This is a genomic window from Thiobacillus sp. SCUT-2 (assembly GCF_035621355.1).
Taxonomy (GTDB): Bacteria; Pseudomonadota; Gammaproteobacteria; order Burkholderiales; family Thiobacillaceae; genus Thiobacillus; species Thiobacillus sedimenti.
Window position 1 is genome coordinate 2,755,640 of the sequence record NZ_CP141769.1, and the last position, 223,542, is coordinate 2,979,181.

213 protein-coding genes, 2 tRNA genes, 1 other RNA gene, 2 pseudogenes and 2 riboswitches (2 of these 220 only partly in view) are annotated in these 223,542 nt (G+C 66.7%); of the genes and pseudogenes, 129 read left to right on the forward strand and 89 right to left on the reverse strand.

Features of this window, described 5'->3' with window-relative positions:
- Both mpl and VA613_RS13705 read left to right on the forward strand, forming a co-directional pair.
- Positions 1-196 carry the final stretch of a UDP-N-acetylmuramate:L-alanyl-gamma-D-glutamyl-meso-diaminopimelate ligase gene (mpl, locus tag VA613_RS13700; RefSeq protein ID WP_324779578.1) on the forward strand. 1,205 nt of this gene lie to the left of the window's left edge, so the window shows 196 of its 1,401 coding nt (coding positions 1,206-1,401); its start codon lies beyond the left edge, outside the window; the stop codon is at positions 194-196.
- Between the two features lie 354 nt (positions 197-550).
- Positions 551-1,168, forward strand: coding sequence for a hypothetical protein (locus VA613_RS13705; RefSeq protein WP_324779579.1), 618 nt, complete (start codon positions 551-553; stop codon positions 1,166-1,168).
- 487 nt (positions 1,169-1,655) lie between these two features.
- Here VA613_RS13705 and VA613_RS13710 read toward each other — a convergent pair whose 3' ends face one another.
- Entirely contained in the window at positions 1,656-2,552 is an 897-nt protein-coding gene (locus VA613_RS13710; RefSeq protein ID WP_324779580.1) for a LysR family transcriptional regulator, read from the reverse strand.
- 112 nt (positions 2,553-2,664) lie between these two features.
- On the opposite strand from VA613_RS13710, the gene VA613_RS13715 reads away from it, so the two are divergent.
- From VA613_RS13715 to VA613_RS13740, 6 genes are all read left to right on the forward strand, one after another.
- Positions 2,665-3,606: a DMT family transporter gene (locus VA613_RS13715; RefSeq protein ID WP_324779581.1), complete on the forward strand. Its 942-nt coding sequence runs from the start codon at positions 2,665-2,667 to the stop codon at positions 3,604-3,606.
- Between the two features lie 60 nt (positions 3,607-3,666).
- Positions 3,667-4,221 (forward strand): YqiA/YcfP family alpha/beta fold hydrolase, encoded by a 555-nt coding sequence (locus VA613_RS13720; protein ID WP_324779582.1) that lies wholly within the window; start codon positions 3,667-3,669, stop codon positions 4,219-4,221.
- Complete coding sequence (locus tag VA613_RS13725; protein ID WP_324779583.1) at positions 4,221-6,089, forward strand: ribonuclease catalytic domain-containing protein; 1,869 nt, start codon at positions 4,221-4,223, stop codon at positions 6,087-6,089. The genes VA613_RS13720 and VA613_RS13725 overlap by 1 nt, the downstream gene beginning before the upstream one ends.
- 27 nt (positions 6,090-6,116) lie before the next feature.
- Positions 6,117-7,007 carry an energy transducer TonB gene (locus VA613_RS13730; protein ID WP_324779584.1) on the forward strand — a complete coding sequence of 297 codons (891 nt, stop codon included), beginning with the start codon at positions 6,117-6,119 and terminating at the stop codon, positions 7,005-7,007.
- 216 nt (positions 7,008-7,223) lie between these two features.
- Positions 7,224-7,922 (forward strand): hypothetical protein, encoded by a 699-nt coding sequence (locus VA613_RS13735; RefSeq protein ID WP_324779585.1) that lies wholly within the window; start codon positions 7,224-7,226, stop codon positions 7,920-7,922.
- A gap of 157 nt (positions 7,923-8,079) precedes the next feature.
- Positions 8,080-9,093 carry a class 1 fructose-bisphosphatase gene (locus tag VA613_RS13740; protein WP_324779586.1) on the forward strand — a complete coding sequence of 338 codons (1,014 nt, stop codon included), beginning with the start codon at positions 8,080-8,082 and terminating at the stop codon, positions 9,091-9,093.
- 57 nt (positions 9,094-9,150) lie between these two features.
- Here VA613_RS13740 and VA613_RS13745 read toward each other — a convergent pair whose 3' ends face one another.
- The gene (locus VA613_RS13745) at positions 9,151-11,265 is read right to left on the reverse strand and encodes a putative bifunctional diguanylate cyclase/phosphodiesterase (protein ID WP_324779587.1); all 2,115 of its coding nucleotides are present in this window, start codon (positions 11,263-11,265) and stop codon (positions 9,151-9,153) included.
- A gap of 177 nt (positions 11,266-11,442) precedes the next feature.
- Positions 11,443-12,873: a cryptochrome/photolyase family protein gene (locus VA613_RS13750; protein WP_324779588.1), complete on the reverse strand. Its 1,431-nt coding sequence runs from the start codon at positions 12,871-12,873 to the stop codon at positions 11,443-11,445.
- An 87-nt stretch (positions 12,874-12,960) separates the two neighbouring features.
- On the opposite strand from VA613_RS13750, the gene VA613_RS13755 reads away from it, so the two are divergent.
- The 6 genes from VA613_RS13755 to lnt are packed head-to-tail and all read left to right on the forward strand — an operon-like array spanning position 12,961 to position 18,293.
- Complete coding sequence (locus tag VA613_RS13755; protein WP_324779589.1) at positions 12,961-13,518, forward strand: YqgE/AlgH family protein; 558 nt, start codon at positions 12,961-12,963, stop codon at positions 13,516-13,518.
- Positions 13,515-13,952 (forward strand): Holliday junction resolvase RuvX, encoded by a 438-nt coding sequence (ruvX, locus tag VA613_RS13760; RefSeq protein ID WP_324779590.1) that lies wholly within the window; start codon positions 13,515-13,517, stop codon positions 13,950-13,952. The genes VA613_RS13755 and ruvX overlap by 4 nt, the downstream gene beginning before the upstream one ends.
- A complete protein-coding gene (gene pyrR / locus VA613_RS13765; protein ID WP_324779591.1) occupies positions 13,933-14,427 on the forward strand; it encodes a bifunctional pyr operon transcriptional regulator/uracil phosphoribosyltransferase PyrR in 495 nt (164 codons plus the stop codon). The genes ruvX and pyrR overlap by 20 nt, the downstream gene beginning before the upstream one ends.
- Positions 14,424-15,374: an aspartate carbamoyltransferase catalytic subunit gene (locus VA613_RS13770; protein WP_324779592.1), complete on the forward strand. Its 951-nt coding sequence runs from the start codon at positions 14,424-14,426 to the stop codon at positions 15,372-15,374. Before pyrR ends, VA613_RS13770 begins: the two co-directional genes overlap by 4 nt.
- Positions 15,375-15,423: 49 nt before the next feature.
- Positions 15,424-16,704, forward strand: coding sequence for a dihydroorotase (locus tag VA613_RS13775; RefSeq protein WP_324779593.1), 1,281 nt, complete (start codon positions 15,424-15,426; stop codon positions 16,702-16,704).
- 47 nt (positions 16,705-16,751) lie between these two features.
- The gene (gene lnt, locus VA613_RS13780; RefSeq protein WP_324779594.1) at positions 16,752-18,293 is read left to right on the forward strand and encodes an apolipoprotein N-acyltransferase; all 1,542 of its coding nucleotides are present in this window, start codon (positions 16,752-16,754) and stop codon (positions 18,291-18,293) included.
- On the opposite strand, the gene VA613_RS13785 is transcribed toward lnt, so the two are convergent.
- The 3 genes from VA613_RS13785 to coaBC all read right to left on the reverse strand — a co-directional run bounded on the left by VA613_RS13785 (position 18,277) and on the right by coaBC (position 21,553).
- A complete protein-coding gene (locus VA613_RS13785) occupies positions 18,277-19,716 on the reverse strand; it encodes a GGDEF domain-containing protein (RefSeq protein WP_324779595.1) in 1,440 nt (479 codons plus the stop codon). The genes lnt and VA613_RS13785 overlap by 17 nt on opposite strands.
- 177 nt (positions 19,717-19,893) lie before the next feature.
- The gene (dut, locus tag VA613_RS13790) at positions 19,894-20,334 is read right to left on the reverse strand and encodes a dUTP diphosphatase (protein ID WP_324779596.1); all 441 of its coding nucleotides are present in this window, start codon (positions 20,332-20,334) and stop codon (positions 19,894-19,896) included.
- Positions 20,335-20,356: 22 nt separating this feature from the next.
- A complete protein-coding gene (coaBC, locus tag VA613_RS13795; protein WP_324779597.1) occupies positions 20,357-21,553 on the reverse strand; it encodes a bifunctional phosphopantothenoylcysteine decarboxylase/phosphopantothenate--cysteine ligase CoaBC in 1,197 nt (398 codons plus the stop codon).
- Positions 21,554-21,593: 40 nt separating this feature from the next.
- On the opposite strand from coaBC, the gene radC reads away from it, so the two are divergent.
- From radC to rpmG, 3 genes are all read left to right on the forward strand, one after another.
- Complete coding sequence (radC, locus tag VA613_RS13800; RefSeq protein WP_324779598.1) at positions 21,594-22,268, forward strand: RadC family protein; 675 nt, start codon at positions 21,594-21,596, stop codon at positions 22,266-22,268.
- Positions 22,269-22,373: 105 nt separating this feature from the next.
- The gene (rpmB, locus tag VA613_RS13805) at positions 22,374-22,610 is read left to right on the forward strand and encodes a 50S ribosomal protein L28 (RefSeq protein WP_324779599.1); all 237 of its coding nucleotides are present in this window, start codon (positions 22,374-22,376) and stop codon (positions 22,608-22,610) included.
- Between the two features lie 11 nt (positions 22,611-22,621).
- Positions 22,622-22,789, forward strand: a complete 168-nt coding sequence (rpmG, locus tag VA613_RS13810) for a 50S ribosomal protein L33 (protein ID WP_011313102.1) — start codon at positions 22,622-22,624, stop codon at positions 22,787-22,789.
- Between the two features lie 121 nt (positions 22,790-22,910).
- On the opposite strand, the gene VA613_RS13815 is transcribed toward rpmG, so the two are convergent.
- The 9 genes from VA613_RS13815 to htpX form a co-directional block, all read right to left on the reverse strand.
- Positions 22,911-24,083: a DesA family fatty acid desaturase gene (locus VA613_RS13815; RefSeq protein ID WP_324779600.1), complete on the reverse strand. Its 1,173-nt coding sequence runs from the start codon at positions 24,081-24,083 to the stop codon at positions 22,911-22,913.
- A 63-nt stretch (positions 24,084-24,146) separates the two neighbouring features.
- Positions 24,147-25,442, reverse strand: coding sequence for a mechanosensitive ion channel family protein (locus VA613_RS13820; protein WP_324779601.1), 1,296 nt, complete (start codon positions 25,440-25,442; stop codon positions 24,147-24,149).
- A gap of 7 nt (positions 25,443-25,449) precedes the next feature.
- Positions 25,450-26,694 carry an OmpP1/FadL family transporter gene (locus VA613_RS13825; protein ID WP_324779602.1) on the reverse strand — a complete coding sequence of 415 codons (1,245 nt, stop codon included), beginning with the start codon at positions 26,692-26,694 and terminating at the stop codon, positions 25,450-25,452.
- A 28-nt stretch (positions 26,695-26,722) separates the two neighbouring features.
- Positions 26,723-28,576, reverse strand: coding sequence for an AMP-dependent synthetase/ligase (locus VA613_RS13830; RefSeq protein ID WP_324779603.1), 1,854 nt, complete (start codon positions 28,574-28,576; stop codon positions 26,723-26,725).
- Positions 28,577-28,640: 64 nt separating this feature from the next.
- Positions 28,641-29,888: an RsmB/NOP family class I SAM-dependent RNA methyltransferase gene (locus tag VA613_RS13835; RefSeq protein WP_324781257.1), complete on the reverse strand. Its 1,248-nt coding sequence runs from the start codon at positions 29,886-29,888 to the stop codon at positions 28,641-28,643.
- 100 nt (positions 29,889-29,988) lie between these two features.
- The gene (locus VA613_RS13840; protein ID WP_324779604.1) at positions 29,989-30,417 is read right to left on the reverse strand and encodes a phosphate-starvation-inducible protein PsiE; all 429 of its coding nucleotides are present in this window, start codon (positions 30,415-30,417) and stop codon (positions 29,989-29,991) included.
- Between the two features lie 33 nt (positions 30,418-30,450).
- Entirely contained in the window at positions 30,451-31,512 is a 1,062-nt protein-coding gene (locus VA613_RS13845; RefSeq protein ID WP_324779605.1) for an AI-2E family transporter, read from the reverse strand.
- 51 nt (positions 31,513-31,563) lie between these two features.
- On the reverse strand, positions 31,564-32,532 hold the full coding sequence (locus VA613_RS13850) for a TerC family protein (protein ID WP_324779606.1): 969 nt from the start codon (positions 32,530-32,532) through the stop codon (positions 31,564-31,566).
- A 41-nt stretch (positions 32,533-32,573) separates the two neighbouring features.
- A complete protein-coding gene (htpX, locus tag VA613_RS13855; protein WP_324779607.1) occupies positions 32,574-33,449 on the reverse strand; it encodes a protease HtpX in 876 nt (291 codons plus the stop codon).
- A 135-nt stretch (positions 33,450-33,584) separates the two neighbouring features.
- On the opposite strand from htpX, the gene nhaR reads away from it, so the two are divergent.
- Positions 33,585-34,490, forward strand: coding sequence for a transcriptional activator NhaR (gene nhaR, locus VA613_RS13860; protein WP_324779608.1), 906 nt, complete (start codon positions 33,585-33,587; stop codon positions 34,488-34,490).
- Positions 34,491-34,501: 11 nt separating this feature from the next.
- Here the strand turns inward: nhaR and VA613_RS13865 are convergent, their stop codons facing one another.
- Both VA613_RS13865 and VA613_RS13870 read right to left on the reverse strand, forming a co-directional pair.
- Entirely contained in the window at positions 34,502-34,939 is a 438-nt protein-coding gene (locus VA613_RS13865; RefSeq protein ID WP_324779609.1) for a putative toxin-antitoxin system toxin component, PIN family, read from the reverse strand.
- On the reverse strand, positions 34,932-35,300 hold the full coding sequence (locus tag VA613_RS13870) for a thioredoxin family protein (RefSeq protein ID WP_324779610.1): 369 nt from the start codon (positions 35,298-35,300) through the stop codon (positions 34,932-34,934). The genes VA613_RS13865 and VA613_RS13870 overlap by 8 nt, the downstream gene beginning before the upstream one ends.
- 113 nt (positions 35,301-35,413) lie before the next feature.
- On the opposite strand from VA613_RS13870, the gene VA613_RS13875 reads away from it, so the two are divergent.
- Positions 35,414-35,842, forward strand: a complete 429-nt coding sequence (locus VA613_RS13875; protein ID WP_324779611.1) for a hypothetical protein — start codon at positions 35,414-35,416, stop codon at positions 35,840-35,842.
- Between the two features lie 18 nt (positions 35,843-35,860).
- On the opposite strand, the gene VA613_RS13880 is transcribed toward VA613_RS13875, so the two are convergent.
- Positions 35,861-37,132 carry an NAD(P)/FAD-dependent oxidoreductase gene (locus tag VA613_RS13880; RefSeq protein WP_324779612.1) on the reverse strand — a complete coding sequence of 424 codons (1,272 nt, stop codon included), beginning with the start codon at positions 37,130-37,132 and terminating at the stop codon, positions 35,861-35,863.
- A gap of 181 nt (positions 37,133-37,313) precedes the next feature.
- Here VA613_RS13880 and VA613_RS13885 point away from each other — a divergent pair, with 181 nt between their 5' ends.
- The 3 genes from VA613_RS13885 (at position 37,314) to VA613_RS13895 (ending at position 42,807) form a co-directional block, all read left to right on the forward strand.
- Entirely contained in the window at positions 37,314-37,847 is a 534-nt protein-coding gene (locus tag VA613_RS13885; protein WP_324779613.1) for an LbetaH domain-containing protein, read from the forward strand.
- Between the two features lie 8 nt (positions 37,848-37,855).
- The gene (locus VA613_RS13890) at positions 37,856-39,493 is read left to right on the forward strand and encodes a SulP family inorganic anion transporter (protein ID WP_324779614.1); all 1,638 of its coding nucleotides are present in this window, start codon (positions 37,856-37,858) and stop codon (positions 39,491-39,493) included.
- 269 nt (positions 39,494-39,762) lie between these two features.
- On the forward strand, positions 39,763-42,807 hold the full coding sequence (locus VA613_RS13895) for an EAL domain-containing protein (protein WP_324779615.1): 3,045 nt from the start codon (positions 39,763-39,765) through the stop codon (positions 42,805-42,807).
- Positions 42,808-42,860: 53 nt separating this feature from the next.
- Here VA613_RS13895 and VA613_RS13900 read toward each other — a convergent pair whose 3' ends face one another.
- The 5 genes from VA613_RS13900 to VA613_RS13920 form a co-directional block, all read right to left on the reverse strand.
- On the reverse strand, positions 42,861-43,154 hold the full coding sequence (locus VA613_RS13900; protein WP_324779616.1) for a hypothetical protein: 294 nt from the start codon (positions 43,152-43,154) through the stop codon (positions 42,861-42,863).
- A gap of 53 nt (positions 43,155-43,207) precedes the next feature.
- Complete coding sequence (locus tag VA613_RS13905) at positions 43,208-45,565, reverse strand: nitric oxide reductase activation protein NorD (protein ID WP_324779617.1); 2,358 nt, start codon at positions 45,563-45,565, stop codon at positions 43,208-43,210.
- 94 nt (positions 45,566-45,659) lie between these two features.
- Positions 45,660-46,463 (reverse strand): CbbQ/NirQ/NorQ/GpvN family protein, encoded by an 804-nt coding sequence (locus tag VA613_RS13910; RefSeq protein ID WP_324779618.1) that lies wholly within the window; start codon positions 46,461-46,463, stop codon positions 45,660-45,662.
- Positions 46,464-46,684: 221 nt separating this feature from the next.
- Positions 46,685-47,041: a ribulose bisphosphate carboxylase small subunit gene (locus tag VA613_RS13915; protein ID WP_324779619.1), complete on the reverse strand. Its 357-nt coding sequence runs from the start codon at positions 47,039-47,041 to the stop codon at positions 46,685-46,687.
- A gap of 108 nt (positions 47,042-47,149) precedes the next feature.
- The gene (locus tag VA613_RS13920) at positions 47,150-48,571 is read right to left on the reverse strand and encodes a form I ribulose bisphosphate carboxylase large subunit (protein ID WP_324779620.1); all 1,422 of its coding nucleotides are present in this window, start codon (positions 48,569-48,571) and stop codon (positions 47,150-47,152) included.
- 161 nt (positions 48,572-48,732) lie between these two features.
- Between VA613_RS13920 and VA613_RS13925 the strand changes: the two genes are divergently transcribed.
- From VA613_RS13925 to VA613_RS13945, 5 genes are all read left to right on the forward strand, one after another.
- Entirely contained in the window at positions 48,733-49,671 is a 939-nt protein-coding gene (locus tag VA613_RS13925) for a LysR family transcriptional regulator (RefSeq protein WP_324779621.1), read from the forward strand.
- Positions 49,672-50,177: 506 nt separating this feature from the next.
- The gene (locus VA613_RS13930) at positions 50,178-51,857 is read left to right on the forward strand and encodes an NADH-quinone oxidoreductase subunit 5 family protein (protein WP_324779622.1); all 1,680 of its coding nucleotides are present in this window, start codon (positions 50,178-50,180) and stop codon (positions 51,855-51,857) included.
- A 1-nt stretch (position 51,858) separates the two neighbouring features.
- On the forward strand, positions 51,859-52,602 hold the full coding sequence (locus tag VA613_RS13935; RefSeq protein ID WP_324779623.1) for a hypothetical protein: 744 nt from the start codon (positions 51,859-51,861) through the stop codon (positions 52,600-52,602).
- Positions 52,599-55,730: a DUF2309 domain-containing protein gene (locus VA613_RS13940; protein WP_324779624.1), complete on the forward strand. Its 3,132-nt coding sequence runs from the start codon at positions 52,599-52,601 to the stop codon at positions 55,728-55,730. Before VA613_RS13935 ends, VA613_RS13940 begins: the two co-directional genes overlap by 4 nt.
- On the forward strand, positions 55,727-56,053 hold the full coding sequence (locus VA613_RS13945) for a P-II family nitrogen regulator (RefSeq protein WP_324779625.1): 327 nt from the start codon (positions 55,727-55,729) through the stop codon (positions 56,051-56,053). Before VA613_RS13940 ends, VA613_RS13945 begins: the two co-directional genes overlap by 4 nt.
- A gap of 83 nt (positions 56,054-56,136) precedes the next feature.
- Here the strand turns inward: VA613_RS13945 and VA613_RS13950 are convergent, their stop codons facing one another.
- Positions 56,137-57,042 (reverse strand): LysR family transcriptional regulator, encoded by a 906-nt coding sequence (locus VA613_RS13950; RefSeq protein WP_324781258.1) that lies wholly within the window; start codon positions 57,040-57,042, stop codon positions 56,137-56,139.
- Positions 57,043-57,189: 147 nt separating this feature from the next.
- Here VA613_RS13950 and VA613_RS13955 point away from each other — a divergent pair, with 147 nt between their 5' ends.
- From VA613_RS13955 to VA613_RS13970, 4 genes are all read left to right on the forward strand, one after another.
- A complete protein-coding gene (locus VA613_RS13955; protein WP_324779626.1) occupies positions 57,190-58,815 on the forward strand; it encodes an NADH-quinone oxidoreductase subunit L in 1,626 nt (541 codons plus the stop codon).
- A 2-nt stretch (positions 58,816-58,817) separates the two neighbouring features.
- Positions 58,818-61,298, forward strand: coding sequence for a YbcC family protein (locus VA613_RS13960; protein WP_324779627.1), 2,481 nt, complete (start codon positions 58,818-58,820; stop codon positions 61,296-61,298).
- A gap of 11 nt (positions 61,299-61,309) precedes the next feature.
- Entirely contained in the window at positions 61,310-62,164 is an 855-nt protein-coding gene (locus VA613_RS13965) for a DUF6671 family protein (RefSeq protein WP_324779628.1), read from the forward strand.
- 62 nt (positions 62,165-62,226) lie between these two features.
- Positions 62,227-63,198: a PDC sensor domain-containing protein gene (locus tag VA613_RS13970; protein ID WP_324779629.1), complete on the forward strand. Its 972-nt coding sequence runs from the start codon at positions 62,227-62,229 to the stop codon at positions 63,196-63,198.
- 29 nt (positions 63,199-63,227) lie between these two features.
- Here VA613_RS13970 and VA613_RS13975 read toward each other — a convergent pair whose 3' ends face one another.
- A complete protein-coding gene (locus VA613_RS13975; protein WP_324779630.1) occupies positions 63,228-64,178 on the reverse strand; it encodes a LysR family transcriptional regulator in 951 nt (316 codons plus the stop codon).
- A 172-nt stretch (positions 64,179-64,350) separates the two neighbouring features.
- Here VA613_RS13975 and VA613_RS13980 point away from each other — a divergent pair, with 172 nt between their 5' ends.
- From VA613_RS13980 to VA613_RS14045, 14 genes are all read left to right on the forward strand, one after another.
- Positions 64,351-66,348, forward strand: a complete 1,998-nt coding sequence (locus tag VA613_RS13980) for a CsoS2 family carboxysome shell protein (protein ID WP_324779631.1) — start codon at positions 64,351-64,353, stop codon at positions 66,346-66,348.
- Positions 66,349-66,373: 25 nt separating this feature from the next.
- Positions 66,374-67,948, forward strand: a complete 1,575-nt coding sequence (locus VA613_RS13985) for a carboxysome shell carbonic anhydrase (protein ID WP_324779632.1) — start codon at positions 66,374-66,376, stop codon at positions 67,946-67,948.
- A gap of 8 nt (positions 67,949-67,956) precedes the next feature.
- Positions 67,957-68,211, forward strand: a complete 255-nt coding sequence (locus VA613_RS13990; protein WP_324779633.1) for a carboxysome peptide A — start codon at positions 67,957-67,959, stop codon at positions 68,209-68,211.
- 1 nt (position 68,212) lies between these two features.
- Positions 68,213-68,503, forward strand: a complete 291-nt coding sequence (locus VA613_RS13995) for a carboxysome peptide B (protein ID WP_324779634.1) — start codon at positions 68,213-68,215, stop codon at positions 68,501-68,503.
- A gap of 12 nt (positions 68,504-68,515) precedes the next feature.
- Positions 68,516-68,815, forward strand: coding sequence for a BMC domain-containing protein (locus VA613_RS14000; RefSeq protein ID WP_011313158.1), 300 nt, complete (start codon positions 68,516-68,518; stop codon positions 68,813-68,815).
- 49 nt (positions 68,816-68,864) lie between these two features.
- A complete protein-coding gene (locus VA613_RS14005; protein WP_456129305.1) occupies positions 68,865-69,152 on the forward strand; it encodes a BMC domain-containing protein in 288 nt (95 codons plus the stop codon).
- 12 nt (positions 69,153-69,164) lie between these two features.
- A complete protein-coding gene (locus VA613_RS14010) occupies positions 69,165-69,548 on the forward strand; it encodes a BMC domain-containing protein (RefSeq protein WP_324779636.1) in 384 nt (127 codons plus the stop codon).
- A 14-nt stretch (positions 69,549-69,562) separates the two neighbouring features.
- Positions 69,563-70,012 carry a ferritin-like domain-containing protein gene (locus tag VA613_RS14015; protein ID WP_324779637.1) on the forward strand — a complete coding sequence of 150 codons (450 nt, stop codon included), beginning with the start codon at positions 69,563-69,565 and terminating at the stop codon, positions 70,010-70,012.
- Positions 70,005-70,274: a 4a-hydroxytetrahydrobiopterin dehydratase gene (locus tag VA613_RS14020; protein WP_324779638.1), complete on the forward strand. Its 270-nt coding sequence runs from the start codon at positions 70,005-70,007 to the stop codon at positions 70,272-70,274. The genes VA613_RS14015 and VA613_RS14020 overlap by 8 nt, the downstream gene beginning before the upstream one ends.
- A gap of 6 nt (positions 70,275-70,280) precedes the next feature.
- Entirely contained in the window at positions 70,281-70,919 is a 639-nt protein-coding gene (gene parA / locus VA613_RS14025) for a ParA family partition ATPase (protein WP_324779639.1), read from the forward strand.
- The gene (locus tag VA613_RS14030) at positions 70,916-71,071 is read left to right on the forward strand and encodes a hypothetical protein (RefSeq protein WP_324779640.1); all 156 of its coding nucleotides are present in this window, start codon (positions 70,916-70,918) and stop codon (positions 71,069-71,071) included. Before parA ends, VA613_RS14030 begins: the two co-directional genes overlap by 4 nt.
- A 291-nt stretch (positions 71,072-71,362) precedes the next feature.
- Positions 71,363-72,088, forward strand: coding sequence for a type IV pili methyl-accepting chemotaxis transducer N-terminal domain-containing protein (locus tag VA613_RS14035; protein ID WP_324779641.1), 726 nt, complete (start codon positions 71,363-71,365; stop codon positions 72,086-72,088).
- A 34-nt stretch (positions 72,089-72,122) separates the two neighbouring features.
- A complete protein-coding gene (locus VA613_RS14040) occupies positions 72,123-72,788 on the forward strand; it encodes a glutathione S-transferase family protein (RefSeq protein ID WP_324779642.1) in 666 nt (221 codons plus the stop codon).
- Positions 72,788-73,114, forward strand: a complete 327-nt coding sequence (locus tag VA613_RS14045) for a hypothetical protein (protein WP_324779643.1) — start codon at positions 72,788-72,790, stop codon at positions 73,112-73,114. The genes VA613_RS14040 and VA613_RS14045 overlap by 1 nt, the downstream gene beginning before the upstream one ends.
- A 23-nt stretch (positions 73,115-73,137) precedes the next feature.
- On the opposite strand, the gene VA613_RS14050 is transcribed toward VA613_RS14045, so the two are convergent.
- Positions 73,138-74,013, reverse strand: a complete 876-nt coding sequence (locus VA613_RS14050) for a patatin-like phospholipase family protein (protein ID WP_324779644.1) — start codon at positions 74,011-74,013, stop codon at positions 73,138-73,140.
- A 396-nt stretch (positions 74,014-74,409) separates the two neighbouring features.
- Here VA613_RS14050 and VA613_RS14055 point away from each other — a divergent pair, with 396 nt between their 5' ends.
- The 3 genes from VA613_RS14055 (at position 74,410) to VA613_RS14065 (ending at position 76,435) form a co-directional block, all read left to right on the forward strand.
- Entirely contained in the window at positions 74,410-75,552 is a 1,143-nt protein-coding gene (locus tag VA613_RS14055) for a diguanylate cyclase (protein WP_324779645.1), read from the forward strand.
- A 70-nt stretch (positions 75,553-75,622) separates the two neighbouring features.
- The gene (locus VA613_RS14060) at positions 75,623-75,952 is read left to right on the forward strand and encodes a hypothetical protein (RefSeq protein ID WP_324779646.1); all 330 of its coding nucleotides are present in this window, start codon (positions 75,623-75,625) and stop codon (positions 75,950-75,952) included.
- A 42-nt stretch (positions 75,953-75,994) separates the two neighbouring features.
- The gene (locus tag VA613_RS14065) at positions 75,995-76,435 is read left to right on the forward strand and encodes an NUDIX domain-containing protein (protein ID WP_324779647.1); all 441 of its coding nucleotides are present in this window, start codon (positions 75,995-75,997) and stop codon (positions 76,433-76,435) included.
- Between the two features lie 11 nt (positions 76,436-76,446).
- On the opposite strand, the gene VA613_RS14070 is transcribed toward VA613_RS14065, so the two are convergent.
- From VA613_RS14070 to VA613_RS14085, 4 genes are all read right to left on the reverse strand, one after another.
- Positions 76,447-79,140, reverse strand: a complete 2,694-nt coding sequence (locus VA613_RS14070; protein WP_324779648.1) for a sensor domain-containing protein — start codon at positions 79,138-79,140, stop codon at positions 76,447-76,449.
- A 199-nt stretch (positions 79,141-79,339) separates the two neighbouring features.
- Positions 79,340-81,727, reverse strand: coding sequence for a nitric oxide reductase activation protein NorD (locus VA613_RS14075; RefSeq protein ID WP_324779649.1), 2,388 nt, complete (start codon positions 81,725-81,727; stop codon positions 79,340-79,342).
- Positions 81,728-81,785: 58 nt separating this feature from the next.
- Positions 81,786-82,589 (reverse strand): CbbQ/NirQ/NorQ/GpvN family protein, encoded by an 804-nt coding sequence (locus VA613_RS14080; protein WP_324779650.1) that lies wholly within the window; start codon positions 82,587-82,589, stop codon positions 81,786-81,788.
- A gap of 124 nt (positions 82,590-82,713) precedes the next feature.
- Positions 82,714-84,093: a ribulose-bisphosphate carboxylase gene (locus tag VA613_RS14085; protein ID WP_324779651.1), complete on the reverse strand. Its 1,380-nt coding sequence runs from the start codon at positions 84,091-84,093 to the stop codon at positions 82,714-82,716.
- Positions 84,094-84,231: 138 nt separating this feature from the next.
- On the opposite strand from VA613_RS14085, the gene VA613_RS14090 reads away from it, so the two are divergent.
- The 3 genes from VA613_RS14090 to VA613_RS14100 all read left to right on the forward strand — a co-directional run bounded on the left by VA613_RS14090 (position 84,232) and on the right by VA613_RS14100 (position 86,267).
- Positions 84,232-85,146 carry a LysR family transcriptional regulator gene (locus VA613_RS14090; RefSeq protein ID WP_324779652.1) on the forward strand — a complete coding sequence of 305 codons (915 nt, stop codon included), beginning with the start codon at positions 84,232-84,234 and terminating at the stop codon, positions 85,144-85,146.
- A gap of 84 nt (positions 85,147-85,230) precedes the next feature.
- A complete protein-coding gene (locus VA613_RS14095; protein WP_324779653.1) occupies positions 85,231-85,605 on the forward strand; it encodes a rhodanese-like domain-containing protein in 375 nt (124 codons plus the stop codon).
- A 329-nt stretch (positions 85,606-85,934) separates the two neighbouring features.
- Positions 85,935-86,267 carry a TusE/DsrC/DsvC family sulfur relay protein gene (locus VA613_RS14100; RefSeq protein WP_324779654.1) on the forward strand — a complete coding sequence of 111 codons (333 nt, stop codon included), beginning with the start codon at positions 85,935-85,937 and terminating at the stop codon, positions 86,265-86,267.
- Between the two features lie 210 nt (positions 86,268-86,477).
- Here VA613_RS14100 and VA613_RS14105 read toward each other — a convergent pair whose 3' ends face one another.
- Positions 86,478-87,713, reverse strand: a complete 1,236-nt coding sequence (locus tag VA613_RS14105; RefSeq protein ID WP_324779655.1) for an anion transporter — start codon at positions 87,711-87,713, stop codon at positions 86,478-86,480.
- A gap of 288 nt (positions 87,714-88,001) precedes the next feature.
- Here VA613_RS14105 and purE point away from each other — a divergent pair, with 288 nt between their 5' ends.
- Genes purE through VA613_RS14120 form a run of 3 tightly spaced genes read left to right on the forward strand, consistent with a single transcriptional unit; the run spans position 88,002 to position 90,049 of the window.
- On the forward strand, positions 88,002-88,499 hold the full coding sequence (gene purE, locus VA613_RS14110; protein ID WP_324779656.1) for a 5-(carboxyamino)imidazole ribonucleotide mutase: 498 nt from the start codon (positions 88,002-88,004) through the stop codon (positions 88,497-88,499).
- Entirely contained in the window at positions 88,489-89,622 is a 1,134-nt protein-coding gene (locus VA613_RS14115) for a 5-(carboxyamino)imidazole ribonucleotide synthase (protein ID WP_324779657.1), read from the forward strand. The genes purE and VA613_RS14115 overlap by 11 nt, the downstream gene beginning before the upstream one ends.
- Positions 89,612-90,049: a DUF192 domain-containing protein gene (locus tag VA613_RS14120; protein ID WP_324779658.1), complete on the forward strand. Its 438-nt coding sequence runs from the start codon at positions 89,612-89,614 to the stop codon at positions 90,047-90,049. The genes VA613_RS14115 and VA613_RS14120 overlap by 11 nt, the downstream gene beginning before the upstream one ends.
- Before the next feature lie 137 nt (positions 90,050-90,186).
- On the opposite strand, the gene VA613_RS14125 is transcribed toward VA613_RS14120, so the two are convergent.
- The 4 genes from VA613_RS14125 to purM are packed head-to-tail and all read right to left on the reverse strand — an operon-like array spanning position 90,187 to position 93,551.
- Positions 90,187-91,191: a DUF3108 domain-containing protein gene (locus VA613_RS14125; protein WP_324779659.1), complete on the reverse strand. Its 1,005-nt coding sequence runs from the start codon at positions 91,189-91,191 to the stop codon at positions 90,187-90,189.
- Between the two features lie 4 nt (positions 91,192-91,195).
- Positions 91,196-91,894 carry a DUF3108 domain-containing protein gene (locus tag VA613_RS14130; RefSeq protein WP_324779660.1) on the reverse strand — a complete coding sequence of 233 codons (699 nt, stop codon included), beginning with the start codon at positions 91,892-91,894 and terminating at the stop codon, positions 91,196-91,198.
- A 2-nt stretch (positions 91,895-91,896) separates the two neighbouring features.
- Positions 91,897-92,526 carry a phosphoribosylglycinamide formyltransferase gene (gene purN, locus VA613_RS14135; protein ID WP_324779661.1) on the reverse strand — a complete coding sequence of 210 codons (630 nt, stop codon included), beginning with the start codon at positions 92,524-92,526 and terminating at the stop codon, positions 91,897-91,899.
- Entirely contained in the window at positions 92,523-93,551 is a 1,029-nt protein-coding gene (gene purM / locus VA613_RS14140) for a phosphoribosylformylglycinamidine cyclo-ligase (protein ID WP_324779662.1), read from the reverse strand. The genes purN and purM overlap by 4 nt, the downstream gene beginning before the upstream one ends.
- 41 nt (positions 93,552-93,592) lie before the next feature.
- On the opposite strand from purM, the pseudogene VA613_RS14145 reads away from it, so the two are divergent.
- Together VA613_RS14145 and VA613_RS14150 are read left to right on the forward strand one after the other, a co-directional pair.
- A pseudogene (locus tag VA613_RS14145) lies at positions 93,593-94,594 on the forward strand (AI-2E family transporter); the annotation flags it as partial.
- Positions 94,595-94,681: 87 nt separating this feature from the next.
- Positions 94,682-95,578, forward strand: coding sequence for a phosphoribosylaminoimidazolesuccinocarboxamide synthase (locus tag VA613_RS14150; protein WP_324781259.1), 897 nt, complete (start codon positions 94,682-94,684; stop codon positions 95,576-95,578).
- A gap of 7 nt (positions 95,579-95,585) precedes the next feature.
- Here the strand turns inward: VA613_RS14150 and VA613_RS14155 are convergent, their stop codons facing one another.
- On the reverse strand, positions 95,586-96,335 hold the full coding sequence (locus VA613_RS14155; protein ID WP_324779663.1) for a DUF3530 family protein: 750 nt from the start codon (positions 96,333-96,335) through the stop codon (positions 95,586-95,588).
- Positions 96,336-96,425: 90 nt separating this feature from the next.
- Here VA613_RS14155 and VA613_RS14160 point away from each other — a divergent pair, with 90 nt between their 5' ends.
- On the forward strand, positions 96,426-97,547 hold the full coding sequence (locus VA613_RS14160; protein ID WP_324779664.1) for an HD domain-containing phosphohydrolase: 1,122 nt from the start codon (positions 96,426-96,428) through the stop codon (positions 97,545-97,547).
- A gap of 7 nt (positions 97,548-97,554) precedes the next feature.
- Entirely contained in the window at positions 97,555-100,089 is a 2,535-nt protein-coding gene (locus tag VA613_RS14165; RefSeq protein ID WP_324779665.1) for an ATP-binding protein, read from the forward strand.
- On the opposite strand, the gene VA613_RS14170 is transcribed toward VA613_RS14165, so the two are convergent.
- From VA613_RS14170 to VA613_RS14185, 4 genes are all read right to left on the reverse strand, one after another.
- A complete protein-coding gene (locus tag VA613_RS14170) occupies positions 100,069-100,977 on the reverse strand; it encodes a crotonase/enoyl-CoA hydratase family protein (protein ID WP_324779666.1) in 909 nt (302 codons plus the stop codon). The two genes, VA613_RS14165 and VA613_RS14170, sit on opposite strands and share 21 nt — an antisense overlap.
- A 173-nt stretch (positions 100,978-101,150) precedes the next feature.
- Entirely contained in the window at positions 101,151-101,951 is an 801-nt protein-coding gene (locus VA613_RS14175; RefSeq protein WP_324779667.1) for a sulfite exporter TauE/SafE family protein, read from the reverse strand.
- Positions 101,951-102,406, reverse strand: coding sequence for an EVE domain-containing protein (locus tag VA613_RS14180; protein ID WP_324779668.1), 456 nt, complete (start codon positions 102,404-102,406; stop codon positions 101,951-101,953). The genes VA613_RS14175 and VA613_RS14180 overlap by 1 nt, the downstream gene beginning before the upstream one ends.
- 56 nt (positions 102,407-102,462) lie before the next feature.
- Positions 102,463-103,125: a phosphatase PAP2 family protein gene (locus tag VA613_RS14185; protein WP_324779669.1), complete on the reverse strand. Its 663-nt coding sequence runs from the start codon at positions 103,123-103,125 to the stop codon at positions 102,463-102,465.
- 105 nt (positions 103,126-103,230) lie between these two features.
- Here VA613_RS14185 and VA613_RS14190 point away from each other — a divergent pair, with 105 nt between their 5' ends.
- From VA613_RS14190 to fabG, 14 genes are all read left to right on the forward strand, one after another.
- On the forward strand, positions 103,231-103,470 hold the full coding sequence (locus tag VA613_RS14190; RefSeq protein ID WP_324779670.1) for an acyl carrier protein: 240 nt from the start codon (positions 103,231-103,233) through the stop codon (positions 103,468-103,470).
- Positions 103,471-103,473: 3 nt separating this feature from the next.
- Complete coding sequence (locus VA613_RS14195) at positions 103,474-104,730, forward strand: beta-ketoacyl-[acyl-carrier-protein] synthase family protein (RefSeq protein ID WP_324779671.1); 1,257 nt, start codon at positions 103,474-103,476, stop codon at positions 104,728-104,730.
- Between the two features lie 18 nt (positions 104,731-104,748).
- The gene (locus tag VA613_RS14200; RefSeq protein ID WP_324779672.1) at positions 104,749-105,033 is read left to right on the forward strand and encodes a phosphopantetheine-binding protein; all 285 of its coding nucleotides are present in this window, start codon (positions 104,749-104,751) and stop codon (positions 105,031-105,033) included.
- Entirely contained in the window at positions 105,030-105,680 is a 651-nt protein-coding gene (locus tag VA613_RS14205) for a COG4648 family protein (RefSeq protein ID WP_324779673.1), read from the forward strand. The genes VA613_RS14200 and VA613_RS14205 overlap by 4 nt, the downstream gene beginning before the upstream one ends.
- Positions 105,677-107,020 carry an AMP-binding protein gene (locus VA613_RS14210; protein WP_324779674.1) on the forward strand — a complete coding sequence of 448 codons (1,344 nt, stop codon included), beginning with the start codon at positions 105,677-105,679 and terminating at the stop codon, positions 107,018-107,020. The genes VA613_RS14205 and VA613_RS14210 overlap by 4 nt, the downstream gene beginning before the upstream one ends.
- On the forward strand, positions 107,007-107,312 hold the full coding sequence (locus VA613_RS14215) for a hypothetical protein (protein WP_324779675.1): 306 nt from the start codon (positions 107,007-107,009) through the stop codon (positions 107,310-107,312). The genes VA613_RS14210 and VA613_RS14215 overlap by 14 nt, the downstream gene beginning before the upstream one ends.
- Complete coding sequence (locus VA613_RS14220; RefSeq protein WP_324779676.1) at positions 107,309-108,214, forward strand: LpxL/LpxP family acyltransferase; 906 nt, start codon at positions 107,309-107,311, stop codon at positions 108,212-108,214. The genes VA613_RS14215 and VA613_RS14220 overlap by 4 nt, the downstream gene beginning before the upstream one ends.
- Entirely contained in the window at positions 108,211-108,780 is a 570-nt protein-coding gene (locus VA613_RS14225) for a LolA-related protein (RefSeq protein ID WP_324779678.1), read from the forward strand. Before VA613_RS14220 ends, VA613_RS14225 begins: the two co-directional genes overlap by 4 nt.
- Positions 108,777-111,104 carry an MMPL family transporter gene (locus VA613_RS14230; RefSeq protein ID WP_324779680.1) on the forward strand — a complete coding sequence of 776 codons (2,328 nt, stop codon included), beginning with the start codon at positions 108,777-108,779 and terminating at the stop codon, positions 111,102-111,104. Before VA613_RS14225 ends, VA613_RS14230 begins: the two co-directional genes overlap by 4 nt.
- Before the next feature lie 3 nt (positions 111,105-111,107).
- A complete protein-coding gene (locus VA613_RS14235; RefSeq protein WP_324779681.1) occupies positions 111,108-111,905 on the forward strand; it encodes a polysaccharide deacetylase family protein in 798 nt (265 codons plus the stop codon).
- Positions 111,906-111,973: 68 nt separating this feature from the next.
- Positions 111,974-113,164 carry a beta-ketoacyl-[acyl-carrier-protein] synthase family protein gene (locus VA613_RS14240; RefSeq protein ID WP_324779682.1) on the forward strand — a complete coding sequence of 397 codons (1,191 nt, stop codon included), beginning with the start codon at positions 111,974-111,976 and terminating at the stop codon, positions 113,162-113,164.
- A complete protein-coding gene (locus VA613_RS14245) occupies positions 113,161-113,964 on the forward strand; it encodes a beta-ketoacyl synthase chain length factor (protein ID WP_324779683.1) in 804 nt (267 codons plus the stop codon). The genes VA613_RS14240 and VA613_RS14245 overlap by 4 nt, the downstream gene beginning before the upstream one ends.
- Positions 113,958-114,392, forward strand: coding sequence for a hotdog family protein (locus VA613_RS14250; RefSeq protein ID WP_324779684.1), 435 nt, complete (start codon positions 113,958-113,960; stop codon positions 114,390-114,392). Before VA613_RS14245 ends, VA613_RS14250 begins: the two co-directional genes overlap by 7 nt.
- A 30-nt stretch (positions 114,393-114,422) precedes the next feature.
- Complete coding sequence (gene fabG / locus VA613_RS14255; RefSeq protein ID WP_324779685.1) at positions 114,423-115,142, forward strand: 3-oxoacyl-ACP reductase FabG; 720 nt, start codon at positions 114,423-114,425, stop codon at positions 115,140-115,142.
- Between the two features lie 6 nt (positions 115,143-115,148).
- On the opposite strand, the gene VA613_RS14260 is transcribed toward fabG, so the two are convergent.
- The 10 genes from VA613_RS14260 to VA613_RS14305 all read right to left on the reverse strand — a co-directional run bounded on the left by VA613_RS14260 (position 115,149) and on the right by VA613_RS14305 (position 126,367).
- Entirely contained in the window at positions 115,149-116,348 is a 1,200-nt protein-coding gene (locus VA613_RS14260; protein WP_324779686.1) for a cation:proton antiporter, read from the reverse strand.
- A complete protein-coding gene (locus VA613_RS14265; protein ID WP_324779687.1) occupies positions 116,345-117,103 on the reverse strand; it encodes a class I SAM-dependent methyltransferase in 759 nt (252 codons plus the stop codon). The genes VA613_RS14260 and VA613_RS14265 overlap by 4 nt, the downstream gene beginning before the upstream one ends.
- Entirely contained in the window at positions 117,100-117,867 is a 768-nt protein-coding gene (locus VA613_RS14270) for a glycosyltransferase family 2 protein (RefSeq protein ID WP_324779688.1), read from the reverse strand. The genes VA613_RS14265 and VA613_RS14270 overlap by 4 nt, the downstream gene beginning before the upstream one ends.
- Before the next feature lie 3 nt (positions 117,868-117,870).
- Positions 117,871-118,644, reverse strand: coding sequence for a lysophospholipid acyltransferase family protein (locus tag VA613_RS14275; protein ID WP_324779689.1), 774 nt, complete (start codon positions 118,642-118,644; stop codon positions 117,871-117,873).
- Complete coding sequence (locus VA613_RS14280; protein WP_324779690.1) at positions 118,637-119,473, reverse strand: MipA/OmpV family protein; 837 nt, start codon at positions 119,471-119,473, stop codon at positions 118,637-118,639. The genes VA613_RS14275 and VA613_RS14280 overlap by 8 nt, the downstream gene beginning before the upstream one ends.
- A complete protein-coding gene (locus VA613_RS14285; RefSeq protein ID WP_324779691.1) occupies positions 119,473-120,474 on the reverse strand; it encodes a chorismate transformation enzyme, FkbO/Hyg5 family in 1,002 nt (333 codons plus the stop codon). The genes VA613_RS14280 and VA613_RS14285 overlap by 1 nt, the downstream gene beginning before the upstream one ends.
- Positions 120,474-121,808 carry an NAD(P)/FAD-dependent oxidoreductase gene (locus VA613_RS14290; RefSeq protein ID WP_324779692.1) on the reverse strand — a complete coding sequence of 445 codons (1,335 nt, stop codon included), beginning with the start codon at positions 121,806-121,808 and terminating at the stop codon, positions 120,474-120,476. The genes VA613_RS14285 and VA613_RS14290 overlap by 1 nt, the downstream gene beginning before the upstream one ends.
- A 114-nt stretch (positions 121,809-121,922) precedes the next feature.
- The gene (locus tag VA613_RS14295) at positions 121,923-124,859 is read right to left on the reverse strand and encodes a bifunctional diguanylate cyclase/phosphodiesterase (protein WP_324779693.1); all 2,937 of its coding nucleotides are present in this window, start codon (positions 124,857-124,859) and stop codon (positions 121,923-121,925) included.
- An 86-nt stretch (positions 124,860-124,945) separates the two neighbouring features.
- Positions 124,946-125,830 carry an acetylglutamate kinase gene (gene argB / locus VA613_RS14300; RefSeq protein WP_324779694.1) on the reverse strand — a complete coding sequence of 295 codons (885 nt, stop codon included), beginning with the start codon at positions 125,828-125,830 and terminating at the stop codon, positions 124,946-124,948.
- 81 nt (positions 125,831-125,911) lie between these two features.
- The gene (locus VA613_RS14305; RefSeq protein ID WP_324779695.1) at positions 125,912-126,367 is read right to left on the reverse strand and encodes a copper chaperone PCu(A)C; all 456 of its coding nucleotides are present in this window, start codon (positions 126,365-126,367) and stop codon (positions 125,912-125,914) included.
- A 224-nt stretch (positions 126,368-126,591) separates the two neighbouring features.
- On the opposite strand from VA613_RS14305, the gene VA613_RS14310 reads away from it, so the two are divergent.
- From VA613_RS14310 to VA613_RS14320, 3 genes are all read left to right on the forward strand, one after another.
- Positions 126,592-128,865 carry a TonB-dependent receptor gene (locus VA613_RS14310; protein WP_324779696.1) on the forward strand — a complete coding sequence of 758 codons (2,274 nt, stop codon included), beginning with the start codon at positions 126,592-126,594 and terminating at the stop codon, positions 128,863-128,865.
- Positions 128,866-129,080: 215 nt separating this feature from the next.
- Positions 129,081-130,337, forward strand: a complete 1,257-nt coding sequence (locus VA613_RS14315; protein ID WP_324779697.1) for an ATP-binding protein — start codon at positions 129,081-129,083, stop codon at positions 130,335-130,337.
- Positions 130,338-130,354: 17 nt separating this feature from the next.
- Entirely contained in the window at positions 130,355-130,882 is a 528-nt protein-coding gene (locus tag VA613_RS14320; protein WP_324779698.1) for a response regulator transcription factor, read from the forward strand.
- A 15-nt stretch (positions 130,883-130,897) separates the two neighbouring features.
- On the opposite strand, the gene VA613_RS14325 is transcribed toward VA613_RS14320, so the two are convergent.
- From VA613_RS14325 to thiC, 3 genes are all read right to left on the reverse strand, one after another.
- Complete coding sequence (locus tag VA613_RS14325; RefSeq protein ID WP_324779699.1) at positions 130,898-131,728, reverse strand: undecaprenyl-diphosphate phosphatase; 831 nt, start codon at positions 131,726-131,728, stop codon at positions 130,898-130,900.
- Positions 131,729-131,793: 65 nt separating this feature from the next.
- Positions 131,794-133,488, reverse strand: a complete 1,695-nt coding sequence (locus tag VA613_RS14330; RefSeq protein WP_324779700.1) for a sensor domain-containing diguanylate cyclase — start codon at positions 133,486-133,488, stop codon at positions 131,794-131,796.
- 76 nt (positions 133,489-133,564) lie between these two features.
- A complete protein-coding gene (gene thiC, locus VA613_RS14335; RefSeq protein WP_324779701.1) occupies positions 133,565-135,508 on the reverse strand; it encodes a phosphomethylpyrimidine synthase ThiC in 1,944 nt (647 codons plus the stop codon).
- A 66-nt stretch (positions 135,509-135,574) separates the two neighbouring features.
- Positions 135,575-135,681, reverse strand: a riboswitch (TPP riboswitch).
- A 72-nt stretch (positions 135,682-135,753) separates the two neighbouring features.
- Between thiC and VA613_RS14340 the strand changes: the two genes are divergently transcribed.
- Genes VA613_RS14340 through VA613_RS14350 form a run of 3 tightly spaced genes read left to right on the forward strand, consistent with a single transcriptional unit; the run spans position 135,754 to position 138,069 of the window.
- Positions 135,754-136,407 (forward strand): protein-L-isoaspartate O-methyltransferase family protein, encoded by a 654-nt coding sequence (locus VA613_RS14340; RefSeq protein WP_324779702.1) that lies wholly within the window; start codon positions 135,754-135,756, stop codon positions 136,405-136,407.
- Positions 136,407-136,724: a rhodanese-like domain-containing protein gene (locus VA613_RS14345; protein WP_324779703.1), complete on the forward strand. Its 318-nt coding sequence runs from the start codon at positions 136,407-136,409 to the stop codon at positions 136,722-136,724. The genes VA613_RS14340 and VA613_RS14345 overlap by 1 nt, the downstream gene beginning before the upstream one ends.
- 25 nt (positions 136,725-136,749) lie before the next feature.
- Positions 136,750-138,069, forward strand: a complete 1,320-nt coding sequence (locus VA613_RS14350) for a TolC family outer membrane protein (RefSeq protein WP_324779704.1) — start codon at positions 136,750-136,752, stop codon at positions 138,067-138,069.
- Here VA613_RS14350 and waaA read toward each other — a convergent pair.
- Complete coding sequence (gene waaA / locus VA613_RS14355; protein ID WP_324779705.1) at positions 138,066-139,346, reverse strand: lipid IV(A) 3-deoxy-D-manno-octulosonic acid transferase; 1,281 nt, start codon at positions 139,344-139,346, stop codon at positions 138,066-138,068. The genes VA613_RS14350 and waaA overlap by 4 nt on opposite strands.
- A gap of 100 nt (positions 139,347-139,446) precedes the next feature.
- Between waaA and VA613_RS14360 the strand changes: the two genes are divergently transcribed.
- Positions 139,447-140,457, forward strand: a complete 1,011-nt coding sequence (locus VA613_RS14360) for an NAD-dependent epimerase (protein WP_324779706.1) — start codon at positions 139,447-139,449, stop codon at positions 140,455-140,457.
- Between the two features lie 76 nt (positions 140,458-140,533).
- On the opposite strand, the gene VA613_RS14365 is transcribed toward VA613_RS14360, so the two are convergent.
- Positions 140,534-140,989, reverse strand: coding sequence for a ligand-binding protein SH3 (locus tag VA613_RS14365; protein WP_324779707.1), 456 nt, complete (start codon positions 140,987-140,989; stop codon positions 140,534-140,536).
- Positions 140,990-141,407: 418 nt separating this feature from the next.
- Between VA613_RS14365 and VA613_RS14370 the strand changes: the two genes are divergently transcribed.
- Complete coding sequence (locus VA613_RS14370) at positions 141,408-142,010, forward strand: bactofilin family protein (RefSeq protein ID WP_324779709.1); 603 nt, start codon at positions 141,408-141,410, stop codon at positions 142,008-142,010.
- 207 nt (positions 142,011-142,217) lie between these two features.
- On the opposite strand, the gene VA613_RS14375 is transcribed toward VA613_RS14370, so the two are convergent.
- A complete protein-coding gene (locus tag VA613_RS14375) occupies positions 142,218-142,958 on the reverse strand; it encodes a pteridine reductase (RefSeq protein WP_324779710.1) in 741 nt (246 codons plus the stop codon).
- A 52-nt stretch (positions 142,959-143,010) separates the two neighbouring features.
- Here VA613_RS14375 and VA613_RS14380 point away from each other — a divergent pair, with 52 nt between their 5' ends.
- Entirely contained in the window at positions 143,011-144,156 is a 1,146-nt protein-coding gene (locus tag VA613_RS14380) for a class I SAM-dependent methyltransferase (protein ID WP_324779711.1), read from the forward strand.
- 3 nt (positions 144,157-144,159) lie between these two features.
- On the opposite strand, the gene VA613_RS14385 is transcribed toward VA613_RS14380, so the two are convergent.
- From VA613_RS14385 to cobO, 8 genes are all read right to left on the reverse strand, one after another.
- The gene (locus VA613_RS14385) at positions 144,160-145,020 is read right to left on the reverse strand and encodes an HlyC/CorC family transporter (RefSeq protein ID WP_324779712.1); all 861 of its coding nucleotides are present in this window, start codon (positions 145,018-145,020) and stop codon (positions 144,160-144,162) included.
- A 6-nt stretch (positions 145,021-145,026) separates the two neighbouring features.
- Entirely contained in the window at positions 145,027-145,488 is a 462-nt protein-coding gene (gene ybeY, locus VA613_RS14390) for an rRNA maturation RNase YbeY (protein WP_324779713.1), read from the reverse strand.
- A gap of 68 nt (positions 145,489-145,556) precedes the next feature.
- Positions 145,557-146,513 carry a PhoH family protein gene (locus VA613_RS14395; protein ID WP_324779714.1) on the reverse strand — a complete coding sequence of 319 codons (957 nt, stop codon included), beginning with the start codon at positions 146,511-146,513 and terminating at the stop codon, positions 145,557-145,559.
- A complete protein-coding gene (gene miaB, locus VA613_RS14400) occupies positions 146,510-147,850 on the reverse strand; it encodes a tRNA (N6-isopentenyl adenosine(37)-C2)-methylthiotransferase MiaB (protein WP_324779715.1) in 1,341 nt (446 codons plus the stop codon). The genes VA613_RS14395 and miaB overlap by 4 nt, the downstream gene beginning before the upstream one ends.
- A 69-nt stretch (positions 147,851-147,919) precedes the next feature.
- Positions 147,920-147,996 (reverse strand) — tRNA-Met (locus VA613_RS14405).
- 78 nt (positions 147,997-148,074) lie between these two features.
- Positions 148,075-148,629 (reverse strand): hypothetical protein, encoded by a 555-nt coding sequence (locus VA613_RS14410; RefSeq protein ID WP_324779716.1) that lies wholly within the window; start codon positions 148,627-148,629, stop codon positions 148,075-148,077.
- 52 nt (positions 148,630-148,681) lie between these two features.
- The gene (gluQRS, locus tag VA613_RS14415) at positions 148,682-149,587 is read right to left on the reverse strand and encodes a tRNA glutamyl-Q(34) synthetase GluQRS (protein WP_324779717.1); all 906 of its coding nucleotides are present in this window, start codon (positions 149,585-149,587) and stop codon (positions 148,682-148,684) included.
- Between the two features lie 23 nt (positions 149,588-149,610).
- The gene (gene cobO, locus VA613_RS14420; RefSeq protein ID WP_324779718.1) at positions 149,611-150,216 is read right to left on the reverse strand and encodes a cob(I)yrinic acid a,c-diamide adenosyltransferase; all 606 of its coding nucleotides are present in this window, start codon (positions 150,214-150,216) and stop codon (positions 149,611-149,613) included.
- A 78-nt stretch (positions 150,217-150,294) separates the two neighbouring features.
- On the opposite strand from cobO, the gene VA613_RS14425 reads away from it, so the two are divergent.
- Complete coding sequence (locus VA613_RS14425; RefSeq protein ID WP_324779719.1) at positions 150,295-150,765, forward strand: hypothetical protein; 471 nt, start codon at positions 150,295-150,297, stop codon at positions 150,763-150,765.
- 30 nt (positions 150,766-150,795) lie between these two features.
- Here VA613_RS14425 and VA613_RS14430 read toward each other — a convergent pair whose 3' ends face one another.
- The gene (locus tag VA613_RS14430; protein WP_324779720.1) at positions 150,796-152,856 is read right to left on the reverse strand and encodes a TonB-dependent receptor; all 2,061 of its coding nucleotides are present in this window, start codon (positions 152,854-152,856) and stop codon (positions 150,796-150,798) included.
- Positions 152,857-152,921: 65 nt separating this feature from the next.
- A riboswitch (cobalamin riboswitch) is annotated at positions 152,922-153,125 on the reverse strand.
- An 84-nt stretch (positions 153,126-153,209) separates the two neighbouring features.
- Here VA613_RS14430 and VA613_RS14435 point away from each other — a divergent pair.
- The 4 genes from VA613_RS14435 (at position 153,210) to VA613_RS14450 (ending at position 154,525) form a co-directional block, all read left to right on the forward strand.
- Positions 153,210-153,407, forward strand: a complete 198-nt coding sequence (locus tag VA613_RS14435; protein WP_324779721.1) for a hypothetical protein — start codon at positions 153,210-153,212, stop codon at positions 153,405-153,407.
- Positions 153,407-153,709: a cell division protein ZapA gene (locus tag VA613_RS14440; protein WP_324779722.1), complete on the forward strand. Its 303-nt coding sequence runs from the start codon at positions 153,407-153,409 to the stop codon at positions 153,707-153,709. The genes VA613_RS14435 and VA613_RS14440 overlap by 1 nt, the downstream gene beginning before the upstream one ends.
- A gap of 9 nt (positions 153,710-153,718) precedes the next feature.
- Positions 153,719-153,903, forward strand: a non-coding RNA gene (gene ssrS / locus VA613_RS14445) — 6S RNA.
- A gap of 10 nt (positions 153,904-153,913) precedes the next feature.
- Positions 153,914-154,525, forward strand: coding sequence for a 5-formyltetrahydrofolate cyclo-ligase (locus VA613_RS14450; protein WP_324779723.1), 612 nt, complete (start codon positions 153,914-153,916; stop codon positions 154,523-154,525).
- On the opposite strand, the gene VA613_RS14455 is transcribed toward VA613_RS14450, so the two are convergent.
- From VA613_RS14455 to VA613_RS14490, 8 genes are all read right to left on the reverse strand, one after another.
- Positions 154,510-155,223, reverse strand: coding sequence for an ABC transporter ATP-binding protein (locus VA613_RS14455; protein WP_407702852.1), 714 nt, complete (start codon positions 155,221-155,223; stop codon positions 154,510-154,512). The genes VA613_RS14450 and VA613_RS14455 overlap by 16 nt on opposite strands.
- Positions 155,224-155,371: 148 nt before the next feature.
- Positions 155,372-156,139: an ABC transporter ATP-binding protein gene (locus VA613_RS14460; protein ID WP_324779724.1), complete on the reverse strand. Its 768-nt coding sequence runs from the start codon at positions 156,137-156,139 to the stop codon at positions 155,372-155,374.
- Positions 156,136-157,194 carry an ABC transporter permease subunit gene (locus VA613_RS14465; RefSeq protein ID WP_407702853.1) on the reverse strand — a complete coding sequence of 353 codons (1,059 nt, stop codon included), beginning with the start codon at positions 157,192-157,194 and terminating at the stop codon, positions 156,136-156,138. The genes VA613_RS14460 and VA613_RS14465 overlap by 4 nt, the downstream gene beginning before the upstream one ends.
- Positions 157,178-158,107: a branched-chain amino acid ABC transporter permease gene (locus VA613_RS14470; RefSeq protein WP_324779725.1), complete on the reverse strand. Its 930-nt coding sequence runs from the start codon at positions 158,105-158,107 to the stop codon at positions 157,178-157,180. The genes VA613_RS14465 and VA613_RS14470 overlap by 17 nt, the downstream gene beginning before the upstream one ends.
- Positions 158,108-158,147: 40 nt before the next feature.
- A complete protein-coding gene (locus VA613_RS14475; protein ID WP_324779726.1) occupies positions 158,148-159,299 on the reverse strand; it encodes a branched-chain amino acid ABC transporter substrate-binding protein in 1,152 nt (383 codons plus the stop codon).
- A gap of 131 nt (positions 159,300-159,430) precedes the next feature.
- Positions 159,431-159,760 carry a c-type cytochrome gene (locus VA613_RS14480; protein ID WP_324779727.1) on the reverse strand — a complete coding sequence of 110 codons (330 nt, stop codon included), beginning with the start codon at positions 159,758-159,760 and terminating at the stop codon, positions 159,431-159,433.
- Positions 159,761-159,898: 138 nt separating this feature from the next.
- A complete protein-coding gene (locus VA613_RS14485; RefSeq protein WP_324779728.1) occupies positions 159,899-160,696 on the reverse strand; it encodes a DUF2189 domain-containing protein in 798 nt (265 codons plus the stop codon).
- A gap of 195 nt (positions 160,697-160,891) precedes the next feature.
- Entirely contained in the window at positions 160,892-162,907 is a 2,016-nt protein-coding gene (locus VA613_RS14490; RefSeq protein ID WP_324781262.1) for a thioredoxin domain-containing protein, read from the reverse strand.
- Between the two features lie 74 nt (positions 162,908-162,981).
- Between VA613_RS14490 and VA613_RS14495 the strand changes: the two genes are divergently transcribed.
- Positions 162,982-163,560, forward strand: coding sequence for an ankyrin repeat domain-containing protein (locus VA613_RS14495; protein ID WP_324779729.1), 579 nt, complete (start codon positions 162,982-162,984; stop codon positions 163,558-163,560).
- 68 nt (positions 163,561-163,628) lie between these two features.
- Here VA613_RS14495 and VA613_RS14500 read toward each other — a convergent pair whose 3' ends face one another.
- Together VA613_RS14500 and ilvD are read right to left on the reverse strand one after the other, a co-directional pair.
- A complete protein-coding gene (locus tag VA613_RS14500; RefSeq protein WP_324779730.1) occupies positions 163,629-164,234 on the reverse strand; it encodes a ParA family protein in 606 nt (201 codons plus the stop codon).
- Positions 164,235-164,251: 17 nt separating this feature from the next.
- The gene (gene ilvD / locus VA613_RS14505; protein WP_324781263.1) at positions 164,252-167,029 is read right to left on the reverse strand and encodes a dihydroxy-acid dehydratase; all 2,778 of its coding nucleotides are present in this window, start codon (positions 167,027-167,029) and stop codon (positions 164,252-164,254) included.
- A gap of 93 nt (positions 167,030-167,122) precedes the next feature.
- Here ilvD and lgt point away from each other — a divergent pair, with 93 nt between their 5' ends.
- From lgt to VA613_RS14525, 4 genes are all read left to right on the forward strand, one after another.
- Positions 167,123-167,905, forward strand: coding sequence for a prolipoprotein diacylglyceryl transferase (lgt, locus tag VA613_RS14510; RefSeq protein WP_324779731.1), 783 nt, complete (start codon positions 167,123-167,125; stop codon positions 167,903-167,905).
- Positions 167,902-168,264, forward strand: a complete 363-nt coding sequence (locus VA613_RS14515; protein WP_324779732.1) for a VanZ family protein — start codon at positions 167,902-167,904, stop codon at positions 168,262-168,264. Before lgt ends, VA613_RS14515 begins: the two co-directional genes overlap by 4 nt.
- 25 nt (positions 168,265-168,289) lie before the next feature.
- Positions 168,290-168,365: transfer RNA gene (locus VA613_RS14520), tRNA-Ala, on the forward strand.
- A 235-nt stretch (positions 168,366-168,600) separates the two neighbouring features.
- Complete coding sequence (locus tag VA613_RS14525; protein WP_324779733.1) at positions 168,601-169,170, forward strand: hypothetical protein; 570 nt, start codon at positions 168,601-168,603, stop codon at positions 169,168-169,170.
- Between the two features lie 25 nt (positions 169,171-169,195).
- On the opposite strand, the gene VA613_RS14530 is transcribed toward VA613_RS14525, so the two are convergent.
- On the reverse strand, positions 169,196-170,044 hold the full coding sequence (locus VA613_RS14530; protein ID WP_324779734.1) for an endonuclease/exonuclease/phosphatase family protein: 849 nt from the start codon (positions 170,042-170,044) through the stop codon (positions 169,196-169,198).
- Between the two features lie 224 nt (positions 170,045-170,268).
- Between VA613_RS14530 and gltB the strand changes: the two genes are divergently transcribed.
- The 8 genes from gltB (at position 170,269) to VA613_RS14570 (ending at position 181,018) form a co-directional block, all read left to right on the forward strand.
- Positions 170,269-174,753, forward strand: a complete 4,485-nt coding sequence (gltB, locus tag VA613_RS14535) for a glutamate synthase large subunit (RefSeq protein WP_324779735.1) — start codon at positions 170,269-170,271, stop codon at positions 174,751-174,753.
- Positions 174,754-174,755: 2 nt separating this feature from the next.
- A complete protein-coding gene (locus VA613_RS14540; protein ID WP_324779736.1) occupies positions 174,756-176,204 on the forward strand; it encodes a glutamate synthase subunit beta in 1,449 nt (482 codons plus the stop codon).
- 77 nt (positions 176,205-176,281) lie between these two features.
- Complete coding sequence (locus VA613_RS14545) at positions 176,282-177,721, forward strand: HAMP domain-containing sensor histidine kinase (protein ID WP_324779737.1); 1,440 nt, start codon at positions 176,282-176,284, stop codon at positions 177,719-177,721.
- Positions 177,718-178,185: a hypothetical protein gene (locus VA613_RS14550; protein WP_324779738.1), complete on the forward strand. Its 468-nt coding sequence runs from the start codon at positions 177,718-177,720 to the stop codon at positions 178,183-178,185. Before VA613_RS14545 ends, VA613_RS14550 begins: the two co-directional genes overlap by 4 nt.
- Entirely contained in the window at positions 178,182-179,534 is a 1,353-nt protein-coding gene (locus VA613_RS14555; protein ID WP_324779739.1) for a sigma 54-interacting transcriptional regulator, read from the forward strand. Before VA613_RS14550 ends, VA613_RS14555 begins: the two co-directional genes overlap by 4 nt.
- Positions 179,535-179,694: 160 nt before the next feature.
- Positions 179,695-179,862: a DUF1328 domain-containing protein gene (locus VA613_RS14560; RefSeq protein WP_324779740.1), complete on the forward strand. Its 168-nt coding sequence runs from the start codon at positions 179,695-179,697 to the stop codon at positions 179,860-179,862.
- Between the two features lie 254 nt (positions 179,863-180,116).
- Positions 180,117-180,602, forward strand: coding sequence for a BON domain-containing protein (locus VA613_RS14565; RefSeq protein WP_324779741.1), 486 nt, complete (start codon positions 180,117-180,119; stop codon positions 180,600-180,602).
- A 68-nt stretch (positions 180,603-180,670) separates the two neighbouring features.
- A complete protein-coding gene (locus tag VA613_RS14570) occupies positions 180,671-181,018 on the forward strand; it encodes a hypothetical protein (RefSeq protein ID WP_324779742.1) in 348 nt (115 codons plus the stop codon).
- 90 nt (positions 181,019-181,108) lie between these two features.
- On the opposite strand, the gene VA613_RS14575 is transcribed toward VA613_RS14570, so the two are convergent.
- On the reverse strand, positions 181,109-182,254 hold the full coding sequence (locus tag VA613_RS14575; protein WP_324779743.1) for an OmpP1/FadL family transporter: 1,146 nt from the start codon (positions 182,252-182,254) through the stop codon (positions 181,109-181,111).
- Between the two features lie 312 nt (positions 182,255-182,566).
- Between VA613_RS14575 and VA613_RS14580 the strand changes: the two genes are divergently transcribed.
- From VA613_RS14580 to VA613_RS14625, 10 genes are all read left to right on the forward strand, one after another.
- Positions 182,567-182,971, forward strand: a complete 405-nt coding sequence (locus VA613_RS14580; RefSeq protein WP_324779744.1) for a hypothetical protein — start codon at positions 182,567-182,569, stop codon at positions 182,969-182,971.
- A 49-nt stretch (positions 182,972-183,020) separates the two neighbouring features.
- A complete protein-coding gene (locus VA613_RS14585) occupies positions 183,021-183,584 on the forward strand; it encodes a glycine zipper 2TM domain-containing protein (RefSeq protein ID WP_324779745.1) in 564 nt (187 codons plus the stop codon).
- An 82-nt stretch (positions 183,585-183,666) separates the two neighbouring features.
- Positions 183,667-184,743, forward strand: a complete 1,077-nt coding sequence (gene hemE / locus VA613_RS14590; protein ID WP_324779746.1) for a uroporphyrinogen decarboxylase — start codon at positions 183,667-183,669, stop codon at positions 184,741-184,743.
- 115 nt (positions 184,744-184,858) lie between these two features.
- Complete coding sequence (locus tag VA613_RS14595) at positions 184,859-185,689, forward strand: Tim44 domain-containing protein (protein WP_324779747.1); 831 nt, start codon at positions 184,859-184,861, stop codon at positions 185,687-185,689.
- A 330-nt stretch (positions 185,690-186,019) separates the two neighbouring features.
- Positions 186,020-188,176 carry a primosomal protein N' gene (locus VA613_RS14600; RefSeq protein ID WP_324779748.1) on the forward strand — a complete coding sequence of 719 codons (2,157 nt, stop codon included), beginning with the start codon at positions 186,020-186,022 and terminating at the stop codon, positions 188,174-188,176.
- Between the two features lie 107 nt (positions 188,177-188,283).
- Positions 188,284-189,957 (forward strand): arginine--tRNA ligase, encoded by a 1,674-nt coding sequence (argS, locus tag VA613_RS14605; protein ID WP_324779749.1) that lies wholly within the window; start codon positions 188,284-188,286, stop codon positions 189,955-189,957.
- Positions 189,958-189,960: 3 nt separating this feature from the next.
- Positions 189,961-190,542: an SPOR domain-containing protein gene (locus VA613_RS14610; protein ID WP_324779750.1), complete on the forward strand. Its 582-nt coding sequence runs from the start codon at positions 189,961-189,963 to the stop codon at positions 190,540-190,542.
- Positions 190,542-191,192, forward strand: coding sequence for a thiol:disulfide interchange protein DsbA/DsbL (locus tag VA613_RS14615; protein ID WP_324779751.1), 651 nt, complete (start codon positions 190,542-190,544; stop codon positions 191,190-191,192). The genes VA613_RS14610 and VA613_RS14615 overlap by 1 nt, the downstream gene beginning before the upstream one ends.
- 30 nt (positions 191,193-191,222) lie before the next feature.
- Positions 191,223-191,984, forward strand: coding sequence for an SDR family oxidoreductase (locus VA613_RS14620; protein WP_324779752.1), 762 nt, complete (start codon positions 191,223-191,225; stop codon positions 191,982-191,984).
- Positions 191,985-192,027: 43 nt separating this feature from the next.
- On the forward strand, positions 192,028-192,660 hold the full coding sequence (locus VA613_RS14625) for a response regulator transcription factor (RefSeq protein ID WP_324779753.1): 633 nt from the start codon (positions 192,028-192,030) through the stop codon (positions 192,658-192,660).
- A 386-nt stretch (positions 192,661-193,046) separates the two neighbouring features.
- Here VA613_RS14625 and VA613_RS14630 read toward each other — a convergent pair whose 3' ends face one another.
- Positions 193,047-193,487, reverse strand: coding sequence for a helix-turn-helix domain-containing protein (locus tag VA613_RS14630; RefSeq protein WP_324779754.1), 441 nt, complete (start codon positions 193,485-193,487; stop codon positions 193,047-193,049).
- A 419-nt stretch (positions 193,488-193,906) separates the two neighbouring features.
- Between VA613_RS14630 and VA613_RS14635 the strand changes: the two genes are divergently transcribed.
- The 4 genes from VA613_RS14635 (at position 193,907) to VA613_RS14650 (ending at position 198,604) form a co-directional block, all read left to right on the forward strand.
- On the forward strand, positions 193,907-194,977 hold the full coding sequence (locus tag VA613_RS14635) for a type IIL restriction-modification enzyme MmeI (RefSeq protein WP_324779755.1): 1,071 nt from the start codon (positions 193,907-193,909) through the stop codon (positions 194,975-194,977).
- Positions 194,955-195,266: a helix-turn-helix transcriptional regulator gene (locus VA613_RS14640; RefSeq protein WP_324779756.1), complete on the forward strand. Its 312-nt coding sequence runs from the start codon at positions 194,955-194,957 to the stop codon at positions 195,264-195,266. The genes VA613_RS14635 and VA613_RS14640 overlap by 23 nt, the downstream gene beginning before the upstream one ends.
- A gap of 733 nt (positions 195,267-195,999) precedes the next feature.
- The gene (locus VA613_RS14645) at positions 196,000-198,108 is read left to right on the forward strand and encodes a sensor domain-containing protein (RefSeq protein WP_324779757.1); all 2,109 of its coding nucleotides are present in this window, start codon (positions 196,000-196,002) and stop codon (positions 198,106-198,108) included.
- Between the two features lie 55 nt (positions 198,109-198,163).
- Complete coding sequence (locus tag VA613_RS14650; protein WP_324779758.1) at positions 198,164-198,604, forward strand: helix-turn-helix domain-containing protein; 441 nt, start codon at positions 198,164-198,166, stop codon at positions 198,602-198,604.
- 171 nt (positions 198,605-198,775) lie between these two features.
- On the opposite strand, the gene VA613_RS14655 is transcribed toward VA613_RS14650, so the two are convergent.
- Entirely contained in the window at positions 198,776-199,159 is a 384-nt protein-coding gene (locus VA613_RS14655; protein WP_324779759.1) for a helix-turn-helix domain-containing protein, read from the reverse strand.
- Between the two features lie 90 nt (positions 199,160-199,249).
- Here VA613_RS14655 and VA613_RS14660 point away from each other — a divergent pair.
- The 4 genes and pseudogenes from VA613_RS14660 to kdpE form a co-directional block, all read left to right on the forward strand.
- Positions 199,250-199,552: pseudogene (locus VA613_RS14660) on the forward strand (potassium-transporting ATPase subunit B); the annotation flags it as partial.
- 14 nt (positions 199,553-199,566) lie between these two features.
- Positions 199,567-200,145 carry a potassium-transporting ATPase subunit KdpC gene (gene kdpC, locus VA613_RS14665; RefSeq protein ID WP_324779760.1) on the forward strand — a complete coding sequence of 193 codons (579 nt, stop codon included), beginning with the start codon at positions 199,567-199,569 and terminating at the stop codon, positions 200,143-200,145.
- Between the two features lie 9 nt (positions 200,146-200,154).
- Entirely contained in the window at positions 200,155-200,757 is a 603-nt protein-coding gene (locus tag VA613_RS14670; RefSeq protein WP_324779761.1) for an ATP-binding protein, read from the forward strand.
- A 6-nt stretch (positions 200,758-200,763) separates the two neighbouring features.
- A complete protein-coding gene (gene kdpE, locus VA613_RS14675; RefSeq protein WP_324779762.1) occupies positions 200,764-201,468 on the forward strand; it encodes a two-component system response regulator KdpE in 705 nt (234 codons plus the stop codon).
- Between the two features lie 416 nt (positions 201,469-201,884).
- Here kdpE and VA613_RS14680 read toward each other — a convergent pair whose 3' ends face one another.
- Positions 201,885-202,934 carry a DMT family transporter gene (locus VA613_RS14680; protein WP_324779763.1) on the reverse strand — a complete coding sequence of 350 codons (1,050 nt, stop codon included), beginning with the start codon at positions 202,932-202,934 and terminating at the stop codon, positions 201,885-201,887.
- A gap of 130 nt (positions 202,935-203,064) precedes the next feature.
- Here VA613_RS14680 and VA613_RS14685 point away from each other — a divergent pair, with 130 nt between their 5' ends.
- From VA613_RS14685 to VA613_RS14710, 6 genes are all read left to right on the forward strand, one after another.
- Entirely contained in the window at positions 203,065-204,006 is a 942-nt protein-coding gene (locus VA613_RS14685) for a chromate resistance protein ChrB domain-containing protein (protein WP_324779764.1), read from the forward strand.
- A 16-nt stretch (positions 204,007-204,022) separates the two neighbouring features.
- Positions 204,023-205,360, forward strand: coding sequence for a chromate efflux transporter (chrA, locus tag VA613_RS14690; protein WP_324779765.1), 1,338 nt, complete (start codon positions 204,023-204,025; stop codon positions 205,358-205,360).
- A gap of 10 nt (positions 205,361-205,370) precedes the next feature.
- Complete coding sequence (locus VA613_RS14695) at positions 205,371-205,964, forward strand: superoxide dismutase (RefSeq protein WP_324779766.1); 594 nt, start codon at positions 205,371-205,373, stop codon at positions 205,962-205,964.
- Positions 205,965-205,968: 4 nt separating this feature from the next.
- Positions 205,969-206,283 carry a rhodanese-like domain-containing protein gene (locus tag VA613_RS14700; RefSeq protein WP_324779767.1) on the forward strand — a complete coding sequence of 105 codons (315 nt, stop codon included), beginning with the start codon at positions 205,969-205,971 and terminating at the stop codon, positions 206,281-206,283.
- A complete protein-coding gene (locus VA613_RS14705; RefSeq protein WP_324779768.1) occupies positions 206,280-206,714 on the forward strand; it encodes a chromate resistance protein ChrB domain-containing protein in 435 nt (144 codons plus the stop codon). The genes VA613_RS14700 and VA613_RS14705 overlap by 4 nt, the downstream gene beginning before the upstream one ends.
- A gap of 136 nt (positions 206,715-206,850) precedes the next feature.
- Positions 206,851-207,639, forward strand: a complete 789-nt coding sequence (locus VA613_RS14710; protein ID WP_324779769.1) for an energy transducer TonB family protein — start codon at positions 206,851-206,853, stop codon at positions 207,637-207,639.
- A gap of 144 nt (positions 207,640-207,783) precedes the next feature.
- On the opposite strand, the gene VA613_RS14715 is transcribed toward VA613_RS14710, so the two are convergent.
- From VA613_RS14715 to VA613_RS14735, 5 genes are all read right to left on the reverse strand, one after another.
- Entirely contained in the window at positions 207,784-208,200 is a 417-nt protein-coding gene (locus VA613_RS14715) for a DUF2442 domain-containing protein (protein ID WP_324779770.1), read from the reverse strand.
- Positions 208,201-208,261: 61 nt separating this feature from the next.
- Positions 208,262-208,462 carry an antitoxin Xre/MbcA/ParS toxin-binding domain-containing protein gene (locus VA613_RS14720; RefSeq protein ID WP_324779771.1) on the reverse strand — a complete coding sequence of 67 codons (201 nt, stop codon included), beginning with the start codon at positions 208,460-208,462 and terminating at the stop codon, positions 208,262-208,264.
- A gap of 78 nt (positions 208,463-208,540) precedes the next feature.
- Positions 208,541-208,951, reverse strand: a complete 411-nt coding sequence (locus tag VA613_RS14725) for a hypothetical protein (protein ID WP_324779772.1) — start codon at positions 208,949-208,951, stop codon at positions 208,541-208,543.
- Positions 208,952-209,111: 160 nt separating this feature from the next.
- Positions 209,112-209,561, reverse strand: a complete 450-nt coding sequence (gene parS, locus VA613_RS14730; protein ID WP_324779773.1) for a type II RES/Xre toxin-antitoxin system antitoxin — start codon at positions 209,559-209,561, stop codon at positions 209,112-209,114.
- Entirely contained in the window at positions 209,558-209,839 is a 282-nt protein-coding gene (locus VA613_RS14735; protein WP_324779774.1) for an STAS-like domain-containing protein, read from the reverse strand. Before VA613_RS14735 ends, parS begins: the two co-directional genes overlap by 4 nt.
- A gap of 142 nt (positions 209,840-209,981) precedes the next feature.
- Here VA613_RS14735 and VA613_RS14740 point away from each other — a divergent pair, with 142 nt between their 5' ends.
- Complete coding sequence (locus tag VA613_RS14740) at positions 209,982-210,410, forward strand: plasmid partitioning protein RepB C-terminal domain-containing protein (RefSeq protein WP_324779775.1); 429 nt, start codon at positions 209,982-209,984, stop codon at positions 210,408-210,410.
- Between the two features lie 132 nt (positions 210,411-210,542).
- Here the strand turns inward: VA613_RS14740 and VA613_RS14745 are convergent, their stop codons facing one another.
- A complete protein-coding gene (locus VA613_RS14745; RefSeq protein ID WP_324779776.1) occupies positions 210,543-212,309 on the reverse strand; it encodes a TnsD family Tn7-like transposition protein in 1,767 nt (588 codons plus the stop codon).
- 558 nt (positions 212,310-212,867) lie between these two features.
- Between VA613_RS14745 and VA613_RS14750 the strand changes: the two genes are divergently transcribed.
- The 5 genes from VA613_RS14750 to VA613_RS15005 all read left to right on the forward strand — a co-directional run bounded on the left by VA613_RS14750 (position 212,868) and on the right by VA613_RS15005 (position 219,633).
- On the forward strand, positions 212,868-213,251 hold the full coding sequence (locus VA613_RS14750; RefSeq protein WP_324779777.1) for a recombinase family protein: 384 nt from the start codon (positions 212,868-212,870) through the stop codon (positions 213,249-213,251).
- 635 nt (positions 213,252-213,886) lie between these two features.
- Positions 213,887-214,666, forward strand: coding sequence for a PDDEXK family nuclease (locus VA613_RS14755; RefSeq protein WP_324779778.1), 780 nt, complete (start codon positions 213,887-213,889; stop codon positions 214,664-214,666).
- A complete protein-coding gene (locus VA613_RS14760) occupies positions 214,663-216,762 on the forward strand; it encodes a hypothetical protein (RefSeq protein WP_324779779.1) in 2,100 nt (699 codons plus the stop codon). The genes VA613_RS14755 and VA613_RS14760 overlap by 4 nt, the downstream gene beginning before the upstream one ends.
- Entirely contained in the window at positions 216,759-218,138 is a 1,380-nt protein-coding gene (locus VA613_RS14765; RefSeq protein ID WP_324779780.1) for a hypothetical protein, read from the forward strand. Before VA613_RS14760 ends, VA613_RS14765 begins: the two co-directional genes overlap by 4 nt.
- A 568-nt stretch (positions 218,139-218,706) precedes the next feature.
- Positions 218,707-219,633 carry a TniQ family protein gene (locus VA613_RS15005; protein WP_407702889.1) on the forward strand — a complete coding sequence of 309 codons (927 nt, stop codon included), beginning with the start codon at positions 218,707-218,709 and terminating at the stop codon, positions 219,631-219,633.
- Positions 219,634-219,784: 151 nt separating this feature from the next.
- Here VA613_RS15005 and glmS read toward each other — a convergent pair whose 3' ends face one another.
- From glmS to VA613_RS14785, 3 genes are all read right to left on the reverse strand, one after another.
- Entirely contained in the window at positions 219,785-221,614 is a 1,830-nt protein-coding gene (gene glmS, locus VA613_RS14775) for a glutamine--fructose-6-phosphate transaminase (isomerizing) (RefSeq protein ID WP_324779782.1), read from the reverse strand.
- A gap of 2 nt (positions 221,615-221,616) precedes the next feature.
- Entirely contained in the window at positions 221,617-222,984 is a 1,368-nt protein-coding gene (glmU, locus tag VA613_RS14780; RefSeq protein ID WP_324779783.1) for a bifunctional UDP-N-acetylglucosamine diphosphorylase/glucosamine-1-phosphate N-acetyltransferase GlmU, read from the reverse strand.
- Positions 222,985-223,132: 148 nt separating this feature from the next.
- A protein-coding gene (locus VA613_RS14785) for an OmpA family protein (protein WP_324779784.1) crosses the window boundary here: on the reverse strand, positions 223,133-223,542 show its 3' portion. 241 nt of this gene lie beyond the right edge of the window; only the last 410 of its 651 coding nucleotides appear in the window; its start codon lies beyond the right edge, outside the window; the stop codon is at positions 223,133-223,135.

Genomic DNA, 223,542 nt, shown 5'->3' on the forward strand with positions numbered 1-223,542 from the left:
CAAGGCACGCGTGTACGACAACCTGGACAAACTGGTCGCCCAGCTCGTCGAAGACGGCCGCCCCGGCGACCACGTGCTGATGATGAGTAACGGCGGGTTCGGCGGCATCCACGCCAAGCTGCTGGATGCGCTGCACCACCACTATCACGAGGAGATCGTGCTGACGCCTATGCATCGGTATGGGGGGTATGCGTAAGGGGATCGAGGTGGTTGCGGTGCGTTTGCCCCAACCACCGTTCGCGCTGAGCTTGTCGAAGCGCTGTTGGAAGTAGTGAAGGATTTCGCAGGACTGCTGACCACCGGCCGGGGGTAGCCCGGCGGCTAGTCACTCTTCTTGTCTCGCCAAGAAAAGTAACCAAAAGAAGGCGACCCCGACATCCCCGAAACCCCGAAGCTCAAGCGGGCCGGGTGGGCGGCAAAGAACTCGCCCCGCTTTTGCTGGGTTGATTTAATTTTTGTGAGCGGGGCTCAAACACCTTTGCCGCTGATCCGCCCGACACCCTTGATCTTCGGCGGGGCTGTGAGGGAGGTAAGTCAAATCCAGGGGGTGATGACTGTTTGGCTGCCGATAATTCTGAGGTTCAAACATTCCGCGCATTACCCTCTGGGTAATACACGTTCCATTCGCAGAGAGAAAAGAAATATGGAGTGGCAGACGATAACTGGTATATCAAGCGTAGTCATTGCCCTTTGCGCTCTAGTATTTTCCTTTTGGCAAGGAGCCCAAACAAAGAAACACAACAGGCTTTCCGTCAGGCCTCATCTCACGACATGGACGCACAGCAATTCAGATAAAGGATTCTACGCAGTAGAGCTAGTGAACAACGGCATTGGCCCCGCGATCATCGAGGACTTCGTTTTAAAGATTGATGGAAAGCAAATTTCCGGCAATGGAACCGAACCGATTGAGAAAGCTTTGAAAATCCTTTTCCCGAACTTCTCATATCACTCAAACCATTCTTACTTAGCAAAGAACTATTCGATAGTGCCAAAGGAGCGATGCATAGTTGTATCAGTGCAGTTTCTAGGTCCACAGTTTCCAGCACCTGAAGTCGTAGAGCATGCCCTGAATAGGGGTGATCTAGAAATTTCTTACAAATCCTTCTACGAGGAGAACTTTCATTTCTCCTCATGGGAAGAAAAATCCAACAAGCCTGATAGGTCGTAATGGCCGAAGGGCTGCGTCTCATCACAAGCACACAAACCACCCAGTCATCACCACCCTGATTTTGACGTTCCTCCCCTCACAGCCCCGCCGGAAATCGAGCCTGCCGGACGGATCAGCGGCGAAGGTGTTTGAGCCCCGCCCACAAAAAACAAATTAAGAACAGCAAGGCGGGGCAAGTTCTTCGCCGCCCGTCCGGCAGGTTCGATTTTCGGGAATTCGGGGCTGTCGGGGTGCCCTTCTTTTGGTTACTTTTCTTGGGCAAGCAAGAAAAGTAACTTGCCGCCGGGCAACCCCCGGCCAACGGTCAGTGGTTTGCTAAGTCTCCAACTACAACAACCAGCCCTTCGACAGCACCCGCAAGGGGTACGCCGGTGTGTCCCCGCCGCTGCGCGGCGACCCTTCCGCTGGCTCAGGGCGAACGGGGCGGGGGGCAGCGCACTATGCATTCAGCACCTGTGGCAAGCGCAGGCTGGATTCCTGCGCAGCACTAAGTCTCCGCCAACGCCTCCACCAGATAATCAATGAACACCCGCACCTTCGGACTCAGATGCCGATTCGACGGATACACCGCATAAATCCGCGCATCCTGCCCGGGCAGAAAATCAGCCAGTATCTCCACCAGCCGCCCCGCCCGGATATCCGGCTCCAGCCGGTAACTCGAACCCAGGATGATCCCCAGACCCGCCAGCGCAGCGCGCCGCAGGGCATCGATGTTGTTGGTGGCAAAGTTGCCGCTCGCCGGCACGTTGAGGGGACGGCCCTCGGACACGAATGACCAGCGCGCGTCACCCGTATCGTCGCTGCGCAGGTAGCGCAGGCAATTGTGGTCCGCGAGTTCTTCCGGCCGCTGCGGCGTGCCGTGGCGCTCGAGATAGGCGGGTGCGGCGCAGAGCACCTGCCGCACGGCGGTCAATGCGCGCGCCACCAGCAACGCCCCCGGCTGGGCGGTGAGACGCAGGGCGAGGTCGTAGCCGCCATCGACCAGGTCCACCACGCGGTCGTCGCACACCAGTTCCACGCTCACCTCGGGGTAGCGCGCCAGGAAGCCCGGCAGCAGCGGCGCGATGCGCAGGCTGCCGAAGCCGACGGTCGCGCTGACGCGCAGATGGCCGCGCGGCGCCTCATGTAGCCGGCTCACCGCGCGTTCGGCGGCATCGGCCTCTTCGAGCATGCGCAGGCAGTGCGCGTAGAACGCCGTGCCGGCTTCGGTCAGGCCGAGGCGGCGCGTGGTGCGCTGCAGCAGACGTGCGCCCAGCGACTTTTCCAGCCGCGCCACCTGCTTGCTGATGACCGGCGCCGACACGCCGAGCCGGCGCGCGGTTTCCGAGAAAGACTGGTTCTGGACCACGAGGGCAAAGGTGCGGGCGGCTTCCAGATCGAGCATGGGCAGTCCGATTGTTAACGACAGAGAAACAATCATATGCCCGCAAAGGTGATTTTTAATAGAGCCGCAATGGCTACGCTACGTCCATCGAAACTGTGCCAAGGAGATCACCATGCCGCGCACCTCGCTCTTCCAGGCCATGGGCCTGCTGTTGCTCGCCGCCGTTTCCTGGGGCGGCATGTTCCAGGTCGCCAAGCCTTTGCTGGCGCAGGTCGACGCCTTCCACATGACGGCGATCCGCTACGGCGCGGCCGCTTTCATCTTCGCCGCCCTGCTGGCCTACCGCGAAGGGCGCGCCGCATTCAGTCTGGAGGGCAACGTCGGCCTGTTGTGGCTGTATGGCAGCCTCGGCTTTGCCGGCTTCAACCTGCTCGCGTTCACCGGCCTGGCGCACAGCCGGCCGGAACATGCGGCGGTCATCATGGCGCTGATGCCGCTGATGACGGCCCTGGTGAACTGGGGCATGCGCGGCATCCGCCCGGCATCGCACACGCTGTTCGCCATCGTCCTGGCCCTGACGGGGGTGGTGCTGGTGGTGACCGACGGTCATCTGTCCGCGCTCACCGTTTCGGGCCAAATCGGCGGCGACCTGCTGCTGCTGCTCGGCGCGCTGTGCTGGGTGTTCTACACCCTCGGGGCCGCGCGCTTCGCGCACTGGTCTCCGCTGCGCTACACCACGCTGACCTGTCTGCCGGGTGTGCTGAGCATTTTGGCCGCGACCGCCGCGATGACGCGCCTGGGCCACATTCATCCGCCCACCATGACGGCCTTGCAGGGCGGACTGTGGGCACTGGCCTACATGGTGGTGATCGGCGCAGTGATCGCCGTGCTGAGCTGGAACGCCGGCATCCGCAAGCTCGGCGCGCTCAACGGGGTACTGTTCATCAACTTCGTCCCGGTCTCCGCGTTCGTCATCGGCGTTCTCCTCGGCCATCATTTCGGCATGGCCGAACTCGCGGGCGCCGCCCTCGTCATCCTGGCGCTGGTGTTCAACAGCCTGTTGAGCCAGCGGGCCCAGCCCCGCATGGCGGGCGGGATGGTGGGGGCGCGCTAGCCGACCAGGGCCGGCTGACGCTCATTTCAGGAATCGAAGCGACCTCGGTAAAATCCGGGGATGATCGTCTACCTCCACGGGTTCAATTCCTCGCCCGCCTCCGGCAAGGCACGCCAGCTCGGCGAGCACCTGGCCGCGACCGGACGCGCCGCCGACTACCTGTGCCCGGCACTCGCCAACAGCCCGCGCGAAGCCATCGCCCAGGTCGAATCGGCGCTCGCGGCGCTCGCGGGTCCGGTGACGCTGGTCGGCAGCTCGCTCGGCGGCTTCTATGCGACCTATCTGGCCGAAAGGCACGGCTGGAAGGCGGTGCTGGTGAACCCTGCCGTGCATGCCCATCTCCTGCTGCGCAGCGCACTCGGCCCGCAGAAGAACTGGCACACGGGCGAAACCTGGGAGCTCAGCGAGGCGCATCTGGACGAACTCGCGGCGCTCGACGTGCCCGCAATCACGCGACCCGAACGCTACCTGCTGCTGGCGCAGACCGGCGACGAAGTCATCGACTACCGTGACGCCGTCGCCTATTACGCCGGCGCCCGGCAAATCATCGAGGAAGGCGGCGACCACGGCTTTGCCGGCTTCGAGCGCCACTTCCAAACCATCCTGGATTTCTGATGCACGTCATTTTCGAAGAAGACGGCCACTTCAAGGCCGGCTCCATCCTGTCCGAGACCGAGGCCACGGCGCAGGTGGAGGCGGCCAGTGGCAAGCGCAGCAAGATCAAGACTGCCAACATCCTGCTGCGCTTCAGCGCGCCTGCACCGCATGACGTGATGAGCGAGGCGGAGACGCTCGCCGCCGAGCTCGACGCCGACTTCCTGTGGGAGGCGGCCGGCAGCGACGAGTTCGGCTTCGAGCAACTGGCGCAGGAGTATTACGGCCACGCGCCGCACCCGGCCGAGTCGGTCGCGCTGCTGCTCAAGCTGCATGCTTCGCCGATCTATTTCCACAAGCGCGGCAAGGGCCGCTACCGCCCGGCTCCCGCCGAGACGCTGGCGGCCGCCAAGGCCGGGATGGAGAAGAAGCGCATCGCGGCCGAACGGCAGGCGCACCTCGCGGCGGAACTGGCGGCCTTCCGCCTGCCGCCGGAATATGCCTCGCTGATCCCGCGCATCCTCATCGCGCCCGACAAGAACACGCTCGAATACAAGGCCCTGGAGGACGCGGCCGCCAGCACCGGACTGTCCCAGCTGCGGCTGATCGAACGCTGCGGCGCGATCCCGTCGACGCTCGAGTTCCACATGGCGACCTTCCTGCTGGAATATTTCCCGCGCGGCACCGGCTTCGCCCCCGTTACCGAGCCGATCGATCCCCCCGAGTTGCCGAAGAGCAACGTGCGCGCCTTCTCGATGGACGACGAGGCGACGACCGAGATCGACGACGCGCTGTCGGTCGAGTGGCGCGACGACGGCACGATCCGCGTCGGCATCCACATCGCGGCGCCGGCGCTCGGCATTGCGCCCGGCTCCGAGCTCGATCGGGTCGCACGCGAGCGGTTGTCGACCGTGTACTACCCTGGCGACAAGATCACCATGCTGCCGGAGACGCTGATCCACCACTACACGCTGGGCGAACGACACGACTGCCCGGCGCTCTCGCTCTACGTGGATGTGGCGCCCGACCTGCGCGTGCTCGGCACCGAAACGAAGCTCGAAATGGTGCACATCGCCGACAACCTGCGCCACGAAACGCTGGAAGTCGAGTTCAATGCGGGCACGCTGCGGAATCCCGATTTTCCGGACTATCCCTACCGCCGCGAGCTCGAGTGGCTGCACGACTTCGCGATCGTGCTCGAGGCGGGGCGCGGCAAGGCCGACACGATCGAGCGCGTCGACTACAGCTTCAAGCTCGACGGCGAGCGCATCCGCATCGAGCCGCGCAAGCGCGGCAGCCCGATCGACAAGGTGGTGTCGGAATTGATGATCTTCGCCAACGCGCACTGGGGCGGCTGGCTCGCCGAGAAGCGCGTGCCGGGCATCTACCGCGCGCAGGCCAACGGCAAGACGCGCATGACGACCGCGCCCGACCCCCACCAGGGACTCGGCGTCGACCAGTACGCCTGGTCGACTTCGCCGCTCAGGCGCTACGTCGACCTCGTCAACCAGCGCCAGCTCGTCAGCCTCGTGCAGGGCACCGATCCGGTTTATCCGCCGCGGAGCGAGCAGCTGTTCGCGACGGTCCGCGACTTCGAGCTCGCCTACGACGCCTACAACGATTTCCAGCGCCGGCTCGAGCGCTACTGGATGCTGCGCTGGCTGATCCAGGAGAACGTCCACGAAGTCACAGCGAGCGTGATCCGCGAAGACCTGGTGCGCTTCGACACGCTCCCGATGGTCACCCGCGCGCCCTCCGTGATGGGCGTCGTGCCTGGGTCCCGGGTGCGGCTCGCGGTGTCGAACATCGATCTGCTCGACATCAGCTTCCACGCGGAGTATCTGGAAACCGTGGCGTCTCCGCCTGACAGCGCGGCCGGGGTCTCGTAGAATCGGGAAATCCGATCCGCCCGTGCCATGGTAGCCGTCACGCCCCCCTCTCTCGCCGCCCCGTCGAAGCAAGGCACCCGCATGGCGCTGGCCCTGCTGGCGTCCGCCGCCGTGCACGGCATGGTGCTGTCGACCCAGTTCGTGCACGTCAACCCGCAGCTGTTCGTCGACCCCAATCTGCCGATGGAAGTCGTGCTGGTGAACGCGAAGAGCGCCGAGTCGCCGCTCAATCCCGACGCACTTGCGCAGGTGAACCTCGCGGGCGGCGGCAACACCGACGAGGATCGCCGGCTGAAGAGCCCCCTGCCCGCCAGCGCCCGCAGCCAGACGGGCAGCGAGGAGGCCGCCCTGAACGCGAAGGTGTCCGCGCTCGAGCGGCAGGCCAGGACGCTGATGAGCGAACTGAAGGCGGACGCACAGCTGCCGAGCCCGGTGCCGTCGAAGCCCCAGACGCCTCCCCAGCCGACGGTCGATGCCAGCGACCTCACCGAGCAGGCGCGCGAGATGGCGCAGCTGCAGGCGCGCATCTCGCAGCAGTGGGACGAATACCAGAAGCGTCCGAAGCGGGCGTTCGTCGGGGCCAACGTGCGTGAATACGCCTTCGCGCGCTATGTGGAGGACTGGGTCACCAAGGTCGAGCGCGTCGGCAACCTCAACTATCCCGAGGCGGCCCGGCGCCAAGGCATCTACGGCAGCCTCAAGCTGACGGTATCGATCTACGCCGACGGCCGCATCGAAAGCGTCGAGGTCGACCGCTCCTCCGGCTCCAAGATCCTCGATACCGCCGCCGCCAAGATCGTCGAACTCGCGGCGCCGTTCGCGCCCTTCCCGGACGAAATGCGCAAGAAGGCCGACATCCTGTCGATCACCCGCACCTGGACCTTCACCCGTTCCGACCAGCTGGTCGGCACTGACTGAATTCCGTCACCTCGGCGTACGAAAGCCGTCAATCCGGCGCCACCGAACCTGCGTGCCGCCCGCCACAGCCAGGCGACAATCCTGAATACTCTATTAAATTTCAATGACTTGCCATATCGTGCCTACAACAGGCACGTGCATTGCTCCGTTCCCGCTAAACATTTCGCTTGGCGCGGCCGATACCGCGGCACACCGCCAGCAAGAACAGGAGCAGACATGAACGTCGTCAATCGATTCGCCGCCATCCTCGGCCTCGCACTCGCATCCGTGCAGGCGCAGGCCGTGGACTTCTCCTTCACCTCGGGTTCGGCTGTCTCGCCGGCCCTGGGCAACGTCTACACCGCCACCGTGAGCGGCCTGACGATCTCGACCACCGCATGGGCCACCACCGCCGCCAAGAGCCGGTTCGAGGCCGCTGCGCTGAACCTCGGGTCGAGCGGCATGGGGGTATGCAATGCGGCCGAAGGCGCCGGCTGCACGGGCGGGACCGTGTCCGCGCTCGACAGCAGCGGTGCCAACGACCTGATCCTGTTCCGGTTTTCCGGCGCGGTCAGCCTGCAGTCGCTGACCATGCTCCAGTCCGGCGGCGATTCGGATCTCCGCATGTGGGCCGGCACGGGCACCTTCAGCCCGTCCGGCCTCAAGATCAACCAGCTGACGGGAACGGCGACGACCTACAGCAACACGAGCAACGTGAACGGCAGCAGGACCGTCAGCCTCGCCGCCTACACCGGTTCCTACGACTGGCTGGCGATTTCCGCCTTCGGCAAGGACAGGCTGGCCGATTACGTCAAGCTGCAATCCCTCACCGCCACCCCGGTCGCCCAGCCGGTGCCCGATGCCGCCTCGTGGATGACGATGCTGGCCGGCCTGGGCCTGGTCGCCTTCCGCGTGAGCCGGCGCCCCGGAACCTGACGGCCGGCTGCAGCCCTCCCAGACCCGCCCGCGAGGCGGGTTTTTCATTTGGGCGGGCAAATTCGCGGGTCGCCGGGGCATATTGGGTGCGTTTATCACGTGATAAAATGTTTGATTGTTCTAATATTTTCATTTAATTCCGCTTCTGGAGATCGTCATGCACACCGGCACCACCCTTACCCAGTTCATCATTGAAGAACAGCGCCGCACCGCCGGCGCCACCGGCGACTTCACCTCGCTGCTGAACGACGTCGTCACCGCCTGCAAGGCGATCTCCAACGCCGTCAACAAGGGCGCGCTCCTCGGCATGATGGGCTCGCTCGATTCCGAGAACGTGCAGGGCGAGACCCAGAAGAAGCTCGACGTCATCACCAACGACATCATGATCCGCTCCAACGAGTGGGCCGGCCACCTCGCCGGCATGGCGTCCGAGGAAATGGACGACGTCTACGCCATCCCCGGCCAGTATCCGCTCGGCAAGTACCTGCTGGTGTTCGATCCGCTCGATGGCTCGTCGAACGTCGACGTCAACATCTCGGTCGGCACCATCTTCTCGATCCTCAAGGCCCCGGTCGCCGGCCGCGCCGCCAAGGCCGAGGACTTCCTGCAGCCCGGCACCAAGCAGGTGTGCGCCGGTTACGCGATCTACGGCTCGTCGACCATGCTGGTGCTGACCTTCGGCCACGGCACCAACGGCTTCACGCTCGACCGCGACGTCGGCGAGTTCGTGCTGACCCACCCCGCCATGAAAATCCCGACCGAGACCAAGGAGTTCGCGATCAACGCGTCCAACATGCGTTTCTGGGAAAAGCCCGTGCAGCGCTACGTCGACGAGTGCCTCGCCGGCAAGACCGGCCCGCGCGGCAAGGACTTCAACATGCGCTGGGTCGCCTCGATGGTCGCCGAAGTGCACCGCATCCTCACCCGCGGCGGCATTTTCATGTACCCCAAGGACACCAAGGACCCGTCCAAGGCCGGCAAGCTGCGCCTGATGTACGAGGCCAACCCGATGGCCTTCATCGTCGAACAGGCCGGCGGCGCCGCCACCACCGGCTACCAGCGCATCCTCGACATCGCGCCGGAAGGCCTGCACCAGCGCGTGCCGGTGATCCTCGGCTCCAAGACCGAGGTCGACACCGTGACGGGTTATCACCACGAGAAGGCTGCGTAAGCGCGTTGACGCAGGCTGAAAAAAACCGGGCATCGCCCGGTTTTTTTTGTCCGTCCCTCAGGCGGCCGCCCGGCGCGGGCCGGCACGCAACAAGGCAAGGCACGCCTCGGGCGGCAGCGGGCGACTGAACAGATAGCCCTGCGCCTGGTCGCAGCGGTTGGCGCGCAGGTAGGCGAGCTGCGCCTCGGTTTCCACCCCTTCCGCGACCACGGTCAGGCCCAGCGTTCCGGCCAGTGCGATGATCGTGCGCACGATGGCGGTATCGTTGTCGTCGCCGGGGATGTCGCGGATGAACGAGCGGTCGATCTTCAGGCAGTGGAGGGGGAAGGTCTTCAGATAGCTCAGCGACGAATAGCCGGTGCCGAAGTCGTCGACTGCGATGCGTATGCCCAGGCGTTCGAGGTCGGTCAGCACGGTGGCAGCCGTCGCCAGGTTGTCCATCAGGGACGACTCGGTGATCTCGAGCTCGAGGTCGGCCGGCGCCAGACCCGTATCGCGCAGGACGGCGCTGACCTCCTCGGCGAGGTCCATCTGGCGGAATTGCCGCGCCGACAGGTTGACCGCCATGGTTCCGGCCGCCAGCCCCGCATCCTGCCACGCGCGCATCTGGCGGCAGGCCTCGCGCAGCACCCATTCGCCGATCGGCAGGATCAGGCCGCTTCGCTCGGCCAGCGGAATGAATTCATCGGGGCTGACGCTGCCGAGTTCCGGCGACTGCCAGCGCAGCAGCGCTTCCCAGCCCGTCAGCCGGCCGGTGCTGATCTCGCGCTTCGGCTGGTAGTGCAGCACCAGTTCCCGCCGTTCGAGGGCCTGCTTGAGGCGCGCTTCCAGCAGCACGCGGCGCTGGATCTCCTCGGAGAGCTCGCGGCTGAACACGCGGATACAGTTCCGCCCCGCCAGCTTGGCCCGATGCAGCGCGAGATCGGCGTAGCGCATGAGCACGCTGGCCGATTCGCCATCCGACGGATAGGCGACGATGCCGATGCTGACGCTGATCCCGAGCCGGTCGTTGCCGATGTCGAACTCGCGGGAAAGCACCTGCAGCAAGCCCTCGCCCACTTCCCTGGCGCGCTCGACGGGCGCATTCTCCAGCTGGATCACGAACTCGTCGCCGCTGAAGCGGGCCAGGAAGGCGTCCGCCGGCAGGCTGGCCCGGATTCGCCCGGCGACGGCGACCAGCAGCAGGTCGCCCTGCTCGTGGCCGAGCGTGTCGTTCACGGTCTGGAAGTGGTCGAGATCCAGCAGCAGGACCGCGCACGCGGTCTGGGCCTCGCGCGCGTGCGCGAGCGACTGGCCGAGCCGCTCGCCGAATGCGGTACGGTTCGGCAGCCCCGTGAGGTCGTCATGGGTGAGCATGTGGCGCATCTGCCGGAACGGCCGGCTCACCGCCTCGGCATAGATGGCGCGGTAGAGGAAATAATAGGCAAACACCTTGTAGGCATGGCCCAGCATGTTTGCGGTGCTGGTCACCTGGACGTACACGGTAAAGAACAGCTCGCCGGCCGCCATCAGCAGCAGGGCCAGGATCAGGCTGTCGAAATCGCAGTTGGTGATCTGCTTGCGGCGCAGGACGAGAAGCGCGGCGATGCCCAGATAGAGCCCGAACACGCCCCATTCGAGGGCCACCTTGAGGCGCGTCAGCCCCACCCCGGAATCGTACATCCGGGGAATGGCATCCGGAGCCTCCAGAAGCGCGTAGGAGACCGACGACGCCACGAAGAGCGCCACGAGCCAGGCATTGCGGCGGAGCGGCGAGCGCGGGACCGGCGTTTCCGGAAGCAGCACGTAGGCCAGCAGTCCCGCGCCCGCCGCGAAACGGCCGAGCAGCCAGAACACGATCGACTTGTGGGGCGAGTTCGGGCCGACCACGTCCGGCATGCCGAGGTACGACAGGAAATGCAGCATGTCGAACACCCCGACGGCGAGAAAGGCGCACCCCAGCGCCATCGCGCGGGTCGAGCGCTCGGTCTCCGCCGCGCCGTGGCCGGTGAAGAAAATCAGCACCGCGACGATCACGGCGAAGATTTCCATCATCGAGTGGACGACCAGGAAATGCGCCTGGGTGATCGTCAGCTGGTTGTCGGGCGCCACCTGCCATATCAGCAGCGGGATGCTCAGCGCCAGCAGGAGCGTGCCGGCGATCCGGTGCGTGTTTTTATTTGGCGGCTGCATCAACCCGAAACCCTGCCCATCGCGCGGTAGGTCATCCCCAACAAGCCTCGTTATTCGTCGAGCAGCGCGGGCCAGCACGATCCGCCACCCCGGCTTCTCCTTTTTGTTCACTTTGGCACAGCGCGCGCCATTTGTCCCTTGCAGCCCTTGCGCGCTCAATGGGTGCCACCCAAGTATTTACGGCACAGCCTGGATTTGCTTGAACAAGGCCAGCGCCCGCACGCGCTGCGCGGCATGCTCGACGAGCGGCTCCGGGTAGTCGCGGCCGATCCGGCAGCCGGTCTGCTGCTGCAAGGCAGCGGACATCGTCCACGGCGCGTGGATGGCGGGAGCGGGCACGCGGGCCAGCTCGGGCAGATAGCGCCGGATGAAGTGCCCGTCGGGGTCGAATCGCTCGGACTGCGCAACCGGGTTGAAGATGCGGAACCACGGCTGGGCGTCGCAGCCGACCGACGCAGCCCACTGCCAGCCGCCGCTGTTTGCCGCGAGATCGAAGTCGATCAGCTTGTCGGCGAACCACTTCTCGCCCAGCCGCCAGTCGACCAGCAGGTCCTTGACCAGGAAGGAGGCGGCGATCATGCGCAGGCGGTTGTGCATGTAGCCGGTCTGCTCGAGCTGCCGCATCGCCGCGTCGACCAGCGGATAGCCGGTGCGCGCCGCGCACCAGGCCTCGAAGTGGCCCGGCGGATTCGGCCACGGCAGCGCATCGAAGCGGGCCTTGAAGGCATGCCCAGCCGCGACGTCGGGCCGGTGCCACAGGATCTGGTGATAGAAGTCGCGCCAGATCAGCTCGGAAAGCCAGGTCTGCGCGCCGCGCCCGCCCCGCTGCCAGGCCGCGGCGGCGAGCTGCCGGACCGACACGGTGCCGAAGCGCAGGTGCGCCGAGAGGTAGGAGGGTCCTTTTTGCGCGGGAAAATCGCGCGCTTCGTGATAGCGGTCGATGCGCGCCAGGAAATCCTCGAACAGGCGCGCGCCGCCGGCCATGCCGGTCGGCAGCTTCAGATCGTGCAGGTTGGTCGGCCGGAATCCGAGGGCGTGCAGGCTCGGCACCGGCGTCGAACGCGGCAACAGCCGGCCGACATGACGCCCCGCCGGGTACGGGGCTAGATGCGCCGGCGTCAGCGCCTTCAGCCAGGCATTCTTGTATGGCGTGAAGACGCTGAAAGGCGTCCTGGAAACAGTAAGCACTTCCTCACGCTCGAAGATCACGGCGTCCTTGTAGTGACGGACGGCGATGCCGCGGGCATGCAGGGCGCCCTCGACGGCGGCGTCGCGCGCCCGTGCGGCCGGGTCGTCGTCGTGGTTGAAGAACACCGCCTCGACCTCGAGTTCGGTCGCCAGCCGGACGATTTCGTCGCGCGCGCGACCGTGACGGACGATGAGCCCGCCGCCGCGCGCTTCCAGCGTCCGCTGCAGCTCCGCCACGCCGTCGTGGATGAATTCGACCCGGCGGTCGGCGCGATCCAGAAGCCCGTCGAGGATGTCGCGGTCGAACACGAACGCGCAAGCGACTTCCCGCGACTGCCGCAAGGCATGGTAGAGCGCGGCATGGTCGTTGTCGCGCAGGTCGCGCCGGAACCAGACCAGGGTGCGGACGTATTCAGGCATGGGGCACTCCGGCCGCTATAGTGCTTGTATGGGGTTCGAAAAAGGATGCTTGCTCGATTTGAGCCGGATTACAATGGGAGCGCAATCATGGACACCGTGAACCTGACCCACAATTTTCTGATCGCCATGCCCGGCATGGTGGACCCCAATTTCAACGGGACGCTCACCTACATCTGCGACCACAGTGAACAGGGCGCGCTCGGCGTGGTCGTCAACCGCCCGATCGAGCTCGAGCTGGCGGCGCTGTTCGAGCAGATCGGCCTGCCGCTGCCCGAGCGCCTGCATCACGACACGGTGTATTTCGGCGGCCCGGTCCAGACCGAGCGCGGTTTCGTGCTGCACACGCCGCCGCAGACCTTCAGTTCCACCCTGACGGTCAACAACGCCGTCAGCCTCACCACGTCGAAGGACGTGCTGGAGGCGGTGAGCCAGGGCGCGGGCCCGGAAAAATTCATGGTCTCGCTGGGGTACGCCGGCTGGGCGGCCGGCCAGCTCGAGGACGAGATCCGCCAGAATGCCTGGCTGTCGGTGGCCGCCGACCCGCAGGTGATTTTCGACCTGCCCCCCGAAGAACGCCTGCCTGCGGCGATGAAGCTGCTCGGCATCGACTTCGCCAGCCTCTCCGAAGAAGCCGGACACGCTTGAGCTATGCGGAAACCCACGGCACGGTGCTGGGCTTCGACCTGGGGCTCAAGCGCACCGGCGTCGCCTCCGGCGAGCTGTCGCTCGGCATCGCGCATCCGCTGACGGTCGTCCAGGCGGACTCGACCGATGCGCGGCTGGCGGCGATCGCCCGGCTGGTCGACGAGTGGAAGCCGGTCCTGCTGGTGCTCGGGCTGCCGACCCACGCCGATGGCACCGAGCACGAGATGACGCGGGTGGCCAAGAACTTCGCCCGCAAATTGGAATCGCGCTTCAATCTTCCGGTGTTCCTGGTCGACGAACGCCACACGAGCACGGAAGCCGAATCTGAACTGCACGCGCGCGGCATCCACGGCCGGAAGAACAAGGCGCTGGCGGATGCCGTCGCCGCCCAACTGATACTGCAAGGTTTCTTCGATGCCCGCCTCACTGCCTGATGCCAACTCCCTGATCGCACGGCTCGCCGAGGCCATCGCCCCCGCACTGACGCCGGAGACGCTGATCGTCGGCATCCATACCGGCGGCGTGTGGGTGGCCGAGCGCCTGCACGCGCTGCTCGGCTGCCGGCAGCCGCTCGGCACGCTCGACATCTCGTTCTACCGCGACGACTTCTCGCGTGTCGGCCTGCATCCGCAGGTGAAGCCTTCGAGCCTGCCGTTCGACCTCGAAGGCCGCGACATCCTGCTGGTCGACGACGTGCTGTACACCGGCCGCACCGTGCGCGCGGCGATGAACGAACTGTTCGACTACGGCCGCCCGGCCTCGATCCGCCTGGCCGTCCTGGTCGACCGCGGCGGCCGCGAGCTGCCGATCCGCCCGGATTTCGCCGGCCTCACGCTCGACGTGCCGCCGCACCAGAACATCAACCTTTCCCGCCTCGACGATGGCCATCTGACCCTCACGCTTGCATGAACCTACAACTCACCGATGACGGCAGGCTGCGGCACCTGCTGACGCTGGACGGACTGCCGCGCGCCATCATCACGCAGATCCTCGACACCGCCGAATCCTTCATGGACGTCGGCGAGCGCGAGGTCAAGAAGGTCCCGCTCCTGCGCGGCAAGAGCATCTTCAACCTGTTCTTCGAACCGTCGACGCGGACCCGCACCACCTTCGAGATCGCCGCCAAGCGCCTCTCGGCCGACGTCGTCAACCTCAACATCGCCACCTCCAGCCAGACCAAGGGCGAGGCGATCCTCGACACCGTCGACAACCTCGCGGCGATGCACGCCGACATGTTCGTCGTGCGCCACTCGCAGTCGGGCGCGGCGCACTTCATCGCGCGCCACGTCGCCCCGCACATCTCGGTCGTCAATGCCGGCGACGGCCGCCACGCGCATCCGACCCAGGGCCTGCTCGACATGTTCACCATCCGCCGCTACAAGGGTGCGTTCCACAACCTCACCGTGGCGATCGTCGGCGACGTGCTGCATTCGCGCGTCGCGCGTTCGCAGATCCACGCGCTTACCACGCTCGGCGTGCCCGAGGTGCGCGTGATCGGGCCGAAGACGCTGCTCCCCACCGGGGTCGAGCAGATGGGCGTGAAGGTCTTCCACGACATGGAAGCCGGGCTGGCCGGCTGCGACGTCGTCATCATGCTGCGCCTGCAGAACGAGCGCATGCGCGGCGCCCTGCTCCCCAGCGCGCAGGAATACTTCAAGTTCTTCGGCCTCACGCTGGAGAAGCTCGCGCTCGCCAAGCCGGATGCGATCGTGATGCACCCCGGGCCGATGAACCGCGGCGTCGAGATCGCGTCCGAGGTCGCCGACGGGCCGCAGTCGGTCATCCTGCCGCAGGTGACCTACGGCATCGCCGTGCGCATGGCGGTGATGGCGATGCTGGCGGGAGGAACGGCATGAGCCGAAAGCAGACCACCGGCACCCGCGATCATCTGACCGAGGCGAACGCATGAAGATCCATATCAAGAACGGCCGCGTGGTCGACCCGATGAATGCGCGCGACGAGGTCGCCGACATTTTCGTTGCCGCCGGCAGGATCGTCGGCATCGGCGCGGCGCCGGCCGACTTCCACGCCAACCGCACGCTCGACGCCAGCGGCCTGGTCGTCTGTCCCGGCCTGGTCGATCTTTCGGTCCGCCTGCGCGAGCCCGGTTTCGAGTACAAGGCGACGCTCGAATCGGAGATGCTCGCCGCCGCCGCCGGCGGCATCACCTCGCTGGCGTGCCCGCCCGACACCGACCCGCCGCTCGACGAGCCGGGCCTGGTCGAGATGCTGAAATTCCGTGCCCGCAACCTGCCGGGCCCGCGCGTCTATCCGGTCGGCGCGCTCACGCAGAAGCTCGAAGGCAGGATGCTGACCGAGATGGCCGAGCTGACCGAAGCGGGCTGCCGCGCCTTCACCCAGGCCGATGCGCCGCTGACCGACACCCAGGTGCTGCTGCGCGCGATGGAATACGCGGCGACCTTCGGCTTCAGCCTGTGGCTGCGCGCGCAGGACGTTTCGCTCGCGAAGGACGGCGTCGCCCACGACGGCGCCATCGCCTCGCGCCTCGGCCTGCCCGGCATTCCGGCGCTGGCCGAGACGGTCGCCCTCGCCACCATCCTGCAGCTGGTGCGCGAGACCGGCGCCCGCGTCCACCTCGCGCGCCTGTCGACGCGCGAGGGCATCGCCATGGTGCGGGCGGCCAAGGCACAGGGCCTGGCGGTGACCTGCGACGTCGCCTGCCCCCACGTGCACCTGTCGGAGAACGACCTCGTCAGCTTCGACTCGCACCTCCACCTGGTTCCGCCGCTCCGAAGCCTGCGCGACCGCGACGCGATCCGCGAAGCGCTGCGCGACGGCTCCATCGACGCGCTGTGCTCCGACCATGCGCCGGTCGACGAGGACGCCAAGCAGGTGCCCTTCGGCGAATCCGAGCCGGGTGCCTCGGGTGTCGAGCTGCTGCTGCCGCTGACGCTGAAGTGGGCGCGCGAGACCGGCGTGCCGCTCATCCAGGCGATCGACCTGATCTCGTGGAAACCCGCACAGATCCTGGGCGTGCCGGCTGGCCACCTGTCGGTCGGCGGCAACGCCGACATCTGCGTGTTCGACGAAACCGCCGAGTGGGTGGTTTCGTCGAACACGCTGGCGAGCCAGGGTGACAACACCCCCTTCCTCAACCATCCGATGCAGGGCCGGGTGCGCTACACGCTGATCGACGGGCATATCGATTTTGAAGCGCCCCGCTGAACGTCGCGCGGCGCGTGCCCGGTAAGCCGGCGGCAATGCGCGTGTCGATGCGCTCCCTGCTGGCCAGCGTCGTCGCCGGTGCGGCGTCCGTCGCCGGCTTCGCGCCCTTCGGGCTGTGGCCGCTCCCGGTGCTGGGCCTCGCCGTGCTGTTCGCGCAGCTGGCGCGCACGAGCTCGATGCGCGCAGGCTTCCTCACCGGGCTGGCGTGGGGACTCGGCTTCTTTCTCGCGGGCGTGAGTTGGGTGTACGTCAGCCTGTCGGTCTACGGCGGCATGCCGGCGTGGCTCGCAGGCCTCGCCACCTTCCTGTTCTGCGGATTCCTCGCGCTGTTTCCGGCTGCGGTGGGCGCGGTCCAGGCACGCTGGCCGGGTTCGCCCGCGTCGCGCCTGCTGCTTCTGATGCCGCTGGCCTGGGGAGTCGGCGAATGGACGCGCGGCTGGATCTTCACCGGCTTCCCGTGGCTCGCCATGGGCTATGCGCAGGTGCCGGGCGGCCCGCTCGCCGGGTATGCGCCGCTGGTCGGCGTATACGGCGTGTCCTACCTGCTGGCCGTGATCGCGGCGCTGCTCGCGTGGGCTGCAACGGCGCGTGCCTCCCTGCCCCCCCGCCTCTGGGCGGCGGCGGCGGCCGTGGCACTCGCCGTGGGCGGGCAGGCCCTGGCGGGCATCCGCTGGACCGTCCCGGAGGGCGCGCCGACCTCGGTCGCGCTGCTGCAGGGCAATATTCCGCAGGACATGAAATGGCGGCCCGAAAAGACCCGCGAGACGCTCATGCGCTACGCGCGCATGGCCGCGGCTTCGCCGGCCCGCCTCATCGTGCTGCCGGAAACGGCGCTGCCGCTGTTCGAGTCGGACCTGCCCGAGGCCTACCGGGAGGGCCTCGACGCGCTCGGCCGGCGCAACGGCGGCGACATCCTGACCGGGCTGCCGACCGGTTCGCTGGATGGCGCCTACTACAACAGCGTCGTCAGTTTCGGCCGCGCCCCCAGCCAGCGCTACAGCAAGGTCCATCTCGTGCCGTTCGGCGAATACATCCCGCTGAAGGCGGCGTGGGGCTGGATCATCGAGGTGCTGCACATCCCGCTCTCGGATTTCGCGCGCGGTGCAGCGGACCAGCGTCCGCTCGCGATCGGCGGCCAGCGCGTCGCCGCCGACATCTGCTACGAGGATGCGTTCGGCGAGGAAATCATCCGCCAGTTGCCGGAGGCGAGCGTGCTGGCGAACGTCAGCAACCTGGCCTGGTTCGGCGATTCGCTCGCGCCCTGGCAGCATGCGCAGATGTCGCAGATGCGGGCGCTGGAGACCGGGCGCATGATGCTGCGCGCGACCAATACCGGGCTCACGGCGATCATCGACACGCGCGGCCGGATCGTCGCGAGCCTGCCGCTCTTCACCGCCGGCAGCCTCGGCGGCAGGGTCCAGGGCTACGCCGGCAGCACCCCGTACGTGCGCTGGGGCAATGCGCCGGTATTGGCGTTCTGGGGTCTCCTCGGCGTCGGCCTGCTGACGGCCACGCTCTACCCGCGAGGGGCAGGCCGCGGCCGTACCGCCGCTAAAGCGGCACCAGCCACGCTCAGGCGGCGGCCCTGACGCGCGTGGCGTTGCGGCCGCCGCGCTTGGCTTCGAGCAGCGCGGCGTCGGCACGCGCCAGCGCCTCGTTTTCCTCGCGGTCGTCGCGGCTGTATTCGGACAGGCCGCCGCTCCACGACAGCCGCTGCGTCACGCCCGGGATGAGTTCGACGCTCTCGGGCATCTTGGCGCGCAGGCGTTCGGCGAGTTCCTGCGCGCGGTCGAGCGGCGTGTAGGGAAACAGCACGCAGAACTCGTCACCGCCCAGGCGGGCGATGAAATCGCTGTTGCGCAGGCAGGATTTGAGGACGTTGCCGAACTTGATGATGAGCTGGTCGCCCGCCTCGTGGCCGAAGGTGTCGTTGACCTGCTTGAAATTGTCGATGTCGAGGATCAGCAGGCTGTGCGACCAGCCGTCTTTCAGGGTGGCGAACAGTTCCTTCTGCTTCTCGTCGAAGGCGCGCCGGTTGTTCACCTGCGACAGGTGATCCAGCCGCGCCTGCGACGAGACCTCCTTCTGCCGCCCGAGCATCACCTTGCCCAGCTTCAGCATCGTTTCGAGCGGCGCCTGGAATTCCGCAAGGCTGACCGCGTAGTCCGCGCGCAGGCGCTGTTGCCGCAGATCGTTGGTGAACTTCACCAGCGTGCGCAGGTTGTCGGTGACGCGGTTGCGCACGGCCAGAACGATGCCCATGACCAGCACCGCGATCAGCAGGCTGGCGACCAGCCAGCCCAGAATGTAGGGCGCCACGTTTTCGGCGACCGGCGTGACCGGCCGCCACACCGCGATCTGCCACGGCGTGCCTGCGAGCGCGATCAGCGTGGGGCGGGCGTTGCGCTTGATCGCCTGGTTGCCGCGGCGCATCAGCACCGCCGGCTGGTCGCCGCCCTGGCTCTGCTGGAGTTCCGCATAGGCCGCCGCATCCGGCAGCGGCAGGGTATCGAACAGCACCTGCAGCTGCGGCACGCTCTGCTCGACGATGACGAAGCCGAGCCGCTTGCCGTCGGCGCCGGTCACGGGATGCGACAGGGAAAGATTGAACGTGGCCGTCGCAGTCGCCCCGTGGCCCGCGTTGGCCAGCAGCTGGCGCGTATCGCCCGGGAGGAAGCCGGGCAGCAACTGGCGCTGCCCGTCGGTCACGAACAGGATGGTCGCATCCTGGTTCAGCGCCTGCAGGTTGGCCGCCTGCGCCTGGCACACCTCGGGCGAGCCGCTGGCGAAGCACGCCAGCGTCTGCGGGTGGGCGGCAATCCGGGCGGCGCTGCGCTTCATGGCGTCGGCGAGGAACTCGATCTGCGTCGCCATCACCGGCTTGCCCATGTCCTCGGCCACCGGCGATCCCTGGGGCCGCGTCAGATAGATCGCGGACGTGACGAGCCCGGCCAGCAGCACCAGGACTGCAGCCAGGATCAGGCCAAGTCGCGTTATCGACGTATGGTGCATGACTGCGCCAGTCGGCTCTCCAACCCCTTGTTATGGTTCTCCGCAATGACAGGCGACCCGTTTCGGGCGACCTGCCGGCATGGCGTGAACGGAGCAAGTTTTGTGCCCCGAATGGCGCGCAGCCGACCGCCTGGCCGACCCGACGCCCGCCTCATGTCACTGTAAAGAACGCCGACACTACTGCCGGCCCGTGCTGCCGAAGCCGCCCTCCCCGCGCGCGCTCGCCCCGAATGCCTCGACGATGTTGAACTCGGCCTGCACCACCGGCACGACGACCAGCTGCGCCAGGCGCTCCATCGGCGCCAGTTCGAAGGCCTGCTGGCCGCGGTTCCAGGCCGAGACCATCAGCTGACCCTGATAGTCCGAGTCGATCAGCCCCACCAGGTTGCCGAGCACGATGCCGTGCTTGTGGCCGAGCCCCGAGCGCGGCAGGATCAGCGCCGCGTAGCCGGGATCGGCGAGGTGGATCGCCATGCCGGTCGGAATCAGCTGCGTCTCGCCCGGCGCCAGTACGATTGGACCATCGATGCAGGCCCGGAGGTCGAGCCCCGCGGCGCCCGGCGTCGCATACTGCGGCAGCTGGTCGTGCAGCCGGGCGTCGAGAATCTTCACATCCATCTTCATTTTTGTCGGAATCTCGTCAGTGGAGGTGGTGGGAAAGGTGGGCGATGAGGGCGCGCGCCTGGGTCAGCTTGTCGGCCCGCGGGAGCGGATGCGTGCCGCGGTCGTCGAACAGCACCAGTTCGGCGCTGTCCTGGCCCAGCGTGTCCTGCGCGAGGTTGCCGACCAGAAGCGGCAATCTTTTCTTCAACCGCTTGGCTTCCGCATGTTCGGCCAGGCGCTCGGTTTCAGCGGCGAAGCCCACGCAGAAGGGCGCGTCGGGACGCGCGGCGACCTCGGCGAGGATATCGGGGTTGGCGACGAGCTTGAGCGTGAGGCCGCCGTCACCTTTCTTGATCTTCTGGGCCGCGGCCGCGTCCACGCGGTAATCGGCGACCGCCGCGACCGCGACGAGCACGTCGGCCGGCAGCGCGCCCAATACGGCCTCGCGCATCTCGGCCGCGCTTTCGACGTCGATCCGGCGCACCCCGGCCGGCGTGGCGAGGCAGGTCGGCCCCGAGACGAGAAGCACGTCGGCGCCCGCCTCGGCGGCGGCCCGGGCGATGGCATAGCCCATCTTGCCCGAGCTGCGGTTGGTCAGGCCGCGAACCGGATCGATCGCCTCGAAGGTCGGACCGGCCGTGACCAGCACGCGCCTGCCCGCCAACGGCCCCGTCCCGACGAGGCCGGACGCGGCCGCCAGGAGATCGGCGGGCTCCAGCATGCGGCCGAGCCCGGTCTCGCCGCAGGCCATCTCGCCTTCAGCGGGCCCAAGAATCCGCACGCCGTCGGCGCGCGACTGCTCGAGATTGCGCTGCGTCGCCGCCGCCGCCCACATCTCCGGATTCATCGCCGGCGCCACCGCAAGCGCGCAGGTGCGCGCCAGGCACAGCGTCGTCAGCAGATCGTCGGCACGTCCCTGCGCGAGCTTCGCGAGGAAATCGGCGGACGCCGGCGCCACCAGCAGAAGGTCGGCGTCGCGCGAGAGATGGATGTGTTCCATGCCGTCGCCGCTGGCGGTGTCCCACAGCGACGTCAGCACCGGCTTGCCGGACAGCGCCTGGAAGGTCAGCGGCGCGACGAACTGCTGCGCCGCGGCGGTCATGACCACGCGCACGTCGGCCCCGGCCTTGACCAGCAGGCGACACAGTTCCGCCGCCTTGTAGGCCGCGATCCCGCCCGTCACCCCCAGAATGATCTTCCTGCCTGCCAGCGACACGCTCGATTCCCTGCGCACTTTCCGTGAAAATGGCCATTCTAAGGGAGGAGAACAAACGATGGCGATCCGCGACTGGCCGGAGGACGCGCGTCCGCGCGAAAAACTGCTCAAGCAGGGCGCCGCCGCGCTGACCGATGCGGAGCTTGTTGCCGTCTTCCTGCGCACCGGCGTGCCGGGCAAGAGCGCAGTCGACCTCGGCCGCGATCTGCTCGACCGCTTCGGCGGCCTGGGCGGGCTGTGCCGCGCCGACCGCAAGTCGGCGTGCGCGGCGCCCGGGGTCGGCGAGGCGAAGTACGCGCTGCTGCAAGCGGTGATGGAAATGGCGCGCAGGACGCTTGCCGAGGCGATGCAGGCAGGCGATGCCCTGAGCTCGCCGGGCGCCGTGCGCGACTATCTGAGGCTGGCGCTGCGCCACAAGGAGTACGAGGTGTTCTGCTGCGTCTTCCTCGACGCCCAGAACCGGGTGATCGCGGTCGAGGAGCTGTTCCGCGGCACCCTCACGCAGACCAGCGTCTACCCGCGCGAGATCGTCAAGCGCGCGCTCGCCCACAACGCCGCCGCGCTGATCCTCGCACACAACCACCCAAGCGGCGTCGCCGAGCCCAGCCAGGCCGACCGCGTGCTGACCCGCCAGTTGCGGGAAGCGCTGGCGCTGGTCGACATCCGCGTGCTCGACCATTTCATCGTCGCCGGCGCCACGTCGCTGTCGTTCATGGAGGCCGGCCACCTCTGACCGCCCGAACTTGCCTCGGACTCGAAGCCTGTGGTATAAATCGCGGTTCTCGGGTTAACCCCTATCGTTAACCCCACCGGTTAACCCTCACTCTGGAGCAGCATCATGGCTCGCGTATGCATCGTAACGGGCAAGAAGCCCATGGTCGGGAACAACGTTTCCCACGCCAACAACAAGACCAAGCGTCGTTTCCTGCCCAACCTGCAATATCGCCGGTTCTGGGTCGAGAGCGAGAACCGCTGGGTTCGTCTGCGTTTGTCCAATGCGGCGCTCCGCACCATCGACAAGAACGGCATCGATGCCGTGCTGGCCGACCTGCGTGCTCGCGGCGAAGCCGTTTAAGGAGTTAGATCATGGCTAAAGGCGGACGCGAAAAGATCAAGCTGGAGTCCACTGCGGGCACCGGCCACTTCTACACCACCACCAAGAACAAGAAGACCATGCCGGAGAAGATGGAGATCAGCAAATTCGATCCCAAGGCTCGCAAGCATGTGATGTACAAGGAAACCAAGCTGAAGTAATTCAGCGTGGACCAAAAGAAAAACCCGCCGATGGCGGGTTTTTCTTTTGGTCCGTCTCCACCGAGCGGCGGAGACTCTTCGGAATGGACACGGAACGCGGCGGCCAGGGCCGCCGCCTGCCTTACGCGTAGCGGCGCAGGCGCACCGAGAAATCCCTCAGCGACTGGATGCCGCTTTCCTCGGCACGCTTGCACCAGCCCTGCAGCTGTTCGAGCAGCTGCTCGCGGGTAGCGGTGGAGCGACCCCAGATGGCCGCCAGTTCCTGGCGCATGCGATAGACGGTCTGCAACCGCTCGCTCTTGACCAGAAGCCCGTCGAGCGCGGCCTTGTCGGCCGCGCCGAGCTCGGCAGGCTCCTTGTGCAGCCAGCGGCGGAAGCTGTCGAAGTTCCAGTTCTGCGGCAGGTGGGCATTGGCCTTCAGCTTCGCGATCTCGGCGACGCTGTCGGCGCGCACGCTGCGGACGAAGCGCGTCATCACGTCGTAGCGGTGGGTGATGATCGCCTGCAGCGTATCCAGGTCGCACAACGGCTTGGCCGGCTGCCACTTCACCGTGGGCGCCACCTTGCGGATGCTTGCCAGCCCGACGTACGACATCAGCTTGATGTAGAGCCAGCCGATGTCGAACTCGTACCACTTGTTGGACAGGCGCGCGGAGCTGCCGTAGGCATGGTGATTGTTGTGCAGTTCTTCGCCGCCGATCAGGATGCCCCACGGAACGATGTTGGTGCTGGCGTCCTCGCTGGCGAAGTTGCGGTACCCCCAGTAGTGGCCGATGCCGTTGATGATGCCGGCGGCGGTGACGGGGATCCACGCCATCTGCACAGCCCAGATGGTGAGGCCGAGCGGGCCGAACAGGGCGAGATTGATCGCCAGCATCAGCACGATGCCCTTCGCCGAATGGCGGGTGTAGACGTTACGCTCCAGCCAGTCGTCGGGCGTGCCATGGCCGTACTTCTCGAGGGTTTCGCGATTCTTCGCTTCGGCACGATAGAGTTCGGCGCCCTGCCAGAACACGGTCTTGATACCCTTGGTCTGCGGGCTGTGCGGATCCTCTTCGGTTTCGCATTTCGCGTGATGCTTGCGGTGAATCGAGACCCACTCCTTGGTGACCATGCCGGTGGTGAGCCACAGCCAGAAGCGGAAGAAATGGCTGACGACGGGACCCAGGTCGACTGCGCGGTGGGCCTGGGAGCGATGCAGAAAGATGGTGACGGCGGCGATGGTGACATGGGTCAGGCCGAGAGCGACCGCCACGTAACCCCACCAGGGTAAATCCAACAAGCCTAATTGCATGGTCTTCGGGTTCCTAAAAAAGGACAATCAAGTCTCGAAACATACAGGAAAACCCCATAAAAATCAAGGGTTATTTGCTACCAAAGGCGACCCGGGTGATGCAAAATGAAGCACCCGCTGAGGGAAGGGCATCTCGATTCCGGCGGCCTTGAAGCGACGCCAGATCGCCCAGTTGATGTCGGAGCGCAGGTTGTTCTGCCCCTCGCTCGGATCGCGTATCCACACGGCCAGTTCCAGCATGACCCCATTATCGGCAAATTCCTTCAGATACACCCTCGGAAGGTTGTCCGGGTCGTCGTAGATCACGCGCTGCTGGTCGTGCGCCGCCTCCAGCATCAGCGCTTCGGCGCGTTCCAGATCCGTATCGTAGGACACCTGAACCGGCAGGGCGATGCGCACGTTGGGCTTGGACAGCGAATGGTTCACGACGGTCTGCGTGATGAGCGTCTCATTGGGCACGATGGTCTCGGTTCCGTCGAGCGCCTTCAGCAACGTATAGCGCGTATTGATCTCGCTGACCTGGCCGTACTTGTTGTCGACGGTCACCAGGTCGCCGATGCGCACCGAGCGGTCGAGCAGGATGATGAAGCCGGAAATGTAGTTGCTCGCGACCTTCTGCAGACCGAAGCCGATCCCCACGCCGAGCGCGCCGCCGAACACCGACAGCACGGTCAGGTCGATGCCGACCGCCGGCAGCGCCACCAGCACCGCCAGGATCAGCAGGACCGTACGCACGGCCTTGGCGAGCGCCATGCGCAGCGACAGATTCATCTGCGTGATGCCCATCAGGCGGCTCTCGACGAAGCGTGCCAGCGACAGCGCGACGACGAGCGCGACGACGATCACCGCCGCCGCCTGGAACAGCAGCCAGAGCGAGAAGCGATGGCTGCCCGACTGGAACGACAACGCCTCCATCGCCGCATGGATGTGCGGCAACAGGCCGGTGACGTGCAGGGCGAACGCCCCCCAGATCAGCCAGGCCGCCGTGCGCTCCCAAAGCCTGAGGGATTCGCGCGGCTTCAGCGCATAGCGCAGCGCGTAGACCGCGAGGCGGACCCCGGCCAGGGCCAGCACGAGGGGAATCGCAAGATTGAGAAGGTGCGTGTGGTCCAGCCAGTGACGAGCCAGTTCGCGCCCGAGCAGCAGCACGAGCAGCATCGCCAGCGGAAACGCCACCCGGCGGACCCCGGCGCGCCAGACACCGCCCGTCTTCTCGATCACCGGCACGAGCAGGCGCACCGCCCCCCACGCGACGAGCACCCCCACGGCCAGGATGCCCACCTGCCACACCAGGTCGACGTTGCGGCTGTCCTCGACCAGGCGGGTCAGCAGGTTGTCGAAGGGAACGGGATCGGCCACGACGGTCTCAGAAGCTGTGGGTGTACTGGACGCTCAGGATGTCGACGTGGCTGTCGTACTGGCCGGTCAATCGGGTACCAAAGCTGTCGACGCTGTTCAGCCCCACATCCGCGACGAACAGGTGCGCATAGCCGAAATCGACCGCGCTTTGCCCGCTCACACGGACCTGGCCGCCAACCGCCAGCCAGGTGCGTGCGCCGTCCGGAATGCGCGGGGTGCGGTGGGCATCCGACACCGGCGCCTCGTCGTAGGCGACGCCGCCGCGCAGGCTCAGCTCCTCGTTCATGTGCCACGTCACGCCGAGGGAATAGCGCATGATGTCGCGCCAATTCTCGACCGTGTTGCTCAGCTGCGCGCCATTGGTGCGCATGATGCGCAGCTGGTCGAACGCGCTCCAGCCGGTCCACGTTGCGTCGGCCAGCAGGTCCCATTTGGGCGAAAGCTTGTGGAAGATGCTGAGCGACGCCGTATCCGGCATCGTGATGCCGGCGGTGACGGGGCCGCCGGGAACCGCCGGGAAGCTGCTCACCGTGGCGTCCCCCTCCAGCGTGTAGTCGACCCGCGAGCGGTAGGCGAGGCCGATGCGCGTCGCCGGCGTGACCTGCCACAGCGCCCCCAGGTTGAATCCCCAGCCGTAGTCGTTGCCCTTGATCTCGATCCGCGACGCATCGACCAGGGGATGCACCTGGTTGGTCAGCGTCGCCTCGATGTACTGGACGCTGAGCCCCGCGCCGAACGACAGGGTATCGCTGGCCTCATACGCGACGGACGGATTGACGTTGATGGTCTTGAGATCGGACTGGATCGCCTGCGTCCTGCCGATCCAGGTCGAGTCGTATTCGGTCTTGAGGCCGAAGGGCGTGTTGACGGCGATCCCCAGATGCACCTGCGGCGTCAGGCGAAACGCATAGTAGACGTTCGGGATGAACGTCCAGTCGCCGGCGTCGCCGCCCTGGCCGCCCGCGACAGATGTCCCAGGCGCGGGAACGGATGCCACGGCGCTCCCTGAAAAATGCATCGTCGGCTTGATCAAATGGCCCACCAGCACGACCTGACGGTCTGGCAGCCGGCTCATCCCGGCCGGGTTGAAGTAGATCGTGCTGGCGTCTTCCGCGACGGCGGCACCGCCGGCATAGGCGTTGCCGAGGCCGCTGGCGTTCTGCTCGATCAGCGCGAACCCCGCACCCAGCGCGGCGTGGGCACAGCCGGCGAGCGTGAGGCCCGCGGCAACCCGGTTGATACGGAACATCATCGTGAATCTCCCTTGCATTCTGGAATCGTCAGCGCGCGAAATCGGCGTACATCGCCTCGACCGCCGCGCGATGGCGGTCGAGCACCTGCCTGCGTTTGATCTTGAGGGTCGGCGTCAGCAGGCCGTCGTCGACCGTCCACGGCTCGAGTCCGGCGTGCAGGCGGCGAACCTGAGCATAGCCCGGAAAGTGCTTCAGATGATGCGCCACCCGGTGGGTCAGTACCTTCATCACGCGCGGATTGCGCAGCGTGGCGGGATCGTCCGCCGCGACGTTGAGGCCGGCGGCCAATTCCTGCCAGTGGGGCGCGTTCAGGACGACCAGCGCGGCCAGGTAGGGGCGTCCCTCGCCGACGATCATCGCCTGCTCGAACAGCGGATCGAGAAGGATCGCGGATTCCATGTCGACCGGCGGGACCTTCTCGCCGTTGTTCAGGACGATGATGTCCTTGAGGCGCCCGGTGATGTGATAGTGGCCCCAGGCGTCGACCGACGCCTGATCGCCGCTGTGCAGCCAGCCCTCGCCGTCGATCATCGTGCGGGTGGCCGCGTCGTCCCGCCAGTAGCCCCGCATCACGCAGCGGCTGCGCGTGAGGAGCTCGTCGTTCTCGCCGATCTTCACCTCCACGCCCGGCAGCGGCGTGCCGATGCTGGAAGGAACGTTGGACTCGGGCCGGTTGACGCAGACGACGGGGCTGGTCTCAGTCAGGCCGTAGCCCTGGATGATCGGCACGCCGAGCCCAATGAACGTGCGCGCGATCTCGGGCGAGAGCGCAGCGCCGCCCGAGATCGCCAGCCGCAGCCGTCCGCCCAGTCTTTCGGTGACGCTGCGCGCCACGCGCCTGTCGAGCAGCGGCCACAACAGCAACCCTGACGACCAGGCGGCCCGCCCCTGGCTGCGCTCGAAGCGCCGCCAGCCCACCCGCACCGCCAGCCCGAACAGCAGTCGGGCGAGTGCCCCCTTCTTCTCCAGGCTGTCCTGGATGCGGCTGTAGACGCGTTCGTAAATGCGCGGCACCGAGATCAGGACGGTCGGGCGGATCGCCTGCAGATCCTGCGCCAGCTGGGCAATCGAGCGTGCGTAGACGACCTCGGCGCCGATCAGCATCGGCAGGTAGTAGCCTCCCGTGCGCTCCAGCGTGTGCGACATCGGCAGGAAGGACAGGAACACCTCGTGCGACGCGAAATCCGCGCACTGGGAGGCGTAGAAGGCGTTCCACAGCAGGTTCTCGTGCGTCAGCATCACGCCCTTTGGGCGCCCCGTCGTGCCGGACGTATACACGATGCTCGCCAGCACGTCGGGGGTGAGATGGAGGTCGGGAATGGCCGTTCCGGCCGCGTCGGCGAGCCAGTCGGCCGCCACCACGAAGCGTGTGCTCCAGTTGACGAGGCCGTTCTCGGGCGCGGTCAGGCTGACGATGTGCTGCAGGGTCTTTGCCGCCGCGGCGATCTGCGCCAGCTTCTTGTGCTGGAAGCGCCCCTCGACCAGCAGCAGCTTGGCGCCCGAATGGTCGAGGATGTAGGCCGCGCTGTCGGGCCGGTCGTCGAGGTAGAGGGGCACGGTGACGAGGCCGAGCGCCAGCGCGGCCTGGTCGAAGACGACCCACTCGACGCTGTTCTTCAGCATCACCGCCACGCGGTCGCCCGGCACCAGGCCCTCCTTGACCAGCGCCGCCTGCCAGCGCGCAACCTCGGCGGCCACCTGTCCCCAGGTGAAGCTTGTCCAGGTATCACGGGCTTCGTCGAACTGGCGGTATGCGACCTGCTCCGGCGTGGCGGCGACGCGCGCGCGGAACAGGCCGCACAGCGTGCCGAGCGTGTCGGGATGGAAGGGGGCGGCACGCCCGCCGCCTTCTTCCGGTTGCCGGAACGTCGCCGCCGTCATGTCAGCTCGATCGTGCAATCCATGGAGGTGAATCGCCGCATAGTCAACCGCGCGCGCCGGTGGGTCAAGCGCCGTTCTTGACCAGTACGGCCGCGAAGAATCCGTCCGTTCCGTGCACCGCGGGCGAGAGCCTGAGCATGGGGCCGGTGTCGAGGGAGATCTTGTGCTGGGCCAGCAGCTCATTCGCCGGCAGCAGGGTGAAGCCGCCTTCGGCCAGCAGCGCCTCGACGATGGCCTCGTTCTCCTCGGGCAGCAGGCTGCAGGTGGCGTACACAAGGCGGCCACCGGGCTTGAGCAGCCGGGCGGCGGCACGCAGGATGGACGCCTGCTTGCGCGTCAGCTCGGCGACGCTTTCAGGCGACTGGCGGAATTTCAGGTCGGGGTTGCGGCGCAGCGTCCCCAGGCCCGAGCACGGCGCATCGACCAGCACGCGGTCGAGCTTGCCGGCGAGCCGCTTGACGCGCGTATCCGTTTCGGAGGCGATCAGCTGCGGCATCACGTTCGACAGGCCCGAGCGCGCGAGCCGCGGCTTCAGGTTGGCAAGCCGCTTTTCCGCGACGTCGAATGCATACAGGCGACCGGTCGACGCCATCATCGCGCCGATGCCGAGCGTCTTGCCGCCCGCGCCGGCGCAGAAGTCGCACACCATCTCGCCGCGCCGCGCGCCCAGCAGCAGGGCGAGCAACTGGCTGCCTTCGTCCTGCACCTCGATGCTGCCGTCGAGGAACAGCGGATGGCGATTGATCGCGGGATGCTCCTTGAAGCGGATGCCCCACGGCGAATACGGCGTCGCCTCGACCGCGTAGCCCTCGCCCTGCAGGCGTGCCAGCACCGCGTCCCGGTCGGCCTTGTGCGCGTTCACCCGGATATCGAGCGGCGCCGGCTGCTGCAGCGCGCGGCCGAGTGCCAGGATGTCGGCGTCGCTCATCGCGGGCCGCAGCTTGTCCACGACCCAATCCGGCAACTCGGCGGCCACCGGCAGGGGCAGGTCGTCGGTCCGGGCACTGCGGATGTGATCGATGAGCTCCGCCTTGGCGAACTGTTCCAGCGCCGCGCCGCTCATGCCGCGCGCCTTGATCAGCCAGGCGATGACCAAGGTGCGCGGATTGGCCGCCGGCACCACCACCGACAGGTAGCGGTACCGCCGCAGCACCCCGAACACGGCCTCCGCGACGAAGGCGCGGTCGCGCGCCCCGAGTTTCTTGTGCTCGCGGAAGAAGGCGGACAACACGGCGTCCGCCGGGCGCTTGAAGTCAAGCACCAGGTCGAGTGCCTGGGTGGCGAGTTGCAGGAGCGGGGCGGTCAGTTCCATCGGAAAACGCAGCAAGCGGGTTGGCGGGCGCCGGACGTCTGCCGGCGGGATTCATGCGGGAGTGACGCGCAACGTCGCCCCGCCGGGCACCGCCTCCGACTCAGCGCTGGGCATCCCCATCCTGCCGGCCGTCGTCGTAGGGGAAGCGGGTATGGCCGTACCGGATGATCAGCACCGCGAGCGTCAGCAGCAGCACCGACGTCGTCACGCCCAGCATGCGCCAGACGTCGAGGCTCTTCACGTCGAGCACCAGGTAGCGCGCCAGCGCCACGATCGCGATGTAGATCGGAAAACGCACCGGCAGCTGTCCCGAACGGAAGTACATCGCCACCATCGCGAGCACCTCCAGATAGAGGAACATCTGCAGCAGATCGGCGAGCGTCACCGTGCCGGCCGTCAGCATCGTCTTCACCTCGAACACGCCCGCGGCCAGCGTGGCGAGCGTGATGACGACGAGGCCGAGGCCCTCGAGCAGCCCAAGCACGCTCAGTGCAAGGCGCGGAAATGGTCGGTCTTTCGCGGGAATCATGGATGTGGTGGTCGCGTCGCCCGCAAGGATACCTCAAGCGGCGTCCGGACGGGCGTGCCCGAGCCATTCGCGCCAGATGGCGACCGAGACCGCGAGCAGTACCGGCCCCAGAAAGAGCCCGATCAGGCCGAACGCGTGCAGCCCGCCGAGCACCCCAAGAAACACCAGCAGGAAGGGGATGCGCGTCGGCCCGCTGATGACCAGCGGGCGGATCAGGTTGTCGACCCAGCTCACCACCAGCGCCCCCCAGAGGAACAACCCGAGTGCGGCGACGCTCTCGCCGTGCGCCAGCAGCGACAACGACAGCCCGATCCAGACCACCGGCCCGACGAACGGGATCAGCGACACCAGCGCCGTGATCACGCCCCACAAGGCCGGCGCCTCGATCCCCGCCACCCAGTAGCCGAGGCCGGCAAGCAGGCCCTGCGCCAGCGCGGTGAGCACGATGCCGAACACGACCGCGCGCACCGTCACGCCCACCGCATGGAGGTAGCCGCGCGCCGCCTCGCCCAGCCAGCGTGTCGCGACGCCGCGGACCTGGCCCAGCACGGAGGTGCCGTTGCGATAGAGGAAGAACAGCGCGAAGACCGCGAGGGCGAACTTCGCAACGTTGCGGCCGACGCCGCCGACCACGACCTTCAGGCTGGCGATGTCCGTGAGCCCGAGCGCCGACATCTGCGCGCGCACCCAGGCGGGATCGGCCTGCACGCGCTCGTATTGCGCGGCGATCCATGCGCCGCCCGGCCACGCGTGCACGCCCGCGGGCAGCGCTGGCAGGCCACTCGCCGCGATCTGCCGCAGCGTCGCCGAAGCGCCGGCAAGATCCGCCGCCACCGTGAGCAGCACCCACACCAGCGGCAGCAGCAGTGTCGCCGTGACGCCCAGCGTCATCAGGAGTGCCGCCAGATTCTCGCGCCGCGGCAAGGCCCGGCACACGCGCCGATACGACGGCCAGGTGACGTAAGCCAGGATGCCGGACCACGCCAGCGCCGCCAGAAAGGGCGACAGGACCCACGCGGTCAGCCCGAAGATCGAGACGAGAAACGCCAGCGCCACGACGCGGCGCGCCAGGGGAGAATCGAGCTGGGTCGGCATGAACGGTCTCCGTCAGGATTCAGCGCCTGGCGGCAAACGCGGCGCGGCGCACTAGGTTCGTGCGGCCCGCTTCCGCGTCACCCACAGGCTGGCGAACATGAAGGTGGCGATGATGAGGCCGACGATGCCGAGCGACAAGCCCACCGGGATCTTGTAGAAATCGACGATGAGCATCTTGGTGCCGACGAACACCAGCACCATCGCCAGGCCGTATTTCAGCAGATGGAAGCGGTCGGCCATGCCGGCGAGCATGAAGTACATCGCGCGCAGGCCGAGGATGGCGAAGATGTTCGAGGTGAACACGATGAAGGGATCGGTGGTGATGGCGAAGATCGCCGGGATCGAGTCGACCGCGAAGATCAGGTCGGACAGCTCGATCATGACCAGCACGAGGAACAGCGGCGTGAACACGCGCATGCCGTTCTCGACGACCCAGAATTTCTCGCCGCGGTAGTCCGGCGTCAGCCGCATGTGGCGCTTGATCCAGTTGAGCAGCGGGTTCTTCGCCAGGTCCGGCTCGGCCTCGGCGAACATCAGCATCTTCACGCCCGTGACAACAAGAAAGGCGCCGAAGAGATAGAGGATCCAGTGGAACTCCTTCACCAGCCAGGCGCCGGCCACGATCATGATCGCGCGCATCACGATCGCGCCGATCACGCCGTAAATCAGGACCCGCCGCTGGTATTCGGCAGGCACGGCGAAGAAGCCGAAGATCATCAGGAACACGAAGATGTTGTCGACTGCGAGCGATTTCTCGATCAGGTAGCCGGTCAGGAACTCCATCGCCTTGGCATCGGCGAGCTCGCTGCCGTACGCGCCCTTCAGGTACCACCATAGGCCGAGATTGAACAGCATGGCGAGTGCGAACCAGACGACGGACCAGCTCGCCGCTTCCTTGAAGCCGACCTTGTGCGCCTTGTTGCCGCCGACCAGGAAGAGGTCGACGGCGAGCATGACCAGCACGAAGCCGACGAAGGCCGCCCACATCCAGGGTTCGCCGATATTGATCGCAGCATTCATGTCGCGTTCGCTTCAGGCTGATTCAGAACCGGCGCTGCGCTTCACTGCGCCGCGCGCAGCGCGGCAATGCGCGCTTCGAGTGGCGGGTGCGTCATGAACAGGCGCTTGAGCCCCCCGTTGCCGCCGCCGGCGATGCCGAACGCGGCCATCTTGTCCGGTAGCGGCTGCGGATGCAGGCTCGCGAGGCGCTCCAGCGCGGCGATCATGGCGCCGCGTCCGGCAAGGCTTGCGCCGCCGCGGTCGGCACGGAATTCGCGCTGGCGCGAAAACCACATGACGATGATCGAGGCAAGGATGCCGAGCACCAGTTCGGCGACGATCATGGTGACGAAGAACGCCGGCCCATGGCCTTCCTCGTTCTTGAATACCACACGGTCGACCGTGTTGCCGATGACGCGCGAGAGGAACATCACGAAGGTGTTCACCACGCCCTGGATCAGCGCCAGCGTCACCATGTCGCCGTTGGCGGCGTGCGCGATCTCGTGGCCCAGCACGGCCTCCGCCTCCTGGCGCGTCATCTGCTGCAGCAGGCCGGACGACACGGCGACCAGCGAGCTGTTCTTGCTCATGCCGGTGGCGAAGGCGTTCACCTCGGGCGAGTCGTAGATGCCGACTTCCGGCATCCTGATGCCCGCCTGCTGCGAATACTTGCGGATGGTCTCGACCAGCCAGAACTCGGTCGAGTTGGAAGGCGTCTCGATCACCCGTACGCCCATCGACATCTTCGCCGACCACTTCGAGATCGCCAGCGAAATGAACGAGCCGCCGAATCCCATCACGGCCGCGAAGATCAGCAGCGAGCCGAGATTCAAGCCCTGCGCGGTCAGGTAGGGCTCGACGCCCAGGATACGCATGGTGAGCGACAGCACCAGCACGATCGCCAGGTTGGTGGCAAGGAACAGCACGATACGCTTCATCGAATTCTCCTCAATAACCGGATCACGGGCGGAATGGCCCCATGCACGGACATACGACACTATATAGCCGGATAAATCACAATAAAATTCGAAATTTAAGTTGTTATCATTCGTTAATCTCGAAATAGAACGCGCATGCTCAACTACAAGCACCTCCACTACTTCCGCACCGTCGCGAAGGCCGGCAGCCTGGCGCGCGCCGCCGAAAAGCTCCATCTGACGCCGCAGACGCTGTCCGGCCAGATCAGCGGGTTCGAGGCACGCCTGGGCGTGGCGCTGTTCCGCCGCAGCGGGCGGCGACTCGAACTGACCGACGCGGGCCGCACGGCGCTGACGTACGCCGACGAAATCTTCGGCATCGGCGCCGAACTCGAAGAGGCGCTGCAGACCGGCCCCACGGCCCGTGCGCATCCGTTCCGCGTCGGCATCGCCGACGTGGTGCCGAAGACCATCGCCTACCAGCTGCTGGCGCCGGCGCTTACCCTGGCCGAGCCCGTCAAGCTCGTCTGCCGGGAGGACCGCCTGGCGCAGCTCGCGGCGGAGCTCTCGATTCACCGGCTCGACATGGTGCTGGCGGACCGGCCGCTCCCCTCCAACATGGATATCAAGGGCTACAGCCACCCGCTCGGCGAATGCGGCATCGCCTTCCTGGCGGCGCGCACCGTGGCAGCCTCGATGCACGCGGACTTTCCGGCCAGTCTTGCCGGCGCGCCGCTCCTCATCCCAGGGGAAGACAGCGCGCTGCGGGTGCCGCTGCTGCGCTGGCTGGAGCGCAAGGGCGTGCAACCGACCATCGTCGGCGAGTTCGACGACAGCGCCCTGATGAGCGCCTTCGGCCAGGCGGGCGCCGGGGTATTCCCGGTCCCGCTCACGACCGCGAAGGCGGTGAGGCGGCAATATGACGTCGTGGAAGTCGGGCGCACGCTGGAGATTCGCGAGCGCTTCTTCGCCATCTCGGTCGAGCGCCGCCTGAGCCATCCGGCCGTCGTCGCCGTGAGCGAGGCCGCCCGCCTGAGCCTGCAGCCGCAGGACGCCGACTGAGCCGAGAGGCGTCAGGCCGCCAGCAGGCGCGCCGCCTCGGCCGGCGTCACGAGGCGGAACCAGGCGGCGCAGCGGCGGCGCAGCCTGAGCAGGGCGCGGTCCTTGCTGACCAGTGCGGATGCGCCGGCGGCGGCCAATTCGAGGAATTTCTGGTCGTCGGGGTCGCTGCAGCGCGGCAGCGCGGTCGGCGGCGCGAGCCGGGCGAGCGGAACGGCGAGGCGTTCATAGGAGGCGAACAATTCAGCCTGCCGCAGCGCGTCGAGGGCAAACTCGGGATAGGCCAGCACGCGCCGCCACTCTTCCAGGGTCGCCTCCGACACCGCGCAGCGCACCCGTCCCGTCGCCAGCGCCTCGCGCAATGGCCGCGCTTGCGGATCGTCGAACACCAGCAGGTCGAGCACCACGTTGGTGTCGAGCACCCAGAGGGCAGCGGGGTCGCCCCTATTCAATATCCGTATGCTCGGCGATGAATTCGCGCACCCAGTGCTCCGGCTTCGCGCTCGCGAAGCGCCCGACGATCTCGCCCTTGACGAACAGCAGCACGGTGGGAAATCCCCGCAGGCCATAGCGGCCGGCGAGCTTCATGTTGGCGCCCTCGTCGACCTCGACCTTGGCGAGGCGGATCCTGCCGTCATAGTGGGCGATGACGCGGTCGAGCACGGGGCTCAGCGCGCGGCAGGGCGGGCACCAGTCGGCCCAGAAGTCGACCAGGACGGGCAGGGCGTGGGACGCCTCGATGACGTCGCGGTCGAAGTGCTCCAGGTGGGTATCGAAGATGGGGCCCGGCGCATGGGCCTGAAGGTCGGTCATGACGATTGCGGCAATAAAACGAACGGCCGCCTATTTTGCCTCAATGGCAGGCCTTTTCCGTCCGCTATAGAAACTGCTTAACCCGACGTGCGAATGGCGCTACCGTAACGCCCATGGAAGAACGCTTCTATCGCGAGCAGGAGATTGCCCGGCTGCCGGACTTCCTCCCGGCCGCGACCTACAACCTCGCGCACACGCTGCTGGCGCGCGCGGGCACCTGCCTGTTCGTGCCGATCCGCAGCATGCAGTACATGGCCGTGCTGGATGCGGAGGAGTTCATTTTCGTCGACAGCCAGAATCGCGCGTGGGTCGAACTGGCCTGGCAGCATTTCCGCCCGCAGGCGCGGGCGTCGCTCGACGAACGCGTGCCATTCGAGGTGGTGCACTACCTGCCCCAGGCGGCGGAGACCATGAAGCGCCTGCCGGCTGAATTCCACCAGGCGCTGCTGCTGCTTGCCGGGCGCCAGAAACCGGACACGCCCGCCACCGTGCTCACGCTCCATGCCGGGGCGAAGGCGCCGCCCGACGACACCGCGGGCTGACCCCAGGCGGGCGCGACGTCATTCCTTGAGCTTGGAGATGCCGAGTGCGCGCAGCGTGAGATTCTCGTAGAAGGGCCCGACGTTGCCCTTCTTGATCTTGCGCAGGAAGTATTTCTCGAACGCGATCTTGGCGAGGTGCACCCACTTGCCCTCGGAGAACCAGTTGACGTTGCGCGGCGGAATCTGCGGCAGCGCGACGAAGGCGATGCCGGTATCGCCGAAGTCGGCCAGGCAGACCGCGTTCCAGGTCGCCTTCTCGGCAGGTTCCTTGCCGTCGAGCAGCGCGCGGATGTTGTGCGCGGTCGCCGTCACCATCGACTCGATCATGTAGCCCGTCTTCGGCGTGCCGGTGGGCACCGGCGTTGCCTCGACCGGTGGAATGGCGACGCATACCCCGACTGAGAAGACGTTCCTGAACGTGGGGTTGCGCTGGTAGGGGTCGATCACGACGAAGCCACGCGGATTGGTCAGGCCCTCGATGCCGATCACCGCGTCCACGCCCTTGAAGGCGGGCAGCATCATCGAATACTTGAACGGCAGTTCGTGCTGCTTTTTCTCGCTGCCGTCCTCGTTCACCTCGGTGACGAACATCTTGCCGGCCTCGATCCTGCTGACCTTGGCATTGCAGATCCACTTGATGTGCCGGTCGCGGAAGGCCGACTCGATCATGCCCTTGGAGTCGCCGACGCCGCCCAGCCCGAGGTGGCCGATGTAGGGTTCCGCCGTGACGAAGGTCATCGGCACCTTGTCGCGCAGCTTGCGGCGCCGCAGGTCGGTCTCCATGATCATCGCGAACTCGTAGGCCGGCCCGTAGCAGGAGGCGCCCTGCACGGCCCCGACGACGATGGGTCCCGGATCCTTGACGAAGGCCTCCCAGGCGTCGCTCGACGTCACCGCGTGGTCGACGTGGCAGACCGACTGCGTGTGCCCGCCCGGGCCCAGTCCCTCGACCTCGTCGAAGGCCAGCTTCGGTCCGGTCGCGATGATCAGGTAGTCGTACTCGACGCTGCGGCCGTCGTCGAGTTCGACGCGGTTCTCGGCGGGGTGCACGCGCTTCGCGCCGACCGCGATGAAATCGATGTTCTTCCTCCTGAGAATGGGCTCGATGGGAAGTTCGATGTCCTGGCGCGTCCGCCACTTGACCGCGACCCAGGGATTGGACGGCACGAAGTGGAAATTCGGCGTATTCGAGATGACCGTGATGCGGTCTTCCGGTCGCGCGCTCTCCCGCATCTCGAACGCCATCGGCATGCCGCCGATGCCTGCCCCCATAATGACGATGTGAGCCATGGTTCGCCCTCCATGAGATAAGTCCCAGTTTTTTATGTATAAACCGGGCCCGCGAAAGCGCAACCCGCCACCCCGCGACCGGCCCGGCGGCGCGAGGGGGAGTGGTATCATCCATGGGGTTTGCCCCGTTCACCGCTTTTGATCGAGACGTTCCATGATTCGCAAGAACCCTTCCGGACACGTGCCTGTCGTGCATGAGACCGCCTTCGTCGACCCGACCGCCATCCTGTGCGGCAAGATCGTCGTCGAGGAGAATGTGTTCATCGGGCCCTACGCCGTGATCCGCGCCGATGAGCTCGACGAGCACGGCGACATGGAGGCCATCGTCATCGGCGCCAACTCCAACATCCAGGACGGCGTCGTCATCCACTGCAAGGCCGGCGGCGGCGTCACCATCGGACGTGGCAGCTCGATCGCCCACCGCTCCATCGTCCATGGTCCCTGCACCGTGCATGACAACGTATTCGTCGGCTTCAACTCCGTGCTGTTCAACTGCACCGTCGGCGAGGGTTCGGTGATCCGCCACAACTCGGTCGTCGAGGGCTGCTCCGTGCCTGCCGGCTTCTATATCCCGTCGACCGCGAACATCCATTCCGACGCCGACCTCGCGACGATCGAACGCGTATCGCCGGACGCGGCCAGCTTCTCGGAAAGCGTCGCGCAGGCGAACAGCGAGCTCGTCAAGGGCTACAAGCGCATCCGCAACGAGTTCTGACGAACGGCATGATCGCGGCGCTGGAATCCTGGCGCGCCGGGTTGTTTCACCGGCGGCACCTGATGCGGAACCTGGGCGCCGGCCTGGTGGTCGGCGTGGTGGCCCTGCCGCTGGCGATGGCCTTCGCGATCGCCAGCGGCGCGCGCCCCGAACAGGGCATCTACACCGGCATCGTCGCCGGCTTCCTGACCGCACTGCTCGGCAGCTCGCGCGTATCGATCAGTGGCCCGACCGGCGCCTTCATCGCGATCCTCGCCGGCATCACCGCGAAGTACGGCATCGACGGCCTGCAGATCGCCAGCATCATGGCCGGCCTGATCCTGCTGGCGATGGGCCTGGTCAAGCTCGGCGGCATCATCCGCTTCATCCCGACGCCGGTGATCACCGGCTTCACCAGCGGCATCGCGATCATCATCTGGGTCGGGCAGTGGAAGGATTTCTTCGGCCTGCATCCGGCCGCCTCCGGCCGCCACTTCCACGAAAAGCTCGCGGCACTGGTCGCGGCCCTGCCGGACTTCCACCTGGCCACCACCCTGCTCGCCCTGAGCGCGCTGGCGCTGGTCGTCATCATGCCGCGCCTGATCCGCCGCATCCCCAGCCCGCTGATCGCGATGGTCGCGGTCACGGTCGCGCAGGCCTACTTTCATTTCGACGGCGTCGCCACCATCGGCAGCGCGTTCGGCGGCATTCCGCCCGGCCTGCCCGAGCCGCACCTGCCGTCGGTCAGCTTCGCCCGCGTGCTGGAACTGCTCGGACCGGCCATCACCATTGCCATGCTGGGTGCGATCGAGTCGCTGCTGTGCGCGGTGGTCGCGGACGGCATGGCCGGCACCCGCCACAACCCCAATCAGGAACTGGTCGGACTCGGCATCGCGAACATCGCCGCGCCGATTTTCGGCGGCTTCGCCGCCACTGGCGCGATCGCACGCACCGCAACCAGCATCCGCAACGGTGGCGACAGCCCGCTCGCCGGCGTCGTGCACGCACTGACGCTCGTCGCCGTCCTCGTCGCACTGGCGCCGCTGGCCGCCAATATTCCGCTTGCCGCGCTGGCGGCCATCCTGTTCGTGGTGGCGTGGAACATGAGCGAGGCACGCCATTTCGTCGACCTCCTGCGCCATGCGCCGGTCAACGACAAGGTGCTGCTGCTGATCACCTTCCTGCTCACCGTGTTCGCCGACCTCGTCATCGCCGTGAACGTCGGCGTGCTGCTCGCGGCGCTGCTGTTCATGAAGCGCATGAGCGAGACGGTGACGATCGAGGGAGAAAGCGACACCAGCCTGGCGGCGGTGTGCCCGGTCGGCCTGCCGAAAGGGGTGCAGGTCTACTCGATCGACGGCCCGCTGTTCTTCGGCGCCGCCGCGACCTTCGAGCGCACGCTCGCCGGCCTGCACGACCACACGCGGGTGCTGATCCTGCGTCTGGGGCAGGTGCCGATGGCCGACGTCACGGCCATGCAGGCGCTGGCCGACCTGACGCGCCATTTCCAGCAGCGGGGGGTGAAAGTGCGGCTGTGCGAGGCGAATGCGCGCATCAATGACAAGCTTGCCAATTTCGGGCTGCTCGACCAGCTCGGCCAGGCCGACGCCCGCATCAGCCTGGTGGACGTGCTGGCGCAGGCCGCAGACGAAGGCGCGGCCGCCTGAGCGGGACCGGATCGCGTCGCCGCGGTCGGAACGCCGCCCATCCCGCCTGACGTGTCTGGCCGGCAACCGCCGGCCCCGCATCATCGCCCCGTCCGGAAATGCCATCCCCAGGGTCGGGCCGGGCTCGTCGCATTCTTGTCGACGGCGACGTCGGCGCCGCAGAACGGACCCGACCTGCCCCCTTCGAGCGAACCGGCGCAAATGGCGCTACACTTAGCCAGACCCGGTTCCGCGTCAGGCCGGCTTTCAAACAGCCCACAAGGGAGACGATGCGACTGCACTTGCGTGCCTCCATGCGCCCGTTCGGCTTTGTCTTCAAGCTGGCCAGTTCCCGGGGGCTGATGGTGTTGCTGCTGGCGTGGCCGTATTCTGCCCTCGCCGGCACCGAGACGCGCGAAGTGCGCATCGGCGTGTACGAGAATCCGCCCAAGATCACCGTCGGACGGAATGACCAGCCGGACGGCATCTTCGGCAACCTGCTGACCGAGATCGCCCACAGGGAAGGTTGGACGCTGCGCGCCGTCCCGTGCAAATGGGAGGCCTGCCTCGAGGCCCTGCAGGTGGGGCGGATCGATCTTCTTCCAGACGTCGCCCGGACGAAGGCGCGCGAAAGGCAGTTCGACTTCCATGCGGAACCCGTCCTGCAGAGCTGGTCGGCCCTGTACGTCCCCTTGGGCTATCGGTCGCAGTCGATGCTCGATTTCAAGGGCAAGCGCATTGCAGTGCTCGATCGCTCCGTTCAACAGGGCTACCTCCGCACCTTGTTCGCCGGCTTCGGCATCGATGTCACGCTGGTTCCGGTCGCGTCGTTCGACGAGGGATTCGTGCTCGTGGAACAGGGCAGGGCCGACGCCGCGGCCGTCAATCACTACTACGGCGAGTTCAATGCCCGGCGCTACGGACTGATGTCCTCGTCGATCATGTTCCAGCCGTCGCAGCTGTTCTTTGCCGCTTCCCATGGCGCGAATGCCGATCTGCTGGCCGCGATAGACCGTGATCTGGCAGCCTGGCAGAACAGTCCGGGCTCGCCTTACTACAAGGTGCTGGAACGGTGGATGGTGCCGCCACCGGCCACGGTGTTGCCGGTCTGGTGGCGTTGGGCGACAGGCGGAATCCTGGCGATCATCGTGGTCGTGCTGTTGATCAATGCCATGTTGCGCCGCCGGGTTCGCGCCCAGACCGCGCGACTCGAAGAAGACCTCGTTCAACTCCGGCAGGCCGACGCGGTTTTGAACCGGCAGCACAGCTTCATCCAGTCCCTGATCCGCACCATACCGGATCTGGTCTGGATCAAGGATCCGGACGGCGTTTATCTGGCCTGCAACCCAAGTTTCGAATCGTTCTTCGGCGCGGCGGAAGCCGATATCGTCGGCAAGACCGATTACGACTTCGTCGATCGCGAACGAGCCGATTTCTTCCGTGCCAATGATCGTGCGGCGACGGTCGCCGGCAAGCCCACCGTGAACGAGGAGTGGCTGACGTTTTCGGCGGACGGCTACCACGGCCTGTTCGAGACGACCAAGACGCCGATGTTCGATGCCCAGGGACGCCTCACCGGCGTGCTCGGCATCGCGCACGACATCACCGCCCGCAAGAAGATCGAGCAGGCGCTGCGGGAAAGCGAGGAGCACCTGAAGGAGGCGCAGGCCATGGCCCACTTGGGCAACTGGAGCCTCGACCTCACGACCGGCGCGGCGGTGTGGTCCGACGAGGAATACCGCCTGCTCGGCTACGAGCCCGGCAGCGTCGCACCGACCTCGGAGAATTTCATGAGAGCGGTTCATCCGCAGGATATCGCGGCGGTGACGGCAGAAATGCAACGCATCCTGAAACCAGGGGAAAAGGATCCGTTTCACATCGTGCATCGCGTCGCCGGCGCGGCTGGCGAGCGGATCGTCGAACAGCTCGGCAAGGTCAGCTTCGACGCGCACGGTCAACCGGTCCGCATGTTCGGCACCACGACCGACATCACCGAGCGTACGCGCACCGAGAGACGGATCGAGCATCTCGCCTACCATGACCAACTCACGGGCCTGCCGAACCGGTCGCTGCTTCTCGACCGCCTGGGCCAGGTCCTGGCGGCGTCCCGACGCGGCAAGCGCTTCGGCGCCGTGATGTTCGTGGACCTCGACCAGTTCAAGCACATCAACGACGTGCACGGACATGCCATCGGCGACAAGGTGCTCAACGACGTCGCCCAGCGCCTGCGCTATTACCTGCGCGAAGGCGACACCGTGGCCCGCTTCGGCGGCGACGAGTTCGTCATCCTCCTGCCGGAGTTGTCCACCGACCAGGAGGTGGCCGCCACCCTCGCGCTCTCGGTGGCGGAAAAGATCCGCGCCGCCCTCGAGCAGCCCGCGCGCATCGACGGACAGGATTACCGCGCCACGGCCAGCATCGGCGTGTCCCTGTTCCCGAAGCAGGGCGAGAACGCGGACGACCTGATCCGCGAGGCCGATATCGCCATGTACCGCGCCAAGGACAGCGGCCGCAACGCGCTGATGTTCTTCGAGCAGGACATGCAGGCCCACATCACCGAGCGCTATGCGCTGGAGCGGGATCTGCGCGACGCGGTCAAGCAGGACAGGCTCGAGCTTTTCCTGCAATCCCAGGTCAACGCGGACGGCGACGTCATCGGCGCGGAGGCGCTGGTGCGCTGGCATCACCCCACGCGGGGCCTGGTTTCACCCGCTGCCTTCATCCCCCTGGCGGAGGAAACCGGCCTCATCGTCGCAATCGGCGACTGGGTGCTGGGCGAAACCTGCCGCCTGCTCGCCCGCTTGCAGGCATGCGGCCACAGCCTGCGCCTTGCGGTAAACGTGAGCCCGCGCCAATTCCACCAGGCGAATTTCGTCTCGCGGGTCGAGGAGGCGCTTGTCAGGACGGGCGCCGACCCCCGCTCCCTCACGCTGGAGATCACGGAGAACCTGTTGGTGACGCAAACCGCCGACGTGGTATCGCGCATGCTGGCGCTGTCGGATTTGGGAATCCGCTTCGCCATCGACGATTTCGGCACCGGATATTCGTCCCTGGCCTATCTCAAGCGCATGCCCGTCGACGAACTGAAGATCGACAAGAGCTTCGTCCAGGACGTGCCCCGCGACCCCAACGACGTCGCGCTGGTGGAAACCATCCTCTCCATGGCCCGCCACCTGCGCTTCGAAGTGGTCGCCGAGGGCGTGGAGACCGAGGCGCAGTTGGCGTTCCTGGTCGACCAGGGCTGCAGGTATTTCCAGGGATATTTCTTCCAGCGCCCCGAGCCGTCCGGGATTTGGCTGGGTCGGCTGAAGACGCCGCCGCGATCGCCCGCCTAGGAGGAAGGCCTGGGGTGGGCGACGCAAGTGCTGGGACGTGCAGTCCGCACGCGTCAGTCGTCCTCGCCCAGTTCGGGATTCCACCCCTTGGACCTGGCGAGCGCCATCGCACGCTCGTAGAGTTGCGCATGGCGCTCGCGCAGTTCCGGCGGCAGACGGCTCGGCAGGTTGGCGTACTTGTCCCATTCCTTCTCGACCTTGTCCATCAGGCTCTGCATGCGGCCGAGATCCCAGCCGGCGCAGTCCTCGCTCTCGGGGATGAAGCCGAACAGCCATCCGTCGAGCACGATGCGCCCGAGCTGGGTCATGCCGTGCTTGTCGTTCTTGAAGCCGACGTAAGTTTCCATTGATCAACCTTGTCTGGCCGCGGCGCTTCCGGAAGGAGCGCCGCGGTTCGCGTTTAACGGGTCAGGCCAGCATACAGCATCGGCAATTTCTCGGGCAGGCGCTGCACATGGTCGACGACCATGTAGTTCTTCTGCCCGAAGATGCGGCTGACGTAGTTGTCGGCGCGCGGGTCGAGGCTCATGCAGTAGGTCGTGACGCCGTTGCGCGCCACTTCCTCGACCGCCTTCTTGGTGTCGTAGCGCAGGTACTGCGGATCGCGCACGTCGATGTCGGCCGGCTCGCCATCGGTGATGACGATCAGGAGCTTCTTCGCCGAGCGCTGCAGCTTCAGATGGTGGCCGGCGTGGCGGATCGCCGCGCCCATGCGGGTCGACAGCTGGCCGGTCATGCCGGCGAGCTTCGCCTTCGGCACCTCGTCCCAGTGCTGGTCGAAGTCCTTGAAGCGGTAGTATTCGACGTTGTGGCGTCCGTCCGAACAGAAGCCGTGGATCGCGAACGGATCGCCGACCTTGTTGATCGCGTCCGAGAGCAGCACGCAGGCCTGCCGGGTGAGTTCCAGCACCGAGTATTCCTGGTCCTGCACCTTCTCGTTGGTCGACTCCGAGAGATCGAGCAGCACGAGGATCGAGAAGTCGCGCGTCTTCCTGACCGAGCGCATCATGATGCGCGGGTCGGGCTGGTTGCCGAGCCGGATGTCGGTGAAGCTCTGGATCGCCGCGTTGATGTCGATCTCGTCGCCGTCCTCCAGCTTGCGGATGCGCTGCACGCCCTGCGGCTGCATGGCGTCGAGCAGGAACTTCATGCGGTGGATCTCGCGCTTGTATTGCGAGGTGATGCCGTCGATGACGTCGAGCTCGCCCGACGTGGCGCGCTTCTCCAGCACCGTCGCCCAGGCCGGGCGCTCGAGCTGGATCTGGTAATCCCACTCCGAGTAGTGGAAGGGCTCGGACACCGGCTCCTTGCCTTCCATTTCGTTGAAAGACTTGCCGCCGCTCGACTCGCCGATGTTCTCGTACGGAAAGAGTTCGGTCGACAGCACCCAGATTTCCTCGGCGTCGTCGCCGGCGGTCTCGACGTCGATCTCGTTGATCATCTCCATCACGCTGACGTGCTTGCGCACCTGCTTGACGGACTCGTAGCCGGCGGTCGCCGCCTTCGCGAAATCGAATTCCTCGAACGCCCAGAAATAGCGATTGTCGTCGCGGTAGGGCGCGGTCAGGACGTCGGTGCGCGGATTGAATGGGATCTTTCTTTCGGCGATACGGTGGGCAAGCTGCACGCCGATGTCCCACGAGGTCTGGTTGGACCGGAGCTTGTCCTGCGCGGCGGCGAACAGCGCGCGGCCTTCCGCGACCCAGGGATCGTCGTCGACGTAGGTCTCGTCGAGCAGGGCGCGCGCCAGGCGATTGAGGTAGTCGCCAACGCTGGCGCTCATCTCCGGCGTCGCGGTATGAAGCTTGGCCCACAGCTGCTTCAGGCCCGGGAAGCGGCGGACCGAGAGCGTCTCGACGCGGGCGTCCTCGATCACCGAGATCACCGCCATCTGCAGCGGATTCAGCGCCTCGGCCGAGATCGGCACGCGGGTCTCGACCACGTGCGCGGCGCAGTGGGCCGCGGTCGCACGGTAGAGTTCGAGGCCCGAAACCGGCTCCATGCCCTCCGGCGCGAAATCGTCGAAGGCATCCGGCAGGTGCAGCAGATAGTCCTCGATGTAGGGCTTGTAGCCCTCGCGCGACTCGAAGTCGCCCGAGGTCGGGCGCATGAAGAAGTCGCGTGCCCACAGCGCGCGCAGGTACATGTTGATGCGGCGCTGCACGTCGACCAGCAGCGTGCCCTTGCGCTCCTTCTGCAGCATCGCCAGCGACTCTTTCGATTCGAGGCCGAAGTAGCGGATCTGCTCCTCATAGTTGGTGCGGTGCGCGTGCGCACCCCACAATGCCCAGCGCCGCAGGCCGCCCAGCGTCAGGTTCTGGAACAGCACCTCCAGCTTGTCGAGCATCGGACGCACGCCGCGCGGTGCCTGCGCGATCAAGGTATTGAGGAATTGCAGGTAGTTGAGGAACAGCTGGGCGTCGCCGAGGCGGTTGGCCGCGGTGGGCGCCGTGGCGAGCAGGAGTTCGATCACCGCGCCGGAGGTCTTCGACGCCAGCATCAGCGCGGCGGTGGCGAGGTCGCCGACCACGTCCTCGCCGACTTCCTTGGCGACGCGCGGCGCCTCCTCGATCCAGGTCTCCACCAGCGAGTCGCCGCGCCCGAGGCCGCGGATCGCGGAGATCCCCTTCAGGTAGTTGTCGAGCCCGCGCGGCGAGAACACCTTGGTGGCCTCGTGCCAGTTGGCGTCGAGCGCCGCCCGGCTGTGCTCGGACAGGTCTTCCAGCAGTTCGGCGTAGTCTTCGAGTTTGATCGACATGGCTTGGTGAGCAGTGAACGGTGAGCAGTGAACGGTAAGCGGCGTGCGGCTTCAGCGGTTTATCCGCTTGCCGCTCACCGCTCGCCCCTTCCCATCAGAAGAACGTCGTCACCGCAGCGTCGAGCGCGTCGCGCATGTCGGGATCATCCGTGATCGGGCGGACCAGCGCGACGCGGCACGCGGCCTGCGGGTTGACGCCCTTGGCGATCAGCGAGCCTGCGTAGATCAGCATGCGGGTCGACAGGCCTTCGTCGAGGCCGTGGCCCTTGAGGTTGCGCGAACGCTCGGCAATGGAAACGAGCTTGCCGGCGACATCGGCATTGATGCTCGCCTCGTGCGCCACGATCTCGGTCTCGATGTCGTGCGCGGGGTAGGTGAAGTCCAGGCCGCCGAAGCGCTGCTTGGTCGACTGCTTGAGATCCTTCATCAGGCTCTGATAGCCGGGGTTGTAGGAAATCACAATCTGGAAGTCGGGGTGGGCATGGACCAACTCACCTTTTTTTTCCAGCGGCAGCACCCGGCGATTGTCGGTCAACGGGTGAATCACCACGGTGGTGTCCTGGCGCGCTTCCACGACTTCGTCCAGGTAGCAGATGGCGCCGTGGCGCGCGGCGATCGCGAGCGGGCCGTCCTGCCACTCGGTGCCCGAGGCGGACAGCAGGAAACGGCCGACCAGGTCGGACGCGGTCATGTCCTCGTTGCAGGCCACGGTGATGAGCGGCTTGTTGAGCTTGTGCGCCATGTATTCGACGAAGCGCGTCTTGCCGCAGCCGGTCGGGCCCTTCAGCATCATCGGCATGCGCACCGAATAGGCGGCTTCGAACAGCTCGACCTCGTCGGCGACGGGGCGGTAGTAGGGTTCCTGGGTGATGCGGTACTGATCGACGATAGTGCTCATTTCAATTCCCTTTTATTCATCCGCGAAGAACGCGAAGAGACGCGAAGGAGGATCTTCAAAACGCGCGCCCACTTGAAGCTCCACCTCTGGCAAGCACTGGATTGTGTCCGACCAGCCGAGGCTTTCTTCGCGCTTCTTCGCGTCCTTCGCGGATAAACAAGACAAACAAAAAGCCCCCGCGCCCTGCGGGCGACGGGGGCTGTACGGTCTCCCGTCGCGACTTAAACCGTCTTGCCGCGATAGATCACCATGGCGGCGCCCTGCGACTGGGCGAAGTTGTCGTAGCCGACCAGGCGAACGTGGTTGTTCGGGTTCGCCTTGTGGCAGGCTTCGGCCTCGCTCAGGATGCGGTCGACGTCGGTCTCGCCGAACATCGGCAGCTTCCACATGTACCAGTAGGAGTCCATCAGGTGCTCCGGCTCGGTGTGCTCGATGGCGGGGTTCCAGCCCTTCTTCACCAGGTACTCGACCTGCTTGCGGATGTCGTCCGCGTTCATGGCGGGCAGGTAGGAGAAGGTCTCGAACTTGCGGCTGGCGGGGTCGCTCAGACGGCTTTTGTAATCCATCACATCAGACATTTTGGTTCCTTTACGCGAATAGGTTGAGTGGGGGGCAAGCAGGCGGCCCGCCGGGGGTCGCATCCCCGCCGCATACGCGGCGGGGGCCCTGCTCCGCCCCTCGAGCCTTTACTTGTGGGCGACGTCCAGCTTGTCGACGGTGTCGAACTCGAACTTGATCTCTTTCCACGTTTCCATGGCGATCTTCAGTTCGGGGCTGTTCTTGGCGGCTTCGGTCAGGATGGTCTTGCCCTCCTTCTCGATCGCGACGCCCTTGTTGCGCGCTTCCACGCAGGCTTCCAGCGCGACGCGGTTGGCCGCGGCGCCAGCCGCGTTGCCCCAGGGGTGGCCCAGGGTGCCGCCGCCGAACTGCAGCACGGAGTCGTCACCGAAGATGGTGACCAGCGCGGGCATGTGCCACACGTGGATGCCGCCGGAGGCGACGGGGAACACGCCGGGCATGGAGCCCCAGTCCTGGTCGAAGAAGATGCCGCGCGAACGGTCTTCCTTGATGAAGCTGTCGCGCATCATGTCGATCCAGCCCAGGGTCGCTTCGCGGTCGCCTTCGAGCTTGCCGACGACGGTGCCGGAGTGCAGGTGGTCGCCGCCGGACAGGCGCAGGATCTTGGTCAGCACGCGGAAGTGGATGCCGTGGTGCGGGTTGCGGTCAAGCACGGCGTGCATGGCGCGGTGGATGTGCAGCAGCATGCCGTTGTCGCGACACCAGTTGGCCAGACCCGTGTTGGCGGTGAAGCCACCGGTGATGTAGTCGTGCATGATGATCGGTGCGCCGATTTCCTTGGCGTACTCGGCACGCTTGTACATCTCTTCCGGGGTCGGGGCGGTGACGTTCAGGTAGTGACCCTTGCGCTCGCCGGTCTCACGCTCGGCCTTGTTGATCGCTTCCATGACGAAGTCGAAACGCTGGCGCCACCGCATGAAGGGCTGGCTGTTGACGTTCTCGTCGTCCTTGGTGAAGTCGAGACCGCCGCGCAGGCACTCGTACACGGCGCGGCCGTAGTTCTTGGCGGACAGGCCGAGCTTGGGCTTGATGGTGCAGCCCAGCAGCGGACGGCCGTACTTGTTCATCACGTCGCGCTCGACCTGGATGCCGTGGGGCGGGCCGCCGCAGGTCTTGACGTAGGCGATCGGGAAGCGCACGTCTTCCAGGCGCAGGGCGCGGACGGCCTTGAAGCCGAACACGTTGCCGACCAGCGAGGTGAACACGTTGACGACGGAACCCTCTTCGAAGAGGTCGATCGGGTAGGCGATGAAGGCGTAGAAGCAGGTGTCGTCGCCGGGCACGTCTTCGATGGCGTAGGCGCGGCCCTTGTAGTAGTCGAGGTCGGTCAGCAGGTCGGTCCACACCGTGGTCCAGGTACCGGTCGACGATTCGGCGGCCACGGCGGCGGCAGCTTCCTCGCGGTCCACGCCCGGCTGCGGGGTGATCTTGAAACACGCCAGGATATCGGTATCCAGCGGGGTGTATTCGGGCATCCAGTAAGTCTGGCGGTACTCTTTCACGCCAGCGTTGTAGGTCTTGACAGCCATGATTCCTCCTAGCAAAAGGTTCGGGTTACGCGACATGCCAGAAGTGGTCATGCACGATGGGTCGCATCTTGCAGGAGCGGAATCATAAATAACAGTCGATTTTTTCTATTTGAAGAATAGACTATTATCTATACAAAGACTCAAGCAAACATGTTAACCCCATGCGCAGCCATACGACGTTTCGCCAGCTGGAAATTTTCGAGGCCATCGCCCGGCTCGGCAGCTTCACCCGCGCCTCCGAGGAGCTTTACCTCACGCAGCCGACCGTGTCGATGCAGATGAAGAAGCTCACCGAAGCGGTCGGCGTGCCGCTGATCGAGCAGGTCGGCAAGAAGCTCCACCTGACCCCCGACGGCCAGCAGCTCGCCCAGGCCACGCGCGAAATCTTCAGCATCCTCGACCGTTTCACCATGTCGGTCGCCGAACGCCGGGGCCTGAAACAGGGCCAGCTCAGCCTGATGGCGATCACCACCGCGTCGTACTTCGCGCCGCGCCTGCTCGGCGAATTCTCCAAGCTCTACCCCGGCATCGAAGTCTCGCTGCGCGTCACCAACAAGGAGCAGGTCCTCGCGAGCATGGCCGACGGCCTCGACGATCTCTATCTGGTCGGACAGCCGCCGGAGCATATCGACGTCGTCGCCACGCCCATCATGGACAACCCCATCGTCGTGCTGGCCGCGCCGGACCATCCGCTGGCGCACCGCAAGAAGATCCCGCTCGACCGGATCGCCGCGGAGCCGTGGCTGATGCGGGAGAAGGGCTCGGGCACCCGCAATGCGATCGAGCGCATGTTCAGCGGCCACGGCCTCAACATCCACCCGCGCCTGGAACTCGGCAGCAACGAAGCAATCAAGCAGGCGATCCTCGCCGGGCTGGGCATCTCCGCCCTCTCGCGCCACGCGCTCGCGCTCAACCAGCCGGGGCAGTTCGCGATCCTCGACGTCGAGGGCTTTCCCATCCTGCGCCACTGGTACGCGGTCTATCCCGCGGGGCGCCAGTTGTCCGTGGTGGCGCGCGCGTTTCTCGATTATCTGCTCGAGCACGGGGAAGCCGCCCCGCTGTCGCCGTCGATCAAGCGATCGGCCCGCACAAGGATCTGAACGAACCCTGCTGCACTCCCGGCGCACCCTGGCGGCGGCACCGCGTCATCGCGGCCGCCGCGCCCTTCCCGCCTCCTCGGGTCGCCGAAGGCCGAGGCGGGCGATGCCCGGCCTTGCCCGCCCCCTGCACCCGCCGCCCTGCGCGCCGCCGCGCCGTGGCGGGGCCGCCAGCGCGCCCCGCGTCATACCATTTGCTTTAAGTAATCGTTCCCATAAAAAAATAAGACTGTTTTATATGGTTCGCCGACCCTAGCATGGCACCTGGCAAATCGGTAAAGCTGACGTAGTGCGTCCATGACTGCGCCATCCGCCGTGCGTGCATGAGGATCCGCCGCGCACGCAATGATAAATGGGGCATGTCATATCCAGGCTACTGGAAAGACGATTGATTATGGATTAACCCTCTGCATTCCATGGTCACCGACGTCGCCTGACGATGTGCCGAAGAATCGCCTGCGAACGCCCAGGCGCACACGACAACCCCCGACTTAGGAGGATTTGACGCGGTGGACAAGCTCACAATCCTGCTTCCGGCCACGCCTTTGCTCTCGGCCCTGTTGATCGCGCTGCGCGCAGACCTGCCGCGGCGCAGCGTTGCGCGCCTGAGCGTCGGCTTCAGCGTGCTGACGCTCCTGCTCGCGGCGGCCTCGCTCGCCCTCTATCTGGTCGAAGGACAGCCGCAATGGGCATCGTTCGGGCCGGGCTGGGGCAGCCTGTATCTCGACCCGTTGACCAGCGTGATGTCGCTGATGGTCGCGGGCATCAGTCTCGTCGTGCACGTCTATTCGGTGCGCTACATGGCCGAGGAACCCGGCTACGCGCGCTTCTACCTCCTGCTCGACCTGATGGCCATGGCGATCCTGCTGATGGTGGCGGCGGGCGATCTCGTCACCCTGCTGGTGGCGTGGCACCTGATAGGCGTGCTGCTCTACTTCCTGCTCGGCCACGACACCACGCGGCCGGCGGCCCAGCGCTACGCCTTCTGGACCTTCCTGACCTATCGCCTGGGCGATCTGCCCCTGGTACTCGCCGCGGTCATGCTGTACGACACCTACGGCACCGTGGCCCTGCCGACGTTGTTCGAGCGCATCGCCGCCGCGCCCGACGCGCACACATTGGCGGGACTGCCGGTGCTCGGCGTCGTCGCACTCCTGGTCGCGCTGGCGGCGTTCGCCCGCTCGGCCCAGTTTCCGCTGCATACCTGGCTGCCCTACACCATGGAGGGCCCGACCCCGGTGTCGGCGCTGATGCACGCCGGCATCGTCAACGCCGGCGGCTTCATCATCAACCGCTTCGCGCCGGTGTTCGTGCACGCCGGCGGCGTGTTGCACCTGGTGTTCGCGGTGGGCCTGGTCACGGCCATCCTCGGCTCGATCCTGATGCTCACCCAGAACGACATCAAGAAATCGCTCGGCTACTCAACCATGGGCCAGATGGGCTTCATGTTCGTCGAGGTCGGCGTCGGCGCGTTCTCGCTCGCGATCTACCACCTGATCGCGCACGGCCTGTTCAAGGGCACGCTGTTCCTCGGTGCCGGCGGCGTGATCGGCAACGCGCGCAAGCACGACGGTGTGCCCCACGACGACGTCTACACCTTCGTCGTCGAGCGCAAGCCGCTGGCGCCGCGCCTGCCCTGGGTGCTCGCGGCCGCCATCACCGTGGTGGTGCCCTTCCTCGTCCTCGGCGCCTCGCGCTGGCTGATGGGCGGCGACTCGGTCGGGGAGCAGGGCGGGATCATCCTGCTGTTCTTCGGCTGGGTGACCGGCGCCCAGCTCCTGTTCGCGACCTACCGCCTGCGCGTGGACAGCCCGTGGCGGGTGATGGCGATGATCATCCTGTCGCTGATCATCGTGGTCGCCGGCTATACGCTGATCGAGCACGGCTTCGACCTCTTCCTCTATCCGGATCGCGAGCTGAGCGAGCGCATCTATGCGGCGGCCAGCCTCCCGCTGGCGACCTTCGAGGTGCTGGTGATGATCCTCACGGCCGCCATCGTGGTCGGCTGGCTCGCCACCTACTACGCCGCCGCCAACGGCCGCACGGGCCGCGGCGACGCCTCGCCGCTGCGGCTCGCCTTCTATTCCCTGATCTCGCGCGAGTTTTACGTGGCCGACGTGTACGCGTGGCTGACCCAGGCGACGCTCGGCCTGTCGCGCCGTCTCAACGTGTGGTCAAGGTGGGTGTGACATGACGCTGCTGCTGATCGCTTCGCTGTTCCTGCCGCTGTTTCCGTTGAGCGTCGTGCTCAACGGCGCGCTGACGAAGCTGCGCCATCCTGCCGCGGCCAGCGCCTTGCTGCTAGTGTGGCCCCAGTTGGGGGTCGGACTGTTGCAGCTCGCGCCGCACGCCGTCCCGCCCTATGTCGTCCCCTGGGCGCTGCTCACGTCCGGCCTCTATGCGCTGCGGCTCCTCACCGTACGCGACATGGGGCGCTGGGCGGGTTTCCTCGCCACGTCCGGCCTCGCGCTCACCTGGGCGTTGGCGGCCGCCGGCGCCGATCTCGCGGACCTGCACCTGTTCGCCTTCTGGTTCAGCCTGCCGCCCGCCTTGATGGCGCTGCTCGTCCACCCGCTGACCCGGCGCTTCGGTGCCGCGTACGCGGGCCTGCAGGGCGGCGGCGTCGCCCGCCTGCCCCGCCTGTCCGGCGCGCTGGTGGTGACGGTGCTGGCGGCGGTCGCCACGCCGCCCTTCCCCGGCTTCTTCGGCCTGCTGCGCGTGCTGCACGCGCTCGACTGGGCGGGCGCCGCGGCCGGGCTGGCGATCTGGCTGGTCTGGGGATGGGCTGCGACCAAGCTGTTGCAGGGTTTCCTCTTCGGCGCCGGCCGCAACGCACCCGGCGCCGACATCGGGCGCGCCCCGACGCTGGCGTTCGCCGGCATGCTCGGCGCCTTCATTGCGGCCGGTCTCTATTTGACGGGAGGGGGTCTATGAGCCTTGCACTCGGGCGACGCCTCAAGATTCGCGCCATGGTCCATGTGGCCGGGGAACCGATTCCCTTTTTCTGGCCCATGCGCACCTTCATCCACCACAATCCGCTCTACGGCCTGGAGCACCTGCCGTTCGAACAGGCGGTCGGCGAGGGCGAACGCCTGTTCCATGCGCGCGGCTTCCTGCCGCGTCCGATCCAGCAGCGCTACCTGGCCTCGGGCAAGGTCGACCTCGCCGCGCTGGAGGACCAGGTCGAACGCTTCCTCGCCACGCAGCCGCACGTCGCCGGCCTCGACCTGCGCCGCCTGCTGATGACGCTCCTGACGGAAATCGAGGCGCCGGTCGGCACCCCGCCTTCGCTCGCCGATGCCGCCGACGTTCATGCCGTGCTGAACGGCTTCGCCCTGCCGGCGCGCAAGATCGGGGATGCCGCGCTGGCGGCGCGGGTCGGCGCCGACATGCCGCCCGGGCGGCCGCTCTACGCCATCGTCGACATGCTGTTCGGCACCGAGATCGGGGCGACGCTGAATGAGCTGGTGATCAAGAGCTGCCTCGATTTCTTCGACGAAGGCCAGTCGGTGTGGCAGATGCCGGGCCGCGAGAAGGGCCTGTTCGCGGCGTGGAGCGCAGTCGCGCGGCGCAACCTGCGCCTGTTCATCCGCGGCCTGCACATCAAGCGCATCCTCGCCGCCGACGACACGCCCGAGGGCATCATCCGCCACGTCATGGACGAGCTGGGCGTGGCCGAGGACGACTGGATGAGCCATTTCACCTGCGAGCTGACGCGGCTGCACGGCTGGGCCGGATTCATCCGCTGGCGCGCGGGTGCCAAGCACTACCACTGGAGCCGCCACTACCCCGCCGACCTGGTCGACTATCTCGCGATCCGCCTGGTGCTGGGGCTCGCGCTGCTGCGCGAGCATGCGCAGCGCAAGGGCACGCCGGCCCGCCTCGCCGACCTTGCGCGCTTCGTCGAGGCGCACCCGGCGGAAGCCTATCTGCGCCGCGAACTTCACGGCGGGCATGTGCAGCCGGAAATGGCGCATGCGGTCGAGGACGCGATCAGTTCAGGGCGGCCGGCGCGCATCGCCCGCCTGCTGCCGGACTATCTGGCGCGCAAGCGCGAGCAGGAGGCGCAACGCCACGCCGCCACCCTGCGCCGGCTCGCGTCCGGTGCCGGTCAGGCCGACGCCCTCCAGCAGCTCGCCCCCGAGGATGTCGCCCGGCTGACCGCCACGCTGGCCCGCTTCGAGCAGGACGAGGGCCGCATGTGGCTCGCCGCGCAGGAGGCCCACTACATGGGCGGCCTGCTGCGCGGCCTGCATCTCGCCCGGCCAGCGCCGCGCGAAAAGCGCCCGTTCGCCCAGGCGCTGTTCTGCATCGACGTCCGCGCCGAGCGCATCCGGCGCCACCTGGAGAAGGTCGGCGACTACCAGACCTTCGGCATCGCCGGCTTCTTCGGCGTGCCGGTGAGCTTCATCGGCCTCGAAAAGGGCAGCGAGACCCATCTCTGCCCGGTGGTGGCAACCCCGAAGAACGTCGTGCTGGAGCTCGCCATCACGCGCAGCGCCGACGAACAGGCCTTCATGTCGGCGCTCGAGCAGGTGTTCCACGAACTGAAGGCCTCGGTGCTGTCGCCCTTCATCACGGTCGAGGCGATCGGCCTGCTGTTCGGGCTGGACATGTTCGGCAAGAGCCTGGCGCCGCTCGCCTACAACCGCTGGCGCCAGCGGCTGCACCCAGGCCAGCCGGACAGCCGGCTGCTGCTGGACAAGCTCTCGCGCGAGCAGGCGGAGTCCATCATCCGTTCGCTGCAGCGCGCGATGATCGTCAAGGCGGTGGGGCGCGAGCTCGGCATCCAGCGCGAAGCCATCACCGACGAGATGATCCGCGAGCTGCGCGAGACGGCGCTCGGCAATCACGCCGGGCCGACGGATTTCGCGCGTGCCTTCAAGCTCGACGCCCAGGCCGAAGCCCGCTTCATCGAGCGCCTGCAGAGCGTGTATCGCATCAACCGCGGCTACGCGCAGATCCAGCTCGAGCGCCTGGGGCGCATCGGCTTCAGCCTCGACGAGCAGGTGCATTTCGTCAGCCAGGCGCTGCGTTCCATCGGCCTGACCGAAGGCTTCTCGCGCTTCGTGCTGCTGGCCGGACACGGCAGCACGTCGGAGAACAACCCCTACGAATCGGCGCTCGACTGCGGCGCCTGTGGCGGCAACCACGGCATCACGAACGCCCGCGTGCTGGCGCAGATCGCCAACAAGCCGGCGGTGCGCGCGCGCCTGCGCGAGCAGGGCATCGCGGTGCCCGACGACAGCTGGTTCGTCCCGGCCTTCCACAACACGACCACCGACGAACTGCGCCTGTTCGACCTCGACCTCTTGCCGTCCAGTCACCTCGTCTACATCGAACGCCTCAGCAATGGCCTGCAGGCGGCCTCGCGCCTGTGCGCGGCCGAGCGCATCGGCACGCTGGAGGACGCGACCGCCGCGGCGAACAGGGACGGCGACCCGGCGGGCGCCTACCGGCTGGCGCGGCGCAATGCGATGGACTGGTCGCAGGTACGCCCCGAGTGGGGCCTCGCGCGCAACGCCGCGTTCGTCATCGGGCGCCGCAACATCACCGGCGACCTCGACCTCGAGGGCCGCGTATTCCTGCACTCCTACGACTACCGTTGCGACCCCAAGGGCCGCCTGCTCGAAAACATCCTGGCCGGCCCGCTGGTCGTCGGCCAGTGGATCAACATGGAGCACTACTTCTCGGCGGTCGACAACGACCACTACGGCAGCGGCAGCAAGGTCTACCACAACATCGCCGGACGCTTCGGCGTCATGACCGGCAACCTCTCCGACCTGCGCACCGGGCTGCCGGCACAGACCGTGCTCAGGGACGGCGCGCCCTACCACGAGCCGCTACGCCTGCTCACCGTGATCGAGGCGCCGTTCGTGCACGCGCGCGCCGCCATCGAAGGCGTGGTCAAGGTGCGCAACCTGGTGCACAACGGCTGGCTGCGCATGGCGGTGGCGGATCCGGAAACCGGCGACGTCTACGTTTTCGAGGACGGCGCCTGGCAGCAGCGCCCGCTGCATGCCGTCAGCAACGCCATCGAAGAAAGGGAGCTTGCGCTATGAACAACCTCAACCTCAGCCCGCTGAAGAAGATCGAGATCATTCTCGAAGGCGCCCACCAGGAATTCGCCACCGACCTGCTCGACCGCGCCGGCGTGACCGGCTACACCATCGTCGGCAACCTGTCGGGCAAGGGCCGCCACGGGTTCCACGAAGGCCATCTCATGTTCAACGAGGACGCGGTTCTGATCATGATCATCGTCGCCGTCCCAGGCGAACTGGTCGAGCCGATCCTCGAAGGCTTTTCACCCTTCTTCAACAGCCACACGGGCGTCGTGTTCATCTCCGACATCCAGGTTAGCCGGCTGGTGAAGTTCAAGAGCTAGAAACGCGCGGGACGGAGTCTTGCAAGCGGCCTCCACGAACGGAGATCGCGCGTCCTACCGGATGCCCTGGTTCTTCCGGCTTGCTAGCTGCGTGGCGTGAGCAGTTGCACGTGCCCCCGCAGGAATTCCAGAAACGCGTTCGCAACGACGGATGGCTGCTTGTCCCGGGGCCGCACGACGTACCAGGAACGCTTGATCGGGAATCCCTCGACGTTGAGGATGGCCACCTCGCTCTGGTTCGGATCGTGGCTCAGCGTGCTCTGGGAGAGCAGCGCCAGCCCGAGCCCGCCGGCAACGGCCTGCTTGATGGCCTCGTTGCTGCCCAGTTCCATCCGGATCTTCAGCGGCACGCTTCGTTCCTGAAAGGCCCGCTCGATCGTAAGGCGCGTGCCGGAGCCCCGCTCGCGCACGATGAAGGGCTCGTTTTCCAATTCCGGAAACCGGATGCGCTTGCGCCGAGCCATGGGATGCGATGCGGGCGCCAGCACCACCAGCGGATTGTCCATGAAAGGCTCGCGCACGATGTCGAGCCCATCGGGCGGCACACCCATGACGTAGAGGTCGTCCTGGTTGCGCGCGAGGCGCTCCAGCAGACGGTCGCGGTTGACCACCTCCAGCGCGATGTCGATGCCCGGATACTGCGCACAGAACGGGCCCAGCAGGCGCGGCATGAAGTACTTGGTGGTCGTCACCGCCGCGATCCGCAGCCGGCCCTGCTTGATGCCCTTGAAATCGGCGACGGTCTGCTCGAAGCGCCCCCAGGTCTCCAGCCAGTCCGCACAGGTGGCATAGAGCTGCTCGCCGGCCTCGGTGAGAAAGACCTTCTTGCCGATCTGCTCCAGCAGCGGCAGCCCGACTTCCTCGTGCAACAGCCGGATCTGCTTCGACACCGTCGGCTGCGTGACGTGAAGCTCCTCCGCCGCGCGGGAAAAACTCTTCAGGCGCGCCACGGCCTCGAAGGTCCGCAGCTGGCGCAGGCTGACATGCATCACGGGATGATCCCTCCGTTTCGACATTGCCCAAAGGCTATCATTTTCATGAAAACTATTCATTAGTGATTTAGTAGGGTATTCCCTAGACTCGTTGCCAAGGCGTCCCCATCACGCCCCATCGATCAACCCGCAAGGAGTCCGGCCATGCCACCGACACTGAGTTCGTTCATTCCCGCCCTCGTCCTGTTCGCGCCCGCACTGCTCTGGGTGGTCGGCCTCACGCCGGCCGGCCTCGCCAACAGCCGCCCTCGCCTGATGGCGCGGATGAACATCGGCGCCGCGTGGCTCGCCTTCGCCAGTGCGCTGGCGGCGGCGCTCGCCCAGCTGTTCGACACGGCCCACAGCTGGACGCTGTTCTCCCTCCCCCTGCCCGGCGACATCGGCGCCTTCTCGATCGGCACCTACGTCAACAGCGTGACCGTGATCATGCTTCTGCTGGTGTCCTTCGTCGGCGCCATCGTGTCGCGCTATGCGCGCAACTACCTCGACGGCGATCCGAACCAGGGACGCTTCCACAAGTGGCTCACGCTCACCCTGGCCTCGATCCTGACCTTGATCGTCTCCGGCAACCTGCTGATGTTCTCGCTCGCCTGGATCGCCACCAGCCTGTGCCTGCACCAGCTGCTGATGTTCTACCGCGAGCGGCCGACGGCGGTGCTTTCCGCGCACAAGAAGTTCATCGCGAGCCGCATCGGCGATGCGAGCCTGCTGTCGGCGATCTTCCTGATCGGCTCGACGCTGCACACGCTGGAATTCGACGAGATCTTCGCGCGCATGGCCGCCCTGGAGGGCACCCTGCCTGCGGGTTTGCAGGCCGCGAGCCTGCTGATCGTCGTGAGCGCGGCGCTCAAGTCGGCGCAGTTTCCCCTGCATGGCTGGCTGATCCAGGTGATGGAGGCGCCCACGCCGGTGTCCGCCCTGCTGCACGCGGGCATCGTCAACGCCGGCGCCTTCCTCGTCATCCGCATGAGCCCGATCATGTCCCACTCCGGCACGGCGATGGCGCTGCTTGCGATCATCGGCCTGGTGACGCTGACCCTGGCCTCGCTGGTGATGCTGACGCAGACCAGCATCAAGGTCTCCCTCGCCTGGTCCACCACGGCGCAGATGGGCTTCATGCTGCTGGAGTGCGGCCTCGGCCTGTACAGCCTGGCCATGTTGCACCTCGTCGCCCACTCGCTGTACAAGGCCCACTCCTTCCTCGCCTCGGGCAGCGGCGTCGATGCCTTCCGTGCGCCGGTGATCCGCTACGAGTCGAAGGGCTTCCAGTTCGGCCAGTTGACGCTCGCGCTGAGCATCGCCGGTGCCATGACCTTGGGCGTGGGCGCTGCGTTCGGCGTGACCTGGCAGCAACAGCCCGCCCTCATCGCCGCCGGCACCATCGTGGCCATCGCGGTGAGCCAGCTCATGCTGCAGGCCGCGACCCTGCTCGGCAACGCCGCCGCGCTGCTGCGCGCCCTCGGGCTCAGCGCGGTCGTGTCCATCGCCTACTTCATCCTGCACGCGCTGTTCGATCACGCTCTGCATGGCAGCGTGCTTCCGCTGCGCGACGCCGCCAGCTCGTTCCAGTCCGTGCTCGTGCCGCTGACCATCGCCGCGTTCGTCGGCCTGCTGCTGATGCAGCAGTTCATCAAGGCCGCGCGCTCGGACCTGCGCGACAGGCTGTACCTGCATCTCTACAACGGCCTGTACATCGACGTGTACATCACGCGGCTGCTGCAGCGTGTCTGGCCCGCCCCCCTTCAATCCGCCCAAAGCCAGGGAGCCTGAACATGAACCTGAACGATGCCATCTTCGCGAAGCAATCCGCAGCCGAACTCGACCACCGCATCGATGCCGCGTGCGCACGCATCGCCCCGCTATGGCCGCTGAAGCACTTCGTCGCGGTCAACCCCTTCTTCGGCCTCGTCGACCACAGCTTCCAGGACGCCTCCGACACGCTGGCGCGCATCACCGGCAGCAGCCTGTACATGCCGCGCGCCTACTTCCGGGAGCAGCTCGCGAACGGCCGCATCACGCACGAAGACATCGAACAGGCCATCGAACGCTGCGGCAGCCGGCTCGACGCGGCCGCGGTGGAGCGTGCGCTGGCCACCGAGGCGCCGCAGCCGAAGATGGGCATGGCCTCGGTGAGCGAAGTGCTCGACCGGGTGGAAGGCGGCATCTGGACCAGCTTCGTCACCGAGCGCATCAGCCTGCATTGCGCCGCTTATTTCGATCTGGGCCAGGCCATGGTCGGCATGCCATGGCGGAATCTGCCCCTCTATGCGTCCTGGCGCAAGGCAGCAAGCATCGACCACAGTCCGGCGATGATGGGCCTGGACGATTTCCGCGCCAGCGTCGCCAAGCTGCCCGCGGAGCCGCGTGCCGCCATCGCCTGGGCCGTGTCCGAGCTGGGCGTGCCTGACGCGGCGGTCGAGCGCTACCTGCACGCCGCGCTCCTGAGCATCGGCGGCTGGGCGGCCTGGGCGCGCTATCTGCGCTGGCAGGCGGAACTCGGCGGACAGCGCGACGATTCCATCGTGGACCTGCTCGCGATCCGCCTGATGTGGGACGTGCTGCTGTTCAAAGCAAAAAGCAGCGCGGCGCTGGTGGCGCGCTGGCGCGAGATGCTGGCCGCCAGCATGCGGCCGCCGTCCGCCAAGCGCCAGGCCGCCGCCGAGATCGACCGCATCCTGCTCAACGCGATGGAGATCGGCTTTCAGCGCGTCGTGATCGCCGGGCTCGCCATTCCAGCCCCGTCCGCCCCCGCCGTGCGACCGGCGGTGCAGGCGGCCTTCTGCATCGACGTGCGTTCCGAGGTGTTCCGCCGCTCGCTGGAAACCGTGGCGCCCGCGGTGCAGACCCTCGGCTTCGCCGGCTTCTTCGGCATCTTCATCGAGCACGTGCCGCTGGGTGCGAGCGCCGGTCGTACCCACGTGCCGGTGATCTTCAATCCCGGCTATCGCATCCATGACCGGGTCAAGGGCGGCGATGCCGCGACCCTGCTCGATCAGCGGCGCCAGCGCATCGGCCTGTCGAAGGCGTGGAAGGGCTTCAAGCTGTCGGCCGCGTCCTGCTTCTCCTTCGTCGAGGCCGCCGGCCTGAGCTACGGCCCCAAGCTGCTCAGCGACAGCTTCGGCTGGACCCGGCCGGTGCCCGATCCCGACAGCCAGGGCCTCGCTAGGCAGGACATCGACCGCATCGGACCGACCCTGGAGGCGGTGCCCCAGGCGCAATGCTGCACGCAGCACGCTGACTCGGGTATTCCTCAAAGTGATCGGCTCAGCCATGCCGAGCGCATCCTGCGTGCCATGGCCATGACCGGCAACTTCGGCCGCCTGGTGCTGCTCGCCGGCCACGGCAGCACCACGGTGAACAACCCCCACGCCACCGGCCTGGACTGCGGCGCCTGCGCCGGCCAGACGGGCGAGGCCAGCGCCCGCGTCGTGGCGGCCCTGATGAACGACCCGGCGGTGCGCCGCGGCCTGCGCGAGCGCGGCATCACCATTCCGGAGGACACCTGGTTCCTGGCCGGCCTGCACGACACCACCATGGACGAACTGCGCCTCTATGACACCGAAGACGTGCCCAAGGCGCTGTCCCAGGACCTTGCCCAACTGCGCCAGTGGCTGGAGCAGGCCGGCGACCTCGCGCGCATGGAGCGCGCCGCCATGCTCGGCATCGGCGACCTGCCCGATCACCGCGTGGCGGCGGATGTGCGCCAGCGCAGTCGGGACTGGTCGCAGGTGCGGCCGGAATGGGCCCTGGCCAACAACGCCGCCTTCATCGCCGCGCCGCGTCCGCGCACCGCCGGCATGGACCTGGGCGGGCGTGCCTTCCTGCACGAGTACGTCTGGCATAAGGACGAGGGCTTCAGGATCCTGGAACTGATCATGACCGCGCCCATGGTGGTGGCGAACTGGATCAACATGCAGTACTACGGTTCGGTGGTGGACAATCCGCGCTTCGGCAGCGGCAACAAGGTGCTGCACAACATCGTCGGCGGCGCCATCGGCGTGCTCGAAGGCAACGGCGGCGACCTGCGCGTGGGCCTGCCGCTGCAGTCCCTGCATGACGGCAAGCGCTGGGTGCACGAACCGCTGCGCCTGTCGGTGTTCATCGAGGCGCCGGAAGCGGCCATGGACGACATCATCGCGCGCCACGACCTGGTGCGGCAGCTGGTGGAGAACGGCTGGCTGCACCTGTTCCGCATCGGCGACGATGGCGCTGCCTACCGGCGCGTGGCAGCCGCGAACTGGCAGCAGGCCTGAGGCACGGCAGCATGCAGGCCCCGATCCCGCTCTACGCCGGCGCGCAGATCGCGCTGCTGACCCGACATGGCAAGCAGCGCGTGATCGCGCCGGCACTGGAGGACGCGCTGGGCTGCCGCGTGCGCCATGTCGACGGCTACGACACCGATCTGCTCGGCACCTTCACCCGTGAGATCCCGCGCATCGGGACCCAGGTCGAAGCGGCACGGAAAAAGGCGCGCATCGCGATGGAACTCGCCGGCCTGCCGTTCGGGCTCGGCAGCGAAGGTGCCTTCGTGCCCGATCCGTTCCTCGGCATGGCACCGTGGAACGTGGAGGTGGTCGTGTTCATCGACTCCCTGCGCAACCTCGAAATCGCCGGAATTGCGCAGGGCCGGGGCAGTTTCCGCCACCTGCTGACCAACGAATGGCTCGCGCTCGAGGCGTTCGCACGGGAGGTCGGCTTTCCGGGCCAGCAGCTGGTCGTGCGCCCCCACGACCAGCACGATCGGCGCATCCGCAAAGGCATCCGCACCTGGCCCGAACTGGAAGCCGCGCGGGACTGGGCGACGGCAGCAGCGGAAAACGGCCTGGCCTTCGTCGAGACCGACGGCCGCGCCCATGCCAACCCCACGCGCATGGCGCATATCGGCCTGGCGGCGGCGGATCTGGCGGCACGGATCGCATCGCTGTGCCCCGCCTGCGGCACACCGGGGTACTGGCAAGTCAAACGCGTGGCGGGGCTGCCGTGCGCCGGCTGCGGTGCGCCGACGCGGGAAACCCGTGCCTGGGTATACGGCTGCCTGAAGTGTGATCAGCGCGAGATGCGTCCGCTCAGCGGACCCGCTCATGCCGATCCCGGGCGCTGCGATGCCTGCAATCCTTGATGCCGGCAACTGCATGCCCCCATACAATGGGCAAGCCTTCCCGCCAAACCCTGGAGCCCCTGATGGCGAACGACCTGCAGGCAAGCATCATGCGCCAGCGAGCCATCCTGAAGAGCTGGCTCGCGTCCTCGCTGACGCACCTTGCCGAAAGCTGTCTCGCGGTCTGGCCGGATCGGCAGGCCCTGGAGCAGCGCCTGATGGAGGGACTCAACGAATTGCCGTATTGCAAGTATCTCTACATCCTCGACGGCCATGCCCACCAGCTCACCGCCAATGCTTCGCGCGGCGGCTTGCTGCCGGAGCACTTCGGCCGCGACCGCAGCGACCGGCCGTACATGGCCGAGGCGCTCGCAGGCAGTGCGTTCTCGCTATCGGAGGCCTACATCAGCCGCAACGCGCGCCGCCCCTCGTTGACGGCCGTGCAGCGCATCGTCACGCCATCCGGCGAGTTCCATGGCTATCTCGGCGCGGACTTCGACCTGCGCGAACTGCCCGCGACCCAGGCGCTGTACGAACAACCCCAGCAATGGGTGCAGCTCAAGGGCGATCCGGCCATTCGCGCGGGGCTGTTTCATCAGGCGCGCGTCGCGAGCCCGATGGACGAACGCATCGACGAGGTGCTGGATCTGCTCACCGAACTGGTGACGGTGCACGGCGTGTTTCACGCCAAGCTGCACTTCTCCAGCTCGCGCGCCACCCTGTGGCTGCTCGACGACCCCTACCGATTCCGCATCCACAACATCGCCGAGCTGACCGATCCCGATCTCTGCCTCGCCTTCCCGCACCGCGACTATCCCGGCGATGCGGTGATCCCGGCGGAAAAGGTGCGCGCGATTCTCCAGACCTTCCGCGAGCTGCGCTTCATCGACGAGACGATTTACCTGCGTTCCGGCACGCTGAACCTATTCAACGGCATCGTCGGCCTGACGTTCTCGTGCGACGGGTCGCACTACATGCCGTGGAACGAGTTCCTCGACAAGCGCGTCGAGTTCTGGCTGGGCACGGGCGGCACGAGTACGCCAGTGCCGGACTGAACCGCCGCCGCCCGCCTTGGTTCGTCAGGCTAGGACCGCGTGACGCGCCGACGCGAACGCGTCACCGGCTTCGGCTGCGGCAGCTTCATGATGCGGTCCGCCTCGTTCAGCACGAATTCGTGGAAGGCCTGCGCGATCGGCGACATGCGCTTGCCGTTGCGATGAACCATGTACCACTCCTTCATGATCGGGAAGCCTTCGACGCTGAGGATGGCGACGCGCCCAAGGGCCAGCTCGAACTCCAGCGTGTGCAGCGACACGATGCCCAGCCCCAGTCCGGCCATCACCGCATGCTTGATCGCCTCGTTGCGGCTCATCTCCATCGAGGTGTTGAGCTTGACGCCGCGCTGCTCGAAGAAGCGCTCGACGGCGTTGCGCGTGCCCGACCCGCGCTCGCGCAGGATGAAATTCTCCTCGACCAGGCGGGCGAGCGGCACGCGGGCCGCGCCGACGAGCGGATGGTCCGGCGGCGCGATGATCACCAGCGGGTTCTGCATGAAGGCCTGCGATTGCAGTTCGATATGGTCGGGCGGCGTTCCCATGATCGCCATGTCCGGAATGTTGTCGTGCAGCTGCTGCACCACCTCCTCGCGGTTGGTGACCTCGAGATGCACCTGGGTGCCGGGATGGCGCTTGAGGAAGGCCGCCAGCAGGTAGGGCGCGAAATACTTGCCGGTGCTGGTGACGGTGAGCGCCAGGGTGCCGCGCTTGACGCCCTTCATGTCGTCGAGCACGGATTCGATGTCGCGGAACTGCTGGGCAATGGTGCGGCTGAAGGCGTAGACCTCCTTGCCCGCCTCGGTCAGGAAGATCTTCTTGCCCATCTGCTCGAACAGCGGCATCCCGACCTCCTCCTCGAGCTGCTTGATCTGGGTCGAGACCGCCGGCTGGGTCAGATGCAGCTCCTCGGAGGCACGGGTGAAGCTGGAATGGCGCGCCACGGCTTCCAGCAGGCGCAATTGGCGAAACGTCACGTTCATGTCGCATCCCTTTCCGGCGGTTTATCCATTCATCATGGTGAATGGAAACAATAAGAATTATTCATTTTTTATTATGCAACCACGTCTTTATAGTTCGCAACAAGGGCAAGATGCATGGCCGCCCGAAGCCAGCACCTAATGATCAACCGCTGAAGCATAAGGAAACCAGATTATGAGTGAAGCGACAGCAACCGCCACGGCCGAACGCCTCAGCGGCCGGGAAGCGGCCATCGCCCGCCGCCAGGCGCTCTCCCTCCACGGGAAGAGCGCACTCAAGGCCGGCAAGACCGCTGCGCCCAAGAGCGCAACCGAAGCCCGCATGGCGACGCGCGCCAGCGCACCCGCTCCCACCGCCACCGCAACGCCTGCGGCGCCGGCCGACAAGCCAAGCTGCAGCTGCCAGCACGGCGAGACCTATTCCGCACGCGTCGAAGCGGCACGCCCCGCGCCCGACCTGACGCCTGCCCCGATTCCCGCGGCGCGCCGGCGCCGCATGGAACAGTCCCTCAAAGGGCGCGGCGATGCCGCCCCCTGCCGTCCCTGCGGCCGCGTCCGCCCCGAACCGCCCAAGGTGGAAATCGGCACGACGCTCGCCGGCAGCACCGTGACGGGCAACCAGGTCGAGCGCACCACGCGCGTGACCGGCAACGAGGCAGGCACCTGCCGCACCGTCACCGGCACCGAATACGTCGGCGCCGAGCAGTTCGGCGAATTCTGCGGCACGCTGCCCGAGCCGTCGCCTGCCAAGGTCGCCACGACCAGCACCAGCCGCGGTCGCCGCGTGACCGGCACCGAAGTGGGCCGCAGCACCAAGGTGACCGGCGACGAAACCGGCACCTGCAAGCGCGTGACGGGCACCGAATACCTCGCCGCCGAGCAGTCCGGCGAATTCTGCGGCACGGCCCCCGAGCCGCGCCCGGAAAAGGCGGTGACGGGCATGACAGCCGGCCGCAATGCCGTGTCCGGCAGCGATCTCGCCCGCACCACCAAGGTGACCGGTGGGGAAGCCGGCGCCGGCCGCAGCATCACCGGCAGCGCCTACACCGACGCTTCGCTGCGCCCCGCTACGGAGGGCAACGGCCCAAAAAAGGTGGAAACCCGTCGCACGAGCGCTGGCGCAACGGTGAGCGGCACCCTACCGGGTCGCTCGTCGAAACTTTCCGGCGATGAGCCGGGCGCCTGCGCACGCGTGACGGGTTCCGACTACGTCAATACCGAGGAATTCAAGTCCTTCTGCCGCGCCGAGCCCTACCAGTCACCGGCCAAGGTGGGCGTGTCGCGTACCCTCAAGGGTCAGGACGTGTCCGGCACCCAGGTCGGCCGTTCGGCGCACGTGACGGGCGACGAGCACGGCGCATGCAAGCCGGTGACCGGCACCTCCTACATCGGCGCCGACCAGTACGCCGAGTTCTGCGCGGCGCGTACCGCGGCGGAAGCGATCAACCGCGCCCGCCTCGGCCGCAACGCCGATCTCACCGGCACCCAGCCAGGCCCCGACGACAAGATGACCGGCAACGAGCGCGGCGAATGCCAGCCGGTGAGCGGGACTCCGTATGTGGGCGAGAGCCAGATCGCCGCCGCGTGCGGCCGTCCGCCGATGGCCGCGGCCTACCGCAGCCGCGGTCCCGAGGGCTCGCAGCCTCCGGCCGCGATCACCGGCAGCGCGATGGACGCCGGCCAGGGCACCAACCGCACCGGCGACTTCTCCGTGGTGTCGCCGGCCCGCGCCGCGCAGTCGAGCGAAACCCGTCGCGTCACCGGCAGCGCCTACGGCGTCGGCGGCCGCATCACCGGTCCGCTGGCACGCGCCACCGGCCTGGTATCCGGCACGCCGGAATTCCGCTACCGCGACGATACCGGCTCCGTGGCCGTTCCCGCTGCACCCCAGCCGGCGGCTGAAGCCGCGCCCGAGCGCATCACCGGCGAAGGCCGCGAGCGCCGCATCACGGGCGACGCCTGGGATCGCGGCGACCGCGTCACCGGCACCGAGGGACGTTCGGCACAGCGCCGCAATCCAACCCTGCGTGGTGATCCGCGCGGCAACGGCGCCACCGCCCGCGACAACCGCGAGATCGAGCGCCCGGCAGCAGCCGCCAGCCGCATCACCGGCAGCAGCGGCAATGCCAGCAGCGGCGCGGCGATCACCGTGTCCGGCGGCGCCCGGGGCTGAGCGCGCGTAGCGAGGACGATCGAGCATGAACACCCGTCAACGTCTCGAAGCGATGCGCGCGCGCCAACCCGCCCCGGCGGGCATGGCGATGCGCGCCGCGCCTGCCGCGAGCACGCTGCCGAGCTGGCCGCAGCGCGTCAGCTTCTGCCCGCCCGGCATGCAGGAGCGCGGCGGCGAGTGCGTGAGCAGCGCGTGCGCGCCGCAAGCCCACCCGCTGATCGACGTCGCACGCAATGCCGAGCTGGCCGACTACGAGCGCACCGTGCGTGCCCGCTTCGACGCCATCGTGCCGGCGCTCAAGGAGATCGCCGCGCAGCAGCATGAGGCCGGCTTCGAGCAGCGCGCACAGCAGATCGCACGCGAACGCCTCGGTTTCGAGCTGCCGGAGACGGTGCTCGCCGACGCCTGGGTGACCACGCTCGACATGCGCAAGCTATACGGCCACAGCGTGCTGCAGACCTACCACACGCTTGCCCGGGAATACAGCGCGCGCTGGAACGGCCACGCCGAAGCGGACGCCATGCAGCGCTTCTTCGTCGAATGCGGCTTCCACGAGGTCGACATCAGCCCCTGCGCCGACGGCCGCCTCAAGGGCCTGCTGCAGTTCGTGCTGCGCCTGCCGCTCCAGGCGGTGCGCCGCAAGTCCTACGCCGGCGCGATGTTCGACGTGGAACTGAACGTGAAGCACTGGACCGAGACCGAGCTGCGCCGCTTCCGCGAAGGCGTGCCGACGCTGTCGGACGCCGGCACGCGCTACCTTAAGGTCGCGGTGTACCACTTCAGCAGCTCGGACCCGCATCACGAGGGCTGCGCGGCCCACGGCAGCGACGATCGCCAGGCCGCGCAGGCTGCGCTCGACCGCCTGGCTGCCTTCCGCACGGCGATCGAGAACGGCTTCTGCTGCGGCGCCTCGGTCGCGACGCTGCTGATCGGCGTGGACACCGACAACGACGCGATCAAGATCCACGTGCCCGACGCCAACGGCGAAATGGACACGGCATGCTTCGTCGACAACCTGGCCGTGTATCGCCAGACCGCCGGCATGGCCGCCTCGGAAGCGCGCTGGCGCCTCGGCGCCGCGATCGACGAAGCGGTGCGCGAGACCGGCCGCAGCGCACCGGAAACCGGCATGCGCAGCCTGATCGAGCGCCTGCTCACGAACAACCTGTCGCAGATCGACTACGTCTGCGCCAACCACGGCGGGCGCTACGCCGACGTCGGCCACGCCGAGCGCTTCATCAACCTCGGCGACAGCTTCGACGTGCTGCATCTGCGCAACCTCGCCTATTTCGGCCACCTGCACACGATCGAGGAAGGCGCGGCGGACGTGGACGTCGGCATCAAGATATTCAGCAAGCTGAACGTGACGCACGGCCTGCCGGTTCCGATCGCGATCCATTTTCGCTACGACGAGCAGGTGCCGGGTTCGCGCGAGCGCGCGGTAGCGCGCTGCCGCCGGATCAAGGCGGCGATCGAGACGCGCTACCCCGCCCTTTGCAAGGAAGGCCTGCTGTTCTGCGGCATGACGGTGCAGGGCAAGGCCCCTGGGAGCGCGCAGGAAGAAGTTTCGGACATCGATACCAACTCGCATGGGCATTGAGGTGATTCATGAAGATCATGCAAGTGGAAAAGACATTGGTCTCGACCAACCGGGTACGCGAAATGGGCCACCGCCCGCTGCTGGTGGTGCGGGAGAAGGCCGGGGGTGCGCGCAGCGTGGCCGTCGACGCCGTGGGCTGCATCCCGGGCGACTGGGTGATCTGCGTCGGCAGTTCGGCGGCGCGTGAGGCGGCAGGCGCGAAGGATTTCCCGAGCGACCTGACCATCATCGGCATCATCGATCACTGGCAGCAGGAGCACTGAGATGGAAATCATGCGCGTGGTGTCGGATCTGGTGTGCACGCGGCGCATTCCCGGCCTGTTCCACGCGTCGCTGCGCGTGCTGGCCGACGCGAAAGGTGCACTCGCGGTGGCGGTGGATCCGGTGGGCGTGCCGGAAGGGAAATGGGTATTCACCGCCGGCGGCTCGGCCGCCCGCTACGGCGCCGGCGATTACAGGATTCTTACCGATTTGACGATCCTCGGGATCATCGATCAGTGGGATGTGACGGTAGAGCGTCGCGAAGAAAGCAAGGCAGTTTCATTAACCGTGTAAAGGAGAAACATCATGGCAAACGCAATGACGGGCATCGCCCTTGGAATGATTGAAACGCGTGGTCTGGTGCCGGCGATCGAAGCCGCCGACGCCATGACCAAGGCCGCCGAGGTGCGCCTGATCGGCCGCCAGTTCGTCGGCGGTGGCTACGTGACCGTGCTGGTGCGCGGCGAAACCGGCGCGGTGAACGCCGCGGTGCGTGCCGGCGCCGACGCCTGCGAGCGCGTGGGTGACGGCCTGGTCGCCGCACACATCATCGCCCGCGTGCACAACGAAGTCGAAAACATCCTGCCGACCGCCGCTGCGGCCTGAGCGGACTGAACGCAACTTTTTTTAGGAGATAGGAAAAATGGCTACTGGAATGACTGGCATTGCCCTCGGCATGATCGAAACCCGCGGACTGGTTCCCGCCATCGAGGCGGCGGACGCGATGACCAAGGCGGCGGAAGTGCGCCTGATCGGCCGCCAATTCGTCGGCGGCGGCTACGTGACGGTTCTGGTTCGCGGCGAGACCGGTGCGGTCAACGCGGCGGTGCGCGCCGGTGCGGATGCGTGCGAGCGCGTGGGTGACGGCCTGGTCGCCGCCCACATCATCGCCCGCGTCCACAGCGAAGTCGAAAACATCCTGCCGACCGCTGCCGCAGCCTGACCGGAGACCACCATGGACATGATGGTGGATAGGGTCGAGGAAAAAAGGCAGATCATGCCCGGCACGGGCACCGGCATCGCGCTGGGCATGATCGAAACGCGCGGACTGGTTCCCGCCATCGAGGCGGCGGACGCGATGACCAAGGCGGCGGAAGTGCGGCTGATCGGCCGCCAGTTCGTCGGCGGCGGCTACGTCACCGTCCTCGTGCGCGGGGAAACCGGCGCGGTCAACGCGGCGGTGCGTGCCGGCGCGGATGCCTGCGAGCGTGTGGGCGACGGGCTGACCGCCGCCCACATCATCGCCCGCGTGCACAACGAGGTCGAACACATCCTGCCGACGCAGCCCAGCGCAGGCGGGGCGGGGCGTGACGGCGACGTGACCGGCATGGCTGCCTAGCGAAGGGAGGCCGCATGGCAATCGATCCACGGCTGTTGGGATATCTGAACCGGGCACTGGGCCATGAAATGGCGGCCGTCCAGCAATACATGGCCCAGTCCAGGCTCTGCGACCACTGGGAACTGGCGGACTACTGCGCGCATTTCCGGCAGGACGTCACCGAGGAGCTCGGCCACGTGCAAAGCCTGATGGATGCCCTGCTCCGGCTCGGTTCCGCGCCGAACGCGACTCAGTTGCCGCCGGTAAGGCTCGGCCGCAACCTGGGCGAGATGATCGCGATCGATCGCGTGCTGGAAGTCGAGGCGATCCGGCTGTACGAGGAAGCCGCCGCCTACTGTGCGCGCGTGCGCGACTTCGCGCACCACGGCCTGTTTGCAGGCATTCTGCGCGACGAGTTGATGCATCTCGACGAGCTCGGCAAGATGGAGGCTGACTTGCCCGAAAAGGAACAGCGTTATGCCTGACGACAACAACCCCATTCCGCACTGGCAACGGCAGGACCTGCCGCCGATGCTGACCCGGCGCTTCGAATTCGAATCCTATGCCGAGACGCGGCGCTTCCTGGACGGCGTGGCCCAGCTCGCGGAGGAAGCCAGGCTTCACCCGAACCTGAGTTTCGGCAAGACCTACGTCAGCGTGACGATCGACGCCGACGGCAAGAAAGTCGGCCCCGACTGCGTCGCGCTGGCCCAGAAGATCGACGGCCTGGTCGCGCCGGCGACCTGATCGCCCATGCCTGGCCTGCGCATCGCGGTCGCGAACCAGAAAGGCGGCACCGGCAAGACGACGCTGGCGCTCAATCTGGCGGCGGGCCTGCAGCGGCGCGGCAGCACGCTGGTGCTCGATGCCGACCCGCAGGCGTCGATCAGCCAGTGGGCGGCCCTGGGCGACGACAACGGGCACCTGCCCGCCGTCCAGGCCGTGGCGCAGGACGACGTGCCCGCCCGCATTGCGCAGGGCACGCGCGGACACCGCTACGTCGTGGTCGACTGCCCGCCGACGCTGCAGACCGCAACCGTGGGCGACGTGCTGAACAGCGTGGACGTGCTGCTGGTGCCGATCCAGCCCTCGCCCGTGGATCTCTGGGCGAGCGTGGACATCACCGCGGCGGTGCGCGACTCGCGCCGGCACAATCCGCGGCTCAAGGCCTTCGTCGTCCTGAACCAGCTGGACAGCCGCAACGCGCTCTCGCGTTCCATGCACGAAGCGCTGGCCGAGCTGGAATTTCCCACCCTGCGCGCCGGCCTCGCGCGGCGCGCCGCCTACCGCAGCGCCGCCGTGGAAGGCACCAGCGTGTACGGGCTCGGCCACCGCGGCAAGGCGGCCGCCCGCGAAGTTGAAGCCCTGATCGAGGAGTTACTGCAATCATGAACAAGACATCCAGCAAGCTCGCCGCCGGCGTGCGCAAGGTGAAGGCGCAGCAGGAAAGCGTCGTCACGAGAACCGCGCCGCCCAAGGCCGCGGCACCCGCTCCCAAGCCCGCGCCGGCACCGACGCATCCGGACCGCGTGTGGCCTGACTGAGCGGCTGCCGCCGCCCGCCGCCCCGGTCGGCCCGCCCGCCATCCCCGGCGCGGCGGGCGGGCGATGATTCGCTTCCGCCGCGCGCCCATTTTCCTGCCGGCACCGGCTTGGCCGGATCGCTCAAATGATGTAGCTTGTAGATGAAGACTTTCCGGTCATTTTTCATCGAACTGCCTGCAGGGGATTCGGGTGGACAGACTCCGCTTTTGCGCATGGCTCCTGGCAGGCCTCACGTTGGCCGTCTCGCCGTTGCCCGTGCGGGCGGAAGCGTCCCCACCCGCGACGACCGGGATGGACGTCGCGTCCGCCGTGAAAGCGGCCGGCCACCAGCGCATGCTCTCGCAGCGCATGGTGAAGTCCTACCTCATGCTGGGGCAGGGCATCGCGCCCGATGACGCGCGGGCCATCCTGCAGGGATCGATCACCCAGTTCGAATCCCAGCTCGCGACCCTGAAAACCTTCCAGCCGACGCAGAAGGTGCGAAATGCGCTCTTTCTTATGGAAGGCGCGTGGGCGAGATGCAAGCCGCTGCTGACCGCCGCTCCCAGCCAGGCCGGCGCCGCCGAACTCTACGACGCCAACGAGGCGCTGCAGCAGGCCGCGCACAGCACCGTGCTGGCCTACGTGGACGTCAACAGCGAGGCCATCGATCACCTGGTCGGCGTGGCGGGGCGCCAGCGCATGCTCTCGGAGCGCATGGCCAAGTTCTATCTCTATCGCACCTGGGGCCTCTACGATGCGCCGGCCGACATGGAGCTGCATCTCGCCCGCGCGCATTTCACCGCAGTCCTGATCCAGCTCGAGCGCTCGCCGCTCGCCTCGGCGCAGACCCGGGCCGCGGTGGCACTGGTCCGGCGCGAATGGGAGCCGTATCAGCAGGCCCTGTTCGGGAGCCGGGATCTTGTGAAGATGCGCAGGGAAGCCCCCAGAGTGGCTGCGTTGAGCGAACGCGTGCTGTGGGCCACGGGGGAACTCGTCGCGCAGCTCGCCGCCCGCCCCCAGGGGGCATCGCGTTAGCGTCACCCGCCTCCCACGCAAGGACCGATCCACAATGACCTCGCTCACCCTCGTCATCGGCAACAAGAACTATTCGTCCTGGTCGATGCGGCCCTGGCTGGTGCTGCGCCAGGCGGACATCGACTTCAAGGAGGTACGGATTCCCCTCTACTGGCCCGAGTCGGCGGCCCAGCTCACGGCGTGGTCGCCTTCAGGCAAGGTCCCGGCGCTGCACGACGGCGAGATCAAGGTGTGGGACTCGCTGGCAATCTGCGAATACCTCGCCGAACGCTTTCCCGAGAAGCAGTTGTGGCCGGCCGATGCCACCGCACGCGCGGTGGCGCGCTCGATCAGCGCGGAAATGCACGCCGGCTTCGCGGCGCTGCGCGAGCACCTGTCGATGAACGTCCGCGCCCGCTATCCGGGGGCGGGACGCACGGCCGAGAGCCTCGCCGACATCGCGCGCATCGTCACGATCTGGACCGATTGCCGCGCCCGCTTCGGCGCGGGCGGCGACTTCCTGTTCGGTCGCTTCGGCATCGCCGACGCGATGTATGCCCCGGTCGTGCTGCGCTTCCGGACCTACGGCGTGGAACTCGCGGGCGCCGCGCGCGCCTATGCCGACGCCGTGCTGGCGCTGCCCGCGGTGCAGGAATGGGTCGCGGATGCGGTCGCGGAAACCGAGCGCATCGAGCGGTTCGAGCGCGACGCTTCGCTCTGATGGCGCGCCGCGACCACTACCGCGTCTACGTCGTGGAGTTGTCGCAGGCCGTGCTCGCCGAGCGCCGCTTCCGCAAGGCCAATCCCGGCTACGTCGCGGGCAAGCCCTGCCTCTATGTCGGCATGACCGGGATCGATCCCGATGTGCGATTCGACAAGCACAAGGCCGGCATCCAGTCGAACCGCTTCGTGCAGGACTACGGCCTGCGCCTGCTGCCCGAGCATTCCGCGCTGTATGGCGCGATGGGCTACGACGACGCGTGCGCCCTCGAGGTCGAGCTTGCGATCGATTTTCGCGAGGCGGGCTGCGGGGTCTGGCAGGCCTGAGGTGCGGCGGCCCGCTCCCGGCTTCAGTACGCCCGCGCCTTGGCGAGGCGCGCCTTCAGCTCGGGCATGACGGCGGCGGCGGCTTTCTCGCCTTCGAGGATCGCGAGATGCCGCCCCTCGAAATCGGTGCTGCTGACGGCGGCCGTCTGCGGCCGGATCACGATGTCCGCGTCGGCCAGCTCGTGGCGGCTGATGGCGTGCCCCATGATGGCGAAGGTCTGCAGCAGCACGTCGAGCGTGCCGCTCAGCTTCTCGCGGCGCGCCACGTTGGAAATGTCCACGGCGATCACGAAATCCGCGCCCATCGCCCGCGCCGACGCGGCCGGCACCGGCGAGGTGAGGCCGCCGTCGACGTAATCACGGCCATTGACCTCGACCGGCTGGAAGACGCCCGGCACCGCGCTCGAGGCGCGCACGGCCATGCCGGTGTTGCCGCGGCGGAACAGCACCTTCTCGCCGCTCTGCAGGTCGGTGGCGACCACGCCCAGGGGCCGCGGCATCCTCTCGATGGGCAGGTTTCTCACCTGCCGGTTGACGAAGTCCTGCAGTGCCTCGCCCTTCAGCACGCCGCGATTGGGCAGGGTCCAGTCCTCGAGCATGCCGGTTTCCATCTGCAGCGCCAGGCTCTGCAGCTGGAAGCCGCTCATGCCCGACGCGTAGAGCGCCGCGACCACCGAGCCGGCGCTGGTGCCGACGACGATGTCGGGTACGATGCCCTGGGCTTCGAGCGCCTTGATGACGCCGATGTGGGCGAACCCCCGGGCCGCGCCTCCGCCCAGCACCAGCGCGAGCTTGATCGGCTTGGGCGGCGCCGGGCGGGGCGCCTGCGGCGGGGCCGGCGGCACCGCCGTGCAGGCGGCGAGCAGCATGGCGACGAGGAAAAGGGTCAGGCGGCGCATGGGCATCGGTCTCGGAGTGAATACGGGCTTGCGTGCAGGTACTGGAAGCGGCAGGCTGGGCATTTGCCCGGCGCGCGCCGGCATTCTGCCAGCGAATCGGGCCGCGCGGCCACTGCCCGGCACCGGCGCCTGCACACGGCGTGAACGAACGGCGCCCGCCGGCGTCGAACCGCCGGAACCGCCCGCAGCCCGACTGCCGCGAGGCGGCCTCCGGCAGGGAAGAAGCGGCCCTGCCGCACCCCGCATCCTGATCAACCCGGACCCGTCAAACCCCGATTCATGCGACCCGAACCAAATACCCAGAAGCCCCCTGCTCCCTCCGTCCGCGCCATCGATCCCGCCTCAGCGCCCGGACGGTCCGGCGGCGCGGGCTCCGTCTTCGGCGGCTTCCGGCGCGTGCTCCGCCAGGGGCTCCTGATCTTCGCGCTGATCATCACGGTCCTCTTCATGCTGCTCGCCTACCAGCACCAGCGCTCGCAGTCTGCCGTGCGCTCGGTGGAGCACACGCGGCAGGTGATCGCCTACATCAATGCCCTGCGCACCTACCTCCTCAACCTGGACAACGCCGTCCGCCAGTTCTCCGAATCCCAGAATCCCGCCGTGCTCGATCCGGATCTGATCTGCCGCGAGGCGTCGTGCCCCAGCGCCAGCCAGCTGATCAGCCTGGTCGGACCGGACCGCGTCCAGGCCGACCGCCTCGCGCCGCTGCCGGCCCTGCAGTCGGCGCTCGAGACCGGATTCGGCGCGTTGCAGCAGGCCGCGGCCGGGGGCGACGCGACGCCTCCCGGGCGCGAGCTGGGCGGCTTCGACAAATCCGCCATCGAGCAGATCCACCGGATCCTGATCGACACCGAACGCGAGGAACTGAACCAGCTGGAAATGCGCGAGGCGGCGCGGACTCGCGGCGAGAACCTGTCATCCGCGCTGGTCGCCGGCGCCGGCCTGTGGATGGGGCTGGCGCTGTTCGGACTGTACCGCGAAACCGTCCGCCTGATCGGCGCGGGCATCGAGGCCGAGCAGACGATCCGCCAGCTCAGCCTGCGCGACCCGCTGACCGGGCTGGCGAACCGCCGCTTCCTCGAGGAAAATGAGCGGCGCCTGCTGGCGAACGCGAAACGCTCGGGCAAGCAGCTGGCCGTGCTCGCCGTCGACCTCGACGACTTCAAGGCGGTCAACGACGTCCACGGGCATGCCGCGGGCGACGCGGTGCTGCTGGCCGCGGCACGGCGGATGCAGCAGCTGCTGCGCGAATCGGACGTGATCGCGCGCTTCGGCGGCGACGAGTTCGTCATCGTGCTGGGCCAGGTCGAGGGCGCCGCCGCCGCACGCGACGTCGCCGGCCGCATGGTGGACAGCCTGTGCCAGCCGATCCCGCTCGACGGCGGCGCGACCGCCCGCATCGGGGCATCGGTCGGGATCGCGATGTGCTGCGCCACCGGCCGCGAGACGCTGAGCGACCTCCTGGCCCAGGCCGACGCCGCCCTCTACGACGCCAAGCGCGAAGGCAAGCACACCTTCCGCGAAGCCGCCGCCGGGTAGCGCCTCCCGCACGGGCACTCTATGCTGGACAGGATAGGCGCACTGCGCCGACTGACCAGGGAGGGCCGCGATGAACCATTCCGCTCGCACACAGCGCCCCGAGCAGGCCGCCGCCGGGCGATGGACGGGCGGCGCCGCCGACGAGACCGACCTCGGACACGCGAGGGCCGCCGTCGGCACGCTGCTGGAGAACCTGGGGCTGGCCGCCCAGCTTTATGCCGTCGAGCCACGCGAAGGACAGTGGGTCGTCATCGTGGAATGCGCCACCGGCACCGGCTGGCAGCGCGTGGACCTGCATGCAGGACCCGAACTGCTGGCCGCAATCCGCGGCGATCGCGACGCCCGCGCCGCGCTGCTCGCCCAATGGCGGGCGCATCTGGCCGACTGCATCTACGACTGAAGCGCACCCGATGGGGCAAGCCAGGCTTGCCGTGACGACCTCATGAGCGCCGGACGGCGCCCATCTTCCCGGCCGCCAGCCTTCTCAGCCGGGGTCGTCGTCGTCCGTCGCGATGCGGAAGGCTGGCGCTTGCTGCTGCTGCGTGCCTACCGCGACTGGGATTTTCCCAAGGGCGCGCTGGAGCGCGGCGAATCCCCGCTCGACGCCGCGATCCGGGAAGCCGAGGAGGAGGCCGCGCTGCGCGATCTCGCGTTCCGCTGGGGCGACGCCTATTGCGAAACCGCACCCTACGGGCGCGGCAAGGTGGCGCGCTATTACCTGGCCGAAACATCAGAAACCGGCATCACCCTGCCCGTCTCGCCCACCCTGGGACGTCCGGAGCATCACGAGGGACGCTGGGTCGGGCTGGACGAGGCGGCGCGGCTCCTGCCGCCGCGCCTGCAGCCGATCCTCGCGTGGGCGCGCGCCCGCCTCGGGGCCTGAGGCCCTGCAGCTCAGGAGAGGCCGTCCCCTCGCGCCGCGCTCGCATCGCGCAGGAACTCGGCAAACGCCTCGGCCGGCAGCGGCGGGCTGACGAAATAGCCCTGCATTTCGTCGCAGCCGTAGGCACGCAGGCGCGCGACCTGCGCCTCGGTTTCCACGCCCTCGGCGATCACGGTGTGGCGCAGGCTCTGCGCCATGGCGATGATGGCCATGACGATGGCGGCGTCATCGGGATCGTCCACCATGCCGTCCACGAAGGACTTGTCGATCTTGAGCTTGTCGAGCGGAAAGCGCTTCAGGTAGCTGAGCGACGAGTAGCCGGTGCCGAAATCATCGATCGCCAGCGTGACGCCCATGTCCCTGAGGGCATTCAGCGTCGAAATGGCGCGCGCCGCGTCCTGCATGACGACGCTTTCGGTCACCTCGATCTCCAGCAACTGCGGCGCAAGGCCGGAGGACCGCAGCGCCGCGGCGACCCGGTCGGCCACGTGGTCGCCGCCGATCTGCCGCCCCGACACGTTCACCGCGACCCGGAGCGCCGGCAGCCCCGCCGCATGCCACGCCGCGGCGTCGGCGCACGCGGTGTCGAGCACCCACTCGCCGATGGCGCCGATCATGCCATTGTCCTCGGCCATCGGAATGAACACGGCAGGCGGGATCATCCCGCGCGAGCCGTGCTGCCAGCGGACCAGCGCCTCCGCGCCGACGAGGCGTCCGCTCGCCAGCTCGACCTGGGGCTGGTAGTGCACCCGCAGTTCGCCGCGCTGCAGCGCCTGGCGGAGATCGCTTTCGAGCTCGAGGCGCTCGATTCCGGCCGAGGCCATTTCATCGGAATAGTACTGGTAGCCGTTGCGGCCCTTTTCCTTGGCACGGTACATGGCCGCGTCGGCATTCTTCAGCAGCGTGCTGGCATCCCGTCCGTCCTGCGGGTACAGGCTGATGCCGATGCTGAGGCTGGTGACGATCTCGTGGCCGGCGAGCGTGAAGGGGGTCCCGATCGCGGCAAGCATCCGCGCCGAGAGCAAGGCCGCGGACTCGGGCTGGGACACGTCCTTCTGGATTACCACGAACTCGTCCCCGCCCATGCGGGCGACCGTATCCTCCTCGCGCACGCATCCAAGCAGCCGCCGCGCCACTTCCTGCAGCAGCAGGTCGCCCGCTTCGTGCCCCAGCGTATCGTTGATGACCTTGAAGCGGTCGAGATCGACGAAAAGCAGCGCCACGCCGCCGCCGTTGCGGCGCGCCATGGCAAGCGCCTGCTCGAGACGGTCGCGGAACAGCAGCCGGTTCGGCAGGCCGGTCAGCGCGTCGTGGTGAGCCGTGTATTCGAGCTTGCCCTGGGCTTCCTTGATGGAGCTGATGTCCGAGAAGACGCCGATGTAATTGATGACGGCACCCGCATCGTCGCGTACGACGCTGATGTTGAGCCACTCCGGATAGTCCACGCCGTCCTTGCGCCGGTTCCAGATCTCCCCCTGCCAGCGCCCCCGGGACTGGATCGCGTCCCACATCTGCCGATAATAGGCGTCATCGTGGCGGCCCGACTGCAGGAGCTTCGGCTCCCGCCGGATGACCTCGTCCTCGGCATAACCGGTGATTCGCGTGAACGCCTGGTTCACCGCGATGATGCGCTGCTCCGCATCGGTGATCATGACGCCCTCGCTGGTGTTCTCGAACACCTTGGCTGCCTGGTGCAGACGCAGTTCGGCCTCCCTTTGCTCGGTGACGTCCTGCACCGTCCCCACCATGCGAAGCGGACTGCCATCCGGGCCCCGACTGACTTCGCCGCGCTCCTGCACCACGCGCTCGGAGCCGTCGGGCCGAATGATGCGATGCTCCATCACGTATGGCCGGCCGTGCTCCAGGGTCTCGTTGACCGCCTGCCGAATGCGGGTGCGATCGTCCGGATGAACGATCTCGAGGAAGGCCTCGTAGGTCGCGCCGAAATCCTCGCGCGACAGCCCGAAGATCCGGTAGATCCCGTCTGACCAGCGCAGGATGCCCTTCGCGATGTCCCAATCCCAGCTGCCCAGGGCGGCGATGCGCTGCGCTTCGGCGAGGTTGTCCTGGCTCTGGCGCAGCGCCGTCTCGACCTCCTTGCGCGCGGTGATGTCGCGGTCCATGCCGCGATAGCCGAGCAGGTCGCCACGGGCGCCGAAGATCGGCACGGCGTTTGTCTCAAGCACGACCACGCGGCCATCCTTGTGGCGATTGACGTTTTCGATGCCGAAGCCCGCCTGCCGCGAGGCGGCAATCGCGTTGAACATCATGCGCACGCGCTCGGCTTCCGCGGGCGCCATGAGGTCGAATGGCGTCCTGCCGATGACCTCCTCGGGCATATAGCCGAGCAGGTCGCGGATCTTCGGGCTGACGTACGTATACACGCCATCGGCGTCGACTTCCCAGATCAGGTCGCTCGAGCTTTCGACGAGCGCACGGAAGCGTGCCTCGCTCCGCTGGAGCTCGGCCTGCGCATGAGCGAAGCGTTTCTGCGCCCTTTGGGTGAGCACGTAGAAGATGGCGAAGAGCGCGCCCCCAAGCAGGATCGCCAGCGTCGCGGACGCCAGAATCTCGCCGCCGGCGTCCGCCTCCTCGTGCCCCCAATAGCCGCTGAAGAAGCCCACGCCGAGAACGAGCAGCACCAGTGCCAGCGGCGTCAGGAAGGCGGGCTTGCGGTCGGATTGCTGGCTAGGGGACTCGGTCATGGGGTTCGTCTGGCAAGGGCGCCTCAAGCGGTGGAACGGGCGCGAGCGGGCCCGGGATACACCACCCAGCTCAGGCACGCCCATGACGGCAAGCCAGTACTGCGAGAGCGCAGTTCCCTATCGGCAATGCGCGGTGAAAACTTGATATCGGTCCATGGGTTCCCGCGACGCGGCTGCGTTTCGCGATACGGCGCTCACCCTACTTCGTCAGCGCCATGAAGAGCTGCGGCAGCCGCTCGGGCAGCCGCCCGACGTGGTCGATCACGCTGTACTGACGTCCGAAGATGTCGGCGACATATTCGTCGGCCCTCGGGTCGAGGCTGATGCAGTACGGGAAGATGCCCTCGCGGTCGAGTTCCTTGACGGCCTGGCGGGCATCCTCCAGCAACAGGCGTTCGTCGTGGACGTCGACGTCGGACGGACGGCCGTCGGTGAGGATCAGCATCAGTTTCTTCTCGGCCGGGCGCGCGGACAGGTAGTGGGCGGCGTGACGCATCGCCGCGCCGATGCGGGTGGAGTAGCCGGCCTGCATGGCGGCGAGCCGCGCCTTGACGTCGTCGCTCCAGCGCTCGCCATAGCCCTTGACGTGCAGGTAGCGCACGTCGTGGCGCGTGTTGGAGTGAAAGCCGGCGATGGCGAAGGGGTCGCCCAGTTGCTCGATCGACCAGGCCAGCAGCGACACCGCCTCCTGGCTGAGCTCGAGGATGGTCTGGTCGGAGCCTGCCGCCTTCTCGTTCAGCGACTCGGACAGGTCGAGCAGCAGCATCACCGCAATGTCGCGGCCGGAGGTCTTGTGGCTCATGTTGATGCGCGGATCGGGCGTGGCGCCGCCCCTGAAGTCGATCAGCGAGCGGATCGCGACGTCGAGGTCGAGCTCGCTGCCCTCCTCCTGGTAGCGCACGCGCACCTTGTCCTGCGGCTTCAGCAGGTCGAGCATCTTCTTCAGCCGCTTGGCGAGCGCGCCGTGCTTGGCCAGCAGGCGGTCGATGTCGGCGGCGTTGCCGGCCGGATGCAGCGCCTCGTAGACGCTCGCCCAGTCGGGGCGGTAGGTCTGGCTCGCGTAGTCCCACTCGGGGTAGTGGCGCGGCGGCAGGCCCCGGATCTCCTCGCCCGGCTCGATCTTTCTTTTCTGATCGAACGCCTCCTCCTCGTCGCCCGCCTCGATGAATTTCCACAGCTGGCGGTTGTCGTCGCGGTAGTCGACGACGGTGGCGTCGAAGTGGACCTTCGCGAACTGGTCGCTCGGGCGACGCGTCCGGGCGACGTAGGACAGCGCGAGGCTCGCCACCTCGCCGGTGCTCGCCTCGCCGCCCTTCATCAGGGCGTGAAAGCGGGCGACGAAGTCGTTGAGATCGGCGTCGGCGTAGCCGTGGTCCGGATCGAGCAGCGCGCGCGACAGCATCGCCAGGCGGTGCCGCAGGCACGAGGTCGTCCCGGGATCGCACGCGTCCTCGACGGGCCTCGGGTGCAGCGCGAGGAAAATCCGCCTGAGCCCCGGGTATTCACGCATCAGGAGCGTCTCGACGCGACAGTCCTCGAAGAACTCGACCGCCATGCGCTGGAACGGACTCCAGTTGTCCGCGATCTGCGCCTCGGACCAGCGGCGGTGGCCGACCATGTGGGCGAGCGCGGCGCGGTAGCGGTCGAGGCCGCTGATGACGACCGCCCCCTCTCCCGCTCGGGGGAGGAGGTGGCCCGAAGGGCCGGGAGAGGGAGCGCCCACGCTAGCACCCTCTCCCCCGGCCCCTCTCCCGCTCGCGGGAGAGGGGGGTACGGCTGCGGGGAGGATGAGGTCGTCGTAGACATCGGGCAGGCGGATGCCGAGCCGGTCGTAGTAGGGGACCGGCTTCCTCAGCTCGTCGAACGCGGTCGAATAGGGCACCAGGTGGTCGTGGTCCCGCCACAGCCCGCGCAGGTAAAGGTCGAGCTTGCGCTCGACGTCGACGAGCAGGGTGCCGTGCCGCTCGCGCTGCAGCACCGCACGGGCGTCGGCCGACTGCAGGCTGAAGTAGTCCTGCTGCCGCTCGGGGTGGGTAGCGTAGTTGCGAATGCCGTACTCGACCCAATTCTTCAGCCCCGCGAGCGTGAGCTGGGCGAGGAGATTGGGCGCCTGCGCGAAGAATTCGGGCAGCCCCGGGCTTGGGAACGTGGTGTGGTGGCCGTGGATCGAGCCGGTGGTGCGCTCCATGAAATCGAGCGCGACGTCGAGGTAGCGCTGCAGCTGCTCGGCGGCCTGCAGCCGCTTCGCGACCGGCGCCAGCGTCTGCAGGAAGGGCGCGATCGCGCGGCCGTTGGGCGACTTCTGCATGCGCATGACGAAGGCCATCACCGCCGGCAGCGCGGCCTCGCCCACCGCGCGCGCGGCCGACGGCCATTCCTCCAGGAAGGCGAGCATGGGCTCGACGCCGCGTCCGAGCTTGCCGATCACGCGGCCGGCTTCGAGGTAGGCGTCGACGCCGTCGAGCGTGAGCACCGACAAGGCTTCCGTCATGACGTCCTCGAACACCTCCTCCACCTCCGCGAAGCGGGTGTCGAGCTGCCGCCAGTAGGCGGCCATCAGGGGGTGCTGGTAGGCGGTCTCGGTCATCTGCATTCTCCTCCCCTCTCCCGCCTGCGGGAGCGGGGCCGGGGGAGAGGGCGCGTGGTCAGGCGAAGGTCGCGTCGATCGCGTGGTCGAGCGTCTCGCGGATGTCGGCGTCGTCGGTGATCGGGCGCACCAGCGCCATGCCGCAGGCATCGCCCGGCTCGACGCCGTCCTTGATCAGGGTCGCCGCGTACACCAGCAGGCGCGTCGAGATGCCCTCGTCGAGGCCGTGCCCCTTGAGGGCGCGGGCGACGCCGCCGATCTTGACGAGCTTGCCGGCGGTCGCCTCGTCGAGCCCGGTCTCCTTCGCCAGGATGGCCGTCTCGAGCGCGGCGCCCGGGTAATCGAAGTCGAACGCGGCGAAGCGCTGCTTGGTCGACTGCTTGAGATCCTTCATCAGCGACTGGTAGCCTGGGTTGTACGAGATCACCAGCTGGAAGTCGGGGTGCGCCGCGATCAGCTCGCCCTTCTTGTCGAGCGGCAGGGTGCGACGGTGGTCGGTCAGCGGGTGGATGACCACGGTGGTGTCCTGGCGGGCCTCGACGACTTCGTCCAGGTAGCAGATCGCGCCGATGCGCGCGGCGGTGGTCAGCGGACCGTCGAGCCAGCGGGTGCCGTCGGCTTCCAGCAGGTAGCGCCCGACGAGGTCGCTGGCGGTCATGTCTTCGTTGCACGCCACGGTGATCAGCGGCTTGCCGAGCTTCCACGCCATGTATTCGACGAAGCGGGACTTGCCGCAGCCGGTCGGCCCCTTGACCATCACCGGCAACCGGTTGCGGTAGGCGGCCTCGTACAGCGCGACTTCATTCTTCTGCGGCTGGTAGAAGGGCTCGTGCTGGACCCTGTACTGTGCGGTATCGATCATTGCGTTTCCTCCTGCGGAAGAAAAAACGCCCCCGGAAAGCTGGGGGCGTGTAGCGCGGGGGGCTCTCGGCGGCTAGGAGATCACGTCGAGCCCGACCTGCATGGGGCGGTGCATCCCCTCGTGATTATTTGTGCACGCCCAGCTTCTCGCGCCAGCCGGGGAACAGCTTGTCGGCGTCCTTCGGGAAGGACTCGAAGGCGCGGGCGAATTCCTTGTGCTCCTTGGCGAACTCGATCGGGTCGGCACCGGACTTCCAGCACTCGTACGACTGGCGCAGCGAGATCGCGCCAGCGGCCGGGCTGTCGATGTGGCCGTAGGAGCCACCGCCGGCGGTGTTGATGACGTTGCCGTGACCCAGGTTCTCGAAGAAGCCGGGCAGGCGCAGCGCGTTCATGCCGCCGGAGATGATCGGGGTGGTGGGCTTCATGCCGTACCACTTCTGGAAGTAGACCGGGCCCTGGCACTCGTCGCGCTCGATCATGTAGGCGATGATCTTGTCGTCGCCTTCGCCTTCCATCTTGCCGTAGCCCATGGTGCCGACGTGGATGCCGGACGCGCCCTGCAGGCGGCTCATCTTGGCCAGCACGAAGGCGGTGTAGCCGCGCTTGGAGCTGGGGCTGGTGACGGCGCCGTGGCCGGCACGGTGGTAGTGCAGGTACTGGCCGGGATACTGACGACGGGCGGTGGTGACCATGCCGGGGCCGCCGACGTAGCCGTCGACCAGGAAGGCCAGCTTGTCGGCGTCCGGGCCGAACACTTCCAGCGCGTAGTCGGCGCGGGCGCACATCTCGTAGTGGTCGTCGGCGGTGATGTTCATCGAGAACAGCTTCGCCTGGCCGGTTTCGTCCTGGGCGCGCTTCATGGCGTCGTAGACCAGCGGCAGCACCTTCTTCAGCGGGCAGAACACCTGGTTGCCCTGGGGCTCGTCGTTCTTGATGAAGTCGCCGCCCAGCCAGAACTGGTAGGCCGCGTTGGCAAAAGGCTCGGGGCGCAGGCCCAGCTTCGGCTTGATGATGGTGCCGGCAATGTAGCCGCCGTTCTCGACCGGGCGGCCGAGGATGCGCCACAGGTTGGAGATGTCGGTGGCGGGGCCGTCGAACATCTGGATCGCGCGCTCGGGCACGTAGAAGTCGATCATCTTGGCGTATTCGATGTCGCCCATGCCCTGGTTGTTGCCGATGGCGAGCGTCAGGAACGAGACCATCATGAAGCGGCCGTCGGTGACGTTGCGGTCGAACAGTTCGAGCGGGTAGGCGATCCGCATGTCTTCGGTCGCTTCGTCGATGTAGTAGACCAGCGCGTCGACGCCCTTGGTGAAGTCATCGGTGGTCGAGACTTCGACGTTGGTGCCGGTCGAGGACTCGGCGGCAAAGTGGGCGGCGCCTTCCAGGTAGCCGGTGCCGGCCTTCGGCTTCATCTTGTAGGCGACGAGAATGTGCTTGCCGCCCTTCATCAGGTCCTCTTCCTTGAGGCTGAGGTCGGCATAACGTGCGGATTGATCCATGGCGTGCTCCTGCGATTGATGAACGTGGTACCGGGAGCCGTGCCCCCGAAACGACAGGGCGGACTATACGAGCGGGCTTATATAATTAAAATTCAATACTTCTGATACGACCTATATAGATAGGCTTATAGAACGACCATGCGCCGCCTGACCCTCCGCCAGTTCCGCATATTCGAGGCCGTCGCCCGCAACCTGTCGTTCTCACGGGCGGCGGCGGAACTGCACCTTTCCCAGCCCGCCGTGTCGATGCAGGTGCGCGGCATCGAGACCATCCTCGGCATGCCGCTCACCGAACAGGTGGGGAGAAGGATCCACCTCACCGATGCGGGGCGCGAGGTGCTGCACGCCAGCCAGGCGATCACCGCGCGGCTTGACGATCTTCAGCACAATCTCGCGCAGCTCAAGAGCGTCGACAGCGGGAGCCTGCGGCTCGCCGTGACCTCGACCGTCAATGCGGTCGCGACCGGGATTCTGGTGCGCTTCCGCGGCCGCTATCCGGGCGTCGCCGTGCATCTCGGCGTCTCCAACCGCGCCGAGGTGCTCGAACTGCTGGCGAGCAACCGCATCGATCTGGCGATCATGGGCCAGGTGCCGGAGGGCCTGGAGCTCTCGGCAACGCGCTTCATGGACAACCCGCTGGTGGTGATCGCGCCGCCCGATCATCCCCTCGCACGCAAACGCCGCGTGACGCTCGAGCAGGTGGCGGCCGAGCCCTTCCTGGTGCGCGAGGCGGGTTCGGGCACGCGCGGCGCGATGGAACGCTTCTTCGCGGCACGTGGCCTGGAGATCCGCAGCAGCATGGAGATGAGCAGCAACGAGGCGATCCGCCAGGCGGTGCAGGCCGGCCTCGGCCTCGGCATCCTCTCGCTGCAGACGCTGGAACTGGAGCTGGCGCTGAAGCGCCTCGCCGTGCTGAAGGTCGAGGGCTTTCCCATCATGCGCCACTGGTACGTCGTGCATCGCGCCGACAAGCGGCTGTCGCCGGTGGCGCAGGCATTCAAGGAATTCGTGCTGGCGCTTCCGCGCGTGCCGCGCAGCACCCGCGCGCGCTAGAATCGTACCCTCCGGATTCGGATCGAGGCACGCGGTCCGCGCCTCGCCCGTACCCGGCCGTGTACATGTTCATGCGAGGGCCCGATGGAACAGACGATCCACCCCATTAAGCGCTGCGGCTGCGGCACGCCGAGCGAGAAGTGCGATCAGCTGGCGCGCACCATCAAGGCCGGCAAGCTCGATCCGGATGCCACGCTCGTGTTCGACGTGCGGCGCGAAGCCGACTACGCCGCATCGAGCGAGTCGATTCCCGGCGCGCTGTGGAAGAACCCCGACAAGATCGACGCCTGGATCGATGCCGTGCCGCGCACCCTCGACGTGGTCGTCTACTGCACCCGTGGCGACGCCATCTCCAACACCGTGGTCGACCGCCTGCAGGCGGCCGGCGTCAAGGCGCGCTACCTCGAAGGCGGGCTCGAAGCCTGGAAGGCGGCGGGCAGGAAGCTTGCCCGCAAGTAAGCGGCATCTGCGGCCGCTGACGCACGCCCCCGTCGGCGCATCCCGGCCGAGGACGTGGTGCCGGCCAGCCCCTCTGGCGACCGCCCGTCGCCCCTGGATGCGCGCGCCAAACCGGCGATTTCCAGGTGTCGCGCAAGCTTCCTGTTAATTTCAGACAAAAAACTTCGTTTATCTATGTTGTCCGGGACGGCCGCGCCACGGGCGACGGGATGGGCCCCTCGCCGCAAAGGCCCATGAAAGCGGGCAAAAACGAAGTTGTTGACTAATTTACTTGGTTATTCTATCGTTGCGTTCATCCCCGCTTATTTTTCATCACAAGGACTGCAGCAATGGAACGCAACATCAACGGCAAGATTGTCGAAACCGACCCCGAGGGCTACCTCGTCAACCTGGAAGACTGGTCCGAGGAACTGGCCGTCGAACTCGCCAAGGAAGACAACCTCGAACTGGGCGAGAACCACTGGAAAATCATTCACTACATGCGCGACCAGTTCGCGCAGAACGGCACCGCGCCGAACCTGCGCTTCCTGCAGAAGGGCCTGAAGGAAGAGTTCGGCGACGAGTGGGGCGACAAGAAGTTCCTGTTCGACCTGTTCCCGTTCGGCCCCGCCAAGCAGGCCGGCCGCTACGCCGGGACGCCCAAGCCGACCGGCTGCGTCTGACGGCCGCGCGCCCCGCACGAAAAGCCCCGTCCAGCGGGGCTTTTTTTCGTCCAGGGCTGCGAGGGGGGCAAGACCCGTTCCCACCCCGAAAGGCGCCTCGAGCGTGACCGCCCTGTCCAGTGCCGCGAACGGCATGGACGGGCCCCTACGACGGTCTCCTGCACGAACCTCGGCGGCGGCAGCGCCCCCACCGTCCAGCCGATGCGGGGCTCAGGCCGCCAGCCAGAGATACGTGCCGGTTATCGCCAGCGTGGCCAGGGTGACCGGCACGCCCAGCCTGGCGTGTTCCTGCCAGTCGATCCTGATGCCTTTGCGTGCCGCCTCGTTGACGACGATCAGGTTGGCGATGCTGCCGACGATCAGCAGGTTTCCCGCCAGCGTGCTGGAAAGGGCCAGCACGGTTCCCGCATGTTCGCTTGCCGTCGTCGGCAGAAGCAGCATGACTGCCGGCACGTTGGAAACGACGTTGCTGAGAACGAAGCTGCTCAGGAAGAGCAGCCCCGGTGCCCGCAAGTCCAGGCCATTCGATGCGAGCGCCTCGACGACGCGGGAAGGCAGCCCCGTCTGCTGCATGGCGTGATTGACGACGAACAGTCCCATGAAAAGGATCAGCAGTTGCCAGTCCACGAGGCCGAGCATCCGGCGCGAATGAAGGCGACGGCTGGTCAGCAGAAGCCCCGCCCCAGCCAATGCCATCAGGTCGCGCGGCCAAGGCGCGAGCAGGAAGGCGGCGAACAGCACGGCGGCGACCGCCAGCCCCTTGCCGGTCTGCCACAGGTCGAGCGGCGTATCTTCTGCGTCGCGGGCATCGCCGGCTGACAGCGCGGACGATTCGGCCGGAGCCCAGCCGTGACCGCGCCGCAAGGCCACGATGAGCCCCCAGGTCACGATCAGGCTCAGCGCCACCGGAACGGATGCGACCAGAAGATACCGGCCGAACGACAGGTTGAGCGTCTGCCCGATCAGCATGTTTTGCGGATTGCCGATGAGCGTCGCTGCGGAGCCGATATTGGTGGCGCAGGCGAGACCAATCAGGAAAGGCGGGGGATCGAGCCGCCTGGCAAGACATATCTCCGCGATCACGGGCGCCATCGCCAGGCAGACGACATCGTTGCTGAATACCGCCGACAGATAGGCGGCGACCGCGAGGATGGCGGCCAGCAGCATGGACGGCCGAATGTGCAGCGAGCCGACCCGGCGGGCCATCCAGGGATAGAAGCCGCCCAGGCGAAGCTGCGCGGAAATCACCATGAACGCGAACAGCAGGATCAAGGTGGGCGCGTGCAGTGACCGGAAGGCTTCGTCGACGCTCATCGACTGCGATGCGACAAGGGCGATCGCCCCGAGCAGCGCAATGCCGGTGCGGTCCAGTTGCAGAAACGGAAGCCCGCCGAAGATCATTCCCAGGTAGACGAGCAGGAATACCGTAACGACGAGCGAAGTCATCTTGATTTGAGCGGGCGTTGATTGGTCATTGGGCGGCTCGGTCTATTCGGTGCGCGTTCGTTTCGGTAGGTTCAGGCGCGACGCCCCGTTTGCCTCGGTCCGCCCCGTTCCTCGGAGACGCGTCAAGCGTGACCCTTTGCGATTCCGTTCGCGGTTCACGACGAGCCCGCACCGGCGAGCCGGATCCGCGTCCGCACGGCGGCGCGCAGGTTTCCGTCCGGCGTCGCACGGCGACATTGTAGGCAGTCCCCGCGGTAAAATGTCGCCTTTCGCATTGCAGGGGTCGGCATGATGAACGCGCCTCAGGTAGGGGTGGTGATGGGGTCTTCCAGCGACTGGGAGGTGATGAAGCACGCGGCCATTCTGCTGAAGCAGCTCGGCATCCACTTCGAGACGCGGGTCGTCTCCGCGCACCGCACGCCCGATCTGCTGTACGAATACGCTGCCAGCGCCGAGGCACGCGGCCTCAAGGCGATCATCGCCGGCGCCGGCGGCGCCGCCCACCTGCCCGGCATGATCGCGTCGAAGACCATCGTGCCCGTGCTCGGCGTTCCGGTGCCGTCGAAATACCTCAAGGGCATGGATTCGCTGCTGTCCATCGTGCAGATGCCGAAGGGCATTCCCGTCGCCACCTTCGCCATCGGCGAGGCCGGCGCAGCCAACGCCGCGCTGTTCGCCGCCTCGCTGATCGCCCGCTACGACAACGGGCTCGCCGAACAGCTCAACGATTTCCGCCGCGGCCAGTCCGACTCCGTGCTGGCGATGGAGCTGCCCGATGTCGACTGAGCTGCCGATCCTGCCGGGTGCAACGCTCGGCATCCTCGGCGGCGGCCAGCTCGGCCGCATGTTCACCATCGCCGCGCGCACCATGGGCTACAAGGTCATGGTGCTCGACCCCGACTTCGCCAGCCCCGCGGGGCAGATGGCCGACGTCCACCTGCAGGCCGACTATACCGACCACGGCGCGTTGAAGCATCTCGGCAGCGCCTGCGCGGCGGTCACCACCGAATTCGAGAACGTTCCCGCCGCGAGCCTCATCGAGCTCGCCCAGCACTGCCGGGTGTCGCCCGGCGCGCAATGCGTCGCCATCGCCCAGGACCGCAGCCACGAGAAATCCTGGCTCGCGCAGAACGGCTTCGCCACCGCGCCGTTCGCGCTCGTCTACAACGAGGGCGACCTCGACCAGGGCATTGCCGACACCGGCACGCCGGCGATCCTCAAGGTCGCGCGCTTCGGCTACGACGGCAAGGGCCAGGCGCGTGTCAACAACCTGGAGGAAGCGCGCGCCGCATTCCGCGAGTTCGGCGGCCAGCCGTGCGTGCTCGAAGGCTTCGTCAAGCTCGAGCGCGAAGTCTCGGTGGTGCTGGCGCGCGATGACGCCGGCCGCTGCGCGCTGTTTCCCGTCGCCGAGAACCGCCACGAGAACGGCGTCCTCGACGTCTCCATCGTTCCCGCGCGCGTGACCGACGCGCTCGCCGGGGAAGCGCGCGCGATGGCACGCGACATCGCCGCCCAGCTCGGCTACGTCGGCGTCATGGCAGTCGAATTCTTCGTCGCGGACGGCAGGCTGATGGTCAACGAGATCGCACCGCGTCCGCACAACTCCGGCCACTACACGCTCGATGCCTGCGCCACCGACCAGTTCGAGCAGCAGGTGCGCGCGTTGTGCGGCCTGCCGCTGGGCGACACCCGGCTGCTGTCTCCGGTGGTGATGGTCAACATCCTGGGCGACCGCTGGCAGGCCGGCGGCCCGCACTGGGGCACGCTGCTGGCGCACCCGAACATCAAGCTGCACCTCTACGGCAAGGCGACACCGCGCCCGGGCCGCAAGATGGGGCATTTCAACGTGCTCGACGCCGACGTCGCGACCGCCCTGCAACTCGCCGAACAAATGCGCGATGCGCTGTAGCGCGTCGCGCGCACGCCGCTTCCGGACGCTCGTGCTGCTGCTCGCCGGCGGTGCATCCGCCGCCGGCGCGGCGCAGCCGACGCTGCACATCGGCGCGCACGCCTTCCATGTCGAGGTCGCGGATACGCCCGCTGCGCGTGCACGCGGCCTCATGGGCCGTACCCATCTCGCCGCCGACGCCGGCATGCTGTTCGTGTTCGAGCATGCCGGCCGCCCCTGCTTCTGGATGCGCGACACGCCGTTGCCGCTCTCGGTTGCCTTCATCGACGAAGCGGGCCGCGTCGTCGGCCTGGCCGACATGCAGCCGCGCACCGAGACGCCGCACTGCCCGGGCAGCGACATCCGCTATGCGCTCGAGGTGCGGCAGGGCGAATTCCAGCGCCGCGGCATCCCGGTGGGCGCAAGCGTAGGCGGCCTGCCGCGTTAATCGGCGAGGGCCCGCATTCGTCCCCTCGCCCGCAAGCGGGATAAGCGGCGACCTGCCCGCTTGCGGACCTGGTCGATTGCGTAGAGGCATCATCAGAGGGTTGGGGAGACGGAGCGGGAGACGGCGGCTCCAGCCGCTCAGGGCGCGATCGACTGGACGCGCAGTTCCATCGTGCTGTCCGACGCGTCGCTGCGCAGCACGCGCACCGGCAGGTAGTGGCGGTCGATCGCCAGCCACGCCTCGAAGCGGCCGTCGTCGTCGCCGGCCCGCACCAGATGCAGCGTGCGCAGCGGGCCGAGCGCGGTATCCAGCATCTCCTCGCCGCGCACCTCGTAGGTGTATTCGCGCAGCTTCCTGCCGTTGAACACCGTGAACCGCTGGCGTCCCTCGGGCGGCGGTGCCGTCAGCGCGAACTGGAAGAACAGGCTGAGCGCGTCCTGCACGGTGCCGTTGTAGCCGAAATGGCGCACCGGACCCTGTGCCGGGGTCACGGCAAGGTCGCCGCTTGCCGCGTCGAAGCGCGCGCTGCTGCGCTTTTCGCCGCGCTGGTCCCAGAATTCCTGCGGCTGCAGCCCGGTTGGCGTGATGCGCCCACGGCTCGTCTGCGCGAAGCGGCCGCGGTAGAACAGCCCGGTCAGGCCCGTCGCCGCTGCCACGCTCGTCACCGTGTAGTGCTCGCCTTCGTTCACCCAGACCAGGGTCTGCTCGCCCGACGCCAGCCCGTAGCGGAGCTCGAAGCGCATGTCGATCCGCGGCGGCAGGGCATTCAGCGGCGGCGGCGCAGCAGCCTCCGCGACCGGTGCCGCCGCTTCCTCGCCGCCAACGGCGGCCGGCGACGGCACGGCAGGGGGCTGCGGGATTTCGATCGGCTCGTCCGCAGGCGGCGACGGTGCTTCGACCGCAGGCGGAGGAGGCGGTACGGCAACCGGGCGATGCAGGGGAACAGTCTTGGGCAACGGCGGCTTGGGGCGCGGCGGCGCGGCGGTCGGAGCGGGCGGCGAAGCGAGCTGGACCTCGAGCGTGGACGGCTCGGCGGGCGGCGCCCCCGGAAGCCATCGCCACGCCATCCCGCCCAGCAACCCGACATGCAGCAGAAGCGAAGCGGCCAGCGCGAGCCACCAGGGGCGAACGCGGCGCCGCACGGGCTCAGCCTCTTACGCTGGCACGCACGAGACGCTGTTCGACGGTGACCCCGTCTTCACTCACGCGGATCTGCACCGGCAGGTTGTTGCGCGCCGGTGCGACCCACACGGTGATGGCCTTTTCATCCGGTTTCTGCGTGATGCGCTGGAACCGCTGCGTCGCCAGCGCGCCCACCGGCGTCTGGATGGCGCCGCCTTCGCTGCGCACGTAGTGATAGTCGTTGAGATCGCGGCCGCTCACGACCTGCACGCTGTAATCGCCGGGGAGCGACGGCACGAACATGAACTGGTAGAGCTGGGACAGCTGGTCCTGGGCCCCGGGCTGCAGGCCGTCGACACGTCGGGTCGCGCCCTTGTATTCATAGGTGATGCTGCGCTGCTTCCAGTCGAGCCGGGCGGTCGCCAGCTTGTGCGGCGCGTCGCTGCGGGCGTGCCGGAATTGCAGCGGCCGCAGGCCCTGCGGCGTCACCACGCCGGTGCTTTCGAGGCGGATGTTTCCGGGCCACAGCATCTTGAGCGGACCGGTCGCCCGCGTTTCGCTCGTCAGCGTATAGCGCGTGCCGCTGCGGGTGAAGGTGTCGGTGACCTGGCCGAGCTTGATGCCGTTGCGATACAGGTCGTACACCAGGTTCATCTGCGCGGGGCCGGCCGCATGGGCGGCCCCCGCGAAGAGCGCTGTAGCCAGCACGAGCAGTCTGATCATGGTCACCCTTCCGGAACCAACACTGACTGTGACGTCGAATCGTCCTGCAAGTTTACGCGGCCGTCACGGATCGCCAGCCGCCCTTCGGCGAACCAGCGGACCGCCTGCGGGTAGATGCGGTGTTCCTGCGCCAGCACCCGTGCCGCCAGGGTCTCCGGGGTGTCGTCCGCCCGCACCGGCACCGCGGCCTGGATCACGATGGGCCCGTGGTCGAGGTCGGCGGTGACGAAGTGCACCGTGCAGCCGTGGACCTTGACGCCCTCGGCCAGCGCACGCTCATGGGTCTTCAGCCCCGGGAACATCGGCAGCAGCGAGGGGTGGATATTGAGCAGGCGGCCCTCGAAGCGGGCAATGAAGGCCGCGCTCAGGATGCGCATGTAGCCGGCGAGCACGACGAGGTCGGGCCGGTGACGCTCGATTTCGTCGGCCAGCCGCGCGTCGAACACCGCGCGGTCGGCGTATTCCGTATGGTCGAGCGCGGTCGCGGGGATGCCGCGCTCACGCGCCCAGGCGAGGCCGGCAGCCTGCGGGCGGTTGCTGATGACCGCGGCAATCTCGATCGGCAGCCCCGCCTCGGCGATTGCGCGGAAGTTGCTGCCGCGCCCCGACAGCAGGACGACGACGCGGGTCACGAATAGATCACCTGCTCCGCGCCTTCGGGACGCGCGACGATCTCGCCGATCTGCCAGACGGTCTCGCCGGCGGCCTCCAGCTGCGCCTTCGCCGCGGCGGCATCGGCGGCGGACACCACCACGCACATGCCGATGCCGCAGTTGAAGGTGCGCAGCATTTCCGCGGGCTCGACGTTGCCGGCCTGCTGCAGCCAGTCGAACAGCGGCGGGCGCATCCAGCTCGCCGGGTCGACTTTCGCGGCGACGGCTTCCGGCAGGCAGCGCGGCAGGTTGCCGGTGATACCGCCGCCGGTGATGTGCGCCATGCCCTTGACGGCGAGCTTCTGCATCAGCGCCAGCAGCGGCTTGACGTAGATGCGGGTCGGCGCCATCACCGCATCGGCGAAGGGCCGGCCGTGGAAGTCGGATTTCAGGCCGATGCCGGAGACGTCGATCAGCTTGCGGATCAGCGAATAGCCGTTGGAGTGCGCGCCGCTTGAAGCGAGCCCCAGCACGACGTCGCCGGGCACGATGTTCTGGCCGCCGATGACCCGGCTTTTCTCGACCACGCCGACGGCGAAGCCGGCGAGGTCGTACTCGCCGTCGGGGTACATGCCGGGCATCTCGGCCGTTTCACCGCCGATGAGCGCGCAGCCGGCCTGCTCGCAGCCGGTGGCAATGCCGGCGATGACCGCCTCGGCGGTGTCGAGGCTGAGTTTGCCGCAGGCGAAATAGTCGAGGAAGAACAAGGGCTCGGCGCCCTGCACGAGGATGTCGTTGACGCTCATCGCGACGAGGTCGATGCCGACGGTGTCGTGGCGGTTGAGCTCGAACGCGAGTTTAAGCTTGGTGCCGACGCCGTCGGTGCCGGATACCAGCACGGGTTCCTTGTATTTCTTCGAGATCTCGATCAGCGCGCCGAAGCCGCCGATGCCGGCCAGCACCTCGGGGCGCAGGGTGCGCCTGGCCAGCGGCTTGATGCGCTCGACCAGTGCATCGCCGGCATCGATATCGACCCCGGCATCTTTGTAGGAAATGGAAGACACGCCCGGCTCCAGTATCAAAAAAGTGCGGTATTTTACCGCCTATGTCGACTCCCCGCCCGTTCGCCCTGCCGTGGTTCGCCCTGGCCAGCCTGCTGGCGGCGGGCTGGCTGCTCCACCTGCTGGCCCCGATCCTCACCCCCTTCCTCGCCGGCGCCCTGCTCGCCTACATGTTCGATCCGCTGGCCGACCGGCTGGAAGCGCGCGGCCTTTCGCGGACTGTCGCGACGCTGGTCGTCATCCTGCTCGCGGGGCTGGGCGTGTTCGCGCTGCTGCTGGTTGCGCTGCCGCTGTTCCAGGGCCAGTTCGCCGAACTGGCCCGGCGCGTGCCGGCGGCACTCGATCTGCTGCAGACACGGGCCCTGCCCTGGCTCTCGCGCACGCTCGGCGTCACGCTCGACTTCGATCTCGCCTCGCTGAAGAGCTGGCTCACCGAGAAGGCCGCGCAGAACGGCACGGCCTGGCTGCCGCGGCTGCAGACGGGCGCCCTCGCCGTCGTCGGCGTGCTGGCCAACCTGCTGCTGGTCCCGGTCGTCATGTTCTACCTGCTGCGCGACTGGGACGTGATGATCGGGCGCCTCGCGGCGCTGACGCCGCGCGCCTGGCTCGCGACGGTGACGCGCGTCGCGCGGGCGATGGACGCCGTGGTCGGCGAATTCCTGCGCGGCCAGCTCGCGGTCATGGCGGCGCTGTCGCTGTATTACGTCGCGGCGCTGTGGGTCGCCGGCGTCGACTACGCGCTGCCGATCGGTCTCCTGACCGGCGTGCTGTCCTTCGTGCCTTTCCTCGGCTTCGGGCTCGGCGTCATCCTGGCGCTGCTGGTGGCGCTGCTGCAGTTCGCCGACTGGACCGGCGTCGCGTGGGTCGCGGGAATCTACCTCGCCGGACAGGTGCTGGAAAGCTACGTCTTCACGCCACGGTTGGTGGGTGAACGCGTCGGCCTGCATCCGGTCGCGGTGATCTTCGCGCTGGCGGCATTCGGCCAGCTCCTCGGCTTCGTCGGCGTCCTGCTCGCGGTGCCGCTCGCGGCCGTCCTGCTGGTCGCGCTGCGCGAACTGCGCGGCGTCTACGAGGCGAGCGCCTTCTACCGCGGCGGCTATAATGCCGGCTCTTCCGAACCCGCACCGCCCGCCATGACTGCACCGCTCCTCGGCCAACCTTTGCTCGAATCGCGAATCGCCTCGCTGCCGCTGGTGCACCGCGGCAAGGTGCGCGACATCTACGCGGTCGGCGACGACCAGCTCCTGATCGTCACGACGGACCGCCTGTCGGCCTTCGACGTGGTCATGCCGACGCCGATCCCGGGCAAGGGCGAGGTGCTGACCAAGGTCTCGGCCTTCTGGTTCGACAAGCTGAAGGCCATCGTGCCGAGCCAGGCGCTCGACATCGCGCCGGAATCGGTGGTGGCGGAAAACGAGCGCGACCAGGTCGCGGGACGGGCGATCGTGGTCAGAAAGCTCAAGGCGCTGCCGGTCGAGGCGATCGTGCGCGGCTATCTGGTCGGCTCCGGCTGGAAGGAATACCAGGCAAGCCAGTCGGTGTGCGGCATCAAGCTCCCTACCGGCCTCCAGCAGGCCGACCGCCTGCCCGAGCCGATCTTCACCCCGTCGACCAAGGCGGCGGTCGGCGCGCACGACGAGAACATCAGCTTCGATGCGATGGCCGGGCTGATCGGCGCCGAGCTGGCCAAGCAGGTGCGCGACGTCAGCCTCGCCCTCTATAAGTCTGCTGCGGAGTACGCACTCACTCGCGGCATCATCATCGCCGACACCAAGTTCGAGTTCGGGCTCGACGAAGCCGGCAGGCTGGTCTGGATCGACGAGGCGCTGACCCCGGATTCATCGCGCTTCTGGCCGGCCGACCAGTACCGCCCCGGCAGCAACCCGCCCAGCTTCGACAAGCAGTTCGTGCGCGACTGGCTGGAAGGCAGCGGCTGGAACAAGCAGGCGCCGGGACCGGCGCTGCCGGCGGAGATCGTGGCGAAGACCAGCGAGAAATACCGCGAGGCGATGGCGCGGCTGCTGAATTAGCGCGTTGTTACTTCAAGGTTGTCTTGAGGAAGCCCGCGACCGCATCGACCATTTCCGCCTCGTGGCCGGTGTAGAAATGGTCGGCATGCGGGATCGTCTCCTGCCGCGAATGGCGGTCCACCAGCGACGCACGCCGCTTCGCCGCGCCCGTCAGCACCGGCGCCAGGTCGTTGGCGCCGTAGAGGTCCAGCACCGGCAGCTTGAGACCGGCGTAGTCGTCGACCGAGAGTCCCAGGCTGGCCCATGCCTGCACCGCCGCATCGGGATGGCCGGCAAGGTAGGCATGGCTCATGCGCGAGCCCATGCTGTGCGAGACGATGGCGAGGTGCGTATAGCCCTTGGCCTTGAGGAAGTCGACCGCCTGGCCGATGCGCGCGGCAGCCTCGGGGAAGGTCGGCGGATAGTCGCTGCCCTGTGCATCGGCGGCCAGGACGGGCATCTGGACCGACAAGGTCGCCAATCCACGGTCAGCCAGTTCGGTGCGCAGGGTTCCGATCAGGCCCCAGTCCGGGTGGATACCCATGCCGTGCACGACGATCACCGCACGGTCGCCTGCGGCCGGCGTGAACAGCGCGAGGAACCTGTGATGGCCGCGCGGCGTTTGCAGGTAGACCGGGTCGCCGACCACCAGGCCCGGCAGGACTTCATCCGCCCATTTCTTCTCGCGGGCATAATCGGCGACCGGCTGCGCGAGCGCCGCCATGGAAAAGAGCGCGGCCAGCGCTCCGAGCCATCCCATCAACAAGTTTTGCTTCATCTCGGCCCACCCCGGCGTTAAAGTTCAGATTTCCAGCACCCGATAATTCTACGAAAGCGTGGTTTTATCAACCATGAAGGCAGACCCAACGTGACCGCCAAGCCTCTGCGCATCGTGTCCTCCTCGTCGACGTCCAGCGCGCAACGCGATCCGCGTCTGCGCGGCGGCGCGCGCGTGGTCATCGTCGACGACCGCAGCACGGCGCGCAGCCTGCTGGAAGGGCTGGCGCGCACGCTGGAACCGGGCGTCATCGTCGAGAGCTACGCGAATCCCCAGGACGCGCTGGCGCAGATGCAGTTCAACACCCCCGATCTCATCATCACCGACTACCGCATGCCCGGCATGGATGGCATCGAGTTCACCCGCCGCATCCGCGGCGAACGTCGACTCGCCGACGTGCCGGTCATCATCGTCACCGTGGTCGAAGAGCGCCAGATCCGCTACCAGGCGCTGGAAAACGGCGCCACCGACTTCCTTACCCGCCCGATCGATCCGCAGGAATGCCGGGCCCGCTGCATGAACCTGCTGGCGCTGCGCCGCAGCCAGAAGCTGGTGGCCGAACGCGCGCAATGGCTGGAAGACCAGGTCATGCAGGCGACCCGCGAAGTGCGCACACGCGAGCGCGAAACGCTGATGAAGCTCGCCAAGGCGGGCGAATACCGGGACGAGGAGACCGGCAACCACATCCTGCGCATGTCCCGATACGCGCGTCTGATCGCCGAGGAGCTCAAGCTGACGGCGATGGAATGCGACGAAATCGAGGCCGCCGCGCCGATGCACGACATCGGCAAGATCGGCATCCCCGACCAGATCCTGCTCAAGCCCGGCCGCCACACGCCGGAAGAGCAGAAAATCATGCGCCGCCATCCCGTGATCGGCCACGAGATCCTTGCCGACAGTCCTTCGCGCTACCTGCAGATGGGCGCGGTGATCGCGCTCGGGCACCACGAGAAGTTCGACGGCACCGGCTACCCGCAGGGCCTGGCGGGCGATGCGATTCCCTTGCCGGCGCGCATCGCGGCCGTTGCCGACGTCTTCGACGCCCTCACCTCCGACCGCCCCTACAAGCGCGCCTGGTCGTTCGAGGATGCGCTGCGCTTCGTCCGGACCGAAAGCGGCCGCCACTTCGACCCGGACTGCGTGCGCGCCTTCGAACTGCGCATCGATGCCGTGGCCGCCATCATGCGCGAACTCGGCGACCCCGCCAGCTGACCGAGGCATGGTTCCCACGCCGCATATCGCACTGCCCGGCCCACTTCGGTATCTCGCCAAGCGCATCAGCAAGCGGCCGGATACCGAGTCCCAGCAGGCCCTCGTCCGGGTCGCCATCGGGCTTATTTTTCTGGCCTATTTCTCCAGCAGCCTTGCGACACTCGATGCCGCCACGCGCAGCGGTGTCCAGCTTTTCCTCGCCCTGTTCACCGGGATTGCACTTCTCATTGTCGTGCTCTCGCTGATCGACTTGAAAACCTCGCCCGCGCGCCGAATCTTCGCAATGGGCCTGGATTACGCGACCTGCTCATTCCTCCTGACCTATACGGGAGAGGCCGGCAGCCCGCTGCTGGTGGTCTACCTGTGGGTCACGCTGGGCAACGGCTTCCGGTATGGCGTCGCCTACCTGTACGCCGCCACGGCCATGGCGATTGCCGGCTTCCTGATGGTGCTCGCGTATTCGCCCTATTGGAGCCTGCACATGTCGATCGGCGTGGCGTTCGTGCTGTCCATGATCGCCGTGCCGCTCTACACGGCCTCGCTCCTGAAGCAGGTCCATACCGCGATCCAGCGCGAGCGGAAGGCCAGCCTCGCGAAATCGAGCTTCCTGGCCAACATGAGCCACGAGCTCCGCACGCCGCTGAACGGCGTCATCGGCGTGGCCGACCTGCTCGCCGAGACCCGGCTGGACAAGGAGCAGCAGGAATTCGCCCACATCATCCGCAGTTCGGCCCATACCCTGCTCGAGTTGATCGACAACGTCCTCGACATCTCGCGCATCGAGGCCGGGCGCATCAGCATGACCCGCGAGGACTTCGACCTTCACCGCCTCGTCAACGGTACCGTCGCGATGCTGGCATCGCAGGCCCACGGCAAGGGGCTGGTGCTGGCGTCGCACGTCGCACCGCAGACGCCGTTTCACCTGCACGGCGACGCCCGCCACCTGCGCCACATCCTGATCAATCTGATCGGCAACGCGATCAAGTTCACCGAGCACGGCCGGGTCGACGTCTATATCCGCCCCGTCGGCCAGGGCCAGCCGCAGCGCCTGCGCTTCGAGATCGTCGACACCGGCATCGGCATCCCGGAAAGTGCGCAGGCCCGCATCTTCGACAGCTTCACGCAGGCGGATCCCGGCATCACGCGGCGCTTCGGCGGCACCGGCCTGGGGACGGCCATCGCCAAGCAGCTGGTCGAGGCCTTGGGCGGCGAGATCGGCCTGCACAGCCGGGAGGCGGAAGGCAGTACGTTCTGGTTCGAGCTGCCGTTCGCGGTGCAGGCGCCGGACGCGAACCTCCCTGCCGAGCAATTCGACGCCCCGATGCGCGTGGCCGTCCTGGCCAGCGGCGAACTAAGCACCCGCCTCCAGACGGTGATCCGGAGCTGGGGCGCCGAAACGGTTCCGGTCGACAACACGGCCCGGCTGGCTGCCGAGCTGACGACCTGTCTGGTGAGCGGCACACCGCTGGGGGCGGTGGTCGTCGAGCGCAGCGTCCTGCCGGGCCACCCGGTTGCCTTCCTGCACCTGCTGCGTGACGACCCGAGCCTGGCATCGTTGCCGGTCATCCTGATCGAATCGGATGCGGCGGCCCCGTTGTCCGGAGACCTGAACCTGACGCGCGAAGGCTACGCCTCGGTGTTGCGCACGCCGGTCAACTCGACGCTGCTCTTCAACGCGATCCATGCCGCCATCAGCCACGACATGCCCGAGAACGTCGTTTCCCTGGCGAACCGGCTGCAGTCCCAGATCGAACCCGCAGCCAGTCTGAAGATTCTCGTGGCCGAAGACAATCCGGTGAACCAGCGGGTGATCCGCGGATTGCTGGAGCATGCCGGACACAAGACCTATCTGGCGCATGACGGTGAAGAGGCCCTCGCCATGCTGGAAGCCGAGGAGCACGCGTTCGACCTGGCGATCATCGACATGCATATGCCACAGCTCTCGGGCCCTGAAGTCGTGCAGCGCTGGCGCTTCATGGAGAGCGGGCATTTGCCCGTCATCATGCTGACGGCCGATGCCCGCGCGGAAGCCCAGGCCGCCTGCGAAGAGGCCGGTGCGGACACCTTCCTGGTCAAGCCAGTCAACAGCCGCGAGCTGCTCGACACGATCGCCCGAATTGCAGCCGAGATGACGCCTAGCCAGGCGGTCCGACCAACGCCCGCTCCTGCCATCGACCCACGCGAACTCGACGAGTCGGTTCTGGATGAACTCACGCAGATGGGCGGCCCCGCTTTCGTCGAAGACCTGCTGGCCAGTTTCAACGACGATAGCGCGCGTGCGCTGCGCGACATCGAGCAGGCCTTGTCCACCCAGGACTATGCCTTGTGGCACGATCAACTGCACATGCTGAAGGGCGGCGCCAGCGATATCGGAGCCCACTTGCTGGCCCAACAGTGTGCGGAAGCCGAACGAATCAAGCCCTTCGAACTGGCCACCAGCGTCGCGCAAGACCGGTTGAAGGCCGTGCAGGATGCGCTGGTGAGCACACAGGCCGCGCTTGAGACGTATCAAGCCAGAAAACTACGCGCGGAAAGCCTTTGATACCTCGGCATCGACGCTCCGCATGTCGATTTTGCTGGTTTGCCGATTCACCAAACGCTCCATCATTCTCAGATCCTTTGACTCGAGGCGAAGCGCCGCATCGACCCATATTTCGGTAATGCGGATCAATTCTTCGTAGGAGGCCGGCTGACTGATCTCGCGTGCCGCACGCATCGCCATGATCCCGTTGCGGGATTTGTCTTCGCGCCGAACATAGTCGTAAACCGCGGCCTCTCCCCCGCCAGCCTCAGCGAGGACATCCACCACCCCCATCTCATGCAACTCTTCGGCAAGATAGAGCTTGCCGCTGCGAATGATTTTCTCGGCCACGTGATACCCCACTCGCCGCCCCAGGTAGGTCATCGCCCCCATGCCCGGAAACAGATTGAAAAGAATCTCCGGCAGCCCCATTTTCGCTCCACGCTCCGCGATCAGAACATTGGCTGCCAGCGCGCATTCAAAGCCGCCGCCCAATGCCTGGCCCTGCACCAGAGCGATGCTGGTCACGTTCGGGCGGTTCAAGTGCTTGTGCACCGCATAGGAGGAATCGATGCACGAGATGGCATAGCGATAGAGCGCATCGCGGTCGCGCGCCGCAATGTGCTTCATGAAAAGGTCGAGATCCCCGCCGAGGTTATATATTCCCGGCACGCTCGACGCCAAGACGAAATATTTCACGTCGGTTTCCTCGGGATTGTCGATCATGCTGACCATGCTGCCCCACCATGCCAGCATTTCCCGCAACAGCGTGGGCGTAAAGCACGGGCGCGGCTCCCCTTGCATGTAGCCCCATGCGATCTGGCTCTTATCGTCGAAATACGTCGCCAGTTGGCTGAAATTGTTTTGTTGCGGCTGCAACGAAGTACGAACTGCTTCCAGATGTGCCATGTGTGTCTCCACGAAGTGAGTTGATCGACCATGCGACGGATTTTCGGCATGTGTCGAAAGACTAACGTGGGGATTAGGGCCGCTCAAGCATGAAATCGTGGCGCGCGACACACCTCAAGATATGGTGGAGTTCGACTGCCAGCCCCGCAATATCGGGCCTGCGCCCGTGCGACCTAGAAACTCCAGAGCATGCGCAGCGCCAGCGCGAACAGAAGCAGCGCAAAAACCCGCTTCAGCCTGCGCACCGGCAGGCGATGGGCGGTGCGTGCGCCCAGCGGCGCGGTGAGCACGCTGCCCACGACGATGCCCGCCAGCGCCGGCAGGTAGACGAAGCCGAGGCTGCCCGAGGGCAGGCCGGGCGCGTGCCAGCCGCCCAGCACGTAGCCTGCGGCGCCCGCCACCGCAATCGGAAAGCCGATTGCGGCCGAGGTGGCGATCGCGCGGTGGAGCGGCACGTTGTGCCACAGCATGAAGGGCACGGACAGCGTGCCGCCGCCGATGCCGACCCAGCTCGATACGGCACCGATCAGGCCGCCCGCGACGGCGGTGCCGGCCCGCCCGGGCAGCGCGCGGTGCGGCGTGGGCTTGAAATCGAGCCACATCTGGGTGGCAGCGTAGAACAGAAACACGACGAAGAACACCTTCAGCACCGTGGCCGGCATCTGCGTCGCCAGCATCGCGCCGGCCAGCGTGCCGACAACGATGCCGGACGCGATGCGCCGTACCACCGGCCATTCGACGGCACCGTGGCGATGGTGCGCACGCACGCTGGACAGCGAGGTGAAGAGGATCGACGCCAGCGAGGTACCGAGCGCGAGCTGCGGCTCCATGCCGGCCGCAAGGCCTTGGCCGTGCAGGAGGAAGATCAGCGCCGGCACGATGATGAGGCCGCCGCCGACGCCGAGGAGCCCGGCGAGGAAGCCTACGACGAGACCCAACGCGCCGCAGGCGGCGAACAGCGCCGGGTCGATCATCACAGATGCTTGACGATGAAGGCGTACTCGGCCGGATCGACCGGCGTGATCGAGAGGCGGTTGCCCTTCTGCAGGATGCGCATGTTGGCGAGCTCGGGATAGCCGCGGATCTCGGCCAGCGGCATCAGCCGCGTCTTCTTCACGAGCCTGACGTCGACGTTGAACCAGCGCGGATTCTCGGGCGTCGCCTTGGGGTCGAAATACTTGTTCTTCGGATCGAACTGGGTGGCGTCGGGATACGCGAGCACGCTGACTTCGGCCAGCCCGACGATGCCCGGCTCGGCGCACGACGAGTGGTAGAACAACACCTTGTCGCCGACCTTCATCTGGTCGCGCATGAAATTGCGCGCCTGGTAGTTGCGCACGCCGTACCAGGCGACGCTTTGCTTGGACATGGCAGCGAGGTCGTCGATGCTGACGTCGCTGGGTTCGGATTTCATCAGCCAGTAGCGCATGTCGGTCAGGGGTCGCTCGAATCAGCCCGCACGACGCGGGGGACGGAATCGTCCGCTCAGTAATCGCCGCGGGCGCGGCGAAGCGAGAGGACGGCAAAGACGATTCCGACCGCCAGCCCGCCGACGGCATCGAGCACGACGTGCTGCCGGGTGGCGATCGTCGACCAGATGATAACCGAACACTGCAGCACGTTCAGCCACTGCAGCAGCCGCGGGGCGGCGAGGCGGGCGAACAGGCGGTCGAGCCAGAACGCGGAGAACACGGCGGTCGCGACGTGCAGCGACGGAAACGCGTTGCTCGCCGCGTCGAGGCCCTTGATGAAGGCGAACTGGGGATAGGCCGCCCAGTCGATCGCGGCCGGCGGCGTGCTGGTGGGAAAGATCCAGAAGATCGCCAGGCAGAACACGCACAGCCAGGCGATCCAGAGGCCGAACAGGAGCAGGGCGCGCAGGCTGCCGAGCAGCGCCGGCGCCAGCGAGACGTAGACCCAAAGCGACAGGTAGGCCGGCAGCGCCGCCGGAGAGAACCCGATCCAGCGGTCGAGCCAGGTCACCGGCATGACCACGGGCGGCGTCAGCGGATTGCGCAGGACGGCGAAATAGGCCCAGAAGAACAGCAGCATGAAGCCCATCGTGCCGAGCGCCTTGAGCGGCCACAGGACAGCGACGCGGGCGGCGATCTGGCGGCGCCAGGAGGGTGCGGGCGAAGGCTCCATCATGGGGTGCGATCAGGGCCGGGTGATTGAAAGTCGGATCGCCGGACAGCCGGAGCGGCGCCGGCAAACCTTGGGGCGCCGGGGGCGATCGGATAAAATCCGCACAGTATGAAATCTCTTGAACTGATTCGCAATTTTCTCACCACGCGGCAAGGCGTCGAGGCGACCCGGGTCGTTCCCGATGCCACGCTGGCCGACCTTGGCGTCGACTCGCTGATGATGCTCGAACTGATGTTCGAATGCGAGGACCAGCTGGGCGTCAAGCTTCCCGAGGACCTGACGAGCCCGAAGACCGTCGGCGAGATGGCGGCGCTGATGGACGGGCTGCTTGCCGGCCAGACGGGCTGACGCATGAAGCAGCGGCGTGTGGCGATCACCGGCCTCGGGCTGGTCAGCCCCTACGGGGGCGATCTCGGCGATTTCTTCGGCCGCCTGTGCGCCGGCGAATCCGCGGTCCGGCATCTTGTCACCGACGACCCGCCGCGCCCGCTCTCGATCCCCTTCGTCGGCTGCCCCGCCTTCGACGCCGACGCCGCGCTCGGCAAGCCGCTCGCCTCGATGATGGACCGCTTCGCCCAGCTCGGCATGGCGGCGGCCTTCGCCGCCTGGGACGATGCCGGCCTCGAACGCGCGCCGGGCGAGGAATCGCGCGACCGCTGGGGCGTCGCCTGGGGCACCGCGCTCGGTGGCACGCTCGCCTACGAGAGGGGCTATCGCGACCTGTGGCAGAACGGGCGCGACCGCCTGTCGCCGCTCACCGTGGTGCTCGGGATGAACAACGCCGCGAACGCGCACATCTCGATCCAGCTGGGGCTCGGCGGCGTGAGCATGAGCCACACGGTGGCGTGCGCGTCGTCGGCCGTCGCGATCGGCGAGGCGTTTCGGCGGGTGCGCAGCGGCGAGGCGCCGGTGATGCTGACCGGCGGCTCCGACGTCCCGCAGGCCTACGGCGTCGCGCGCGCCTGGGAAGCGATGCGCGTGATGGCCCCCGGCGACGCCGCCACCTCGCCGTCCGCCTGCCGCCCCTTCGCCGCCGACCGCCGCGGCCTCGTGCTCGGCGAGGGTGGCGCCGCGCTGGTGCTCGAGGATTGGGAACACGCCCTCGCGCGCGGCGCGCGCATCCACGGCGAGATCATCGGCTACGGCACCAGCTGCGACCACACCCACCTGGTGCGCCCCGAGGCGGCCGGCCAGGTGCGCGCGCTGGAGGCCGCGCTGGCCGATGCCGGCCTCGCGGCGGCCGACGTCGACTACGTCAACGCGCACGGCACCGCCACGGCCGAGGGCGACCCGGTCGAGGTCGCGGCGCTGCGGCAGGTGTTCGGTGGACGCGCCGCGTCGCTTCCCGTCAGCGCGACCAAGTCGATGCACGGCCACCAGCTCGGTGCGGCCGGCGCGATCGAGGCCATCGCCACGGTCCTCGCGCTGCGCGAGCAGGCGCTGCCGCCGACCGCGCATCTGAATCCGGACACGCTCGACCCGGCCTGCGCCGGCGTCGACCATGTGTTCACCGCCCGGCGCGGCGTGCCGCTGCGCGCGGCGCTGTCCAACTCGTTCGCGTTCGGCGGCAGCAACGCGGTGCTCGCGTTCCGCGCCGCCAGCCGGTAATCCTCCAGAAAGCCCGTCATGTCCGAAACCGTCTCCTCCCAAGCCGTCGACGCCCTGCTGCCCGAAGTCGCCGCCCTCATCGTCGAAGCGCTGAACCTGGAAATCGCCCCCGACGAGATCGCCCCGGACGCGCCGCTGTTCGGCGAAGGCCTCGGGCTCGACTCCATCGACGTCCTGGAAATCGCGCTCGTCCTCTCCAAGCGCTACGGCTTCCAGCTGCGCTCGGACAACGCCGACAACGTGCGGATCTTCGCCTCGCTGCGGGCGCTGACCGCCCATATCGCCAGCCAGCGGACGAAATGACCGCCCCGTCCCAGGCGCTGCGCAGTCTGGCCCTGGTCGCCCTGATGACCGCCTGGGCCATCGCCGCCTTCTTCGGCGGCTCGGGACGTGGCGACCCCGACTTCAACGCCGCCGTCGGTGCCGCACCCATCGTCGCCTTCCTTGCGATGCTGCTGTGGCGCGCGCGGCACCCGCTCTGGGTCGCGGCAAGCGGCCTCATTCTCGCCGGCGCACTCGCATGGCTGTGGCCCACGCTGCGCGAGAACGCGCCGCTGCTGTATCTGGTCGAGCACGTCGGCACGAACCTGGCGCTCGGCGCGCTGTTCGGCCGCACCCTCGTCGGCCCCGGCGAGCCGCTGATCACGCGTTTCGCCGGCCTCGTCCACCCGGGTCCGTTGTCGGAACGCAAGCGCCGCTACACGCGGCAGGCGACGCTGGCGTGGACCCTGTTCTTCGGGATGAACTCCGCGCTGTCCGCCCTGCTGTTCGCACTGGCGCCGCACGCCGTCTGGTCGTTCTACGCGAGCCTGCTGACCGCGCCGCTGGTCGGCCTCATGTTCGCCGCCGAACACCTGTGGCGCCTGCACGCGCTGCCGCCGGAAGAGCGTCCGCGGCTGGCCGACGTCATGCGCGCATGGCGCCAGCGCGCGTCGGTGCGGAATCCATGAGCGCGCTGCCGCTGATCACCGGCCTCGGCCTCGATGACGTCCTCGCCTGGCTGCCCGAAGGCCCGCGCCGCGTGCGCGACTTCCTCGCCGACGCGGACGCCCTGGCGCGCCGCCTGCCGCCGGGCACGGCGCTGCTCAACGTCTGCCACGACCGCTACCGCTTCGCGGTCGGCTTCGCGGCGGGACTCGTCAGCGGCCGCGTCAGCCTGCAGCCGGCATCGCAGTCGGCGGAGACGCTCGCGCGCATCCGTGCCGACTTCCCCGACGTGGTCTGCCTGGGCGACGGCGCATTCGACACGCTCGATCTGCCGCGTCTCGATTTCCCCGACGTCCTGGACGCCGATCCCGAGCACGTCGCGGCCATCCCGACGATCCCCGCCGATCGCCTGGCGGCGATCCTGTTCACGTCCGGCTCGACCGGACTGCCGCAACCGCATCGCAAGACCTGGGGCCGGCTCGTCGCCAACGGGCGCGCCGAAGCAGTCGCACTCGGGCTCGACCGCTCCGCTCACACCCTCGTCGCCACGGTTCCGGCGCAGCACAGCTACGGCTTCGAATCGAGCTTCCTGCTGGCGCTGCACGGCGGCTGCGCGTTCGCGTCGGGCAAGCCCTTCTATCCGCAGGACATCGCCGCCGCGCTCGACGCGGTGCCGCGGCCGCGCATGCTGGTAACGACCCCCTTCCATCTGTCGACCCTGCTGGCGGCCGGCATCGCGCTGCCGCCGATCGACCGCATCCTGTCCGCCACCGCGCCGCTGTCGCCGGCGCTCGCCGCCGCGGCCGAGGCACGTACCGGCGCGCCGGTGCACGAGATCTACGGCTCGACCGAAAGCGGCCAGCTGGCGACCCGCCGCACGACCGAGGGCGCAAGCTGGGCGCTGATGCCCGGCGTCCGGCTCGATCAGGACGGCGACATCACGACCGCCTGCGACGGCCATGTCGAGGGCCGCGTCGCGCTGTCGGACCGCATCGAGCTGCTGCCGGAGCGCCGCTTCCTGCTGCACGGGCGCCACGCCGACCTCGTCAACATCGCCGGCAAGCGCACCTCGCTTGCCTACCTCGACCACCAGATCGCCGCCGTGCCGGGTGTCGTCGACGCGGCCTTCTTCCTGCCCGATGACGACGCGGCCGGCGGCGTCACGCGCCTCGCCGCCTTCGTCGTCGCGCCGACGCTGACCCGCCGTCAGCTGCTCGATGCGCTGCGCCGGCGCATCGACGCCATCTTCCTGCCACGGCCGGCGATCTTCGTCGACGCGCTGCCGCGCAACAGCACCGGCAAACTGCCGCGCAGCGCGCTGCAGGCGCTCTACGAGGCCAGGATCCACCATGCCGCCCACTGAGTTCAGCTGGGACGTCCCGACCGGCCATCCGACCTTCCCCGGCCACTTTCCCGGCCGCCCCATCGTGCCGGGCGTCGTCCTGCTCGACCAGGCGATCCTGTTTGCCGAACGCCTGCTCGGCAGGCCGCCCGGCCCCTGGCAGATCGGCAACGCCAAGTTCCTGAGCCCGGTCGGCCGGGCCGAGACGCTTGTGTTCAGCCTGCAGCCGACCCCGCGCGGCGCCATCGCCTTCACCGTGAAGTGCGGCGCGCGCGACGTCGCCTCCGGCAGCCTGACCCCGGCCGCGACATGAGCGGGCAGGCGACGCCGAGCTGGCTGCGCCAGCAGGAACGCAGCAATCTCGCCATCCTCCGCCTGATGGTGTGGATCTCGCTGCGCTTCGGGCGCGCCGCCGGCCGCGTCGTGCTCGCCGGCATCGCGCTCTACTTCACGCTCTTCGCACCCAGGGCCCGCCGCGCCAGCCGCGCCTACCTGAAGCGCGCGCTCGGCCGCTGGGCGAACTGGGCGGACGGCTACCGCCACGTGTTCAGCTTCGCGACGACGATCCACGACCGCGTCTACCTGCTCAACGGGCGCTTCGACCTGTTCGACATCGAGGTCGTCGGCGCCGAGGCCCTGCAGGCGGCTTTGAGCCAGCAGCGCGGCGTCATGCTGATGGGGGCGCACCTCGGCAGCTTCGAGGTGCTGCGCGCGGCCGGCCGCGGCCTCGCGGGACTCAAGGTGGCGATGCTGATGTACGAGGAGAACGCCCGCAAGATCAACGCCACGCTCGAGGCGATCAACCCGCAGGCGACGCAGGACATCATCCCGCTCGGGCGCATGGAATCGATGCTCGAAGCCCGCGACCACCTCGACGCGGGCTACCTCGTCGGCATGCTGGCCGACCGTTCGCTTGGCGATGACCCGACGGCCCGCCATGCCTTCCTCGGCGAGCCGGCGCCCTTTCCGCTGGGTCCATGGCGGCTGGCCGCAATGCTGCGGCGGCCGGTATTCTTCATGGCCGGCCTCTACCTGGGCGGCAACCGCTACCAGCTCCACTTCGTGCCGCTCGCCGACTTCACCGACACGCCGCGGGACGGGCGCGGCGCCGCGATCGCGGCAGCCATGCAGCGCTACGCCGAGTGCCTGACGCGGTTTTGCCGGCAGGCGCCCTACAACTGGTTCAACTTCTTCGATTTCTGGCAGGAAACATGATCCGACGTCTGTTCGCGGGCCTCGTCCTCGCAAGCCTGGCGGCCACGGCGCACGCCGCCTTCACCCTCGACCAGCTGATGGGTGCGCTCGCGCAGCACCCGGGCGGCCGCGCGAAATTCGTCGAGAAGCGCACCCTCGCGGTGCTCGACCGGCCGCTCATCGCCACCGGCGAGATGACCTACACGCCGCCCGACCGGCTCGAAAAGCGCACCCTGACGCCGAAGCGCGAAACCCTGGTGCTCGACCACGACCAGGTCAGCATCGAGCGCGACAAGCGCACCCTCACGATCAATCTCGCGAGCCGGCCGGAAGCGCTCGCCTTCGTCGACAGCATCCGCAGTACGCTCGCCGGCAATCGCGCGGCGCTGGAGAAGAACTACGCGCTGCAGCTCACCGGCAGCGCCGACAAGTGGGTCCTCACGCTGTCGCCGACCGCGCAGGCCATCGCGGCGATCCTGCAGCGCATCACGATCAGCGGCAGCGCGGACCAGATCCACACGATCGACTACCTGCTCGCCGACGGCGACCGTTCCGAGCTCACCATCGAGCCGCTCGGGCCGCGATGAACGCACGCGCCTGGCGGCCCCTGCTGCTGTGGCTGCTCGCCATGCTGGCGGGTGCAGCCGTGGCATGGCACAGCCGCTTCTCGGCCGACATGTCGTTCTTCCTGCCGGCACGGCCGACGGTCGAGCAGCAGGTGCTGGTCGACCAGCTCAAGGAAGGCGCGGTCTCCCGCCTGCTGATGCTCGCGATCGAGGGCGGCAGCGCCGGCGAGCGCGCCACCCTGTCGCGCGCATTGCGGCAGCACCTCGCCGCGCGCAGCGACTTCGCCTCGGTGCAGAACGGCGAGGCCGGCAGCGAGGGCGCCGCGCGCGATTTCCTGCTCGCGCACCGCTACCAGCTGAGTCCCGCGGTGACGCCCGCGCGCTTCAGCGTCGACGGTCTCCGGGCGGCGATCGCCAACAGCATCGACCTGCTCGCCTCGCCGGCCGGACTGATGCTCAAGCCCTATCTCACGCGCGACCCCACCGGCGAGCTGGTCGAGCTGCTCGGCGGCCTCAACGCCGGCGCCCAGCCCGACGTCGTCGACGGCGTCTGGGCCTCGCACGACGGCGAGCGTGCCCTGCTGCTGGCGCAGACGCGCGCACTCGGCTCCGACACCGATGGCCAGGAGCGGGCGATCGCCGAGGTGCGCGCGCAGTTCGCCGCCGCCGTCCGCGACACCGGCCTCGGCCGGCTCCGGCTCGAGCTTTCGGGCCCCGGGCTGTTCGCGGTGAAGGCGCGCGCGACCATCCGCGACGAGGTGACGCGGCTGTCGCTGATCAGCCTGACCGCGATCGTCGCCGTGCTGGTCTTCGTCTACCGCTCGCCGCGCCTGGTGCTGCTCGGGCTGCTGCCGGTCGCCAGCGGGGCGCTGGCCGGCGTCGTCGTCGTCAGCCTTGCCTACGGCACGGTCTTCGGCATCACCGTCGGCTTCGGCTCGGCGCTGATCGGCGAGGCGGTCGATTACGGGATCTACTACTTCGTGCAATCCGGCCGTCGCGGGCTCGCGTCCTGGCGACGGCGCTTCTGGCCGACTGTCCGGCTCGGCGTGCTGACGTCGGTGTTCGGCTTCGGCGCGCTCGTCTTCTCGGGCTTTCCCGGGCTCGCGCAGCTGGGCCTCTATGCGCTGACCGGGGTCGTGACCGCCGCGCTCGTGACCCGCTTCGTGCTGCCGCCGCTCGCCGGCGAGCGCATCGACGTCGCCGTCCCCGAACGCGCCGGGGCCGTGCTCGCGGCGGGGTTGCGCAGGATGCACGCGCTGCGCTGGCCGGTGATCGGGCTGGCGCTGGCCGCTGGCGCCTATCTGGTCGCCCAGCGCGACACGCTCTGGCTGCCCGACCTGTCGGTGCTGTCGACCGTGAGCGCGGAAGATGCCGCGCGCGACGCGCGCCTGCGCGCCGACATCGCCGCGCCGGACGCGCGCTATCTCGCCGTCGTCACCGCGCCCGACCGCGAAGCCGTGCTGCAGGCCGCCGAACGGGCCGGTGCACGGCTCGAGCCCCTGGTCGCCGACGGCGTCATCGGCGGCTACGACAGCCCGGCGCGCTTCCTGCCCAGTCGCGCCGCCCAGGCCGCGCGCCGGGCGAGCCTGCCGCCCGCCGACACACTGCGCCCGCGGCTGCAGGCGGCACTGGCCGATCTGCCGCTGTCGGCCGACAAGCTCGCACCCTTCATCGCCGATGTCGAAGCGGCACGCCGGCAACCGGCCCTCGACCACCACGACCTCGAGGGCAGCGGGCTCGCGCTCGCGGTCGATTCGCTGCTGCTGCACGGGCCGCGCGGGTGGAGCGCCCTGCTGCCGCTGCGTCCGGCCGGCACCGGCGACGGCGCGGACATCCCGGTCGCCCGGGTGCGCGCCGCGCTCGCCGGCAGCGGCGTCCTGCTGGTCGACATGAAGGGCGAGTTCGACGCGCTCTACGGCGATTACCTGCACCAGGCGGTCGTGCTGTCCGCCGCCGGCTTCGTCGCCATCGCCGGGCTGCTTCTGGTCGCGCTGCGCTCGCCGCGCCGTCTCGCCGGCGTGCTGCTGCCGCTGGTGCTGGCGGTGATGCTCGTCATCGCCGCGCTGCATCTCGCCGGCGAGCGCCTGCATCTGCTGCATCTCGTCGGCATGTTGCTGATCGTCGCGGTCGGCTCCAACTACGCGCTCTTCTTCGACGGCAGCGCGCTCGATTCGGCGACGCTGATGTCGATGGCCGTCGCCGCCACGACGACGGTGATCGGCTTCGGCACGCTCGGCCTGTCGTCGGTCCCGGTGCTGCACGCGATCGGCGTCACCGTCGGCCCCGGCGCGCTGCTGGCGCTGCTGCTGTCGGCCGTGTTCGCGCGCCGTGCCGGGCCTGCCTGAGCGATGAGCCGCCGCTGGACGCCCGCCCCCGCGCTGCAGGCGAGCCTCGCCGTGCACGCTGCCGCCGCGCTTGGCGCCCTCGCCGCGCCTGCCGCATGGCCATGGGCGCTCGGCGCGGTCGCGGCCAACCACGCGCTGCTGACGGCCGCCGGCCTGCTGCCGCGCTCGGCCCTGCTCGGCCCCAACCTGACCCGCCTGCCGGCCGCCGCGGCGGCGCGGGGCGAGATCGCGCTCACGATCGACGACGGCCCCGACCCCGAACTCACGCCGCGCGTGCTCGACCTGCTCGACGCAACCGGTGCGAAGGCCAGCTTCTTCTGCATCGGCTGGCGTGCGCGCGCGAACCCGGCGCTGTGCCGCGAGATCGTCGTGCGCGGCCACCGCGTCGAGAACCACGGTGATTCGCATTCGTGGGCCTTCTCCGCATTCGGCCCCAGGCGCATGAAGGCCGACATCGCCGCCGCCCAGGCAAGCCTCGCCGACATCACCGGCGCCGCGCCGCGCTTCTTCCGGCCCACCGCCGGCCTGCGCAATCCCTTCCTCGATCCGGTGCTCGCGGCGCTCGACCTGAAGCTCGCCGCCTGGACGCGCCGCGGCTACGACACGCGCGAAGGCCGGCCCGCGGTCGTGCTCGGGCGCCTGACGCGCGGCCTTGCCGGCGGCGACATCCTGCTGCTGCACGACGGCCATGCGGCGCGCACGCCGGCCGGCGAACCGGTGATCCTCGCGGTGCTGCCGACCCTGCTGCGCACGCTCGCCGAACAGGGCCTGCGACCGGTCACGCTCGCCGCCGTCGCCTGACGCGGCGCCGGGCCGGGCGGCCGCCTCTGCTAGAATTTTCGGTTCCTCGAACGACCCCGGGCGCCTCCGTGACCCCGCTGCTGCTTTCCGCCTACACCGCCACCACCTGCCTCGGCCGCGGCCTCGACGCGACCCGGCTGGCCCTGCGCGCCGGCCGCAGCGGTCTCGCGCGGTGCGCGTTCGAGACGGTCGAGCTCGACACCTGGATCGGCGAGGTCGCCGGCGTCGACGACGAAACGCTGCCTGCCGCCCTCGCCGACTACGACTGCCGCAACAACCGGCTGACCTGGATGGGCCTCGAGACCGACGGCTTCGGCGACCGCGTGCGCGAAGCCGTCGCCCGCTACGGGCGCGCACGCGTCGGCGTCTTCCTCGGCACCAGCACGTCCGGCATCCTGCAGACCGAACTCGCCTACCGCCGCCGCGATCCCGCGACGGGCGCCCTGCCCGCCGACTTCAACTACCGCACCACCCACAATTCGTTCTCGCTCGCCGAATTCACGCGCGCCTACTTCGGCCTCGAAGGCATGGCGATGACGATTTCAACGGCCTGCTCGTCGAGTGCCAAGGTCTTCGCCGCCGCGGCGCGCCAGATCGAGCTGGGCCTGATCGACGCGGCGGTCGTCGGCGGCGTCGACACGCTGTGCCTGACCACGCTCTATGGCTTCGCCTCGCTGCAGCTCACCTCGCCGCGGCCCTGCCGGCCCTACGACGCCGCGCGCGACGGGATCTCGATCGGGGAGGGCGCCGGCTTCGCGCTGCTCGAGCGTGCGCCCGCGCCACCCCCCGGGGCGGTGCTGCTGCTCGGCGCCGGCGAGTCGAGCGACGCCTACCACATGTCGTCGCCGCACCCGGAAGGGCTGGGTGCGAAGCGCGCGATGGAAGCCGCGCTGAAATCCGCAGGCCTCGCCCCCGCCGACATCGACTACATCAACCTGCACGGCACGGCGACGCCGGCCAACGACGCCGCCGAAGGCCGTGCCGTCGCGGCGCTGTTCGGCGACCGCGTCCCCTGCTCGTCGACCAAGGGCGCGACCGGCCACACGCTCGGCGCGGCAGGCGCGGTCGAGGCCGCGATCTGCGCGCTCGCGCTCACCGACGGCGTGCTGCCCGGCAGCCCCGGCACCGCCGCGCCGGACCCGGCGATCCCGATCGGCTACGTCATCGAAAGCCGCGCCGCAGCGCTGCGCCGCGTGCTCTCCAATTCCTTCGGCTTCGGCGGCAGCAACTGCAGCCTGATCTTCGGAGTCGCCGCATGAGCGCCGCGCCGCTCGCCGCCTGGATCGAAGGCATCGGCTTCATCGCGCCGGGCCTGCCGGACTGGCCTTCCGCGCGCGCGGTGCTGCGCGGCGAGCAGCCGTACACGGCGGCACCGTCGGTGCTGCCGGCACCGACCCTGCTGCCGCCCGCCGAGCGGCGGCGCGCCAGCCGCGTCGTCAAGCTGAGCCTCGCGCTCGGGCTCGAGGCCGTTGCCCACGCCGGCGCCGACGCGGCGACGCTGGCGACGGTGTTCAGCGCGTCCGGCGCCGACGGCCATAACTGCCACGCGCTGTGCGAGCAACTCGCGACCGACGACCGCCAGATCTCGCCGACGCGCTTCCACAATTCCGTGCACAACGCCGCCGCCGGCTACTGGGGCATCGCCACCGGCGCGATGGCGCCGTGCCAGGTCCTCTGCGCGTACGACGCCAGCTTCGGCGCGGGGCTGCTCGACGCCCTCGCGCAGGTCGCACTTGCGCGCCAGCCGGTGCTGCTGATCGCCTACGACAGCGAATACCCGGAGCCGCTGCACGCCAAGCGCCCCGTTCCCGATTGCGCCGGCGTCGCCCTGCTGCTGACTCCCGAGCGGAGTCCGTGCACCCTGGCGGCGATCGGTGCCGGCGCGACGGCCGACGCGGCGGAATCGCTCGCCGACGCCGAACTCGAGGCGCTGCGCACGAGCATCCCCGCACTGCGTGCGCTGCCGCTGCTGCAGCGGCTGGCGGCCGGCGACGCAGGACGCGTCGGCCTCGATTACCTGGCGCCGATGCAGCTCAACGTGCAGGTCGAGCCGTGCTAGACCGCAACTGGATCGCCGCGCACATCCCGCATCAGGGCACGATGTGCCTGCTCGACGCCGTGCTCGAATGGTCGGACGCCGCGATCGCGTGCCGCGCGACGAGCCACACGGCCCCCGACAATCCGCTGCGTGCAGAAGGACGGCTGGGCGCCGCCGCCGGCATCGAGTACGCCGCGCAAGCGATGGCGGTGCATGGCGCGCTCCTCGGCGGCGACGACGCGCCGCCGCGCCAGGGCTACCTGACCAGCGTGCGCGGGGTCACCCTGCACGCGAGCCGGCTTGACGACGTCGACGGCGCGCTGGAGGTGCGCGCCGAGCGCCTGTCGGGCAACGCCAACCACATCCTCTACCAGTTCTCGGTCGCGCACGCCGGCCGCTGCCTGCTCGAAGGCCGCGCCGCCGTGGTGCTCGACGCTGCAGCCCTATGAAAGTCGCTGCCCTGTGAAGGAAACCCCATCATGAAACGCGCCCTCGTCACCGGCGGCAGCGGCAGCATCGGCGCCGCGATCTGCAAGCGCCTCGCCGCCGACGGCCACCACGTCTTCGTCCACGCCAACCGCAGCCGCGACCGGGCGGCGGCCGTCGTCGCCGAGATCCGCGCGGCCGGTGGCAGCGCCGAAGCGGCCGCCTTCGACGTCACCGACCGCGCCGCGACCGCCGCCGCGCTCGAGGCGCTGCTCGAGGGCGGCGCCATCCAGATCCTCGTCAACAACGCCGGCATCCACGACGACGCGGTCTTTCCCGGCATGTCGGGCGAGCAGTGGGACCGCGTCGTCGACGTGTCGCTGAACGGATTCTTCAACGTGACCCAGCCGCTGACGCTGCCGATGATCCGCACGCGCTGGGGGCGCATCGTCAACGTCTCGTCGGTGGCCGCGGTCGCCGGCAACCGCGGCCAGGTCAACTATTCGGCGGCCAAGGGCGCGCTGCATTCGGCCAGCAAATCGCTGGCGCTGGAACTGGCGAGCCGTGGCATCACCGTGAACGCGGTGGCGCCGGGCGTGATCGCGACCGACATGAGCGAGGGTGCGTTCGACACCGAAACGATCAAGAAGCTGGTGCCGATGCAACGCGCCGGTCGGCCGGAGGAAGTGGCCGACCTGGTCGCCTTCCTCGCCTCCGACCAGGCCGCCTACCTCTCCGGCCAGGTGATCTCGATCAACGGCGGGATGATCTGAGCAGGCTCAGGCGGCGCGCCGCACCAGCGCCCCGAGGCGTGCGAGCTTCGGCGCGACCCTCGGCACCGTCAGCATGGTGCTCGCCACCGCCATCAGCAGCAGCGCGGTGAAGGTCTCGCTGCTGATGATGGCCTTGTCGAGCAGGATGTTGGAGAAGATGATCATGATCAGCGCCTTGGTCTGCAGCAGCCAGCCGATGACCGACGCCTCGCCGGGCGCCCAGCGCAGGATGCGCCCGGCGAGGTGGACGCCCGCCAGCTTGCCCACCACCGAGGCGAGCAGCAGCAGCGCGGCGACCAGAAACACCGCCTCGCCGCCGACGTTCCAGGTGGTGCGCAGGCCGGTCGAGAGAAAGAACACCGGCATCACGACCAGCAGCACGTGGTGGCGCAGCAGGTCCATCCGCTGCTGGTCGAACCATTCCGCATCCATGACGGCGCCGGCGAGGAAGGCGCCGACCATGAAGTGCAGCCCCGACCAGTCGGCGCCGAAGGCGCACGCCGCCAGCCAGATCAGCGCGACGTACCAGCGGTCGCGCTCGGCGAGGCGCGGCATCAGGCGGCGGTACAGCCAGGCCGCGACCGCGAAGGCGGCGAGAAAGGCGAGCTGCCGCCCGACCCGCTCCCAGTCCATCAGGATCAGCGCGAGCACGCCCCAGATCGCCACGTCGTCGAGGCTGGCGTAGCGCAGGATGCGCTGGCCGAGCGGCTGGCGCAGCACCTCGAGCTTCTCCATCAGCAGGATCAGGATCGGCAGCGCCGTCACGGCACAGGCCATGCCGACGCCCAGCACGAATTGCCAGGTCATCGCCCGCTCGCCGCGCCAGCCGTCGAAGCCGAGCAGCACGGCCGCGGCCCCCGCCCCGAACAGCAGCGGCGTGCCGAGCGCCAGCCCCGCGGTGATGCCGGACTCGCGCCGGTGGGCCCAGGCCTTCTTCAGATCGAGCTCGATGCCGGCGATCATCACGAACAGCATCACCGCCCACCACGCGATGCCGTTCAGCGACTGCACCACCGCGGGGTTGAACACCAGCGCGTAATAGTCGGGAAACGCGCGCCCGAGCACGCCGGGCCCGAGCACGATTCCGGCGAGGATCTGCACCACGACGAGCGGCGCGTAGTAGTCCGTCCTGCCGAGGCGCCAGATCAGCCACGGCACGCTGAAGATGATCGTCATCGCGATCAGGAAGGTCTCGGGCGTGCTCATGCCTTGCGCCCCGTGTATTCGCGAAAGATGCCCAGGGTCACGGAGCAGTTCACGTCGGCAAATCCGGCCCGGCGCATCGCGTCGAGGATGCGCTCCGGCTCGATCGCGGCCTCGATGGTGGCCCCGTAGTATTCCCACAGCCGCCCTATCACGGCCTGGCTGCGCGTCAGCCGGGCGAGCAGCGGAACGACGACGCCGATGTGCAGGCGCAACAGCGCCCGCGCCAGCCGGCCGCGCGGCCGGCTGATTTCCATGATGCAGACGCGGCCGCCCGGGCGCAGCACGCGCAGGTACTCGGAGAAGGCCCGGTCCAGATCGCCGACGTGGCGCAGGGCATAGCCCATCGAGACGAAGTCGACGAGCTCGTCGGGCAGGGGGATCGATTCCGCATACGCCTCGATGGTCTCGACGGCGACCTTCTTGCGCAGTTCGGCGAGCATGCCGGGCGAGGGATCGAGCGCAAGGACGCGTCCGGCCGGGCCCACGAGTTCGTGTCCGGCGACGGTCACCAGTCCGGTGCCGGCGGCCACGTCCAGCAGCGTCATGCCGGTCTGCAGGCCGTTGCGGCGCAGGACGTCGCGCCGGTACCAGGCGCCGCTGCCCAGCGCGGTGAGCCCCTCGGCGCGGTCGTAGCCGGGCGCCGCCCGGTCGAACAGGTCGCGGGTGACGGCGCGCCGCTCGTCCTCATTCGAAAAATAGGCCGTCAGTCGCGCGTCGGCCTTCAGGGCCGGCTGGCGCATGGGGGATCCGCTCATGAGGTGGGTTCCGAAAGACGCCGCCAGACCAGCAGCGGCAGGCGCAGCACGAAGCCGAGGAAGAGCCGCGCGTGCATCCAGGTCAGGAGCGCGTTGTCGCGCAGGTACTTGAAGTGCGAGACGCCGCCTTCCTCGGCCGACAGGTAGCGCACCGGCGCATCGAGGTTGAGCGGCCGCACGCCCGCCCAGCACAGGCGCACGACCGCCTCGGGGTCGAAATCGAAGCGGCGCATGAAGCGGTTGCGCCGCATGATGCGCGCGAGCGGCGCGATCGGATAGACGCGGAAGCCGTACAGCGAATCGCCGATGCCCATCCACAGCGTCTCCAGGTTGGCCCAGCCGTTCGATACCTCGCGCCCCTTGACGCGCAGGGCGGGCGCCTCCGGCCCGAACACCGGCTTGCCGAGCACCATCGCGCCGGGTTCTGCCTGCGAAGCCGCCATGAAGGCGGGAATCAGCGCGGCCGGATGCTGGCCGTCGGAATCCATGGTCAGCGCATGCGTATAGCCGGCGGCGGCCGCCTGCGTGATGCCTTCCAGCACCGCCGCGCCCTTGCCGCGGTTCTCAGGCAGCACGATGACGCGCAGCCCTTCGTCGGCCGCGGCCAGCGCCTGCAGCGAGTCGGCCGTGCCGTCGGTGCTGCCGTCGACGACGACCCATACCGGCGTCCACTGCGCACGCGCGGCCCGCACCGTATCGACTACCCGGGGACCCGGGTTGTAGCTGGGGATGAGGACGAGGCGGGTGGGCGAACGCGGCGGCATGGCTCAGGCGGCGGCCGAAGCCGGGTAAGTCGGGGCCTCGACGCTGAAATAGGCTTCCAGTTCGGCGGCGAAAAGCGCCGCATCGTTCGGCGGCGGGAAGCGCCGGCCGAGGCGGATGCGGCAGCTCAGCGGCAGCACGGGGGGGCGGAACAGGGGCCAGGCCTTGCCGAGATAAGGCGTGGAAAAATCGATCAGCAGCGTCTGTACCGGCACTTTCGCGCGCTGGGCCATCAGGCCGGCCGCAGGCTGGCAGCGATCGATGGGAAAACGCGACGTGCGCGTGCCTTCCGGGAAGATCACGACCTGCGCGCCGCGCTCGAGTTCGCCGCGCGCGCCCAGGATCATCTCGAGCGGCGCATCGTTGCGGATGTAGCCCGCCAGGCGCGCCGCCGCGCCGAACAGGATGTTGTCGAGCAGGCTTGCCTTCATGACGCAGACCGCGTTGGGCAGGCGCGACACGATCATCACCGCGTCGAGCAGCGAGGGATGGTTCGCCGCGACGACCAGCGGGCCGGCGTCGCGCAGGCGGTCGAGCTCGGCCAGGTCGAAGCGGCTCGCGCAGGCGAGTTCGAGGAAACGCAGGTAGGCGCGGAAGCCGCGCGAGATCACCACGCGTCCCAGCGGCCGGCCGATGCGGCGCGGCAGCAGCGGCGTGAGCAGCATCGCGAACGGCAGCCACGCGAGGCAGAGCACCGCCAGCGCGCCGAGCCCGGCGATCATCGCGAAGGCCTCGTAGGCGCCCCACAGCGGGGTGCGCACCATCCCGCGCTCAGTCATCGACGGGCACGCGGGTCGACGACTCGCCGAAGATCCAGGACACGGCGAAGCCGCCCGCGACGTCGTTCTCGCGGCGCACCAGGGGGCTGTCGGCGAAGACGGCACCGGCGAGGCTGTCGTAGCGCACGAAGGCGCCGAACCAGACATTGCGGAAGCGCTTCGACGTCGACGCCAGCACCTGCACGCCGGCGTATCCGGCGTCGGCCGCATAGGCCGGGCGGGTCGCGGTCGCGTATTGCGGCGCGACGCCGTAGAAATAATCGTGCTGGCGGGCGTCGCCGAACACCGGGCCGGCGAGGAACCCGAACTTCCACCCGGGCAGGCCCCGCACGTCGGTGAGGTCGAGGTTCAGCTTCGGATTGAACACCCAGCCGATGTCGCGCGGCGTGCGCTCGAGCGTGTAGGCCGCGCGCAGCGGCAGCTGGAGCTTGAGGAAGCGCGCGCGGTTCTCCGAGCGCCACAGCGTGACGTCGAGCTCCGGACCGACCTCGAAGCTCGCCTGCAGGTCCGGCATGCCGGCGCGCGCGATCACGCTGTCGCTGGGTGCCGGCGGCGACAGCGCGGCCGACACGGTCAGCTCGAGGCGGTCGCTGTCGAACACCTGGCCGCGCAGTCCGTGGCGGTCGGCCTTCAGTATCCTGCCGTGGTAGGTGAAATAGGGAATCGGCATCAGAAACGTGCTGCGCTGGTCGGAGCCGCGGTAGGCCGGCAGGTCCAGCGCGGCGACGCCCGCGCCCACCTCCCACAGCGGCGCCTCCTCGACCGCGTGCGCAGCCGGAACCGACAACACCAGCACCAGCGCCGCCGCCAGATGAATCGAGCGGGCCATCAGTCCGACCCCAGCGCGTGCGAAGCCATCGCCTCGATCTCGACCAGCAGGTCCGCGCGACAGATGTCGGCCTGCACGTAGAGCGTCTCCGCCCCGCCCAGCGCCGACGCGAGCGCGTCGCGCACCGCCGGGAAGTCGGCCGCATGCCGCACGTAGACACGATAGACGAGTTCGTCGAGCCTGAATGGCCGCGATCGCGCAGTGCGATTGACCTCGGCGACGACCGCCGCGACGTTGGCCAGCGCCTCGCGCGATTGCGCGGCGACATCCTCGGGATGCACGGTCCGGTGGCCCACGATGCTGGCCGTGCCCGAAACGAACAGCAACTCCTGCCCCGCCGGATGGACCAGCGCGGCGCGCGAGAAGGTCGGCGCGCGCGGGCCGTATTCGCCGGGATAGTGGTAGGCGCTGACCTGGCGCGGATTTTCGAACGGCATGGCCGGCGCCCGGCCGGCGAGGAAGGCGATCGACAACGGGCCTTCGGCGAGGCCGATCGCGCAGGCCGCGGGGACGTTGCCGGTCGCGCTGCGACGATGGGCTATGAAGGCGTCCTGACGGCCGACGTTGAACTGGCGATAACGCTCGAGTCCGTGCGTCTCGGCGTTGATGTCGGCCATGTAGTTCCACACGCGCCACAGATGCGGCAACTGCTGCGCCTCGAGCAGGCGGAAGACGCGATCGTAGGCCGCCGTGCTCGCCGCCTGCAGCGGCGGCCGGCCGGCGCCCGCGAAGTCGGCCTCGTCGAGGTCGATCACGCCGAACAGCGCCTCGCCCGCGCGCCGCCAGACGATGCCTTCGCTGACCCCGTGCTGCACGGGGCCGGCGGCCGGCAGCCAGGTCTCCTGCACCGTGGCCGTGCCGGCCCCCAGGAGGGGCGCGCTGATCGCCTGCAGCGGCCAGCCGGCGGCGGGCGCGACCCCGCGCCCGAGCAGGGCGCCGCCGAGTTCGCTGCCGGTCCGGTGCAGGGCCGTGGGCGGCGAGGAACGGAATTGCAGTGTCACTATGCGTTGTACAGGGCCGGGTCGTCGACCTTGCGGATGTTGAAGCGCCGCTGCTTCCATGCCGCGAGGGCACGCTGCGGCTGGAACACGTTGGCGGCGTAGTAGAGCGCCTTGAAGACCCAGACCGAGCGCCAGATCGGCGTCCTGTCGAAGATGTCGCCGGCCAGCACCGACAGCAGCGCTTCCTTGACGCGGAAGACGTTCTTCGGCCCCATGAAGAAGTCGCGCATGATCGGGTTGGTCACGCGGTAGATGAACCACGAGAACTGCTTCGGGCCGTGCTTCATCTTCGCGTCGAAGCGCTTGAGCGCGGCCGGCGCGGCGGCGGGATTCTTCAGGCAGGCGTCGAGGGTCTCGGCACCGATCACGCCGCTGTGCATCGCCAGCCACACGCCGGAGGAGAACACCGGGTCGATGAACGCGTACGCGTCGCCGAGCATCAGGTAGTTCGGTCCGTGGGTGCGCTCGGCCACATAGGAAAAGTTGCCGGTCGCCTCGACCTCGGTGATGAGCTTCGCGTCCTGCAGGCGTTCCGCCAGCTCCGGACAGGTCGCGACGTTGTCCAGCAGGAACTGCCGCAGGCTGCGCGCGCCCTTGGTCTTCATGTGGTAGGGCCAGGTCACCATGCCGACACTGGTGGTGTCGTTCATCATCGGAATGAACCAGAACCAGCCGTGGTCGAACCAGAAGATCGTGATGTTGCCCTCGGCCTGGCCTTCATGGCGGCGCGCATGGGCGAAATGGCTGTAGACCGCGGAGCTGTTGTGGCGCGGGTTGCGGTGCTTGATCTGGAAGCGGTTCGCGAGGAAGGTGTCGCGGCCGGAGGCGTCGACGACGAAGCGCGCCTGCCACGCCTCTTCGCGGCCGTCGTCGTGGCGCGCACGGACGACGACGCGGTCGTCCGGCTGGAAGTCGACCGCCTGCACCCTGCAGCCCTGGTGCACCTCCGCGCCCTTGCGCGCGGCGTTGCGGATCAGGACGTCATCGAATTCGGCGCGCTTCACCTGGTAGGCGTAGGGCATCGACTTGTCCCACGCATCGGCGAAATGGAACACCTGCGTCGCGTCGTGATAGGGGGACACGAACTCGGCCGCCCATTTCTCCATGCCGATCGCCTTCACCTCGTCGGCGATGCCGAGCCGCTCGAACAGCGGCAGGTTGGCCGGCAGCAGCGATTCGCCGATGTGGAAGCGGGGATGGCGGGCCTTCTCGAGCAGCACGACGTGGTAGCCCTTCTCCGCCAGCAGCGGCGCGACCGTCGAGCCGGCGGGTCCTCCGCCGATCACCAGCACATCGCAGCGGCGACGTTCCCCCTGTTGGATTTGCTGTTCCATGGCTTTCACTTTCCGAATCCTGAATCGTTCGCAGCGGGCACGATGCCTCGTCGCGGCGAGCCGTCGCCCCTTGCGGGCAGGCGAATTATACCGTCGCGGGCAGGCCGGCGCCGCTTATCCCGGCCAGCGCACGCCGTGCCGGGCCTGCTGCGCGAACGCCTCGGCGGTCACCGGGCGGCTGAACAAGTAGCCCTGCGCTTCGTCGCAGCGCGAGGCACGCAGGAAGGCCAGCTGGGCGTCGGTCTCGACGCCTTCGGCGATCACCTCGAGCTGCAGGATGTGGCCGAGCTGGATGATGGCCTCGACGATCGAGGCGCTGTCGCCGTCGGTCAGGATGTCCCGCACGAAGGACTGGTCGATCTTCAGCTTGTCGACGTCGAGCCGCTTGAGATAGGAGAGACTCGAATAGCCGGTGCCGAAGTCGTCGATCGAGAGCTTCGCGCCGAGCGCCTTCAGGCTTCGCAGCGTCGCCATCGTCGCTTCCTCGTCCTGCAGCAGGACCGACTCGGTCAGCTCCAGCTCCAGGCAGTGCGCCGGCAGGCCCGACGCGGCGAGCGCCGCGGACACCATCTCGAGCACGTTGCCGCGCTTGAACTGCAGCGCCGAAAGGTTGACCGCGACCACCAGCGGCGGCAGGCCCTGGTCCATCCACTGCCGCGCCGCACGGCACGCCTCGTTCAGCACCCATTCGCCGATCGGCACGATATGGCCGCTGCGCTCGGCCAGCGGAATGAACCGCGCCGGCGCCACCAGGCCCTCGGTCGGGTGCTGCCAGCGGACCAGCGCTTCCGCGCCGGTGATCCGGCCGTCGCGAAGATCGACCTGCGGCTGGAACAGGATGCGGAACTCGCCTTGCCGCAGCGCGCGGCTGAGGTCACCGGTGAGCCGCATCTGGTCCTGCAGGTCGGCGTTCATCTCCAGCGTGAAGAAGCGGTAGGTATTGCGCCCCGCGGCCTTGGCGCCCTGCACCGCCGCGTCGGCGGACTTCAGCAGCGTGTCGAAGTCGCTGCCATCGGTCGGGAACACGCTGATCCCGACCGAACAGGACAGGGTGAGGCTGTGGCCGTCGACGACGAGCGGATCGGCAAAGGCGTCACGGATGGCGTTGGCCATCCCGACGATGGCCGCCGGGTCGCGCAGCCCGGTCAGCAGGATGGCGAATTCGTCGCCGCTCATGCGGCTCAGGGTGTCGGTCGCGCGGATGCACTGCTGCAGCCGGCCGACCACCGCCACGAGCGCCTTGTCGCCCATCTCGTGGCCGAGGCTGTCGTTGACCTGCTTGAAGTGGTCGACGTCGAGGTAGAACATCGCCATCGTGGTGTGCTCGCTCCGCGCGATGCGAAGCGCGTGTTCGAAGCGGTCGCGCAGGAGCAGGCGGTTGGGCAGGTGGGTCAGCGGATCGAACTGGGCGAGGAAGGCGAGCTTGCCCTTGGCGACCTCGTGCTCGGCACGGGTCCGCAGGCTGACGATGCCGTAGGCGAGATCGCTGGCGAGCTCTTCCAGCAGCGCGACCTCGTCCGCGTCGAAGGCATCCGCCTCGCGCGCATAGATGGTCAGCGCGCCCAGCACTTCGGCGTTGCCGATCAGGGGCAGCGCGATGCTGGACTGGTAGCCGCGCTGAACGGCCGCCTGCTTCCAGGGCGCCATCTTCGGGTTGGCCAGCACGTTCTGGTTGACGCACGGCAGCCCGGTCCGGATCGCGGTGCCGGTCGGCCCCTGCCCGAATTCGCCGTCGTCCCAGCTGACGTGAATGGCGTCGAGGTAGCCGTTCTCGTAGCCGGACTGCGCGATGGGCCGCACGGTGCGCGCGTCATCGTGCTCGGCGTAGCCGACCCAGGCCATCAGGTAGCCCCCGGTCTCGACGGCCAGGCGGCAGATATCGGTCAGCAGCTTGTGCTCCTCCTGGGCGTGCACGAGCGTCGTATTGCACGCGCTCAAGAGGCGCAGCGCGCGATTGAGGCGTCGCTGCCGCTCCTCGCTGTGGCGCAGGTCCGCGGTCATGCGCTCGGCCAGCGCGAGCGCCCGCGCCCGCCCGGTGACGAGCAGCCACACCACCAGCGCGAGCATGGCGCTGCCGAGCGCGCCGCCGACGAGGATCGTGTTCGCCCGGTCCGCGCGCAGGCGCGCGTCGAAGGCCGGCAGCGAACTGATCACCAGCGTCCAGCGATGGCCGAACAGCGGCAACGGCTTGACCAGGCGGAATGCGGGACCGGGCCCGCTGACGCGCCCGTCCGAATCGAACATCAGGCTGCGCGTCTGCGGCGCTTCGCCATCGTAGATCTCCAGATCGAGCGCCTCGGCGATTTCGCCGAAATGCCGGCCGAGGATGCCGCGCATCAGGTCGTCCATGCGGAAGGGCGCGTAGACCCAGCCGACGAGATTCGCGCGCCGCTCCGGCTCCGTCTGGTGCGGCGCATGGGGCCGGTAGATCGGCAGGTACATCAGGAAGCCCGCCTGCTCGTCCCGCCCGCTCTCCTGGACCAGCCGAACCTTGCCCGAGATCGCGGTTGCGCCGCTGTCGCGCGCTTCCGCCATGGCGGCGCGGCGCACCGGTTCGGAATACATGTCGTAGCCGAAGGCACGCTGGTTGCGCCAGTCGAACGGCTCCAGGTAGACGATGGCGGAATAGGCGTCGCGATCCCCCGCCGGCCGGATGTCGTATCGGGGGAAACCCTCGGCCCGCACGCGCGCGACGTGCGCCGCCTTCTCGTCCGGCCTCACCCACTGCGCGAAGCCGACGCCCTGGATGCCGGGATACTTCTCGTCCAGCCGCAGCATGCCGACATACTCGGCAAATTCGGAGCGGTCGACCGAGTCGGATGCGGCGAACAGCCCGGCAGCGCCTTCCAGCACCTGCTCGTACTTGGTCATCCGCGTGTTGAGGTCGCGCACGACCTCGTTCACGCGGAACGCGAACTCGTCGTGCAGCGCCCGATGGTAGGACGTGCGGGCGGCATCCTGGAGCGCATAGGTCAGCGCGAGCCCGAGCAGCAGGATCGCCGGCGGAAGGAGCCGCAGGCGGGGCAACGCCGTGCTAGCGAGCACGTTCACGTCCCGGCGGAAGCGTCGATGTCATGCCGTCCCTTTCCCCGGGGCGTCCATGGGGTCCGCCCTTCCGAACGCATCGGGGCAGGCGCTCAGCCCCGCTTGATCAGCGTGCCGACGCCTTCCGGCGTCAGCACTTCCAGCAGCAGGGCGTGCTCGACGCGGCCGTCGATGATGTGCGCGGTCTTGACGCCGCTGTTCACCGCGTCGACCGCATAGCCGACCTTGGGGATCATGCCGCCGGAGATGGTGCCGTCGGCGATGAGCTCGTCGACCTCGCGCGGAGTGAGGCCGGTCAGGAGCTGCATCTGCTTGTCGAGGACACCCGGCGTGTTGGTCATGAAGATGACCTTCTCGGCCTGCAGCACACCGGCGATCTTGCCGGCCGCGACGTCGGCGTTGATGTTGTAGGCGTTGCCCTCGGAGTCGGTGCCGAGCGGGGCGACCACCGGAATGAAGTCGCGCGCGTCGAGCACCTGGATGATCTCCGGGTCGATCCCGGTGATCTCGCCGACCTGGCCGATGTCGAGCAGCTCGTCGGCCTTTTCCTTGCTCTTCACCAGCATCTTCTTGGCGTGGATGAAGTTGCCGTCCTTGCCGGTCAGCCCCACCGCGCGGCCGCCGTGCTTGTTGATCAGCGTGACGATGTCCTGGTTGACGAGGCCGCCCAGGACCATCTCGACCACGTCGAGCGTTTCCTCGTCGGTGACGCGCATGCCCTGGATGAATTCGCTCTGCTTGCCGATGCGCTGCAGCAGGCCGGCGATCTGCGGCCCGCCGCCGTGCACCACGACCGGGTTCATGCCGACCAGCTTCAGCAGCACCACGTCCTTGGCGAACGCCTCCATCAGGTGCCGCTCCGTCATGGCGTTGCCGCCGTACTTGATGACGATGGTCTTGTCGTAGAAGCGCTGGATGTAGGGCAGCGCTTCCGACAGGATGTGGGCCTTTTCGGCAGCGGTGTGGGGCGTGGTCATGTCGGCTCCGGATGCGATTGCGCGGATTTTACGCCAATAAAAAAGGCGGCGCGCGGCCGCCTTGCTGCGTTGCGGGCGCGGTCAGCGATGCATGTGCTGCATCGCCGCGCCGGGCGCACGCGCCTCGGCTTTCACCTCGACCGTCTGCCGTTTGCCGTCCGCCTCGATCACCAGCGTGAGGGGGATGACGTCGCCCGCGGCGATCGGCTTCTTCAGGTTCATCAGCATGATGTGGTAGCCGCCGGGCTCGAGCGAGACGGTCTTGCCCTTCGGCAGCTCGATCGCCTTCACCTCGCGCATGCGCATGACGCCGCCGTCCATGCTCATCTCGTGCACTTCCACGCGCGGCACGGCCGTGCTGGTGACGCCGACGAGGCGCGCGTCGGCGTCGGAGCGGATCTGCATGTACGCGCCGCTGACCGGCTGCCCCGGCACCGTCGCGCGGGCCCAGGCATCGGTGACGGCGAGATTGGCGGCCCAGGCCGACTGCGCAGCGAGGAGGCCGATGGCGGCCAGCGTCAGGAGCTTCGGGTTCATCTGTCTTCCTTCCGTGAAAAGTGAAATGGTTCGGCGCTGCGGTTGTTCGCCTGGGCGCCGGCTTTCGCGGCAACGATAGGCAATCGCCGCCGAAATGGCGATGCGACCGATTGTCGCAGCGCCGACGATCGCCGCGCATCCGCGCCGCTTGCGTCAATTTGCCACATTCCCGCACGGAACCGATCTTTTTAGACTTCGTCCGCCGACCCAAACAAGAGAACAACATGCGCTTATCGCCCACTCCCCTGTCCCTCGCGGTCTCGCTTGCGCTCGCCACCTGCTGGCGACCCGCCCTGGCCGAATCCCCTGCAGTTGCGGCCAGCTCGGACCCGACGCCGCTGACGGTCGTCGTGGTCGGCGCGCACCCCGCCGACGTCGACCCCAACAGCGTGACGCTCGATGACGCGACGCTGCAGGCGCTGCGCGCCGCCACCAGCGACACCGCGAGCCTCTTGCGCGACGTGCCCGGCCTCAGCCTCTATGGGGCCGGCGGCGTCTCGAGCCTGCCGGTGATCCGCGGCCTGGCCGACGACCGCCTGCGCATCAAGGTCGACGGCATGGACCTCGTCTCGGCCTGCGGCAACCACATGAACCCGCCGCTCTCGTACATCGATCCCAGCCGCGTCGCGGGTGCCCGGGTGTTCGCCGGCATCGCGCCGGTCAGCACGGGCGGCGACAGCATCGGCGGCACCATCCTGGTCGACTCGGCCGCACCGGAATTCGCCGCCGCAGGCGAAGGCACGCTGCTCAAGGGCGAGGCGGGCACCTTCTATCGCAGCAACGGCAACGCGGTGGGCGCGAACCTGAGCGCGACCGCCGCGGGCGAAAACCTGAGCCTCACCTACAGCGCCTCGGCGGCGCGATCGGACAACTACACCGCGGGCGGCGACTTCAAGCCCGCCGGGCTGGCGTTCGTCAAGAAGGGCCCTTCGCTCTACAACTCGACGACCTGGCTTGCCGGCGACGAGGTGGGCTCGACCCGGTACGAGTCCATCAACCAGTCGCTCGACGTCGCGCTGCGTCACGACAACCACCTGATCGACCTCAAGCTCGGCCATCAGCACATTCCCTACCAGGGGTTTCCGAACCAGCGCATGGACATGACCGACAACACCAGTTCCCAGGTCAACCTGCACTACAGCGGCCGCTACGACTGGGGTCTGCTCGATGCGCGCGTCTATCGCGAGCACACCGAGCACGCCATGAACTTCCTCGAGGACAAGGCCTACTGGTACCTCAACGCCGCCGCCGGGCAGACCATCGCCGCCCCCGGCATGCCGATGTACACCGACGGGCGCAATACGGGCGTCGTCGTCAAGGGCGACATCGCGCTGTCCGCCCGCGACCTGCTGCGGACCGGCGTCGAATACCAGCGCTACCGGCTCGACGACTGGTGGCCGGCCAGCGGCAACGGCGGCATGTCGCCCAACACCTTCTGGAACATCAACGGCGGCCAGCGCGACCGCTACGCCGCGTTCGCCGAATGGGAGGCGCAGTGGACCCCGCAGTGGCTCAGCCAGCTCGGCGTGCGCCACGAGACCGTCAGGATGGACGCGGGGCCGGTGCAGGGCTACAACGCCAGCTACACCGCCGACGCCAGCGCCTTCAACGCCAGTGACCGCAGCCGCACCGACCGCAACTGGGACCTGACCGCGCTCGCCCGCTACACGCCGGGCCCGACGCAGACGATCGAATTCGGTTACGCGCGCAAGACCCGCTCGCCCAATCTCTACGAGCGCTACACGTGGTCGACCGGCGGCATGGCGATGTACATGGTCAACCTGGCCGGCGACGGCAACGGCTACGTCGGCAACCTCGCGCTGCAGCCGGAAGTCGCCCACACGCTGAGCGCGACCTTCGACTGGCACGATGCGCGGCAACAGGAGTGGGGCATCAAGCTCACGCCCTATTTCACCTACGTGGACGACTACGTCAACGCGCGCCGCCTCACCTCCACGACGGTGACCGACCAGTTCGTGTTCCTGAGATTCGTCAACCAGGACGCGCAGCTCTACGGCTTCGACCTGTCGGGCCACGCCCCCCTTGCGCGCGGCACGCGCTTCGGCAGCTTCACCGCCCACGGCGTGCTGAGCTACGTGCGCGGCAAGACCACCAGCGGCGCCGACGACAACCTCTACAACATCATGCCGCTCAACGCGCGGCTGTCGGTCAGGCAGCGCATCGGTGCCTGGAGCAACGTCGCCGAGGTGTTGCTGGTCGACGCGAAGTCGGACGTATCGCAAATCCGCAACGAGGTCCGCACGCCCGCCTACGGGATCCTCAACCTGCGCGGCAGCCACGCATGGAAGCAGGCACGCCTCGACTTCGGCGTCGAGAACGTGTTCGACCGCCTCTACTATCAACCGCTCGGCGGCGCCTACGTGGGCCAGGGCGTGACCATGCCGCCGACGGCGATCAGCGGCGCCACGCCGGTATGGGGCATTCCCGTTCCCGGCATGGGCCGCACCGTCTACGCCGGGGTGACCGTGCAGTTCTGAGGCCGCGCCGCCGATGCACCGAGCCCCGTGCCCCGCATGGGGTTTTTCGTTCATGGCATCCGCCGCGCAAAAAAAATCCCGCCGTGAAGGCGGGACAGGGTCAGGTCGGTTTGCGATGAACGCCCTGACAATCTAGTCGCCCCGGCCTGGCCGCACAATTGGACAAATTGTCGCAGCCCCCCGCCCTCGCCGGCACGCACATTACAATGGCCGCCATGGTGCCCCGCGCCGACTCCACCCTGCTGTCGACCCTCCCTGCCCGCGCCTTGCTGGGGCGCCTGCTCGCCGTGCGCGCATCGCTGATCGCAGGCTGGGCCGTCGGCATCGTCTGGCTGCACTGGGGCATCGGCATTCCGATGCCGCTCGCGCCGATGGGCGCGGTGCTCGTATTGATGGCGCTGTTCGCGCTCGCCACCGCCTGGCGGCTGCGCCAGGAACTGCCCGCGACGCAGCTCGAATTCCTCGCCCACCTGCTGGCCGACCTCACCGCATTCGCGGTGCTGGTGTTCTTCAGCGGCGGCGTGACCAACCCCTTCGTCACCCTGATGCTGGTCCCCGTGGTCATCGCCGCGATCAGCCTGCGCCCGCGCTGGGTCTGGCTGCTGGCCGCCGTGGCCGGTACCTATTACGCGCTGCTGCTGTTCGTCTATCGGCCGCTGGCCATGACCGACCCCGTCGCCGCCACCGCGATGCACCTCGGCGGCATGTGGTTCAACTTCCTCGCCAGCGCGGGATTGATCGCATTCTTCGTCACCCGCATGCACGCCGCCCTGCGCGCCCGCGACCAGGAGCTCGCCGACCTGCGCGAACGCCAGCTGCGCGACGAGCGCATCGTTGCGCTCGGCACCCAGGCCGCGCTCGCCGCGCACGAACTGGCGACCCCGCTCGCGACGATCCAGACCACCGCGCACGAGCTGGCCACCGAATTCGCCAACGATCCGGACATCGGCGCGGACTGCCGCCTGCTCGAACGGCAGGCGCAGGCGTGCAAGAGCATCCTCACGCAGCTTGCCGCCCGCGCGCAGGACGGCGCCCCCGCGGCCCAGCCGCTCGATGCCTGGCTCGCCGCACTGGTCGAACGCTGGCAGGTGCTGCGCCCGGACGCGCGCATCACCCTGCACCTGCCCGCCGATTCGCGTGCCTTCCGCCCGCCCGACGGGCTCGAGCAGGCCATCCTCAACGTCCTCAACAACGCCGCCGACGCCGCACCGGAACCCGTCGAGCTGCGCGCCCTCGCCGAGGCGGACGCCCTCGTGCTGGAGATCGGCGACCGCGGACCGGGATTCTCGCCGGAACAGCGGGCGCGGGCCGGGCGCGTGCTGTTCAGCGGCAAGCCCGGACGCGGCTGGGGCATCGGCCTTGCGCTCACCCACGCCACGCTCGAGCGCCTCGGCGGCACCCTCACCCTGACCGAACGCGAAGGCGGCGGCACCCGCGTGCGCATCCGCCTGCCCTGGAGACTTCCCGTATGACCGCAACCGCTGCCGGAATGAAACTGTTGATCGTCGAGGACGACGCCGATTTTGCCGCCGCGCTCGCGCGCGCGATGACGAAGCGCGGTGCCGAGGTCGCGCTGGCGCACGATGCCGATGAAGCGCGGGACGAGGGGGAGCGCTTCGCGCCCAGCCATGCGGTCGTCGATCTCAAGCTGCCGGGCGAATCCGGCCTCAAGGTCGTGGAGCAACTGGCTGCACGCAGCCCGGCCCCGGCCATCGTCGTGCTCACCGGCTACGCCAGCATCGCCACCGCGGTGGAGGCGGTGCGGCTCGGCGCGCGGCATTACCTCGCCAAACCGGCCAATGCCGACGAAATCCTCGCCGCGCTGATGCGCGACCAGCCCGACGCTGCGCTCGAGGTGAGTCCGGAGCCGTTGTCGGTCGCGCGGCTGGAATGGGAGCACATCCAGAAGGTGCTCAACGAGCACGACGGCAACATTTCGGCGACCGCGCGCGCGCTGAAGATGCACCGCCGCACGCTGCAGCGAAAGCTCGACAAGCGGCCGCCCAAGGCGGACTGAGCCGCCGCGCGGCCGCTAGCCGGCCACGCCCCAGTCAATCCAGCCGGTGTAGGCGGTCAGCAGCACGATGCCGCCGAACACGATGCGATACCAGGCGAACACGGTGAAGTCGTGGCGGCTGATGAAGCGGATGAGGCCGCGCACGGCCAGCAGCGCACTGATGAACGAGGCCGCGCCGCCCACGAGAAAGAGGTCGATGTCGCTCGCGCTGAACAGCGCCCGGTGCTTGTAGACGTCGTACAGGGTCGCGGCGAACATGGTCGGGATCGCGAGGAAGAACGAGAACTCCGCCGCGGTCTTGCGCGAAAGCCCGAAGAAGAGGCCGCCGATGATGGTGGCACCGGACCGCGAGGTGCCGGGAATCATCGCCAGCGCCTGTGCGAATCCGACCTTGAGGGCGTCGCGCCAGTTCATGTCGTCCACCGACTCGGCACGGACGATGTGCTGGCGGCGCTCCGCCCACAGGATCAGCACGCCGCCGATGATCAGCGCCGAGGCGACGACGATCGGGTTGAACAGGTAATGCTTGATCTGCTTGATGAACAGGAAGCCGAGGATCGCCGCCGGCAGGAAAGCCACGATCAGGTTGATCGCCAGCCGCCGCGAGGCCGCCTCGGTCGTCACGCTCGACAGCGCGTGGCCGAGCCGTGCCCGGTATTCCCACACCACGGCCAGGATCGCCGCGAACTGGATCGCGATCTCGAACACCTTGCCCTTCTCGTCGTTGAAGCCCAGCAGCTGGCCCGCGAGGATCAGGTGGCCGGTGCTCGACACCGGCAGGAATTCGGTCAGTCCCTCGACGATGCCGAGGATGAAGGCGTGCAGGAGGATGAGGTGATCGGCCATGGCTGCTCTTCGGATGACAAGGCGCGCCCGGCCGGGCGCGCCTGCGGATTATACGCAGTGCCGGCTCAGGCCAAGGCGGCGGCCGGAAAGTTCCCGCCCCCGCAGGCCGTGACGCGATCCCTGCCCTGCTGCTTGGCCTCGTAGAGACATTCGTCGGCCGCCGCGATCAGGGCGTCGAGCGTGAGGTGCGACGGGTTGCGCTGGGCGAGGCCGAAGCTGGCGGTCACCGAACTCGCACCACCGTCGTGCGGCACGCGCATCGCCGCGATCGCCCTGCGCAGGCGCTCGGCCAGCCGCATCGCCTCGGCGGCATCCGTCTCGGGCAGGAAGACGATGAATTCCTCGCCGCCCCAGCGCGCGGCGACGTCGCCCTGCCTGACCGAATGCCGCAGGAGTTCCGCGGTCGCCCGCAGTACCGCGTCGCCGTGCGCGTGGCCATGGGCATCGTTGAGCGCCTTGAAGTGGTCGAGGTCGAACAGCATCACCGAGGTCGAGTGCCCGTGGCGCACCGTCTGGCTCCACGGCGCGGCGGTCTTGTCGTAGAACGCGCGGCGGTTGTTCAGCGCCGTGAGCGGATCGAGCTGCGCCAGACGCTGGGCGCGGATGCGCTCCTCCTGGCCGACGCGCAACTGGTAGGCGAGCGCGAGCGCCAGCAGGGTCGCATCGACCAGCATGCCGATCTCGACTGCGCGGAAGGTCCAGACCGTGTTCGGGATGAAGCCCCACACCGACAGGGTGGTCAGCAGCGCACCGACCATCGCGGCAAAGGCGGCGATGAGGAAGTACCTCGCCGCCTTCTGGCCGGCGCGGACCGAGACGATGCCGAGCGCCAGCATGAGCCAGGTGAAGAGGAAGGCGAAGCTGAACGAGACGAGCAGCGCCAGCGTCTGGTTGCCGAGCACGACGGCGAGCGCGAGCACGCCTGCGAACGCGGCGCAGAAGCCGATCACCGCGCGGCGGACGCGCGGGAAATACGTCCGCAGGTCGAGGAAGCGGATCGCGAACTGCAGCCCGCCCATCGCGTAGAGCACGATCAGGACGGGATTGGCCCATTGCTGCCAGCGCACGGCGTCGGGCCACAGCCAGGCGAAGCCGTGCCCGGTATAGGCGATGTTCATCGCGACGAACAGCGCGAGATAGAGCGAATAGAACAGGTAGCGCGCGCTGCGCAGGCTCGCGAACAGGATCGCGTTGTACGCCATCAGCGCGAACAGGAAGCCGTATACGATGCCGTAGCTGAATTCCTGTTCCGCCTGCCGCGCACGGGCCGTCTCCGGGTCGAGCAGGTAGAGGGGAACGACCATGGGGTCCGGCGTCTCGACACGCAGGAAGACGTCGCTACGGCCGGGCGGGAACGCGTGCTCGAAGACGAAGTAGCGGCCGCGGACCGGGCGCTCGGCGAACGGCAGCGTGTCGCCGACGCGGTAGCGCGCCACCGTCGCGCCGCCCTCCCGGAAATAGACGTCGACCCGGTCGAGCCAGCTGGTTTCGAGCGAGAGCCGCCTCGCCACGGGCGCCGCGGTCGGATTGTCGACCGCGAAATGGATCCACACGGGCTTCGCGCCGATGCCGAAATCCAGCACCGGCCGGGCACCGGGCGCAAAGCGCCCCTGACGATAGGCAGCGACCGCAGCCGCAAGATCGAGCCGGCCGTCCCGTTCCTGCAGGAACTCGGTCGAGCGGCCGATGGCGGCGACGGAGTCTTTCAGAACCGGCAGCGGCGCCGCGACGGCAGCGGCGCCTGCCGCAAGTAGAAGCACGACGACAAAAACAAACGTCCGGGCAATCGCCCGGACGAACGCGAACGGCCCGCCTGCAAGACCGGGCCGGCAGGCCTCAGACCTTACGGTACACCTCGGCGCCCTGCTTCACGAACTCGACCGCCTTCACTTCCATCCCCTTCTGCAGCGCCTCGGCCTCGTTCAACCCTTCCTTCGCGGCGAACTCGCGCACGTCCTGGGTGATCTTCATCGAGCAGAAATGCGGGCCGCACATCGAGCAGAAGTGCGCGACCTTGGCCGACTCCTTCGGCAGGGTCTCGTCGTGGAAGGACTTCGCCTTGTCCGGGTCGAGGCCGAGGTTGAACTGGTCGTCCCAGCGGAACTCGAAGCGCGCCTTCGACAAGGCGTTGTCGCGAATCTGCGCGCCGGGGTGGCCCTTGGCCAGATCCGCCGCGTGCGCGGCGAGCTTGTAGGTGATGATGCCTTCCTTCACATCGTCCTTGTCCGGCAGGCCGAGGTGCTCCTTGGGCGTCACGTAGCACAGCATCGCGGTCCCGTACCAGCCGATCATCGCGGCGCCGATGCCCGAAGTGATGTGGTCGTAGCCGGGCGCGATGTCGGTGGTCAGCGGGCCGAGCGTATAGAACGGCGCCTCGGAACAGGACTCGAGCTGGATGTCCATGTTCTCCTTGATGAGCTGCATCGGCACGTGGCCGGGGCCCTCGATCATCACCTGGACGTCGTGCTTCCACGCCACCTGGGTGAGTTCGCCGAGCGTGCGCAGCTCGGACAGCTGCGCCTCGTCGTTGGCATCATAAATAGAACCAGGGCGCAAACCATCACCGAGGCTGAAGGCCACGTCGTAGGCCTTCATGATCTCGCAGATGTCCTCGAAGTGGGTGTAGAGGAAGCTCTCCTTGTGATGCGCGAGGCACCACTTGGCCATGATCGAGCCGCCGCGGGACACGATCCCGGTCATGCGGTTGGCGGTCATCGGCACGTAGCGCAGCAGGACGCCGGCGTGGATCGTGAAGTAGTCGACGCCCTGCTCGGCCTGCTCGATCAGCGTGTCGCGGAACATCTCCCAGGTCAGTTCCTCCGCCTTGCCGTCGACCTTTTCCAGCGCCTGGTAGATCGGCACGGTCCCGATCGGAACCGGCGAATTGCGGATGATCCACTCGCGCGTCTCGTGGATGTTCTTGCCGGTCGACAGGTCCATCACGGTGTCGCCGCCCCAGCGGATCGCCCAGGTCATCTTCTCGACCTCTTCCTGGATGCTCGAACCGAGCGCCGAATTGCCGATGTTGGCGTTGATCTTCACCAGGAAGTTGCGGCCGATGATCATCGGCTCGGATTCCGGGTGGTTGATGTTGTTGGGGATGATGGCGCGGCCGCGCGCGATCTCGCTGCGCACGAACTCGGGGGTGATCTCGTTCTGCAGGCTGGCGCCGAAGTTCTGGCCGGGATGCTGGCGGGCCATCAGCGCGGCGAGCTTCGCACCCTGCGGGCCGGATGTCTTCAGCGATTCGAGATAGGCGGCGCGGTTGTTGTTCTCGCGGATGGCGATGAACTCCATCTCGGGCGTGATGATGCCTTTTTTCGCATAGTGCATCTGCGTCACGTTCATCCCGGCGCGGGCTCTGCGCGGCTTGCGGTGCAGGCCGGGGAAGCGCATCGTCGCGAGTTCGGGATTGGCGGCCTGCTGGCGACCATACTCGGAGCTGAGATCGTCCAGCACCTCGGTGTCGCCGCGCGCCTCGATCCATTTCGTGCGCAGCGCGGGCAGCCCCTGGCGGATGTCGATCTTGGCGCTGGGGTCGGTATAGGGGCCGGAGCAGTCGTAGACGAAGATCGGCGGGTTGGGCTCCGAACGGGCACCGCCGGCGCCGTTTTGGCCGCTGAACATCAGGGGCGTGTCGGCCTGGCTGATCTCGCGCATCGGCACGCGGATGTCGGGGGTGCTGCCTTCGACGTAGATCTTGCGGGAATTGGGCAGCGGCTGGACCGCGGCTTCGTCGACGTGCGCGGTCGCGGCGAGGAATTTGGGGTTGGCGTTCATGGGGCGGGCACTCCAAGATAGTGGACGGAGGCCGCTAACAGCACCGCCCAGTCAAATTTCAAACGCGGGCGGCCCGGAAAGCCTCCCTACGGCGGTCTCAACCGCATCAGGTTCGAAGGGTATGTCTCACTCCATCCGGCAAACCAACCGGCTGGAGACCCCTGGCGAGCGGCTCACGGTAGCGGAAATGTGGAATAATTGCAAGGCAAGCCCCCGTCTAACCTATTGAAAATCAAGGGTACCGCATGGACATCAAGCAGGCGCGCTACAACATGGTGGAGCAACAGATCCGTCCCTGGGACGTGCTGAATCAGGACGTACTCGATCTCCTGTTCGAGGTGCGCCGCGAGGACTTCGTCCCCGAGGCCCACCAGGCGCTCGCCTTCGTCGACATGGAAATCCCGCTCGGCCACGGGCAGTCGATGTGGACGCCGCGGCTCGAGGCGCGCGCCCTGCAGGAACTTGCGATCCGCCCGGGCGACCGCGTGCTGGAAGTCGGCACCGGCAGCGGCTACCTCACCGCGCTGCTCGCCGCGCAGGCGGACGCCGTCGTGTCGGTCGACATCGTCCCCGAATTCACCGCTTCGGCCATGCAGAAACTGCGCGCGCACGGCTTCGACAACGTCATGCTGCACACCGGCGACGCCGCCCGCGACTGGCCCGACACGTCCGGCTTCGACGTGATCGTGCTCACCGGTTCGACCCCGCTGCTGTCCGACGCCTTCCTGCAGCGCCTCCACGTCGGCGGCCGCATGTTCGCCATCGTCGGCGAGGCGCCGGTGATGCAGGCACGACTCATCACCTGCACCGCACCGGGCGCGGCGCGCGGCGTGACCCTGTTCGAGACCTGCGTCGCGCCGCTGGTGAACGCGCCGCAGCCCGCCGCCTTCGTGTTCTGATGCGCCAGTTCCGTCCCGCCGAGCTCGCGGCCCACATCGAGGCGGGCCACACGCCCGTGCTGCTCGACGTGCGCGAGCCCTGGGAATGGAATCTCTGCCGCCTGCCGGGCGCGATCCTGATCCCGATGCGGGAGCTGCCGGCGCGGCTTGCGGAGTTGAACCGGGCGGCCGAGACCGTGGTCATCTGCCATCATGGCGTGCGCAGCTATCACGCGGCGCGCTACCTCGAAACGGCGGGCTTCGGCGATGTCGTCAACCTGTCCGGCGGCATGGCCGCCTGGGCCGACGAAGTCGATCCGGCGATGCCGCGCTACTGAACCTTCCCGAGGACCGGATTCACCCATGCCGTTCAAGCTCCTGTCACTCGCGCTCGCGCTGGCCTTCTTGCCTGCCGCCCACGCCGCGAACCTGTCGAGCGTCTTCAAGGACGCGCAGGCCTACGATGCGCAGTACGCCGCGGCCCGAGCGGCCTACGAGGCCGGCCAGGAGAAAGCGGTGCAGGGCCGGGCCGGCCTCTTGCCTAACGTCAGCGCGGGCGGCAACGTGCGCTACAACGATCTCCATTCGACCTTTCCCGGCGGCGATTCCAAATACACGTCCAACGGCTATTCGCTGACCGCCGCGCAGCCGCTGTTCCGCATGCAGAACGTCGTGCAGTACCGGCAGGCGAAGAACCAGGTGAAGATCGCCGACCTGCAGTTCAAGGCCGCCGAGCAGGACCTGATCCTGCGCGTCGCACAGGCCTATTTCGACGTACTGCAGTCGCAGGACAACATCGCGTTCATCGAGGCGCAGAAGGCCGCGATCACGGAACAGCTCGCGGCCGCCAAGCGCAACTTCGAGGTCGGTACCGCCACCATCACCGACACCCACGAGGCGCAGGCGCGCTACGACCTCGCCGTCGCGCAGGAGATCGCCGAGCAGAACACGCTCGACATCCGCCTGCGCGCGCTGGAAAAACTTGTCGGCAAGCCCCCCGGCGCGCTCGACGCGCTGGCCGAGCCCGAGCAGTTCGTGCCGGAGGCGGAGTCCATCGACACGTGGGCGGCGCGCGCCATGCAGGGCAACCTGCAGGCCGAAATCCAGCGCATCGCCAAGACCATCGCCGACGAGGAGGTCGAACGCAATCGCGCCGGCCACTATCCCACGCTCGACGCGGTCGCCGGCTATACGGTCAACAACAACCAGAACTTCGGCAACCTGCAGGTGGACTCGCGCGTCGCCAGCGTCGGGCTGGAACTCAACGTGCCGATCTACCAGGGCGGCCTGACGAGCTCGCGCGTGCGCGAAGCCGTCGCCAACCAGGAAAAGGCGCGCCAGGATCTCGAGAACGCCACCCGCGAGGCGAGCCTGCAGGCACGCCAGGCGTGGCTGAACGTGAGCAGCGGCGCCGCGCGCGTACGCGCACTCGAACAGGCGCTGACCTCGACGCAGGCGCAGCTCGACTCGACCAAGCTCGGCCTGCAGGTCGGCGTGCGCACCAACCTCGACGTGCTGAACGCCGAGCAGCAGGTGCTGTCGGCCCGCCGCGACCTCGCCGGCGCGCGCTACGCCTACCTGCTCGCCGGGCTGTCGCTCAAGGCCGCCGTCGGCACCCTGAGCCCGGCCGATCTCGCCGGCATCGACCGCCACCTCAAGCCGGCTGCCACGGCGTCCCGCTAGCAGCAGCCGGCCGTCAGCAGGCCCGTCACCAATCCCGCCACCTGCTGCGCCGCGCCGCGATGGCGGGCAGCGAACGCCAGACCGGCCTCGCCCATGCGGGCGCGCGCCGCGGCATCGGCCAGCAGCTTCAACGCGGCGTCCATCAGGCCGTCGGCATCGTCCACCCGCTGCGCCGCGCCCGCCTCGATCGCCAGCTGCGTCGCCGCCGCGAAATTGAAGGTGTGCGGCCCCACCAGCACCGGGCACCCGACGCTCGCCGCCTCGATCAGGTTCTGCCCGCCGAGCGGCACCAGGCTGCCGCCGACGAAGGCGACATCGCTCGCCGCGTAATAGGCGAACAGCTCGCCGAGGCTGTCGCCGAGCAGCACGCGCGTGTCCGCCCCGAGTTCGCCGTCGAGCGTGCTGCGCCGCCGGTACGCAAGCCCCGCGGCCTCGACCAGCGTGGCGACCGCATCGAAGCGCTGCGGATGGCGCGGCACCAACACCAGCAGCACCTCGGCCGGCACCTGCGCAAAGGCACGCAGGAGCGCTTCCTCCTCGCCCTCGCGCGTGCTCGCCGCCAGCAGCACCGGACGCGCACCCCACTGTGCCCGCCAGGCCGCGCCGCGCTCGAGCAGCGCCGGCGGCGGCGCGATGTCGAACTTGAGATTGCCGGTAACGCGCACCGACATCGCGCCGAGCTTCAGGAGGCGCGTCGCGTCCGCCTCGCTCTGCGCGGCGACCACCTCGATCTTCTGCAGGCAGGCCCGCGTCAGCGCCGGCAGCCGCGCATAGCCACGCGCCGAGCGCTCGGACAGGCGCGCGTTCGCCAGCACCATCGGAATCTTCAGCCGCGCCGCCGCGTGAAGCAGGTTGGGCCACAGCTCGGTTTCCATCAGGATGCCGACGCGCGGGCGCGTGCGGCGCAGGAAGCGCCGCATCGCGCCGGCGGTGTCGTACGGCAGGTAGGCGATGTGCGCGAACGCGCCGTACAGCGACTCGGCGGTCGCGCGCCCGGTCGGCGTCATGCAGGTGAACAGCAGCGGCACCTCGGGGTGCGCCTCCCGCAACGCAGTCACCAACGGCTGCGCGGCGCGCATCTCGCCGACCGACACGGCATGGATCCACAGCGCCCCCGTCACCGGCGCACGGCCGAGCGCAAGCCGCTCACCCCAATGCCTGAGATAGCCACGTTCGCGCCGGCCGCGCCGCAGCAGGCGCAGCGGAATCAGCGGCGCGGCGATCAGCAGCGCAAGACGGTAGAGGGTCCAGTCGAGGAGCAGGCGGAGGTTCGGCATCGCCCGGGATTGTAAGGGCGGCGGGGCCCGCGCCCAAAATGGCGTTCATTGGCCGGGCAGGTGCCAATGCTAGAATCGACGCGACTTTGGAGGCCTGACAATGAAAATCCTGCTCACCGGCGCCGCCGGATTTATCGGCATGCACGTCGCGCAAATTCTCTTGAAGCGCGGCGACGAAGTGGTCGGCATCGACAACCTCAACGACTACTACGACCCGGCGCTCAAGCTCGCACGGCTCGAGCAACTGAAGCCCTACCCGAACTTCCGTTTCCTCAAGGATGACATCTCCGACCGCATGGTGATGGAGGACCTGTTCGAGAAGGGCCACTTCGACGCCGTCATCAACCTCGCCGCGCAGGCGGGCGTGCGCTATTCGCTGAAGAATCCGCACGCCTACGTGCAGTCGAATCTGGTCGGCTTCGCCAACCTGCTCGAGGGCTGCCGCCACCACGGCATCAAGCACTTCGTCTACGCCAGTTCGTCCTCCGTCTACGGCGCCAACACCAAGATCCCGTTCTCGGTGCACGACCCGGTCAACCATCCGGTCAGCCTCTACGCCGCCAGCAAGAAGGCCAACGAGCTGATGGCGCACACCTACTCGCACCTCTACGGCCTGCCGACCACCGGCCTGCGCTACTTCACCGTCTACGGCCCGTGGGGCCGGCCCGACATGTCGCCGTGGCTGTTCACCTCCGCCATCCTCGAAGGCCGCACCATCGACGTCTTCAACCACGGCGACATGATGCGCGACTTCACCTACATCGACGACATCGCCGACGGCACCGTGCGCGTGCTCGACCGCATCCCGCAGCCGAACCCGGCCTTCGACCACGCCAACCCCGACCCCGCCACCAGCCACGCCCCCTACCGCATCTACAACATCGGCAACCACACGCCGGTGCAGCTGATGGATTTCATCGGCACGATCGAGAAGGCGCTCGGCCAGGAGGCGAAGAAGAACTTCCTGCCGATGCAGGACGGCGACGTGAAGGTCACCTACGCCGACGTCGACGACCTCATCCGCGACACCGGCTTCAAGCCGGCGACGTCGCTGGAATACGGGATAGCGAAGTGGGTCGAGTGGTATCGCCGCTACAAGAATTTGAATTGAGGCCGTGACCGGGGCAGGCGGTCCGCTGGCGATCCGCCCCGGGCGCCTGCCCCGATGCCTTCCGAGGGGAGCCTGCCTAGGCCTTGCCGGCGTAAGCCGCCTTGGCATGGCGCGCGGCTTCGAGCTCCGTCGGGTCGTAGGCCTTGCCGGACCAGAGCATCTGGTAGGCGATCTCTTCGTTGCCGTTTTCGCACAGCTCGAGCGCGCGACGGAACAGGGGCTGGAAGGTTTCGGACTTGTGCGAGCGTTCGTGAAGCTCGAAGGTCGTCCAGAACGTCACGATCAGCGCCTCACGGCCCTTCATCGGGCTCTCGACGGCCTGCCCGATGGTCGAGCCTTCGTTCGACACCTGGCCGGAATTCAGCGCAACGAAGCCGCCGACAAAGCCCGTGTCGGAGTGATAGGTCTTGACGTTCTCGCAGAGGAACGCGACGCGCTCCTGCAGGTCGTCCACGCTGTATTCGGGTTTGAGGACCACGCGGTTGACGGTCACGATGCCGTCGGCAGGAAAGTTGGGAATCAAGCCGCTCAATTTCTACTCCTTCACGTTTTTGAAATGCACTGAATTGGTGCATGGACAGAATATGAGCGGGCCTGCTATTTATCAAACGATATTTATTCGAAGTTGTTATCGATATTTTCGATTTAACGACGTGAGGCAAGTGCCCTGCTTTCTGGGCGGCAAAGGCTCGTCGCCATCCGACGACACGGCGCGCGTCGCCTATCTTTCTGTTTTCCCGACGTATTCCTGAGACGCCTTTCATGTCGCGTCGCCGCTGAGCGACGCTTCCGCCGCCCTTGGCGCGGGCTCCAGCCACGGTCGTTTCCTACTCGCCTGTTTAAACAGCGCTTTCTTGTACTGGCACGGCCGTTGCGTTAGCCCCCTCGCGCCCAATTCCGGGCGCAACCACACCAGAGCGTTTCAACCCAGATACGAGAGAGAGACCCCCATGCTCAAGTCCTTCATGCAACCCGGCAATACCAGCGCATCGCGAAGCGAATCGCCGCAGATCGGCGCCACCGGCTACCCGTCCCGTCCCGCCGAATCCGGCCGCACGCCCGAGGCTTCCAAGGCCCCTGCGCAGCAAGCGGCCAGCCCGTCGGCGCCGGCCCAGGAAGGCAGCAAGCTCATTGTCGGCCCCAACATCAAGCTGAAAGGCTCGGAGATCACCGATTGCGAAATCCTGGTGGTGGAAGGCCGCGTGGAGGCGTCGATGAACAGCCGAGACATCCGCATCGCCGAGGGCGGCGTGTTTTCGGGCAAGGCCGAAATCGACGTCGCCGAAGTCCGCGGCACGTTCGAGGGCGAACTGACGGCGCGCAAGCGCCTGGTCATCTATTCGACCGGCAAGGTCAACGGCACCATCCGCTACGGCGCGCTGATGGTCGAGGAAGGCGGCACGATCACCGGCAACATGGCGACGCATGCGGCCGGCTCCGGCCTCGCCAATGCGACTGCCTCGACGCCGGCGGCGGCGAGCGACACCAGCGCCGACAAGTCGGAGGACAGCCAGGCCTCCGTGTTCGCGCGCAACCAGCGGCGCCACGCTTGAACGGCGTTTCCTGGAATCGCCGTTGTCGCCGACGCGCGACAGCGGCGGCGCCCCATCGCGCGCTCGAACGCAACATCCTGCACGTCGGCTCGCGCCGGGTCGTGTCGCGCCTGCGCGCCGTGCATCCGGACGGCGAGCTGAACCGCCTCGCGGCGCTGCTGCTTGACCGGCAGCGCACGGCGGCGAAGCTGAAGCTCGCTGCGGCGGCTAGAGCTTCGCGCTGCGCCCGCCGTCCACGGCCAGGATCTGGCCCGTCACGTAGTGCGTATCCATCGCGAAGAAACGCACCGCCAACGCGATATCGGTGGGATCGCCGGCGCGTTTGAGCATGGTGTGCGAGATGATGCGCTGGCGCGAGACCTCGTCGAAATTGGCGTCGCCGTCGGGCCACATGATGGGGCCCGGCGCGATGCCGTTGACGCGCACTTCGGGCGCGAGCTCGCGCGCCAGAGACTTGGTCAGGCCGACCAGTCCCGCCTTGGCGACCGAATACACGACATAGTTCTTCATCGGCCGCTCGGCGTGGATGTCGGTGATGTTGATGATGCAGCCGCGGCGTTTCCGCAGTTCGGGCGCGGCGGCCTGCGACAGGAACATCGGCGCCTTGAGGTTGCTGCCCATGAGGTCGAACCAGTCGTCCTCGCTAATGGTGCCGACCGGCGTGGGATAGAAGCTCGAGGCGTTATTGAGCAGCAGATCGAGGCCGCCGAAGGTCGCGACCGTCTGGTTGACCAGCGCGGGCAGGCCGTGCGTGTCGTGCAGGTCGGCCTGGATCAGCGCGACCGAATCGGGGCGGATGGCGTTGAGTTCGTCCTGCAGCGCGCGCGCATCGGTTGCCGAGCTGCGGTAGTGGATCATCAGGTTGGCGCCGGCCTGGTGCAGCAGGCGCGCCGACGCCGCGCCCACCCGCTTGGCCCCGCCGGTGATCAGTGCGACTTTGCCATGCATCGGGATTCACCCTTATAGTCCGTGGATTGCGCATTATCCCCGAACACGCCGCATGCTGCCCGCCCCCTCCGCCGACGCCTTCGCGCACAGCCAGCGCGTCGCCGCGCATCTGCGGTCGCTGATCGTCGAGGCCGGCGGCTGGCTTCCGTTCTCACGCTTCATGGAAGCGGCGCTTTACGCGCCGGGGCTCGGCTACTACGCCGCCGGGTCGACGAAATTCGGTGCCGCAGGCGACTTCGTCACCGCGCCCGAGATGACGCCGCTGTTCGGCCGCACGCTGGCGCACGCGATCGCGCCGGTGCTCGCCGAAACCGGTGGCGACGTGCTGGAGCTGGGCGCCGGCAGCGGGCGGCTGGCGGCCGATCTGCTCGGCGAGTTGGAGCGGCTGGGTGCGTTGCCCGCGCGCTATCGGATTCTTGAGCCGAGCCCCGACCTGCGCCAGCGGCAGCAGAACACACTCGCGCGCGACTGCCCGCAGCTCGCGGCACGGGTGCAGTGGCTCGACGCGCTGCCCGCACATTTCCGCGGTGTGATGCTCGGCAACGAGGTGCTCGACGCGCTGCCGGTCGAGCTGGTGCACTGGACCGACGCTGGGCCGATGGCGCACGGCGTGACCGTCGAGGGCGAGCAATTCGGCTGGCAGGACCGTGCGATCGCCGACCCGGTGTTGCGCGCCCGCGCCGAGGCACTCGACCTCGCGCCGGGCTACGTGTCGGAGATCAACCTCGCCGCCGACGCGCTGATCGCCTCGCTCGCCGATGCGCTCGAACGGGGCCTGATCCTGCTGATCGACTACGGCTTCGTCGCCGCCGAGTACTACCACCCGCAACGCCACATGGGCACGCTGCGCGCGCACTACCGCCACCATGCGCTCGACGATCCCTTTCATCTTCCGGGGCTGTGCGACCTCACCGCCCACGTCGATTTCAGCGCGGTGGCGCATGCGGGTATGGCGGCGGGACTGACGCTCGCCGGCTACACCAGCCAGGCGAGCTTTCTGCTGAACGGGGGGCTGACCGAGCTGCTGATGCAGACGCCGCCCGAGGACGCGGCGGCGTACCTGCCGCAGGCGAACGCGGCGCAACGGCTGGTGTCGCCGGCGGAGATGGGCGAACTGTTCAAGGTGATCGGGCTAACCAAGGGTGACGTCGCACCGCTGGCGGCATTCGCGCGCGGCGACCGTCAGTACACGCTGTAGGCTTCAGACCAGCGGCAACTGGGCGTCGGCTTCTTCCGGCTTCAGGCGCGTGACGCGTACCGCGTGCAGGCGACGGCTGTCGGCGCGCAGCACGTTGAACTGGAAGCCGTCGAACTTCACCGCTTCGCCGCGCTTGGGCAGGTGGCCGAAACGCGAGATGACGAGCCCGCCGACGGTGTCGAATTCCTCGTCTGAGAAGCTCGATCCCAGGGTCTGGTTGAAGTCGGCGATCTCGGTGCCGGCCTTCACGCGGAACACGCCCTCGTTCTCGCGGATGATGTTGTCCTCGGTCTCGTCGAAGTCGTATTCGTCCTCGATGTCGCCGACGATCTGCTCCAGCACGTCCTCGATCGTGACCAGCCCCGCGACGCCGCCGTATTCGTCGACGACGATGGCGATGTGGTTGCGGTTGGAACGGAACTCCTTCAGGAGCACGTTGAGCCGCTTCGACTCCGGAATGAACACGGCCGGGCGCAGCATGCCGCGGATGTCGCTGTCGGATTCGGCGTAGTGGCGCAGCAGGTCCTTGGCCAGCAGGATGCCGATGACGTCGTCGCGGTCCTTGTCGATGACCGGGAAGCGCGAGTGCGCGGTCTCGATGACGAAGGGGATGAACTTCTCGGGCGGATCGTTGATGTCGATGACGTCCATCTGCGCGCGCGGGATCATGATCTCGCCGACGCGCATCTCGGACACCTGCAGCACGCCCTCGATCATCGCCAGGGCGTCGGCATCCATCAGGTTGTTTTCGTAGGCGCCGTGCAGCAGCTCGATCAGCTGTTCACGGTCTTCGGGTTCGCGCATCAGCCAGTGCGAGAGGCGCTCGAGGAGGCTCGGTTTGTGCGGACTACTGTCGGGGTCCATAGTGGGTCAGGACTGATAGGGATTGGGAATGTGGAAGCGTTTCAGTATAACGGCTTCGCGCGATTCCATGATGTCGGCGTCCGCGGGGTCGAGGTGGTCGTAGCCCTGCAGATGCAGCACGCCGTGGATGGTCATGTGCGCGTAATGATGCTTCAGCGGCTTGTCCTGCTCGCGTGCCTCGCGCTCGACCACCGGCGCACAGATCACCACGTCGCCGCCGAGCACGCCCCGCCCTGATTCATCACGGCCGACCTCGCCATACTCGAAGGTCAGCACGTTGGGCACGTAGCCCTTCTTGCGAAAATCCTGATTCAGCGCCTGCGCCTCGTCGGCATCGACGATGCGCACGGTGACCTCGGCGGGATGTTCCAGCGCGGCCGCGACCCAGCGGCGGACCTGCGCGCGGCTCGGCAGATCGTCCGCCGCGCTGGCGAACTGCACCGACAGCGAAAATTCAGGCGAGGGCATCGTTTACTCCCCTCCGCCGCTTGCGGGGGAGGAGGGCTTGTTTACGCACGTTCGCGTAAGCCTCCTGCTCATGTGCCCGGCCTCTCCGCCGCGCGCTTCGCGGCGTAGGCGTCGACGATGCGGCCGACCAGCGGGTGGCGCACGACGTCCTCCGACTGGAAATAGGTGAACGCCAGTCCGCGCACGCCTTCCAGGACATCGGCCGCATCCATCAGGCCCGACTTCACATGCTTCGGCAAATCGATCTGCGTCGGGTCGCCGGTGACGACCGCCTTGGCGCCGAAGCCGATGCGGGTCAGGAACATCTGCATCTGCTCGGGCGTGGTGTTCTGCGCCTCGTCGAGGATGATGAAGGCGTGGTTGAGCGTGCGGCCGCGCATGAACGCGAGCGGCGCGACCTCGATGGCGTGGCGCTCGATGAGGCGCGTGACCTTGTCGAAGCCCATCAGGTCGTATAGCGCGTCGTACAGCGGGCGCAGGTAGGGATCGACCTTCTGCGTGAGATCGCCCGGCAGGAAGCCCAGGCGCTCGCCGGCCTCGACCGCCGGGCGCGTCAGCACCAGGCGCTTCACCTGCTCGCGCTCGAGCGCGTCGACCGCGCACGCGACCGCGAGGTAGGTCTTGCCGGTGCCGGCGGGGCCGATGCCGAAGGTGATGTCATGGCTGCGGATCTGTTCGATGTATTCGCCCTGGCGCGGGGTGCGTGCGCGCAGGTCGGCGCGCCGCGTGCGCAGCGCCGGGCCCTCCTCGTCGGCACGGCCGCGCGTGAGCTCGACCAGGCCCAGCTGGATGTCGTCGAGGCTGAGTTCGTCGTGCGCACGGTTGTAGAAATGCTCGACCGCCTGCGCGCCCTTCTCGGCCTGCGCGGCCTCGCCGCTGACCCGAAAGCTCGCGCCGCGGCGACCGATGGTGACGTCGAACGCCGCCTCGATCTGGCGCAGGTTCTCGTCCATCGGACCGCACAGGTTGGCGAGCCGCCGGTTGTCTTCCGGCGCGAGTCGCAGTTCGACGATGTCGGTCTTCAAGCGGTTTCCGTTTCGGTGGTGGCGACTTCGCCGCGCAGGCTGTGCGGGTAGGCCTCGGTGATGGTGACGTCGACGAACTGCCCGATGAGCCGAGGGTGGCCGGGGAAGTTGACGATGCGGTTGTTGTCGGTGCGGCCGGCCAGCTCATCCGCGTTCTTGCGCGCGTGCCCCTCGACCAGCACGCGCTGTACCGTGCCGACCATGGCGCGGTTGACGTCCTGTGCCTGCGCCTCGATCTGCGCCTGCAGCTGCATCAGTCTCCGGGTCTTGAGTTCTGCGCTCACATCGTCAGGATAGTCCGCCGCCGGGGTGCCGGGGCGCTTGCTGTAGATGAAGGAGAAGCTGGCGTCGAAGTTGAGTTCCTTCACGAGTTTCATCGTCGCCTCGAAGTCCGCCGCGGTCTCGCCGGGAAAACCGACGATGAAGTCCGACGACAGGCACAGGTCGGGGCGCTGTTCGCGCAGCTTGCGGATGATCGACTTGAACTCGAGCACGGTGTGGCCGCGCTTCATCGCCGCGAGGATGCGGTCGGAGCCCGACTGCACCGGCAGGTGCAGGTGCGACACGAGCTTCGGCAGCTTGCCGTAGCACTCGATCAGGCGCTGCGTCATCTCGCGCGGATGGCTCGTCGTGTACCTGATCCGTTCGACGCCGGGGATCTCGTGCACCATCTCGAGCAGGAAGGCGAAATCGGCGGTGCCGCCGTCGTGCAGCGCGCCCTGGTAGGCGTTGACGTTCTGCCCCAGCAGCGTGACTTCCTTGACACCGTGGGCGGCGAGATTGGCCACCTCGGCGATGACGTCGTCGAACGGGCGCGACACCTCCTCGCCGCGCGTGTAGGGTACGACGCAGAAGGTGCAGTACTTGGAGCAGCCTTCCATGATCGACACGAAGGCCGCGCCACCCTCGACGCGCGGCGGCGGCAGGTGGTCGAACTTCTCGATCTCGGGGAAGCTGATGTCGACCTGCGCACGGCCGGTCTCGCGCTTCCTGGCGATCAGCTCGGGCAGGCGGTGCAGCGTCTGCGGGCCGAACACCACGTCGACGAAGGGCGCGCGCGCGACGATGGCCGCACCCTCCTGCGATGCGACGCAGCCGCCGACGCCGATGATGAGGTCGGGGTTGGCCTGCTTCAGGTGGCGCACCCGGCCGAGGTCGTGGAACACCTTCTCCTGCGCCTTCTCGCGCACCGAGCAGGTGTTGAACAGGATGACGTCGGCGTCCTCCGGCGTGGCCGTCGGGGTCAGGCCTTCGGATGCATTCAGCACGTCGGCCATCTTGTCCGAGTCGTACTCGTTCATCTGACAGCCGAAGGTTTTGATGTAGATCTTCTTCATGAGCGCGCCGGGACAGTGGATAGACTGGGGGCGGAGACTGCCGCGCGAAAACGGCGGCAGGCAGGAATCTGGTGGTGATGGACAGACTTGAACTGTCGACCCCCGGATTATGAATCCGATGCTCTAACCGACTGAGCTACATCACCTTTTTCTGGCGACAGGGCGCCGGAAAGCCGGGCATTGTAGCCGAGCAGGCGGCGCGCTGTCAAAATCCCGCAGGCCCCTCACTGCGGGCGCAGCTTGGCCAGTTCGTCGAGCAGGCTGATCAGCAGCTCGCGGCCCAGCGGCCCCATGCCACGGGTGAGCTGGTCGGCGTCGCGCTCGCCGTTGACGAGCCGCCGCATCACGCCGCCGAGACGCGCCATGTCGCCCCCTGCCTTCATCATCTGCTCGGCCATGTTGGCGAGCACGGACATCGCCTGCGCATCGCCCCGTGCCGAGGCGTCGATCAGCGCGGCCAGACCCGGTGCCGCCGCGCTGCCATCCGGCTGGGCATCCAGCGGCGGCAGCGTCGCCGGATTGTCGAAGCCGCGCAGGATGGCGTCGAGCAGGATGCCGTCCTCCTCGTCCAGCCCCAGCTTGATCGAGGGGTCGCGGCGCCCGTTGATGACATGTCTGAGGGCGCCGACCAGCCGCGCCCAGCCGGCCTGCTCGGCGGCGTCGAGCTGCTTCATCAGGTCGGGCAGCTGGCTGCGGTCGCGCAGCGCATTGACGACGGTGTGGATGAAGGATGCGTGGACGCGCAGGACCTGTTCGACGGCGGGGGGCAGTTGGGCCATGTTCTTGGTGAGTGGTGAGTGGTGAGTGGTGAGCGGTGAGTGGATTGTCCGGTCAGGCCAGCGGCTTGGCAATGGTGGGGTGCAGCGGCACGTTTTCGATACGCCAGTGAGCGCTCGCCCAACCCAGAAGATCCGCCGGGGCTGTGCCGACCAGTTCGGCCGGAGGCGGATGGCCGAGGGCGGCGAGCGCCTCGGCCAGCACGGCGCGGCGTCCGGTCTCGGGCAGCGCGGGGGCGAGCGTCTGCTTGGACAGCTTCTGCCCGGCGGCGTTGGTGACCAGCGGAACATGCGCGTAGATCGGGGTTGGCAGGCCGAGCAGGCGCTGCAGATAAATCTGGCGCGGCGTGTTCCACAGGAGATCGGCGCCGCGCACGACGTGAGTGACGCCCTGGAAGGCGTCGTCGACGACCACGGCCAGCTGGTATGCGAAGAGTCCGTCGGCGCGCCTGACGACGAAGTCGCCGACCTCGCGCGCGAGATCCTGTTGCAACACGCCACGGATGCGGTCGACGAAGTCGACGCTCACATCCTGCACCCGCACCCGCCAGGCATGGTGCTCGCCGCGCGGCACCGCGTGCAGGCGGCAGGTGCCCGGGTAGACGAGCTCGCCCTCCGCATTGCGCGGCGCGTCCGCCAGCTGGCTGCGCGTGCAGGTGCACGCGAAGACGGCGCCTTGCGCGCGCAGCGCATCCAGTGCTGCCGCATAGGCCTCGTCGCGCCGCGACTGGACGAGCACGGCACGGTCCCAGGTGAGGCCATAGGCCTCGAGCTGGCGCAGGATGATGTCGGCGGCAGCCTGGCTGCAGCGCAGGCGGTCGAGGTCTTCCATGCGCACAAGCCAATGTCCGCCCAAGGCGCGCGCGTCGAGCCAGCTCGCCAGCGCGGCGACGAGCGAGCCGAAATGCAGGGGGCCGGTGGGAGACGGCGCGAAGCGTCCGACGTAGGATGCGGGAATCACCCGGCGATTATGCCGTGCACGCGCTAGAGATCGATGCCCGGCTGCGCCTTCACGCCGGCACGGAAGGCGTGCTTCTCGTCGGCGATCACCGACACCGTGTCGGCCAGCTCGACCAGCGCGTCAGACGCCGCGCGGCCGGTGACGACGACGTGCTGCATCGGCGGGCGCTGCGCGAGCGCGTCGAGCACGACGTCGGCATCGAGATAGCCGTAGCTCAACAGATAGGTCAGTTCATCGAGCACCACCAGCTGGTAAGAAGGGTCGCTGAGCATGCGCGCAGCGATCGCCCAGCCACGCTCGGCGGTGGCGATGTCCTGCGCACGGTTCTGCGTATCCCAGGTGAAGCCGTCGCCGGTGACGTTCCATTCGACGCCGGGCTGCCGACCGAGAAACGCCTCCTCGCCGGTGTCGGTGCGGCTCTTGATGAACTGCACCACGCCGACCTTCATGCCATGGCCGAGCGCCCGCGCCACCATGCCGAACGCCGACGTGCTCTTGCCCTTGCCGTTGCCGGTGAGGACGATCAGCAGCCCACGCTCGTCGGTGGCGGCCGCGATGGCGGCGTCGACCGCCGCCTTCTTGCGCGCCATGCGGGCGGCGTGGCGGGCGTTACGATCAGCTTCGTTCATGGGGTTTCCTGCAAGGCTGTTCCGTGTCAGTGTGTATCTATGTTAACGAAACCAAGAGAGGCTGACGCCATGCGGGCGATGCAAAGCACCCTCCTTCTTTCGTGCCTCGTCGCGGCATTTTCGATCGCGGGATGCGACGGCCTCACGACCGGCGAACACGCGCAGACCGTCCCCGTCACCGAGAACAGCGACGGCGGCTACGGCCCCGTCACGCTTTCCCTCACGCCGGAGATGGCACCCGTCGCGATCAACTTCCGCGCGCAGCAGGCGGACGATCCCGCGGAGGTCGGCAAGTGGAACACCTACCACGCCGTTCTCAGCAAGGACGGAGCGCCCGTCGCTTCAGGCACCTTCAACATGAACAACACCGGCACGCAGGACCGGCCCGAAGGCGCGCCGTACATCCTGCGCAACATGCTGACCGCATGGCCTCGCGAGGCCGGCGATTACGGCCTCGTCATCACGCCGACGAAGCCCGTCGAGGTCAGGCTCAAGGATACGCAGGTTGTCGTGCGGCGGAATGTGCGCAGCGACGTCAACGTCCGCTGACGGTACGATCACAAGGCAACCGCACCTACTTTACCTGAACCGGTATTCCGCGCTGACCCAGCCATGTCGACCGGGCAGCGGGTAGGCCGAGTAACGGTCGGCATTGAACTGGCTCCGGACGGCGTACGTGTAGTATTTCTCATCGAACAGGTTGTTGACTGCTGCGGCGAATTTCCAGTTGCCGACGCCATGCTCCAGCCGGACATCGGCCACGGCATACGCGGGGATCTTCACCCCCAGCGTATTGGGCTCGTCATTGTCCATGTACTGGTTGCTGACGTAATTGGCGCTGCCGGTCAGGCGTGTCGCGGCGCCGATGTTCCACGTTGCGATGAGGGCGAGCTTGTGCCGCGGCACGAGAGGCACGGTGTTCCCTTTAAGCGGGACACCGTTGAAGACGCCGCTCGTGAATTCGGCAAAGGCCAGGGTGTAGGCTGCCGAAAGGTCGACGGCGCCCACGCTGCCACGGCCCTCGACCTCGACCCCGTAGCGGCGCAGCGGCGGCAGGTTTGTGTTGCCAACCCCCGCGCTGTAGGGATCTAGATGGATCTCGTCCTCGACCTGCGCATGGTAGAGCGCGACCCGCCCGCCATGGCGGGCGGTGCCGAACTCCCAGCCCAGCTCCTGATCATAAGCGGTCTGTGGCTTGAGGAACTGGAATTGTCGCGCGTAAGTGGGTGAGTATTCGTAGATCTCGTCCACGTTCGCAAAGCGGAAACTGCGGCCGGCCTTGGCGTAAATCGTCTGCCCGGGCGCGACTCGATAGCGCGCCCCGAGGTCCCAGGCGGATTCGCGTTCGCTCTGCTCGCCCGCAGGCGCAGCGGTATCCCAGATCGCACTTCCAGGCGCAGCAGGATCGAGATGGTCCGCGGCCTTGATGTGGAACCATTCCACCCGCGCACCCGCGGTCACGCTCAGCGCATCGCTCACGCGCAGGTGATCTTGCGCATAGAGCGCAGTGTTGCGCTGGTCGGCCTGCACGCGATTGATCGGCTGGCCGATATTGGCAGGGTCGTTGGATACCGCGAGCGCGTAATCCCACAGCTCCTGGTCGAGGCCCAGGATGACTTCGTGTTCCAGCCCGCCCATCCGCAGCGGCAGCTTGACCCGCGGCGAGAAGGTCCACATGTCGAGCGTGGTCCTGCGGTAGTCCGGGGAGCCGCCATAGTAGAAATACGCTTCCTGCTCCTTGCTGCGGTAGTTCAGGTCCGCGGCGAATTCGCCCTTCGGCAACCGGAACTGGCCGCTGAGCGCTGCCAGCCACCCGTCTCGATTCGCCCAGTCGCGCGGCGTCTGCGCGCCCCTTGGATTGGTCGCCAGTTCGTTCAGGTTCTGGTCCGGTTCGACGAAGCGCCCGCCCGGCAAGCGAAGACGTTGGGTGTCCGCGCCAAGCTTGAACCCGACCTCGCCGTCATCGAGTTTCCAGCGGGCATTGCCGTAAAAATTACTCTGGCGATTTTCATTGTTTTCGCGCCAGCCATCGGAACGGTCATTGCTGGCGGCGAGCGTCAGTCCCACATTCCTCCCGACCAGATTGCCCGTCGCGTGCACGTTGCGGGTGTTGAAGCTGCCATAGCGGGCACCCGCCGTGGCTTCGTTGGATCGGTCCTTCGGCGAGCGGGTAATGATGTTGATGACGCCGCCCACTGCACCGGCGCCATGCAGTACGCTGCTTCCGCCACGCACGATTTCGATGCGCTCGATGGCCGACAGCGGGATCGCCGACCAGACCACGCCGGACAGATCGATGTCGTTCTGTTTCACGCCATCCACCAGAATCAAGGTGTTCTGCTCGGCGGCGGCACCAAACCCGCGCAGGTCGACCGTGCTGTCCGACGCATTGTTGCCGAACAGGTCGCGCATGCCGATGCCTGCGTAATCCTGAAGAATTTCGGGAAGGGTCACCGCGGGATTGCGCTCGATGTCGGCGCGCGAAATGACGGTAACGTTCACTGCGCGATCGGTCGCGATATCGCTGAAACGCGTCGGCGTCACCACGATGGTATCGGCCACGTATTCAGGCAGAGTTTCCGCCCGGACAGGCGAAGCAAAGACCAGGCCCAGCGCAAGGGCGAGAGAGGTTTGGCGCATGATGTAACGATCCGGTTGGTGCACCTGGTTCCCCGCAGGCGCGTTGCACGATCCTCCGCAGGCTAGACGCATGCGGGGCACAGGCCGGTATCCGGGCTCGCGCCTGAAATTCATCGCCTTCCCGGGCGAGCCCAGTGGCGTGGGTGATGAACCGTTTAGCGCTTACCGTTGCGGGGGCAGCACAGGCATGGTGGTCGCGACCACGCACCTGTTTCCCGTTTATCCTCGGCGGCGGAACGCCGCGTCGGCACCTGAAGGCGCGCATTATATCGGCGGCACGCCCGCACGGCACGATGCCCCTTGCGACGACGGGGCCGATTGACCGCCTGCGCGCCGGCCCCTATAGTCCCGCCATGCACGCCGAACTCGATTCCCTCGAAGCGAAGATCCGCCAGGTGGCCGAGCTGTGCCATGCGCTGCGGCGCGAGAACATCGCGCTGCGCCAGCAGCTGCTTGCCGCGCAGCAGGACAACAAGCAGCTGAACACCCGCCTGGAAGCGGCCCGAAACCGGCTGCAGGGCCTGCTCGACACCCTTCCGGAGGACGTCTGATGGCCGGACCGCGCTCGATCGAAATCCACATCCTCGGCCGCGCCTACAAGGTGGCGTGCTCGCGCGAGGAGGAATCGGGGCTGCTCGCCGCGGCCGACTTCCTCGACCGCAAGATGCGCGAGATCCGAGACAGCAGCAAGGTCATCGGCGGCGAACGGATCGCGATCATGGCGGGACTCAACCTGGCGCACGACCTGCTCACCCAGGGCGGCGGCAGCCTGGCCGACGACGCACGTGCCCGCCTGACGCACTGCAACGCCCTGCTCGACGCCGTGCTGGAAGATCAGGACAAACTCTTCTAAACTTGACTCCGCTCCCTGCGGTGTTCGAGGCCGGCTGCAATTTCTCTGAACCAATGCATACGTGCAAGGCTGCGGTCTATTCCGGTGCGGGTGTGCGCGTGACACGCCTCATGTGCCCAAAGCGCCTTTGATCGCGGCCATCTTGAACCCAGGTTCAAGAGTCCGCGGCTGGTCACGGCACAGGCGGGGAGCCCCTTCCCTCTCATGGACAAATACACCCTCAGGCGCCAGCTCAAGGCGGCGCGCAAGGCCATGCGGCCGGCCGAGCGTCGCCACGCCGCGCGCGTTGCGCTGAGGCTGGCGCTGCGCCACGGCCTGCTGCTGCGCGCCCGGCGCATCGGCTTCTACCTGCCGCAGGGCGGCGAGTTCGACGTCCATCCCCTGCTCAACCAGGCCTTGTGCATGCAGCGTGAATGCTATCTGCCGATCCTGCCGCGCCGCGGCCGCGTGATGCGCTTCGGTCGGGCTGGCCGCCACACCCGGATGGCACCGAACCGCTACGGCATTCCCGAGCCGCGCGACGCCAAACCGCTGCGTGCGCGCCAGCTCGATCTTCTGCTGATGCCGCTGGTGGGGTTCGACCGCGCAGGCTACCGGCTGGGAATGGGCGGCGGCTACTACGATGCGACGCTGGCGTTCATGCAGCACCGCCGCCTGTGGCGCAAGCCGCGCCTCGTCGGCATCGCCTACGAATGCCAGCGGGTGGACGCGCTGCCGCGCGAGCCGTGGGACATGCCGCTCGACGCGGTGCTGACCGAGCGCCGGCTGCACCGCTTCGACAACTCACATCGCGGCAAGGCTCACTCGCCGAGATAGGCCTGGCGCACCGCGGGATCGGCCGCGAGGTCGGAGGCCGCGCCGCTCAGCGTGATGACGCCGTTCTCCAGCACGTAGCCGCGCGCGCAGGTCTTCAGCGCGAGGTGGGCGTTCTGCTCGATCAGCAGGACCGCGACGCCCGACGCCGCGATGCGGCGAATGATGTCGAACACGGCCTGCACCATCAGCGGCGCGAGGCCCATGCTCGGCTCGTCGAGCAGCAGGAGCCGCGGGCGCGCCATCATCGCCCGCCCGAGCGCCAGCATCTGCTGCTCGCCGCCCGACAGCAGGCCTGCCATCTGCGTGCGGCGCTCGGTGAGCCTCGGCAGCAGGGCGTAGACCTCGTCGAGGTCGCGCGCGATCGCGGCGCGGTCGTTGCGCGCGTAGGCGCCCATCAGCAGATTCTCGGCGACCGACATGCGCGGGAACACGCCGCGCCCCTCCGGCACCAGCGAGAGCCCGCGCCGCGCCACCTCGTGCGCCGGCAGGCGCGTGATCGAGCGGCCGTCGAAATGCACGCTGCCGCCCTGCGGCGCGATCAGCCCGCTGATCGCCTTGAGCGTGGTGGTCTTGCCGGCGCCGTTGGCGCCGATCAGGCAGACCAGCTCGCCTGACGCCACCTCGAGGCTCAGCTCGCGCACCGCGTGGATGCCGCCGTACGCGACCGAGAGGCGGCCGACTTCGAGCAAAGCGCTCATGCGCTTCGCCCCCTCTCCCCCCCCCTCTCCCGCGTGCGGGAGAGGGGGCGAACGCTGGGCCCAAACCGATGGCTCCGCGCCCTCTCCCCAACCCTCTCCCGCACGCGGGAGAGGGGGCGAACGCTGGGCCCAAACCGATTGGATGCGCTCATATCGCCTCGTCGCCGAGATAGGCCGCGACGACCTTGGGGTCGCGGCCGACGATATCGGGCGTGCCCTCGGCGATCTTCACGCCGTAGTCGAGCACCGCGAGGCGGTTGCACAGACCCATCACCAGCTTCACGTCGTGCTCGATGAGCAGCAGCGTCACGCCGCCTGCCTGCAGCTGCAGCAGCAGTTCGCGCAGCGCGGCGCGCTCGGCCGGATTCATGCCGGCGGCGGGCTCGTCGAGCGCGAGGATCGTCGGCTCGGTTGCCAGCGCGCGTGCGATCTCGAGCCGCCGCTGGTCGCCATAGGACAGGTTTTTCGCGAGGCGGCGCGCATGCGATGCGATGCCCACGCGTTCGAGCAGCGCGTGCGCGCGCGCGCGCGAATCGGCTTCCTCGCGGCGCGCCGCCGGCAACCGCAGCACGGCGCCGAGGACGCCACTGGCGGTACGCGCATGGCGCCCGACCAGCACGTTCTCCAGCGCCGTCATCTCGGCGAACAGGCGGATGTTCTGGAAGGTACGCGCGAGGCCCGCCTTCAGCACCTCGTGCGGCTTGCGCCCGTCGAGACGGGCGCCATCGAGGCGCACTTCGCCGCGGTCGACCGAATAGAGCCCGGTCAGGGCATTGAACAGCGTCGTCTTGCCGGCGCCGTTGGGGCCGATGAGGCCGAATATCTCGCCCGCGTTCACCTGCAGCGAAACGTCGGACAGGGCCTGCAGGCCGCCGAACGCCTTGCTCACGCCAGTAACGGTCAGCAGCGCACTCATGCCTCGGCGTCGGCGAATTCGCGGCGGCGACGGCGCGAAGGCAGGAGACCGGCCGGGCGATACAGCATGACCGCGACCAGCGCGACGCCGAACAGCAGCATGCGCAGGTCGGCCGGATCGACGTAGACGTGCCCGAACAGGCTGCGCTGCCAGTCGCCCGTGTAGCGCAAGGCCTCGGGCAACAGGGTCAGCAGGATCGCGCCGAAGATCACGCCCGGGATGTGCCCCATGCCGCCCAGCACGATCATGCAGAGGATCATGATCGACTCCATCAGGTTGAACGACTCGGGGCTGATGAAGCCCTGGAAGCTCGCGAACAGGCCGCCGGCGAGCCCGCCGAAGGTGGCGCCCATGGCGAACGCGAGCAGCTTGAGGTTGCGCGTGTTGATGCCGGTCGCGGCCGCGGCGATCTCGTCCTCGCGGATGGCGACCCAGGCGCGGCCGATGCGCGAATCCTCCAGCCGCATCGAGATGAAGATCACCGCCAGCGTGAACAGCAGGAACAGGTAATACGTGAGGTGCACACCGGTGAAGGTAATGCCGAGGAGCTGATGCGACTGGCTGAGGCTGAAGCCGCCGAGGCGCACCGGATCGATCAGGTTGATCCCCTGCGGGCCGTTGGTGATGTTGACGGGCGCGTTCAGGTTGTTCATGAAGATGCGGATGATCTCGCCGAAGCCCAGCGTGACGATGGCAAGGTAGTCGCCGCGCAGCCGCAGCGTGGGAGTGCCGAGCAGGACCCCGAACAGCGCGGCGAGCGCCGCCCCCAGCGGCAGGATCGCCCAGAACGGCAGGTGCAGGCCGAATTGCGGGCTCGCAAGCCACGCGTAGACGTAGGCGCCGAGCGCGTAGAAGGCGACGTAGCCGAGATCGAGCAGGCCGGCATAGCCGACGACGATGTTGAGCCCGAGGGCGAGCATCACGTAGAGCAGCGCGAGGTCGAGCAGGCGCACCCACGAGCGCCCCATGCCGGCGTCGACGAGGAAGGGCAGCAGCGCGAGGCCCAGCGCGAACAGGCCGAAAGTCAGCCAGCGCGACTTAGGCCCGCTCGACAACGCGCGCTCCCAGAAGGCCCGACGGCCGGAACACCAGCACCGCGATCAGCACGAAGAACGCGAACACGTCCTGATAGTTGCTGCCGAGGAAGCCGCCGGTGAGATCGCCGATGTAGCCGGCACCGAAGGATTCGATCAGCCCCAGCAGGAGGCCGCCCAGCATCGCCCCGCGCAGGTTGCCGATGCCGCCCAGCACGGCGGCCGAGAAGGCCTTGAGCCCGAGCAGGAAGCCCATGTAATAGTGCGCGAGTCCGTAGTAAGCGCTCACCATCACACCGGCGACCGCAGCCAGCGCGGAGCCGATCGCGAAGGTGGCGGCAATGACGCGGTTGACGTCGACCCCCATCAGGCTCGCGACCTGGCGCGACTGCGCGGTGGCGCGCATGGCCCGGCCCAGCCGCGTTTTCTGGACCACCATGACCAGCGCCAGCATGATCAGCAGCGCGAGCACGAGGATGGCGACCTGGATGTCGCTGATGGTCGCACCGAGAACGTGATGGCGCCCCTCCGGCAGGATGGCCGGAAACGGAATGTACTGCTTGCCCCAGATCAGCATGGCGACGTTCTGCAGGATGATCGACACGCCGATCGCGGTGATCAGCGGCGCCAGCCGCGGCGCGTGGCGCAGCGGACGGTAGGCGACGCGCTCGATCACGAGGCCGAGCGCGACGCATACCGGAATCGCCACCGCCAGACCCGCGCCCAGCACCAGCACGCCCGGCAGGCCCGGCGCCGCGAGCGCCAGCGCGCCGGCCACCGCCAGCGCGACCATCGCTCCCATCATGGTGATCTCGCCGTGGGCGAAATTGATCAGCTCGAGGATGCCGTAGACCATCGTGTAGCCCAGCGCCACCAGCGCGTAGACGCTGCCCAGCACCAGACCGTTGATGAGTTGTTGCAGGAAGATGTCCATCGTCGCGCGGCGTGGCCGGCCCGATCAGCTTCGCATCAGCTCAAGTCCCGCTTTTGACGGTTTCGAGCGGCTGCCACTTGCCGCCCTTCACCTGGTAGAGCGTGACCGCGCCGCCGGCGAGGTCACCCTTGGCATCGAAACGGATGCGCCCCGTCACCCCCTCGTAGTCGGTCTTCGGCAGTTCGGCGAGGTATTTCGCCGGGTCGCTCGAGTCGGCCCGCTTCATCGCCGCGACCAGCACGTGCATCGCATCGTAGGCATAGGGCGCGTAGTTCTGGATCTGGCCGTACTTGGCCTCGAACTTGGCCTTGAATGCGGCACCGCCCGGCATCGCATCGAGCGGCAGGCCGGGGTTGGAGGCCACCACGCCTTCGGCGTCGGCACCGGCCAGCTCGATGAACTTCGGTGTCTGCACGCCGTCGCCGCCGAGGAACGTCGCCTTCATGCCGAGCTGGCGCATCTGCTTGACCATCGGGGCACCCTGCGGGTCCATGCCGCCGAAGAACACCAGGTCGGGACGCTTGCCCTTGATCGAGGTGAGGATCGCCATGAAGTCGGTCGAGCGATCCGAGGTGTACTCGCGCGCGACGACTTCGCCGCCGGCGGCCTTGACCGCCTTCTCGACTTCGTCGGCCAGCCCCTGGCCGTAGGCGGTGCGGTCGTCGATGATGGCGACCTTCTTTGCGCCGAGCTTGGTGACGGCGTAGTTCCCCAGCACGCTGCCCTGCTGGGCATCGTTGGTCATCACGCGGAACGCCGTCTTGTAGCCGGCGGCCGTGTAGGCCACCGCGGTCGCGGAGGGGGAAATCTGCGGAACGTTGTTGTCGGAGTAGATCTTGGATGCGGGAATGGTCGCGCCGGAATTGAGGTGGCCGATGACGCCGACGACGCCTTCGTCGACCAGTTTCTGCGCCACGGTGGTGGCCGTCTTGGGATCGGCCCCGTCGTCCTCGCTCTTCAGTTCGAGGGTGACCTTCCTGCCGCCCAGGGTGAGGCCGGCGGCGTTGATCTCGTCGAGCGCCAGGCGCACGCCGTTCTCGTTGTCCTTGCCGAGATGGGCCTGCGGGCCGGTGAGCGGGGAGGCCTGGCCGATCAGGACAACCGGGCTGTCGCCGTGCTGCTGCGTCTTGTCGCCGCATCCCGCGAGCAGCGCCGCCGCCACCACCATCCAACCCAGCTTGTGACCCGTCATCTGGACATCCCCGCAATCAACTGAAACCCGGGATTTATACCACAAAGGCCGCGGCGGCCGGCTTTCCGCGGGGCCGCCAAGCAAAGGGCCGGCGCTGGGCCGGCCCTGCGTTCAGGTCATGCGGAAGCGGCTTACTTCAGGCTCAGCACCCAGGTGACGATCTTGTCGAGATCCGCGTTGCTGACCTGCGGGTTCGGCGGCATGGGGATCTCGCCCCACACGCCCTTGCCGCCGGCCTTGACCTTGGCCATCAGCCGGGCCTTGGCACCCTTGTCGCCCGCGTATTTCTTGGCGACGTCCTTGTACGCCGGGCCCACGATCTTCTTGTCCACGCCGTGGCAGGACAGGCAGGCGTTCTTCTGGGCCAGGGCCATGCCGGCGCTCGCGTCGTCGGCAGCAGCCAGACCGGACATCATCAACAGGGCAGCGGACGCTGCGGTCATCAGCACTTTGTTCATCATCAGCAATCTCCGTGGAAGTCTCGACAGGCGGGTTAAGGACAGCGTCGCCCCTGCCATATTAAGGAAAATCCCCTTCCACGCAAGATGGCGGGCTGGGCATTTCCTACCCGGCCCGGATGGAATCTTGGTTTCGATGGCCTATTCGCGTTCGATCAGCGCGCGGTAGGCGTGCCAGCTGGCATGGCCCAGCCAGGGAAAGATCACCGCCATGGCGATGAAATTCGTCGCCATGCCGATCGCGACCAGCACGGCGATGGTCACGCCCCACAGCAGCATCACCGGGAAATTGAGCCGGGTCGCCAGGAAGCTCGTCACCAGCGCCGTGGCGAAGTCGACCCTGCGATGCAGCATCATCGGCAGCGACACCACCGACAGGCTGAAGATCATCAGCGCCAGCACGCCGCCAAAGGCGAAGTAGGCAAGCACGAAGCTCAGGTGCTGCTGCACGGCATCGAGGCTCAGCAGGTCGGACAGTCCGCCGATGCCGGAGCCGTTCAGGAAGAGCGCGACAAGAATGGCCGAGATGCGCTCCCACGAAATCAGCACGAACAGCAGCATCACGGTGAAAAGTCCGAGCGACCCGGGGTTGGCGCGCCACGACAGCAGCGGCGTGAACAACTGCGGCAGCTTGTGGTGGTGCTCCAGCCGGTGGCTCACGCAGTAGAACACCGTCGCCAGCACCGGCGCGACGAACAGGAAGCCCGACATCAGCGCCATCGCCAGATGCGGCTTGTCCTCGGCGGCATGCACGAGCGCGTAGCCCAGCACGGCGAACAGGATGCCGTAGAACAGGCTCAGCGGCCAGGCCCGGGCGAGATCCGCGGCACCCTCACGCAGCCAGCGGAAAGGCTGGTCGGCCGTCACGCTGCGGATGCCCGGCAGGTTCATGCGGGCGGCTTGGGGATGGAAGACGGCAGGTCCGGTATGTGTGCTCATGATCGCTCCTGAAGACAAACAGATCCACGACGGAAACACTGAACACGTCCCCTCGGCAGGCGCGGGGCAAACGGCTGCGTCTCGATTCCGTTCGCACCGCAGCTCGCGCACGCACCGGGACCCCGATGATTCAGCGTCCTTCTGTTTGATAGCAGGCGCGGTGCCGGGTTCCTAATAGCAAACGCTGATAGACGGCTACGCGAGCAGGCCGGAGAGCGCAGTCACCGGCGGCTGGCAGGCGGTGCCGCTGCACACCCAGGCGGTGGGCCGGTCGGCTTCGGGCTTGGCCAGCGCCGCCGGCAGCGCCGCGCCATTGGGGAGCGCGAACAGCATGTCGCGGACGCCGAGCTTTGGTGCCAGCGCGTCCACCCATTCGCCGAGCGCCGGCTGCGGGCCGCGCAGCAGGATCACGCGCGGTAGGACGAGGGCCTCGTCGAGCACGGCGAGCAGCGTCGGATAGGCGACCGGCATCTGCGTGAGATGGGCGTGGAACAGGCGCAGGCAGCGCTGGCTGGCGTCGAGATAGCGCGCCTCGCCAAGCAGGTGGCCGAGCCGCTGCAGCGCGAATGCGGCGACGCCGTTGCCCGAGGGGGTGGCGTTGTCGTAGCCGGGCTTCGGCCGGGTGATCAATGCCTCATGGTCGTGGCTGGTGAAGAAGAAACCGCCCGACTCGGCATCCTCGAAATGCGCCAGCAGCGCGTCGGCGAGTTCGCACGCCCAGGCGAGATCCTGTTCGCGAAAACCCGCCTGCAGCGCTTCCAGCAGCGCGTCGAGCAGGAAGGCATAGTCGTCGAGATAGCCGTTGAGCCGCGCTTCGCCCTGCTTGCAGCTCGCCAGCAGGCGGCCGTCGCGCCACAGTTTCGCGCGCACGAAATCGAGCGCGGCGTGCGCCTCGGCGACCCAGTCGGGCCGCTGCATGACGCGGCCGGCATGCGCCAGCCCGGCGATCATCAGGGCGTTCCAGGCAGTGAGCTGCTTGTCGTCGCAGCCGGGACGCACCCGCTTTTCGCGCGCGGCGAAGAGCCTGGCACGGGCGCTCGCCAGCCGCTGTGCCGCCCCGGTTGCTGGAATGCCGAGCGACGCGGCGACCTCGGCGAGCGGCTTGGCGAGGATCGGATTCCAGTGCGTGTTCTCGAAATTGGGCGGCGCATCGAAGCCGTAGACCGGCGCCGCCACCGACCATTCCTCCGCGCTCAGCAGCGCGCGCGCTTCGTCCGGCGTCCACACGTAGAACCGGCCCTCGTGGCCCTCGCTGTCGGCGTCGAGCGCCGAGTAGAAGCCGCCCTCGGGCGCGCGCATCTCGCGCAAGAGCCAGCCGACGATGCCTTCGGCCGTGTCCCTGAACAGCGCCTCGCCCGTCATCGCCCAGGCGTCGGCGTAGAGCTGCAGCAGCGGGCCGTTGTCGTAGAGCATCTTTTCAAAATGGGGGATCGCCCACTGCTCGTCGACCGAATAGCGGCAGAAGCCGCCGCCGAGCTGGTCGACGACGCCGCCCGACGCCATCCTGCGGAGAGTGAGCAGCGCCATGTCGCGCGCCTGCGCATCGCCCGCCTGCGCCCGGCGCAGCAGGAAGAACAGTTCGCCCGGGCGGGGGAACTTGGGCGCGCGCGAGAAACCGCCCCACACCGGATCGAAGGCCTGGGCAAGATCGCGCACGGCCTGGGCGAGCGGCGCTGCGGTGAGCGGAGCGTCGCCGCCCGCGGCCGGCTGCTGCTCGGCCAGCGCCTCGCGCAGCGCCGCATTCTGCGCGAGTACTTCGCCGCGCCGCTCGTGCCAGGCCCGGGCGACGTTCTCCATGAGATCAATGAAACCCGGCAGGTTGTAGCGCGGCGTCTTCGGGAAATAGGTGCCGGCGAAGAACGGCGTCTGGTCGGGCGTGAGGAAGACCGTCAGCGGCCAGCCGCCGCCGCGCCCGGCGAGCAACTGGTGCGCGGCCTGGTAGATCTGGTCGAGGTCGGGGCGCTCCTCGCGGTCGACCTTGATGTTCACGAACAGGCGGTTCATCACCGCTGCGACTTCCGCGTCCTCGAAGCAGTCGTGCGCCATCACGTGGCACCAGTGGCAGGCCGAATAGCCGATCGACAGCAGGATGGGCCTGTCCTCGCGGCGCGCCTTCTCCAGCGCCTCTTCGCCCCACGGATACCAGTCGACCGGGTTGTCCGCATGCTGCAGGAGATAGGGGCTGGGTTCGGTGGCGAGGCGGTTGGGCATGGTCACGGGCTAATAGTTGATTAAATCGCTCAACAATTGTACGCTGAGCTCCACCGAAATTGCAGGAGCCCCCCATGTCCCAGGAACTGTTCGCTGCCGCCCAGGCGGGCGACGCCGCCCGCGTCAAAGCGCTGCTCGAATCCGGCGCCGCGCACGACGCCACCGACGAAGCCGGCGAGACCGCGCTGATGCACGCCGCCCATGGCGGCCATGTCGCCGCCGTCGAGGTGCTGATCGCCGCCGGCGCCGACGTCAATGCCAAGTCGCCGCAGGGCTGGACCGCACTCGCCAAGGCCGCCTACAACGGCGACACCGAGCGCGGCTACGTCGAGGTGGTCGAGATATTGCACAAGGCCGGCGCCAATCTCGACGAGCGCATCTTCTTCGGCATCACGCCGCTGATGCTGGCAGCCGGCGGCGGCGACGGCGCGGTGGTCGAATGGCTGATCAACAATGGCGCCGACGTGCTCGCCACCAACGACGGCGGCCGCACCGCGCGCCTGATGGCGAACGACAAGTTCTACGTCGACGTGATCAATCTGCTGACCGAGGCCGAGCGCCAGCTCGGCGTATCGGAAGACGGTTCGTGCTCGTCGACCAAGAGTGTGGTGAAGCCGCAGGTGGTCAACCTGATGAAACCGACGACGCATTAAATCGGTTAGGGCGCGCGCTGCGCGCGTTCGCCCCCTCTCCCGCAAGCGCGGCGAGGGAAATCACACCCCTAGGCTTCCAGCCAGGCTATCAGCCCCTGCCACTGCTCGAGATCGCGCTCGGCGACGTGATGCGGCAGGTCGAACAGGCTCTTCCCTTCGAACGCGGCGTTGACATAGTGCTGGGTGTTGCGCAGGTACGCCAGCACCGGCAGGTCCTGCCGCGCCATGAATTGCTCAAGTGTCACGCCGGCGCGGGTGCGCGGGTCGACGCGCATCCCGACCACGCCGACGAAGGCGTGGCCCTTGCGCACCGCTTTTTCGGCATGCAGCGCGGCGAGAAAATCCTGGCTGGCGCGGATGTCGAACAGTGACGGCGCGATCGGCACCGCCACCTTGTGGGCGAGCTTCAGCGCGCGCTCGAGGTTCTTGCCGTGCAGCCCGGCGGGCGAGTCGATCACCAGCCAGTCGCTGGCGCCTTTCTGCCCCTCGCGCAGCAGCTCGATCTCCGGCAATGCCGCATCGCGCATCGCCAGCCACTGCGTCGCCGACTTCTGGCGGTCGAGGTCCAGCATCGCCACGCGCTCGCCTTTGGCCGCAAGATGACCGGCGAGGTTGGTCGACAGCGTCGTCTTGCCGCTGCCGCCCTTGGGATTGGCCACCAGGATGACGCGCATGGCGCTTGCTCCTGCCCTTACAGCGGCTCGACGCTGTAGGTGACCGCGAGCGTGTGCGTCTCGCCCGGCGCCACGGTGACGACGTTGTCCATCGCGTTGCCCGACTCGACGCACACCATCTCGCGCCAGCCTGAACCCGACTTGCCGCGCCCCATGTCGCCCATCTTCTCGGCCTTCTCGGTCCACGGCGTCCACACGATGGTGGACTGCGAGCCGCGCTTGGCGATGCGGATGCGGCGCTTGAGGCCGTTGTCGACGATGACGCAGTCGGCCGGCGTGTCGACGTAGACGCGGTCGACCTCGCCGGCGAAGCCGATCGCCCCGCTCTGCTTCTTCGTCGCGAAATTGTCGACCTTGTCGTGGAAGGTCGCGCCTTCAAGGCCGAGGACGCTGACCCCGCCGATGTCGCTGATCTGCAGATAGGTATGCAGCGCCTCGCCGATCTTCACCGGCGCATTGCCTTCGTTGGTGGTGGCGAGCCGCAGTTCCAGCTTGTCGCCCACGATCACGGTCAGCGTGAGGCGGGTGGGATGCGGCCACTGCGCGCGGGTCTGGTCGGTGTCGACGAGCTGCAGCGTGATCTCGGTCCTGGCGTCGTTGCGCTTGCGGCTGCCGGTCACCGTCCACGGCACGGTGCGCGCGAAGCCGTGCGCGGGATAGCCGGATTCCGTGTCGTGCGCGCCGAACCACGGCCAGCACACAGGCGCGCCGCCGCGGATCGACTTGCCAGGCGCGAACTTGGCGGCGTCCGACACCCACACCACCGGGGTCTGCTGCGACTTGGGCCGGTAACTCACCACGTGCGCGCCCTGCAGGCAGATCGTCGCGCGGCCGCCGTGGTTGTCGATGTCGGCGTAGGTCAGGCCGCCTGCTCCGATCCGGAAGCTGAGCTGGCCAGGGATCGCGAAGCGCGCCAGCGGGTCGGCGTGCACCTGCGCCTCGGTCGGGTGCTCGACCTGGCTGACGTCGCGCACCGCGCCGAAGGCCGCGGAGGTCGTCATCGCGGCGTAGGCACGCAGCGCGGCCGAGACCTCGCGCGCGCGGTTGACCGGCTTCCAGGCCTGCGCGCCCTTCGCGTCCATCGCGGCGCGCCGGCGCGCAAGCTCGGCGTCGTCGAGACGCACGTTGAGGCTGCGCTTGGGAATGTCGATGTCGATCATGTCGCCTTCCTCGACCAGGCCGATGGTGCCGCCTTCGGCCGCTTCCGGCGAGGCGTGGCCGATCGACAGGCCCGAGGTGCCGCCGGAGAAGCGGCCGTCGGTGATCAGTGCGCAGGCCTTGCCGAGGCCCTTCGACTTGAGATAGCTGGTCGGGTACAGCATCTCCTGCATGCCGGGGCCGCCGCGCGGGCCCTCGTAGCGGATCACCACGACGTCGCCGGGCTTGATCCGGTCGCCGAGGATGGCGGCGACCGCGGCGTCCTGCGATTCGAACACGCGCGCCGGGCCCGAGAAGCTCCAGATGCTTTCGTCGACCCCTGCGGTCTTGACGATGCAGCCGTCGGCCGCGAGGTTGCCGTACAGCACCGCGAGGCCGCCGTCCTTCGAATAGGCGTGCTCGATGTCGTGGATGCAGCCGTTCACGCGGTCGTCGTCGAGCTTGGCAAAGCGGCGGTCCTGCGAGAACGCGGTCTGCGTCGGCACGCCGCCGGGCGCGGCGCGGAAGTAGTCCTTGACGTCCTTGCTGTTGGTGCGGCGGATGTCGTAGACGTCGATCTGCTCGCCCAGCGTCTTGTGGAGAACCGTCGGCACGTCGCGGTGGACGAGGCCGCCGCGCTCGAGTTCGCCCAAAATCGCCATCACGCCGCCGGCGCGGTGGACGTCTTCCATATGGTAGGTCTGGATCGACGGCGCCACTTTGGCGAGGTGCGGCACGCGGCGGCTCATGCGGTCGATGTCGGCCATGGTGAAGTCGACGCCGGCCTCGTGCGCCGCGGCCAGCAGGTGCAGCACGGTGTTGGTCGAGCCGCCCATCGCGATGTCGAGCGCGATCGCGTTCTCGAAGGCGTCGAAGCTGGCGATCGCGCGCGGCAGCACGCGGGTATCGCCGTCCTCGTAGTAGCGGCGCGTGTTCCTGACGATCAGGCGTGCGGCGGCGAGGAAGAGGTTCCTGCGGTCGGCATGGGTCGCCAGCAGCGAGCCGTTGCCGGGCAGCGAGAGGCCGAGCGCCTCGGTCAGGCAGTTCATCGAGTTGGCGGTGAACATGCCGGAGCACGAGCCGCAGGTCGGGCAGGCCGAGCGCTCGAGCTGGTTGACCTTGTCGTCGCTGAACGCCGCGTCGGCCGCCGACACCATCGCGTCGACGAGGTCGAGCTTGATCGTCTGCTTCTCCCACACCACCTTGCCGGCTTCCATCGGGCCGCCGGAGACGAACACGGTCGGGATGTTGAGGCGCAGCGCGGCGTTCAGCATGCCGGGCGTGATCTTGTCGCAGTTGGAGATGCATACCAGCGCGTCGGCACAATGCGCGTTGACCATGTATTCGACCGAGTCGGCGATGAGGTCGCGCGACGGCAGCGAATACAGCATGCCGCCGTGGCCCATCGCGATACCGTCGTCGACCGCGATGGTGTTGAATTCCTTGGCCACGCCGCCCATCGCCTCGATCTCGCGCGCGACCAGCTGGCCCATGTCCTTGAGGTGCACATGGCCCGGGACGAACTGGGTGAACGAGTTCGCGATCGCGATGATGGGCTTGGAAAAATCGCCGTCCTTCATACCGGTGGCGCGCCACAGCGCGCGGGCACCGGCCATGTTGCGGCCGCGGGTGGTGGTCCAGGAACGATAGTCGGGCATGATGGTCACTCGTGGCAATCTATAATCGACCGGCCATTTTACTCGCGCTTTGACTCCCTGAATCCTGATTCCCGAACCCTGGCCCCTGCCCCCATGCTCGTCCACCCCCAATTCGATCCCGTCGCCCTGCAGCTCGGGCCTGTCGCCATCCACTGGTACGGCCTCATGTACCTCGTCGCCTTCATCCAGGTCATCCTGCTCGGCCGCTGGTGCATCGCGCACCGGCCCTGGACCGGGTGGACGCAGCAAATGCTCGACGACGTGCTGTTCTACGGCGTGCTCGGCGTCATCCTCGGCGGCCGCCTCGGCTACGTGCTGTTCTACAAGCCGGGCGACTATTTCGCGCACCCGCTCGACATCATCAAGGTATGGCAGGGCGGCATGAGCTTCCACGGCGGCTTTCTCGGGGTCATCGTCGCGATGGCGCTGTTCGCGCACCGCCACAAGCTGCGCTGGCTCGCGGTCACCGATTTCATCGCCCCGCTGGTGCCGCTCGGCCTCGCTGCCGGCCGGCTCGGCAACTTCATCAACGGCGAGCTGTGGGGCCGCGCCACCGACGTGCCGTGGGGCATGATCTTCCCGCAGGCCGGCGACGGCATTCCCCGCCACCCCTCGCAGCTCTATGAGTTTGCCGGCGAAGGCCTGCTGCTGTTCGCGATCCTCTGGCTGTATTCGAGGCAGCCCCGCCCCATGGGCGCCGTGTCGGGCGTGTTCCTGATTGGCTACGGCAGTCTGCGCTTCCTCGCGGAATTCGCCCGCGAACCCGACAGCTTCCTCGGCCTGCTCGGTCTCGGCCTGTCGATGGGGCAGTGGCTGTCGATGCCCATGATCGTCGCCGGCATCGTGATGCTGCGCTGGGCGCTGCGACGCGCATGATCGCGCGACTCTGGAAGGCGGCCGGCTGGCTCGGCATCGCCGCCGCGCTGGTGCTGTCGCTGATCCCGCCCTTCTTTGCCGAACGCGGCCACACCGACAAGTACGTGCACATAGCCGGCTATGCCGTGCTGATGTTCTGGTGGGCGCAGGTGGTCGTCCGCCAGCGCTGGAGGCTTGCCGCTGCCGTGCTGGCGCTCGGCGTCCTCATCGAACTGCTGCAGGGCCTCACCCCCGACCGCGACCCCGATGTCTTCGACGCCCTGGCCGACGGCGTCGGTGTCACGGCAGGGTGGCTCGCCGCGCGCCTGCTGCCCAATCTGCCCGTCTTCCTCACCCGGCTTCCCGCTTTTCGCCGCTGAGGCTATAATCCGCCCTCACGTTTTTGGGGCGGTAGCTCAGCTGGGAGAGCGTCGCGTTCGCAATGCGAAGGTCGGGAGTTCGATCCTCCTCCGCTCCACCAAATTCAAGAAGGCCAGGCAATGCCCTGGCCTTTTTCTTTTCTTCGTCCCGGCGAGCGCCACGCTTTGCCCCGCACAACGGGCACCGGGCGTCTATGATGGGCCCATGAACCGCCGCCTCGAAGGGGAGCCGCACGACGCGCCTGCGCACGGCTCTGCGGCCGATTCGATCATCCGGAGCCCGGGCACGACGAGGCCATCCTGGCGCCCCCCCGCTCCCCCTGCAAGGAGAAAGCAATGAAGCTCAAGTCATGGTTGATTCTGTCTTTCATGCTCGCGGGAGCCAATGCGTGGTCTGCCGAGACGCCCGCCGCCAGTCCCGCCACGGGTGCCGGGACCGCCACGTCGAAGGCGGAAGACGGCGCGAAGAAGGCGGCCGAGGAAGCCAGGGAAGCCGCGCGCAAGGCAGCCGATGCCGCCCGGCAGGCCCTGGACAAGGCCGAGCAGGCGGTTGGCGACACCTCGCAGAAGACCGCCAATGCGGCCCGCGAGGCGGCACGGGATGCCGCGAAGGCCGCCGAATATGCCGCCCACAAGGCCGCGCTGGCGACGCGCAAGGCGACGGCGACCGGCAAGGAAGCGGCGCGCAGGCTGGAGGACTCCTCCAGGAAGGCCGCCAGCGCGACCCGCACGGCAGTGACGAAGGCCGAAGCGACCGCGAAGCAATACGCCCACTCCGGCGCGGAGGCGGCCCGGAAGGCGGCCGAGGAAACCCGTGATGCCGCGCGCAAGGCGATGGAAGCGACCAAGGAGGCCGCGGACAAGGCGTTCGAGGGGGACGGCGCGAAGGACCACGCGACGCCTTGAGGCGCGTCGCCTGCGGGCCGGCCCCTCAGGCCAGTTCCACCCACACGGGCTGATGGTCCGATGCCGTCGTTGCGGCGTCGATGCCGTGCGCGCGCAGGCGCGGCGCCAGCCTGTCGGTGAGGAAGACGAAATCGAAGCACTCCGGCTGCTTGACGAAGTCGACGGGGTGGATGCCGACGGTCGGCGCATGCGGCGCGTTCGGGTGCAACACCGACCAGGCGTCGTGGAACGCGGGCACCTCGCCGCCGAACGGCACGAGGATGCGCGCACGCTCGGGTGCGCCGGCCGGGAAATTCATGTCCCCGCACAGCAGCGCCTCGCGGGGACGGGCGAACACCTCGAACGGCCCGCCTTGCTCTTCCGGTACTGGATCGCGCACCGCCATCGCGCAGGCCTCGGCATGCAGGCGGCGGATCGCGTCGATCTGGCTCTCGCGCTGGCGCTGCGAGTAGTACTCCAGGTGCGTGGTCATCACGCGCAGCGGCCCCACGTCGGCCTGCACCACGGCCTCGACCAGGATGCGCTGCATGCTCGGCACGTCGACTTCAGCCGGCCACGGCAGCAGGTGCCGCCAGACCTGCCCCACCGGCAGGCGCGAGAAAATCGCGTTGCCGAACAGGCTGCGGCCGCCGCGGCCGTCGGGGACATCGGTGGCGACGCCGAAGACCGGCGTGTAGCCGGGCAGCAGGGCGGCGAGCTCGGCGATTTCGTCCTCGGCGCGGCTGCCGGGCAGCGCGCCGAAGTTGACCGCGACCTCCTGCAGGCAGACGACGTCGAAGTCGCCCAGCGCGCGGATCGTTTGCGCGACGCGCGCAAGGTCGACGCGACCATCCATGCCGCGTCCCCACTGGATGTTCCAGCTCAGCAGTTTCATCGCGATCTCCAAAGCCCCTGCCGTCAGCATAGGCAAGGAATTTTCCGCGGCGGCGACGCTCGCATGCGATGAGGCCATCGCCAGCTAAACCCTTGCCGCTTCGGGGCCTTGGCCGTCGGCACGTTGCCCCGGCCGGCGGACGGGATTAAAATGCCGCACTTTTCGCTTGAATTTTGTGCGGCTTGCCCAATGGGCAGGCCGCTGCTATCTGGGCTCACGGAAACATGGAACGACAACGCTGGCTGGACGGGACGCTGTATTCGCCCGATTTCGAACGGGATAGCTGCGGCTTCGGCCTGATTGCGCAGATCGACAATCAGCCCAGCCACACGCTGGTGCAGAACGCGATCGGCTCGCTGGCCTGCATGACCCACCGCGGCGCGATCGCGGCCGATGGCCTGTCGGGCGACGGCTGCGGCCTCCTGTTCAAGAAGCCCGACGCCTTCCTGCGTGCCGTCGCCGCCGAGGCCGGCTTCGCGCTCGGCAACCTCTACGCCGCCGGCCTGGTGTTCCTGTCGCGCGACGCCGCGCCGCAGGCGCACGCGCGTTCCACGCTGAAGGCCGCGCTCGAAGCGCAGGGCCTCGTCGTCGCCGGCTTCCGCCTGGTGCCGACCGATGCGTCCGTGTGCGGCGAATCGGCGCTGGAGTCGCTGCCGCACTTCGAGCAGGTCTTCGTCAACGCGCCCGCCGGCATGAGCGAGGACGACTTCGAGCGCAAGCTCTACATCGGCCGCCGCCAGGCCGAAAAGGCGCTGGAAGCGAGCGACCCGGTGTTCTACCTGCCGACGCTGTCGTGCCGCGTGATCAGCTACAAGGGCCTGGTGATGCCGGCCAACCTGCCGGTGTTCTACCCGGATCTCAACGACGCGCGCTTCGCCTCTGCTCTCGTCGTGTTCCACCAGCGCTTCTCGACCAACACCTGGCCGCAGTGGCGCCTGGCGCAGCCGTTCCGCTACCTCGCGCACAATGGCGAGATCAACACGGTGCAGGGCAACCGCAACTGGAGCCGTGCGCGCGAGCAGAAGTTCGAAACCCCGCTGATCGCCGACATGGACGCGATCCGCCCGATCGTCGGCACCAAGGGCTCCGATTCCATGAGCCTCGACAACATGGTCGAAGGCCTGGTGATGGGCGGCGCGGGCCTCTTCCGCGCGCTGCGCCTGGTGATTCCGCCGGCCTGGCAGAACGTCGAGTCGATGGACGCCGACATCCGCGCGTTCTACGAATACAACTCGATGCACATGGAGCCGTGGGACGGCCCCGCGGGCATCGTGCTGACCGACGGCCGCTACGCCGTCTGCACGCTCGACCGCAACGGCCTGCGCCCCGCGCGCTGGGTGCTGACCAAGGACCGCATCCTGACCATCGCCTCGGAAGTCGGCGTGTGGCAGATCGATCCCGCCAACGTCGACCGCAAGGGCCGCGTCAAACCCGGCCAGATGGTCGCCGCCGACCTCGAGACCGGCCGCCTGCTGATGCCGGAAGACATCGACAACGAGCTCAAGGGTGCGCACCCTTACCGCGAGTGGCTGAAGTCGAACGCCGTGAAGCTCGACCTCTCGCTGAACCAGGACGCCGACATGGCGGTGATGGATGCGGCGAGCCTGCTGACGCACCAGAAGCTCTTCAACGTGAGCTTCGAGGAGCGCGACCAGATCATCCGCGTGCTCGCCGAGGACGGCGCCGAGGCGATCGGCTCGATGGGCGACGACACGCCGATGGCCGTGCTTTCGCAAAAGGTCCGTTCGCCATTCGACTACCTGCGCCAGCAGTTCGCGCAGGTCACCAACCCGCCGATCGACCCGATCCGCGAGGCGATCGTGATGTCGCTCAACACGGCCTTCGGCCCCGAGCGCAACCTGTTCGAGCAAACCCCGGCGCACGCGCACCGCGTCGAGGTGCACACGCCGCTGCTGTCGAAGGAAGCCTTCGACAAGCTGCTGAACCTGAACGACCCGGCCTTCGCGCCGTTCACGCTCGACCTGCACTACGACCCGGCTTCAACCTCGCTCGAAGCCGCGATCAAGGCGCTGACCGCGCGCGCGGTCGACGCGGTGAAGTCGGGCAAGGTCATCCTGGTGCTGTCCGACCGCAATCTCGCCAAGGACCGCCTGCCGATCCATGCGCTGTTCGCCACCGGCGCGGTGCACCATGCGCTGATCGCGGCCGGCCTGCGCTGCAACGCCAACATCGTCGTCGAGACCGGCACCGTGCGCGACCCGCACCACTATGCCTGCCTGATCGGCTACGGCGCGACCGCGGTGTATCCGTATCTCGCCTACCAGGTCATCGGCGAATTCGTGAAGACCGGCGAGATCAAGCCCGGCCTCGACAAGGCGCTGTCGAACTACCGCAAGGGCATGGACAAGGGCCTCTACAAGGTGCTGTCGAAGATGGGCATCTCGCTCGTCGCGAGCTACCGGGGCGCGCAGCTGTTCGAGGGCGTCGGCCTGCACGAGAACGTCGTCGAACTGTGCCTCAGGGGCACCGTGTCGCGCATCTCGGGCGCCGATTTCGAGGATTTCGAGTCCGACCAGAAGCTGCTGCACAAAACCGCGTTCAATCCGCTGAAGCCGCTGTCGGCCGGCGGCCTCCTGAAGTTCATGTTCGGCGAGGAATTCCACGCCTACAACCCGGACGTGGTGCAGCAACTGCAGAAGGCGGTGAAGACCGGCGACTACGCCGAGTACAAGAAATATTCCGAGATCGTGAACACCCGCCCGGTCGCAATGATCCGCGACCTGATGAAGCTCAAGGACGGCGCGCAGGCAATCCCGCTCGAGGAAGTCGAACCGCTCGAATCCATCCTCAAGCGCTTCGACTCGGCCGGCATGTCGCTGGGCGCGCTGTCGCCGGAAGCGCACGAGGCGCTCGCCGAGGGCATGAACCGCATCGGCGGCCGCTCCAATTCGGGCGAGGGCGGCGAAGACCCGAAGCGCTACGGCACGGCCAAGACCTCCAAGATCAAGCAGGTCGCCTCGGGCCGCTTCGGCGTCACCGCGACCTATCTGGTCAACGCCGAGGTGCTGCAGATCAAGATCGCCCAGGGCGCCAAGCCCGGCGAAGGCGGCCAGCTGCCGGGCGACAAGGTGTCGCCGATGATCGCGTCCCTGCGCCACTGCAAGCCGGGCACGCCGCTGATCTCGCCGCCGCCGCACCACGACATCTACTCGATCGAGGACCTGGCGCAGCTGATCTTCGACCTCAAGCAGGTCAACCCCGACGCGCAGGTGTCGGTGAAGCTCGTCGCCGAGCCCGGCGTCGGCACGATCGCCGCAGGCGTGGCCAAGGCCTACGCCGACCTCATCACGATCTCCGGCTACGACGGCGGCACCGGTGCCAGCCCGCTGGCCAGCGTGAAGTACGCCGGTTCGCCGTGGGAACTCGGCCTCTCGGAGGCGCAGCAGGTGCTGCGCGCCAACGGCCTGCGCGGCCGCGTCCGCGTGCAGACCGACGGCGGCCTGAAGACCGGCCTCGACGTCATCAAGGCGGCGATCCTCGGCGCGGAATCCTTCGGCTTCGGCACCGGCCCGATGGTCGCGCTGGGCTGCAAGTACCTGCGCATCTGCCACCTCAACAACTGCGCCACCGGCATCGCCACGCAGAACGAAAAGCTGCGCAAGGAGCACTTCATCGGCCTGCCCGACATGGTGGTGAACTACTTCAAGTTCGTCGCCGAGGAGACGCGCGAGTTGATGGCGTCCCTCGGCATCAGGAAGCTGACCGACCTCATCGGCCGCACCGACCTGCTCGACGTCTCCGCCGGCGACACGCCGCGCCAGGGGCGCTTGAAGCTCGACGTGCTGCTCTCGCAGGGCGACATCCCGGCGGATGCGCCGCGCTTCGCGCAGCAGGAACGCAACCCCTCGTTCGACAAGGGCGAGCTCGCCGAGCGCATGGTCGCCGACGCGATCGGCGCGATCAGGGCGGGCACGCCGGTCGAGCTGCGCTATGAAGTGCGCAACGTCAACCGCTCGATCGGTGCACGCCTGTCGGGCGAGATCGCCAAGGCACACGGCGCCCACGGCCTGCCCGACGACACCATCCGCATCGACCTCGCGGGCTCGGCCGGTCAGAGCTTCGGCGTGTGGAACCACAAGGGCCTGACCCTGACGCTCGAAGGCGACGCCAACGACTACGTCGGCAAGGGCATGGGCGGCGGCCGCCTGGTGATCTTCCCGCCGAAGGCCGCGACCTTCGACGCCCATCGAAATACGCTGATCGGCAACACCTGCCTGTACGGCGCCACCGGCGGCGAGCTCTACGCCGCGGGCATGGGCGGCGAGCGCTTCGGCGTGCGCAACTCGGGCGCGCTGGCGGTGGTGGAAGGCATCGGCGACCACGGCTGCGAATACATGACCGGCGGCACCGTGATCGTGCTCGGCGACACCGGCCTCAACTTCGGCGCCGGCATGTCGGGCGGCATGGCCTTCGTGGTCGACGAAGCCGGCGATTTCGTCTCCAGGCTCAACAAGGAGATGGTCGAGGTCACGCGCATCACGAGCAACGACACCGAGCCCTATCGCGTCTTCCTCAAGGGCCAGATCGAGCGCCACCACGGGCTCACCGGCAGTGCGCGCGCGAAGGCGCTGCTCGCCGATTTCGACGCCACGCTGGCGAAGGTGTGGCTGGTCAAGCCGAAGCGCATTTCGATTGAAGACCTGGTCGAGGATCTCCCCGGCCAGGCCAAAGAAGCATTGGAAGCATAACGATGGGCGACGTATTCCAGTTCCTCAAGCAGCCGCGGCGCGACGGCGACAAGACCCCCGCCGACGTCCGCAAGCATGAGTTCCGCGAGATCTACGCGCTGATGGACCCGGCGCACGCGCAGGAACAGGCCGACCGCTGCCTCGGCTGCGGCAACCCCTACTGCGAGTGGAAGTGCCCGGTGCACAACTACATCCCGAACTGGCTGAAGCTCGTCGCCGAGGGCCGGCTGTTCGAGGCGGCCGAGCTGAGCCACCAGACCAATTCGCTGCCCGAGGTGTGCGGCCGCGTCTGCCCGCAGGACAGGCTGTGCGAAGGCGCCTGCACGCTCAACAGCGACGGCTTCGGCGAAGCGGTCGGCGGCGGCCCGAACACGGGCGGCTTCGGCGCGGTCACGATCGGCCAGGTCGAGAAGTACATTTCCGAAGAGGCCTTCAAGGCCGGCTGGCGCCCCGACCTGTCGAACGTCGTGCCGACCGGCAAGAAGGTCGCGGTGATCGGCGCCGGCCCGGCCGGACTGGGCTGCGCCGACGTGCTGGTCCGCAACGGCGTGAAGCCGGTGGTGTACGACCGCTACGAGGAAATCGGCGGCCTGCTGACCTTCGGCATTCCCGAGTTCAAGATGGAAAAATGGGTCATGACCCGCCGCCGCGAGGTGCTCGAGGGGATGGGCGTCGAGTTCCGCCTCGGCACCGAGGTCGGCCGCGACGTGACCATGCAGGCCCTGCTCGACGAATACGACGCCGTGTTCATGGGCATGGGCACCTACACCTACATGAAGGGCGGCTTCCCCGGCGAGGACCTGCCCGGCGTACTGGAAGCGCTGCCCTTCCTGATCTCCAACGTGCGCAAGTGCCTCGACCTCACCAAGCCCGGCGAAGCCTTCCACGACATGAAGGGCAAGCGCGTCGTCGTGCTCGGCGGCGGCGACACCGCGATGGACTGCAACCGCACCAGCATCCGCCAGGGCGCGGCTTCGGTCACCTGCGCCTACCGCCGCGACGAGAAGAACATGCCGGGCTCCAAGCGCGAAGTCGCCAACGCGAAGGAGGAAGGGGTGCAGTTCCTGTGGAACCGCCAGCCGGTCGAGATCGTCGGCAGCGGCCGCGTCGAGGGCGTCAAGCTCGTGACGACCGAGCTCGGTCCGCCGGACGCGCGCGGCCGCCGCACGCCGGTGGTCGTCCCCGGTTCGGAGGAAATCGTGCCGGCCGATCACGTGATCGTTGCGTTCGGCTTCCGCCCGAATCCGCAGCCTTGGTTCGCCGATTTCGGCATCACCGTCGACCCGAGCGGGCGCGTGGTCGCCAGCGGCCAGAAGCATGCCTACCAGACGGCCAACCCGAAGGTCTTCGCCGGCGGCGACATGGTGCGCGGCTCGGATCTCGTGGTCACCGCCGTGTGGGAAGGCCGCGAGGCCGCCAAGGGCATCCTCGCCCAGCTCGGCCTGCTGTAAGCGCCGCGATGGGTGCCGGCGGTGCCCGGCGCCCCCTTTCCCGGGGCCCCTGACGTTCTTCGACGACCGCTTGACGGATGCTTGCCGGACCCTACTATCCCCGCTCGTTCACCATCCTCGTCATCGTCGCGATGGGCGTGCTGATCGTGCCGCTCGCCAGCGGCCTGATCAACGTGGTGCACGTGCTGCAGGGGGTGGTCGACACGCAACGCGAGTTCACCCGCACCAGCCTCGCCGTCACGCGCGACGTGCGGCAGATCGTCGAATCGGTCAGCCAGCTCCAGCGCGCCGCCGGCCAGTACCACCTGCTGCAGGACGCCGAATTCGGCTCGGCGCTGCGCGAGAGCTACGATGACCTGCAGACGCGGATGCAGGCGCTCGGCGGCCGGCTCGACGACGACCGCTCGCGCGCGACGCTGGCCGCGCTGCAGGCGCGCAGCCGCACACTCTACGGTGAACTGAGGCCCGGGCGCTTTCTCGACAGCGACCAGTTCCACGCGCTCGACCCCGCGTTCGAGGCCCTGCACGACACGTCGCGCACCCTGCTTGCGCAGGCCGACGCGGCGGTGCAGCACGACCTGCAGCAGCTGGAGGCGACCGTGCAGGCGACGCGGCGGCGGCTGATCCTGCTCGCGCTCGCGCTGATTCCGCTGACGCTGCTGCTCGCCGCCGTGTTCTCCTGGATGATCAACCGCCCGGTCAAGCAGCTGAAGCGCTCGATCCAGCAGCTCGGCAAGGCCGACCTCTCCCCGCTTCCGGCGATCAGCGGGCCGCAAGACATCGTCGAACTGGGGCGCGAGATCGATTGGCTGCGGCAACGGCTGCAGGCGCTGGAAGAGCAGAAGCTGCGCTTCCTGCGCCATGTGTCGCACGAACTGAAGACGCCGCTCGCATCGCTGCGCGAGGGGGTGGCCCTGCTGGGCGACGAGCTTGCCGGCACCCTCAATGCCCGCCAGCGCAGCATCGTCGGCATCATGGACAGCGGCAGCCGCGAGCTGCAGAAGCGCATCGAGGACCTGATCCGCTACGGCGGCATGGTGCGCGACGCCACGCTGCCGCCTGCCACGCCGCAGGCGCTGGACCCGGTGCTCGACGCCGTCCTGGCGCGGCAGCGGCTGGCGCTCGACGCCCATCATGTCCGCGTGGAACGCGAGTTCGGCACCCCCACCGTGCACGCCGATCGCGCCCAGCTGGAAACCGTCCTCGACAACCTGTTGTCCAATGCGGTCAAATTCAGTCCCGAGGGTGGCCGCATCCTGGTCAGGAGCGAACCCGCCCCCGGGGCGGTGGTCGTGTGGGTGTGCGACGAGGGGCCCGGCATTCCGGAAGCCGAGCGCAGCCGCATCTTCGAGCCCTTCGTGCAGGGCGCGCGGCAGCCGGCCAGCGTGGTCAAGGGCAGCGGGCTCGGGCTGTCGATCGTGCGGGAATCGCTGATCGCGGCCGGCGGCAGCGTCGAGGTCGCCGACCTTCCGCCCTGGTCCACCTGTTTCCGTTTAACCTGGCCTGCGCCGCCATGACGCTCAAACCGATTTTCCTTGCCGGACTGCTGCTGACCCTGGGGGCCTGCGCCCTGCCGCCCGCGTATCCGTCTCTCCCCATCCTGGGCGATCAGAGTGCCTCGACGATGCTGGGCGAGCTGGCGCGCGTGGACACCCTGGCGCCCGCCCAGCGGCGCCGCGAAATCGCCGCCCTGGAGAACGAGCGCAGGCTCGACGCCAGCCGCCGCTTTCAGCTGGCCGCGCTGCTGGCGCGCGACGACGCGAGCGACTCGCTCGAGCGCAGCCTGCAGCTGCTGAACGGTCAGGTCGAAACCGACCCCCGCAGCCAGGCGCTGCTCGACCTCATGAAGCGCGCGCTCAAGTCCCGCATCGAACTCGGCCAGCAGACCGCCCGCGCGGCGGAGCTGCAGGGCAAGCTCGACCAGATCAAGGCCCTCGAGAAGACGCTGCAGCAACGCAGCACGCCCGCGAAATCGCCATGAAGAAGCCCGCCATCCTCGTCGTCGACGACGACGCCGCCCTGCGCGAACTGATCACCCTGCGGCTCGAAGCCAACGGCTTCGCGGTCGACACCGCCGACAGCGGCGAGGCCGCGCTCGCGCATCTCGCCCTCGCCCGCCCCGACGCCGTGCTCACCGACATGCAGATGAACGGCATGGATGGCATGGCGCTGTTTCGGGCGATCCACGCCCGCGACCCGTCTTTGCCGGTCATCATCCTGACGGCCCACGGCACGATCCCCGACGCCGTCGCCGCCACCCAGCAAGGCCTGTTCGGCTACCTCACCAAGCCCTACGACGCGCCGACGCTGGTCGATCTGCTGAAGCGCGCGACCCGGCTCGCCGGCAGCAGCGCCGAGGCCGGCGACGAGAGCTGGCGCAGCGAGATCGTCACGACCAGTCCGGCGATGAACGTTCTGCTCGCGGAAGCGCGGCTTGCCGCGCGCAGCGAAGCCGCGGTGCTGATCCAGGGCGAGTCGGGCACGGGCAAGGAACTGCTGGCGCGCGCGATCCACCGCGCCAGCCCGCGCCACGCCAAGCCCTTCGTCGCGATCAACTGCGGCGCGATCCCGGCCGAACTGCTCGAATCCGAGCTCTTCGGCCACGTGAAGGGCGCGTTCACCGGCGCCGGCCGCGACCACCCGGGCCTCTTCCTCAGCGCCAACGGCGGCACGGTGTTTCTCGACGAGATCGGCGACATGCCGCCCCCGCTGCAGGTCAAGCTGCTGCGCGTGCTGCAGGAAGGCGAGGTGCGGCCGGTCGGCGCGCTCGAGGCGCGCGCGGTCGACGTGCGCATCGTCTCGGCCACCCACCGGGACCTCGACGAGGCCATCGCCCAGGGCGAGTTTCGCGAGGACCTCTACTACCGGCTGAATGTGGTCAACCTGGTCCTGCCTTCCCTGCGCGAGCGGCGCGAGGACATCCCGCTGCTGGCCCAGCATTTCCTCGCGCGCCTGACCGAAAAATACCAGCGCCGCATCCACGGCTTCGCCCCGGACGCGCTCGACATGCTGACCGCCGCCGACTGGCCGGGCAACATCCGGCAGCTCCACAACGTGCTGGAGCAATGCGTGGCCCTGTGCACCACGCCGACGATTCCCGCCACGCTGGTGGCACGCGCGCTGCGCGACAAGCCGGCGGACATCCAGCCGCTCGCCGAAGCGCGCGCGGCCTTCGAGCGCGACTACCTGATCAACCTCCTGAAGCTCACCCGCGGCCAGGTGAGCGAAGTGGCCCGCCTGGCCGGGCGCAACCGCACCGAGGTCTATCGGCTGCTGCAGCGCCACGATCTCACGCCCGCGCTGTTCAAGGACCGCGACGACACCGCCTGAGTGTCGGGCGGAGACGACGTCGTCTCCCCACAAGGGCGACGCTGCGCCCACGCGACGCCCGCACGCCGCTGATTCACAAGACATTTGTTCTCTGGCACAGCCCGTGCATCGGGGCCGTCACGGCGCGTGGCGCCTTGTTCAATGCTTGCGGGAGAACACCATGTTCGGATGGGCCATTTCGTTTCTGGTCGTCGCCATCGTGGCGGGCGTTTTCGGATTTGCGGGCGTCGCGGGCACCGCGGCCTGGATCGCGCGGATGCTGTTCATGGTCGGGCTGGCCTTGTTCGTGGTCCTGCTCATCACCGGACGGCGCCCCCCGACCATCTGACCCTGTCGACCAGCGCGAATGTCGCGGATTGCCGACAGCTTAAGGGCGTCAAAACAAGGACTTAAGGGATGGGCCCGCATTTGTCGCCCACAGGCGACAATAATCCCTGAAAAGCCCGCGAGCGTGCCCCGTCCAACCGGGACGGAATGCAACAACACATTGATTTTAAAAATTAAAACAAAGCTGGCACGGTCGTCGCTCCAAGCTCCCTCGAGTGCATCGGCATTCGCATCACGTCACTAAAGGAGATAGACATGAAATCCTTCAACCATCGCCTTCTGGCCCTGACCCTTGCCAGCATGGTCGGTACCGTCGCCATGGCCTCGTCCCTGGCCGCGCCCACCCTGCCCGGCTTCAAGCGCTACGACAGCAACGGCGACGGGTTTGTCAGCCAGGAGGAATTCAAGGCCCAGGGCGGTCAGGAGCAGGCATTCCGCGCGGGCGACGCCAATCACGACGACCGCCTCGACCGCGACGAGTTCGTCAAGGCCAGCGCCACCAACGACCGCATCAAGGCCGGCAAGTACGTCGACGACGCCTGGATCACCGCCAAGGTGAAAGCCCTGCTGCTGAAGGACGAGGGCGTGAAGGGGCTGGACGTGAACGTCGAAACCCACCAGGGCACGGTGCAGTTGTCGGGCTGGGTCAACAATCCGGTCCAGATCGCGCAGGCCGAGAAGATCGCGCGCGGCGTGGACGGCGTGACCGGGGTCAAGAACGACCTCATGGTCGCGCACTGACAGCCCCTTCCCCGGCCGGCGTGCATTCCGCCGCCGGCCGCGCGATCCCACCGACGCAGGAGAATGACATGGCCAAGACGACGGCACACCTCGACGACGAACACATGATGCTGTACGAATGGAGCGGGGCCGGCACGGGCGCCGCGGGGCTCGTTCCCCGCCGCTCCAAGCGCACGCATCCCTGGCACGCCTCGTACGCGGTCCTGGCGCTGCTGACCAGCCTCCTCACGCTGGGCGGATGCAGCGGAAAGGACGCGACCGAGCAGGCCGGCGAACAGGTCGACCAGGCCCTGCGCGAACAGAAGGCGCAGCCGGACGCGGCGCCGCCGATCCCCGAGGCGACACCCATGGAGCCGGCCCCGGGCACGCCCCCGCCGGCCGGCTCGGCCGCTGGCAGCGCGCCGCAACAGCCTTGAGGTCCAGCGCTCCTGGGCCTGCCGCCGCGATTTCGCGGCGCAAAAGAAAACCGGGCGCACTTGCGCCCGGTTCGCTGGGTCTGGCCGCAGTCAGAACTTGTAGCTGTACATCAGCTGCCAGTTGACCTGGCTGTGCTTGATGGTCATGCCGTTGTTGCCCTGAGGCGGATTGGGGCCGGTGCCGGTGACCGACACTTCCGGCGCGTAGCTGAGGCCGAAGTTGATCTCGGACTGCTTGCTGACGGCGTAGCCGAAACCGGCGGTGTAGTGGTTCTCGACGATCGCCGGCCAGAGGTAGTTGACGTAGGTGTCCGGGATCGGATTCTTGCCGTAGTTGTAGCCGACGCGCCCGGTGAAGGCGTCGCTGAACTTGTAGGCGAGACCGAGCGACACGACGACCTGGTCTTTCCAGTCCTGCTGGAACGGCATGGCGCCGCCATTCGGCATATGGATCGTCACCGTGTTCATGCTGCTGCCCCACAGCACGTCCTTGACGTCTGCGGCGACCATGAGGCGGTCGTTCGTCTGCCACGCGAGCCCGAAACCGACCATTGCCGGCATGTCGAAGCCTTCGACCCTGTACCCACCCCCCTTGAGGTCCGGCAGGTTGCCGGCGGTCTGGTAGACGCCGCCGACCGTCAGCGCGTCGTTCAGCTTGTAGGTGAAGCCGAGCTTGCCTGCAAGGCTGTAGCCCTTGGCCTTGCCGGTGAAGTCGCTGTTGTCCTTGAATTTCATCGACCCCATGACCAGATCCATGCCGGCCCAGACGAGGTCGACGCTGCCGCCGACGGTAAAGCGATCGTTGACGGCATAGGCGAGCGGGAAGATCACGCGGCCAACACCGACCTGCGCCATGTCGCCGTTGGCGTACTCGGTGCCCATGCCGCCCTGGCCGTAGATGCCCGCGCCATAGGTCAGCTGGCCCTGCTTCTTCACGAAGCCGAAGGCCGGCATGTAGAAGGCGTCCGCCTTGGAGGTGCCCATCCCCGAGGAATTGACGTCGGGGCCCACGAAACCGAGCATCGCGTCGATGCGGCTGCCTTCGGGCATCAGGGCCAGCGTGGCGGGGTTGTTCGCCATGGCCGCCGTGCCGTTGTCATACGCCATGGCGGCGCCACCCATGCCGGCGGCGATGGGGCCGTAGCCTTCCATCAGCATGCCGTTGGTGGCGAGGGCAAGGGCAGGCACGGTCATGCCCACCGCGGCGAACGCGGCCGCGAGTTTGTTGGGGTACATCAGGGGTCTCCTACGACGGGTTGTGATTAAGCAAAGCGGAAAATTCTAATTCAATTAAATACGCGGGCTGCCTTGCGGGATCCGGCAACGCCATCAAAGAAGACGGGGGATGTGGCAAAAAAACGGCAGACGGACGAACAGACTTCGTATCTGCAATATCGGCAGCGCGCCGCAAAACTTGAGCCCCGCACGCTTACATTGCGTTACATGTCGTAACCTGCGGCAAACACGTCGCTAACACGCAGCCTTTAGAGTGCAATTGCCCCGCGGCGGAACGGCCCGTCCGGGCCCCCAACCAGACAGGAGCCTTCCATGAAGTCCACGCCCAAGACCGTTTCCCTTGCCACGCTGATCCTTGCGTGCCTCGGCGCCACCGCCGCCCACGCCCACACTGGATGGGCCCCTCACAGCCCCGGCACCCTCATGCATCGGAGCGACGCGTCCGCTGCGCAGATCGAGGCGCGCCAGGCCCAGCAAGGTCAGCGCATCCGCGCCGGCCTGCGCGACGGCAGCCTGACCCCCAGCGAATTCCGCCGCCTGATGGCCGAACAACGCGACATCGCCGCGATGAAGCATGACTTCCACGCCGACGGCGTGCTCGACGGCCGCGAATTCCGGCGTCTAAACCGTGCACTCGACGACGCCGGCCAGGCGATCTGGCGCGAGCGCCACGACGGCCAGGTACGCACCGCCTACAAGGCCCCGCGCTTCGAATAGCGCGTGGCCGACGACGCATCGACATCTGTTCACACCCAAGGAGCACCCTATGAAATCCGGCTTCACGCTTACCCTCGCCGCCCTGGTCGCCAGCGCCCCCGTCTGGGCCGACCCGCCGCCCCATGCGCCCGCATGGGGGCATTACAAGAACCACCGCGCGCCGCACCGCCCGCGGGACGCCCGCCCCTTCGCCGGTCGCAGCGGCGCGCTGTACGTCCGCGACTACGGCGTCTACGCGGGGCGTTGCGACCGCGACGCGATCGGGACGGTGATCGGCGGCGTCACGGGCGCGGTGATCGGCAGTCAGGTCGCCGACCGCGAGGATCGCGCCGTCGGGATGGTCGTCGGTAGCGTGATCGGCGCGGTCGTCGGCCACGCGATCGGCGACAGCATCGACGCGCGCGACCGCGCATGCATGGGCCAGACGCTCGAACTCGGTCGCCCCGGCGTCCCGGTCGCCTGGCGTCATGACGGCGATGCCTACCGCTTCACGCCGCGCGGCGACGCGGGTGGCGGCTGCCGCCACGCGTCGCTCGCGGTCGACGGCCGGCGCCCCAGGGACGTGCTGGCCTGCCCGGCCGGGCGCGGCGAATGGCGCTTCCGCGACAGCTGATACGCCGCGCCGCCGGGGCCGGCACGGTCAAGCCTGCTAAAATGCCGGCTTTGCGTCCCGGCCCTGTATTGCGGCCCCTGCCATGTCCGTCCTCAAGAACGATACCTTCCTGCGCGCGCTGCTGCGCCAGCCTACCGACTACACGCCGCTGTGGCTGATGCGCCAGGCCGGGCGCTACCTGCCGGAATACAACGCCACCCGGGCCCGTGCCGGCGATTTCCTGACGCTGTGCAAGACCCCCGATCTCGCGACCGAGGTCACGTTGCAGCCGCTCGCCCGCTACCCGCTCGACGCCGCGATCCTGTTTTCCGACATCCTCACCGTGCCCGACGCCATGGGCCTCGGCCTCTACTTCTCCACCGGGGAAGGCCCGCGCTTCGAGCGCCCGCTGCGCGACGAATGGGAGATCCGCGACCTCTCGGCGCCCGATCCCACCGACAAGCTCGGCTACGTCATGGACGCCGTGCGCTCGATCCGCCGCGCGCTCGACGGCGCGGTGCCGCTGATCGGCTTCTCCGGCAGCCCCTACACGCTCGCCTGCTACATGGTCGAGGGCGGCAGTTCGGACGACTACCGCCACATCAAGACCATGCTGTACAGCCGTCCCGACCTGCTGCACCGCATCCTCGAGGTCAACACGCAAGCGGTCACCGACTACCTCAACGCGCAGATCGAGGCCGGCGCGCAGGCGGTGATGATTTTCGATTCCTGGGGCGGCAGCCTGACCCCGCACGCCTACCGCGAATTCTCGCTCGCCTACATGGAACGCATCGTCGCCGGCCTGATCAAGGAGCGCGAGGGCCGCCGCATTCCCAGCATCATCTTCACCAAGGGCGGCGGCAACTGGCTGGAGGCGATGGCCGCGATCGGCGCCGACGCCGTCGGCCTCGACTGGACGCTCGACATCGGCGAGGCGCGGCGCCGCGTCGGCAGCCAAGTGGCGCTGCAGGGCAACCTCGACCCCTGCGCCCTGCATGGCACGCCGGACAGCATCCGCACGGAGGCCCATCGCATCGTCGACAGCTTCGGCAACCACCCGGGCCATGTATTCAACCTCGGCCACGGCATCTCGCAGTACACCGACCCGGACAACGTCGCCGTGCTGGTCGAGGCGGTGCACCGCCGCAGCCGCGCGGTGCGCGCCCCCGCCGGAAACTGATTTGCCACCCGGAACAATCGAAAATCTCGAATATTCCGGCTATAAAAATCGACTTTTCACTGAGTCCGGGTTTGCCTCACCATACCCGGTCTCATCGACCTTACGGAGCTTCCCGGTGAAAACCTTTCTGATCAGTCTGTTCGCCCTATTCCTCGGCTTTGGCCTCGCCGCGCACGACGCCGAAGCCAAGCGCCTCGGCGGCGGCAAGTCCTTCGGCATGCAGCGCACCGCGCCCGCCCGCCAGGAGGCCGCTCCCGCCCCGCAACGCGCCCAGCCGGCCGCCACACCGGCGCAGGCGACCCCGCAGAAACGCAGCTGGATGGGCCCGATCGCCGGGCTCGCCGCCGGCCTCGGCCTCGCCGCGCTGGCCTCGCACTTCGGCTTCGGCGAGGGCATGGCCAATTTCCTGATGCTCGCGCTCCTGGCGATGGCTGCGTTCATGCTGATCCGCTTCCTGATGCGCCGCAGCGCGCCGCAACCGGCGATGCAATACGCCGGCATGCCGCAGGCCGCGCCTACCGCGTTCGATGCCGCACCCGCCGGACCGGCCGGCGGCAACCTCGACGCGAGCAGTTTCCCGCCCGGCTTCGATCCGGCGGCCTTCACCCGCGAGGCCAAGCTCAACTTCATCCGCCTGCAGGCCGCGTACGACGCCGGCAACCTCGACGACCTGCGCGCCTTCACCTCGCCCGAGGTGTTCGCCGAACTGTCGATGCAGATCGCCGAGCGCGGCAGTAGCGCCCAGATCACCGACGTGATGTCGCTCGACGCCGAGGTGCTGGAGGCCGCCGACGAGCCCAACCGCCATGTCGTCAGCGTGCGCTTCACCGGCCAGGTACGCGAAGCCGAAGGCGCCACGCCGGTCGCGCTCGACGAAGTGTGGCACCTCACCAAGCCGGCCAACGGGCCGGGCGGCTGGGTGATCGCCGGCATTCAGCAGGGGTAAACCCCGCAAAAACAAGGCGTTGCGCGCACGATGCCCGCGCAACGCCCGTATTTTCGGCAATAGAAGCATTGACTTATGCACATTTTTGGCGCAGGGGAACTTTTTTGAAGGCCCCATCTTGACAGCGGCCTCATGTTTGTAAGTCTATGAAATATTGGACATTGCGGGCGTGCCTGCTTTTTAGCCCGCAACGGTAGTGCGCCTGAATACGGGCATTTGAGGGCTGTCGCCACAAATCACCCACAAAATTATCCACAGCTTGCGTGGACAACGTGGAATAATCCTTTCCCAACAGCCACTTAGCCTCCGCCCCCGCTCCGGAACCCCAGCATGCCGTCCATCCTCCAGGTCGCGCTCGACACGCCGCTCCACCGGCTGTTCGACTATCGCCTGCCGGATGCGCTGGGACCGGTGCGGGCGGGCAGCCTGATCGAGGTTCCGTTCGGCCGCGCCCGCCAGGTCGGCATCGCGCTCGGCGAGTCGACTCACAGCGAACACGCCGGCAAGCTGCGCGACGTCCTCCGCGTGCTCGACGACCGCCCGCCCTTGCCGCCGGCGATCCTGCGCCTGGCGCAGTTCTGCGCCGACTACTACCACTATCCGCTCGGCGCGATCCTGCTCGCCGCGCTGCCGCCGCGGCTGAAGAACGCGACGCCGTTTGCGCCCGACACCCCCTGGCTGACGCTCACCGACGCCGGACGGGCCGCCGAGCCGTCTCCCCGCGCCCGCGCGCAGCGGGCCCTCCTGGATGCGCTGCGGGCAGGCCCGCTGGCGCGAGAGACGCTGCGGGCACGCAAGCAGGACCGCCACGCCGCCCTGCTCGTCACGTCCGGCTGGGCAGCGTGGACGCGCGCCGCGCCGATCCCGCAACGGGCGCCCACGACCGCCCCCTGCCCCCCTGCCACCGCGGAACAGCAGGCAGCGCTCGACGCGCTGCTGCCCGCGCTCGGCACGTTCGGCGTCCATCTCGTCCACGGGGTCACCGGCAGCGGCAAGACCGAGCTCTACCTGCGCCTGATCGATGCCGTGCTCGCCGGCGGCCGGCAGGCGCTGGTGCTGATCCCCGAGATCGCCCTGACGCCGCAGCTGGAGCAGCACTTCCGCACCCGCTTTCCCGGCCGCCGGATCGCGACCCTGCACAGCGGACTGAGCGAGACGACGCGGGCGGAGAACTGGCTCGCGGCGCCGGACTGCGACGTCCTGCTCGGCACCCGCCTGTCGGTGTTCGCGCCGCTGCCGCGGCTGGGCCTGATCGTGGTCGACGAGGAACACGACGGTTCGTTCAAGCAGCAGGACGGCCTGCGCTATTCGGCGCGCGACGTCGCCATTGCGCGCGCCAAGCAGGCGGACCTGCCGGTGGTGCTGGGCTCGGCGACGCCGTCGCTCGAGAGCTATGCGCAGGCGCTGAGCGGCCGCTACCGGATGATCGAACTCAAGGCGCGCGCGATCAGCGTCGCCCGCCTGCCCGATGTGGAACTCGCCGACCTCAGGCACCTGCCGCAGGAGCATGGCCTGACCCGCCCCGCCCTGGCGGCGCTGACGGAGACCCTTTCGCGCGGCGAGCAGAGCCTCGTCTTCCTCAACCGCCGCGGCTATGCGCCGGCGCTCTACTGCCCGAGTTGCGCCTGGGTGTCGCCCTGCCCGCGCTGCTCGGCGCGACTGGTGCTGCACCGCACCGCGCATCGGCTGAGATGCCACCACTGCGGCTACGAGGAGCGCATCCCGCACGCCTGCCCGAACTGCGGCAACCCCGACCTCAAGCCCCTCGGACAGGGCACGCAGCGCCTCGAGGAGACGCTCGCCGCCGCCTTGCCCGCCGCGCGCATTCGCCGCATCGACCGCGACACCATGCGCCCGCGTGCCTGGGCCGAACTCGGCGAAGCCGTGCGTGCCCGCGAAGTCGACATCCTGGTCGGCACCCAGATGCTGGCGAAGGGCCACGACTTTCCCGACATGACGCTGGCGCTGATCCTCGACACCGACGGCGCGCTCTACAGTCCGGACTTCCGCGCCACCGAACGTTTGTTCGCCCAGCTGATGCAGGTGGCCGGCCGCGCCGGGCGCGCCGACAAGCCCGGCCGCGTGCTGATCCAGACCGCCTTTCCCGACCACCCGCTGTTTCGCTACCTGCAGCGCCACGATTACGCCGGCTACGCGCGTGAACTGCTCGCCGAGCGGAAGCAGATGGAGCTGCCGCCCTATGCGCGCCAGGTGCTGATGCGCGCCGAGGCGACGACGATGGACGCCGCGCTGGCCTTCCTGCAGCGTGCGGCCGCCCTCGCACCCGAAGTCCCCGAGGTCAGCGTGTTCTGCGCGACGCCGGCGCCGATGGCACGCGTCGCCAACCTCGAACGCGCGCAATTGCTGGTGCAGTCGGCGTCGCGGCAGGCGCTGCAGGCCTTCGTGCGCGCGTGGCGGCCGCAGCTCGAGACGATCAGGCCGCGCATCGCGCGCTGGTCGCTCGACGTCGATCCGCTGGTGTTCTGAAGCGCCGGCCCGGCCCGCCGGTTTTGAGGCCCCCGGGCGCGGCGCTTATAATCGCGGGCTACCCATTCCCCCCGAAGGCCCGCCCGCCTTCGGTCCGCTCGATCGACATGTCCAGCACGCATCCGCTCAAAGACCAACTCGCCCTGCTGATCGGCAGCGCCCTCGAGACGCTCGCGCCCGACGCGCCCGTCAGCCTCGACATCGAACGTCCCAAGAACCCCGCCCACGGCGACTTCTCCAGCAACGCCGCGATGCAGCTGGCGCGCCCGCTGAAGCAGAACCCGCGCGAGCTGGCGCAGAAGATCCTCGTCGAACTCCCGAAGTCGCCGCTCGTCGCGAAGGCCGAGATCGCCGGTGCCGGCTTCATCAACTTCCACCTCACGCCCGCGGCCTGGCACGGCATCGTGCCGCGCGTGCGCAGCGAACGCGAGACGTTCGGCCGCGGCGATGCCGGAAAGGGGCACCGGGTCCTGGTCGAATTCGTCTCCGCCAATCCGACCGGCCCGCTGCACGTCGGCCACGGCCGCCAGGCCGCGCTCGGCGACGCCATCTGCAACCTCTACGCGGCTCAGGGCTGGGACGTCTACCGCGAGTTCTACTACAACGACGCCGGGGTGCAGATCGCCACGCTCGCCGCCAGCGTGCAGGCGCGCGCGAAGGGCCTCAGGCCCGGCGACGCCGCGTGGCCGGAAGCGGCCTACAACGGCGACTACATCGCCGACATCGCTGCCGATTTCCTCGCGAAGAAGACGGTGAAGTCGGACGACCGCGAATTCACCGCGTCGGGCGACGCGGACGATCTCGACTCGATCCGCCAGTTCGCGGTCGCCTACCTGCGCCACGAGCAGGACCTCGACCTCAAGGCCTTTGCGGTGGCCTTCGACCACTACTACCTGGAATCGAGCCTCTACACCGACGGCCGCGTCGCGGCGACGGTGCAGAAGCTGGTCGACGCCGGCAAGACCTACGAACAGGATGGCGCGCTGTGGCTTCGCACCACCGAGTACGGCGACGACAAGGACCGCGTGATGAAGAAGTCCGACGGCAGCTACACCTACTTCGTGCCGGACGTCGCCTACCACGTCGCCAAGTGGGAGCGAGGCTTCGAGCGCGCGATCAACATCCAGGGCACCGACCACCACGGCACCATCGCCCGCGTGCGCGCAGGCCTGCAGGCCGTGGGGCTCGGCATCGCCGACGGCTATCCCGACTATCTGCTGCATACGATGGTGCGCGTCATGCGCGGCGGCGAGGAGGTGAAGATCTCCAAGCGCGCCGGCAGCTACGTCACGCTGCGCGACCTCGTCGAATGGACCAGCAAGGATGCCGTGCGTTTCTTCCTGCTGAGCCGCAAGGCCGACACCGAGTACGTCTTCGATGTCGACCTGGCGCTCGCGAAGAACAACGACAACCCGGTGTACTACGTGCAGTACGCGCATGCGCGCATCTGCCGCGTGTTCGAGGAATGGGGCGGCATGGCCGACGCGCTCGACCATGCCGACCTCGCGCCGCTGACTTCGCCGCACGAAATCGCCCTGATGCAGCGCATTGCCGAATACCCCGAAGTCGTCGCCGGCGCCGCGAAGGAGCTGGCACCGCATCTGCTCGTCCACTACCTGCAGATGCTGGCCGGCGACTTCCACGCCTGGTACAACGCCGAGAAGTTCCTGGTGGACGATCCGGCCACCCGCTTCGCGCGTCTCGCCCTGGCCGACGCCACCCGGATCGCGATCGTCAACGGCCTGGCCTTGCTGGGCGTGTCGGCCCCGGAGAAAATGTAAGCCATGGCAAAACCCGCATCCCGCAACAGCGGCCGCTCGGGCGGCAAATCCCGCAAGGGGAGCTCGATCTTCACCGGTGTCCTGATCGGCCTGATCTTCGGGGCCCTGCTCGCCGGCGGCGTGGCGCTGTGGATCACCGGCAGCAATCCTTTCACGCCCGTCCGGGATGCCGTCGAGCCCGCCAAGGCGGGCAGCCATGCCGGTTCCGGCACGCCCAAGCCGGCCCCGGCCGCCGCACCTGACACGGCGCCCAGCTTCGACTTCTACAAGGTGCTGCCGGACAACAGCGGTGGCGGATCGCTGCCCTCCGCCGCCCCCGCACCGTCCACCCCGGTCTTCTACCTGCAGGCCGGCGCATTCCAGAAGGCCGACCAGGCCGACAACCTGAAGGCACAGCTCGCCCTGCTCGGGGTCGAGGCCAGCATCCAGACCAGCGAGGTCGCCGACAAGGGCGTGGTCCATCGGGTGCGGATCGGCCCCTTCCGCAGCATGGCCGACGTCGATCGCACGCGCAGCCTCCTCGCACAGAACAAAATTGCCGTCACGCTAGTCAGAGAAGTTCCCACCCAACAGGAGACGCCCTGATGTTGATCCGCGCCTTGGCTTTCGTAGCCGCCGCAGTCCTGTCCTTTTCCGCCGTCGCCGCTCCCGAGGAGATCTTCGAGGGGCGCGACTACACCCGGGTGAGCGCGCCTCAGCCGGTCGCCACCGGCAAGAAGATCGAGGTGCTGGAGTTCTTCTGGTATCGCTGCCCGCACTGCAACGCGCTCGAACCCGGCCTCAACACGTGGCTGAAGAAGCTGCCCAAGGACGCGCAGATTCGCCGTGTTCCGGCGGTGTTCCGGGACGACTGGATGCCGGGCGCGAAGATCTACTACACGCTCGAGCAGATGGGCCAGCTCAACCGGCTGCATGACAAGGTATTCGAGGCCTATCACGTCGAGAATCTCAATCTCAACGAGCCCGGCGTCCTCGGCAGCTGGGTTGCCAAGCAGGGCCTGGATCGCAAGAAGTTCGAAACGATCTACAATTCCTTCTCGACCCAATCGAAGGCCATGCAGGGCTCGCAACTCGCCACGACCTACGGCGTGATGGGCGTGCCGGCGTTCATCGTCGACGGCAAGTACGCCACCTCCGAGTCGATGACAGGCAGCGAGCCGCGCCTGTTCGAAGTGCTCGACCAGCTGATCGCGAAGGCGCGCAGCGAGCGCGGCGGCAAGCACGCCGGCCGCTGATCGCGGATTCGATTCACGCCCGCCACCCGATTGACTAAGCCGCTGCGCGTCTTCATCACCGGCGCGAGCTCCGGTCTCGGCGCAGCCTTGGCCCGCCATTACGGCGCCGCGGGCGCACGGCTCGGGCTCGTCGGCCGGCGCCTCGACGGCCTTCGCGCCACCGGCGCCGGGCTGGATGCACGTCTCTATCAAGCGGACGTTCGCGATGCGGCCGCCATGCAGGCTGCGGCGGCCGCCTTCGTGCGCGACGTCGGGGTGCCCGACATCGTCATCGCGGCGGCGGGCATCAGCGTCGGCACGCTGACCGAGATGGCCGAGGACGCGCCGGTCTTCCGTGCCGTGATGGATGCCAACGTGCTGGGCCTGGTGCACACCTTCCAGCCGTTCCTGGCGTCGATGCCGCCCGGCGGCGTCGTATGCGGGATCTCCAGCGTCGCCGGCGTGCGCGGCCTGCCGGGAGGTGGCGCCTACTCCGCGTCGAAGGCCGCGGCCACCGTCTACCTCGAAGCCCTCCGGCTCGAAATGAAGGCGCGCGGCATCGCCGTCGTCACCGTCGCGCCGGGCTACATCGACACCCCGATGACCCGGGTCAACCCGTATGCCATGCCGTTCAGGATGACGGCCGAAGCGGCCGCCGCGAAGGTGGCGCGCTGCATTCGGCGGCGCCGCGCCTACGCCGTGATCCCATGGCAGATGGCCTGGGTGGCACGCGCGATGAAATGGCTTCCGACCTCGTTGTTTGATTTATTATTCGAAAAGGCGCCGCGCAAGCCGCGCGGTCTGCCGACATAATGACGACGAGGCTGCCCCCCGGCGGCCGACTTCCGGAGCATCCATGGCTGCGCCCCTGAACATCATCCTCATCGACGATCATCCGCTGCTGCGCATGGGCGTGGCGGGCTACATCCAGCAGGAGCCGGATCTCAAGCTCGTCGCGCAGATGGCCAACGCCGCGGAGTTGCGCGCATGGATCGCCGCCGGCAACAAGGCCGACGCCGCGCTGCTCGACCGCTCGCTGCCCGACGCCGACGGGCTCGATCTCGTGTCCGACCTGCGCGACCTCGGGATCAAGGTCATCATGCTCACGATTGCCGACTCCGACGAGGAGATCTCGGAGGCCATCTCCTCCGGCGTCGACGGCTACGTCGTCAAGTCGAGCGATCCGGACCAGGTGCTGGCCGCGATCCGCAGCGTGTGCGACGGCCAGAGCAGCTTCCCGCTCAACGTCATGCAGAAGATGGCGCGCGGCGAACTCAACAACAGCGCACTATCGGCGCTCACCGCGCGCGAGATGGAAATCGTCAACCACGTCAAGGAAGGCCTCTCCAACAAGGCGATCGCGTACAAGATGACGCTGTCCGAGAACACCGTCCGCAACCACCTGCGCAACATCATGGAAAAGCTCGGCCTGCGGAATCGCGTGCAGGTCGCCACCCTGGCACTGAAGGAAGACCAGCGCCGGCACTGAACCGGCCGGCCCCTGAAAAAAAGCGCGGCGCGTTGCCGCGCTTTTTTCATTTGGCCGCCCACTTCATTCCAGGGTCAGCGGCGTCGCCGGATTGCGCGGCTCCACGTTCGCGCGGCCCACGGTGGCCTATTCCGCAAGCCGCGGGTGATCGAAACAAATAAAGTCCGTCGGACCATCAGATTATAAATAACTGATTCATATAGATACGTAGAAACGTACAAAGTCCGTCGGAGTCCTGCGTAAGTCAACTTTGAGATGGTCTCCGAGAAATGAAGTCCGTCGGACACGCACGCTTGGGCCACAACCGTGGCTGGTGAACTTGGGCGTGAACCGGGCGAGCGCCAAAGCGACGCGGTAGCCCTCTGGACAGAGGGCACTCTGCTCCATCAAGCCGCGTGCATCTGGTCAAGCCGAGCCTTGACCTCGCGCTTGCCCATCTTCCGGACGGTCGCGATGACGGCAAGTTGCTCGGGCCTCGGGCGCGACGAGCCAGCCTCCCAGTTGTAGATGGTCTGGGCGGAGACGCCCACCAGGGTGCCCATCTCTGCCGCAGATAGCCCGAGCCGCGTCCGCTGTGCGCGGATGCCCTGCGGCTTAAACCTTAGTTTCGTTTCGGGTTCCCCGTCGAGGGCAGGCGCGGCCTTCTTCGGCACCATTTTTTCGAGGCGGAATATCTGCTTTTCCAAGGCCTCGACGCGCCGCTTTAATGCGGCGATCTCGGCGCGGTAGCGGCTCGATGCCTTCTTGAGAGTTTCGGTTTCGCCGCGAAGCTGCTTGCGGACCAGCCGGGCGATTTCTTCCTTGAGCACGGATGCGATGTTCGGCAATTCGGGTTCCTACTGGCGTTACTGGTCGGGACAATGATACAAGGGTCAATCTTAGCTGCCCCGATCACCAGCTACCGCTAATTACACGTTCAGCGAAAACAACCACCATATCCAATCCAAACCTGCCCCGAATTCCAACCTGAGGCGAGCCGCATCCGCAAGCGAACTATTGCACCAATGGTGACGACCGTCTCTTCATCGGCCTTTGCGGTCGTCGAAGGCCATGTCAATATAGGGCAGTTCAGACCACAAGCAGTCAGTCATTGGCCCAGGCCCTAGTGGTGCAGATTGATAAATGTTGCACGGTCAGACGAATAACAACGGTCGAATTTCTGGGGCTAGTTCAAACCCAGTGTGTTTCAGTGTTAGCCTTCGTCGCTCCATGCATTTTCTGCACACCTATGTAGTTCTAGGACTCCATGACGCCCACCCAATTCATCAAAATCTGGCAATCCAACAAACTCAATGAACGTGCCGGGGCACAGGCCCATTTCGATGATTTGTGCGAGCTGCTCGGTGTTGAGAAGCCGCGCGACCCTAACAATTACTGTTTCGAACGTGGCGCAAAGAAATCCGGAGGCGGTGATGGCTGGGCCGATGTGTGGAAGCGTGGCTTTTTCGCGTGGGAGAATAAGAAGCCCGGCCGTGATCTGGACAAAGCCCTCAAGCAACTCACCGACTACGCCCTGCAACTCGAAAGCCCACCGCTTCTCGTCGTGTGCGACCGCGAGCGCATCATCATTCACACAGCCTTCACCGGGTATCCCGACGAGCCGCGCGAAATCCGTATCGAAGAACTGGCGGATGACAGCAAACGGCAAATACTCAAATGGGTTTTCACCGACCCTCAGAAGCTACGCCCTGAAAAATCCACAGCTGCTGTAACCGAAGAAGCCGCTCAGCGCTTTGCCGGTTTGGCCGATGAAATGCGCCAGCGTGGACAAGACAGTAATCAAGTGGCGCACTTCCTCGTCCAGTGCCTTTTCTGCATGTTTGCCGAGGACGAAGGACTGTTGCCAGAAAAAATATTTACGGGCTTGCTTGCCAGCGCAAAGAATGACGTGGCCAAAGCAGCCAATCGTATTTCGGCGCTGTTCAAGGCTATGCAGGAACCCAAAGGTGCTTACGGCAACGATGACATCGAATGGTTCAATGGCGGCCTATTCCGACAGATTGCCGTTCCCGTGCTGACGGGCAGCGACCTTGAGACCCTACGTGCAGCCTCTGCCGATATGGACTGGCGTGCAATTGACCCCACCATTTTCGGCACACTGTTCGAGCGAGGGCTTGGAAAAAAGCGTGCTGCACTCGGCGCTCATTACACTGACACCGGCACTATTGCCAAGCTTGTCAATCCGCTGGTGCGGGAGCCGCTGCTGGCCGAATGGCAAGCGACGCGCGAAAACATTGCTAAGTGCATACGGCATGCCATCAGGATACCTGGATGGGGTCGAGGCCTTCGACGGTATGGCCTTTCCAGAGCGAATTAAGGCACTCAGGCTTCGTCGTGGCCTTACCCAACAGCAATTGGCGTTCTTTGTTGGGGTATCGCAAACTGCTGTCGCCGCCTGGGAGAATGGCAAGCGGGCGATTCCACGAGGAAGTCATCTGCTAAGCTTGGGTGAGGCTTTGGGCTTCGATGCCAAGGAGCTGTTCGGTATGGAGAAAAGTAAGCAAGGTGGCTCGGCTGCCGAAGTCAGACTGCTTGCTGCATTCAGGGCATTGTCTGAGGACCATCAGCGAATGGCAGTCAAATTGATCGAAGCGCTTGCACAATAGGAAAGGCGCGCTCAGGATCGCTTCAACTTTCCTGATGTCAGCGCTTAGCTGACGCTCAGTTATCCGCGGTTGGCCGGCTGCGTTTCGCTCGAAGCGGCCATTTAATATTGCCCCTCTCGTGGGGCAGACGCGCCTTCCACTCTTCACGCCGTGTAAACCGCCACCCAGCCTAAGTGGCGACTGTGACCATCCCGATCCCAAGGAGAATCATGGCGACAATGTCGGAGACGATCGAGCCGATCGCCGAACTGATCTGAAAGTTTCCCGCGACCATGGCGGAAACCGCCAGCAGAATCAGAATCCATCCGAAGGCTTTCTTACAATTCCGTATGCGAGGCATGTGCTATCAAATTCTCCAAGACCCGAATGCGAAATAAGAATCCAGTTGGTGACCATCTTACGCCGAAGTGTCGCAGCCAGGCCGATCATCTAGAATGTATGGAGTGAGAAGACCGAGCTCTGTCGGGGGCAGAAAAGACGGTCGTTTGGTGGGTCCGACGAGCTTGACGTGGCCTGCCGCCGGCATGCCGCCTATCGACCCAAAAATGATCAAAACCAATGGTCGCTGTGGCCGATGGCCGGAGTATAGCCGTCGGCTAGCCGAATCAGGGTGGCACGCAGCTTTGGCGACGCTCCATAGAATCACTAGAATTATTGGTTACTCAACGATGTTCATGGACGCAATTGAGGGCCACCCTTAATTGTTCAACGCGCGATTACCTGGGAGACCCGTTTGGACCGTGCCAACCAGCATGAACTGGAATCGCTTGGTATCCTCGATATCATTGAGGATGGCGCTTTCATCTTTCGGCCCGACTCGCTGCGTTTCATTTACGTAAACGAGGGCGCAATCCAGCAGACGGGATACTCCAAAGAGGAATTGCTTGGCATGACGCCGCTCGACCTCACGCTGGAGTTTGATGAGTCTCGTTTCCGCCAATTGGTTGCGCCGCTGGTGTGTGGAGACGCCAGAACGACCCGATTCTCGACTACTCACCGTCTCAAGGGCGGTGATATACGCCCAGTGGAGGTCATCCTCCAGTTTCTGGGCCTCACTGACAACGGGGCCAATCTCGTCGCTATCGTGCGTGACATCACCGAGCGAAGGGAGGCGGAGGAAACCCTCCGCGAGCAGAAGGACTTCTTGAATGCGATCCTTGAGAACGAGCCGGAATGCGTGAAGGTCATTTCGACCGATGGGCGGTTGCTTCAGATGAATCGCGCCGGGTTGGCCATGTTGGAAACTCGAAGCCTGGATGATGCACAGCAAGAAGGACTTATCAACTATGTCCACCCTGAGGACCGTGGCGCCTTCATTCATCTGAGTCGGCGGGTGTTCAAAGGAAATTCCGGCAAACTCGAATTCCGAATTCGCGGGAAGAAAGGCACTGAGCGCTGGTTGGAGACGCATGCTTCCCCTCTTCGCAATGCTGAGGGCAATACCTATGCACTTGTCGGTGTGACGCGCGATATTACAGAGCGAAAGGCGAATGAAGCGCGGATTGAGTTTCTGGCTTTTCACGATTCGCTAACCACATTGCCGAACCGTGTACGTGCCAAGGATCACTTCGAATTGGCGATGGCGCATGCAAAACGGACGACAACGTACGTCGCGTTCCTATTTCTTGACCTGGACAATTTCAAGACCATCAACGATTCGCTTGGTCATGCTATCGGCGACACTCTACTGAAATCGGTTGCGACGCGTTTGGGCGACGGCATCCGGGCCACTGACACTATCAGTCGGCAAGGTGGGGATGAATTCCTGCTCATCCTGCCGGATATGGGGGAAGCCGTCGCGGTCAGCGATATTGCTGAGAAGATCCTATACCAGCTGAGCCTGCCGTTCGAGATCAACGGCTATCAGCTCTTCACGTCAGCCTCCATCGGAATTGCGGTCTATCCAGACGACGGCGACAATTTCGACATCCTGCTCAAGAAAGCCGACACAGCGATGTACCAGGCCAAGAATGATGGCCGTAGCACATATCGCTTTTATCAAGAGCAGATGAACATCGACGCTGTCGAACAGCATCAGATGCTCAGTGGGTTGGCCAAAGCACTGGAGCGTCAGGAATTTGTTCTGCAGTTTCAACCGCAGATTGATTTGTCCAGTCGCATGGTGATCGGCGCCGAAGCGCTTATCCGTTGGCAACATCCCGAACGCGGGTTGATCGCGCCAGAGAGTTTTATCGCGCTCGCAGAAGACTCCGGCCATATCGTTCCGATAGGCGAGTGGGTCTTGCTTGAGGCGTGCAAGCAGGCTGCAGCTTGGCGAAAAGCGGGGTTTCCCAAACTGGTAATCGCCGTGAATCTCTCGGCCGTGCAGTTCAAGCGGGGAAATCTCGAGATGAGCGTTACCCGCGCGTTAACGGAATCGGGTCTGGATCCAGACGATCTGGAGCTGGAACTCACCGAGTCCATCCTTATCCAGAATACCGAGCAGGTTCTGGCCACCGTTCGCAAGCTTAAAACGATCGGGGTGAGACTCTCGATCGATGACTTTGGAACAGGCTATTCGAGCCTGGCTTACTTGAGCCGCTTTTCAGTGGATAAACTGAAAATTGATCGTTCATTTGTTCAGAACATGGTTGACGATGCCGGCAGCGCGGCAATCGTCCGCGCCATAATCCAGATGGCTAAGAGCCTGAACCTCAAGACAATTGCGGAGGGTGTCGAGGATGAGAACACGCTCGCGCGTTTGCGCCTCTACCATTGTGACGCGGTTCAAGGCTACTACTATGGACGACCGATGACAGCGACGGAATTCTCCACCTACTTGAGCGAGAACCAAGTCGCATTGAGCTCGAACAGCGCCATATGGCGCGATTCGCGCGGCTGAATGGGGCCGACCCCTGTACAATTTTGCCTTGTCAGTACGCCCTGAGGAACTCCACTTGCCCAACATCGCGTCCGTGTTCAAGGAAGAAATCGCCCGGCTGGTCCGCAGACAGCTTCGGAGCGAAACCGAACGCCTCAAGAAGGCATCGAGCCACCACCGCTCCGAGATCGTCGCTTTAAAGCGGCGCATCGAGGCCCTGGAAAAGCAGATATCCCGCCTCGAAAAAATGGTGTCGAAGAAGGCGGCGCCTGCCGTCGCCGAGGAATCCGAAACAAAGCTGAGGTTCAGGCCGCAGGGTGCGCGCGCGCAGCGGACGCGACTCGGTCTGTCCGCGGCGGAAATGGGCGCGCTCGTGGGCGTCTCTGCCCAGACTATCTACAATTGGGAGGCTGGTACGACACGGCCACGGGCCGAGCAACTCGCCATCATCGCGGCCATCCGTAAGATGGGCAAGCGCGAGGTCAAGGTGCGGCTTGACCAGATGCAAACAGCCTGACGGAACGGATGCTTTCTGGAGGGGACGCTGCGGGGAGCGCCTGTGCGAAACGGCTCAGCGGCGAATGGCAAGGGTCAGTTAGCCACGCGCCCAAGAGTCGCTTGAACGTTACGGTGGAAGACCAAGAAACAGTCTATGTGCCCCTCAAAATTGGGTTGCTGACGCGAGGTGTCAGCCAGCGCGCGTTCGGCCTGACTTCTTTAATAGGTCACGAACGTTGCGGGCCACGGCTTTCTTGTCGGCCGTCGAGAGCCTGCGAAAATCCGCCAGGACTTCCTGTTCAAACTGTGTGACTGAAACGGCAGATTTTGCCTGCCCCGTACCCAAGGCCAGCCATTCTGGCGAACACCCCAAAACCCGTGCCATTCGAACCAGGGTGGAATCGCGCATGGATTTGGTCCTGCCGCGTTCGACCGTGCAGATCAGCGATGGCGAAACGCCGCATTGGCCGGCGAGCTCAACCTGGTTCATCCCGGCACGAATTCGCGCAGACCGGAGCCGCCCGCCAAGCGACGCCGGGCTTTGGGGCGAGCCAACAAGCCTCTTGCGTTCCATGCCTTTCCGCTCCTGCTTACGTTTTCTGACGGGCCGCGCCGGGCACGCCTACCACGATTCTAACCGCACCGCATATCAAGCCAACCGCCTGACGTAGCCAAGTATTTCGCCATCATCCCGGCAGCCTTCGTCACCACCTACCCGCAGCTCGCGGCGCTCAACGTCATGGGCCTGGCCAGCCCGGCTTCCGCCATCCTGTCGGCGGTGATTTTCAATGCACTGATCATCATGTTCCTGATCCCGCTGGCGCTGAAAGGCGTGAAATACCAACCCCTGGGCGCCGCTGTGCTGTTGCGGCGCAACCTGGCGGTCTATGGACTGGGCGGCCTGATCGCGCCCTTCATCGGCATCAAGCTGATCGACATGCTGATCGCCGTTGCTGGGCTCGCCTGAGAAAGGAAAAGATCATGAAAACCCTGTTTCGTCCCGCCATCACCCTGTTTGCCCTGTTATCCGCCGTCACCGGCATTGTCTACCCCGCGGCGGTTACCGGAATTGCGAAAATGCTGTTTCCCGCACAAGCGGAGGGCAGCCTGATCGTTGAGAACGGCAAGCCGGTCGGATCGCGGCTGATCGGCCAGAACTTTACTGACCCGAAATACTTCTGGGGCCGCCCATCGGCCACCGGCCCGATGCCCTACAACGCCAGTGCCTCCAACGGCTCCAACCAGGGCCCGCTCAACCCGGCTCTGAAAGATGCGGTCAAGGCCCGGATCGATGCGCTCAAGGCGTCCGACCCGACCCAGACCGCGCCGATCCCGGTAGACCTGGTCACCGCCTCGGGCAGCGGTCTCGATCCCCAGATCAGCCCCGCCGCCGCCCGTTGGCAGGCCCCGCGCATCGCCCGCATCCGTGGCCTGAGCGAGGCCGCGGTGAGCAAGCTCATAGAAGCCCATACCGAGGGACGCCAGTTCGGCCTGCTGGGCGAACCCCGGGTCAACGTGCTGACGCTGAACCTGGCGCTTGATCGGCTCGGCAAGCCGTAAACTGTTGCCATGGCCGATACCGTTACCCGCCCTGATCCGGATGCCCTGCTTGCCCGCATCGAGGCCGATACCGAACGCGAACAGCGGGGGAACCTGCTGGACATGGCGCGCCTGCAGGAGGGCCACGTCCAGCTCAGGCGGGAATGGCAGCCCCTGGAGGAAGTGGTGGGCGCCTCGATGCAGACCCTGGCTGTTCCCCTGGCGCGGCATGAGGTGGTCGTCAACCTGCCGGCCGACCTGCCTTTGCTGGAGTTCGACAGCGTGCTGATGGAACGGGTGTTCTGCAATCTGCTGGAGAATGCCGCGAAGTACACCCCCGCAGGCAGCCGCATCGAGATCGCTGCCCGCAACGAGGGTGACCGCATCACGATCACCGTCGCCGACAACGGACCGGGGCTGCCGCCCGGTCGGGAGGAAAGCCTGTTCGAGAAATTCACCCGTGGCCAGGACGAATCCTCCGTGGCGGGGGTCGGCCTCGGCCTCGCCATCGTGCGTGCCATCGTCCAGGCGCACAAGGGAACGGTCAGAGGGGAAAATCGTCCCGAAGGCGGCGCCCGCTTCATCATCACCCTGCCTGCCGGCGAGCCGCCCGTCGTCGTCCCGGAGATCTGAACCCGAATGGAAGACCTGCGCGCCGCTTCGCCCACCGTGGTCGTCATCGAAGACGAGCCCCAGATCCGCCGCTTCGTGCGCACCGCGCTGGAGGCCGAGGGCTGTCACGTGGTGGAAGCCGGTGAAGGAGGGCGTGGCCTGGTGGAGGCCGGCACGCGCAAGCCCGACCTGGTCATCCTGGACCTGGGCCTGCCGGACCGGGACGGCGTCGACGTGGTGCGTGATCTTCGTAACTGGTCCGCCGTCCCCATCCTGATCCTGTCCGCCCGAGTCGACGAGACCGACAAGGTGGCCGCCTTGGACGCCGGGGCGGACGACTACCTGACCAAGCCTTTTGGCGTGGCGGAACTGCTGGCGCGGGTGCGTGCGCTGCTGCGTCGTACGCGCCTGTCCGGCGGCGAAGGGCCATTGGTCACTTTCGGCGAGGTGACGGTGGACTTGGCCCGCCGTCAGGTCCACCGTGGCGGCGCAGAGGTCCGCCTTACCCCCATCGAATACCGGCTGCTCGCCCTGCTCATCGCCAATGCCGGCCGGGTGCTCACCCACCGGCAACTGCTGCGGGAAGTCTGGGGCCCCAGCCACGCCGAGGACACCCACTACCTCCGCGTCTACATGACGGGCCTTCGCCGCAAGCTGGAGGCAAACCCGGCCCTGCCTCGCCACATCCGCACCGAATCCGGAGTGGGCTATCGCCTCGTGACCGACATGTGATTGGAACGTATTTCCACTACTCACCACGGTCGCGCAGGACCGATCGACCCCTTTGAACCGAGGAGTGGACTGTGGCGTCAACTATCCTGACCGGCCGCTTCTGGCTGGGAGCGGACCTTGCGCCTGCAAGGACTAAGTGGCCGCTCTGGCCGAGGACGCGACGATGGAACTCACTTTTTCGACAGGCCGAAGGCCGATCATCGGCCAGAGCCGCCGTTAGCGTACTGCGCCACCTAGGTCAGTTATGCAACGCACACCGGCCATTGGGTCTAAATGCCGCCGAATGGCCGCTTCAGCTTTGGCGAATGCGTACTCCCGATCCTAAACAGCCGAACAGACTTTGCGCCTAGCTCGTCCGGTTTTTCGGTGCGAAGTAGACCTTCAGGCATTGTCGAACTGCTTAATGCTGCCTGCCCTCAATGGTTATGCCGGTGGTGCGCGTCTGGGAAGTGCGGATGCGTGTGGATCAGCGGTTCGTGCCGGTGAAGATGGCTATGTTTGGTGCCGGGAGACACCGGATAGTCATGCGCGTGCAGGTGGTGTTCATCGTGGACATGTTCGTGGCTGTGTTCCATTTCTTCGTGGCTGTGGCTGTGCTCATGGCGCTCGGTTAGATGCAACCACGTCCCCAGCGCCATCAATGCACCTGCAAACAGCAGCGGTATGGTGATTGGCTCCCCCATCAGTACAGCGAGCAAGGCACCGAAGAACGGCGCGACCGAAAAATAAGCCCCAGTGCGTGCAGTGCCAAGGTGGCGCAGACCTACAACGAATAGGACCAGACTCACCCCATAGGCAAGCAAGCCTACCATCATCGCACCCGCCAAATCTGGCAATGCCGGCATCGACGCGCCCAGCGAAAAGGCTAGACCCAGATTGACGATGCCGGATACCAAGCCTTTCACAGAGGCGATCCAAGTGGCATCGGTAAGTGACACCTTGCGGGTCAAGTTGTTGTCGACACCCCAGGCGAAACACGCGCCAAGGATGGCCAGCGTCGGCCACAGTCCGGCAATACGTGCACCTGAGGGGGCGCTCAGGACTGTCGCACCGGCCACGATGGCCAGCATGCCCAGTGCGATGCGCCGGTCGAAGTTCTCCTTGAATGCAAACCACGCCAGTAACGCAGTGAACACGCTTTCGGCATTCAGCAGGAGGGACGCGCCAGATGCGGGCATCCCCGTCAGCCCGAACATCAACAGCACTGGACCGATGATCCCGCCTGACAAAATCGCCCCGAAAAACCACGGCGCTTCATTCCGGGCAAGCCGAACGACAGGGGCACGGCTCAGCCAACGATAAAGTGATAGGCCGACTCCAGAACCCAAATAGAGCAGTCCTGCCAACATCCACGGATTTACAGCATCAAGCAGCAACTTTGCGAGCGGTGTTCCCGCCCCAAACAGTAAGGCAGCGCCGAGTGCGGCTGGCACGCCAGGCTGGCGTAGCCCTTCTTTCCAATTCATATCCCAATTCCTGAACTACAACCCGTTCAGCATAAACGCTGACCGATTGAAATAGCGTGCCCTCTGGCGCGTTTCTTCAACTGGACAGCAGGCATTGACCCTGTGCCAATTGTGATGTAATACTTGTTACATGACTGTAGATTATGTGACATGGACATTGATCGTCCTAACCCTGCCCACGCAGAACGCCACTGCGCGCATGCGCATCTGGCGCGGCCTGAAAGGTTTGGGGTGTGCGGCGCTGCGCGACGGCGCGTGGCTGTTGCCGGAAACCGCCACGACGCGGCAGGCGCTTGATGCGCTGGCAAATGAAACCCGCGCTGCAGGCGGTACAGCGTGGCTGCTCCGGCTGGACGCGGAGGAGGCACAGTCAGCCGCATTTCAGGGGATGTTTGACCGCACCGCGGAATACGCTGAACTGTTGGCGGACCTGACACGCTTCGACCCCTTGGCCGAGAATGCCCCGACCGCCAATAAGACTCTGAAGGCCTTGCGGCGCCGTTTCGAAACCCTGGTCGAACAGGATTATTTCCCCGGTGCCGGCAAGCTCGAGGCTGAAGCACGTCTGCAAACCCTGGAAGCCACGCTGGCCGCCCGTCTATCGCCCAACGAGCCGCATTTTCGGGATGGCCAGCCGGAGCGGCTGGCGCTGGGCGACTTCCAGAAACGCACCTGGGCCACCCGGCAAGACATGTGGGTGGATCGGCTGGCATCCGCCTGGCTGATCCGCCGTTTCATCGACCGCAAGGCGCGCTTCGTCTGGCTGGAACGTGTCCAGGACTGCCCCGCCGATGTCTTGGGATTCGATTTCGACGGTGCGCGCTTTACCCACGTAGGCCATCGCGTCACCTTCGAAACCCTGCTGGCGAGCTTCGGACTGGAGAACGACGCTGCCCTGATGCGCATCGGCGCCATCGTCCATGCGCTCGACGTAGGTGGCGACGCCCCCGAGGCCGCCGGTTTCGAGATTCTGCTGAAGGGGCTCAAGGCGCGCATCCAGGATGACGACGCCTTGCTCAAGCAGGGTGGGCAGATGCTGGACGACTTATACGCAGTCTTTGACAACCCCTGATTGGACTGGATCCATCTTGACCACCCCGACCGAACGTCCTGCTCATCCTAGCTTCTGGGAGGCCTTCAAATACTGGCTGAAACTTGGCTTCATCAGTTTTGGCGGCCCCGCCGGGCAGATCTCCATCATGCATCAGGAACTGGTGGAGAAACGCCGCTGGATTGGCGAGCGCCGCTTCCTGCATGCGCTGAACTACTGCATGGTGTTGCCCGGCCCGGAGGCGCAGCAGTTGGCCATCTACATCGGCTGGATGCTGCACCGCACTTGGGGCGGCATTGTCGCCGGCACCCTGTTCGTGCTGCCATCCCTGTTCATACTGGCGGCACTGACCTACGTCTATCTGGCCTTCGGAGAGATCACCCTGGTCAAGGGCATCTTCAACGGAATCAAGCCGGCGGTGGTGGCCATCGTCGTATTCGCCGCCTGGCGGATCGGCTCGCGGGCGCTAAAGAACAAATTGTTATGGGCCATGGCGGCAGCCTCGTTCGTCGCCATCTTTGCCCTGAAGATTCCCTTCCCCTACATCGTGCTGACGGCAGGCATCCTCGGCTTCCTCGGCGGCAAGGTCTGGCCGGACAAATTCAAGGTCGGCGGCGGCCATGGCGCCAGCAACAAGACCTACGGCCCCGCCTTGATCGACGACGATACCCCGTCCCCGGCGCATACGAAATTCAAGCCCACCTATCTCGCCTTGTTGCTGGTGGCGGCACTGGCCATCTGGGGTGCGGCCATGGTGATGCTCAGCCAGCCAGTGTTAAGAAACATGGGCGAGTTCTTCACCAAGGCTGCGCTGGTCACCTTCGGCGGCGCCTATGCGGTGCTCCCTTACGTCTATCAGGGCGGTGTCGAGCATTACCACTGGCTCACGGGCACGCAGATGATCGACGGCCTGGCCTTGGGTGAGACCACGCCCGGACCGCTGATCATGGTGGTGTCCTTCGTCGGCTTCGTCGGCGCCTGGACCAAGCAGATCTTCGGCCCGGATGCCCTGTTCCTGGCCGGCTTCGCCGGTGCCAGCGTGGCCACCTTCTTCACCTTCCTCCCCAGCTTCATTTTCATTCTGGCCGGCGCGCCGCTGGTGGAAGCCACTCATGGCGATCTCAAGTTCACCGCGCCGCTGACCGGCATCACGGCCGCCGTGGTGGGGGTGATCCTCAACCTCGCGCTGTTCTTCGGCTGGCATGTGCTGTGGCCGCAAGCCACCGAGACGGCGCCGTTCGCCGGCACCTTCGAGTGGTTCTATGCCCTGATCTCGGTGGCGGCCTTCATCGCGCTGTGGAAATACAAGATGGACATCATGAAAGTGATTGGCGCTTGCGCCGCGGTCGGCCTTGCCTACACCTACCTGGTTTGAGGAGACATCCGTGCCATACGAACTGAAACCCTTGTCCTGCAACCCGTCTGCTTTGAACGGCTTGTCCGAGAAACTCATCGTCAGCCACTGGGAGAACAACTATGGCGGCGCGGTGAAGCGCCTCAATGCCATCGAGCAGAAGCTGGCTGAACTCCAGTGGGCCAGCGCGCCGGTGTTCGAGATCAACGGCCTGAAGCGGGAAGAGATGATCGCCAGCGGCTCCATGATCCTGCACGAGGTCTACTTCGACTCCCTGGGCGGCGCCGGCGGCGACCCGGCGGGTGCACTCAAGGCAGCCGTCGAACGCGACTTCGGCTCGCTCGGTGCCTGGCGCACCGAATTCACCGCCATGGGCAAGGCCCAAGGCGGCGGCTCCGGCTGGGTTCTGCTCGCCTGGAGTCCACGACGCGGACGGCTCGTCAATGCCTGGGCGGCCGACCACGCCCACAACCTGGCCGGCGCCACTCCGCTGATCGCGCTGGACATGTACGAGCACAGTTACCACATGGACTTTGGCGCCAAGGCCGGCGCCTATGTCGACGCCTTTATGCAGAACCTGTCCTGGACGGCCGCCGAGGCCGCCTTCGCCAAACTGGGAGCCTGACGCCATGGAACGCACCATCAAACCCAACACCCTGAAAACCGAACTGCTCGGCAAAATGATCCTCGACGTGCGCCGCGCCGCAGACCGGGAGGCCGCGCCCGCACATCTGCCCGGCGCGCAATGGAAGAATCCGGAGCAACTCGCCGAGTGGGCCGACAGGCTGCCGAAAGACCAGGACATCGTGATCTATTGTGCGCGTGGCGGCTCGGTTTCCAACAGCGTGGTCGATGCCCTGCAGGCCAAGGGACTGAAGGCCCGCTTCATCGAGGGCGGCATCGAGGGCTGGAAAGCCGCCGGCGGCGGGGTCGTCGGACCATGAAATGGATCACCCGCGAACGCCCCAAGATCGACCGCATCGCCTGCCCGTGGCTGGTCACGCGCTTCATCGACCCGGAAGCCGAGTTCATCTATGTCCCGAAGGACAAGGTGATGACAGAGGCCGAGCGCCTGGGTGCCATACCCTTCGACGTGCCCGGCGTTGAACTCGGCCATCATGGCCCGCTGTGCAGCTTCGACGCCTTCATCAAGAAATACGGCCTCAACGACCCGGCACTGGATCGGCTGGCGCTCATCGTGCGCGGCGCCGACACGGGCGCCCCCGACCTGGCGCCCGAGGTCGCGGGCCTGGTCGCGCTGTCCTGGGGGCTCAACTACAATTATCAGGACGACCACGAGTTGCTTGCCCAGGGCATGGTGATGTACGACGCACTCTACGCCTGGTGTAGCCGTTCCCCCAGCCAAAATGCCTGATGGTCTGCCCGTCTTCGGCGGCCAGTGACGCCACCTTCGCAGCATCATTGTTCGCCTTGCTATTCGGTTTCACCCTGACGTGGACATGATAGGCACGCCGCTCCGATCCCGGCGTGGTTTCCTCGTTGCGCTTGCCTTGTCACTGGTCCTGCACGCCAGTTTGTTGCCGTCATGGTGGGGCAAGCCGAAGCCGCCCGCCCCCGACGAACCCTTGCAGGTCCGCATGATGGTTGAACCTGAGGCGAAACCGCCGCCACCCAAACCGCGAATGGCCAAGCCGTCCAAACCACGGAGGGTCACGCCATCCAAACACGCCAGACCACAGACCACGCCTGAACCTCTGCCGCCCCCCAATCCGGAGACGGTGCCAATGTCCATGCCTGCGCCGTCCGCGCCCACGGCCGAGGAATGGCAGTTGGCTTCAACCTATACACCCAGGAATGGCAAGCGTTATCGCTACGCCTGGGGGCAGCAGGTTAGAAGCATGATGGGAACGGCTTTCGAAGGGCCCGATCAGGGGATGGTGCGGTTTCGCATCGAAATCGCGCCTGATGGAAAGCTCTCCAAGGTGGAACAGCTTTGGTCGACCTCGGAGGCTGTTTCAAGGCTCGCTCGGAAGGCGATCGAGAATCTGCCGCCGCTGCCGCCAACGCCGTCAGGAAAGCCGCTCATCTTCGAGCAGACCATCTCGTTCCTGCCCTATGAAACGGGCTGGCCGCCCAGCTATAAGTTGGACTGTCTGCCGGAGCCCCTGCCTTTCAACAACCCGTTTGCGTGGAACGGTTCATCTCCACCCGACGTGGCGAAACGGGAACATCGTCCGCCTCCTCCCGAAGGGTGCCCGCCTGATTCCACCGAGGACACGATCGAAGAGGAAGAAAGATCATTCAAACGCCAGATGGAGCAATGGCGGTGGGGGCGCTGAATGGGATCGATGGACTGCTAACCGAAGTATTGCGGACCGCGACAGCCGGCAGCTCGAACGGCGGCAAAGGCCGATGAAGAGACGTCCAACGCTCGCGGTTTGAACTGAGCATCGAGGACCTGCAAAGGTCGTTTCCATTTTTCGCTAGCGATTACCCGAATGCTGGCGCCGCGTTCCAAGAAGGGCCGGCAAGTAAACGTCGGCATCGATCCGCGGCAGGTGCAGCCCAAGGCCGGAAGGGCTCACAACCATCTCGCGCAAATCTTCAGGTGATGTGCCTTCGAGGCCAGGGACTCGGTTAGGTCGGAACGAGAGCTGCAAACCCGTTTCCAGTTCCACCACGACGCGCCCGTTCTCATCGTCGAACCAGGCCGCTCTCGCCGCAGAGAAACGAGCTCTTGTGACCTCCGCTCTCGCGTTTGCCAAGCCGAAGTCGGCTGCGGTGACTGTCGCTGTAGATCGGCCCCGGCGATAGACGAACAGCGCGTAACCCAGCCCCGCCACTGCGAAGATCGCGAGGCCACCATAGAAGATGAGTAGCTGCAAGACAGGCTCAGACATGCGTTCCCCTGCAACGTATTCCCATTGCCCTGAAAACGCCGACGGAGGCGTGGCGTAGGCCCTAGCCTAGATATCCGTGATCGAGGCTGTGTAACAAATCGAAAGCCAATTGCGCCGTGTCTTCTTGTTCAGATGCTTCGAGAGGCGACTTACCCGCGAGCTGTCTCATGGGTTTGCGCAGCCACTTCATGGCCTTGTTCTCATTCCCGAACACTTGGATGGCCAACTTTTCGATCTCTGCCTTCCGATCTGCAATTTCCATGCTTTATCTCCGATAGTTGAAACGGCCAGGTTTTCCATCACCGATGGACACCAGGCCGCCCCGGTTCTCCAGCCGCGCTCAAACCTCATCTTTTATCCTCAGGTGCATGTGCTCAGGACACAAGACCAGCTCTCCCGTTTGGCTCGGCGTTGCGGTTCGGCCACAGATTTCGCACCTCGTCGCTGCCTCTTGTTCAGCCTTGAAAATCGCGTCAAAGACGGCCGGCGTTGGGTTCACAATCTGAAATCTCAGTTTCCCGAACTTTTCCTTCACCCGAAACGCTCGCGGGAGTCTGCGGACCGGGACGCCTTCTTCATCTCTGAGCCGTCGAATCTCGATCTCTAGCTCTTCGGAGAGTTTTTCGATGACGGGAAACCAGCCTAAGCCTCGCAAATAGAAATCCGCCTCCCCACGGCGTCGGCCGCGATAAAGGAGAGGAAATCGCTTGACCAGGGAGGTTACCCACTTTTCATATTCGTTTTGACCCATACGCTTCTCAGTGACTGCTCACAAAAACATCGTTTATGCGGAAACGCGGCCTTGGCCCCGATTCCCCCGTACCGATCGCCGCTTCCAGAAGGCCATCCCTCGTCGCATAGGCGCAATACCGCTTGCCTTCCTGGCGCGAACTGGCTGATTGCTACCCACCTCAAGCGAAAATTCCATGTTCGATTCGGCCGAGCGTGTCCATGACGAGTTCGCCGCCAACTTCGGTATCAAGCAGCGATGCCGGTGTCTCGCCGCGCAGCACAATGAGCGGGGATGTCAGCCAATGGAACGCATTGCTCAGGTCGTCGAAGACCTCCTCAGCTCGTGCGAGAACCCGTGCCAGGCGGAGCAGACGCTCGGACTGCTGCGAAGTCAGAGAACCCAGGCGCCGGCGCTGGGCCACCGTGTGCACGCTGATGCCGAGAAGCTGCGCGAGTTCAGCGGGCGTCGCCTGAATGTTCGCGGCGAGCGAATCCAGGACTTGGATTGGGAATCCCTGACGGATCGACGCGACCCACTCCAAGGGGCTGCCTGGGCCCACGTGAAGAATCGTCGCTCCGCCGAGTAGCCGCAGCGCCCCGATCGAGGGATCCGTCAAATGCTGGCTCACCTTGTCGTCCTTATGGCACGCCTGATCATCGCCAGGATCGATTGATTGCAGTTGATCGGGCGGAGATCGATATCCGGATGGGCGTTCGCAAAGACCCTGAACAGCTGGTCGGCGAATCCCTGGCCTATTTCCGTGATGCCACAAAAATCCAGATGTACCGAACGCGCGCCGGCGTACCTTTCTATCTCGCGGGCGATCAGTTTGGCCTGCGCGCGGGATGCGAGGTTTTCGTCGCGCAACTGGGCCATCTCCATCGCGATTCTGACCGGAGCCATCATTTTGGGTGCCGCTGGGTTCTGTGTTCGACGTTGACTGATAGGGCTCGACCTCATGCTAGACGGCCCCGTCACCACTGTCCATCACACGCGCTTGTAACGTCCGAGTGGCCGAATCTACGCAATTTGCGTTGTTCCATTCCCGTTGCGTAGCAAACGCGCACGGCACTTAACAAGGGGCGAGAAGATTGCACTTACTGGGAATCAGGCGGCACAGGTTTCGATCCTTCTGAGGGGTGAACGCGGCAATGAAAGCCTGCCTGTTGCATTCAGGTCTTTCTGCAGGGGGGGCGCCCAAGAACACAGGATTCCAAGACCAAATCCATCGTGGCTATCGCTCCTGAAAGACCGCCAATTCTCGGTGGAGGTTGCGCGCGTGCTCCGCAAGATGAAGCCGACGCGCCAGGTGAAGCGTATCGAGCTCATGTTCTCAGCGAACAGCCTGCCGATGAACTATGCTGAGGCCCTGTTGCCCGCAACGCCCGTCGAGATGCTGGTGGACGGAACCAAGCCTGCCACCATGAAGGGCGTGACGCCCGAGCGGATGGCGCGCATGGAACGGGAGAGCAGCTGAAGCTGATTGCCGAGCTGCACACGCTCGACCAACCGTGAAGGTTGATCTTTAACAATTCGGACTATCTGTTCGGAAAGGTCACCGATGGCGAGGCGGCGATTCTCTCCGGGCTTTTCTTATTGGACCGGCGTGTCACTGCGGAGACTTCGAATGCAGCGCGACAAAGCAACCGCATTCTGCTGTCTCTGCGGAGGCCTCAAGGACCCGACGGATCGCGGCGGAGGTAGCGGGCAGACGGTCGAGCCTCGCGAGCTTTGGCTTGAGGTCAGGCAGTTCCTGATAGAGGTGCCACAATTTGACCGACTTTCCGCCTAACCGCTCAGAGATACGCAAGCCCGCTGCTGTGATCTGCGATGCCAAATGCGCGTCACGCGCTACCCAATCGGCCGACATTCTGCCGACGCGGGGGGCTCGCGGTAAGCGACTTACCTCCTCGTTGAGCCATTCGCGATCGTTTCTGTAAAGCCACGCATACGCCGCCGGCTCAAGAAGCCTCAGCGCCTTTATTCCGGCATGTGGATTCTTCTTCGCGATCTTTTGCCATGCCATGCGCGCCGCTCTACGCTTCTCGTCCATCAGCGCCCGATGCCAAGCAGATTGCAGCCCAGCCTCCGTTCGGAGCAGCCGTGTGATCGAGGAGACAGATACGCCTCCTATTTCGGCCACCTTCTCCTTGCTGACTCCTCGCTTCAAGGCGGCAACCATATTCTTTTTGGTCTCTCCCCGAATACTTTTCGGGCGTTTGTTTATCGACAACCCGGCGTTGGCCGCCCATGCCTCACCCGTCGCAATAGCTACCCCAAGGTTTTTGGAAGCCCCTGAAATGGACTGACCTTCAATCAACAGCCGCTTGAATTCCTGCTGCATTGGGTTTTCGAGCTTCGTCGTCGACGCATGAATTTCGCCTGTTGAAGGCTTCTGTTGACCCTTGCTCACCTGCGTATATCGCACAATGAACCCTTCGAGATCGCGGAACAGCCAGCAGACCAGGGCAAGATGCCGAATGGGATGCAACTGCCTGCCTACGCCGGAGATCAGTTTCGCGACTTCTTCGTAAGCCGCCTTTGGCGTGCAAGGCAAACCCCGCAATTCAGAGATTCCCGAGAAGGCAGCCAAGAATTCACGATATTGGCATCCAACTTCACCCGCTTTCAGCCTTTCTGATCTTCCTACGAGAAGATTCCGATTCTTGAGCTCGCTACGGTACGCCTTTGCCGCCATGGTCGGATCGAAATGCGTCGATGAAGGAAGGCCGGCAAGCATAATTGCCGCGTTCGCCAGCAGCCCAATTGGGCCAGTGAATTCGTTGCTCCGAGAAGCGTTGGCAAGGTGGCTCGTGTGGGGCAACACCCATTGAAAGCGAAGCACTCCCGTCGCCTTAAGATTGGAGTACGTGAGGAATCTTTGGTGTTTCGTGCACAGGGCGACACCGGGCCATTGATGCTCAAGGTGCCAATATGCGACCCCATACCGCCGGATGTCCTCCTCGTAGCAATCGAGACAGATTTTTAACGGGTGGTTTGCCCTGAAACGGCTGGCCGTAAGACCCAGCTGATATTTGAGGCTACCGATGGAAGACCCCGCCAAAGTGGCGACCGCTGCCCGCGCGGTCTCGGCCTCCTGAAAGGGAAGGTAAAACGGCAGTAACGTACGGCCACGAATGATGTTCTCTGCCGTGCCCAGCTGGCCACGCGTGCGCTCAGCAAACGTGCGGATTCGGCTTGGGAAATCATGAGCGCAGCCCTGCCGAGGATGGCCGAACAGCTGGTTGCAGGTTGTCGACGCAAGATGGTTACCGGAAAGAGTGTGGTATCGACTACAAAGGCTATACAAGGTCTCGCCTGGCAGCCATTCGACTGGAGCGCGCTCTGAAAAAAGGTCGTAAGAGCTTCCCGCCATGTCTCCATATCACCTTCAATCACCTACTTGACTCGCCACAGACGTCGACGGGGCATGGGAGCCTCGCCTGATCGTGACCGGCCCAACATCTTGGAAATTTTGCCTCGTCGCCAGATGCTTGTCGATTTGCCATGCCCACAGCGCCGGCAGAGGGACAAACCTCGAGCATACAGCCCCTCGCGTCCTCGCCGAATCGAAAGTGAATTTCAGGATTCATTCGACCCCTGTGCCCACCGAAGACAGAGTCCAGTGCACGAACTCGGCGGGGTGCCTGTCTTGCCATTGCCGCATGATTGCCTGTGCAATCGTCGGGGTAATCTCTCCTGTCTTCTGGGGTCGGTCGTAATTTGGAATCTCGACCGTTGCCGGGGATGGAAACGTAGCCGGGGTTAGCGATGTTTTTTTCGTTGGGCCACGAGGATAGGATTGATGGCTATCCTCGCCGAGTAGTTTTCTCTTCTTTTGCAGTAATTTGTACTTTTCCCGTGTTTTCAATGGGTTGCCAGACATCACGGGGGCCGCTACTATCCACGTGTTAACTACCGGCAGCTGATTTGAATGAGCCCCTTTGTGGTCTTCCCCGGAGAATTGAGTTTGCGGAGCAATCCCCGCCAACAGGGGTTGGCCGAGCTCCTCGGACATGAACAGGCCGCCTACTTCGAGTCTTTCAACGAGACGATCGATGCGGGCACTGTCACCGGCAAACTGGCGTTCCATCTGTTTAGCGCTCTTGCGGAGTTTGAACGCAACCTGATCAGCGAGCGCACCCGTGAAGGTTTGAATGTCGCCCGTCGGCGTGGGAATAAGGACGGGCACAAACCCGCCTTGATTCCAAGCTGTGAAGCAGGTTCTGAGATTGATGACGGATCGCTCCAGCCGGCCGGCGGATATCGCGGCGCAGCCCAAGGTCAGCCAATCAACTCTCTACAAGCTTGTTCGTAAGCAGCAAGGCCATCCCTGACTGATGGCTTCGTTGGAACTAGTCGAATATGTGCCGCATCGGCACAGCGTTGCCGATAACGGCAAGGTGACGTGGGAGCGGGACCCGGACGGCCGGCCCGCTTGTTCAACTACAGGAAGGAGAGAGTTCGCCGGAGTATCTCCGGCAAATGCGAAATAAGTGAGAAAGCACGATGCCCGGCTAGCCTCGCGAAAGGCTAGCCGGGCATCTTGGGGGTTGTGCGGGCAGGAAATCGGACTGCTTGTCCCCACTATTCCCATATCGGCCACGTCTGTCAAGTTTTGCTTGGCCGACCAAGGTCCCGCATTGCCTCCGCAATTGTCACCCGCGAGGGTGCGGCGAGTGCCTTTCTCACGCGTCGGCCATAAGGGCCGCTCTGTTAAAGAGTGGAGGTTAGACCCGCGGAGGGGGAGCAATGCCTGAATTACGCCTCACCGAATCCCGGCTTAGGGAAATCCTGCGTCGGCAAGACCCACCCAAGTGGGGTGCCAACTATGAACCAGCCATTCGTGCGACCCGGGAAGAAGCGCCTTCCCGAAGCAGACCTTCAAGGGTCTGGTGGGAGGCCATGCAACGTCCTGTACATGTCCTCTCCAATCCCGAGCTTTGGGTTCTGATGATCCTGCTCTATTGCCCCTGGTTATGGGAATTGCAGGAACAACGCATGCTCCCATTCCTGCCTTCTCCACACCCGATGGCAAGCCATCGCCGCGCCATCGGCATGGCTCTTCCTGCCATGAGCGGTACTTTGGCGGTGGCGGACCGGCTCGGGTACTTGCCCTGTCATCCCTTCCTGACGATCCGCAAGAACAAAGGGCAGCCCGCGGAAGACGTCCCTGCTCCTTGGATTGGAGATTTCCTGGCATACCTCGAGGACGACGGGGGACCGTATTGCGTGAACATCAACGTCAAAGCGACGCGCCAAGGCTTTTCCGAGCCGACGGTCAATGTTTCGCCGAAGACAAACATGAAGCGAGCGGAAAAGAAGGCGATAGCTCGCCAGGAAGTCGAGCGTGTTCTCTATGACGAGGCGGGGATTCCAACTCACGAGGTCGCTGGGAACGAACTGAATGAAATCGTAGTCGCCAATCTCCAGCAAATCATTGTCTACCAGAGACGCAAGACGCCGTTCAGCAGTGCAGAGCGCCTTGAAATCATAGGCGAACTGCAGCAAGGCATGAAAGCCGGGAAGGCGGCTTTCGAAGTTCTCAAGGCCATGACAGGTTCAGATCAGCAGCGCTTCTACCATGCCAAGACTGTGATGTATCAGGCCATCTGGCAGCGACAGTTGCGGATCGACCTGTTTCAGCATTTTTTTATTGACTACGCATTGATTCCAGAAAGCCGCGACGTACTGGACGAATACGGCGCATGGTTTAGGAGACCGAAATCATGAGTGGTATCTCAATGGGGACCCAGCTCGTGGCACCTGAAGGATTTCGCAATCTCGAAAAAGGTGTGACCTATTTCTTCCTACGCAGTAGTAGTACCCGACAGCGCGTATTGCTAATCGAGTTTCGAGAGCGCGGGCCCAGGCAAGTCACCCACAAATCTCAGAAACGTCCGACCAAAAGCGTTACGCCGGAGCCGTTTCCGAAATTTGTCTTCGTGGACCGTGATTCATTTGAGCATGGCGTTGATCCCGACAACAGGAGAATCATCAAGGCGGAAAGGCAACGCACGCTGCCGCCATGGCTCGAGGAGCTGGAGGGGATGAACCTCGCTCTGGTTGATTCCTACAGGAAGGAGCCGGTGCTCAAACATAGCGATCGTATCGACGAGAAACTCGCAGTCATATTGCCGCTCGTAAGTAACCTCAACGACATCCTTGATCACGACGACCCTGAGCGGTTGATCAATGAACATGCGCGAGGTTTCAAGAAAAATGAGACGCGGGTTCGCTTATGGTTCTTGTGCTACATCTTGTTTGGTCGCAATCGATTCGCCCTGCATTACCCTATCCACAAGATTGGCCGCTGGGACAGGATGAGTAACCCTGGCTCGGCCAAGCGCGGCCATCCATCCAAGAAGGGTAAAGAATACGGTTACAACACTGATGCGGAAATGAAGGAATTGATCCTCGCCGGATACCGGCGAGAGTGCGGCTTGGGCGTAACGATGGACCAAATCTACGTCCGATCCATGCTCCGAGACTTTGGCTGCAAGGCACGAGACGTTAACAATGGCCACCGCAAGTTCACGGAAATCTGGCACCCCGACGGGAAACCTTTTCCTCAGCGTGGGACATTCGAATACTACGTGGACAAGGAGTATGGCCAGAAGACGGTCTCTACGATACTGATCGGCAAAGTGCAAGCTCGCTCCGAGATCCTTCCGGAGAAGGGCGCTTTTACCGAGCACACAATGAACCTCATGCAACGCGTGGACGCCGATGCGTATGCCGTCGAGGAACTGGCACGCGGTCTCGTCGAAGGGCATCCTCTTCCCCCACTCTATGTCGTAACCAGGCGGGATTACCGCAGCGGGATCAAAAGCGGAATTGGGTTTTCCCAGGGAAGTGAGACATCCTCCGCCTATCGCACTGCCAAGTTCTGTGAAGCAATCCCAAAAGTGCGCTTTTGCAAACTGTTTGGAATCGCGATTACCCCCGATCAGTGGCCAAGCCAAGGGCTCTGCCCCAACGAAGCTGTGGACCGAGGAGCGGGCGCCACACCTGGAGCCCAAGGCCGGTATTTCGAGCTTGATCCTGTCATTGACGGCATGGCGCCAAGTCATTCCGGCCAAAGTAAGGCCGTTGTGGAATCCTCCCATCCCAAGAATCGGCACGACAAGGAAGCTCCCAGTTTTTTTCAATCAGAGCTCAGCACCGTCGAGCTGATACGCCGCGAGATTTTTGCGTTACTCAAGTTCAATGCATCGAGTAGCGTCCGCTCACGCATTCCACCCGACCTGGCTGCCAAGATTACGGGCAACAATCCGAATGCACTTTATGTGTTGCTGGATGAACGCGGCCGCAATGACGCGGAACAAATTACGTTTGAACAGGCGGTAAGAAATTTTCTTGATCTACGGCCTGCCAAATTGACTGACGCCGGTGTCCTGCTTCATGGTCAGGTCTATAAATCCGCGGCTCTTACCCAATCCGGGGCCTGTGAGGCTGTAGCGGGAAGGAAAGATATGCCGATACAGGTTTATGTCTTCGAGGGCTGCACTCGCCACATCTGGTTTGATTGGCACGGCCAACTGGTCGAGGTCGACCTGACATTCTCTGTTCCCGTTCCCAATGGGGTCCTGCATATGTCCTTGGCCGCCCTCGAAGAATTTGAAGCCTACCTGAATGAACTTGGCTATGAACATCGCGAAAATCGACTAGCCGTTGCCCTTGCGACATACGAGGCATTCAGGACCAATACCGGCAAAGATTGGGATGCTGGCAGCCGCAAGGCGGGTCGCGCGAAACGAGGCAGCCGGGCGGCCAAGCAGGAGGCTGCAGAGGCCAAGAACGCAACGCGTGGCCAGGAGGCTGCATGAGCATGTCTAAGACCGCAAACCCATGGATTGAACCCTACAAGTTGGTGTTGTCCGACGAAGAAATCCGCCGTCGCACTGAAGTTCACGGGGAGCCCGTCGAGGATCTGGATTCTGACCTTATCGAAGTGGCCTGTAACCGCCTAAACAAAGCCCTGAAAGCGGTGTTCATCGCCACAGCCCAATCTCGCGCGATCATCCGCAGTGAACTCGAGCGTGCTATCGCATATGGCCTCGTCGCCTATCCCAATCGAATAGCCACCTTGCAACGGATCTACTCTCCGCCAGAGGAGCGGGAATCAGAGTTCCCCGTCGTGATCACCGGCCCCAGCGGGACGGGAAAAACAGAACTGGAAAAAGCGATCAGACGATTGCTAATGGGAAGGCGCCACATCGATCTGGGCGAAGCGCATGGGCCCTTCCCTCAGGACGCTTACCGTAGTCTACGGGTCAAGGGAATGCAGTCGGTGCTCGAATTCATGAAGCCCCTGGCAAAACCGGAAATTGCTCTGGGCGAAGCCAAGGCGCGCGTAAGCGACATGCCAAACGAATGTGCCGCCTGGTTGTATAGGACTGGAACCTGCCTGCTAGGCGTTGATGAGCTTCAGTTCTTGACGCAATCCGATAATGCCTCAACGCATATATCGAAGGTTCTCATGGCGTGCATGGAAATTGGTATTCCATGGCACTACGTGTGTAACTACAGCCTAGGCTGGCGCCTTATGAAACGACCGCACGAGATTACTCAGCGATTGCAGGCCAATATCTCGATTCTGGTTCCGGATCCCCCAGCATCCGAAGACTGGATCGCAATCCTCAAGCAGTACCAGAAAATAGCAAAAGCCTATTTCGAATTTGAACTCACCAGCCACGCTCTTGAACTTTGGAATCTTTCAGCTGGCCTTAAGCGCGAACTCGTCAAACTTTTGGTTCTTGCCTACCGTCTGTCTCGCCATCGACAAGTCGGGAAAGTCAGCTGGAAGGATATACAGGATGCCTATACATCCGCGTCCTTTTCAAAGTCGCGAAAAGACATCGAACTGTTGATTCGGTACGCAGCCCAAGGAGGTGAACTCAGGGATGATCTGAGGTGCCCCTTTACGGGGGGTTCGATAACCCAAGCAATTGAGGCTTACGAAAACAACTTGAGAAATGCGCGCAACGTTATAGTCGCTAGAGCCACTCTAGATGCCTCCTTGACAGAAGGGGAGCGCAAGGCTGCCGACAACATCCAGAAAAAATTGCGTGACGAAACGCCTCCCAAGCGAGCACACGTCGTGAAACTACCCGTGAAGCCCAAACGCACGCTTCAGTCACTGCAGAGTGCAGGCAGGAAGTTCAAGACTGGGGACAAGCCACCGGAAACTCAGGACGCTTGATGGGCTGCCCATGCTAGAGACCAAGACCGGCAGCGCGTCGGACCCACATACGAAAATCTCATCAATAGTAGTTCTCATAGTCAATCGTATAGATGGAGGGAACTGGCTCCGCAAGCCGGTCGCTCAGTCAGCTGGAGCAGTCAATGCACCTGGTAGTAGGTTCAGGCGACGCTGCGTTACAGATCCCCAAAGACTTCGTCAGCTAGCGCCGAGGAGCGCTGCACGATACAGCTCGATTAACGCTGCTGCTTCCCTGCTCATTAGCCGGCGCCTTCGGGAGACGTGGGAGCGGAGCTTGGAGCGGCTGGACGAAGCGAATGAAGCTATCGAAACCAGCATTCGTGGCTGGATTCGCAGGAGAATGGGGGCAAGACGAGAATACGCCTCAATATAAACAAACGGAGCCGCTGGTAAATAGGCAAGACTTCCGTCATGCCTAATTCCGTCGCGCAGTTGCTCATTTTCTATGGCGGCCTTGCCATCTTCGTGACGGGCGCGCGTGCTCAGCCACGACGCCCTCAAAACTAGAAATAGAAATATGGAAATAGTTGAGAGTAATTTGCCCGCGATGATTTTTACCAAGCCGCAAGACGATGAGCTTGCTGAGGGCTATTGGGGCCGAATTAAACTTCTGAATGTATCTGCATCGAATCGCTCCCTTGGCGCGATGCTTACGAAATACCTCGGTCTTGAAGACCCAGGTATAAGCAAGCTGGAGGTGCTGGCTCGCTTTGCACGGCAACCTGTCGCCGAGTTTGTTCGACAACATTCTCTAATCCCGTATCTTCGAGCGGTCTCATTTCGTTGGACTGAGAATGAACACGGTAGTCCCGCTAATCGCCACTACCTACGACAAAATGCCTTTAGGAGACTCTTACCGTCGCTTCGATTTTGCCCAGCGTGTGCTTCCGTAGAAATAGCAAAGGGTTGGTCATATTGGAAAAGAAAGCACCAGCTACCCGGGTATGATTGGTGCAGCCTTCACCGAGCCCCCCTCATCTACAGCCTTGATCCACGCGGAGGTGATGCTCTGCCAACACCTGACGCTGGGAATACGTCTCACATCACCGATCACGAACAAGCGCTCATAGATCACCCCGTCATTCAACGTTACATGCGGATCTGTGAGGGCTTTCTGTCTATGCACGCCCCGTTAAACACGATTTTCTCGTCTCGCATGTTGACGTCCCGTATGAGCGAGCTTGGTCTATCGACCAACGCACGAGCGGGCAACGGTGGAATATTGAGTGATTTTATTTTCGACTCTGTACCGACAAACTGGCTAGGCCGGGTTATACCAAACATCCAAAGGAAATTTCCTAAACGTCACTTCTCACTGCTAGATAATATCCAGTTTTCCACTGCATCGCCTGTCGCTCATGCAGTAGCTATGGCAACGCTTTTCCCGTCAGCTAATGAAGCGTTAACGAGATGGCAGGCCTGCATCGATGAATTCGAATGCGATGCGAAAAGAAGACCTGCAGACGAGCCATGATGTAAGCCACCTTGCTTCTCCTGATCAGCAAGGCGCCTGACTCCCCGATTTACCGACTTCACTAGTGCGATATATGTGATCACCCGACGGACTTTATTTTTTCCGACGGACTTTATTTGTTTTGTTCACGGGCCATTGGAGATGCCGCGCCTCACTCCACCGTAACGGATTTCGCGAGGTTGCGTGGCTTGTCGACGTCGGTGCCTTTCTGCAGGGCGACATGGTAGGAGAGCAGTTGCAGCGGCACCGTGTGGAGGATGGGCGAGAGCGCGCCGTTGCTGCCGCCCGGCAGCTTGATGACGTGGACGAAGGGGGTTTCCTCGATGGTGACGTCGCCATCGGCGAACACGTACAGCTCGCCGCCGCGCGCGCGCACCTCCTGCAGGTTTGATTTCAGCTTCTCGATGAGCTGGTCGTTCGGCGCGATGGTGATCACCGGCATGTCCTCGTCGACCAGCGCCAGCGGGCCGTGCTTGAGCTCGCCCGCGGGGTAGGCCTCCGCGTGGATGTAGGAGATTTCCTTCAGCTTCAGCGCGCCTTCGAGCGCGATCGGGTAGTGCACGCCGCGGCCGAGGAACAGCGCGTGGTGCTTGTTGGCGAAGCGCTGCGACCACGCCTCGACCTGCGGCTCCAGCGCCAGCATCTGCTGCGTCTTGCCGGGGAGGCTGCGCAACTCGCCGAGATAGGCTGTTTCCTGCTCCGCGTTGAGGCGGCCGCGCAGCTTCGCCAGCACCAGCGTCAGCAGGAACAGGCCGGCGAGCTGGGTCGTGAAGGCCTTGGTCGAGGCCACGCCGATCTCGGGACCGGCGCGGGTCAGGAACTTCAGCCGCGACGCGCGCGTCAGCGCCGATTCGGCCACGTTGCAGATGGCCAGCGTCTTGTCCTGGCCGAGCGCCTTGGCGTGATTGAGTGCAGCAAGGGTGTCGGCCGTCTCACCCGACTGCGAGATGGTGACGATCAGTGCATCGGGGTTGGGGACGCTGGTGCGATAGCGGTATTCGCTGGCGATTTCGGCCACCGCCGGAATGCCGGCGATTTCCTCGAGCCAGTAGGTCGCCACCTTGGCCGCGTGATAGCTGGTGCCGCAGGCGAGGAAGGTCACGGCCTTCACCTGGCCCAGCACCGCCGCGGCGTCGAAGCCGAACCATTCCGGCTGCACCCGATCCTGCGCCACGGCGGCGAGCAGCGTTTCGGTGAGCGCGCGCGGCTGCTCGTGGATCTCCTTCTGCATGAAGTGGCGGTAGGGGCCGAGCTCGGCCATGTCGGCCGACAGTTCGGACACGTGCACGCTGCGGTCGACCTTGTTTCCGGCGGCGTCGTACACCGTCACGCTCAGCAGGCCGATGTCGGCGACGTCGCCCTCCTCCAGGTACATCACGCGCTGCGTCACCGGCAGGAGCGCCGAGACGTCGGAGGCGATGAAGTTCTCCTCGATGCCGAGGCCGACCAGCAGCGGGCTGCCCTTGCGCGCGCAGACCAGCTGGTTGGGCGCCTCCTCGCTGACGACGCCGATCGCGTAGGCGCCCTCGAGCTCGGCCACCGCAGCGCGCGTTGCGCCGAGGAGGTCCTTGCTCTGGCGGAAGTGAAGCGCGATCAGGTGCGCGATCACCTCGGTATCGGTTTCGGAGGTGAAGGTGAAGCCGGCTTCCTGGAGGCGCTTGCGCAGGGCCTCGTGGTTCTCGATGATGCCGTTGTGCACGACCGCCAGCCCGCCGCTCACGTGCGGATGGGCATTCGCCTCCGACGGCGCGCCGTGCGTCGCCCAGCGCGTATGCGCGACGCCGAGGTTGCCGTGGACCTGCTGCGCCGCACAATCGGTCGCGAGCGCCGCCACGCGCCCGACACTGCGGACCCGCTTCAGGCCGCCGTCGATCGTGACGAGGCCGGCCGAATCGTAGCCGCGGTATTCGAGGCGGCGCAGCCCCTCGAGCAGGATGGGAACGACGTTACGTTGCGCAACCGCGCCGACAATGCCGCACATGCCTAGGCTTCCTTCTTCTGTTTGACCGGCCGCTTCCAGCCGTTGATCGTGAGCTGCTTCGCGCGCGACAGGGTCAGCTCGCCGGCCGGCGCGTCGCGGGTCAGCGTGGTGCCGGCGCCGAGCGTCGCGCCCCGGCCCACGGTGACCGGCGCGACCAGCTGGGTGTCCGAGCCGACGAACACCTCGTCCTCGATGACCGTGCGGTGCTTGTTCGCGCCGTCGTAGTTGCAGGTGATGGTGCCGGCGCCGATGTTGACGCGCTTGCCCATGGTCGTGTCGCCGACGTAGGAGAGGTGGTTGATCTTGGAGCCATCGTCGATCTGGCTGTTCTTGATCTCGACGAAGTTGCCGACGTGGACGTCGCGCGCCAGCCGGGTCCCGGGACGGATGCGCGAGAACGGCCCGAGGCGCCCCGCCTCGCCGATCTCGGCGTCGTCGATCAGCGTGAAGGCGTCGATGCGCGTGCCCGCCGCGACCTTGACGTTGCGCAGGACGCAGTGGGCACCCACTGACACGCCGTCGCCAAGTTCCACCTGCCCCTCAAAGACGCAGTTGACGTCGATCGCGACGTCACGCCCGCACGTCAGCGTCCCGCGGACGTCGAGGCGTGCCGGGTCCATCAGGGTCACGCCGGCATCGAGCAGGGCTCGTGCGATCTCAGCCTGGTGAATGCGCTCGAGTTCCGCGAGCTGGGCCTTGCTGTTCACGCCCAGCACCTCCCATTCATGCGCCGGCTGGTGCGCCTCGACCTCGACGCCGTCGCGCACCGCCAGCGCGATGATGTCGGTCAGGTAGTACTCGCCCTGTGCGTTGTCGTTCCTCAGTTCGCCGATCCAGCGCTTGAGATGGCGCGTCGCTACGGCAAGGATGCCGGTGTTCGCTTCCTGGATGGCGCGTTCGGCGGGCGAGGCGTCCTTGTGCTCGATGATGCGCGTGACGCGGCCGTTCTCGCGGACGATGCGGCCGTAGCCGTCCGGATGGGCCAGGTGGACCGTGAGCAGGCCGAGTTTGCCCGCCTCCGCTGCGGCCACCAGCGGCCGCAGCGTCGCCGCCTTGGTGAGCGGCACGTCGCCGTAGAGGACGAGGGTGACACCGTCGTCGGCGAGACAAGGCAGGGCCTGCTTCACCGCGTGGCCGGTCCCGTGCTGTTCGGCCTGAAGCACAAATGTCAGCCTGTCGTCAGCCATCGCCTGCGGCACGGCCTCGCCGCCGAAGCCGTAGACCACGCAGGTCCGCGCCGCGCCGAGCGCGTGGGCAGTGGCGACGACGTGCCCGAGCAGCGGCTTGCCGGCAAGCCGGTGAAGCACCTTCGGGAGGTCGGAGCGCATGCGGGTGCCTTTGCCGGCGGCCAGAATGAGAATTTCAAGCATGGTGCGGATTCGAATAGCACGGGTAGAGGAGTCGCATCATCGCGCTGGACGACGCAAGACGCGCGCCAAGTATAAGGCCTGAGCTGGGCGCGATGAAAAACGGGGGCCGCTGGCCCCCGTCTTCGTGGTCCGGCCTGATGACCAGCGCTTACTTCTGCTCGACCAGTTCGACGCGGCGATTCTGGAAGCGGCCGTCGGCGGTCTTGTTGGTGGCGACCGGGTGCGTCTCACCGAAACCCTTGGCAGTCAGGCGATCGGCGGCGACGCCCTTCTCGATCAGGTAGGTGCGAACCGCGTTGGCACGGCGCTCGGAGAGCTTCTGGTTGTATTTCGCGGCACCCGTGCTGTCGGTGTAGCCGGCAATCTCGACCTTCACGTCGCCCCACTCGTTCAGGGTGGCGGCCATCTTGTCGAGGATCGGGTGGGCGTCCTTGCGCAGGGTGGCCTTGTCGTGGTCGAAGTTCACGCCTTCGAGGACCAGCTTGCGGGGGGCAGGTGCAGGCGCGGGCGCCGGCTCGGGCGCGGCGACAGGCTCAGGGGCGGGCGCGGGCGCCGGGG

What these genes read in the sequence shown, in the direction of transcription:
- VA613_RS13705 (WP_324779579.1), top strand. Translation starts at nt 551, where the DNA reads ATGACTGTTTGGCTGCCGATAATTCTGAGGTTCAAACATTCCGCGCAT.
- VA613_RS13710 (WP_324779580.1), bottom strand. Translation starts at nt 2,552, where the DNA reads ATGCTCGATCTGGAAGCCGCCCGCACCTTTGCCCTCGTGGTCCAGAAC.
- VA613_RS13715 (WP_324779581.1), top strand. Translation starts at nt 2,665, where the DNA reads ATGCCGCGCACCTCGCTCTTCCAGGCCATGGGCCTGCTGTTGCTCGCC.
- VA613_RS13720 (WP_324779582.1), top strand. Translation starts at nt 3,667, where the DNA reads ATGATCGTCTACCTCCACGGGTTCAATTCCTCGCCCGCCTCCGGCAAG.
- VA613_RS13725 (WP_324779583.1), top strand. Translation starts at nt 4,221, where the DNA reads ATGCACGTCATTTTCGAAGAAGACGGCCACTTCAAGGCCGGCTCCATC.
- VA613_RS13730 (WP_324779584.1), top strand. Translation starts at nt 6,117, where the DNA reads ATGGTAGCCGTCACGCCCCCCTCTCTCGCCGCCCCGTCGAAGCAAGGC.
- VA613_RS13735 (WP_324779585.1), top strand. Translation starts at nt 7,224, where the DNA reads ATGAACGTCGTCAATCGATTCGCCGCCATCCTCGGCCTCGCACTCGCA.
- VA613_RS13740 (WP_324779586.1), top strand. Translation starts at nt 8,080, where the DNA reads ATGCACACCGGCACCACCCTTACCCAGTTCATCATTGAAGAACAGCGC.
- VA613_RS13745 (WP_324779587.1), bottom strand. Translation starts at nt 11,265, where the DNA reads ATGCAGCCGCCAAATAAAAACACGCACCGGATCGCCGGCACGCTCCTG.
- VA613_RS13750 (WP_324779588.1), bottom strand. Translation starts at nt 12,873, where the DNA reads ATGCCTGAATACGTCCGCACCCTGGTCTGGTTCCGGCGCGACCTGCGC.
- VA613_RS13755 (WP_324779589.1), top strand. Translation starts at nt 12,961, where the DNA reads ATGGACACCGTGAACCTGACCCACAATTTTCTGATCGCCATGCCCGGC.
- pyrR (WP_324779591.1), top strand. Translation starts at nt 13,933, where the DNA reads ATGCCCGCCTCACTGCCTGATGCCAACTCCCTGATCGCACGGCTCGCC.
- VA613_RS13770 (WP_324779592.1), top strand. Translation starts at nt 14,424, where the DNA reads ATGAACCTACAACTCACCGATGACGGCAGGCTGCGGCACCTGCTGACG.
- VA613_RS13775 (WP_324779593.1), top strand. Translation starts at nt 15,424, where the DNA reads ATGAAGATCCATATCAAGAACGGCCGCGTGGTCGACCCGATGAATGCG.
- lnt (WP_324779594.1), top strand. Translation starts at nt 16,752, where the DNA reads ATGCGCTCCCTGCTGGCCAGCGTCGTCGCCGGTGCGGCGTCCGTCGCC.
- VA613_RS13785 (WP_324779595.1), bottom strand. Translation starts at nt 19,716, where the DNA reads ATGCACCATACGTCGATAACGCGACTTGGCCTGATCCTGGCTGCAGTC.
- dut (WP_324779596.1), bottom strand. Translation starts at nt 20,334, where the DNA reads ATGGATGTGAAGATTCTCGACGCCCGGCTGCACGACCAGCTGCCGCAG.
- radC (WP_324779598.1), top strand. Translation starts at nt 21,594, where the DNA reads ATGGCGATCCGCGACTGGCCGGAGGACGCGCGTCCGCGCGAAAAACTG.
- rpmB (WP_324779599.1), top strand. Translation starts at nt 22,374, where the DNA reads ATGGCTCGCGTATGCATCGTAACGGGCAAGAAGCCCATGGTCGGGAAC.
- rpmG (WP_011313102.1), top strand. Translation starts at nt 22,622, where the DNA reads ATGGCTAAAGGCGGACGCGAAAAGATCAAGCTGGAGTCCACTGCGGGC.
- VA613_RS13815 (WP_324779600.1), bottom strand. Translation starts at nt 24,083, where the DNA reads ATGCAATTAGGCTTGTTGGATTTACCCTGGTGGGGTTACGTGGCGGTC.
- VA613_RS13825 (WP_324779602.1), bottom strand. Translation starts at nt 26,694, where the DNA reads ATGATGTTCCGTATCAACCGGGTTGCCGCGGGCCTCACGCTCGCCGGC.
- VA613_RS13830 (WP_324779603.1), bottom strand. Translation starts at nt 28,576, where the DNA reads ATGACGGCGGCGACGTTCCGGCAACCGGAAGAAGGCGGCGGGCGTGCC.
- VA613_RS13835 (WP_324781257.1), bottom strand. Translation starts at nt 29,888, where the DNA reads ATGGAACTGACCGCCCCGCTCCTGCAACTCGCCACCCAGGCACTCGAC.
- VA613_RS13840 (WP_324779604.1), bottom strand. Translation starts at nt 30,417, where the DNA reads ATGATTCCCGCGAAAGACCGACCATTTCCGCGCCTTGCACTGAGCGTG.
- VA613_RS13845 (WP_324779605.1), bottom strand. Translation starts at nt 31,512, where the DNA reads ATGCCGACCCAGCTCGATTCTCCCCTGGCGCGCCGCGTCGTGGCGCTG.
- VA613_RS13850 (WP_324779606.1), bottom strand. Translation starts at nt 32,532, where the DNA reads ATGAATGCTGCGATCAATATCGGCGAACCCTGGATGTGGGCGGCCTTC.
- htpX (WP_324779607.1), bottom strand. Translation starts at nt 33,449, where the DNA reads ATGAAGCGTATCGTGCTGTTCCTTGCCACCAACCTGGCGATCGTGCTG.
- nhaR (WP_324779608.1), top strand. Translation starts at nt 33,585, where the DNA reads ATGCTCAACTACAAGCACCTCCACTACTTCCGCACCGTCGCGAAGGCC.
- VA613_RS13870 (WP_324779610.1), bottom strand. Translation starts at nt 35,300, where the DNA reads ATGACCGACCTTCAGGCCCATGCGCCGGGCCCCATCTTCGATACCCAC.
- VA613_RS13875 (WP_324779611.1), top strand. Translation starts at nt 35,414, where the DNA reads ATGGAAGAACGCTTCTATCGCGAGCAGGAGATTGCCCGGCTGCCGGAC.
- VA613_RS13880 (WP_324779612.1), bottom strand. Translation starts at nt 37,132, where the DNA reads ATGGCTCACATCGTCATTATGGGGGCAGGCATCGGCGGCATGCCGATG.
- VA613_RS13890 (WP_324779614.1), top strand. Translation starts at nt 37,856, where the DNA reads ATGATCGCGGCGCTGGAATCCTGGCGCGCCGGGTTGTTTCACCGGCGG.
- VA613_RS13895 (WP_324779615.1), top strand. Translation starts at nt 39,763, where the DNA reads ATGCGACTGCACTTGCGTGCCTCCATGCGCCCGTTCGGCTTTGTCTTC.
- VA613_RS13900 (WP_324779616.1), bottom strand. Translation starts at nt 43,154, where the DNA reads ATGGAAACTTACGTCGGCTTCAAGAACGACAAGCACGGCATGACCCAG.
- VA613_RS13905 (WP_324779617.1), bottom strand. Translation starts at nt 45,565, where the DNA reads ATGTCGATCAAACTCGAAGACTACGCCGAACTGCTGGAAGACCTGTCC.
- VA613_RS13910 (WP_324779618.1), bottom strand. Translation starts at nt 46,463, where the DNA reads ATGAGCACTATCGTCGATCAGTACCGCATCACCCAGGAACCCTACTAC.
- VA613_RS13915 (WP_324779619.1), bottom strand. Translation starts at nt 47,041, where the DNA reads ATGTCTGATGTGATGGATTACAAAAGCCGTCTGAGCGACCCCGCCAGC.
- VA613_RS13920 (WP_324779620.1), bottom strand. Translation starts at nt 48,571, where the DNA reads ATGGCTGTCAAGACCTACAACGCTGGCGTGAAAGAGTACCGCCAGACT.
- VA613_RS13925 (WP_324779621.1), top strand. Translation starts at nt 48,733, where the DNA reads ATGCGCAGCCATACGACGTTTCGCCAGCTGGAAATTTTCGAGGCCATC.
- VA613_RS13935 (WP_324779623.1), top strand. Translation starts at nt 51,859, where the DNA reads ATGACGCTGCTGCTGATCGCTTCGCTGTTCCTGCCGCTGTTTCCGTTG.
- VA613_RS13940 (WP_324779624.1), top strand. Translation starts at nt 52,599, where the DNA reads ATGAGCCTTGCACTCGGGCGACGCCTCAAGATTCGCGCCATGGTCCAT.
- VA613_RS13945 (WP_324779625.1), top strand. Translation starts at nt 55,727, where the DNA reads ATGAACAACCTCAACCTCAGCCCGCTGAAGAAGATCGAGATCATTCTC.
- VA613_RS13950 (WP_324781258.1), bottom strand. Translation starts at nt 57,042, where the DNA reads ATGCATGTCAGCCTGCGCCAGCTGCGGACCTTCGAGGCCGTGGCGCGC.
- VA613_RS13955 (WP_324779626.1), top strand. Translation starts at nt 57,190, where the DNA reads ATGCCACCGACACTGAGTTCGTTCATTCCCGCCCTCGTCCTGTTCGCG.
- VA613_RS13960 (WP_324779627.1), top strand. Translation starts at nt 58,818, where the DNA reads ATGAACCTGAACGATGCCATCTTCGCGAAGCAATCCGCAGCCGAACTC.
- VA613_RS13965 (WP_324779628.1), top strand. Translation starts at nt 61,310, where the DNA reads ATGCAGGCCCCGATCCCGCTCTACGCCGGCGCGCAGATCGCGCTGCTG.
- VA613_RS13970 (WP_324779629.1), top strand. Translation starts at nt 62,227, where the DNA reads ATGGCGAACGACCTGCAGGCAAGCATCATGCGCCAGCGAGCCATCCTG.
- VA613_RS13975 (WP_324779630.1), bottom strand. Translation starts at nt 64,178, where the DNA reads ATGAACGTGACGTTTCGCCAATTGCGCCTGCTGGAAGCCGTGGCGCGC.
- VA613_RS13980 (WP_324779631.1), top strand. Translation starts at nt 64,351, where the DNA reads ATGAGTGAAGCGACAGCAACCGCCACGGCCGAACGCCTCAGCGGCCGG.
- VA613_RS13985 (WP_324779632.1), top strand. Translation starts at nt 66,374, where the DNA reads ATGAACACCCGTCAACGTCTCGAAGCGATGCGCGCGCGCCAACCCGCC.
- VA613_RS13990 (WP_324779633.1), top strand. Translation starts at nt 67,957, where the DNA reads ATGAAGATCATGCAAGTGGAAAAGACATTGGTCTCGACCAACCGGGTA.
- VA613_RS13995 (WP_324779634.1), top strand. Translation starts at nt 68,213, where the DNA reads ATGGAAATCATGCGCGTGGTGTCGGATCTGGTGTGCACGCGGCGCATT.
- VA613_RS14000 (WP_011313158.1), top strand. Translation starts at nt 68,516, where the DNA reads ATGGCAAACGCAATGACGGGCATCGCCCTTGGAATGATTGAAACGCGT.
- VA613_RS14005 (WP_456129305.1), top strand. Translation starts at nt 68,865, where the DNA reads ATGACTGGCATTGCCCTCGGCATGATCGAAACCCGCGGACTGGTTCCC.
- VA613_RS14010 (WP_324779636.1), top strand. Translation starts at nt 69,165, where the DNA reads ATGGACATGATGGTGGATAGGGTCGAGGAAAAAAGGCAGATCATGCCC.
- VA613_RS14015 (WP_324779637.1), top strand. Translation starts at nt 69,563, where the DNA reads ATGGCAATCGATCCACGGCTGTTGGGATATCTGAACCGGGCACTGGGC.
- VA613_RS14020 (WP_324779638.1), top strand. Translation starts at nt 70,005, where the DNA reads ATGCCTGACGACAACAACCCCATTCCGCACTGGCAACGGCAGGACCTG.
- parA (WP_324779639.1), top strand. Translation starts at nt 70,281, where the DNA reads ATGCCTGGCCTGCGCATCGCGGTCGCGAACCAGAAAGGCGGCACCGGC.
- VA613_RS14030 (WP_324779640.1), top strand. Translation starts at nt 70,916, where the DNA reads ATGAACAAGACATCCAGCAAGCTCGCCGCCGGCGTGCGCAAGGTGAAG.
- VA613_RS14035 (WP_324779641.1), top strand. Translation starts at nt 71,363, where the DNA reads ATGGACGTCGCGTCCGCCGTGAAAGCGGCCGGCCACCAGCGCATGCTC.
- VA613_RS14040 (WP_324779642.1), top strand. Translation starts at nt 72,123, where the DNA reads ATGACCTCGCTCACCCTCGTCATCGGCAACAAGAACTATTCGTCCTGG.
- VA613_RS14045 (WP_324779643.1), top strand. Translation starts at nt 72,788, where the DNA reads ATGGCGCGCCGCGACCACTACCGCGTCTACGTCGTGGAGTTGTCGCAG.
- VA613_RS14050 (WP_324779644.1), bottom strand. Translation starts at nt 74,013, where the DNA reads ATGCGCCGCCTGACCCTTTTCCTCGTCGCCATGCTGCTCGCCGCCTGC.
- VA613_RS14060 (WP_324779646.1), top strand. Translation starts at nt 75,623, where the DNA reads ATGAACCATTCCGCTCGCACACAGCGCCCCGAGCAGGCCGCCGCCGGG.
- VA613_RS14065 (WP_324779647.1), top strand. Translation starts at nt 75,995, where the DNA reads ATGAGCGCCGGACGGCGCCCATCTTCCCGGCCGCCAGCCTTCTCAGCC.
- VA613_RS14070 (WP_324779648.1), bottom strand. Translation starts at nt 79,140, where the DNA reads ATGACCGAGTCCCCTAGCCAGCAATCCGACCGCAAGCCCGCCTTCCTG.
- VA613_RS14075 (WP_324779649.1), bottom strand. Translation starts at nt 81,727, where the DNA reads ATGACCGAGACCGCCTACCAGCACCCCCTGATGGCCGCCTACTGGCGG.
- VA613_RS14080 (WP_324779650.1), bottom strand. Translation starts at nt 82,589, where the DNA reads ATGATCGATACCGCACAGTACAGGGTCCAGCACGAGCCCTTCTACCAG.
- VA613_RS14085 (WP_324779651.1), bottom strand. Translation starts at nt 84,093, where the DNA reads ATGGATCAATCCGCACGTTATGCCGACCTCAGCCTCAAGGAAGAGGAC.
- VA613_RS14090 (WP_324779652.1), top strand. Translation starts at nt 84,232, where the DNA reads ATGCGCCGCCTGACCCTCCGCCAGTTCCGCATATTCGAGGCCGTCGCC.
- VA613_RS14095 (WP_324779653.1), top strand. Translation starts at nt 85,231, where the DNA reads ATGGAACAGACGATCCACCCCATTAAGCGCTGCGGCTGCGGCACGCCG.
- VA613_RS14100 (WP_324779654.1), top strand. Translation starts at nt 85,935, where the DNA reads ATGGAACGCAACATCAACGGCAAGATTGTCGAAACCGACCCCGAGGGC.
- VA613_RS14105 (WP_324779655.1), bottom strand. Translation starts at nt 87,713, where the DNA reads ATGACTTCGCTCGTCGTTACGGTATTCCTGCTCGTCTACCTGGGAATG.
- purE (WP_324779656.1), top strand. Translation starts at nt 88,002, where the DNA reads ATGATGAACGCGCCTCAGGTAGGGGTGGTGATGGGGTCTTCCAGCGAC.
- VA613_RS14115 (WP_324779657.1), top strand. Translation starts at nt 88,489, where the DNA reads ATGTCGACTGAGCTGCCGATCCTGCCGGGTGCAACGCTCGGCATCCTC.
- VA613_RS14120 (WP_324779658.1), top strand. Translation starts at nt 89,612, where the DNA reads ATGCGCTGTAGCGCGTCGCGCGCACGCCGCTTCCGGACGCTCGTGCTG.
- VA613_RS14130 (WP_324779660.1), bottom strand. Translation starts at nt 91,894, where the DNA reads ATGATCAGACTGCTCGTGCTGGCTACAGCGCTCTTCGCGGGGGCCGCC.
- VA613_RS14150 (WP_324781259.1), top strand. Translation starts at nt 94,682, where the DNA reads ATGACTGCACCGCTCCTCGGCCAACCTTTGCTCGAATCGCGAATCGCC.
- VA613_RS14155 (WP_324779663.1), bottom strand. Translation starts at nt 96,335, where the DNA reads ATGAAGCAAAACTTGTTGATGGGATGGCTCGGAGCGCTGGCCGCGCTC.
- VA613_RS14165 (WP_324779665.1), top strand. Translation starts at nt 97,555, where the DNA reads ATGGTTCCCACGCCGCATATCGCACTGCCCGGCCCACTTCGGTATCTC.
- VA613_RS14170 (WP_324779666.1), bottom strand. Translation starts at nt 100,977, where the DNA reads ATGGCACATCTGGAAGCAGTTCGTACTTCGTTGCAGCCGCAACAAAAC.
- VA613_RS14175 (WP_324779667.1), bottom strand. Translation starts at nt 101,951, where the DNA reads ATGATCGACCCGGCGCTGTTCGCCGCCTGCGGCGCGTTGGGTCTCGTC.
- VA613_RS14180 (WP_324779668.1), bottom strand. Translation starts at nt 102,406, where the DNA reads ATGCGCTACTGGCTGATGAAATCCGAACCCAGCGACGTCAGCATCGAC.
- VA613_RS14185 (WP_324779669.1), bottom strand. Translation starts at nt 103,125, where the DNA reads ATGATGGAGCCTTCGCCCGCACCCTCCTGGCGCCGCCAGATCGCCGCC.
- VA613_RS14190 (WP_324779670.1), top strand. Translation starts at nt 103,231, where the DNA reads ATGAAATCTCTTGAACTGATTCGCAATTTTCTCACCACGCGGCAAGGC.
- VA613_RS14195 (WP_324779671.1), top strand. Translation starts at nt 103,474, where the DNA reads ATGAAGCAGCGGCGTGTGGCGATCACCGGCCTCGGGCTGGTCAGCCCC.
- VA613_RS14200 (WP_324779672.1), top strand. Translation starts at nt 104,749, where the DNA reads ATGTCCGAAACCGTCTCCTCCCAAGCCGTCGACGCCCTGCTGCCCGAA.
- VA613_RS14205 (WP_324779673.1), top strand. Translation starts at nt 105,030, where the DNA reads ATGACCGCCCCGTCCCAGGCGCTGCGCAGTCTGGCCCTGGTCGCCCTG.
- VA613_RS14210 (WP_324779674.1), top strand. Translation starts at nt 105,677, where the DNA reads ATGAGCGCGCTGCCGCTGATCACCGGCCTCGGCCTCGATGACGTCCTC.
- VA613_RS14215 (WP_324779675.1), top strand. Translation starts at nt 107,007, where the DNA reads ATGCCGCCCACTGAGTTCAGCTGGGACGTCCCGACCGGCCATCCGACC.
- VA613_RS14220 (WP_324779676.1), top strand. Translation starts at nt 107,309, where the DNA reads ATGAGCGGGCAGGCGACGCCGAGCTGGCTGCGCCAGCAGGAACGCAGC.
- VA613_RS14225 (WP_324779678.1), top strand. Translation starts at nt 108,211, where the DNA reads ATGATCCGACGTCTGTTCGCGGGCCTCGTCCTCGCAAGCCTGGCGGCC.
- VA613_RS14230 (WP_324779680.1), top strand. Translation starts at nt 108,777, where the DNA reads ATGAACGCACGCGCCTGGCGGCCCCTGCTGCTGTGGCTGCTCGCCATG.
- VA613_RS14235 (WP_324779681.1), top strand. Translation starts at nt 111,108, where the DNA reads ATGAGCCGCCGCTGGACGCCCGCCCCCGCGCTGCAGGCGAGCCTCGCC.
- VA613_RS14245 (WP_324779683.1), top strand. Translation starts at nt 113,161, where the DNA reads ATGAGCGCCGCGCCGCTCGCCGCCTGGATCGAAGGCATCGGCTTCATC.
- fabG (WP_324779685.1), top strand. Translation starts at nt 114,423, where the DNA reads ATGAAACGCGCCCTCGTCACCGGCGGCAGCGGCAGCATCGGCGCCGCG.
- VA613_RS14260 (WP_324779686.1), bottom strand. Translation starts at nt 116,348, where the DNA reads ATGAGCACGCCCGAGACCTTCCTGATCGCGATGACGATCATCTTCAGC.
- VA613_RS14265 (WP_324779687.1), bottom strand. Translation starts at nt 117,103, where the DNA reads ATGAGCGGATCCCCCATGCGCCAGCCGGCCCTGAAGGCCGACGCGCGA.
- VA613_RS14270 (WP_324779688.1), bottom strand. Translation starts at nt 117,867, where the DNA reads ATGCCGCCGCGTTCGCCCACCCGCCTCGTCCTCATCCCCAGCTACAAC.
- VA613_RS14275 (WP_324779689.1), bottom strand. Translation starts at nt 118,644, where the DNA reads ATGACTGAGCGCGGGATGGTGCGCACCCCGCTGTGGGGCGCCTACGAG.
- VA613_RS14280 (WP_324779690.1), bottom strand. Translation starts at nt 119,473, where the DNA reads ATGGCCCGCTCGATTCATCTGGCGGCGGCGCTGGTGCTGGTGTTGTCG.
- VA613_RS14290 (WP_324779692.1), bottom strand. Translation starts at nt 121,808, where the DNA reads ATGGAACAGCAAATCCAACAGGGGGAACGTCGCCGCTGCGATGTGCTG.
- argB (WP_324779694.1), bottom strand. Translation starts at nt 125,830, where the DNA reads ATGACCACGCCCCACACCGCTGCCGAAAAGGCCCACATCCTGTCGGAA.
- VA613_RS14305 (WP_324779695.1), bottom strand. Translation starts at nt 126,367, where the DNA reads ATGAACCCGAAGCTCCTGACGCTGGCCGCCATCGGCCTCCTCGCTGCG.
- VA613_RS14310 (WP_324779696.1), top strand. Translation starts at nt 126,592, where the DNA reads ATGCGCTTATCGCCCACTCCCCTGTCCCTCGCGGTCTCGCTTGCGCTC.
- VA613_RS14315 (WP_324779697.1), top strand. Translation starts at nt 129,081, where the DNA reads ATGGTGCCCCGCGCCGACTCCACCCTGCTGTCGACCCTCCCTGCCCGC.
- VA613_RS14320 (WP_324779698.1), top strand. Translation starts at nt 130,355, where the DNA reads ATGAAACTGTTGATCGTCGAGGACGACGCCGATTTTGCCGCCGCGCTC.
- VA613_RS14325 (WP_324779699.1), bottom strand. Translation starts at nt 131,728, where the DNA reads ATGGCCGATCACCTCATCCTCCTGCACGCCTTCATCCTCGGCATCGTC.
- thiC (WP_324779701.1), bottom strand. Translation starts at nt 135,508, where the DNA reads ATGAACGCCAACCCCAAATTCCTCGCCGCGACCGCGCACGTCGACGAA.
- VA613_RS14340 (WP_324779702.1), top strand. Translation starts at nt 135,754, where the DNA reads ATGGACATCAAGCAGGCGCGCTACAACATGGTGGAGCAACAGATCCGT.
- VA613_RS14345 (WP_324779703.1), top strand. Translation starts at nt 136,407, where the DNA reads ATGCGCCAGTTCCGTCCCGCCGAGCTCGCGGCCCACATCGAGGCGGGC.
- VA613_RS14350 (WP_324779704.1), top strand. Translation starts at nt 136,750, where the DNA reads ATGCCGTTCAAGCTCCTGTCACTCGCGCTCGCGCTGGCCTTCTTGCCT.
- waaA (WP_324779705.1), bottom strand. Translation starts at nt 139,346, where the DNA reads ATGCCGAACCTCCGCCTGCTCCTCGACTGGACCCTCTACCGTCTTGCG.
- VA613_RS14360 (WP_324779706.1), top strand. Translation starts at nt 139,447, where the DNA reads ATGAAAATCCTGCTCACCGGCGCCGCCGGATTTATCGGCATGCACGTC.
- VA613_RS14370 (WP_324779709.1), top strand. Translation starts at nt 141,408, where the DNA reads ATGCTCAAGTCCTTCATGCAACCCGGCAATACCAGCGCATCGCGAAGC.
- VA613_RS14375 (WP_324779710.1), bottom strand. Translation starts at nt 142,958, where the DNA reads ATGCATGGCAAAGTCGCACTGATCACCGGCGGGGCCAAGCGGGTGGGC.
- VA613_RS14380 (WP_324779711.1), top strand. Translation starts at nt 143,011, where the DNA reads ATGCTGCCCGCCCCCTCCGCCGACGCCTTCGCGCACAGCCAGCGCGTC.
- VA613_RS14385 (WP_324779712.1), bottom strand. Translation starts at nt 145,020, where the DNA reads ATGGACCCCGACAGTAGTCCGCACAAACCGAGCCTCCTCGAGCGCCTC.
- ybeY (WP_324779713.1), bottom strand. Translation starts at nt 145,488, where the DNA reads ATGCCCTCGCCTGAATTTTCGCTGTCGGTGCAGTTCGCCAGCGCGGCG.
- miaB (WP_324779715.1), bottom strand. Translation starts at nt 147,850, where the DNA reads ATGAAGAAGATCTACATCAAAACCTTCGGCTGTCAGATGAACGAGTAC.
- VA613_RS14410 (WP_324779716.1), bottom strand. Translation starts at nt 148,629, where the DNA reads ATGGCCCAACTGCCCCCCGCCGTCGAACAGGTCCTGCGCGTCCACGCA.
- cobO (WP_324779718.1), bottom strand. Translation starts at nt 150,216, where the DNA reads ATGAACGAAGCTGATCGTAACGCCCGCCACGCCGCCCGCATGGCGCGC.
- VA613_RS14425 (WP_324779719.1), top strand. Translation starts at nt 150,295, where the DNA reads ATGCAAAGCACCCTCCTTCTTTCGTGCCTCGTCGCGGCATTTTCGATC.
- VA613_RS14430 (WP_324779720.1), bottom strand. Translation starts at nt 152,856, where the DNA reads ATGCGCCAAACCTCTCTCGCCCTTGCGCTGGGCCTGGTCTTTGCTTCG.
- VA613_RS14435 (WP_324779721.1), top strand. Translation starts at nt 153,210, where the DNA reads ATGCACGCCGAACTCGATTCCCTCGAAGCGAAGATCCGCCAGGTGGCC.
- VA613_RS14440 (WP_324779722.1), top strand. Translation starts at nt 153,407, where the DNA reads ATGGCCGGACCGCGCTCGATCGAAATCCACATCCTCGGCCGCGCCTAC.
- VA613_RS14450 (WP_324779723.1), top strand. Translation starts at nt 153,914, where the DNA reads ATGGACAAATACACCCTCAGGCGCCAGCTCAAGGCGGCGCGCAAGGCC.
- VA613_RS14455 (WP_407702852.1), bottom strand. Translation starts at nt 155,223, where the DNA reads ATGAGCGCTTTGCTCGAAGTCGGCCGCCTCTCGGTCGCGTACGGCGGC.
- VA613_RS14460 (WP_324779724.1), bottom strand. Translation starts at nt 156,139, where the DNA reads ATGAGTGCGCTGCTGACCGTTACTGGCGTGAGCAAGGCGTTCGGCGGC.
- VA613_RS14470 (WP_324779725.1), bottom strand. Translation starts at nt 158,107, where the DNA reads ATGGACATCTTCCTGCAACAACTCATCAACGGTCTGGTGCTGGGCAGC.
- VA613_RS14475 (WP_324779726.1), bottom strand. Translation starts at nt 159,299, where the DNA reads ATGACGGGTCACAAGCTGGGTTGGATGGTGGTGGCGGCGGCGCTGCTC.
- VA613_RS14480 (WP_324779727.1), bottom strand. Translation starts at nt 159,760, where the DNA reads ATGATGAACAAAGTGCTGATGACCGCAGCGTCCGCTGCCCTGTTGATG.
- VA613_RS14485 (WP_324779728.1), bottom strand. Translation starts at nt 160,696, where the DNA reads ATGAGCACACATACCGGACCTGCCGTCTTCCATCCCCAAGCCGCCCGC.
- VA613_RS14490 (WP_324781262.1), bottom strand. Translation starts at nt 162,907, where the DNA reads ATGCCCAACCGCCTCGCCACCGAACCCAGCCCCTATCTCCTGCAGCAT.
- VA613_RS14495 (WP_324779729.1), top strand. Translation starts at nt 162,982, where the DNA reads ATGTCCCAGGAACTGTTCGCTGCCGCCCAGGCGGGCGACGCCGCCCGC.
- VA613_RS14500 (WP_324779730.1), bottom strand. Translation starts at nt 164,234, where the DNA reads ATGCGCGTCATCCTGGTGGCCAATCCCAAGGGCGGCAGCGGCAAGACG.
- ilvD (WP_324781263.1), bottom strand. Translation starts at nt 167,029, where the DNA reads ATGCCCGACTATCGTTCCTGGACCACCACCCGCGGCCGCAACATGGCC.
- lgt (WP_324779731.1), top strand. Translation starts at nt 167,123, where the DNA reads ATGCTCGTCCACCCCCAATTCGATCCCGTCGCCCTGCAGCTCGGGCCT.
- VA613_RS14515 (WP_324779732.1), top strand. Translation starts at nt 167,902, where the DNA reads ATGATCGCGCGACTCTGGAAGGCGGCCGGCTGGCTCGGCATCGCCGCC.
- VA613_RS14525 (WP_324779733.1), top strand. Translation starts at nt 168,601, where the DNA reads ATGAAGCTCAAGTCATGGTTGATTCTGTCTTTCATGCTCGCGGGAGCC.
- VA613_RS14530 (WP_324779734.1), bottom strand. Translation starts at nt 170,044, where the DNA reads ATGAAACTGCTGAGCTGGAACATCCAGTGGGGACGCGGCATGGATGGT.
- gltB (WP_324779735.1), top strand. Translation starts at nt 170,269, where the DNA reads ATGGAACGACAACGCTGGCTGGACGGGACGCTGTATTCGCCCGATTTC.
- VA613_RS14540 (WP_324779736.1), top strand. Translation starts at nt 174,756, where the DNA reads ATGGGCGACGTATTCCAGTTCCTCAAGCAGCCGCGGCGCGACGGCGAC.
- VA613_RS14545 (WP_324779737.1), top strand. Translation starts at nt 176,282, where the DNA reads ATGCTTGCCGGACCCTACTATCCCCGCTCGTTCACCATCCTCGTCATC.
- VA613_RS14550 (WP_324779738.1), top strand. Translation starts at nt 177,718, where the DNA reads ATGACGCTCAAACCGATTTTCCTTGCCGGACTGCTGCTGACCCTGGGG.
- VA613_RS14555 (WP_324779739.1), top strand. Translation starts at nt 178,182, where the DNA reads ATGAAGAAGCCCGCCATCCTCGTCGTCGACGACGACGCCGCCCTGCGC.
- VA613_RS14560 (WP_324779740.1), top strand. Translation starts at nt 179,695, where the DNA reads ATGTTCGGATGGGCCATTTCGTTTCTGGTCGTCGCCATCGTGGCGGGC.
- VA613_RS14565 (WP_324779741.1), top strand. Translation starts at nt 180,117, where the DNA reads ATGAAATCCTTCAACCATCGCCTTCTGGCCCTGACCCTTGCCAGCATG.
- VA613_RS14570 (WP_324779742.1), top strand. Translation starts at nt 180,671, where the DNA reads ATGGCCAAGACGACGGCACACCTCGACGACGAACACATGATGCTGTAC.
- VA613_RS14575 (WP_324779743.1), bottom strand. Translation starts at nt 182,254, where the DNA reads ATGTACCCCAACAAACTCGCGGCCGCGTTCGCCGCGGTGGGCATGACC.
- VA613_RS14580 (WP_324779744.1), top strand. Translation starts at nt 182,567, where the DNA reads ATGAAGTCCACGCCCAAGACCGTTTCCCTTGCCACGCTGATCCTTGCG.
- VA613_RS14585 (WP_324779745.1), top strand. Translation starts at nt 183,021, where the DNA reads ATGAAATCCGGCTTCACGCTTACCCTCGCCGCCCTGGTCGCCAGCGCC.
- hemE (WP_324779746.1), top strand. Translation starts at nt 183,667, where the DNA reads ATGTCCGTCCTCAAGAACGATACCTTCCTGCGCGCGCTGCTGCGCCAG.
- VA613_RS14600 (WP_324779748.1), top strand. Translation starts at nt 186,020, where the DNA reads ATGCCGTCCATCCTCCAGGTCGCGCTCGACACGCCGCTCCACCGGCTG.
- argS (WP_324779749.1), top strand. Translation starts at nt 188,284, where the DNA reads ATGTCCAGCACGCATCCGCTCAAAGACCAACTCGCCCTGCTGATCGGC.
- VA613_RS14610 (WP_324779750.1), top strand. Translation starts at nt 189,961, where the DNA reads ATGGCAAAACCCGCATCCCGCAACAGCGGCCGCTCGGGCGGCAAATCC.
- VA613_RS14615 (WP_324779751.1), top strand. Translation starts at nt 190,542, where the DNA reads ATGTTGATCCGCGCCTTGGCTTTCGTAGCCGCCGCAGTCCTGTCCTTT.
- VA613_RS14625 (WP_324779753.1), top strand. Translation starts at nt 192,028, where the DNA reads ATGGCTGCGCCCCTGAACATCATCCTCATCGACGATCATCCGCTGCTG.
- VA613_RS14635 (WP_324779755.1), top strand. Translation starts at nt 193,907, where the DNA reads ATGACGCCCACCCAATTCATCAAAATCTGGCAATCCAACAAACTCAAT.
- VA613_RS14640 (WP_324779756.1), top strand. Translation starts at nt 194,955, where the DNA reads ATGGCCTTTCCAGAGCGAATTAAGGCACTCAGGCTTCGTCGTGGCCTT.
- VA613_RS14655 (WP_324779759.1), bottom strand. Translation starts at nt 199,159, where the DNA reads ATGGAACGCAAGAGGCTTGTTGGCTCGCCCCAAAGCCCGGCGTCGCTT.
- kdpC (WP_324779760.1), top strand. Translation starts at nt 199,567, where the DNA reads ATGAAAACCCTGTTTCGTCCCGCCATCACCCTGTTTGCCCTGTTATCC.
- VA613_RS14670 (WP_324779761.1), top strand. Translation starts at nt 200,155, where the DNA reads ATGGCCGATACCGTTACCCGCCCTGATCCGGATGCCCTGCTTGCCCGC.
- kdpE (WP_324779762.1), top strand. Translation starts at nt 200,764, where the DNA reads ATGGAAGACCTGCGCGCCGCTTCGCCCACCGTGGTCGTCATCGAAGAC.
- VA613_RS14680 (WP_324779763.1), bottom strand. Translation starts at nt 202,934, where the DNA reads ATGAATTGGAAAGAAGGGCTACGCCAGCCTGGCGTGCCAGCCGCACTC.
- VA613_RS14685 (WP_324779764.1), top strand. Translation starts at nt 203,065, where the DNA reads ATGACTGTAGATTATGTGACATGGACATTGATCGTCCTAACCCTGCCC.
- VA613_RS14700 (WP_324779767.1), top strand. Translation starts at nt 205,969, where the DNA reads ATGGAACGCACCATCAAACCCAACACCCTGAAAACCGAACTGCTCGGC.
- VA613_RS14705 (WP_324779768.1), top strand. Translation starts at nt 206,280, where the DNA reads ATGAAATGGATCACCCGCGAACGCCCCAAGATCGACCGCATCGCCTGC.
- VA613_RS14715 (WP_324779770.1), bottom strand. Translation starts at nt 208,200, where the DNA reads ATGTCTGAGCCTGTCTTGCAGCTACTCATCTTCTATGGTGGCCTCGCG.
- VA613_RS14720 (WP_324779771.1), bottom strand. Translation starts at nt 208,462, where the DNA reads ATGGAAATTGCAGATCGGAAGGCAGAGATCGAAAAGTTGGCCATCCAA.
- VA613_RS14725 (WP_324779772.1), bottom strand. Translation starts at nt 208,951, where the DNA reads ATGGGTCAAAACGAATATGAAAAGTGGGTAACCTCCCTGGTCAAGCGA.
- VA613_RS14735 (WP_324779774.1), bottom strand. Translation starts at nt 209,839, where the DNA reads ATGATGGCTCCGGTCAGAATCGCGATGGAGATGGCCCAGTTGCGCGAC.
- VA613_RS14745 (WP_324779776.1), bottom strand. Translation starts at nt 212,309, where the DNA reads ATGGCGGGAAGCTCTTACGACCTTTTTTCAGAGCGCGCTCCAGTCGAA.
- VA613_RS14750 (WP_324779777.1), top strand. Translation starts at nt 212,868, where the DNA reads ATGAGCCCCTTTGTGGTCTTCCCCGGAGAATTGAGTTTGCGGAGCAAT.
- VA613_RS14755 (WP_324779778.1), top strand. Translation starts at nt 213,887, where the DNA reads ATGATCCTGCTCTATTGCCCCTGGTTATGGGAATTGCAGGAACAACGC.
- VA613_RS14760 (WP_324779779.1), top strand. Translation starts at nt 214,663, where the DNA reads ATGAGTGGTATCTCAATGGGGACCCAGCTCGTGGCACCTGAAGGATTT.
- VA613_RS14765 (WP_324779780.1), top strand. Translation starts at nt 216,759, where the DNA reads ATGAGCATGTCTAAGACCGCAAACCCATGGATTGAACCCTACAAGTTG.
- VA613_RS15005 (WP_407702889.1), top strand. Translation starts at nt 218,707, where the DNA reads ATGATTTTTACCAAGCCGCAAGACGATGAGCTTGCTGAGGGCTATTGG.
- glmS (WP_324779782.1), bottom strand. Translation starts at nt 221,614, where the DNA reads ATGTGCGGCATTGTCGGCGCGGTTGCGCAACGTAACGTCGTTCCCATC.
- glmU (WP_324779783.1), bottom strand. Translation starts at nt 222,984, where the DNA reads ATGCTTGAAATTCTCATTCTGGCCGCCGGCAAAGGCACCCGCATGCGC.